Annotated in this window: 212 protein-coding genes, 1 tRNA gene and 1 pseudogene (1 of these 214 only partly in view); 90 read left to right on the top strand and 124 right to left on the bottom strand. The window is 61.9% G+C overall.

Going from position 1 to position 212,618, the window contains the following annotated elements; genetic code table 11:
• The first annotated feature begins 125 nt into the window (after positions 1–125).
• Entirely contained in the window at positions 126–602 is a 477-nt protein-coding gene (locus tag NKK47_RS03450) for a hypothetical protein (protein WP_352448896.1), read from the top strand.
• An 11-nt stretch (positions 603–613) separates the two neighbouring features.
• On the opposite strand, the gene NKK47_RS03445 is transcribed toward NKK47_RS03450, so the two are convergent.
• Positions 614–2,518: a L,D-transpeptidase family protein gene (locus NKK47_RS03445; protein WP_352575045.1), complete on the bottom strand. Its 1,905-nt coding sequence runs from the start codon at positions 2,516–2,518 to the stop codon at positions 614–616.
• Between the two features lie 220 nt (positions 2,519–2,738).
• Positions 2,739–3,485: a 3-oxoacyl-ACP reductase family protein gene (locus NKK47_RS03440; RefSeq protein WP_352575044.1), complete on the bottom strand. Its 747-nt coding sequence runs from the start codon at positions 3,483–3,485 to the stop codon at positions 2,739–2,741.
• A 98-nt stretch (positions 3,486–3,583) separates the two neighbouring features.
• On the opposite strand from NKK47_RS03440, the gene NKK47_RS03435 reads away from it, so the two are divergent.
• Positions 3,584–4,198, top strand: coding sequence for a TetR/AcrR family transcriptional regulator (locus tag NKK47_RS03435; protein WP_352456750.1), 615 nt, complete (start codon positions 3,584–3,586; stop codon positions 4,196–4,198).
• A gap of 34 nt (positions 4,199–4,232) precedes the next feature.
• Here the strand turns inward: NKK47_RS03435 and NKK47_RS03430 are convergent, their stop codons facing one another.
• A complete protein-coding gene (locus NKK47_RS03430; protein WP_352456749.1) occupies positions 4,233–5,141 on the bottom strand; it encodes an alpha/beta hydrolase in 909 nt (302 codons plus the stop codon).
• Between the two features lie 47 nt (positions 5,142–5,188).
• Here NKK47_RS03430 and NKK47_RS03425 point away from each other — a divergent pair, with 47 nt between their 5' ends.
• Positions 5,189–5,641 carry a MarR family winged helix-turn-helix transcriptional regulator gene (locus NKK47_RS03425; protein WP_352456748.1) on the top strand — a complete coding sequence of 151 codons (453 nt, stop codon included), beginning with the start codon at positions 5,189–5,191 and terminating at the stop codon, positions 5,639–5,641.
• A 27-nt stretch (positions 5,642–5,668) separates the two neighbouring features.
• Here the strand turns inward: NKK47_RS03425 and NKK47_RS03420 are convergent, their stop codons facing one another.
• Positions 5,669–6,280, bottom strand: coding sequence for a pyridoxamine 5'-phosphate oxidase family protein (locus NKK47_RS03420; RefSeq protein WP_352456747.1), 612 nt, complete (start codon positions 6,278–6,280; stop codon positions 5,669–5,671).
• Between the two features lie 158 nt (positions 6,281–6,438).
• Here NKK47_RS03420 and NKK47_RS03415 point away from each other — a divergent pair, with 158 nt between their 5' ends.
• Positions 6,439–6,867: a nuclear transport factor 2 family protein gene (locus NKK47_RS03415; protein ID WP_352456746.1), complete on the top strand. Its 429-nt coding sequence runs from the start codon at positions 6,439–6,441 to the stop codon at positions 6,865–6,867.
• A gap of 23 nt (positions 6,868–6,890) precedes the next feature.
• Here the strand turns inward: NKK47_RS03415 and NKK47_RS03410 are convergent, their stop codons facing one another.
• Positions 6,891–7,244 carry a gamma-butyrobetaine hydroxylase family protein gene (locus NKK47_RS03410; RefSeq protein WP_352456745.1) on the bottom strand — a complete coding sequence of 118 codons (354 nt, stop codon included), beginning with the start codon at positions 7,242–7,244 and terminating at the stop codon, positions 6,891–6,893.
• 199 nt (positions 7,245–7,443) lie between these two features.
• Here NKK47_RS03410 and moaA point away from each other — a divergent pair, with 199 nt between their 5' ends.
• Both moaA and NKK47_RS03400 read left to right on the top strand, forming a co-directional pair.
• Complete coding sequence (gene moaA, locus NKK47_RS03405; protein ID WP_352568644.1) at positions 7,444–8,439, top strand: GTP 3',8-cyclase MoaA; 996 nt, start codon at positions 7,444–7,446, stop codon at positions 8,437–8,439.
• Between the two features lie 55 nt (positions 8,440–8,494).
• Complete coding sequence (locus tag NKK47_RS03400) at positions 8,495–8,968, top strand: hypothetical protein (RefSeq protein WP_352456743.1); 474 nt, start codon at positions 8,495–8,497, stop codon at positions 8,966–8,968.
• Between the two features lie 51 nt (positions 8,969–9,019).
• Here the strand turns inward: NKK47_RS03400 and NKK47_RS03395 are convergent, their stop codons facing one another.
• Positions 9,020–9,748, bottom strand: a complete 729-nt coding sequence (locus NKK47_RS03395; RefSeq protein WP_352456742.1) for a DUF1579 family protein — start codon at positions 9,746–9,748, stop codon at positions 9,020–9,022.
• A 198-nt stretch (positions 9,749–9,946) separates the two neighbouring features.
• On the opposite strand from NKK47_RS03395, the gene NKK47_RS03390 reads away from it, so the two are divergent.
• The 11 genes from NKK47_RS03390 to NKK47_RS03340 all read left to right on the top strand — a co-directional run bounded on the left by NKK47_RS03390 (position 9,947) and on the right by NKK47_RS03340 (position 18,023).
• Complete coding sequence (locus tag NKK47_RS03390; protein WP_352456741.1) at positions 9,947–10,303, top strand: hypothetical protein; 357 nt, start codon at positions 9,947–9,949, stop codon at positions 10,301–10,303.
• A 122-nt stretch (positions 10,304–10,425) separates the two neighbouring features.
• Complete coding sequence (locus NKK47_RS03385) at positions 10,426–11,346, top strand: DMT family transporter (protein ID WP_352456740.1); 921 nt, start codon at positions 10,426–10,428, stop codon at positions 11,344–11,346.
• A 58-nt stretch (positions 11,347–11,404) separates the two neighbouring features.
• Positions 11,405–12,034 (top strand): molybdenum cofactor guanylyltransferase MobA, encoded by a 630-nt coding sequence (mobA, locus tag NKK47_RS03380; RefSeq protein WP_352456739.1) that lies wholly within the window; start codon positions 11,405–11,407, stop codon positions 12,032–12,034.
• Positions 12,031–12,540: a molybdopterin-guanine dinucleotide biosynthesis protein B gene (mobB, locus tag NKK47_RS03375; RefSeq protein WP_352456738.1), complete on the top strand. Its 510-nt coding sequence runs from the start codon at positions 12,031–12,033 to the stop codon at positions 12,538–12,540. Before mobA ends, mobB begins: the two co-directional genes overlap by 4 nt.
• Before the next feature lie 213 nt (positions 12,541–12,753).
• A complete protein-coding gene (locus NKK47_RS03370; protein WP_023717637.1) occupies positions 12,754–13,536 on the top strand; it encodes an ABC transporter substrate-binding protein in 783 nt (260 codons plus the stop codon).
• 118 nt (positions 13,537–13,654) lie between these two features.
• The gene (locus NKK47_RS03365) at positions 13,655–14,368 is read left to right on the top strand and encodes an ABC transporter permease (RefSeq protein WP_023675013.1); all 714 of its coding nucleotides are present in this window, start codon (positions 13,655–13,657) and stop codon (positions 14,366–14,368) included.
• Entirely contained in the window at positions 14,365–15,192 is an 828-nt protein-coding gene (locus NKK47_RS03360; protein ID WP_352456737.1) for an ABC transporter permease, read from the top strand. The genes NKK47_RS03365 and NKK47_RS03360 overlap by 4 nt, the downstream gene beginning before the upstream one ends.
• Entirely contained in the window at positions 15,153–16,127 is a 975-nt protein-coding gene (locus NKK47_RS03355) for an NAD(P)-dependent oxidoreductase (protein WP_352456736.1), read from the top strand. The genes NKK47_RS03360 and NKK47_RS03355 overlap by 40 nt, the downstream gene beginning before the upstream one ends.
• A gap of 9 nt (positions 16,128–16,136) precedes the next feature.
• Positions 16,137–16,841, top strand: coding sequence for a DNA alkylation repair protein (locus NKK47_RS03350; protein WP_352456735.1), 705 nt, complete (start codon positions 16,137–16,139; stop codon positions 16,839–16,841).
• Positions 16,801–17,382: a GNAT family N-acetyltransferase gene (locus NKK47_RS03345; RefSeq protein ID WP_352456734.1), complete on the top strand. Its 582-nt coding sequence runs from the start codon at positions 16,801–16,803 to the stop codon at positions 17,380–17,382. The genes NKK47_RS03350 and NKK47_RS03345 overlap by 41 nt, the downstream gene beginning before the upstream one ends.
• 68 nt (positions 17,383–17,450) lie before the next feature.
• On the top strand, positions 17,451–18,023 hold the full coding sequence (locus tag NKK47_RS03340) for a DUF3299 domain-containing protein (RefSeq protein WP_352456733.1): 573 nt from the start codon (positions 17,451–17,453) through the stop codon (positions 18,021–18,023).
• An 11-nt stretch (positions 18,024–18,034) separates the two neighbouring features.
• Here NKK47_RS03340 and NKK47_RS03335 read toward each other — a convergent pair whose 3' ends face one another.
• From NKK47_RS03335 to NKK47_RS03320, 4 genes and pseudogenes are all read right to left on the bottom strand, one after another.
• Positions 18,035–18,526 carry an Lrp/AsnC family transcriptional regulator gene (locus NKK47_RS03335; protein ID WP_023675006.1) on the bottom strand — a complete coding sequence of 164 codons (492 nt, stop codon included), beginning with the start codon at positions 18,524–18,526 and terminating at the stop codon, positions 18,035–18,037.
• Between the two features lie 201 nt (positions 18,527–18,727).
• Positions 18,728–19,362, bottom strand: a pseudogene (locus tag NKK47_RS03330) (uracil-DNA glycosylase family protein).
• The gene (locus NKK47_RS03325) at positions 19,359–19,970 is read right to left on the bottom strand and encodes a glutathione S-transferase (RefSeq protein WP_352456732.1); all 612 of its coding nucleotides are present in this window, start codon (positions 19,968–19,970) and stop codon (positions 19,359–19,361) included. Before NKK47_RS03325 ends, NKK47_RS03330 begins: the two are co-directional and overlap by 4 nt.
• 41 nt (positions 19,971–20,011) lie before the next feature.
• The gene (locus NKK47_RS03320; RefSeq protein WP_352456731.1) at positions 20,012–20,635 is read right to left on the bottom strand and encodes a thermonuclease family protein; all 624 of its coding nucleotides are present in this window, start codon (positions 20,633–20,635) and stop codon (positions 20,012–20,014) included.
• 75 nt (positions 20,636–20,710) lie between these two features.
• Between NKK47_RS03320 and NKK47_RS03315 the strand changes: the two genes are divergently transcribed.
• The gene (locus NKK47_RS03315; RefSeq protein ID WP_352456730.1) at positions 20,711–22,225 is read left to right on the top strand and encodes a sensor histidine kinase; all 1,515 of its coding nucleotides are present in this window, start codon (positions 20,711–20,713) and stop codon (positions 22,223–22,225) included.
• 4 nt (positions 22,226–22,229) lie between these two features.
• Here NKK47_RS03315 and NKK47_RS03310 read toward each other — a convergent pair whose 3' ends face one another.
• A complete protein-coding gene (locus NKK47_RS03310) occupies positions 22,230–23,228 on the bottom strand; it encodes a nicotinate-nucleotide--dimethylbenzimidazole phosphoribosyltransferase (RefSeq protein WP_352456776.1) in 999 nt (332 codons plus the stop codon).
• 197 nt (positions 23,229–23,425) lie between these two features.
• On the opposite strand from NKK47_RS03310, the gene NKK47_RS03305 reads away from it, so the two are divergent.
• Together NKK47_RS03305 and NKK47_RS03300 are read left to right on the top strand one after the other, a co-directional pair.
• Positions 23,426–23,659 (top strand): DUF1289 domain-containing protein, encoded by a 234-nt coding sequence (locus NKK47_RS03305; protein WP_031193575.1) that lies wholly within the window; start codon positions 23,426–23,428, stop codon positions 23,657–23,659.
• 13 nt (positions 23,660–23,672) lie between these two features.
• Positions 23,673–24,377: a TIGR02281 family clan AA aspartic protease gene (locus NKK47_RS03300; protein WP_352456729.1), complete on the top strand. Its 705-nt coding sequence runs from the start codon at positions 23,673–23,675 to the stop codon at positions 24,375–24,377.
• A gap of 8 nt (positions 24,378–24,385) precedes the next feature.
• On the opposite strand, the gene dusA is transcribed toward NKK47_RS03300, so the two are convergent.
• Positions 24,386–25,378, bottom strand: coding sequence for a tRNA dihydrouridine(20/20a) synthase DusA (dusA, locus tag NKK47_RS03295; protein ID WP_352456728.1), 993 nt, complete (start codon positions 25,376–25,378; stop codon positions 24,386–24,388).
• A gap of 198 nt (positions 25,379–25,576) precedes the next feature.
• Positions 25,577–26,248: a GntR family transcriptional regulator gene (locus NKK47_RS03290; protein ID WP_352456727.1), complete on the bottom strand. Its 672-nt coding sequence runs from the start codon at positions 26,246–26,248 to the stop codon at positions 25,577–25,579.
• A 138-nt stretch (positions 26,249–26,386) separates the two neighbouring features.
• On the opposite strand from NKK47_RS03290, the gene NKK47_RS03285 reads away from it, so the two are divergent.
• From NKK47_RS03285 to NKK47_RS03250, 8 genes are all read left to right on the top strand, one after another.
• On the top strand, positions 26,387–26,974 hold the full coding sequence (locus NKK47_RS03285) for an amino acid synthesis family protein (protein WP_352456726.1): 588 nt from the start codon (positions 26,387–26,389) through the stop codon (positions 26,972–26,974).
• On the top strand, positions 26,967–28,766 hold the full coding sequence (locus NKK47_RS03280) for an alpha/beta fold hydrolase (protein ID WP_352456725.1): 1,800 nt from the start codon (positions 26,967–26,969) through the stop codon (positions 28,764–28,766). Before NKK47_RS03285 ends, NKK47_RS03280 begins: the two co-directional genes overlap by 8 nt.
• A 5-nt stretch (positions 28,767–28,771) precedes the next feature.
• A complete protein-coding gene (locus NKK47_RS03275; protein WP_352456724.1) occupies positions 28,772–29,830 on the top strand; it encodes an LLM class flavin-dependent oxidoreductase in 1,059 nt (352 codons plus the stop codon).
• Positions 29,827–31,302: an aldehyde dehydrogenase gene (locus NKK47_RS03270; protein ID WP_352456723.1), complete on the top strand. Its 1,476-nt coding sequence runs from the start codon at positions 29,827–29,829 to the stop codon at positions 31,300–31,302. The genes NKK47_RS03275 and NKK47_RS03270 overlap by 4 nt, the downstream gene beginning before the upstream one ends.
• Before the next feature lie 83 nt (positions 31,303–31,385).
• Entirely contained in the window at positions 31,386–32,405 is a 1,020-nt protein-coding gene (locus tag NKK47_RS03265; RefSeq protein WP_352456722.1) for an ABC transporter substrate-binding protein, read from the top strand.
• Positions 32,406–32,471: 66 nt separating this feature from the next.
• Entirely contained in the window at positions 32,472–33,332 is an 861-nt protein-coding gene (locus NKK47_RS03260) for an ABC transporter permease (RefSeq protein WP_352456775.1), read from the top strand.
• Between the two features lies 1 nt (position 33,333).
• Positions 33,334–34,134 (top strand): ABC transporter permease, encoded by an 801-nt coding sequence (locus NKK47_RS03255; protein ID WP_352448865.1) that lies wholly within the window; start codon positions 33,334–33,336, stop codon positions 34,132–34,134.
• Entirely contained in the window at positions 34,131–35,207 is a 1,077-nt protein-coding gene (locus NKK47_RS03250) for an ABC transporter ATP-binding protein (RefSeq protein WP_352575042.1), read from the top strand. The genes NKK47_RS03255 and NKK47_RS03250 overlap by 4 nt, the downstream gene beginning before the upstream one ends.
• Positions 35,208–35,802: 595 nt before the next feature.
• On the opposite strand, the gene NKK47_RS03245 is transcribed toward NKK47_RS03250, so the two are convergent.
• The 4 genes from NKK47_RS03245 to NKK47_RS03230 form a co-directional block, all read right to left on the bottom strand.
• Positions 35,803–36,840: a phosphatidylglycerol lysyltransferase domain-containing protein gene (locus NKK47_RS03245; protein WP_352575040.1), complete on the bottom strand. Its 1,038-nt coding sequence runs from the start codon at positions 36,838–36,840 to the stop codon at positions 35,803–35,805.
• Positions 36,841–37,113: 273 nt separating this feature from the next.
• A complete protein-coding gene (locus tag NKK47_RS03240) occupies positions 37,114–37,836 on the bottom strand; it encodes a glycosyltransferase (protein WP_352575038.1) in 723 nt (240 codons plus the stop codon).
• A 108-nt stretch (positions 37,837–37,944) separates the two neighbouring features.
• Positions 37,945–38,718 carry a glycosyltransferase family 2 protein gene (locus tag NKK47_RS03235; RefSeq protein WP_352471919.1) on the bottom strand — a complete coding sequence of 258 codons (774 nt, stop codon included), beginning with the start codon at positions 38,716–38,718 and terminating at the stop codon, positions 37,945–37,947.
• 112 nt (positions 38,719–38,830) lie between these two features.
• Positions 38,831–39,994, bottom strand: coding sequence for a glycosyltransferase family 4 protein (locus NKK47_RS03230; protein ID WP_352575036.1), 1,164 nt, complete (start codon positions 39,992–39,994; stop codon positions 38,831–38,833).
• A 221-nt stretch (positions 39,995–40,215) separates the two neighbouring features.
• Between NKK47_RS03230 and NKK47_RS03225 the strand changes: the two genes are divergently transcribed.
• A complete protein-coding gene (locus tag NKK47_RS03225) occupies positions 40,216–41,196 on the top strand; it encodes a glycosyltransferase family 2 protein (RefSeq protein WP_352456715.1) in 981 nt (326 codons plus the stop codon).
• Between the two features lie 30 nt (positions 41,197–41,226).
• On the opposite strand, the gene NKK47_RS03220 is transcribed toward NKK47_RS03225, so the two are convergent.
• The 5 genes from NKK47_RS03220 to NKK47_RS03200 all read right to left on the bottom strand — a co-directional run bounded on the left by NKK47_RS03220 (position 41,227) and on the right by NKK47_RS03200 (position 47,516).
• Positions 41,227–41,922 (bottom strand): sulfotransferase family protein, encoded by a 696-nt coding sequence (locus tag NKK47_RS03220; protein ID WP_352456714.1) that lies wholly within the window; start codon positions 41,920–41,922, stop codon positions 41,227–41,229.
• A gap of 208 nt (positions 41,923–42,130) precedes the next feature.
• On the bottom strand, positions 42,131–43,336 hold the full coding sequence (locus NKK47_RS03215; RefSeq protein WP_352456713.1) for a glycosyltransferase family 9 protein: 1,206 nt from the start codon (positions 43,334–43,336) through the stop codon (positions 42,131–42,133).
• Positions 43,326–44,513 carry a glycosyltransferase family 9 protein gene (locus NKK47_RS03210; protein ID WP_352456712.1) on the bottom strand — a complete coding sequence of 396 codons (1,188 nt, stop codon included), beginning with the start codon at positions 44,511–44,513 and terminating at the stop codon, positions 43,326–43,328. Before NKK47_RS03210 ends, NKK47_RS03215 begins: the two co-directional genes overlap by 11 nt.
• A gap of 9 nt (positions 44,514–44,522) precedes the next feature.
• On the bottom strand, positions 44,523–45,704 hold the full coding sequence (locus NKK47_RS03205) for a glycosyltransferase family 9 protein (RefSeq protein WP_352575034.1): 1,182 nt from the start codon (positions 45,702–45,704) through the stop codon (positions 44,523–44,525).
• A gap of 6 nt (positions 45,705–45,710) precedes the next feature.
• The gene (locus tag NKK47_RS03200) at positions 45,711–47,516 is read right to left on the bottom strand and encodes an ABC transporter ATP-binding protein (protein WP_352456710.1); all 1,806 of its coding nucleotides are present in this window, start codon (positions 47,514–47,516) and stop codon (positions 45,711–45,713) included.
• Between the two features lie 676 nt (positions 47,517–48,192).
• Here NKK47_RS03200 and NKK47_RS03195 point away from each other — a divergent pair.
• The 3 genes from NKK47_RS03195 to NKK47_RS03185 all read left to right on the top strand — a co-directional run bounded on the left by NKK47_RS03195 (position 48,193) and on the right by NKK47_RS03185 (position 51,227).
• A complete protein-coding gene (locus NKK47_RS03195; protein WP_352575032.1) occupies positions 48,193–48,906 on the top strand; it encodes an SGNH/GDSL hydrolase family protein in 714 nt (237 codons plus the stop codon).
• A 247-nt stretch (positions 48,907–49,153) separates the two neighbouring features.
• A complete protein-coding gene (locus NKK47_RS03190) occupies positions 49,154–49,378 on the top strand; it encodes a hypothetical protein (protein ID WP_352456708.1) in 225 nt (74 codons plus the stop codon).
• A 10-nt stretch (positions 49,379–49,388) separates the two neighbouring features.
• Positions 49,389–51,227, top strand: a complete 1,839-nt coding sequence (locus tag NKK47_RS03185) for a carbamoyltransferase family protein (RefSeq protein ID WP_352456707.1) — start codon at positions 49,389–49,391, stop codon at positions 51,225–51,227.
• A gap of 381 nt (positions 51,228–51,608) precedes the next feature.
• Here the strand turns inward: NKK47_RS03185 and NKK47_RS03180 are convergent, their stop codons facing one another.
• Positions 51,609–52,106 carry a hypothetical protein gene (locus NKK47_RS03180; RefSeq protein ID WP_352575030.1) on the bottom strand — a complete coding sequence of 166 codons (498 nt, stop codon included), beginning with the start codon at positions 52,104–52,106 and terminating at the stop codon, positions 51,609–51,611.
• Positions 52,107–52,835: 729 nt separating this feature from the next.
• On the opposite strand from NKK47_RS03180, the gene NKK47_RS03175 reads away from it, so the two are divergent.
• Complete coding sequence (locus NKK47_RS03175) at positions 52,836–54,044, top strand: class I SAM-dependent methyltransferase (protein ID WP_352458135.1); 1,209 nt, start codon at positions 52,836–52,838, stop codon at positions 54,042–54,044.
• Positions 54,045–54,054: 10 nt separating this feature from the next.
• A complete protein-coding gene (locus NKK47_RS03170; RefSeq protein WP_352575028.1) occupies positions 54,055–55,563 on the top strand; it encodes a hypothetical protein in 1,509 nt (502 codons plus the stop codon).
• Between the two features lie 141 nt (positions 55,564–55,704).
• Here the strand turns inward: NKK47_RS03170 and NKK47_RS03165 are convergent, their stop codons facing one another.
• From NKK47_RS03165 to NKK47_RS03145, 5 genes are all read right to left on the bottom strand, one after another.
• The gene (locus NKK47_RS03165) at positions 55,705–56,436 is read right to left on the bottom strand and encodes a TylF/MycF/NovP-related O-methyltransferase (protein ID WP_352458133.1); all 732 of its coding nucleotides are present in this window, start codon (positions 56,434–56,436) and stop codon (positions 55,705–55,707) included.
• A gap of 441 nt (positions 56,437–56,877) precedes the next feature.
• Positions 56,878–57,132, bottom strand: coding sequence for a DUF6894 family protein (locus tag NKK47_RS35165; protein WP_502896501.1), 255 nt, complete (start codon positions 57,130–57,132; stop codon positions 56,878–56,880).
• Positions 57,133–57,347: 215 nt separating this feature from the next.
• The gene (locus tag NKK47_RS03155; RefSeq protein WP_352458131.1) at positions 57,348–57,572 is read right to left on the bottom strand and encodes a hypothetical protein; all 225 of its coding nucleotides are present in this window, start codon (positions 57,570–57,572) and stop codon (positions 57,348–57,350) included.
• 263 nt (positions 57,573–57,835) lie between these two features.
• Positions 57,836–58,003, bottom strand: coding sequence for a hypothetical protein (locus NKK47_RS03150; RefSeq protein WP_352458130.1), 168 nt, complete (start codon positions 58,001–58,003; stop codon positions 57,836–57,838).
• Between the two features lie 232 nt (positions 58,004–58,235).
• Complete coding sequence (locus NKK47_RS03145) at positions 58,236–58,514, bottom strand: hypothetical protein (protein WP_352575026.1); 279 nt, start codon at positions 58,512–58,514, stop codon at positions 58,236–58,238.
• A 34-nt stretch (positions 58,515–58,548) separates the two neighbouring features.
• Here NKK47_RS03145 and NKK47_RS03140 point away from each other — a divergent pair, with 34 nt between their 5' ends.
• The gene (locus NKK47_RS03140) at positions 58,549–59,067 is read left to right on the top strand and encodes a hypothetical protein (protein WP_352575024.1); all 519 of its coding nucleotides are present in this window, start codon (positions 58,549–58,551) and stop codon (positions 59,065–59,067) included.
• Here NKK47_RS03140 and NKK47_RS35160 read toward each other — a convergent pair.
• On the bottom strand, positions 59,049–59,621 hold the full coding sequence (locus tag NKK47_RS35160) for a DUF982 domain-containing protein (RefSeq protein WP_502903643.1): 573 nt from the start codon (positions 59,619–59,621) through the stop codon (positions 59,049–59,051). The genes NKK47_RS03140 and NKK47_RS35160 overlap by 19 nt on opposite strands.
• Here NKK47_RS35160 and NKK47_RS03130 point away from each other — a divergent pair.
• The 4 genes from NKK47_RS03130 to otsB all read left to right on the top strand — a co-directional run bounded on the left by NKK47_RS03130 (position 59,607) and on the right by otsB (position 65,593).
• A complete protein-coding gene (locus NKK47_RS03130) occupies positions 59,607–60,668 on the top strand; it encodes a glycosyltransferase family 4 protein (RefSeq protein WP_352458127.1) in 1,062 nt (353 codons plus the stop codon). The genes NKK47_RS35160 and NKK47_RS03130 overlap by 15 nt on opposite strands.
• Positions 60,669–60,715: 47 nt before the next feature.
• Complete coding sequence (locus tag NKK47_RS03125) at positions 60,716–62,878, top strand: amylo-alpha-1,6-glucosidase (RefSeq protein ID WP_352458126.1); 2,163 nt, start codon at positions 60,716–60,718, stop codon at positions 62,876–62,878.
• Between the two features lie 175 nt (positions 62,879–63,053).
• Positions 63,054–64,835 carry an alpha,alpha-trehalose-phosphate synthase (UDP-forming) gene (locus NKK47_RS03120; protein WP_023674969.1) on the top strand — a complete coding sequence of 594 codons (1,782 nt, stop codon included), beginning with the start codon at positions 63,054–63,056 and terminating at the stop codon, positions 64,833–64,835.
• Positions 64,832–65,593, top strand: coding sequence for a trehalose-phosphatase (gene otsB, locus NKK47_RS03115; protein WP_352458125.1), 762 nt, complete (start codon positions 64,832–64,834; stop codon positions 65,591–65,593). Before NKK47_RS03120 ends, otsB begins: the two co-directional genes overlap by 4 nt.
• Positions 65,594–65,610: 17 nt before the next feature.
• On the opposite strand, the gene NKK47_RS03110 is transcribed toward otsB, so the two are convergent.
• From NKK47_RS03110 to NKK47_RS03100, 3 genes are read right to left on the bottom strand one after another with little or no spacing between them, the layout of a single operon-like run.
• A complete protein-coding gene (locus tag NKK47_RS03110) occupies positions 65,611–66,282 on the bottom strand; it encodes an ABC transporter ATP-binding protein (protein ID WP_352458124.1) in 672 nt (223 codons plus the stop codon).
• Positions 66,279–67,520, bottom strand: coding sequence for an ABC transporter permease (locus tag NKK47_RS03105; RefSeq protein ID WP_352458123.1), 1,242 nt, complete (start codon positions 67,518–67,520; stop codon positions 66,279–66,281). Before NKK47_RS03105 ends, NKK47_RS03110 begins: the two co-directional genes overlap by 4 nt.
• Before the next feature lie 6 nt (positions 67,521–67,526).
• Positions 67,527–68,537 (bottom strand): efflux RND transporter periplasmic adaptor subunit, encoded by a 1,011-nt coding sequence (locus NKK47_RS03100; protein WP_502903642.1) that lies wholly within the window; start codon positions 68,535–68,537, stop codon positions 67,527–67,529.
• Positions 68,538–68,673: 136 nt separating this feature from the next.
• Here NKK47_RS03100 and NKK47_RS03095 point away from each other — a divergent pair, with 136 nt between their 5' ends.
• The 3 genes from NKK47_RS03095 to NKK47_RS03085 all read left to right on the top strand — a co-directional run bounded on the left by NKK47_RS03095 (position 68,674) and on the right by NKK47_RS03085 (position 71,438).
• Positions 68,674–69,366: a TetR/AcrR family transcriptional regulator gene (locus NKK47_RS03095; protein WP_352458122.1), complete on the top strand. Its 693-nt coding sequence runs from the start codon at positions 68,674–68,676 to the stop codon at positions 69,364–69,366.
• Between the two features lie 27 nt (positions 69,367–69,393).
• Complete coding sequence (locus NKK47_RS03090; protein WP_352458121.1) at positions 69,394–69,786, top strand: MmcQ/YjbR family DNA-binding protein; 393 nt, start codon at positions 69,394–69,396, stop codon at positions 69,784–69,786.
• Positions 69,787–69,980: 194 nt separating this feature from the next.
• Positions 69,981–71,438: an NCS1 family nucleobase:cation symporter-1 gene (locus NKK47_RS03085; protein ID WP_352575022.1), complete on the top strand. Its 1,458-nt coding sequence runs from the start codon at positions 69,981–69,983 to the stop codon at positions 71,436–71,438.
• A 30-nt stretch (positions 71,439–71,468) separates the two neighbouring features.
• On the opposite strand, the gene NKK47_RS03080 is transcribed toward NKK47_RS03085, so the two are convergent.
• The 5 genes from NKK47_RS03080 to tpiA all read right to left on the bottom strand — a co-directional run bounded on the left by NKK47_RS03080 (position 71,469) and on the right by tpiA (position 76,500).
• Entirely contained in the window at positions 71,469–72,008 is a 540-nt protein-coding gene (locus tag NKK47_RS03080) for a DUF1697 domain-containing protein (RefSeq protein WP_352575021.1), read from the bottom strand.
• A gap of 11 nt (positions 72,009–72,019) precedes the next feature.
• A complete protein-coding gene (gene pyrG, locus NKK47_RS03075) occupies positions 72,020–73,648 on the bottom strand; it encodes a CTP synthase (RefSeq protein WP_352458118.1) in 1,629 nt (542 codons plus the stop codon).
• 147 nt (positions 73,649–73,795) lie between these two features.
• Complete coding sequence (locus NKK47_RS03070) at positions 73,796–74,917, bottom strand: L,D-transpeptidase family protein (protein ID WP_352458117.1); 1,122 nt, start codon at positions 74,915–74,917, stop codon at positions 73,796–73,798.
• A gap of 199 nt (positions 74,918–75,116) precedes the next feature.
• Positions 75,117–75,569, bottom strand: a complete 453-nt coding sequence (gene secG, locus NKK47_RS03065; RefSeq protein ID WP_254817294.1) for a preprotein translocase subunit SecG — start codon at positions 75,567–75,569, stop codon at positions 75,117–75,119.
• A gap of 163 nt (positions 75,570–75,732) precedes the next feature.
• Positions 75,733–76,500 carry a triose-phosphate isomerase gene (tpiA, locus tag NKK47_RS03060; protein WP_352448837.1) on the bottom strand — a complete coding sequence of 256 codons (768 nt, stop codon included), beginning with the start codon at positions 76,498–76,500 and terminating at the stop codon, positions 75,733–75,735.
• 142 nt (positions 76,501–76,642) lie between these two features.
• On the opposite strand from tpiA, the gene NKK47_RS03055 reads away from it, so the two are divergent.
• The 5 genes from NKK47_RS03055 to NKK47_RS03035 are packed head-to-tail and all read left to right on the top strand — an operon-like array spanning position 76,643 to position 82,073.
• The gene (locus tag NKK47_RS03055) at positions 76,643–78,535 is read left to right on the top strand and encodes a SurA N-terminal domain-containing protein (protein WP_352458116.1); all 1,893 of its coding nucleotides are present in this window, start codon (positions 76,643–76,645) and stop codon (positions 78,533–78,535) included.
• Positions 78,532–79,542 (top strand): anthranilate phosphoribosyltransferase, encoded by a 1,011-nt coding sequence (gene trpD / locus NKK47_RS03050; RefSeq protein WP_352458115.1) that lies wholly within the window; start codon positions 78,532–78,534, stop codon positions 79,540–79,542. Before NKK47_RS03055 ends, trpD begins: the two co-directional genes overlap by 4 nt.
• A 4-nt stretch (positions 79,543–79,546) precedes the next feature.
• On the top strand, positions 79,547–80,359 hold the full coding sequence (gene trpC / locus NKK47_RS03045) for an indole-3-glycerol phosphate synthase TrpC (RefSeq protein WP_352458114.1): 813 nt from the start codon (positions 79,547–79,549) through the stop codon (positions 80,357–80,359).
• A 2-nt stretch (positions 80,360–80,361) separates the two neighbouring features.
• The gene (gene moaC, locus NKK47_RS03040) at positions 80,362–80,868 is read left to right on the top strand and encodes a cyclic pyranopterin monophosphate synthase MoaC (protein WP_352448833.1); all 507 of its coding nucleotides are present in this window, start codon (positions 80,362–80,364) and stop codon (positions 80,866–80,868) included.
• Complete coding sequence (locus NKK47_RS03035) at positions 80,868–82,073, top strand: molybdopterin molybdotransferase MoeA (RefSeq protein ID WP_352458113.1); 1,206 nt, start codon at positions 80,868–80,870, stop codon at positions 82,071–82,073. The genes moaC and NKK47_RS03035 overlap by 1 nt, the downstream gene beginning before the upstream one ends.
• 7 nt (positions 82,074–82,080) lie before the next feature.
• On the opposite strand, the gene NKK47_RS03030 is transcribed toward NKK47_RS03035, so the two are convergent.
• Together NKK47_RS03030 and kynU are read right to left on the bottom strand one after the other, a co-directional pair.
• On the bottom strand, positions 82,081–82,911 hold the full coding sequence (locus NKK47_RS03030; protein WP_352458112.1) for a hormone-sensitive lipase: 831 nt from the start codon (positions 82,909–82,911) through the stop codon (positions 82,081–82,083).
• Between the two features lie 95 nt (positions 82,912–83,006).
• Positions 83,007–84,254, bottom strand: a complete 1,248-nt coding sequence (gene kynU, locus NKK47_RS03025; RefSeq protein WP_352458111.1) for a kynureninase — start codon at positions 84,252–84,254, stop codon at positions 83,007–83,009.
• 446 nt (positions 84,255–84,700) lie between these two features.
• On the opposite strand from kynU, the gene lexA reads away from it, so the two are divergent.
• The gene (gene lexA, locus NKK47_RS03020) at positions 84,701–85,435 is read left to right on the top strand and encodes a transcriptional repressor LexA (protein WP_352448829.1); all 735 of its coding nucleotides are present in this window, start codon (positions 84,701–84,703) and stop codon (positions 85,433–85,435) included.
• Here lexA and NKK47_RS03015 read toward each other — a convergent pair.
• Complete coding sequence (locus NKK47_RS03015) at positions 85,429–87,894, bottom strand: ComEC/Rec2 family competence protein (protein ID WP_352575020.1); 2,466 nt, start codon at positions 87,892–87,894, stop codon at positions 85,429–85,431. The genes lexA and NKK47_RS03015 overlap by 7 nt on opposite strands.
• A gap of 96 nt (positions 87,895–87,990) precedes the next feature.
• Between NKK47_RS03015 and gltX the strand changes: the two genes are divergently transcribed.
• Together gltX and gltA are read left to right on the top strand one after the other, a co-directional pair.
• Positions 87,991–89,412 carry a glutamate--tRNA ligase gene (gene gltX, locus NKK47_RS03010; RefSeq protein ID WP_352458109.1) on the top strand — a complete coding sequence of 474 codons (1,422 nt, stop codon included), beginning with the start codon at positions 87,991–87,993 and terminating at the stop codon, positions 89,410–89,412.
• Positions 89,413–89,591: 179 nt separating this feature from the next.
• Positions 89,592–90,920, top strand: a complete 1,329-nt coding sequence (gltA, locus tag NKK47_RS03005; protein ID WP_023674946.1) for a citrate synthase — start codon at positions 89,592–89,594, stop codon at positions 90,918–90,920.
• A 99-nt stretch (positions 90,921–91,019) separates the two neighbouring features.
• Here gltA and lpxB read toward each other — a convergent pair whose 3' ends face one another.
• From lpxB to NKK47_RS02940, 13 genes are all read right to left on the bottom strand, one after another.
• Entirely contained in the window at positions 91,020–92,186 is a 1,167-nt protein-coding gene (lpxB, locus tag NKK47_RS03000) for a lipid-A-disaccharide synthase (protein WP_352575018.1), read from the bottom strand.
• Positions 92,176–93,078, bottom strand: a complete 903-nt coding sequence (locus NKK47_RS02995) for an LpxI family protein (protein WP_352448825.1) — start codon at positions 93,076–93,078, stop codon at positions 92,176–92,178. Before NKK47_RS02995 ends, lpxB begins: the two co-directional genes overlap by 11 nt.
• Positions 93,079–93,084: 6 nt before the next feature.
• Positions 93,085–93,918 carry an acyl-ACP--UDP-N-acetylglucosamine O-acyltransferase gene (lpxA, locus tag NKK47_RS02990; RefSeq protein ID WP_352455755.1) on the bottom strand — a complete coding sequence of 278 codons (834 nt, stop codon included), beginning with the start codon at positions 93,916–93,918 and terminating at the stop codon, positions 93,085–93,087.
• 13 nt (positions 93,919–93,931) lie between these two features.
• Complete coding sequence (fabZ, locus tag NKK47_RS02985) at positions 93,932–94,396, bottom strand: 3-hydroxyacyl-ACP dehydratase FabZ (RefSeq protein WP_023674942.1); 465 nt, start codon at positions 94,394–94,396, stop codon at positions 93,932–93,934.
• On the bottom strand, positions 94,389–95,447 hold the full coding sequence (lpxD, locus tag NKK47_RS02980) for a UDP-3-O-(3-hydroxymyristoyl)glucosamine N-acyltransferase (protein WP_352448823.1): 1,059 nt from the start codon (positions 95,445–95,447) through the stop codon (positions 94,389–94,391). Before lpxD ends, fabZ begins: the two co-directional genes overlap by 8 nt.
• Before the next feature lie 180 nt (positions 95,448–95,627).
• A complete protein-coding gene (bamA, locus tag NKK47_RS02975) occupies positions 95,628–97,982 on the bottom strand; it encodes an outer membrane protein assembly factor BamA (protein ID WP_352455754.1) in 2,355 nt (784 codons plus the stop codon).
• Between the two features lie 217 nt (positions 97,983–98,199).
• A complete protein-coding gene (gene rseP, locus NKK47_RS02970; protein ID WP_352455753.1) occupies positions 98,200–99,342 on the bottom strand; it encodes an RIP metalloprotease RseP in 1,143 nt (380 codons plus the stop codon).
• Between the two features lie 104 nt (positions 99,343–99,446).
• Positions 99,447–100,280, bottom strand: coding sequence for a phosphatidate cytidylyltransferase (locus NKK47_RS02965; protein WP_352575016.1), 834 nt, complete (start codon positions 100,278–100,280; stop codon positions 99,447–99,449).
• Positions 100,281–100,283: 3 nt separating this feature from the next.
• The gene (locus tag NKK47_RS02960; RefSeq protein WP_023674936.1) at positions 100,284–101,006 is read right to left on the bottom strand and encodes an isoprenyl transferase; all 723 of its coding nucleotides are present in this window, start codon (positions 101,004–101,006) and stop codon (positions 100,284–100,286) included.
• Between the two features lie 32 nt (positions 101,007–101,038).
• A complete protein-coding gene (gene frr / locus NKK47_RS02955; protein ID WP_084640965.1) occupies positions 101,039–101,593 on the bottom strand; it encodes a ribosome recycling factor in 555 nt (184 codons plus the stop codon).
• 91 nt (positions 101,594–101,684) lie between these two features.
• Entirely contained in the window at positions 101,685–102,407 is a 723-nt protein-coding gene (pyrH, locus tag NKK47_RS02950) for a UMP kinase (protein ID WP_023674934.1), read from the bottom strand.
• Positions 102,408–102,539: 132 nt separating this feature from the next.
• The gene (locus NKK47_RS02945) at positions 102,540–103,646 is read right to left on the bottom strand and encodes an aldo/keto reductase (protein WP_352455751.1); all 1,107 of its coding nucleotides are present in this window, start codon (positions 103,644–103,646) and stop codon (positions 102,540–102,542) included.
• A 55-nt stretch (positions 103,647–103,701) separates the two neighbouring features.
• Positions 103,702–104,130: a nuclear transport factor 2 family protein gene (locus tag NKK47_RS02940; protein ID WP_352455750.1), complete on the bottom strand. Its 429-nt coding sequence runs from the start codon at positions 104,128–104,130 to the stop codon at positions 103,702–103,704.
• A 114-nt stretch (positions 104,131–104,244) separates the two neighbouring features.
• On the opposite strand from NKK47_RS02940, the gene NKK47_RS02935 reads away from it, so the two are divergent.
• Positions 104,245–105,183, top strand: coding sequence for a LysR family transcriptional regulator (locus NKK47_RS02935; protein WP_023674931.1), 939 nt, complete (start codon positions 104,245–104,247; stop codon positions 105,181–105,183).
• Here NKK47_RS02935 and tsf read toward each other — a convergent pair whose 3' ends face one another.
• From tsf to NKK47_RS02910, 5 genes are all read right to left on the bottom strand, one after another.
• Positions 105,184–106,107, bottom strand: a complete 924-nt coding sequence (tsf, locus tag NKK47_RS02930; RefSeq protein WP_352455748.1) for a translation elongation factor Ts — start codon at positions 106,105–106,107, stop codon at positions 105,184–105,186.
• Positions 106,108–106,226: 119 nt separating this feature from the next.
• On the bottom strand, positions 106,227–107,024 hold the full coding sequence (gene rpsB / locus NKK47_RS02925) for a 30S ribosomal protein S2 (RefSeq protein WP_031211288.1): 798 nt from the start codon (positions 107,022–107,024) through the stop codon (positions 106,227–106,229).
• Between the two features lie 204 nt (positions 107,025–107,228).
• Positions 107,229–107,507, bottom strand: coding sequence for a DUF4031 domain-containing protein (locus tag NKK47_RS02920; RefSeq protein WP_352455747.1), 279 nt, complete (start codon positions 107,505–107,507; stop codon positions 107,229–107,231).
• 43 nt (positions 107,508–107,550) lie between these two features.
• The gene (locus NKK47_RS02915) at positions 107,551–108,849 is read right to left on the bottom strand and encodes a lysophospholipid acyltransferase family protein (RefSeq protein ID WP_352455746.1); all 1,299 of its coding nucleotides are present in this window, start codon (positions 108,847–108,849) and stop codon (positions 107,551–107,553) included.
• A 135-nt stretch (positions 108,850–108,984) separates the two neighbouring features.
• Positions 108,985–109,812 (bottom strand): cell envelope integrity EipB family protein, encoded by an 828-nt coding sequence (locus NKK47_RS02910; RefSeq protein WP_352455745.1) that lies wholly within the window; start codon positions 109,810–109,812, stop codon positions 108,985–108,987.
• Positions 109,813–109,950: 138 nt separating this feature from the next.
• Here NKK47_RS02910 and NKK47_RS02905 point away from each other — a divergent pair, with 138 nt between their 5' ends.
• The 4 genes from NKK47_RS02905 (at position 109,951) to NKK47_RS02890 (ending at position 112,964) form a co-directional block, all read left to right on the top strand.
• Positions 109,951–110,415: a RidA family protein gene (locus tag NKK47_RS02905; RefSeq protein ID WP_352448812.1), complete on the top strand. Its 465-nt coding sequence runs from the start codon at positions 109,951–109,953 to the stop codon at positions 110,413–110,415.
• A 14-nt stretch (positions 110,416–110,429) separates the two neighbouring features.
• A complete protein-coding gene (locus NKK47_RS02900; protein WP_023674925.1) occupies positions 110,430–111,158 on the top strand; it encodes a glycerophosphodiester phosphodiesterase in 729 nt (242 codons plus the stop codon).
• 40 nt (positions 111,159–111,198) lie between these two features.
• Positions 111,199–112,413: a GNAT family N-acetyltransferase gene (locus tag NKK47_RS02895; protein WP_352455744.1), complete on the top strand. Its 1,215-nt coding sequence runs from the start codon at positions 111,199–111,201 to the stop codon at positions 112,411–112,413.
• A 119-nt stretch (positions 112,414–112,532) separates the two neighbouring features.
• Complete coding sequence (locus NKK47_RS02890) at positions 112,533–112,964, top strand: HIT family protein (protein WP_352575014.1); 432 nt, start codon at positions 112,533–112,535, stop codon at positions 112,962–112,964.
• Between the two features lie 94 nt (positions 112,965–113,058).
• Here NKK47_RS02890 and clpA read toward each other — a convergent pair whose 3' ends face one another.
• From clpA to NKK47_RS02875, 3 genes are all read right to left on the bottom strand, one after another.
• Positions 113,059–115,527 (bottom strand): ATP-dependent Clp protease ATP-binding subunit ClpA, encoded by a 2,469-nt coding sequence (gene clpA, locus NKK47_RS02885; RefSeq protein ID WP_023674922.1) that lies wholly within the window; start codon positions 115,525–115,527, stop codon positions 113,059–113,061.
• Positions 115,528–115,533: 6 nt separating this feature from the next.
• Positions 115,534–115,860: an ATP-dependent Clp protease adapter ClpS gene (gene clpS, locus NKK47_RS02880; protein WP_023674921.1), complete on the bottom strand. Its 327-nt coding sequence runs from the start codon at positions 115,858–115,860 to the stop codon at positions 115,534–115,536.
• A 274-nt stretch (positions 115,861–116,134) separates the two neighbouring features.
• A complete protein-coding gene (locus NKK47_RS02875; RefSeq protein ID WP_023674920.1) occupies positions 116,135–116,464 on the bottom strand; it encodes a phasin family protein in 330 nt (109 codons plus the stop codon).
• Positions 116,465–116,762: 298 nt separating this feature from the next.
• Between NKK47_RS02875 and NKK47_RS02870 the strand changes: the two genes are divergently transcribed.
• A complete protein-coding gene (locus NKK47_RS02870; RefSeq protein WP_352455741.1) occupies positions 116,763–118,151 on the top strand; it encodes an SPOR domain-containing protein in 1,389 nt (462 codons plus the stop codon).
• 47 nt (positions 118,152–118,198) lie between these two features.
• Here NKK47_RS02870 and NKK47_RS02865 read toward each other — a convergent pair whose 3' ends face one another.
• From NKK47_RS02865 to NKK47_RS02850, 4 genes are all read right to left on the bottom strand, one after another.
• Complete coding sequence (locus tag NKK47_RS02865) at positions 118,199–118,897, bottom strand: DnaJ domain-containing protein (RefSeq protein ID WP_352448805.1); 699 nt, start codon at positions 118,895–118,897, stop codon at positions 118,199–118,201.
• The gene (locus NKK47_RS02860) at positions 118,897–119,628 is read right to left on the bottom strand and encodes a vWA domain-containing protein (protein WP_352575012.1); all 732 of its coding nucleotides are present in this window, start codon (positions 119,626–119,628) and stop codon (positions 118,897–118,899) included. The genes NKK47_RS02865 and NKK47_RS02860 overlap by 1 nt, the downstream gene beginning before the upstream one ends.
• A 124-nt stretch (positions 119,629–119,752) precedes the next feature.
• A complete protein-coding gene (locus tag NKK47_RS02855) occupies positions 119,753–120,190 on the bottom strand; it encodes a DUF1489 family protein (RefSeq protein ID WP_352455740.1) in 438 nt (145 codons plus the stop codon).
• Between the two features lie 85 nt (positions 120,191–120,275).
• Positions 120,276–121,679 (bottom strand): L-serine ammonia-lyase, encoded by a 1,404-nt coding sequence (locus NKK47_RS02850; protein WP_352448802.1) that lies wholly within the window; start codon positions 121,677–121,679, stop codon positions 120,276–120,278.
• A 170-nt stretch (positions 121,680–121,849) separates the two neighbouring features.
• Here NKK47_RS02850 and NKK47_RS02845 point away from each other — a divergent pair, with 170 nt between their 5' ends.
• Positions 121,850–122,593, top strand: a complete 744-nt coding sequence (locus NKK47_RS02845; protein ID WP_023674914.1) for a DUF599 domain-containing protein — start codon at positions 121,850–121,852, stop codon at positions 122,591–122,593.
• Here the strand turns inward: NKK47_RS02845 and NKK47_RS02840 are convergent.
• The 6 genes from NKK47_RS02840 to NKK47_RS02815 all read right to left on the bottom strand — a co-directional run bounded on the left by NKK47_RS02840 (position 122,542) and on the right by NKK47_RS02815 (position 126,910).
• On the bottom strand, positions 122,542–123,336 hold the full coding sequence (locus NKK47_RS02840) for a YdcF family protein (protein WP_352455738.1): 795 nt from the start codon (positions 123,334–123,336) through the stop codon (positions 122,542–122,544). The genes NKK47_RS02845 and NKK47_RS02840 overlap by 52 nt on opposite strands.
• A 29-nt stretch (positions 123,337–123,365) precedes the next feature.
• A complete protein-coding gene (locus tag NKK47_RS02835) occupies positions 123,366–124,931 on the bottom strand; it encodes an amidase family protein (RefSeq protein WP_352455737.1) in 1,566 nt (521 codons plus the stop codon).
• Positions 124,931–125,389 carry a GNAT family N-acetyltransferase gene (locus NKK47_RS02830; protein ID WP_352455736.1) on the bottom strand — a complete coding sequence of 153 codons (459 nt, stop codon included), beginning with the start codon at positions 125,387–125,389 and terminating at the stop codon, positions 124,931–124,933. Before NKK47_RS02830 ends, NKK47_RS02835 begins: the two co-directional genes overlap by 1 nt.
• Before the next feature lie 7 nt (positions 125,390–125,396).
• Positions 125,397–125,684 (bottom strand): Asp-tRNA(Asn)/Glu-tRNA(Gln) amidotransferase subunit GatC, encoded by a 288-nt coding sequence (gene gatC, locus NKK47_RS02825; RefSeq protein WP_023674910.1) that lies wholly within the window; start codon positions 125,682–125,684, stop codon positions 125,397–125,399.
• Positions 125,685–125,761: 77 nt separating this feature from the next.
• Complete coding sequence (locus NKK47_RS02820) at positions 125,762–126,178, bottom strand: hypothetical protein (protein WP_352455735.1); 417 nt, start codon at positions 126,176–126,178, stop codon at positions 125,762–125,764.
• Between the two features lie 24 nt (positions 126,179–126,202).
• Positions 126,203–126,910 carry a metal-dependent hydrolase gene (locus NKK47_RS02815; RefSeq protein ID WP_352455734.1) on the bottom strand — a complete coding sequence of 236 codons (708 nt, stop codon included), beginning with the start codon at positions 126,908–126,910 and terminating at the stop codon, positions 126,203–126,205.
• 116 nt (positions 126,911–127,026) lie between these two features.
• On the opposite strand from NKK47_RS02815, the gene ruvX reads away from it, so the two are divergent.
• Positions 127,027–127,512 carry a Holliday junction resolvase RuvX gene (gene ruvX / locus NKK47_RS02810; protein WP_352455733.1) on the top strand — a complete coding sequence of 162 codons (486 nt, stop codon included), beginning with the start codon at positions 127,027–127,029 and terminating at the stop codon, positions 127,510–127,512.
• Here the strand turns inward: ruvX and NKK47_RS02805 are convergent.
• From NKK47_RS02805 to NKK47_RS02795, 3 genes are all read right to left on the bottom strand, one after another.
• Positions 127,479–127,790, bottom strand: a complete 312-nt coding sequence (locus NKK47_RS02805; RefSeq protein WP_352455732.1) for a DUF6105 family protein — start codon at positions 127,788–127,790, stop codon at positions 127,479–127,481. The two genes, ruvX and NKK47_RS02805, sit on opposite strands and share 34 nt — an antisense overlap.
• Positions 127,790–128,344 carry a hypothetical protein gene (locus NKK47_RS02800; RefSeq protein WP_352455731.1) on the bottom strand — a complete coding sequence of 185 codons (555 nt, stop codon included), beginning with the start codon at positions 128,342–128,344 and terminating at the stop codon, positions 127,790–127,792. Before NKK47_RS02800 ends, NKK47_RS02805 begins: the two co-directional genes overlap by 1 nt.
• Before the next feature lie 159 nt (positions 128,345–128,503).
• Positions 128,504–130,132, bottom strand: coding sequence for a DNA alkylation response protein (locus NKK47_RS02795; protein ID WP_352455730.1), 1,629 nt, complete (start codon positions 130,130–130,132; stop codon positions 128,504–128,506).
• Positions 130,133–130,287: 155 nt separating this feature from the next.
• On the opposite strand from NKK47_RS02795, the gene NKK47_RS02790 reads away from it, so the two are divergent.
• From NKK47_RS02790 to NKK47_RS02770, 5 genes are read left to right on the top strand one after another with little or no spacing between them, the layout of a single operon-like run.
• Positions 130,288–131,250, top strand: a complete 963-nt coding sequence (locus tag NKK47_RS02790) for an aspartate carbamoyltransferase catalytic subunit (RefSeq protein WP_023674903.1) — start codon at positions 130,288–130,290, stop codon at positions 131,248–131,250.
• Positions 131,250–132,536, top strand: a complete 1,287-nt coding sequence (locus NKK47_RS02785) for a dihydroorotase (RefSeq protein WP_352455729.1) — start codon at positions 131,250–131,252, stop codon at positions 132,534–132,536. Before NKK47_RS02790 ends, NKK47_RS02785 begins: the two co-directional genes overlap by 1 nt.
• 58 nt (positions 132,537–132,594) lie before the next feature.
• Positions 132,595–133,182: a glycerol-3-phosphate 1-O-acyltransferase PlsY gene (plsY, locus tag NKK47_RS02780; RefSeq protein WP_352455728.1), complete on the top strand. Its 588-nt coding sequence runs from the start codon at positions 132,595–132,597 to the stop codon at positions 133,180–133,182.
• Positions 133,179–134,303, top strand: a complete 1,125-nt coding sequence (dprA, locus tag NKK47_RS02775) for a DNA-processing protein DprA (RefSeq protein WP_352455727.1) — start codon at positions 133,179–133,181, stop codon at positions 134,301–134,303. The genes plsY and dprA overlap by 4 nt, the downstream gene beginning before the upstream one ends.
• Before the next feature lie 46 nt (positions 134,304–134,349).
• A complete protein-coding gene (locus tag NKK47_RS02770; protein ID WP_352455726.1) occupies positions 134,350–134,745 on the top strand; it encodes a hypothetical protein in 396 nt (131 codons plus the stop codon).
• Positions 134,746–134,833: 88 nt separating this feature from the next.
• On the opposite strand, the gene NKK47_RS02765 is transcribed toward NKK47_RS02770, so the two are convergent.
• A tRNA-Lys gene (locus NKK47_RS02765) sits at positions 134,834–134,909 on the bottom strand.
• Between the two features lie 285 nt (positions 134,910–135,194).
• On the opposite strand from NKK47_RS02765, the gene NKK47_RS02760 reads away from it, so the two are divergent.
• Complete coding sequence (locus NKK47_RS02760; RefSeq protein WP_352575010.1) at positions 135,195–135,689, top strand: BA14K family protein; 495 nt, start codon at positions 135,195–135,197, stop codon at positions 135,687–135,689.
• 86 nt (positions 135,690–135,775) lie between these two features.
• Here the strand turns inward: NKK47_RS02760 and glpK are convergent, their stop codons facing one another.
• From glpK to NKK47_RS02685, 15 genes are all read right to left on the bottom strand, one after another.
• Positions 135,776–137,269: a glycerol kinase GlpK gene (gene glpK, locus NKK47_RS02755; protein WP_352455725.1), complete on the bottom strand. Its 1,494-nt coding sequence runs from the start codon at positions 137,267–137,269 to the stop codon at positions 135,776–135,778.
• Positions 137,270–137,414: 145 nt separating this feature from the next.
• Positions 137,415–139,142 carry an ABC transporter substrate-binding protein gene (locus NKK47_RS02750; RefSeq protein ID WP_352455724.1) on the bottom strand — a complete coding sequence of 576 codons (1,728 nt, stop codon included), beginning with the start codon at positions 139,140–139,142 and terminating at the stop codon, positions 137,415–137,417.
• A 78-nt stretch (positions 139,143–139,220) separates the two neighbouring features.
• Entirely contained in the window at positions 139,221–139,487 is a 267-nt protein-coding gene (locus NKK47_RS02745; protein ID WP_031193610.1) for a DUF2160 domain-containing protein, read from the bottom strand.
• A gap of 173 nt (positions 139,488–139,660) precedes the next feature.
• A complete protein-coding gene (locus NKK47_RS02740) occupies positions 139,661–140,575 on the bottom strand; it encodes a carbohydrate ABC transporter permease (protein WP_352455723.1) in 915 nt (304 codons plus the stop codon).
• Position 140,576: 1 nt separating this feature from the next.
• On the bottom strand, positions 140,577–141,443 hold the full coding sequence (locus NKK47_RS02735; protein WP_023674893.1) for a carbohydrate ABC transporter permease: 867 nt from the start codon (positions 141,441–141,443) through the stop codon (positions 140,577–140,579).
• Position 141,444: 1 nt separating this feature from the next.
• The gene (locus NKK47_RS02730) at positions 141,445–142,512 is read right to left on the bottom strand and encodes an ABC transporter ATP-binding protein (protein WP_352455722.1); all 1,068 of its coding nucleotides are present in this window, start codon (positions 142,510–142,512) and stop codon (positions 141,445–141,447) included.
• A gap of 9 nt (positions 142,513–142,521) precedes the next feature.
• Positions 142,522–143,601, bottom strand: coding sequence for an ABC transporter ATP-binding protein (locus NKK47_RS02725; protein ID WP_352575008.1), 1,080 nt, complete (start codon positions 143,599–143,601; stop codon positions 142,522–142,524).
• Positions 143,602–143,640: 39 nt separating this feature from the next.
• Positions 143,641–145,167 carry a glycerol-3-phosphate dehydrogenase gene (gene glpD / locus NKK47_RS02720; protein WP_352575006.1) on the bottom strand — a complete coding sequence of 509 codons (1,527 nt, stop codon included), beginning with the start codon at positions 145,165–145,167 and terminating at the stop codon, positions 143,641–143,643.
• A 125-nt stretch (positions 145,168–145,292) separates the two neighbouring features.
• A complete protein-coding gene (locus NKK47_RS02715; protein WP_023674889.1) occupies positions 145,293–146,060 on the bottom strand; it encodes a DeoR/GlpR family DNA-binding transcription regulator in 768 nt (255 codons plus the stop codon).
• A gap of 128 nt (positions 146,061–146,188) precedes the next feature.
• A complete protein-coding gene (locus NKK47_RS02710) occupies positions 146,189–147,601 on the bottom strand; it encodes a pyridoxal phosphate-dependent decarboxylase family protein (RefSeq protein WP_352455719.1) in 1,413 nt (470 codons plus the stop codon).
• A gap of 61 nt (positions 147,602–147,662) precedes the next feature.
• Entirely contained in the window at positions 147,663–148,394 is a 732-nt protein-coding gene (locus NKK47_RS02705; RefSeq protein WP_254817354.1) for a proteasome-type protease, read from the bottom strand.
• A 31-nt stretch (positions 148,395–148,425) separates the two neighbouring features.
• Positions 148,426–149,220 (bottom strand): transglutaminase family protein, encoded by a 795-nt coding sequence (locus tag NKK47_RS02700; RefSeq protein ID WP_352455718.1) that lies wholly within the window; start codon positions 149,218–149,220, stop codon positions 148,426–148,428.
• A 61-nt stretch (positions 149,221–149,281) separates the two neighbouring features.
• On the bottom strand, positions 149,282–150,223 hold the full coding sequence (locus tag NKK47_RS02695; protein WP_023674885.1) for an alpha-E domain-containing protein: 942 nt from the start codon (positions 150,221–150,223) through the stop codon (positions 149,282–149,284).
• A gap of 213 nt (positions 150,224–150,436) precedes the next feature.
• Positions 150,437–151,849, bottom strand: coding sequence for a circularly permuted type 2 ATP-grasp protein (locus NKK47_RS02690; RefSeq protein WP_352455717.1), 1,413 nt, complete (start codon positions 151,847–151,849; stop codon positions 150,437–150,439).
• 172 nt (positions 151,850–152,021) lie between these two features.
• On the bottom strand, positions 152,022–152,258 hold the full coding sequence (locus NKK47_RS02685) for an Lrp/AsnC ligand binding domain-containing protein (protein WP_023674883.1): 237 nt from the start codon (positions 152,256–152,258) through the stop codon (positions 152,022–152,024).
• Positions 152,259–152,499: 241 nt separating this feature from the next.
• Here NKK47_RS02685 and NKK47_RS02680 point away from each other — a divergent pair, with 241 nt between their 5' ends.
• A complete protein-coding gene (locus NKK47_RS02680; RefSeq protein ID WP_352455762.1) occupies positions 152,500–152,919 on the top strand; it encodes a DUF4864 domain-containing protein in 420 nt (139 codons plus the stop codon).
• Positions 152,920–152,928: 9 nt separating this feature from the next.
• On the opposite strand, the gene NKK47_RS02675 is transcribed toward NKK47_RS02680, so the two are convergent.
• The 8 genes from NKK47_RS02675 to coaD all read right to left on the bottom strand — a co-directional run bounded on the left by NKK47_RS02675 (position 152,929) and on the right by coaD (position 159,128).
• Positions 152,929–154,308: a glycosyltransferase family protein gene (locus tag NKK47_RS02675; protein WP_352455716.1), complete on the bottom strand. Its 1,380-nt coding sequence runs from the start codon at positions 154,306–154,308 to the stop codon at positions 152,929–152,931.
• Positions 154,309–154,529: 221 nt separating this feature from the next.
• Positions 154,530–155,660, bottom strand: coding sequence for a tRNA guanosine(34) transglycosylase Tgt (gene tgt, locus NKK47_RS02670; protein ID WP_023674880.1), 1,131 nt, complete (start codon positions 155,658–155,660; stop codon positions 154,530–154,532).
• Positions 155,653–155,937 carry a hypothetical protein gene (locus NKK47_RS02665; RefSeq protein ID WP_352455715.1) on the bottom strand — a complete coding sequence of 95 codons (285 nt, stop codon included), beginning with the start codon at positions 155,935–155,937 and terminating at the stop codon, positions 155,653–155,655. Before NKK47_RS02665 ends, tgt begins: the two co-directional genes overlap by 8 nt.
• Positions 155,927–157,012 (bottom strand): tRNA preQ1(34) S-adenosylmethionine ribosyltransferase-isomerase QueA, encoded by a 1,086-nt coding sequence (gene queA, locus NKK47_RS02660; RefSeq protein WP_352455714.1) that lies wholly within the window; start codon positions 157,010–157,012, stop codon positions 155,927–155,929. Before queA ends, NKK47_RS02665 begins: the two co-directional genes overlap by 11 nt.
• 12 nt (positions 157,013–157,024) lie before the next feature.
• Positions 157,025–157,423, bottom strand: coding sequence for a hypothetical protein (locus tag NKK47_RS02655; RefSeq protein WP_352455713.1), 399 nt, complete (start codon positions 157,421–157,423; stop codon positions 157,025–157,027).
• Entirely contained in the window at positions 157,420–157,932 is a 513-nt protein-coding gene (locus NKK47_RS02650) for a peptidylprolyl isomerase (RefSeq protein ID WP_352455712.1), read from the bottom strand. The genes NKK47_RS02655 and NKK47_RS02650 overlap by 4 nt, the downstream gene beginning before the upstream one ends.
• Positions 157,933–157,961: 29 nt before the next feature.
• Entirely contained in the window at positions 157,962–158,552 is a 591-nt protein-coding gene (locus NKK47_RS02645) for a peptidylprolyl isomerase (protein WP_502903576.1), read from the bottom strand.
• Positions 158,553–158,627: 75 nt separating this feature from the next.
• Positions 158,628–159,128 carry a pantetheine-phosphate adenylyltransferase gene (gene coaD, locus NKK47_RS02640; RefSeq protein WP_023674874.1) on the bottom strand — a complete coding sequence of 167 codons (501 nt, stop codon included), beginning with the start codon at positions 159,126–159,128 and terminating at the stop codon, positions 158,628–158,630.
• Positions 159,129–159,323: 195 nt separating this feature from the next.
• Here coaD and NKK47_RS02635 point away from each other — a divergent pair, with 195 nt between their 5' ends.
• On the top strand, positions 159,324–159,476 hold the full coding sequence (locus NKK47_RS02635) for a hypothetical protein (protein ID WP_352455711.1): 153 nt from the start codon (positions 159,324–159,326) through the stop codon (positions 159,474–159,476).
• A gap of 53 nt (positions 159,477–159,529) precedes the next feature.
• Here the strand turns inward: NKK47_RS02635 and gyrA are convergent, their stop codons facing one another.
• Both gyrA and NKK47_RS02625 read right to left on the bottom strand, forming a co-directional pair.
• Positions 159,530–162,340, bottom strand: a complete 2,811-nt coding sequence (gene gyrA, locus NKK47_RS02630) for a DNA gyrase subunit A (RefSeq protein WP_352455710.1) — start codon at positions 162,338–162,340, stop codon at positions 159,530–159,532.
• A 148-nt stretch (positions 162,341–162,488) separates the two neighbouring features.
• Positions 162,489–163,316 (bottom strand): helix-turn-helix transcriptional regulator, encoded by an 828-nt coding sequence (locus NKK47_RS02625; protein WP_352455709.1) that lies wholly within the window; start codon positions 163,314–163,316, stop codon positions 162,489–162,491.
• Positions 163,317–163,402: 86 nt separating this feature from the next.
• Between NKK47_RS02625 and NKK47_RS02620 the strand changes: the two genes are divergently transcribed.
• Positions 163,403–163,933 (top strand): hypothetical protein, encoded by a 531-nt coding sequence (locus tag NKK47_RS02620; protein ID WP_352455708.1) that lies wholly within the window; start codon positions 163,403–163,405, stop codon positions 163,931–163,933.
• 74 nt (positions 163,934–164,007) lie between these two features.
• A complete protein-coding gene (locus NKK47_RS02615) occupies positions 164,008–164,637 on the top strand; it encodes a MarC family protein (protein WP_023674869.1) in 630 nt (209 codons plus the stop codon).
• Positions 164,638–164,645: 8 nt separating this feature from the next.
• Here the strand turns inward: NKK47_RS02615 and NKK47_RS02610 are convergent, their stop codons facing one another.
• Both NKK47_RS02610 and NKK47_RS02605 read right to left on the bottom strand, forming a co-directional pair.
• The gene (locus NKK47_RS02610) at positions 164,646–165,071 is read right to left on the bottom strand and encodes an OsmC family protein (protein ID WP_352455706.1); all 426 of its coding nucleotides are present in this window, start codon (positions 165,069–165,071) and stop codon (positions 164,646–164,648) included.
• Positions 165,072–165,194: 123 nt separating this feature from the next.
• On the bottom strand, positions 165,195–165,707 hold the full coding sequence (locus NKK47_RS02605; protein WP_023674867.1) for a single-stranded DNA-binding protein: 513 nt from the start codon (positions 165,705–165,707) through the stop codon (positions 165,195–165,197).
• 209 nt (positions 165,708–165,916) lie between these two features.
• Between NKK47_RS02605 and NKK47_RS02600 the strand changes: the two genes are divergently transcribed.
• The 9 genes from NKK47_RS02600 to NKK47_RS02560 all read left to right on the top strand — a co-directional run bounded on the left by NKK47_RS02600 (position 165,917) and on the right by NKK47_RS02560 (position 173,580).
• Positions 165,917–166,306: a cupin domain-containing protein gene (locus NKK47_RS02600; protein WP_352455705.1), complete on the top strand. Its 390-nt coding sequence runs from the start codon at positions 165,917–165,919 to the stop codon at positions 166,304–166,306.
• 82 nt (positions 166,307–166,388) lie between these two features.
• Entirely contained in the window at positions 166,389–166,703 is a 315-nt protein-coding gene (locus tag NKK47_RS02595; RefSeq protein ID WP_352448759.1) for an ArsR/SmtB family transcription factor, read from the top strand.
• The gene (locus tag NKK47_RS02590; protein WP_352455703.1) at positions 166,700–167,224 is read left to right on the top strand and encodes an SRPBCC family protein; all 525 of its coding nucleotides are present in this window, start codon (positions 166,700–166,702) and stop codon (positions 167,222–167,224) included. Before NKK47_RS02595 ends, NKK47_RS02590 begins: the two co-directional genes overlap by 4 nt.
• 26 nt (positions 167,225–167,250) lie before the next feature.
• Positions 167,251–167,856, top strand: a complete 606-nt coding sequence (locus NKK47_RS02585; RefSeq protein WP_352455702.1) for an ATP-dependent Clp protease proteolytic subunit — start codon at positions 167,251–167,253, stop codon at positions 167,854–167,856.
• A complete protein-coding gene (locus NKK47_RS02580) occupies positions 167,853–168,251 on the top strand; it encodes a hypothetical protein (protein WP_352455701.1) in 399 nt (132 codons plus the stop codon). The genes NKK47_RS02585 and NKK47_RS02580 overlap by 4 nt, the downstream gene beginning before the upstream one ends.
• Before the next feature lie 695 nt (positions 168,252–168,946).
• Complete coding sequence (gene uvrA, locus NKK47_RS02575; RefSeq protein WP_352575004.1) at positions 168,947–171,868, top strand: excinuclease ABC subunit UvrA; 2,922 nt, start codon at positions 168,947–168,949, stop codon at positions 171,866–171,868.
• Positions 171,868–172,278: a DUF302 domain-containing protein gene (locus NKK47_RS02570; RefSeq protein WP_352575002.1), complete on the top strand. Its 411-nt coding sequence runs from the start codon at positions 171,868–171,870 to the stop codon at positions 172,276–172,278. The genes uvrA and NKK47_RS02570 overlap by 1 nt, the downstream gene beginning before the upstream one ends.
• Positions 172,275–172,745, top strand: coding sequence for a GNAT family N-acetyltransferase (locus tag NKK47_RS02565; RefSeq protein WP_352568740.1), 471 nt, complete (start codon positions 172,275–172,277; stop codon positions 172,743–172,745). Before NKK47_RS02570 ends, NKK47_RS02565 begins: the two co-directional genes overlap by 4 nt.
• A 28-nt stretch (positions 172,746–172,773) precedes the next feature.
• Positions 172,774–173,580, top strand: coding sequence for a DUF72 domain-containing protein (locus tag NKK47_RS02560; protein WP_352575000.1), 807 nt, complete (start codon positions 172,774–172,776; stop codon positions 173,578–173,580).
• A gap of 46 nt (positions 173,581–173,626) precedes the next feature.
• Here NKK47_RS02560 and NKK47_RS02555 read toward each other — a convergent pair whose 3' ends face one another.
• The 6 genes from NKK47_RS02555 to urtA form a co-directional block, all read right to left on the bottom strand.
• Complete coding sequence (locus tag NKK47_RS02555; protein WP_023674857.1) at positions 173,627–173,827, bottom strand: hypothetical protein; 201 nt, start codon at positions 173,825–173,827, stop codon at positions 173,627–173,629.
• 217 nt (positions 173,828–174,044) lie between these two features.
• A complete protein-coding gene (urtE, locus tag NKK47_RS02550) occupies positions 174,045–174,740 on the bottom strand; it encodes an urea ABC transporter ATP-binding subunit UrtE (RefSeq protein WP_352574998.1) in 696 nt (231 codons plus the stop codon).
• A gap of 70 nt (positions 174,741–174,810) precedes the next feature.
• Complete coding sequence (gene urtD, locus NKK47_RS02545; RefSeq protein WP_023674855.1) at positions 174,811–175,557, bottom strand: urea ABC transporter ATP-binding protein UrtD; 747 nt, start codon at positions 175,555–175,557, stop codon at positions 174,811–174,813.
• Between the two features lie 7 nt (positions 175,558–175,564).
• Complete coding sequence (gene urtC / locus NKK47_RS02540; RefSeq protein WP_352455696.1) at positions 175,565–176,797, bottom strand: urea ABC transporter permease subunit UrtC; 1,233 nt, start codon at positions 176,795–176,797, stop codon at positions 175,565–175,567.
• On the bottom strand, positions 176,794–178,410 hold the full coding sequence (gene urtB, locus NKK47_RS02535) for an urea ABC transporter permease subunit UrtB (protein WP_352574996.1): 1,617 nt from the start codon (positions 178,408–178,410) through the stop codon (positions 176,794–176,796). Before urtB ends, urtC begins: the two co-directional genes overlap by 4 nt.
• Positions 178,411–178,510: 100 nt before the next feature.
• Positions 178,511–179,821, bottom strand: a complete 1,311-nt coding sequence (gene urtA, locus NKK47_RS02530; RefSeq protein WP_352455694.1) for an urea ABC transporter substrate-binding protein — start codon at positions 179,819–179,821, stop codon at positions 178,511–178,513.
• A 302-nt stretch (positions 179,822–180,123) separates the two neighbouring features.
• On the opposite strand from urtA, the gene NKK47_RS02525 reads away from it, so the two are divergent.
• Positions 180,124–180,519: a hypothetical protein gene (locus NKK47_RS02525; RefSeq protein ID WP_352574994.1), complete on the top strand. Its 396-nt coding sequence runs from the start codon at positions 180,124–180,126 to the stop codon at positions 180,517–180,519.
• A 45-nt stretch (positions 180,520–180,564) separates the two neighbouring features.
• Here the strand turns inward: NKK47_RS02525 and NKK47_RS02520 are convergent, their stop codons facing one another.
• Both NKK47_RS02520 and cckA read right to left on the bottom strand, forming a co-directional pair.
• Complete coding sequence (locus tag NKK47_RS02520) at positions 180,565–181,275, bottom strand: purine-nucleoside phosphorylase (RefSeq protein ID WP_352455692.1); 711 nt, start codon at positions 181,273–181,275, stop codon at positions 180,565–180,567.
• An 83-nt stretch (positions 181,276–181,358) separates the two neighbouring features.
• Entirely contained in the window at positions 181,359–183,932 is a 2,574-nt protein-coding gene (gene cckA / locus NKK47_RS02515) for a cell cycle histidine kinase CckA (protein ID WP_352574992.1), read from the bottom strand.
• Between the two features lie 203 nt (positions 183,933–184,135).
• Between cckA and NKK47_RS02510 the strand changes: the two genes are divergently transcribed.
• Positions 184,136–184,888, top strand: a complete 753-nt coding sequence (locus NKK47_RS02510; RefSeq protein ID WP_352574990.1) for a hypothetical protein — start codon at positions 184,136–184,138, stop codon at positions 184,886–184,888.
• An 83-nt stretch (positions 184,889–184,971) separates the two neighbouring features.
• Here the strand turns inward: NKK47_RS02510 and dksA are convergent, their stop codons facing one another.
• Positions 184,972–185,388 (bottom strand): RNA polymerase-binding protein DksA, encoded by a 417-nt coding sequence (dksA, locus tag NKK47_RS02505; RefSeq protein ID WP_023674847.1) that lies wholly within the window; start codon positions 185,386–185,388, stop codon positions 184,972–184,974.
• 260 nt (positions 185,389–185,648) lie between these two features.
• Here dksA and NKK47_RS02500 point away from each other — a divergent pair, with 260 nt between their 5' ends.
• From NKK47_RS02500 to NKK47_RS02485, 4 genes are all read left to right on the top strand, one after another.
• On the top strand, positions 185,649–186,152 hold the full coding sequence (locus tag NKK47_RS02500) for a SixA phosphatase family protein (RefSeq protein ID WP_352574988.1): 504 nt from the start codon (positions 185,649–185,651) through the stop codon (positions 186,150–186,152).
• A 62-nt stretch (positions 186,153–186,214) separates the two neighbouring features.
• Positions 186,215–187,693 (top strand): YcjX family GTP-binding protein, encoded by a 1,479-nt coding sequence (locus NKK47_RS02495; RefSeq protein WP_352574986.1) that lies wholly within the window; start codon positions 186,215–186,217, stop codon positions 187,691–187,693.
• Positions 187,690–188,784, top strand: a complete 1,095-nt coding sequence (locus tag NKK47_RS02490; protein WP_352574984.1) for a YcjF family protein — start codon at positions 187,690–187,692, stop codon at positions 188,782–188,784. The genes NKK47_RS02495 and NKK47_RS02490 overlap by 4 nt, the downstream gene beginning before the upstream one ends.
• Positions 188,785–188,871: 87 nt before the next feature.
• Positions 188,872–189,426: a hypothetical protein gene (locus tag NKK47_RS02485; RefSeq protein ID WP_023674843.1), complete on the top strand. Its 555-nt coding sequence runs from the start codon at positions 188,872–188,874 to the stop codon at positions 189,424–189,426.
• A gap of 64 nt (positions 189,427–189,490) precedes the next feature.
• Here NKK47_RS02485 and NKK47_RS02480 read toward each other — a convergent pair whose 3' ends face one another.
• The gene (locus NKK47_RS02480; protein ID WP_352455686.1) at positions 189,491–189,757 is read right to left on the bottom strand and encodes a hypothetical protein; all 267 of its coding nucleotides are present in this window, start codon (positions 189,755–189,757) and stop codon (positions 189,491–189,493) included.
• A 228-nt stretch (positions 189,758–189,985) separates the two neighbouring features.
• Here NKK47_RS02480 and NKK47_RS02475 point away from each other — a divergent pair, with 228 nt between their 5' ends.
• Together NKK47_RS02475 and NKK47_RS02470 are read left to right on the top strand one after the other, a co-directional pair.
• On the top strand, positions 189,986–191,821 hold the full coding sequence (locus NKK47_RS02475) for a monovalent cation:proton antiporter-2 (CPA2) family protein (RefSeq protein WP_352574982.1): 1,836 nt from the start codon (positions 189,986–189,988) through the stop codon (positions 191,819–191,821).
• 17 nt (positions 191,822–191,838) lie between these two features.
• Positions 191,839–192,390, top strand: coding sequence for a DUF924 family protein (locus NKK47_RS02470; protein ID WP_502894566.1), 552 nt, complete (start codon positions 191,839–191,841; stop codon positions 192,388–192,390).
• A 24-nt stretch (positions 192,391–192,414) separates the two neighbouring features.
• On the opposite strand, the gene folK is transcribed toward NKK47_RS02470, so the two are convergent.
• From folK to folP, 3 genes are read right to left on the bottom strand one after another with little or no spacing between them, the layout of a single operon-like run.
• A complete protein-coding gene (gene folK, locus NKK47_RS02465) occupies positions 192,415–192,939 on the bottom strand; it encodes a 2-amino-4-hydroxy-6-hydroxymethyldihydropteridine diphosphokinase (RefSeq protein WP_352455684.1) in 525 nt (174 codons plus the stop codon).
• The gene (gene folB, locus NKK47_RS02460) at positions 192,923–193,282 is read right to left on the bottom strand and encodes a dihydroneopterin aldolase (RefSeq protein ID WP_023674838.1); all 360 of its coding nucleotides are present in this window, start codon (positions 193,280–193,282) and stop codon (positions 192,923–192,925) included. The genes folK and folB overlap by 17 nt, the downstream gene beginning before the upstream one ends.
• Positions 193,283–193,285: 3 nt before the next feature.
• Positions 193,286–194,131, bottom strand: a complete 846-nt coding sequence (folP, locus tag NKK47_RS02455) for a dihydropteroate synthase (protein ID WP_352574980.1) — start codon at positions 194,129–194,131, stop codon at positions 193,286–193,288.
• Positions 194,132–194,227: 96 nt separating this feature from the next.
• Between folP and NKK47_RS02450 the strand changes: the two genes are divergently transcribed.
• Positions 194,228–194,845, top strand: coding sequence for a DUF922 domain-containing Zn-dependent protease (locus tag NKK47_RS02450; protein WP_352574978.1), 618 nt, complete (start codon positions 194,228–194,230; stop codon positions 194,843–194,845).
• 201 nt (positions 194,846–195,046) lie between these two features.
• Positions 195,047–196,528 carry an MDR family MFS transporter gene (locus NKK47_RS02445; protein WP_352574976.1) on the top strand — a complete coding sequence of 494 codons (1,482 nt, stop codon included), beginning with the start codon at positions 195,047–195,049 and terminating at the stop codon, positions 196,526–196,528.
• A gap of 26 nt (positions 196,529–196,554) precedes the next feature.
• On the opposite strand, the gene NKK47_RS02440 is transcribed toward NKK47_RS02445, so the two are convergent.
• The 3 genes from NKK47_RS02440 to NKK47_RS02430 all read right to left on the bottom strand — a co-directional run bounded on the left by NKK47_RS02440 (position 196,555) and on the right by NKK47_RS02430 (position 198,452).
• Complete coding sequence (locus NKK47_RS02440) at positions 196,555–197,583, bottom strand: NAD(P)/FAD-dependent oxidoreductase (RefSeq protein WP_023674834.1); 1,029 nt, start codon at positions 197,581–197,583, stop codon at positions 196,555–196,557.
• An 82-nt stretch (positions 197,584–197,665) separates the two neighbouring features.
• Complete coding sequence (locus tag NKK47_RS02435) at positions 197,666–197,986, bottom strand: 2Fe-2S iron-sulfur cluster-binding protein (protein WP_023674833.1); 321 nt, start codon at positions 197,984–197,986, stop codon at positions 197,666–197,668.
• Between the two features lie 97 nt (positions 197,987–198,083).
• Positions 198,084–198,452: an Hpt domain-containing protein gene (locus NKK47_RS02430; RefSeq protein ID WP_292660938.1), complete on the bottom strand. Its 369-nt coding sequence runs from the start codon at positions 198,450–198,452 to the stop codon at positions 198,084–198,086.
• A gap of 285 nt (positions 198,453–198,737) precedes the next feature.
• Here NKK47_RS02430 and NKK47_RS02425 point away from each other — a divergent pair, with 285 nt between their 5' ends.
• Together NKK47_RS02425 and NKK47_RS02420 are read left to right on the top strand one after the other, a co-directional pair.
• Positions 198,738–205,124, top strand: coding sequence for an apolipoprotein A-IV repeat region-like domain-containing protein (locus tag NKK47_RS02425; protein ID WP_352574974.1), 6,387 nt, complete (start codon positions 198,738–198,740; stop codon positions 205,122–205,124).
• 136 nt (positions 205,125–205,260) lie between these two features.
• Entirely contained in the window at positions 205,261–205,716 is a 456-nt protein-coding gene (locus tag NKK47_RS02420; RefSeq protein WP_352574972.1) for a macro domain-containing protein, read from the top strand.
• 41 nt (positions 205,717–205,757) lie between these two features.
• Here the strand turns inward: NKK47_RS02420 and NKK47_RS02415 are convergent, their stop codons facing one another.
• The 4 genes from NKK47_RS02415 to NKK47_RS02400 are packed head-to-tail and all read right to left on the bottom strand — an operon-like array spanning position 205,758 to position 209,840.
• On the bottom strand, positions 205,758–206,411 hold the full coding sequence (locus tag NKK47_RS02415; RefSeq protein ID WP_352574970.1) for an ABC-type transport auxiliary lipoprotein family protein: 654 nt from the start codon (positions 206,409–206,411) through the stop codon (positions 205,758–205,760).
• Positions 206,412–206,448: 37 nt separating this feature from the next.
• Positions 206,449–207,822 carry an MlaD family protein gene (locus tag NKK47_RS02410; RefSeq protein WP_352540616.1) on the bottom strand — a complete coding sequence of 458 codons (1,374 nt, stop codon included), beginning with the start codon at positions 207,820–207,822 and terminating at the stop codon, positions 206,449–206,451.
• Between the two features lie 13 nt (positions 207,823–207,835).
• Complete coding sequence (locus NKK47_RS02405; protein ID WP_352574968.1) at positions 207,836–208,654, bottom strand: ABC transporter ATP-binding protein; 819 nt, start codon at positions 208,652–208,654, stop codon at positions 207,836–207,838.
• A gap of 1 nt (position 208,655) precedes the next feature.
• Entirely contained in the window at positions 208,656–209,840 is a 1,185-nt protein-coding gene (locus NKK47_RS02400; RefSeq protein ID WP_352574966.1) for an ABC transporter permease, read from the bottom strand.
• A gap of 78 nt (positions 209,841–209,918) precedes the next feature.
• Between NKK47_RS02400 and dgcA the strand changes: the two genes are divergently transcribed.
• The gene (gene dgcA / locus NKK47_RS02395; protein WP_352574964.1) at positions 209,919–210,902 is read left to right on the top strand and encodes an N-acetyl-D-Glu racemase DgcA; all 984 of its coding nucleotides are present in this window, start codon (positions 209,919–209,921) and stop codon (positions 210,900–210,902) included.
• On the opposite strand, the gene NKK47_RS02390 is transcribed toward dgcA, so the two are convergent.
• A complete protein-coding gene (locus NKK47_RS02390) occupies positions 210,873–212,090 on the bottom strand; it encodes an MFS transporter (protein ID WP_352502483.1) in 1,218 nt (405 codons plus the stop codon). The two genes, dgcA and NKK47_RS02390, sit on opposite strands and share 30 nt — an antisense overlap.
• A gap of 127 nt (positions 212,091–212,217) precedes the next feature.
• Positions 212,218–212,618, bottom strand: partial view of a UDP-2,3-diacylglucosamine diphosphatase gene (locus NKK47_RS02385; protein ID WP_023720072.1) — the 3' portion only. 421 nt of this gene lie beyond the right edge of the window; only the last 401 of its 822 coding nucleotides appear in the window; its start codon lies off the right edge, out of view — the gene reads right to left on this strand; it ends in the stop codon at positions 212,218–212,220.

Here is a 212,618-nt window from a genome sequence, read left to right as displayed (position 1 = left end):
CGCCTGCGCGAAGCCGACAAGGCCGCCGATCAGCAGGCCGCCTGACCTTCACGCATCGCCATCATAGAGCCCGCCGCGCCCACGCACGCGTGCCAATCATGCGGCCTTCGTCGTATGCGTACGGCATGGCGACGGTAAAGCACGTATTGAAACGCTTTCTGATGATGCTCGCGGGTTATTTCATAGCGGTACTGGTTGGGCTGATCGCGGTGGCGGCGATCTATGGCGGGCTGAGTTCGCTGCCAAATGCGCCGAATTATTTCGACGTCATGGGTGTCACCCCCGTTGCGGTGCTGCTGTTGCCGCCGCTAGGCATGTTCATCTATTTTCTGACGATCGTGCTGACCGGCCTGCAGACGCTGATCTTCGCACTGATTGCCGAGTTTTTCTCGCTGCGCAGTTTTTGGCTGCACATGGTCTTCGGCGCGGCGGCCGCGGTTGGCGGCTTCGCCTTGATCTGGCCCAGTGTACCGGATGACACGAACCCGGAGCGCTGGGCCGATATCGGCATCATTGCCGCCGCAGGCGTTGTCGCCGGCCTGGTCTATTGGCTGATCGCCGGACGCGACGCCGGTTTCCGGCGTCCGCTGTTTCAGCGCTAGAACCGCATTCGTCAGCTTGCCGGCGAACGCACCGCTTCCGTGCTGTCGAGTGCCTGCTGCAGCCTTGTATCGCGGCCGTAGACGTCGTTGAAGTATTCGACGGTACCGGACAGGTCCGGCCATGCGGTGAAATAGGCGACATAGACCGGGATCTTGCGTGTCACGTCCTCGGTCGAATGTCCGTGTTTCAGTTTGTCCTCGATATAGTCGACCGAGGTGCCGAGCACGGCAGCGGCCATGCCGCGCGGATCCTGCAAGCGAACGCAGCCATGGCTGAGCGCACGCATGTCGCGCTGGAAAAACGACTTCTGCGGCGTATCGTGCATGTAGATTGCATGCTTGTTGGGGAACAGTATCTTCAGCTCGCCCAGCGCGTTGGCCTCGCTCGGCAGCTGGCGCACGCCGTAGGGTATCTTTGCGCCGTAGGCGCCCCAATTGACCGAGGACGAGGGAATGCGCTTGCCGCGGGCATTGACCACCTCGTAGCCGGCGCGGTCGAGATAGCCAGGATCCCGGCGCAGCCGCGGCAGCATCTCGTTGACCAGGATCGACTGCGGCACGCCCCAATAGGGATGGAAGTCGACCTGCTCTATCTGGTCATAGAAGAAAGCAGTCTGGTTGGTGGGCCTGCCAACCACGGCGCGGGTCTTCAGCTTCTCCTCGCCATCATCGATATAGCTCGCGGTGAAAGCCGGCTGGTTGATGAAGACGCGCGGGCTGCCAAGGTCGGAAGGCAACCAGCGCAACTCTTCGAGCGCAACCCGAACCTTCTGAATTTTGTCGGCCTTGGACGTTCCGGCCAACGATGCAACGGTACGCGGGCCGATGACGCCGTCGCCTTTCATGCCGGCCCGTTTTTGCACCGCCTTGATCACCGGCACCAGCTCCGGATCGTAGACCTCGCTGGTAGCGAGCCTCGCCAGGACCTCGCCATAGGCGCCGCCCATCTCGTCATCGAGATTGCGCGCGATCTTTGTCAAAAGCTTCGGCAGCTCGGGGCTGGTCTGCCCCGGCTTCAACAGCAGGTTGGGATCGATGGTGATTTCGTCTTCGGCGCTGGCCTGGAGCGCTTCCAGTTCGACGCGCAGCGCCTGATACTCGGAATTCTGTGGATGCCGCGACTCGAGATAAGTGCGCACTTGCTGGGTATGGGCCAGCGTCTTCAGCACCCCTTCCATGTCGAGCGGCTTCGGCGGAAAATCGTAGTAGCCGGTCATGCGGTTGGGATCGACGCGGCCGCTTTGTGCGTCACGGGCGTAGCGCAGGACACGCGCCGACAGCGCCATCTCGAAGCGGACCAGCTCTTTCAGGCGTTCATCGGCATTGCCCGCCGATGCGCCTCCTGCCGGAACTTCGACGATGTAGTCGGCGGGCGTCAGGCCGTAGCTCGCGGCCTCGCCCAGCACCCGCACGGCATCCTGGGCGCGGCTGCTGGGACTGGTTCCCGTCACCCAGATGAAATCCGGATTGGCCGAGTAATGGGCGATCAGCGCCTTGGCGATCTCCTTCTCGGCGTAGAGGTCATAGCCGTCGAGGCCGGCAATGGCTTCGCGGAATGCAGCCCCGGTGGCCGCCGGCTCGAAAGCAGCGTCCTGAGGCGTTGCTGGTTCAGGCGCTGCCGACAGTGCCGAAAAATCGACGCGCACCAGCGGATCGCTCTTGTAGGTATAATAGGACGGGCCGCTGATTTGCGCACCACCACCGCCCCCACCACCGGAAGCGGCCGGCGCCCTGGGCTTCGGCTTGTATTTTGACGGTGGCGGCGGAAAGTTACCTTTCGGTGGTGCGTGTTTGACGCCGCCGCCGAAAAGCATGTCGAAGAACCCTTGCGCTTCAGCCTTCGGCGCCCCGAAGGCCAGCATTGCCGCGGCCACCGCAAACGGCAGCACGGTTGCTTTGTTTCCAAGGAGTTTCATGGATCACCCGCTCCGGTTGAACCGGATCCCGTTCCGCACCGCTTTCACGGTCTCGCCCACCGCATGGCGGATGTAAGGCGTGACTACACTGATTCATACTGATTTCGTTAAGCTTCCATAAATTTCGGAACGTCTGTTGCAGAACGGTTTCACAAGATCGTGACGGGTCGAGCCAATCCGCCATCGACCCCGATCAATGGTAGTGCCCGTGAGCCAAGCCTCAAGCGTTGGCGCCGCCGTCGATGGTCAATGCCGCGCCTGTCACGAAGCGTCCTTCGGGACCGGCAAGCCAGGCGACCATGCCGGCGATCTCGTCGGCCGTGCCGAAGCGAGGCATCGCCATCTTCTGGCGCTGATGCTCGGCGTGCGGGCCGGCTGCCGGATTCATGTCGGTATCGGTCGACCCCGGATGGACGACATTGGCGGTGATGCCGCGCGGACCGAGATCGCGTGCAAAGGCCTTGGTCAGGCCAACCAAGGCAGCCTTGCTGGCCGAATAGGCGCTCAGGCCGGCGTCGGTGGCACGCTCGGCCAGATTGCTGCCGATCGAGATGATCCGGCCACCCTCGCCCATATGCGCTGCTGCCGCCTTGGCGGCGACGAACGGGGCTCTGAGGTTGACCTCCATTGTCTCATCGAAATCGGCAAGCGACAGGGCATCGATCGGCGCAGCGCGCCAGATGCCGGCGCTGTTGACGAGGATGTCGAGCCGTCCGAAGGCTTTTGCCGCCTCATCGACTGCCGCCTCGATCGCCCCAGCATCGCGATTGTCGGCCTTGATGGCAAAGGCCCGGCCGCCGGCCGCCTCGATTTCCCTGACCACCGCACGCGCCCCTTCCTCGCCATTCACATAGGTGATCACCACGCCTGCGCCGTCGGCCGCGAGCCTTCTTGCGATCGCCGCACCAATGCCGCGGCTGCCGCCGGTGACGAGGGCGGCCTTGCCGTTCAAGCTTCTGGATGACATCTGCTTCTCCATTTTGTAGTGATTGATACATAAATATCTGCCAGCCTTGCTGAACCACGTCAACTGAATTATGTATCGATCAATACAGAAAGGATGCCATGCCGGAACGAGGCCGCCCCCGCACCTTCGATCGAGCCGCCGCCTTGCGGCGCGCAATGGAAGTGTTTTGGGCCAAGGGTTATGAGGGCGCGTCGATAAGCGACCTGACCGCTGCAATGGGCATCAACTCTCCCAGCCTCTATGCCGCCTTCGGCAGCAAGGAAGCGCTGTTTCTCGAGGCAACCGAGCTTTACACGCGGGTCGAGGGAACCGAGATCTGGTCCGCGCTGGAAAAGGCGCCGACCGCGCGCCAGGCGGTCGAACGGTTCCTGCGGCAGACTGCCAGGGCCTATTCACAGACCGGTCGTCCGCAAGGCTGCCTTATCGCGCTCGGCGCATTGCACCAGGACTCAAGCCGCGGCGCCATCTGCGATGATCTGCGCCGTCGCCGCGCCGAAAACCGCGAAGCCTTGCTGAGACGGCTCGAGCGTGGCGTGGCCGAGGGGGAGTTGCCGGCTGATTTCGACTGCGGTACGGCCGCGACCTTCTACGCGACCGTGCAGCACGGCATGTCGATCCAGGCGCGCGACGGCGCGTCGCGCTCGGCTCTTCTGGCGACGGTGGACGGGGCAATGGCGGCTTGGATAGCGATGGCCAGCACCGGGGCGGCGTGACGGTCGAACCCGGCTGACAAGAACGATATTCAGGTCACTGCAGAGACGGCTCCAGCCTGCCGGCAACGAAGCCAACGGCACGCTCCACCACACCCCTGTCGGCGAGAATGCGGCGGTGGCCGAGCCCGTCGGCCCAGTAAAGCCGCACATGGTCTCCGGCGCGCGTGTAGAGCCTTGCATGCTCGGCGGACACTTCGCGGTCGTCCGGCGCGTGGATCACCAGCGTCGGCAGCGGCGTGCTTGCGAGCTGGCGGTCACCGGTGAACTCGTGCAACGGCCGGCCGGCGATGCGCTCGACCCGGTCGGCCATGGCGGCCTGCGAGCGCGAGCCGACATTCAGCATGCGGCTGAAATCAGCGAAGATCGCCGGCAGCGAGCTCGGCGCGGCGATAAGCACCAGCCGCCCGGCCGCCAATCGCGGGATGTTCCTGATCGAACCGGCGACGGCGTTGGCGGCAACGGCACCACCAAAGGAATGGCCGACAATGGCCGCGAACGGGCCGAACCATTCGCCGGCAACCCGTGCCGCATCGACCGCACTGACCAGGGTAAGCCGGCGGCCCTGCGACTGGCCGTGGCCCGGCAGATCGAGCGAGACCACCTTGTAGCCGGCATCGCGATAGGCTTCGATCAGCGTGCGCATGTATTCGGTGCGCGAACGCCAACCATGGATGACGAGCACGGTGCCGGCAGTGGCCCTGCCCGGCTCGGGCCGGAATTCATGCACCATGACGCAGCCGGTTCTGGTCTTTAGCCGGTGATGGCGTGCCTGGGTCATGAAATCGGCGGCGCGATCGATTGCGCGGCGCTCGCCTTTGCTCAAGCTCTTCTCGTGCGGCGTGCGGCAGAACAGCTCGAATGCAGCACGCCCGGTGAGTCGCGGTGCCACATGCTCAGCCACGCCGAACGTGCCGCGGATGACCTTCAGTCCAAATGATGCCATAGTGGCGATCCATTCATTGGTTCAAGCATGAACATAATAGTTCAAACATGAACATTAAGCAAGACCTGCCCTGGGACAACCCGCGTTTTCGCAACTGGGTCGCGGTGGCGCGCGCCTGCCATGTGGTGGAACGCACCCTGGCGGTGAAGCTTGCGCCGCTCGACCTGAAGCCGGCGCAGCTCGACGTGCTGATGAATCTCTACCGTCATCCCGGCATGTCGCAGCACGACCTTGCTCGTCGGCTGCTGGTCGGCCGCTCCAACATCACCATGCTTTTGCCTCAGCTGGAGACCCGTGGCCTGCTGCGCCGCGAGGGCGACGAGAAGGACAAGCGCGTGCTGAGGCTGACGTTGACAGAGGCCGGCGAGGCACTGCTGATGCAGGCGCTGAAGGTCCATATGGCGCTGATCGAGAAGGCGATGAGCCAGTCGACGCCGGAACAATGTGACATGATCGGCGAACAGATGCGTAGGGTTGCCGAGGTTTTGAAGACCGCCTGACAGCCCAGTGCTCCACCACCAAATGCTTCACCACATCGATTTTTTCGCGCGCTCGGGCCATTCCTTGTCGTAGACCTCGCCGTCAATGTTCTTGCGGCTGGTGATTTCCAGGATTTGGCCGGGAGTCGGCAGCGATCTCGGGTCGACATGCCTTGCCGGATTCCACAGTTCCGATCGGTGGATGGCGCGGGCGCACTGGAAATAAACCGCATCGATCTCGATGATCGTCACCGAGCGCGCCGGCTTGCCCTCGACGGCGAACGAGGCGCAGAGCCCGGTATCGGTGGTGATGTGGGCGCGGCCATTGACGCGCAGCGTCGTGCCGGAACCCGGCACCAGGAACAGGAGCGCGACGCGCGGATCGCGAAGGATGTTCCTTAGCGAATCGGCACGGTTGTTGCCGCGCCGGTCCGGCATCATCAGCGTTTTCGGATCGTGGATGCGGACGAAGCCGGCGAGATCGCCGCGCGGCGAGCAGTCCAGCCCTTCTGGCCCGCAGGTTGCGAGCGCGGCAAACGGCGAAGCCTCGATGATAGCTGCGTATTCGCGAATCAGCTGGTCGAGTTCCTTGACCACCGACGCCTCGCCGGGCAGGCCATAGAGCGCTTCAAGCTGTTCGATGCTGGTGATTATGGACATGTTTTCGTCTCCAACGCTTTGCCGGCGCTACTCCAGATGGATGACGTTTTCACGACAAGTGCCCGTTTGCCGGTCATCAGGAAACGGGGTCGAGGCAACGCGAACAAGGGCAAACCGCTTTACCTGCATGATCGTGCCAACGGATACGGAGGTCAAAAATGGATAAACCGCTCGACCGGCGACGCACCGCCATGGAACTTATTGAAAACATGTTCAATGTTGAAATGCGTTTCCTGCAATCAGGCTCGGAGAGCCTCGATATGCTTGCCGGCGCATTTCATGCCGAGATTGTCGTGCATGAGCCGCGCTCCCTGCCCTATGCCGGTGACTGGAACGGCCTCGACGGCGTTGGCGCCCTTTTCCGCAAAATGCGGGAAATCTGGAGCGACGTGGCGGTGGAGGACCTTCAGGTCGCCCAAAACGATGACACGGTGTTCATGAGCTGCTCGCTTTCGCTGACATCGCGGGCCAATGGTGCAACCGTCAAACAGCCGTTTGCCGAAGTCTTGCGCTTCAAGGATGACCGGCTGATCGAAGGCACGCCGTTTTATTACGACACCAGCGAGATACTGGCGATCCTGCGTTGACCTGAGAGCCCTGCGGGATCCATTCAACGGTCGCGGCTCAGCCCCTTCTCTTCCAGTTCGGCGAGATAGGCGGCCCAGCGTGCATCCTTCTCATGACCCAGCGTATGCAGGTAATTCCAGGTGAAGATGCCGGTATCATGGAAATCGTCGAAGGTGATGCGCACGGCATAATTGCCGACCGGCTCGATCTTCAGAATCGCTACATTGCGCTTGCCGGGAACGGTGACGCGCTGTTCGGGCGAATGGCCCTGCACCTCGGCCGATGGCGAGGCGACGCGCAGCAGCTCGGCCGACAATTCGAACGGCTGATGGCCCGGAAAGGTGACGGAAAGCAGCTTGCGGTCCTTCGAGACCCTAAGTTCTTTTGGCGCTGTCATGCTGGTGGATCCTGCGGAGAACTGCCCTTCCCTACGCCGCTTCGCGTCGAGGGAAAAGGCCGCATGGAAAGTTCCGACATGATCTGTCGGCGTCGGAATGTTACCGATGATCGCGAGCTTCTATCTTGAATGCCAAGTTGGCTCGTATCACATAGCCATATATAACGAAGCCGTTCACGCCCACGGGAAGCGCACAAGCATGGATATGATCGATCCTTTCGGTCGCACGATCACCTACCTGCGCGTGTCGGTCACCGACCGCTGCGATTTCCGCTGCACCTATTGCATGGCCGAGGACATGACGTTCCTGCCGAAGAAGGACCTGCTGTCGCTGGAAGAGCTCGACCGGCTCTGCACGGTCTTCATCGAAAAGGGTGTGCGCAAGCTCCGCCTCACCGGCGGTGAGCCGCTTGTGCGCAAGAACATCATGCACCTGGTACGCCAGCTTTCGCGGCATCTCGAGAGTGGTGCACTGGAAGAGCTGACGCTGACCACCAACGGATCGCAGCTTTCCCGCTTTGCCGCCGAGCTCGCCGACTGCGGCGTCAAGCGCATTAACGTCTCGCTCGATACCCTCGATGCCGACAAATTCCGCCAGATCACCCGCTGGGGCAATCTGGACAAGGTCATGGACGGCATCGACGCCGCGCAGGCGGCCGGGCTAAAGGTAAAGCTCAACGCCGTGGCGTTGAAGGACTTCAATGACGCCGAATTGCCGGAAATGCTGCGCTGGGCGCATGGCCGCGGCATGGATCTGACGGTCATCGAAACCATGCCGATGGGCGAGATCGACGCCGACCGCACCGACCAGTATTTGCCGCTGTCGCTGCTGCGCGCGGCTCTCGAACGCCAGTTCACGCTAAGCGACATTCCCTACAAGACCGGTGGCCCGGCCCGCTATGTCCAAGTCGCCGAGACCGGCGGACGGCTGGGCTTCATCACGCCGATGACGCATAATTTCTGCGAAAGCTGCAACCGGGTCCGGCTGACCTGCACCGGCACCCTTTACATGTGCCTCGGCCAGGAAGATGCGGCCGACCTGCGCGCGCCGCTGCGTGCGTCGGAAGGCAACGAGCTGGTCGCCGATGCCATCGACGAAGCAATCGGCCGCAAGCCCAAAGGCCACGACTTCATCATCGATCGCCGCACCAACCGTCCGTCGGTGTCGCGGCATATGAGCGTCACCGGCGGCTGATTTTTCGCCGATTTCGTGCAAGAATAATCACCTTGGTATCGGCGCGAGGCAAGGCGTGCAGCGGTTTTTTGCAGTCCTGACGTTTTTCGGAGTGATGGCGGGGACCACGGCAGTTGCCGCGCCATTTACCTACACGAACGAGCGCTTCGGTACCATCTGCACCTATCCGGATGAAATCTTCACTCTTCGCCAGCCTGAGCCGGACAATGGCGATGGACAACAATGGCTCACTGCCGATGGCGCCAGCCTGATCTGTTCGGGTATCCTCAACATCGATGATGACACCCCGACAGCCTTCGTCTCCGCCGAGAGGGCCAGCAAGGAACCTGGCTACAGGATCACCTACAGCAAGACCGGCAAGGACTGGGCGGTGCTGTCGGGCATCAAAGGCGGGAACATCTTCTATGAACGCCGCCTGTTCGGAAAAGACGGTGTCATCCGAACGGTCTGGATCGACTACCCGCCAGCCCTGAAATCGAAATACGACCCGCTCGTCGATGCGATCGCCGGCAGCCTCAGGGGACCGTGAGCATCCGGCGACGTCAGAACTTATTGGCAGCCTATTGTTTTTGCTAGCGAGTCACGGTTGTTGGCGCGTGTAGTCATATCGTACGGCAAGCCATTTTTTGCCGCTGCCATTGGCCTGGAGGAAATGTTGCTCGGCCACTTCGTGATTGTCGCCGTCCCTGGAAATGACGAAATCGGAGGCCGTGAACCGCCCTTCGACCTCGGGGCCGAAGCCGACGAAACCAAGCGGCTGGAACAGCAGTGAAATCTTGCCGTCCTCCTCGCCACCAAAACTCCAGGCGGGCATGATCCCTGCCGGGAAACGGGTGTCCATGGAGACATACTTCCAGCGGCCCTCCACCCGGTCATAGCTCAAATAGGCTATCCGCTGGAAGTCCGGCATTTTCGACCCGGGCGCCGGGCGCATCACCTCCTGCATGAAGGGACCGATCATCGTGCGCTCGGCCACCAGCCCCGTCATCACGATCGGCTGGGCGCCGGGCGTTGGCCAGATCGTGTTGACGACGGACCATGTCCCGACGCGGCGAGCGAGCTCATCCGCTTCGTGACCCGGCGTGGACATCCGTTCGACTGCCGACGCCGAAGCGCCGTTCTCGGCGAACGCAGGCGCTATCGCCATGAGGATAACCGCCAGGGCAGAAGAGAACCGGAAAGCCGACGAAACATGCCGCCTGCTGCCTGTGCCAAGCCAGTCCGCATTGCCTCGTGCATTCATCATGGACCATCTCCCCAACACGATCAGAAGCTTACAATGACCAATTTGGTGAATCTTGCCGAGCAAATTTGATCTCGTCGAAAAATTTTCCTCGAGCCGCAGTGTGATAAATTTGCCCTCCGAACCCATCCTTTAGAACGGCACCTTTTTTTGGGTCACACCCAGAAAAGGTCTTGTCCGCAAACGGTCACCGGATTTACCGCAAGCCCATTCGGGCCTAGCCTTTGCTCTGGAGCGGTTCTTCGCCCAGTGGGGGAATACGATATGCGCAAACTCATTCTTTCTCTTGCATTGCTCAGCCTCGCGGCCCTGCCCGCGGCGGCTCAGTCGATCGGCGGCACCTATGCCGTGGCCGGCACCAATTTCGATGGGTCGTCCTATGGTGGCGACGCGACGATCACGCTGACCAGCGAGACGACCTGCACGATCCATTGGGAGACAGGCGGCTCGTCCTCGGACGGTATCTGCATGCGCAACGACGATGCCTTCTCCGCCGGCTATGTCATGGGCAAGGCGGTCGGTCTAGTCGTCTACAAGATGCAGGAAGACGGCTCGCTGCATGGCCTGTGGACGATTGCCGGCAAGGAAGGCAACGGCACCGAGGTACTGACGCCCAAATAAGCCCTGCCGCTCTTGCGCGGCAGATGTCACGGGCCACAGAAAGGCTGTGGCCCAGCCCTTTGACGTTGCTGTCTTGTGGGTGCCTGCTAGACGCTTGCTGCAGGACTCACCCGGTAATCGCCTTGCCTCTTTCGCCAAACCTCCGCGGCGCGTTGTTCATGATGGTGGCCATGGCTGGGTTCACTCTCAACGACGCGATCACCAAATTCTCATCGGAATCGATGAACATGGCGCAGGTCATGCTGATCCGCGGCGCCTTCGCTTCGCTTTTCGTTGGCCTGCTTGCGTGGCAACGGGGCGCGCTTGCCCGGCCAGGTTCGATGCTGCAGCCGACCGTTGCGCTGCGCGTTGCCGGCGAGGCTGGCGCCACCGTGTCGTTCCTGGTTGCTCTGGCGCATCTTCCGATCGCCAATGTCTCCGCCGTGCTGCAGGCGCTGCCGCTGGCGGTGACGATGGGCGCCGCGCTTGTGTTCAACGAGGGCGTCGGCTGGCGGCGCTGGCTGGCCATTGCCGCCGGTTTTGCCGGCGTGCTGATCATCGTGCGGCCCGGCTTCGAAGGGTTCAGCGTCTTTTCTCTGCTGGCGCTGGCCAGCGTCGCATGCTGTGCGGTGCGCGATCTCGCTACCAAGCGGATCCCGCAGGCAATTCCGACATTGCTGGTGTCGACCGCCACCGCACTTGCCATGACAGTTCTGGGCGCGGCACTGCTTTCGCCGATGGGCGGCTGGACACCGATGACAGGACAAAGCACGGCGTTCCTGGCGCTGGCGGCGGTGCTCGTGCTCATCGGCTATCACTTCATCATCACGGCGATGCGGGTGGGCGATATCTCCTTCATCGCGCCGTTTCGCTACACCGCCCTGCTCTGGTCGATCCTGCTTGGCTTCACGATCTTCGGCGATGTCCCCGATCTGCCGATGATCCTCGGTGCCACGATCATCATCGCGTCAGGCCTCTATGCACTCTACCGCGAACGGATCGTCGGCCGGCGAAAAACAGCCGCCGAAAGCACTGGACCGGACATGGCGCCGGACGGCATATAGAGTGACTGTCGACGACTGTCTGATTTGAAAACTGGATTTTGGGTCTAGGCAGCAAACGATGGGCCGACATATCGCAGGGATCATTCTGGCCGGCGGCCGATCGAGCCGGATGGGTGGCGGCGACAAGACGCTGCTTGCGCTTGGCGACGGTACCCTGCTCGACCGTGTCGTTTCGCGCCTTGGCCCGCAGGTCGGACCGCTTGCGCTAAACGCCAATGGCGATCCGACACGGTTTGCCGCGACGGGGCTTCCGGTGCTTGCCGACACTGTCAAAGGTTATGCCGGGCCGCTTGCCGGGATCCTGACCGGCCTCGAATGGGCTTCCGACACGACCTGCCAGGCGCTGGTCACGGCTGCCGGCGACACGCCTTTCCTGCCCAGGGATATGGTCGAGCGGCTGCTCGCGGCAGCCGACGAACGCCCCGGCTCGATTGCCGTCGCCTGTTCCGGCGGCAAACGGCATCCGACCTTTGCACTCTGGCCGCTAGGGTTAGATCAGGTCTTGCGAAAATTTCTCATCGAGGAAGACAACCGGCGCGTTGCGGCGTTCATCGACCGGCACGGTTTTGTCGAGGTGGAATTTCCCATCCTGAAATCCGGCGGGGCCGAGATCGATCCGTTCTTCAACATCAACACTCCCGACGACCTTGCCCAGGCCGTGCATCTGTTGCAGAGCATCGAGCCATGAAAAGACGTATTTTCGGCATCACCGGCTGGAAGAACTCCGGCAAGACGACATTGACCGAAAAGCTGGTAGCCGAACTCGTCCGGCGCGGCTGGAAAGTGTCGACGGTAAAACACGCCCATCATGATTTCGACATCGACAAACCCGGAGCGGACAGCTTTCGCCACCGGCAGGCGGGAGCGATGGAGGTCGCGGTCGTGTCGGGCAGGCGCTGGGCGCTGATGCACGAATTGCGCGGCGAGGACGAGCCGACGTTAGACGCGATCCTGTCACGGCTGGCACCGTGCGACATCGTGTTGGTCGAGGGTTACAAGCGCGAAGCGCACAAGAAAATCGAGACGAGACGGCTCGAGGCCAAGGACCGGACACCGCTCTCGGCAGGCGATCCACACATTGTCGCCATCGCCTCCGACTTCCCCATTATCGGCGAAGACCTGCCGGCCTTCGATCTCGACGACACGAATTCGATAGCTGACTTCATCGAGCGCGCCACAAGCCTGTCGCGCTGAAAATGCGGCAGAAGACAGTTTCCGCCCACTTGCTTTCCAATTTAGGCGTCTGACCCAGCGTCATCGCTTTCTGAACATGACCTTCCCTCAAGCGACGGTTTTGCAGTTGCTTTTTCTTGGGAAAGAATGGGAGTATCGCATCAGCGGGCGGTCAAAAGCACCGCCCACAGAGCCGTTCGGGAACGACGGCCGGGACCAACAGAGAGGACCATTATGCGTATTGCACTGCGTATCGCGCTTGCCGCTTCGGCTGCGCTGCTGACGCTTGGCGTTGCCCAGGCCCAGGAAAAGACCTTGAGGATCGGCACCGAGGGAGCCTATCCCCCATTCAACAATCTGACAGCCGACGGCCAGCTCGTAGGCTTCGATATCGACATTGCCAAGGCGCTCTGCGACGAGATGAAGGTGAAGTGCACCTTTGTCGCGCAGGACTGGGACGGCATCATTCCAGCCCTTCAGGCAGGCAAGTTCGACGCCATCGTCGCGTCGATGTCGATCACGCCGGAACGCGCCGAGAAGGTCGACTTCACCCACAAATATTACAATACGCCGCCGGCGATCGCCGCGCCCAAGGACACCGACATCAAGGGTGTCACCAAGGAAGATTTGGCCGGCAAGACAATCGGCGTGCAGGCGTCCACCACGCATTTCAACTATTCGACCAAGACTTATACCGACAGCACCGTCAAGCCGTACCCGACCGCACAGGAATACCAGCTCGATCTGGCCAATGGCCGGCTCGATGCCGCCAATGACGACATCGTCGTGCTGCAGCAATGGCTGGATTCGCCGGACGGCGCCTGCTGCAAGCTGGTCGGCACAATCAAGCCGGTCATCGAAATCCACGGTCCGGGCGCCGGCATTGCCGTGCGCAAGGGCGAGACCGATCTGGTCAACCAGTTCAATGCGGCGATCGACGCCATCCGAGCAAACGGAAAGTACAAGGAAATCAACGACAAATACTTCAAATATGACGTTTATGGCGGCGAGTCCTGATCGACCGACATACGAGGACTTGAACGGCGGGAGATTCCCGCCGTGCTTATAAGGATGCCGCGCACGAGGGGTGACGCGGCACGGGTCTCGAAGAGCCTCAAGGAGAACAGGCAGGCGGATGCAGAGCGCACTGACGCTTCTCAGTTGGGGACCCGAAGGCTGGCTCGACGACATCGCCGCGGGTGTATTTGTCACGGTATGTCTTGCGCTGGCCACTCTGCCCTTCGGGCTGACGCTCGGCTTTTTCGTGGCGCTGGCCAAACAATCGGAAGAGCCGTCGCTGAGACTGGCCGGGAACATCTACACCACGATTTTTCGCGGAATACCCGAGCTGCTCACGCTGTTTCTGATCTTCTTCGGCATCCCATTGATCCTGCAGTACATTGTCCGGCTGGTGAGCCCCGGAACGTCCGCCGACGTCAACAGCTTCGTCGCCGGCATGATCGCGCTCTGCTTCATTTTCTCCTCTTATTCCAGCGAGGTGTTTTTATCCGCCTTCCGCGCCATTCCAAAAGGGCAATATGAGGGAGGCTATTCGGTTGGCCTGTCCAGCGGCCAGACGATGCGGCTGATCGTGCTGCCGCAGTTGATCCGCATCGCATTACCCGGACTTGCCAATCTCTGGCTCATCCTGCTCAAGGACACCGCGCTCGTATCGGCCGTTGGTCTCAACGAGATCCTCAGGCAGAGCGGGGTTGCCGCGCGCGTCACCAAGCATGCCTTCCTGTTTTACGGTTTTGCCGGCCTGATCTATCTCCTGCTGGCGATCGTCTCCTCCTTCGGCATCAATGCGATCGAACGAGCGGTCGGCGGCAGCGAGGTCAAGAGATGAGCCTGGCCACCGACACGCTGAAGGTCGACCGGCCGCCGCCGCCCGCACGCGGCTGGTCGCGTCAACGCATCCTCGGCCATGTCCTGGTCGGCCTGTGGATCGCTCTCGGCATTGGCATGGTCGTCTACCTGGTCGCTGCGTGGAACCCGGAGTTCTTCCAGAAATATGCACCCGGCTACATATCCGGCCTCGGCGTCACGCTGCTGCTGGTTGCCATCTCGATTGTGCTTGGCGCGATCCTGTCGGTGCCGATCGCCTATGCACGCATGTCGAAGAACCCGATCCTTTCGGGGTTCGCTTATGCCTATGTCTATTTCTTTCGCGGCACGCCGCTGTTGGCGCAGACCTTCCTGGTCTACTACGGGGTCGGCTCCTTCCGGCCGGAGCTCGAGATGGTCGGACTGTGGGGCTTCTTCCGCGAAGCGTTCAACTGCGCGATCTTCGCCTTTTCGCTGAATACGGCCGCGTACCAGGCCGAGATTTTGCGTGGCGCAATCGAGAGCGTGCCGAGGGGCCAGTGGGAAGGTGCCGCCTCGCTCGGCCTGCACAAACTGCAGACGATGTGGAAGATCATCCTGCCGCAGGCGCTGATCGTCGCGTTGCGCCCGTATGGCAACGAGATCATCCTGATGATCAAGGGCTCGGCAATCGTCGCCATCATCACGGTCTACGATTTGATGGGCATCACCCGGCTCACCTATGCGCGCACCTTCGACTTTCAGTCGTATATCTGGGCGGCGATCATCTATCTGATCATCGTGGAAACATTGCGCCACGGCGTCGAGTGGATCGAACGCCGCATCACCATCCATCTGCACCGCTGACTCCCATCGCCTTGCCTGATCCGGTAGAGAGGACCGCAAAGCAGGCTTCTAAGGGATTCGAAAACATGGCTTCGGTGGCATTTCTCGGTCTTGGCATCATGGGCTATCCGATGGCCGGACATCTCAAGAACAAGGGCGGTCACGACGTCACCGTCTACAACCGCACCAGGGCCAAGGCCGAGCAGTGGGTTGCCCAGCATGGCGGCAGCTTCGCCGCGACACCAGCAGAGGCGGCCGCGGGCAAGGACTTCGTCTTTTCCTGCGTCGGCAATGACGACGATCTGCGCTCGGTGACGACCGGTGCCGAAGGCGCCTTCAATTCCATGAAGAAAGGCGCCATCTTCATCGACAACACCACGGCATCGGCGGAGGTCGCGCGCGAACTGGCGCAGCAGTCGCACGCGCTCGGGTTTGCGTTCCTCGACGCCCCGGTCTCCGGCGGTCAGGCAGGCGCCGAGAACGGCATGCTGACCGTGATGGTCGGCGGCGAGCCCGACGCCTTCGACAGGGCCAAGCCAGTCATAGATGCTTATGCCCGCATGGTCGGATTGATGGGATCGGCCGGGGCTGGCCAACTCACCAAGATGATCAACCAGATCTGCATCGCCGGCCTCGTTCAGGGCCTGGCGGAGGGCATCCATTTCGGCAAGAAGGCTGGGCTCGACATCGAAAAGGTCATAGAGGTGATTTCCAAGGGTGCGGCCGGTTCCTGGCAGATGGAGAACCGGCACAAGACGATGAATGCCGGCAAATATGATTTCGGCTTCGCCGTCGACTGGATGCGCAAGGATCTTGGCATCTGCCTCGCCGAGGCCGACCGCAACGGCGCCAAACTGCCGGTGACGGCACTCGTCGACCAGTTCTACAAGGACGTGCAGGCGATGGGCGGCAAGCGCTGGGACACGTCCTCGCTGCTGGCAAGGCTGGAGAAATAGGATTTCACCGTGGCCGAGCTTTCGCCTCAATCCAGCGCCGATGAAATCGTCGCTCATCTGCGCTCGATCGCCTCGGAGGAAAATCGACTTGGCATGCTGCGCTACGGCATCAAGATCGAACGTGCGCTAGGTATCTCGCATGGCGTGCAGCGGCAGATTTCCAAGAAAATCAAGCGCAACCATGAGCGTGCCTTTGAGCTTTGGCAGACAGGCATCATGGAGGCGCAGTTCATTGCTTCCGTGACAGCCGATCCGGAGCGGTTCTCCTCCGCGGATGCAAGACGATGGGCGGCGACTTTCGACTCGTGGGATATCGTCGACGGGGTCTCCGATCTCTTTGTCGATACGGATTGCTGGAAGGAATTGATCGCCGAATTCGCGGTCGACGAACGGGAATTCGTTCGACGCACGGCTTTTGCGATGATGGCCTGGTCGGTAGTCCACCGGAAGAAGGAACCCGAGACGACCTTCCTCGAATTCCTGTCGATCATCGAGGCGCATGCGACCGACGGCCGCAATTTTGTGAAGAAGGCCGTGAACTGGGCGCTTCGTTCGATCGGCAAGCGATCGATGAATTTGCACGGCCCTGCCCTTGCCCTGGCGCAAAAATTGGCGGCCTCGACAGACAGGACTGCTCGCTGGATCGGCAAGGATGCCGTGAAGGAACTTTCCGATGCCAAGACGCTCGAACGGCTCGCCGCCAGAAAAGCTTGACCTGAGCGAAGTGCGCTTCACGGAGGTGACGCAATCGACGCGCGCCGATTTCGAAAACCTGTTCGAGCAACCCGGCGGGCCGAAATACTGCTGGTGTATGGCTTGGCGCAATCTCGATCGCCGCGAGCATGTCGAGAACGACGAGAAGAAACGCGCGATGATGACGCTGATCGACGCCGGCACGCCGGTCGGCATTGTCGCCCAGATCGATGGCCGGACCGTCGGCTGGTGCTCGATTGCGCCGCGCGAGACCTACCGCAAGCTGTCACGGCAGCAGAACGATAGCGAGATGGGCATCTGGTCGATCGTCTGCTTCTATGTACCGAAAGCGCTGCGCGGCGGCGGGCTGGCAAGCGCATTACTCGACGCGGCCATCGATCACGCCTTTGCCAAAGGCGCCAGGACGATCGAAGCCTATCCGGTCGACCAGGCGTCGCCGAGCTACAGCTTTATGGGTTTTCGGGACACGTTCGCCGCCCGCGGCTTTCGCGAGATCGGCATGACCGGCTCGCGTCGGCATGTGATGCGGCTTGAACGTTGACCTTGGCGACAGCGGCAGCTTTACTTGCTGGCATAGGCCGCAGATCAAGGCTCAACAATGGAGCAGCAATGAGCAACCGTCTCAAATCAGGAGCGATCCTGGCGGCCGCGGTGTTCGTGTCCATTGTGGCAGACAGCGCTTGCGCCGGGACGATGCATATTTTCTGGAAGGATCTGCGCCCGGCGACCCAGGCAGCCGCCGAAAGCGTCGGACTGCCGATGATTGCGGCCAAAATGCCGGATCATGGCGAGACGCTCTCACTCAACTTGCAGGACAAGACCGTGCAACTCGCAGGCTATGCGCTGCCGGTCGATCGCGACGGCGATCTCGTTTACCAGTTCCTGCTGGTGCCGTGGACGGGAGCCTGCAGCCACATGCCGACGCCGCCGCCCAACCAGATCGTCCTCGTCACGCCTGCACACCCTTACAGGATGTCCGAGGCCTACCAGCCGGTTTCGGTGACCGGCGCATTACGGCCGGGCATGGAGAAGAGCCAGCTTTTCATGCTTGACGGCGTCAGCGTCATCCAGTCGGGCTACACCGTGCGCAAGGCCGAGGTGGTCAATGTCGACACCGTGCCGGACACGATCACGCTGCCGGTCAACTCGCCATGGACTTTCCTGAACAAAAAGAAGAACTAAACAGAAGAATCTCAGGCGGCGTTGGCGCCGGACTCCTTGTCGAGCATCATGTAATCCAGCGGCATCTCGGTCGTGTATTTGATCTGCTCCATGGCGAAGGAAGACGACACGTCGCGGATCTCGATCTTGGCGATCAGCCGCTTGTAGAAGGCGTCGTAGGCGGCGATATCGGGCACCACGACGCGCAAGAGATAGTCGACGTCGCCGCTCATGCGATAGAATTCGACCACTTCCGGGAATTCCTGGATGACCTCCGAAAAGCGCCGCAGCCATTCATGGCTGTGCGAATTGGTGCGGATCGAGACGAACACCGTGACCCGCACATTGACCTTTTCATGATCGAGGATGGCGACGCGCCGCTTGATGACGCCCTCTTCCTCGAGCTTCTGGATGCGCCGCCAGCACGGCGTCGTCGACAGGCCGACCTTCTTGGCGACGTCGGCGACTGCAAGCGTCGCATCCTCCTGCAGGAGGCGGAGAATTTTTCTATCAAGGCGGTCCATTGGGTGCTCCCCTGATGCAAGTCGTCCAAGTGCGCAGCGGCCTTGGCACAACGACATGCATAAAAACAAGAATTTAACGCGCGTCCCCTCATGCGCGGCGCGCTTCGAGGAATGGATTACCATAATCCCTCTTGCTCGAGCCTATTACAAGAAAGAAATTCTGCCGCATAGTGCGAAAGCGAGTGATTTCTTGCTGAATGCCTAGCCGAGGCGATAGCGGATTTCCGATCTCAGGAAGGGCAGCAAATCCATTTCAAACCATGGATTGCGCTTCAGCCAACCGGTGTTGCGCCAGGACGGGTGCGGCAGCGGCAGGACTTTCGGGTCGATTGCCGCCGCCCAGATGGCACGCCAATCCATGACCGTTTCCGTCAGCGAGGGACGGCGCGCCGCGCCCATATGCCAGCTTTGCGCGTAGATGCCGATCGTCAGCACCATATCGACTTGCGGCATCAGCGCCATCAGCGATGTGCGCCAGGCCGGCGCACATTCGCGGCGCGGCGGCAGGTCGGCGCCCCTGGCGTCCTGACCGGGAAAGCAAAAGCCCATCGGCACGATGGCGAATTTGTCCGTGTCGTAAAATTCCTCGCTGCGGACGCCCAGCCAGCTTCGCAGCCGGTCGCCGGAGGCGTCGGTGAACGGCATCCCTGTGATGTGAACCTTGGTACCCGGCGCCTGGCTGGCGATCAGGATACGCGCACTCGACGATGGCCTGAGCACCGGACGCGGCTGGTGCGGCAACGGCCTGCCGGCCGGGTTATCGACGCAGATGCGGCAGGCGCGTACCCGCGCCGTCAAGGCTTCCAGCTCTTCGCGCATTCGGAACTCGTTGTCAGGCGGCGGCACTCGGCCGGCTGGAGATTTCTCGATACCAGCGCAGCACGTTCGTGCACTCTTCGGGTACCTTGATGCGAGCCGGCTTCATGAAGTCGATGGCGACCAGCCCGGTGATGTCGGCGATCGAATAGGCATCGCCGGCGATGAATTCCCTGCCGGCGAGCTCAGTGTCCAGAAATCTCAGGAATTCGATCGCCTTCGGCTTGTTGGCCTCGCCCCATTCGGGGATTTGCGGGATCTCCCATTCCCTCATTGCGGGGTGGATGTGCCGGAACGCCGCGGCGACGCAGCCGAACAGATTGAACTCCACACGTCTTTGCCACATCTCGACGATTGCCTTGCCGAGCGCCCCATGCCCGAACAAAGCCGGCTCGGGGTGCAGTTCCTCGAAGTAACGACAGATTGCGACGGATTCGGTGATGATGGTGCCGTCATCGAGCTCGAGCACCGGCAGACGCTTCAGCGGATTGCGCGAGCTGACCGGCTGCTCTTTGTGCTCCAGCGCGCCCATGTCTACGGGCACCAGCGGAACCTGAAGTCCCTTTTCGGCCAGAAAAATCCGAACCCGACGTGGATTGGGCGCGCGCCCGCCGTCGAACAGCTTCATCTCCATCCTCCTCGTCCGTCCCGACGAACTATAGGCACAACTCACCAGAAGCGAAAAATTTCACGCAAGGCATCGCCGATCGACGCCAAGGTGCCGTGCTTTCTTTCGACCAGCTCGTGGCCGTGGCTCTCGCGCCAGTTCTTCGGTTCGTCGAAAGTTCCGCCCCAGATGCCGGCTTTGCCTGCGCGCGCAGCAGCTTCCTCGGTCTCGAAATCGCCAAAGGCGACCGCCCAGCCGGCCTCGACCTGTGCGCGGTTGAGATCCTTGCCACCGGCCTTGCAGTCGCCGAGCAGCCTGCCGTAGCGGTCGCGCTGCCAGCCGCTGCAGGAGACCGCTTTGCCGGCTATCAACCGCACCAGGGACTGCCGCGCGAGCTTGCCGCATGGATAGTCGGCACCGTTCTTGCGGCAGATCTGCGAATATTCCGGCGCGTCGATGCCACGCATGCGGACACGCTCGCTGCCGAGGGTGATGCTATCGCCGTCATTGACGGTGGCCGCGCCCTCCGTCTTGCGCGTCTCGATCCGGTCGAGGCGCGCCGCCAGGAGGATCGCCAGGCCGAGCACGATGAGTGTCAGCCCATAGTCCATTAGTCGGCGCCACAGGCTTCGCGGACGCGGCGCATAGTATCGCTGGCGCGGCCATCGCGACCACGAACGGCTCATATGGCAAACCGTTGGTTAATCATTCGAACGTAGCTTAACGATTTGAAATTGCTGCCCGCGTAAATTGAAGACTTCATGCCCCTGCAACGCTCGACCACGGCGGACAAGTTTATTGTGGACCGCAGAAAACGCCATCGCAACAGCGATGTCGCGCGCGCGGTGCGCAAGACGCGCGACCGTCTTTCGCAGCAAGCCGGAAATCCCGACTTCGACCGCGAGCTGTTGAAGCTCCACGCGCTTTCGATGACCGGCGGCGTGATCGTTATCCCGCTGCTCGTTCTGGCAACGGCCGCGGCAGGCTTGTTCGCGGGCATCGGCAAGGAGATCGGCGTCTGGGCGCTGTTCACATTCATCTGCTATACCATCGTTGCGTTCATGGCCAGACGCGTCACTCAAGCGTCCGAACTCAACCCGCTGGAAACGCATAGGGATTTCCTGATCGGCCATTTTCTGTGCGGGCTTGGCTGGGCTTGGTTCGCATGGCTCGGCTGCGAAACTTGCCAAATGGATCAGTTCCAGGTCGCCAAGGCGGTGGTGCTGCTGCTCGCCATGTCGGCAACCGCGATCCTGGCCTCGTCCCTGCGCGGTGCGCTGTTGGCGACCTTCGCCCTCCCGGTCGCCATCTATGCTTATGCCAGTGCGAAATTATGGATGCCGGTCGAAGTGATCATGGCAGGCTTGCTGATCTCCTCGTTGCCGTTCTTCGCCTATGTGGCGCGCCAACTCAACCGTTCCTCGCTGATGCTGCTGTCGTTCCGCTCCGAAAAGGATGCGCTGATCGCCGAACTGGAGACGGCAAAATCGATGTCGGACGAGGCACGGCGGCGGGCGGAAGACGCCAATCTGGCGAAATCGCGTTTCCTGGCCTCGATGAGCCACGAACTGCGCACACCGCTCAACGCCATTCTCGGCTTTTCCGAAGTGATGGCCAACGAGGTGCTCGGCCCGATGAGCAACCCGACCTATCGCGACTATGCCCGTGACGTGCACGACTCCGGACAGCATCTGCTCGACCTGATCAACGAAATTCTCGATTTGTCGCGCATCGAAGCGGGCCGCTACCAGCTCAACGAGGAGCCGATGATGCTGCTCTCCGTCGTCGAGGATTGCTGCCACATGATGGAGCTGAAGGCGCGCAACAAGGACATCCGCATCGTCCAGGATTTCGAAAACGCCTTGCCGCGCCTGTTCGCCGACGAACGCGCGGTGCGGCAGATTGCGCTCAACCTGTTGTCCAATGCCATCAAGTTCACCGCCACCGGCGGCGAAATCCGCGTGCGCGTCGGCTGGACGGCGGGCGGCGGGCAATATCTCTCCGTCAAGGACAATGGGCCGGGCATACCGGAAGACGAGATTCCGATCGTGCTTTCGGCCTTCGGCCAGGGCTCGATCGCCATCAAGAGCGCCGAACAGGGCACCGGGCTTGGCCTGCCGATCGTGCAAGGCTTGCTGGCCATGCATGGCGGCGAATTCCAGCTCCATTCCAGGCTGCGCGAAGGCACCGAGGCGATCGCCATCTTCCCGCTGAGCCGGGTGATGGAGGAACTGCCGGCGCTGCCGACCAAGGCGGTTGCCTCGCGCCGGCGCTGAATGCTTAACCGCGGACCGCGGCTGCCATGCCGGAGCTGGTCAGCGCGGCCGCCTTGACCAAGCCGGCGGCAAGCGCCGCCCCTACCCCCTCGCCTTGACTGACGCCCAGATCGAGCAGCGGGCGAAGGCCGAGGCGCTCGGCGACCTTGGCATGACCAGGCTCCGGCGACAGGCTTGCGAGGAGACAATGGTCGAGCGCGGCGGGGTTGGCGGCATGTAGGACACCAGCGGCCGCAGTCACCGCAAACCCATCGAGCAGCACCGGGATCTTCTGCATCCGCGCCGCCAGAATGGCGCCGCAGATCGCGGCGAATTCCCGTCCACCGACCCGGCGCAGCGCTTCCAGCGGGTCCTTGAGGCTCGCGCCGTGAAACGCGATCGCGGCATCGACCACCTCCGCCTTGCGCTTCTGCATCACCGTGTCGGCCCCTGATCCAGGGCCGATCCAGTCGGCCCCGGTGCCTCCGAACAATGCCGTGCAAAGGGCCGCGGCGACAGTCGAATTGCCGACGCCGAGGTCGCCAAGGCAAAGCAGGTCGGTACCGCCGGCAATCGCTTCCATGCCGAAGGCCATGGTGGCGGCGCAACCGCGCTCGTCCAGTGCCGCATCCTCGGTAATGTCGGCTGTCGGAATGTGCAGGGCCAGATCGAACACCTTCAAGCCGAGATCGTTGGCGATGCAGATCTGGTTGATTGCTGCACCGCCGGCGGCGCAGAGCTCGACTGCATTTGCCGTGGCGGCGGCGGGGCGCGGCGAAATGCCGTGGCGGGTGACGCCATGATTGCCGGCAAAGATCGCCACCAATGGCCGCGTCACCGCCGGCGGCGCGCGGCCGCTCCACCCGGCAAGCCAGGCGGCGATGTCCTCGATGCGGCCAAGCGAGCCTTTGGGCTTGTCTGCCCTAACAAACAACTGGCGCACGCGGGCCTTGGCCGCCATATCTCCCGGCGGCAGGCTCACTAGGAGGTCGCGAAAATCGTCGAAAGGCAGCGCGCTGGTCATGTCGATGGCGATCGTCCGTGTGAATTGGTGAGCGGCATAGCCGCCTTGGCCAGCCGGCACAACCTCAAGCCGGCACAACCTCCAGGCCTGGTACAACTTGGCGGTATTGACGCGAAAGCATTCGTTGGCGGCGCTTCCCGGAGGGCTTGCATTGACTTTGTCGTTGCACCATGTGGAGGCTAGCCAAGGAAATCCTTATGACGGCCATTGAATCCCCGTGCATCCTGGTCTGCTCGATCGATATGAAAACCGGCTTCTGTTTCGGTTGCGGGCGCACGCGCGAGGAAATCGCCGCCTGGATCGACATGACCCCGCAAACCCGCCGCAGCGTCATGGCCGAGCTGCCGGCAAGGCTGGAAACGGTCGAGCGACGCCCCCGCCGGGAAACCCGTCGCAGCCGCATGGCACGCGAACGCGACGCCCTCTCGTGAACCGGCCGCAGAGATGAACCGACTGCTGTGGATTCTGATCGTCGCGATCGGGGCGGGTGTACTCCTGCTCATGCTCAACGATTCCGCCGGCAGTACATTCGGCATTGAGAATTACGATTTCAGCCAGCTGATCTGGCTTGGCGCCTTAGCGGCACTCGTCGGCGCCGGCCTGGTCAGATCGGGCAGGCCGTTGGGCACCATGGCCCGCAGCCTCGGCGCCTGGGGTGCCATCGTGCTGGCGCTGATCGCCGGCTATCAGTACCGCTATGAGTTGCAGGATTTCGCCAGCCGCGTCACCGCCGGCCTTGTTCCCGGCAGTCCGCTGGCGCTGGGCGTGGAAGAAGGCCATGCCACCGTGACCCTGGACAAGGCCGGCAGCGGCCATTTCGAAGCGCGCGTCACGATCAACGGCACGCCGATCCTGACGGTTGTCGATACCGGCGCGACCAGCACCGTGCTGACCACCGAGGACGCGCTGGCGGTCGGGTTCAATTCGGCGGCTCTCCGCTTCACCATACCGATCTCTACCGCCAACGGCATGACACGCGCGGCGGCGGTGCGAACCGACGAACTGTCGATCGGCGGCATCGTGCGCAAGGACATGCCCATCATGATCGCCGCACCAGGCACGCTCGGCCAGAGCCTTCTCGGTATGAATTTCATCGGCTCGCTATCGGGTTTCGACGTACGCGGCGATCGCATGATTTTGCGGGATTAAGTTTTTCCTCAGGCCGCCTCTGCGGTCCGGCCGAAATCGACCTCTGCGAAGGCTGACTTCAGCACCTCCGGTCCGGCACCGGGCCGTGTCGCCTCGGTGGACAGGATCTGCCGGTAGCGGCGTGCACCGGGCAGGCCGTGAAACAGCCCGACCATGTGCCGGGTGACATGCCCGAGGCGTCCGCCCTGCTCGATATGGTGTGACGCGTAATCCGCCATGGCATCGATCAGTGCGGCAAAATCGAACGACTCAGCTGTGCTGCCGTAAAACGCGGCATCGATGCCGGTCAGTATCCCTGGCGTGTGATAGGCGGCGCGGCCGAGCATGGCGCCATCGACATGGTCGAGATGCGTCAGCGCCTCTGCGAGAGATTGAATGCCACCGTTGATGCCGATGAATTTGTTTTGTTTTCTGGCTTTCAGCCGATAGACGCGGTCATAGTCGAGCGGTGGGATGTCACGATTTTCCTTTGGGCTCAGTCCTTCCAGCCAGGCCTTGCGGGCGTGCACCCACAGCGCGTCGGCGCCGGCCGCGAAAACACCATCGGCCAACGCATCGAGTGCCGGTTCCGGATCCTGCTCATCGACGCCGATGCGGCACTTGACGGTAACCGGTATTTTCACCGCCGCCTTCATTGCCGCGACGCAATCCGCGATGAGCACGGGCGTCTTCATCAGGCAGGCGCCGAAGGTGCCCGACTGGACGCGGTCGGACGGGCAGCCGATATTGAGGTTGATTTCATCATAGCCGAAGGCTTCGCCGATGCGCGCCGCCTCGGCCAGCTTTCCCGGATCGGCGCCGCCGAGTTGCAGCGCCACCGGATGTTCGCTGTCGTCGAAGCCGAGCAGCCGCTCGCGTGCGCCGTGGATGACCGCATCGGCCACCACCATCTCGGTATAGAGCAGCGCCTCGCGCGTCAGCTGGCGATGGAAGAACCGGCAGTGCCGGTCCGTCCAATCCATCATCGGCGCCACGGCAACTTTGTGGCGTAACATGTTCATTTTACTATTTTTTCTGTCTCAGTCCGTCCGATACTCCGTTCGAATGACAGAGCAATTTGGCAAGAGATGCACACCTAACTGACCCGATATACGATTTTGCCGCCGCAACTGAAAGCAAATTGGCATGTCACACATGTCACTGTACGCACCAGTTAGATGCCTGCCATGGAACGATGAACCGCGTTGGCGGCATACCAGTCAGCCAAGGCGAAGCGCGTTGCGGGCAATCTGCCACGCGGATTCGACATGCCGCCGCGCCGCCTCCTCCGCCTCGTCCGGCCTGCGCGACCGGATTGCATCCATGATTTCGGTCATTTCGGCGATCGCCGGCTCGCGGCGGTTCTCCGACGCGATCGTCATTGAGCGGAGCTGGTTGATGCGGACATTCAGCCCCGTCACGATTTCCCAGGCAATGCGCTTGTCCGCCGCCTCGAACAGCGTTTCGTAGAACTTGGTCGTTGCCCGCATCACCTCGACAGGCGCACCGGACGCCCACGCCTCAAGCAGGTTCGTCAAGGCGGCATCGAGCAAAGCGATCTGCGCGTCCGTGGCCGTCAGGGCGCAAGCCCGCGCCGCGATTCCCTCGAGCAGCGCCCGCAATTCATAGATTTCGTCGGTGCGGCCGAGATCCGGCTTGGCCACGGCGGGTCCGTGGCCCGGTATCATCTGCACCAGGCCTTCCGCCTCGAGCTGCCGCAGCACCTCGCGCACGACGGAACGGCTCACCCCGAGCTGATCGCATAGCGGCCGCTCGACCAGCCTTTCACCAGGCTGGAAATGGAAGCCCATGATCGCTTCACGCATGCGCTCCAGCGCCAGCGTCCTCAGCGTCTTGGCAGAGCGGTCGATCCGCAGCGTATCGCCTGACATTTTCTCTCCCTACCCCAATCCGGCCACAAAACAGATTCCATAGCTGATTGACAAGGCTTCTGGTGCTCCATAGTATGGTATACCATAAGATGACGTAAAGATTTCGGCGTTGCACAGCGCCGGCGACCGAGGACTTTCATGAAACCAGCCATTCGAAAGATCGTCACTTACATCGAGAACACGTTAATCGAGGGCGGCAAGGAAGCCCCAAAACCGTTGCGTCTGATCGGCGTCGCCGCCGTACTGACAAACCCTTGGGCGGGCCGCGGTTTCACCGACGACCTGTCGCCGGAGATCCGCGTCATTGCTCCCGTCCTCGGCGAACTGCTGACCCGCGAGATTATCGCCGTTGCCGGTTCCGGCGAGGCAATAGAGGGTTATGGCAAAGCCGCGGTCTGCGGCACGGCGGGCGAGATCGAGCATGCATCGGCGCTGATCCATACGCTGCATTTCGGCAACCATTACCGTCGCGCGGTCGGCGCCAAGACCTATCTCGCCTTCACCAATCTGCGCGGAGGGCCGAACACCCCGATCATGATCCCGCTGATGGACAAGAACGACGAAGGCCGCCGCTCCCACTATCTGACCGTACATTTCCAAATCGGCGACGCGCCCGCGCCCGACGAGCTGGTGGTGGCGCTTGGCGCTTCGATTGGCGGCCGCCCGCACCATCGTATCGGGGACCGCCATCAGGACCTCAAGGAGGTCGGAGACCTGCATGGCTGACGTCGCTGCCACCGCATGGGTCCGGGACACGGCTCCGGACGGCACCGGCTTCATCCGCGCCGGCTCCGGCGCGCCGGTTCTGCTCATTCACGGTGTCGGCATGAACGCCGCGATCTGGCACGATCAGATCGCGGCGATGAAAGACCATCATGACCTGATCGCCATCGACATGCTCGGCCATGGCGTTTCACCGCTGCCGCCGGAAGAAGCCAGCCTGTCCGATTTCGCCGATCAGGCGGTTCGCCTTCTCGACCATCTTGGCGTGGCGTCGGTGTCGATCGTTGGCCATTCGATGGGCGCGCTGGTCGCTCTGGAGATCGCCCTTCGCACCCCTTCGCGCGTTCGCTCCATCGTGTGCCTCAACGCGGTGTTCCGCCGCCCCGCGGCCTTGGCGCAGGCCGTACGCGAGCGTGCGGCCGCGCTCGGCACCCATGGCAACCCTTCCGCCATTGCGGCTACGCTTGCCCGCTGGTTCGGCGACCCGCTGCCGGCGAACCTTGTCGGGGCGGCCACCACAGCGCGCGCCGCCCTGGAAAAGGTCGACCCCGAAGGCTACGCGCGCACCTATCGCCTCTTTGCCCATGCCGATGCTGAGCACGCCGGTGCTCTCCCCGGTCTTGCCGCGCCGGCCCTGTTCATAACCGGGTCGCAAGACAGCAATTCGACCCCGGCCATGTCGGCGGCGATGGCGAGGCTAGCGCCGCACGGCCAATGCCTCGTGCTCAATGGAGAAAGGCACATGATGGCAATGGCTTCTCCTGAAAAAGTGACCAAACACATCATGGAGTTTCTCGACACGGAAGGAGACGCTGGCGTGAAGCCGGAGTCGGATGCAGTCTTTGATAGAGGCGAATTCCGGCGCGCACTCGGCTCGTTCCTGACCGGCGTCACCATCGTCACCACGATCAGCGCGGAAGGCGAACCGCGCGGCTTCACCGCCAACTCCTTCACCTCGGTCTCGCTCGAGCCGCCGCTGGTGCTTGTCTGCATCGCCAAGAGGGCGCTGGGGCACAGTGCTTTTTCGACGTCGAGAGGTTTCGCCATCAACATCCTGTCAGAGGACCAGAAGGCCCATTCCGGCATCTTCGCTTCCAAAGCAGCGGACAAGTTCGCGGCCGTGAGCTGGCAACCGGGCCGGACCGGCAATCCGCTGATCGACGGCTCCGTTGCGGTGTTCGATTGCGGCATGGAGCAGCTGGTCGATGCTGGCGATCACTCGATCCTCATCGGCCGCGTCCGCGACTTCAGCCACAACGGAGCCCAGCCCCTCGGTTATTGCAGAGGCACCTACGTCACGCCTGGCCTCAGCCAGGAGGCGCTGGCGGCGGCGCCCCCCGATACGGAGGTCGGCGCCATTCTCGAGAACGAGGGCCGTGTGCTGTTCGTCGAAACGGCCGACGGGATTTATGAATTGCCTGCGGGGCACGGACTGGGCACGCCCAACGATGCGCGCAGCCTCAAGGGGCGCCTTGCCGCCAGGGCCATAGACGCCCAGCTCGGCTTCCTGTTCGCGGTGTGGGACGATGCCGCCGAACCTTGGCGCACGCATGTTTATTATCGCGGAACGGTCGATGGCGCATATTCCGACGATCGCCAGATGCGGCTTGTCGACATCGAGCAGATCGCCGATCTGAAGATCGCCGATCCCGCGGTGCGTTCGATGCTTACCCGCTATGCGCGCGAACGTACGGAAGATGCATTCGGCGTCTATGTCGGCAACGAGGTCGAAGGCGAAGTCCGGCCGCTCGCCAAGTCCTCGCCTTCTCAAATTTCTCTTTCCGGTCGCGGGTGAAACCGATGAAGTTTTCGCTTTTCGTCCACATGGAGCGATCGGATCCGGCCAAGCCGCATTCCGAGCTTGTCGGCGAGCTGGAGGAGCTGGTTCTGCAGGCGGAAGAGGCAGGATTCGAGACTGCCTGGATCGGCGAGCATCACGGGATGGAATTCACCATCTCGCCGAACCCGTTCATCAACATCGCCTGGCTCGCCGCCAAAACCAGGCGAATCCGGCTCGGAACAGGAACCATCGTCGCGCCGTTCTGGCACCCGATCAAGCTTGCCGGCGAAGCAGCGATGGCCGACGTCGTCACCGGCGGCCGTCTCGACATCGGCATTGCGCGCGGCGCCTACGCTTACGAATACCAGCGACTTTTCCCGGGCCTCGAGGCCTGGGGTGCCGGCCAGCGTATGCGCGAGATGGTGCCGGCGATCCGCGGCCTTTGGGATGGTGATTTCGAACTCGCCGGCGAGTTCTGGTCGTTTCCGTCGACCACCTCGTCGCCCAAGCCGCTGCAAAAGCCTTATCCGCCGATCTGGGTGGCCGCACGCGATCCGAACTCGCACGACTTTGCGGTTTCCAGCAAATGCAACGTCCAGGTGACGCCGCTTGCCTCCGGCGATGGCGAAGTGGCCAGCCTGATGGAGCGTTTCAACGCGGCGTGTAATGCCCACCCCGACGTACCAAGGCCGGAGATCATGCTGCTGATGCATACTTTCGTCGCCGAGGATGCCGCGGAGGCTGACCGGCTCGCGCAGGATCTGTCGCAGTTCTACTGCCAGTTCGGCGCCTGGTTCCAGAACAAGAAGCCGGTGCACCAGGGCATAATGGAAGCGCTGACCGAAGACGAGATCGCGGCCATGCCGCAATATGCGCCTGACAAGATCAAGCAGAACCTGGTCATTGGCGAAGCCGACGAGGTGATCGCCAGGCTGAAAGCCTACGAAGCGCTCGGCTACGATCAGTATTCGATCTGGATCGACAGCGGCCTTTCCCATCGGCGCAAGAAGAAATCGCTGCAGCTCTTCATCGACAGGGTGATGCCGGCCTTTTCCGAGCCGAAAGCTGGGTTGCCATGAGCACCACTCAATTCAGGAACTATATTGACGGCAGCTTCGTCGAAGTGGCGGCGACCTTCGACAGCATCGATCCCTCGACGGGCGCGCCATGGGCGAAGATGCCCGCTGCATCGTCTGATGACGTCGACCGCGCCGTCGAAGCTGCTCACCGGGCGCTTGGCTCCGGCACGTGGCCGGCAATGACGGCAACGGCACGCGGCAAGCTTCTGGTGCGGCTCGGCGATCTGGTGGTCGCCAATGCCGACCGGCTGGCGGAACTCGAGACGCGCGATACCGGCAAGATCATCCGCGAGACCCGCGCCCAGATCGCCTATGTCGGCGACTATTACCGCTATTATGGCGGGCTGGCCGACAAGCACGAGGGCTCGTTTGTCCCCATCGACAAGGCCGACATGGAAGTGACCATCCGGCCGGAGCCAATTGGCGTCGTCGCCGCCATTGTGCCGTGGAACTCGCAGCTCTTCCTGTCCGCCGTCAAGCTCGGGCCGGCGCTGGCGGCCGGCTGCACCATCGTTCTGAAAGCATCGGAAGACGGCCCTGCCCCGTTGCTGGCCTTCGCCGAACTCGTCCATGAGGCGGGATTTCCCGCCGGGACCGTGAACATCCTGACCGGCTTCGGCCACGATTGCGGTCACCGGCTGACCAGTCATCCGCTCGTCGCCCGCGTCGCCTTCACCGGCGGTCCCTCGACCGCTCGGCAGATCGTCAGGAATACGGCGGAAAACCTCGCCTTCACGACGCTCGAGCTCGGCGGCAAAAGCCCGGTCGTGGTGTTTGCCGATGCCGATCTGGACAGCGCCGCCAACGCGGTCGTTGCCGGCATCTTCGCTGCCACCGGCCAGAGCTGCGTCGCCGGCTCGCGGCTGCTGGTCCAGCGCTCCGTCAAGGACGAATTCCTCGCCCGGCTCAAGCGCAAAGCCGAGGCGATCAGGATTGGCGATCCGCAGGATCCCGCGATCGAAATGGGACCGCTCGCCACCTCGCGCCAGCGCGAATGGATAGAGAAGATCATTGCTGAAAGCCTGGCCGCGGGCGGGCAACTGGTCACCGGCGGCATTCGCCCCGCGGGCATGGCGGACGGCTTCTATTACGCGCCGACGATTATCGACGCGCCTGATCAGACCCTTGCCTGCGTGCGCGAAGAGCTCTTCGGCCCGGTGCTCTGTGTGCTAGCCTTCGACGGCGAAGCTGAAGCGCTTTCGCTCGCCAACGACACGAAGTTCGGCCTGGCGTCCGGCGTGTTCACCACCAATCTGGCAAAAGCCCACCGCATGGCGCGCGGCATCAATGCCGGCGTGGTCTGGATCAACACCTATCGGGCGGTCTCGCCGCTGGTTCCGTTTGGCGGCTACGGCCAATCCGGGCTCGGCCGCGAGGGCGGCCTCGATGCGATCCGCGACTACACGCGTTCGAAATCGGTGTGGATACGCACCTCCGACGACCCGATTCCCGATCCTTTTGTCATGCGGTAGCCGCCGCTGGCCGGAGATGCGCGATCAAGGCGAAAACGACCGATCGCGAACAGACAACAACGAAAACAACAGAGGAGAACGACATGAAACTGATCATCACCGGCTTCCTTGCCGGATTTATTGCAACGACAGTTCTGGCAACGACGGCCGCAAAAGCCGAGGACATGGTGTTCACCAGCTGGGGCGGGACGACCCAGGAAGCGCAGACCAAATCCTGGGCCGAGCCGTTCACCGCTGCATCCGGCATCAAGGTCATGCAGGACGGCCCGACCGACTACGGCAAGCTGAAGGCGATGATCGACAGCGGCAGTGTCAACTGGGACGTCGTCGACGTCGAGATGGATTTCGCCATCAAGGCGGCCAAGGACGGTCTGCTCGAGCCGATCGACTTCAAGACCGTGCCGAAGGCCGACCTCGATCCGCGCTTCACCACCGATCACGCCGTCGGCAGTTTCTACTATTCCTTCGTGCTCGCCTGGAACAAGGGCGCCGTTTCGGGTGAACCGGCCGGCTGGGCCGACATGTTCGACCTGACGAAGTTCCCGGGCAAGCGGACCTTCTACAAATGGTCGGCGCCCGGTGTCATCGAGATCGCGCTGCTGGCCGATGGTGTTCCGGCGGACAAGCTCTATCCGCTGGATCTCGATCGCGCCTTCAAGAAACTCGACACCATCAAGTCGGATATCGTCTGGTGGGGCGGCGGGGCGGAGTCGCAGCAATTGGTCGCATCCGGCGAAGCGACGTTCGGCCAGCTGTGGAACGGCCGCGTCTTCGCACTGGACAAGGAAGGCGCCGATGTCGGCGTCTCCTGGAACCAGAACCTGACCGCAGCCGACGTTCTGGTGGTACCGAAGGGTGCCAAGAACAAGGATACGGCGATGAAATTCCTCGCCGCGGCGAGCAGCCCCGCCGGCCAGGCCAAATTTGCCGAAGCCAGCGGTTATGCGCCGATCAACACCAAGGCCAAGGCAGAGATGCCGGCCGATGCCGTGAAATCGCTGCCGGACGCTCATGTCGACGGACAGATCAATCTCGACATGAACTACTGGGCCGCCAATCGCGACACCATCGCCGCGCGCTGGTATGCCTGGCAGGCGAAATAAGCCCGCCCTTGAACCGCAATGGACGAGACGGTTCGCGCCGTCTCGTCCCGTAGCCGGGTCGCTGTCATGTCGGTCGAGACACGCCGGAACTTTGGAACGGTGCGGGTGCCGGCAGGTCTCAATGGCCTGCTGCCGGCCCTGATTCTGATTATGCTGTTCTTCATCGTCCCCGTGCTGGCGCTGCTTTTGCGCAGTGTCACGGAGCCCGAGCCAGGCTTGCAGAACTATGCTGCCCTGCTTGGTGACGGCACCTATGCGCGGGTGTTCTTCAACACATTCCTGGTCGCGGCGTTGGTCACCATCGTCACGGTCCTTGTCGCCTTTCCGGTCGCCTGGATGCTGGCGATCATGCCTTCGGGACTGGCCTCGATCATCTTCGGCATCATCATTCTGTCGATGTGGACGAACCTGCTCACCCGCACCTATGCCTGGATGGTGCTCCTGCAGCGTACCGGCGTCATCAACCGGACGCTGATGACCATCGGCGTCATCGACCACCCGCTGCCGCTCATCAACAATCTCACCGGCGTCACTATCGGCATGGTCTATATCATGCTGCCCTTCATGATCCTGCCGCTGGTCGGCACGTTACGGGCGATCGATCCGATGACGCTGCGTGCGGCGTCGCTGTGCGGCGCAAGCCCTTTCCAGGCGTTCCGCCGCATCCTCGTGCCGCTGTCGCTGCCCGGCGTCGCCGCCGGTGGCCTGATGGTCTTCGTCATGTCGCTCGGCTACTTCGTCACGCCGGCACTGCTCGGCGGCACGTCGAACATGATGCTTGCCGAAATGATCGCGCAGATGGTCCAGTCGCTGCTCAACTGGGGGCTCGGCAGCGCCGCTGCCTTCATCCTGCTTGTCGTCACCATGGTTCTCTACGCACTGCAGCTGCGCCTTGTCGGTGCCAGGCGCACGAGCGGAGGCATCTGAGATGCTGCTCGACTATGACCGCATGGGTTGGCTACGGGTTGCCCTGCTCGGCTTCACCGCGCTGGTCGCTGGCTTTCTTCTGTTGCCGGTGGTCTTCATTGTCCTGCTCTCCTTCGGCTCGTCGCGCTGGCTGGCTTTTCCGCCGCCCGGCTGGACGCTCAAATGGTACCAGGAGCTTTTTGCCGATCCGGCCTGGCTCGACGCCGCGCTGACCAGCGCTCGGATCGCCACCATGACGGCGATCCTGGCAGTAGCGATCGGCCTGCTCGCCTCCTTTGCCCTGGTTCGCGGAAGGTTTGCCGGACGTGAGATCCTGCGCGGCCTGCTGCTGACGCCGATGGTGCTGCCCGTCGTTGTCTTCGCCATCGCCATCTACGCCTTCTTCCTTCGCCTTGGCCTCGGCGGCACCACCATCGGCTTCGTCATCGCCCACACCGTGCTGGCGCTGCCCTTCGCCATCATTCCGATCGCCACCGCGCTCGAAGGGTTCGACAAGTCGATCGAGGACGCGGCAATCGTCTGCGGGGCAAGCCCGCTCGAGGCCAGGCTCAGGATCACCTTGCCGTCGATCCGGATCGGCATCTTCTCCGCCGCGATCTTTTCCTTCCTCGCCTCGTGGGACGAAGTCGTGGTGGCGATCTTCATGGCCAGCCCCAGCTTGCAAACCTTGCCCGTCAAGATCTGGGGCAGTCTGCGGTCGGATCTTAGTCCGGTGATCGCCGCTGCCTCCAGCCTGCTGGTCGGGCTGACGCTTGCCCTGATGGTGATGACGGCGCTGCTGCAGCGAAAGTTCCGGACATGACCCACCCTTTCCTCTCCATCCGCAATCTGCGCAAGGCGTTCGGCGCGATCGTCGCCGTGCACGACGTCACGCTGGACATTCCCAGGGGCGAGTTCCTGACCTTCCTCGGGCCCTCCGGTTCGGGAAAATCGACGACGCTCTACGCGATCGCCGGCTTTCAGGACCCGACTTCCGGCGATGTCTTGCTGGAAGGAAAATCACTGCTTGCAGTGCCTTCGCACAAGCGCAACATCGGCATGGTCTTCCAGCGCTACACGCTGTTTCCGCATCTGACGGTGGCCGAAAACGTCGCTTTTCCGCTGCGGGTTCGCCGCCGGCCGGACGCCGAGGTGAAGAAAAAGGTCGCCGACATGCTGGCCCTGGTGCGGCTCGAAAGCTTTGCCGGACGCTTACCCGGTGCGCTGTCGGGCGGCCAGCAGCAGCGCGTCGCGCTGGCCCGGGCGCTGGCCTACGATCCTCCGATCCTTTTGATGGACGAGCCATTGTCGGCGCTCGACAAGAAGCTGCGCGAGGAAATCCAGGGCGAAATCCGCCGCATCCATCGCCAGACCGGCGTCACCATTCTCTACGTCACCCACGATCAGGAAGAGGCGCTGCATCTGTCGGACCGAATCGCCCTGTTCAAGGATGGCCGCATCGAGCAGACCGGCACCGGCGAGGATCTCTATCTCAGGCCGGCGACCGATTTCGTCGCCGGCTTCATCGGCAATTCGAATTTCCTCGCCGCCGAACATCTCGGCACCACCAACGGCACGACAACGATCCGCATGACAGACGGTTCGGTGATATCCGGAGTCAGGGCCAACGGCACGTTCGGCAAAGGCCAGAAGACCAGGCTGATGATCCGGCCCGAAGCCTTTAGCATGGAGCGGAGCCCGGCGAGCGCGGAACTGAATGTCGAGATCGTCGACATCGCATTTTACGGCGAGCGCCGGCGGATTGTCGCGCGCATCGCCGCTGGACAGGAGGTTGACATCAGGCCGACCTCCGCCGCCATGCAATCGCAGGATGTGTGGCCCTGCAGCCGGCAGGTCTTTTTCGATCCCGCTGCTGCATTCCTGTTTCCGGCCTGACTACGCCGCGGTGGATCGCCGCCCTTCAACGCTTCGCAGCGATGGAAGCGTGCTTGGGAACAAGCTGTGGTTAGGTCCATCATCAGCTTCGGTCAGCAAGCGCGCAACGTGATCGACGCTGCAGTCGGCTGATTGGATGGCGGGCGCAACTCCTGTATCCATTGACAGTCGTCATGCTCGGTTGGAAGATGAAGAAGGTCAGCGGCGATAGCCATACGGGAAGGCAATGGTCCAACCGCCAGATACCGGACACCATCCTGGCAGCGTCGTCGCGGTCATCGTCATTTGTTTGATCATCGTTGCTTTGTTCTTCATAGGCTTCAGATACTCAAGGCCAGGCCAGGGTACCCTCGTTATTCCCGGCGGTACGCTGCAGCAACCGTAAATCCGACCCTTTGGCGCTGACGCGAAGCCGTTCTCAGGCTGCCAAACGTGCCCGGCGGGACTGGGGGGACGCCGCAGAATGGGCCGGCGATTCGCAGCCGGTCTTTTGCTTCCCGCCGCGGCATTCCTTTCCCACCTAAACTAAACAACCAAGCCTGACCGGTGTGAGGTCGACCATACTAGGAGACGACGAGCGCTCAGCCACTAGGCACTAGACGGCCCTGATCAGCCGGAGCAGAGAAAGCGCTTCGAAAAAGGTCCCCTTGCGAAAGGCAAGATAGGTCGGCTCTTCGACACCATGGAACCGGCGCTTGAAGGCCGCCTGCCCCTGCAGATTGAAGCGGGTGCGATTGACCCAGGGGGAGTCATAGGCACGCTGGAAGGCGTGCCGCCAGAAATCGCTTTCGGCAAACCCGCTAGGTCCGATTTCGACAAGCGGCGACAGGCCTAGGGTGACGACGGAAACACCTTCATCGCGAAAGCGGTCGACCGCGAATTTGGTCAGGCCGATCTCGGCATGCGCCGAGGCATCGATGTGCTTGCGCTTGAACGAGGTGGTGTAGCCGATGACCTTGCCGTCGCTGAACAGCGGATCGAAATCCAGCAAGGCCACGAGCTCCCCATCCGGACCGTGCAGGACGAAACGGCGCATATCGACGCCAAGGTGATCGGCAAAGGGCCTGTTGAGAAATCTCATCTCCCAGCGCTTGACGATGCGGTCGGCCCGCCAATTCTGGGAGAGCCTGGCAATCTCGTCGAGGAAGACAGTCCCGTTGTCCTCTGCGAAGGAAAAACCCTTCTTCAAGAGCCAGCGTTCGGAATAGCGCACTGTCTCATTGCGCTTTCCGGAAAAGTCGTGTCTGGGCAGGACAAGCCTGGTGTCGACGCCGAGGCGGTTGACCTGATAGCCAAGCCCGGCAAGCACGCGCGCCGTCTGGTCGCCGATCTGCACGAACCACGGGCTGCCGGCAACCTCGATGAAACGTCTGATATAGTCGCGCCGATCGGCCGGGGCAGCCACTGGATCACCGAGCGCGAAATGATGTCGCGTTTTGCTGCCGTAAGCGATGTAGCCCTGTGCATCGCCGAAGTAGTGAAGCCCCTTCTGCACGGCGGTCGAATAGGCAAGGGAAAAATCACCGTGGCGACGGACCAGCGCCAGGCGCTCGACATGGTTCAGCTGTAGCCGCGGTATTTTAGGCCCGCGGTTCTCCAGGAAACGATCGAGGCGTCTTCGCAGTGACGGCATGGTCGACTTTCGCGTGCCGGCTAGGCCGATGAAAGAGCTGACGGACCCCAAACCGATCATGTTGCCGCGAGCTGATCCTTATCTCAGCGCGGCATGTTTACCCGGCCGGAGCCGCCAGATTCGTAGGCGCAATCTGCCCCGGTCCCGCCCCCAGGCGGCAACACGCATTGTTGTCGACGCCCAGCGCCTGACGGCTGGTTGCTGCGCCCTTGGCGACACGAAAATCAATGCCACTTTCGGAAGCGCCCAGGTCACCTGCCAAACACGATGTTCTTAGTGAACGGCGCTCTGAGAAGATTCCGCTTGTTCGGAAGCCAGGAACTCGTCGCGTTCTGCTATCCACAAATCGGCGTAGTCGACATTCTGCCATTCGGCAAACCACGGGCCGCCGCTGGTATAGTGGACCGCCTTAGGTGTGCCGACCGCAGGCTTTTCATTCCAACCTTCGAGCCAATTCCACTCTACCGACAATGAGCCCAAATCTTTGTCGGCAACCCACTGCATTCGGTGAAGATAGGCGCCACTTTCCTGATTCACGACCTCTGGCGTGAGCGATCTGACCGAAGGATGCGCGCAATTGAACAGCATCAGCGACGACCAGTTTTTCCGAGGATAGGACGTCTGGACCACACCATCCATCTTGGTTGTGGCCTTCGGCGTATAGTCATGCTGGACGCAATAGACCGCCTTGTCCGAGTCCGTATATTTCAGCAGGCCTGCGACGTCACCAAGCCACAGGAAATCGCAATCGCAAAACAGGGCCCAACCCGTGTAGTCGGCGAGAAAGGGCGTGAGGAAGCGCGTGTAGGTGAACTCCGTTGAGGCGAGCGGATCTTTTTCCCGCCAATATAGCCCGCGGGCACGCATCTCGTCCTGTTTGATCGGAATGACGGAGACAGGCGCCGACGCATGTTTGAGCAGCGAGTGTCGCGCGACGTCGTACGCGATCGGCTCACGGCTGTCCCATCCGATAAATACCCTAAACGCATCAGTCATATTCACTACCCTGGCTTTCGATTTTTACGGTCGTACACTAACTAGTTGGCGATGGCTCGGCAACAATTGCGGTCAACCAAGCCGGTTTCTCACAGATTTGTCCTGGCCTCAGCGTTGCTTTTTTGGGTGGACCGGGCCTCGCATTCCCAATGCGACACGGGCCCATTTCTGATAGGTGTAGCTGGCCGAATACGCGGCCACCATCGCACCAATGGAACCGTCCAGAAATCCCAGCCGGAAAATATAGCTGCGCACATAGGCCCAGACCGAGCGCAAAACCGCCTTGCCTATCGAGCTTTTTTTGCCCTCGGCAAGCAGTTGCGCGGCGGACGCTTCTGCGTACCGGCCGATCTTGTCGTGGGCATCTGCCAAGTCGGTAATGGAATCGTGCTCGATCGGCTGGGACAATCGGCTGACCTTCCCGTTCACCAATACCTTCTCGTGCACGGTGTCGTCGCTGAACCGCCCGGAGCGGCGACGGAAGAGCCTGAGCACCAGATCGGGCGACCAGCCGCTATGGCGGACAATGTGCCCGCAAAAGCGCGATCTTCTCGGTATTTCGAAGCCGTCATTGGCTTTTGGGTCGGCGATTGCGGCCCTTATTTCCGCGCCGAGCGGCGCCTCCACCCACTCATCGGCATCCAGCGACAGGATCCAATCCCCCGTTGCCGCGGCCAGCGCACGGTTTTTTTGCGCGCCAAAACCGGGCCAATCGACGGTCATCAGAACCTTTGCCCCCAGAGCACCGGCAATCTCCCTGGTTCTGTCGCTGCTGTTGTTGTCGAGAACGACGATCTCATCGGCAAAATGGACCGACCGAAGGCATTGCGCGATGGATGCCTCCTCGTTGCGGGTGATGATAATGACCGAGAGCGCCGGCACGGTCAGAATGCTCCGGCATCAAAGCTGCCACTGTCATTCGAATGCATCTGCAGCATCGGCTCCGGCCCGTTAGCACACTGAGGGTACTAACCTAATTCAACAAAGTCGAAAATCATTTCAGATCAAGGCTTTGATAAAGCGCCATCATTCGCTTGATCATGACATTGAAATCATAGTGTTCGGCCGCCGCTCTCACCCGGGCTGCGGTCTCAGGTCGTGACGACAACTGCAGCGCGTGCGCGAGCGCTGCAGCGAGGTCGCTTTCGCTGGCCGCATCGCAAACGAGCGTCGGCTCGAACCGCTCGACAAGCTCGCGCGCTCCACAGCCGGTGCTTACCACGGCGGGCAAGCCGCTGGCCATCGCTTCGATGACCACTGTGCCGAAAGGATCATAGATGGAAGGCAGCACGGCAATATCGGCCGCGCCGTACCACGGCAGCATGTCTTTCTGCGGCCCCAGCATCTTGAGCCGTGCGCCGAGACCGAGCCTGTCACCGGCCTGCCTGAAGGCGTTGGCGCGCGAATCATGGCCGATGACCCACAATTCAGGCTCGCCATCGAGCCTGGCGACCGCCTTCATCAGTGCAAGAAGTCCTTTTCGCGCAAAGCCCGAGCCGACAAACAGGACGACCGGCCTGTTTTCGTCAACGTCGAGCCGCGCGCGGATTGTCGCCCGATGCTGCTGGCGCAGCTGCGGGTTGAAGCGGTCGAGATCCACCCCGTTGGGAATATGGTGCACATTTTCCGCCGGATAATCGTAGTGACGGATAATGTCCTCTGCCACCATCTTCGAAATGGCAATGACAGCTTTGAGCCTCGGGCTGGCGTAGGTTGCACGTTCAAGGCGCAGCGTCTGGCGGTGAAAGGGGCTCAGCGCCATTGCCGCCCTGCCAAGCCGCGTCTCGAAACGCCGCCGCTCGGCAAGATAGGCGGCATGAACGCCCTCCCCGGCCCGGAAAACATCGCAGCACGGGAGGCGATCGTTGCTCTGCACCAGCGCCGGTGGCATCTCGGCGATCTTGCGGCAGGCGGCTTGAGCAAAGGACGCCGCCCGCAGCGAACGCGGAAAGCGGCGGCCGGCACAATGGATGAATTCTATGCCTTCATAGCGCGGCCAGTCGCCGGAGAGCACGGCCACCGGCCGCTGACGCGCGGCGAATGCGGCCATGATGTTTTCCAGCATGATCTCGCCTCCGCCAAAAGGCGCATAACGCTGGCGCACGAACAGGATCGGCCTGTCGAATTGATTTTCGGTGCCACGAATGCCGGCGTACATGGGCTCTGGGCTCCGGCCTTGTTGCCATCTGACGATGTCTATAGAGGCCAGCTCGCATCGGCAACACTTGGAAAGCTCACCCGCCGGAACTCAGAACAGGCCTGTGTCCATTGTCCGCAACTGCTTGCGATTTGCCTAACGGTGCTGCATGTAGAAATTAACTGCAAACAGCGGATCAGCGCCAGCTCCGGGCGGTGACCGCCATGAGGGGAATCGATGGCTTGAGCAAAGCAACCTGGCCCGCCATTGTCCGCCGGACGATTACCGACACCGCCCTATATCGGCTGAGACACACCTTCGGAAGACGGGCAGAAGTGTCATCGCTGCGGCCGATAACGCCCCTTAAAGCGAATGACCTGCCTTTGATCCTCGTCATCCGCAACGAGGCGGACAGGCTACGCCCGTTCCTGAAGCACTATCGCGAACTCGGCGTCACCAGATTCGCCGTCCTCGATGACCGCTCGACAGACGGAACAGCTGAGCTTCTGGCCGAGCAGCCAGATGTCGATCTATTCAGCTCGCCGATCACCTATTCGCAGTCGGACCTGGGAAACCTTTGGCGTCAGCGGATTGTGCAGATCTATGGTCAGCCTCGCTGGTATCTGACCGTGGATGCGGACGAATATCTTGTCTATGACGGTATGGATCAGCATCCGCTCGGTGCGATGGCCGACTGGCTCAAGCGGCGCGGAATGACACGCCTGCTGGCGCCGATGATCGACATGTATCCGAGCGGAAACATCTGGGACGTACCCTTCGATCCCATCGTGCCGCCATGGCAAGTTGCGGACCATTTCGACGGCAGCGGCTATGAGGTGACGAGGAGCCCCCGGCATCTCAAGATCACAGGCGGCCCGAGAACCCGGCTTTTCGCCAGGCAGCACAAGTTGACCAAGTTTCCTCTGATATATGTTGATCGCCAGACGATTTTTACGTCGATTCACTCACCGCTGCCATACTGGCGAAACTATATAAAGGGATTGGCTGGCCTGCTTCATTTCAAGTTCTTCGCCGATTTCAACGACAAGGCGCAGGTCGCGGTGGCGGAAGGTCAGTATTGGAACGGCGCTTCCAAATATCGCCAGTATCATGAGGTATCGAGCGGTAAAGCCGCTCTCAGCGCGATGAGCGAACAGTCAATGCTGTACGAAGGAGCTCACAGCCTGTTCAAAACGGGTTTGATCGACAAAATTGATTGGTAGACGGCATTTCAAGCAGATGCCGAACCGACATCATGCATAACCGAATGCTTTCATAAGCTGGGCACCTCGTCCTTGTACCAGGTCCTGTAGCTCGGCGTTTCCAAGTTCGGAGCGCCATCTTCCGCTCCCGTCATAGATCGGCTGATTGACCTGTTGGTTCCGGAGCACCGCATGCGGCGTCTCGCCGCTGGCGTCGGTCGGCTTGAACCACTGCTGCGGGTTCTTGTGATAGTCGAGGAGATCCGGGCTGAAGGTTACATCGAGAAAGCCGCATATCTGCTCGACGACTTTGGCCGGATTCTCGACCAGGTCCTCATAGCGATAGATCAGCACATCCGGCTTTCCCCGTTCCGCAAGAACCAGCGCATTGTCGTTGATCCAGCGGTCGAGAGCCTCCGTTGGCTCGCCAAGTCGTTTGATCAGGGACGCTACGACGTCGCGCCCATCTCGCACTGGCATGACGAAACGCGCGCCGGGCACGAGCCGGCGAATGCGGGCGACACGGCGGATATGCCGCGGTGTCTTTTCAAGCAGCACGTTCTTTCCAGCATCGAGCGCCGCCCGCTTCAGTTTCCGGAAGCGGAACATGGCCAGTGGCGTCCACTTGAAGAAAATGTTGGTTTCCTGGAGCGGCAGGTAGACGTCGGGATGCGACGCAAGGATCGTCGCAATCAACGTCGTCCCGCTATGGCCGCAGCCGCAAATGAATCCGGTCCGCATCACCATGTCGGCAATGCTCCTCCAGCTCGAAGCCACGAGGTGTAATGATTTATTGGACGATAGCTCAGGTTGTTCACGTAAAAGATCTCCAGCTGTGCCCAGACGCCAAACAGTTCGAACATCAAAACGGCTCCCAAGCGAAGTCTTTGACTCAAAAGCTTTTGCCGGCCTTGGCCGGTCGGGGCCGGATCAATATAGTAGGCCCTGTTTGCTCTCAACTGCCGCCCCGCCGATGAGCCGCCAAACGGTCATTAGCGTCGAGCAGACCGACGATAATGCTCTCGGCCTCGTCCATCACAGCGGCCCAGGACCGTTCCCGTTTCGAGACCAGCACGGCAGAGGGATAATAAGGCGTGCGATCGCCTTCCACCGGCCATGAACGTTTGAAACCGTCGCCCAGGATGAAGACCGAGGGGATGCCGAGCGCGCCCGCCAGATGCGCCCCGGTGTTGCTGATGGTTACGACGGCGTCCATCGCGGCAACCTGGGCGGCGAACAGGTCCATGTCGACGAGTTGATCGACTGATTTGTCATGAAGAATGCGCTCCGGCTCACCGTCGGTCAGGATCTTCAGATCGGTCTCGATCTGGCCGTACTGCAGCGAGACGAACCGAAGGTCCGGTCGGCCGATCAGGCCACGCCAGGTGGCCAGCGGCGGCAGGTCTTTGCCGGGATTGGAGCTGCCCCATGCGACACCGACCAGCGCCCGCCCGCCCTTGCTGTAGCGGGCGCGAAGTTCAGCGACCTTGGCTGGATCGGGTTTAAGAGGGACGAAATGCTCACGGATCGTCGCCTCGTCGGTCTCGAAGACGGCAGTCAGATGCTGGACGCCGGCGAAGGCCTGCGCCTCGCCATAGGCAGCCTTGCCGTCAGCGCCGACCGGCCGCACATCGGCGGTCGGAAAAGTGCGCTGAAAGAGCGGTACCAGGCGGCGCTCGACCAAGACGATCGAACGGGCGGCACGCCCCAACGCACGGCCGACGGAACTCGCATGATGGATCGCGGTGGCCAGACCCTGCTTTTCGGTTTCCATCAGATCGACCAGCAGTGTCTGGCCCGAAATATCCTGGCCCAGCCACTCGCCATCGACGCGGCCGTTGACGATGTGGCGTCGGGCGATCCTGAGTTCGGCGGCTGCGCCATAGGCGCCCATCCGCATCAGCGCCTTGCTGAGCTCGTCGATCAGGTGGACCTCGCCCCTCGACTTCGCAATGGATCCAAGAGCCAGGGCTTTCGGCAGTGCCGCCGGCCAATCGCGGGACTCGACGCTTCGCCGATAATCCGCCATCTGATCGGCAATGTCGCCGTCGCGCCAGCGAAGGAAGAGCTGCCGGCGGTGACGTCGGGACCAGACCTTGTATTTGTAGCCTGCAAGCGCGACAGCGCGGCGCAACCGGCCGAGAAGTTGGCTACCCTCCATCGCCAGCTCCGCCGATGATTTGCATGACCCGTCCGCCTGCTTCCTGCACTGCCGACGCCCAGGCTCGGCCGCCTTTTCGGACCAGTCGAACGCTCGGATATGCGGCGACGGTCTCACCGAAAGCAGGCCAGGACAGCCGAAATCCATCGTCGAGCATGACAATCGTCGGCACGCCGAGCGCTCCGGCGAGGTTGGCGCCGGTATTGCTGATCGTCACCACCGCGTCGAGCGCCGCAATTTGGGCGGCAAAGCGGTCCATGTCCGTCAACTGGTCGACTGAAGCGTCATGGATGATGCGCCCCGGCGCGTGGCGCTCGAACTCGGAGAGGGCCGGCCCGACATCGCCATATTGCAAGCTGACCAAGCGCCCCGGCAGGCTGCTGAACAGCGTCCGCCAATCGTCCAGAGCCGGCAGATCCTTGCTCTTGTTGAGGCTTCCCCAGGCAAATCCGATCAGGGGACCTGGGCCGCCATCGAGATAGGTGCCGCGCAGCTCGGCAACCAGTCGGCGGTCCGGCTCCAGCGGAACGAAGGGCGCGCGTGCCGCCGGGTCGTCCGGCCAGAAATGCTTTGCGAGTGTCTCGAAACCGGCAACGACATCGGCGTCCACTGCCGCCATGTCCTCTTCCCCTTCAATCCTGACATCGAGCGCAGGATATGTTCTGCAATAAAGCGGTGCCAGTCGCGGCTCGACGAAGACGATGCATCGACCGGCAGCCGCAGCTGCTGGACCAAGCAAAGACGCGAACTGGAAAAAGATCGCCAGGTCGCCTTCGCGACGATCGACGAGAAGCGTGCGACCCGCAAGATCACTGCCATCCCAATCGGGCCTGCCGCGCAGCTGCTTGCTCGCCGCCATCAACTGCCAGATGCGATTTCCTCCGTCGAGACGCCTCAGTCCACGCCCCGCTTTCTTGATCAGGCCGAGATCGCCAAGCTGCTCACCAAGCACGCCAAGCGCCAGTGCATGGTCGCGAGCAGTTTGCCAATCACCACGCTGCACGCTTTCCTCCATCAGCCTCATATGCCGTTCGGCGCTTTCGTCGGCGTGGCGCGAGGGACGTCTAAGAAGTTCCTTTGCCCGCTCGAGGACCTTCTGCAGCCGCTTGCCGACGGCGCCCTGCGGGCGCAGATCGGCGGTTTTTGCCTTCTTAAGGATGGTTCGTCTGTTCTGCACGGCGATGTTCTATCGTCCCCGGGGAGCGTCGGAAAGCGTCGTCAGGATCGACGAGAGCCGCCGGCCGGCCTCGTCGAGCACCAGCGACCAAGGGCGCCCCTCCTTGCGAATGACAATGCCCTTCGGATACCAGGGTGTCCGGTCGCCGGTCACTGGCCATGCCGTCTGAAAATTATCGTCGATGAGGAAAACAGTCGGCACGCCAAGGGCTCCGGCAAGATGGGCCGCCGTATTGCTGATCGTCACGACAGCATCGAGTGCAGCGACCTGTGCGGCGAAACGGTCCATGTCGACCATCTGGTCGACGCTGTCGTCAAAGATCAGACGCGCGTCGTTGCCGTTGCGAAGGCGCCGCAACGCCGGCTTGATCTGTCCGTACTGGAGCGAAACGAATGTCGCTTGTGTCTGGGCGATGAACCGTGCCCATTCAGAAAAATCAGGCACGTCCTTGGTGTGGGATTTGCTGCCCCAGGAGAGACCTGCCAGCGGCAGATCCGTCATCGAGCGATAGCGCTTGCGGAATGTCTCGACGAGTTCAGGATCTGCCCGCAGCGGCACGAAGTCGGCAGCAAGTTTTTCGGCATCGCGTCCGAACACCCAGGCGAGATGTTCGAAAGTCGCACGTTTGTTGCCGACCACATCCTGCTGTGCCGGGACCACGGTCGCCTTAGGGAACGTTCGCTGCAGAATTGATACCAGGCGCGGCTCGACCCGAATTGTTGCGCTTTGGGCATAGGCAGCGGCAGCGCCGGCCAGTCGCGCGTGGCGGATAACCCGGCCAAGGCTGCGCGGGTCATCCTCCACAAGATCGATCAGCAGTGTATCCGATCCGAGATTCTCGCCGGTCCACTCGTTGGCGCTTTTCCCTTTCCGCAGCCGGCGAGCGGAAAGCCGAAGCTCAGCTGCCCGCGCAAAGTTGCCAAGGCGTTCGAACGCCTGGCCCGCCTTCTGCATCAGCTCCGGGTCGCGATTATGATCGGCCGTGACAGCCATCTCATTGGTACCGGCTTCAAGGCCTTTCCAGTCCCTGCGCACGATCAGGGCCTCAACCTTGGCCTGCAGCTCAAGAATGGAACGAGGCTGCTTGGGACTGAAAAACAACCTGCGCACCGCCTTTTTGTACCGGCGCACCTGAAGGCCCAGTCCACCAATCACATACCGGACATAGGAACCGTGATAAAAGCTGGTCATCGGCCTTCAGCGCAATACGCTCTGCCGCAGCTTTTTGCCGCTTTCGACCATCGGATCGGGCGTCTCCAGGTGGAATATCGAACGATATATCTCGCTGTGCTTGGCAAGCTGGTCATGCGTTCCAGCATCGACAAGCTGTCCGGCGTCAAACACGAGAATACGATCGGCCGCCTTGATTGTAGACAGCCTGTGCGCAATGCAGATCACCGTGCGCTGAAATGTGTTGTCGAAGGCTGCCTCCATAACCGCCCGTTCGTTTTCACCGTCAAGCGCGGATGTCGCTTCGTCATAGACGATTACCGCAGCATTCTTGAGCAGGGCGCGCGCGATGGCAACGCGTTGTTTCTGGCCGCCGGACAGGTTGGTGCCGCTTGGCCCGACAAGCGTGTCGAGCCCGTTTTCGAGCGCCGAAGCAAAGCTGGTGACCCGGGCGAGGTTCGCAGCGGACTCGATTTCCTGATCCGTGGCATTCGGGCGGCCGTCGCGAATGTTGTCGCGGATCGAGCCTTCGAACAGGAAGACGTCCTGGGATACCAGTGCGATGTTATCGCGAACGTCGGCCAGGCTGATCTTCGAAATGTCCTTTCCGTCGATCAGGATCCTGCCCTTGTCCGGCTCCATCAGGCGCAGGATCAGATTGACGATGGTGGTCTTGCCGGCGCCGGAGCGGCCGACGATCGCCAGCTTCTCACGAGGTCGCACGTCGAAGGAAACACCCTCGAGCGCGGGGCTGTTGCCGTCATAGGAAAAGGCCACATCTTCAAAGCGGATACCACCATCGACGTCGGTCAGACGCTCGCCCGCGATCGCGAGTCGCCGCTGCTCGGGCGTGTCGATCAAATCATACATCTGCTCGACGGCGACCATTTGCTTCTGGATGTCGACATTGACCCGGGCCAACCGCTTGGCAGGCTCATAGGCAAGCAGGAACGCGGTAATGAAGGCCATGAATTCGCCGGGCGTCTTGCCGTTGCCGAGGGTCTGCCAGCTGGCGTACATAACGAAAAGCCCGATGATCACGCCGCCGCCGGTCTCCATCAATGGGCTCATCAATGCTGACGTCCGGTTGATCTGGATGCCACGTCTTTCCATCTTGCGGACGGCCTTTGCAAAGCTGGCGACGGCCTTGTCCTCGAGCTGGAAGGACTTGATGGTGCGGATGCCTTCGACGGCTTCCGTGCCGATCGACTGGACTTGTGCAGCCAATTCCGTCTCGCCCCTCGCCAGCGCCTTGAGCTTCCTGGTTATCGCGCCGACTGACAGGAACAGCATCGGCAGAACCGCCACGGATATCAGCGACATCACCGGGTCCTGCTTGACCATGACGCTGGCCAAGGCAATCAGGGTCAGCAGATCAGAGACGGCGCTGCTCGTGAGGGTGAGAATAACGGTCGCCCCGGCGCGCGCGTTGAACATGATTTTGGAGATGAATTTTGCCGGATGCTGGTTCGCGAAACGGCTGATGTCGAAATACACCATTCGGGAAAATTGCCGGTTTTGCAGGTCCGAAACGATAGCCCGGCGAATCTTTCCCGTCGTGACGGTCTGGCAGTAGGCAGCTATGCCCTTGACCAGGAAAATGCCGATGATGACGACACTGATACCCGATACAGCGGCAGCATCTCGCTCGACATAGATGGTGTTGATCATGATTTTCATGATCCAGGCCGTCGCGCCGACCGCGGCAGCAGCAGCGATCGAGCACAGCAAACCTGTCACATACAGCATCTTGTGCGGCGGCAGATTTTCCACGATCAAGCGCTTTGCCAGCGGATAGGTGAGCGAGGCTGAAGACTGTTTCTTTGCTTTCATCGTGACGCCCACTGTAATCCAATCCGGTACCAGCTAATTCCCATTCGCTTTATCTGACCTTTCTGAGCTACCAGTTAGGCATTGGCATTGTCTGTGGCGATGTTCCTGATCGCAGTCAATGCCAGAAGGCCGAGTGCTCATTGATCATAGTCGTTGTGGACAGCAAACCGACACTTGCATCCAGTCATTCGAGCATGCTTATTGACCTTGCAGGGGTGGTTTGATCTGGGAGGTCGCTCCGAATGGCCTACCTCCATGGGAGTTTTTGCGTACGATAAACCAAATGAGACCGCCCTGTTCCCTTGAGCAGATGCACACGTAGTTGATGCTTGGAGTCGAGATAAGCATGGCCAGGAAACGTTCGATCGCAGAGCGCGTACTCAGAAGCCTAATCAGGATTTTTGGCGATCGGGCGTTGCTGCAAATCGGTTATCCCGGTCGAATTGCCAAGTGGTTTGGTTGCCCACCACCTTTGGTCCGGCCTCACCCTTACGCGCTCTATGAGCTGAACCCAGCGTGGCGTTCGGCTGATGGTAAATCCAGACACAATAGTATGGGATTCCGGGGCTCGGAAATATCGATGCCAAAACCGGCCGGGCGCCGGAGAGTCGTATGCATGGGGGAATCGTCGACATACTGTACGGGATTAGACGATAGTCGGACCTACCCATATCGATTGGGCGAGTATCTGAAGAGTTTGAAGCCAGGAGTCGATCTTGATGTCGTCAATGCAGGTGTGATGGGCTATACCTCAATCGAGAACGTCTTGAGACTTCTTTTCCATGTAATTCATTTATCTCCTGATCTCATTATATATTACTACACACACAATGACGTTCATCCCCGTCGACTAGAGGGACTATCTCGGGATTACAACGAATACTCTTGCTCTTGGTTCGAGCCTCCGTCAGGCGGCGGCGTTTCTGGTTGGATAAATAGACGTCAAAAACTGGCGACGTCGTATGTCGCGAACGTCGTCCGCCGTTCAGGCAATCGACCTGGCAAATCTAGCAACATAGCGCACAATCCGCCTGATGCGTTCCGTGCGAATCTGAGTGCCCTGGTCGTCTTGGCAAGAGCAGCTGGAGCTTCGGTTCTTTTTGTAAATCCAAATTACCGGCAGGAGAGTCCAGACGACCCACCCGCAAATGCGGTTTGGGAGCACAGACGCGTTGTTGACGATATTGGCAAAAGGATGGACGTCCCGGTTGCTGATCTGAACGGGTTGCTGCCTTACTCCGTAAATGGGAACACCAGTCTTAATGAAAATTACCGCGACGCTGTGCATTTTACGGAGATCGGCGCAGATGCTGCAGCAAGAATTGTTGCCGATGTAATCCATAAAAATAACATACTATACTCGTCGAAAAAGAAGCCTATCCTATATTAAGATTTGTCCCATGTTGACCAAGAGAGGGTGTGGTTGCGATCGGATCCTTGCATGTCGGTAATTTAAGGCTGCGCCGCCTCCCGGAGCCCGCGAGCATGACCAATATCTCCCTGACCGCTGCGAACGCACCGACGTATTATTCCAGCCAAGTCCGGACTGGGAGCCTCATGTTTCTGCCAGTTGGGGCACGCCCTTGACAAGCCGAGTCCCTTTGGCTCAATCGACTTAGTTGCATGGGGACAGAACAATGTCTGACGTCGATAATGCTCTCTCCAAGAGGGCGGAAACCAATGGTTGGTTTTCCGATTTGATATGCGCATTGACGTTCTATGGTGTCGTATTCCCCCTCGGTTTCGCGCGCCGGTTGATCGGAACAATCAGCCGACGGCTCCAACCAGGGCATTCAAACGAGACATTCTGGATCGTGCGCGAAAGCAGGAACGATTTGAATTCGATGACCAGTCAGTTTTGAAGACATCCTTGTGACAAACATCCTAGGTATCTCGGCGTTCTACCATGACAGCGCAGCCTCCCTTGTTGTTGACGGCGCCATAGTTTCTGCGGCCCAGGAGGAGCGATTCACCCGTCGAAAGGCTGACGAACGTTTCCCCTCGAACGCCATTCGGTCGGTTTTGCAGACCGGCGGGGTCTTGCTGAAAGATGTGGACCACGTCGTGTTCTACGAGAAGCCGCTACTGAAATTTTCGCGTCTAATTGACACTTATCTCGATGCGGCTCCCCGTGGGTTCAGCTCTTTTCGAAAGGCGATGCCAGCTTGGGTTGGGGGCAAATTGTTTCAGAAGAGGCTCATTTTCGACGAGCTCAGAAGGATTGACCCTGATTTCAATGATCCGTCTCGTATCCTTTTTTCCGAGCATCACGTAAGCCACGCGGCCAGTGCGTTTTTCCCGTCACCATTTGACGAAGCTGTGATTTTGACTCTCGACGGCGTGGGCGAGAAAGCAACCACCACAGTTGCCATCGGCAGGGGCGCAACTTTGGACGTCGTGAGGGAATTGCATTTCCCGCATTCCCTGGGGCTCTTGTATGCGGCATTCTGTTATTATCTCGGTTTTAAGATAAACAGTGGCGAATACAAAGTAATGGGGCTGGCGCCCTATGGCGTGCCTCGGTTCAAGTCGCTGATCCTTGAAAAGCTGGTCGATCTTAGGGCGGACGGAACCTTCCGTCTCGACCAGAGCTATTTTGACTACGCTACCGGACTAAAAATGACGAATACACGGTTCGCCGACCTCTTTGGGCAACCGGTCCGAAGGCCCGACACTGACCTGCTGACCGACTTCCATATGGACGTCGCGGCATCTATCCAGGCGGTCACCGACGAGATCGTTCTGCGGCTGACGCGCGGTTTGGCACGGGAATTTGCGATCCCCAATCTCTGCCTGGCAGGTGGCGTCGCGCTTAATTGCGTAGCAAACGGCAAAGTACTTAGAGACGGTGCCTTCAAGAAAATATGGATTCAGCCCGCGGCTGGCGACGCAGGCGGCTCACTCGGGGCAGCGCTCGCAGCCTGGCACATAAAACTCGGCGGTAACCGTGTCGCAGCCAAACAAGATTCAATGAAAGGGGCCTATCTCGGTCCTGAATTCGACCAGGCCGACATTGAAGCGCAGCTCAGCCGAGCCAAAGCTGTTTTCGAGGTCATGCCTACCGACCAACTTATCGACACGACGGCAACCGCATTGGCGGCCGGCAAAGCTGTCGGATGGTTCCAAGGCAGGATGGAATTCGGCCCCAGAGCACTTGGCAACAGGTCTATCCTGGCCGATCCACGCTCTGACCACATGCAAAAGACGCTCAATTTGAAGGTCAAATTTCGGGAAAGTTTTCGCCCGTTCGCACCTTCGGTTCTGTCGGAACATGTGTCGGACTGGTTCGATTTGAAAGTAGAATCCCCGTATATGCTGCTTGTCGCTCCGGTTGAGCAGTCCCGACACCGTGCAATGACGCCCTCAGAGGCAGCGATGTTCGGAATAGATAAGCTCAACGTCCGGCGATCCGACATTCCTGCCGTCACGCATGTCGACTATTCGGCCAGGGTTCAGACGGTCCACGCCGAAACCAACCCGCTATACCACGCATTGATCAGCCGGTTTGAAGCGCTAACCGGCTGCCCTGTTTTGGTGAACACCAGCTTCAATGTTCGCAGCGAACCGATCGTGTGCTCTCCCACGGACGCTTTTCGATGCTTTATGGGAACAGACCTGGATATGCTTGTGGCGGGCAACTGCGTTCTTCGGAAAACAGAGCAGGATCCTTCCCTCGCGATAGACTACCGAGGTGATTTTGAGCCGGATTAGGTTCGCGCTGCCCTTGCAGGCTTTTACAAGGTGTTGAGATGAGTGCTTCTGTCCTTTTATGGATAGCCTCTGCTTTGCTGATCGTCGCAGCAATAGCATTGGCGCGGATGGTCACGAAAAGCCGCGGGAGGACCAAAGAAGAAGCTGACCCGGGAGACAATTACCCTCTCTGGTAGACCCCGTCCCTCCTGCAACTCGTCCTCACTCGATCTTAAGCTGTGCGAGCGGAGAGGCCACCCCATGTATCAGGGTATGGCGAGAGGCTGGACGCTTCGATCTTCGATCTCTAATAGGCAAGTTCTGAACCCTGCATTTGACTCCGGATGCGACGTCCAGGAATTCTGAGCATTTAGCCTGATACCGAATGACAGCCTGACGATCTCAACGATTTTGCATGGCGTTGTCCCAAACACTTCTGCCGTTCTTTGATTTTTTTGATACACCTTGGTTTTCGCGCCACTTCCTGCCAATATCTACGATCATTTCTGGTTGTTTAATCCCTGACAAAAGACGGCATTGGTAACGCGAAGTAAAATCTGTAAACGGACGATTATAGTGGGCGCGCTGCTGCTTTTCTGGGTCAAGATCCGGAACCAGTAGTGCACTGCACTCCTGTATAAAATCTCCCGAGAAGAAAGCCGGGCTTGTTCCAAAGTTAGGATACTTTCTCTTCCAAATTCTAACGCTTAGAAATCTTACTTTCTCCGTTCGCCTGCGAAACTCGTCACGCCCGTTCCACCCGAGCTCTTTTGTTACAAGTTTCTCTGCTCGAGTGCGACGGGGAAACACCCGGTCTGGGGTGATAGGCTCAAGTGCAAGCCAGTCATCTTCGAGATGCAAGACAAATGGTGAAATCACTCGAGACCAAACGTCCTTCACTGCATGTCCAAAGCTTGCAGTTTCTGGTTCTGAGATGGGGTGGTGTGGCAGGGGACGTGGAGATAACCTCCACGCCCCTATGCCGATTCGGCGATTCGATGAATGACTGCATTGGGAAAATACGCCAGAACAAGGCTACGGCACCTTTCATGATCGAGTTCGCTTCCGCCAAACGGATCGATGTGACGGAGACCCCCATCGATGCGAAAGTGCCGAAATAACATCTGTTGAAACGATTGCAGCGTTTGTGAAAGCAATTCGGGCTTCTGCCGCATATCAGAGTTACGTCGATGGCAGGCGATTGTCTGAGAACATGAACCACAACTTTTTTTCACTAGCCGCGCGGGACTGGCTTCCTTGACGGGGAGCGGGCGCTGGCCTTGGGCCGAGCAGATATCCGCCCAAAATTGACACTTCCCAGAAAACCCTGAAAACGCAATCGCGAGAAAGGAACAGAAAGGAACTCCCATGGACCGCAACTTCACTCGCGCTCGTTCCAAAGCCTGAAGGCAGATGGTCCAACGGCCCCGGTCGCGAAGTTTCTCGCATCCTAACCCAGATACTCAGGACCAATGTCGCCCGTATTGCTAAAAACCGCTTCCTGTGTCGGTTCTGCACGAGTTCGTTAGCCGGCCTGTTGCGAAATTGCTATTTTAGTGGAACACTTCGGGCAATTGGCAATTGGGGGGTCGAACCCGTTTTTCAAGTTCGCGGCGGCCAGTGGGGCAAATGCATGTCACGCAGTTTCTGATCGAGATGCTTACCGTGTTGGGTGCTGCACGGCAGGATGCCGCCGACTATGCCGGCTTCCGCAACGATAGCGTCTTCAACGACAAGATAGCGGGTAAGACCTTTATTGATATTGGCAGTCACCATGGCGAACTGTGTCTCGAGGCGCTTCGCCGCGGCGCGACGCGGGCTGTCGGAGTTGAACTCATTCGTGAGAATGTACTGATTGCTCGGCAAAAAGCAGAGCAGACGGGACTCTCGCCTGAATACCTGGAAGCGGATTTCGAGCGGATCGGAGATCTTGGAAGCTTCGATGTCGTCGCCTGCCTGAACGTCTTGCCACAACTGTTCGACCCGATCCATGCCTTGCGACGAATGGCGGCGATGGCGCGCGAACGTCTGGTTCTCGAATTGCCGAACCAGCCCAGCAAGTTGTTTTCGCGCTTTCGGACGCCCGGTCCCGCTATCGACGTTCCCTGGGCCAGGAGGATGCACGAAGTCGCCGGGCGCACCTTTCTACCGAACGTCGCCGCGATGGAAGGGATCTTCAATCAGCACATGGCGACATTCGAACCTGTCCAAATTGTCCCGTCGAAGCCGCGAAACAGTTTTCTGGTGGTTGCTACCAAAAGACGTATCAAGCATCTGACCGTTGTGGCCGGACCGACCAGTTCCGGAAAAAGTACGTTCAAGAATCGGCTCATCAACGATCAAGCGTTTCGTGTGTCCTTGGGTTTGCCCGAGGGAGTAACCGCGCAAGCCGACGCGAACGAGATAAGGCGGCTGCCAGATGGCCCGCTCGATCATGTCGTTTTGCACTATGATTTCTTTCGGCCTTATGAGCGCGCGCTTGGAACCTATGAGCGCGATCCGGCGGCGGAATTCATTCGCTGCGCCGAACACCTCTCGATATTCACGATGATGACGCCCAAGGCGCGTATCCGTTCGCAACTGGCCGCCAATGAGTTGAACAAGAAACGGATGAAACCGGACGCCAAGGTGCGCTACGAAGGCCTTTACGTCCGGTATGATTCCCCTGACTTCCTGGCAAGCTGGTACGACAAATGGTTCCGGTTCTGCGCCACCCTGGACCACAATCGACATCGGCTCGCTCGAAACGACGGAAACTACGAATTTTTCGACAGTGCGGATTGGCAACGGATTCACGCGGCAAATTATGGCGACATCGACGATCTCAAGCCCGCCTAGAAACCACTTGTTGCCTTCCGACGTCTTCGACAAGAAGAAGGTCGCCATCTTTCTGCCGCGGGACGCTGGGCTTGCCGAAGCGATCCGGGGTGCTGGTGCGCGCGATGTCGCAATCTATGGCAACGGTCCGGCATCACCTGACCAACTTCGTCTGACGTATCGAAGCGCCAAAGATGTCGGTCGCAACAATGCGGATGTCGTGCTGCTCGAGGGCCGGTCCGCCATGGCGCTGCGCTCGAAGGATCTAAAGCATATAGGGGGGGCAAGGCTCTTGCTCGTAAGGGCCAGCGCACGTTCGTTTCTCGCCGGGCTTCTGTTGCTAAATCACTTGCGGCGTGGGCGGCTCGCCTGGCGCGGGCAGGTAATGATGCCGGCTGCCGCTAGCTGCCACAGGTCGCGCTGGCTTGTCTTCGAGAACGTCGCGCGCAAGCAGCGTAGCGCCAAATACTATGCCGCGCTTGGCCGCGGTATCGTGGACATGTTCAGTTCCGTCGCGGACCTTCGCTACAGCACGCTGCGGTCGGCGCAAAAGATCAGGGATCCGTCGACTTCAGGCGATATCGATCTGCTGGTCCACAATGACGATGCCGGCGAACTGGTGCGGCGAATGACAGAGCGTTTTGGCACGATCCCCCTCGACGTCTATACGCCGTTTAGCGTGCCGGGCCATTCGGATGGCAATGTCGCTTATCTGCCCCCTGCCCGCGCCCTGGACTTGCTTGCGCGGCGCGAGCGGGGCGAATGGGGCGAATGGCATCCGTGTCCAGCCGACGCGCTGTTGAGCTATTGCTATCATTTGCTTTTTCACAGGCAGCCAGGAGTGCTGGGCAAGGATGAAACCCTACTGCCGAAAACCTGGGACGACGAAGCACGGTTTGCCGAGCTCATGCGGCTTTGCGACAAGGCAGGCGTCGCTCGGGTTCGGACGTTGAGCGACATGGAAGCGCTATTGCGGCGCGAGAAATGGTTCCCCGAAAGCGAAACGATCAATTTCGTGGCAAGATCGAACGAATTCGTCCGGTCGAGATATGCGGTCAGGTCATCCTACTTGCCAGGCCTGGCCGTGTTCATCGTCCGCGAAGCCGCGCTGAAATACGAGCTGGTTGGTCCGATCGAAACGATACTTGCCGCGGAAGGCTTCGACATCAAGCTGTCCGAAATGATACCCGTGGAACGGAGGATGGAAATTGCTTCGCTCTTTCGTGGCGGCAACTGGGCATCGTCGCAAGACAGCGAACCGGCTGGCGTGCCAGCCCATTTCATCGTCACGTTTGACCCCAACCCATTGCCGATGCCCGAGCAGGTGGAAATCGGACGCGCCTTTGTCGATAACAAACGTCTTTTGCTGAAGAAAAAATTAAGAAAACGGACCGCGCAACTCGCAGACAAGAAGCGTCTGAACGCTCTGCACTCGAGCGACAATTCGCTGCAGGCGCTCGACTATGTCAGGCTGCTTTGCCCCGATCGCTACGATGAATTCGAAGCGCTGGTTCTAAGTCCGTCCGTGCCGGGGCGGTAAGACTGCGATGCGAGTTCGCGGTAAGCGCACTGAGGGTTGTCGGCTGAACCGTCCTGCCTCAGTTGGAGCCTCCAATAAACGCGATCCGCGGCCCACAGCCACCGTCAGCAATTGCCGTGACGCAGCCGCGGCCATCCAGCGCTAGCTTGCCTTTACGACAATTGCCTGTCCCGTCGGAAGTTCGATGATGCCTTCCGGGCGACTTTCGAAGAATTGGTCAAAGGCCTTTCGGGCTCCAGGACAGAGCGCAGAGCCGTAGTCATCGCATATGATCAGGCCATGCGCGCACACTCGATCGTAGAAGAAGGCAAGCGCATCACGTGTCGGCTCGTATAGATCGACGTCGATATGGACCAGGGCGAAACGTCGGTCGGCTACGCCTGAAAGAGTTTCCGGTATCCATCCGACATGAAACGTGGTGTTGCTGACGCCTGAAATATTCTCTCTGGCTATTGTCTCGTCGGTGCTGAGATCGTCGGACTTCCATGACGTTCGGCCGTTTTGCTTGCGATCCTCCGCGGTCGGTTCCGACAAGCCTGCGAACGAATCGAAAAGATGGTAGTGCCGTGCTCGAAGATCGCTCATCAGCATGAATATCGTCGACCGGCCTTGCCTTACGCCGCATTCGGCCACATCGCCGTCGACACGCTCGATCGATCGCAAGCAGCTTTGCAGAACGAAAGCTCGCGGATCTGGAATCCCGCGGATGTTTTTGACTCGCTGCAGCGCCTTGCGGAAAAATGACTGATCCTTCCAGACCATGTGGCTGGAATAGACATAGAAGCCGTATTTGTCGGCTTTCTTCTGAGAGACCTTGTACCAAACCGCGCCTCTGCGTTTTTTCGAAATAACAGCAAGTGCCGCGTCTCTCAATTTCATCCGTATCCTCCATCATTCGGTATGTTCATAACACGGACAGAAGAGAAGCTCTGCCGGCATCAGACGCGAATGACGTCGAGTTCCGGCTGAAGGACGTGGCCTTATTGCCGCAAGGAAGCGCCTTCCGTCGCTCGTAATAAGCCAACATCGGGAATGGACGCCATGCACTGCGACTCAAGATCACGGTCACGTGCCCTGGCCAGTTCGGAAGTTAGTCGATTCCCAGCCGGGAGTTAATACCCGCCCCGTTTGCGCTGCGCGCCGCAAACGACGGCGCCGCGCCTCTTCATCACATATTTGCGCGCAGCAAGGCAACGCCCTAAAGCAGATGCGCGTCGAATGGTGCTGATTTGCACCAACGACCGTCTTGCCGCGACATGCGGTTTTCAGCCAGGCTCGATCAAAGCTCGCCCGCATCGTGGGGCTTTTGGCCAATCACGGTCGAGCGCCGGCCTTTTCGGCAGCTTCCGAGAATGGAAATCGGAAAAGCAGCTTCCGGTTCTCGTCGCAGATTTCGAAGGAAAGACCTGTCAGGACCGGGCTGCCGCTGAGCAGGCCCTCGGCCAGGATTTCCTTGGCCGAAGCCATTGCGTTATCCTGAGCCGCGGACAAACCGTCCAACTCCTGACCCTCGAAATCTTCCGTCAAGCGGCCCTCATTGTTTCGGAAATGGAAAAAATATCTCGGCATGGCTCCTCCGGTGGGTCGGTTTCTCTAATGCATGTCGCGCAAAAGTGTGCAGCGGTTTTGCGACAACGACATGTACAAAAACAAGCACTTAAAGCGCGTCGCATGAGGCTGATCGGCGCGATGCGCTTTAGTCGCGAGCGCCTCAGGAACAGCGTCGGATTTGTGCACGACAGCACCGTGCGATTTTGGCGTTGGGATTCATGGCGTTTAGGCCTTCATGCGTCAGGTCGATCGAACAGCACCCCCAGCCCGTGTTCGAACGCACATGCCGCAATCATGTTGTCCGGGGCTTTTCCGGAGACCGGGCAATTCGGCATGACAGCCCTGATCGCGATCTCAGCCGCTGCGGTGGAAACCGCATCGTGGCGCCTCTTCCTGGTCTCCATGTATTGCTTGAGCAGAATTTTCAGGCGCCGCGCGGCAATCTCGTCAACGACCATCGTCCTCCCTCGATTCGGCACAATGTCCGTCTTCCGGGTCTGTCCTCCGGATGAAGGTCCGCTGCCATTGGGTAGCAGCGGACCACTCGGCTGGGTGAGCCAATGACCCGAGGCGGGGGCGTCTCGGACCGCCACCACAATAGCTTCGGCAGGCCACTCGTTCCACAGAACGCTGTCGTTGGTAATTTTCGTACACTGAGCATTGCCGCAGACAGTCTGCGACCGTGGGATTTTTGCGCTATGCCCGTAGCCTGATAACCGGATCAGCTTCGGCTTCGATCGACATAGCTGTAGATGCCCGCGCCGATCGCGACCGCTCCTACAGTGATCAGAATCGATGGCACACCCATCGACGTGGCGACGATCCCCCAGACAATGGCGACGGCAATTGCGCCGACCGTTCCCAGCACCAGTCTAAGCCGTTTCGACATTATCCATTCCCCCAAAAGTGCATCTTTGGCCTTTTCCGGTCGAAATACCGCAATGCGGCACCATTGTCTGCGCTTCGTCCAACTTTTATGCCGACCCTGAGCCCCGACCGCTGAGGCGTAAGCGATCCGTATGCGGGCTGTCGCAAACGCCCACTCGACAATCAGGACGCTTGGGCGCGAGCCCGAGAAGCGAGGCGTCAGAAAGCGAGGTATCTATGTACAATTTCGGAATTTACTCCGGTTCACAATGATGACCATGGCGGCCACGGCAACCGCAATGGTCATCACGGGCCTTACCCCGAGACAACCGAAGCGACTTTGATTTGCCATAGGTCGGTCTGTAGAAGGCGAGCAAGGGGCCTATCGGCGGCTCAAGCAGCAGCGGATCGAGCGGCGCCAGCAGCTCAAGCGGCAGCAGCGGTTCGAGCGGCAGCAGCGGATCCAGTGGCGGCAACGACGGAACAAGCAGCGGCGGGTCTAACGGCAGCGGCGGAGTGTAGCGGTTGCTCAAGCGGCTCCGGTGGCGGCGCCACTCGAGTTGAACCGTGGCGGCGACCACGCGGCCGGCAACGACGATCGATCCTCACGACAACGGGAGTAGTAGTATGACGCTCCGACCGAAATCGGCGACCGCGCCCCTCACCGACCTTGCAGGATTGCTTGGTCTTGCGCTCACCGTCGCGATGCTCGCCGACAGAAGCTGGCCTGTGCATTTGCAGGCCATGACTGTCATTGCAGCTACTACTGCAGCAATGATCGCGGTCGACACGGCTTATTTCCAGACGTTTCGAAGGCGTTCAACGGGATTGCAGGCGAAGCCGATGCGAGCGCTTGAAGTCGAGCGTGTCGTGCGCAAGCTCATCGGCTTCATCGTTACGCTCACGACCATTGCCGCAGTCTACTGGATAGTGCCGGAATACCGGCGTGAGTTTTACGCCCCTACTGGGCAACGCTCTACGACACCTTGCCGGCGCTGCTCGTCGGTCGCCGATCGGGCGCTCCGGCTGAATGCCACCCTTGCTCGGACCATCTGCGGCAGTCGGCGCTATCGCCTCAAGGCGTGATCGCGATGCCGATCCTCGCCGCTCATCGGCAACGGCCGATCGCCCTCGAGCAGGCGGGTGATCCGGGCGAAGCCGGCAAAAGCCTTTCTCGCTTCCTCGGCCGACATCCGGCCGGCGATGGCCGCAGCGCAGCAATTCACGGCGCACTGGTAAACCGGCCCGCGCCGCCCCGCCGGCCATTTTCGCAAGAATGCCATTGCTTCGGCAACGCTGTCGATCTCCTCCACAGGCTGTCCCTGTCCGCGCAAAACCCGCACGGGCGAAAAGAATTGCAAGCGGTCCATCATTTCCTCCCCGTCGACCGGATGCGTGCGATCGAACCCCACTAAACTCGCGAACCCGACTTTGGTTCCCGGCAAAAGAGGGCTTGGCCTGAAAAATGTTGGCTGCACGAGACGAGCAGCGGTGGACGCGCCCGGCAGCTCCAATTGGGTGACATCTTGCCCCAATTGGGTGACATCTTGCCATTGTACGGGAACGTTAGCGCGGCTGATGCATTTCGATGCCACGAGCAGTCTTTTTGAGGGAAATGCCAAAACATGAGAATAGCCCATGTGGCGCCGCTCCATGAATCCGTGCCACCCCGGTTCTATGGAGGGACGGAGCGCATCGTCTCCTATCTGACCGAAGGATTGGTCGAGCTTGGCCATGACGTGACCCTGTTCGCCAGCGGCGATACCAAGACGTCGGCGAAATTGGTGGCGTGTCGCGAGCGCGCGCTCCGTCTCGATTCTCGCCCGCACAAATCCGAAACGGCGGCGCATCTCTCGATGCTCGCCGAGGTGAGGAGCCGCGCGCAACAGTTCGACATCATCCATTTCCATCTCAGCCACTTCCTGCATTTTCCTTTCTTCGAACACATGCCTGACCGGACGGTGACGACACCGCATGGCAGGCTCGACTATGTCGACCTGGCCCCGGCCTACGAACATTTTCCGCGCTTTCCGATGATCTCCATTTCCCGCAGCCAGAGAACCGGGCTACCCAGGGCCAATTGGCTGGCGACCATCCATCACGGGCTGCCGATCAATATCTACGAGCCGACTTTCGAGACGAATGCGGACGAGCCGTATCTGGCCTTTCTCGGCCGGCTGTCGCGCGACAAGCGCCCGGACCGTGCCATTGAGATCGCCTTGCGCTCCGGGCTGAAACTGAAGCTTGCGGCAAAGATCGGCGACGACGACCGCCCTTTTTTCCACGACACGGTCGAGCCGCTGATCGACGGCGACCGTGTCGACTATATCGGCGAGATCGAAGAGGACAGAAAAGCGGAATTCCTCGGCAAGGCGGCCGGCCTGCTGTTTCCGATCGATTGGCCGGAGCCGTTCGGTCTTGCCGCGATAGAGGCTATGGCCTGTGGCACGCCGGTAATCGCCTGGAAATGCGGTGCCCTGCCGGAGATCATCGACCACGGCGTGACCGGTTTCCTTGTCGATACGGTCGATGCCGCAGTCACCTCGATACCGGAATTGCTGCGCCTCGACAGGCGACAGGTGAGATCCGTGTTCGAAAACCGTTTTTCTGCCACGAGAATGGCCCACGACTATGTGGCTGCCTATGCGCGCCTGATCGGTACTCCCGGTGAAGCCAGAGCGTCCTGATCGGCGTCATTGTGGACGTTGGAACGAAACGACAGAGCTTGTGACGTATGAATCAACTCGACGAGCGTAAGCTTGATCCCGCCGTAGCCCTTGCCTCCCTCGACGAGGTTGCGCCCCGGGAGCCGCACCGGCTGTTCGCCCTCAAGCAAGCCGACTGCTTCGCGGTGGCCGACGCCTATGGCGACATCCGCGGCGCCGGCGATGGCTTTTTCCGAGACGACACGCGTGTGCTTTCGGAATTCCGGCTGACGGTCGGTGGCCGGCAAATGTCGTTGCTCGGCGCCTCGCTCAGCCAGGACAATGTGCTTTTCACCTCGAACCTGACCAATCTGCCGATCCAGAGTGTCGGTGGTCGCGACATTCCGCAGGGCGCGATCCACATAGAACGCGTCAGGCTGCTTTGGCAGGACCGGCTGTTCGAGCGCATCACCCTTTCCAACTACAGCCAGGAATCGTCGGCCATTCGGGTTTCCTTGCATTTCGCAGCAGATTTCCGCGACATGTTCGAGGTGCGCGGTTCGACCCGGCTCAAGCGCGGAATAGCCCACGCCGCCGAGACCAGTCCGACATCCGTGGTGCTTCGATATGACGGGCTGGACCAGCTCGTGCGCCTGTCGGCGATCTCGTTCTCGCAGGCGCCGGACAATTTGACCGCCAGCCGCGCGGATTTCCTGGTTGCGGTGACGAAGCGCAGCAGCGAGGTCCTCTATATCGAGGTCGGCCCGGAAGTGGCGGAGACACCCGACCGCGACCGTTTTCGGGCTGCCGCCGCCCGCGCTCGCTTCGGCATGCGCGCCAAACGCCGCCACGGCGCGACGGTGCACAGCTCCGGCCGCGTCTTCAACGACTGGATCGAACGCGCGCGCGCGGACGTGGCGTTGCTGACCACCGAGCTTTCAACCGGACCTTACCCCTATGCCGGCATACCCTGGTTCTCGACGGCATTTGGCCGTGACGGGGTGATTTCCGCACTGCAGATGCTGTGGTTGAATCCTGGGCTGGCGCGCGGCGTACTCGCCTTTCTCGCCCAGCATCAGGCGACCGAAACGTCGCCGTTCAGCGATTCGCAGCCGGGCAAGATCATGCACGAGACCCGCAAGGGCGAGATGGCGGCACTGCGGGAGCTCCCGTTCGGCCGCTATTACGGCGGCGTCGATACCACGCCGCTCTACATTCATCTCGCTTGCGCCTATGCGGATCGTACCGGCGACATGGCGTTCGTCGACGGCCTGTGGCCATCGCTCTGTGCAGCGGCCGAATGGACGGAGGAGACAAGCCGCGCGACCGGCTTCGTTACCTACCAGCGCGGCGCCGAGACCGGCCTTGCCAACCAGGGCTGGAAGGACAGTTTCGATTCCGTCTTCCATGCCGATGGCCGCATGCCCAAGGGGCCGATCGCCCTGGTCGAGGTGCAAGGCTACGTCTTTGCCGCGTTCCGTGGGCTGGCGGCCCTCGCCCGCCGCCGCGGCGAGGACGACAAGGCCGATCATTGGGAGGAACGGGCCGAAACCATGCGCGCCGCGGTGGAACGCCATTTCTGGATGGACGATCTCAATTTCTATGCACTGGCGATCGATGGTGCAGGCGAGCTCTGCAAGGTACGGACGTCGAATGCCGGCCATCTTCTCTTTGTCGGGCTGCCCGAGCCGGAACGGGCGCAGATGGTCGCCGATCAGCTGCTCTCTGCGTCGTTCCACTCTGGGTGGGGAGTGAGGACGCTGGCCGACGATGCGATATTCTTCAATCCGATGTCCTACCACAATGGTTCGATCTGGCCGCACGACACCGCCATGTGCGGTGCCGGCCTGGCACGTTATGGCGTGCGCGACAGCGTAGTCAGGCTGATGAGCGGCACGTTCGAATCGGCTGTCCATTTCAACATGCGGCTGCCGGAACTGTTCTGCGGCTTTACCCGGTCGCCGGGCGAAGCGCCCATCGCCTATCCCGTCGCGTGCCTGCCGCAGGCCTGGTCGGCGGGATCGGCCTTCATGCTGATGCAGGCCTGCCTTGGGCTCGAAATCGACGGCTGGAACAGCGAAATCCGGGTCACCCGCCCAAGGCTGCCGATCGGCATCGACACGCTGACATTGCGGCATCTAGGCGTCGGCTCGACAGTGGTCGACCTCACATTCCAGCGTGTCGGCGACCGGGTCGTCGCCTTTCTCGCCGATCGGTATGAGGGGATGGTGCCGCTCATCGTGCGTACTTGATGCCGCCGCGCTGCGGCGCATCGAAAATGACGCGCGGCATTGCAATCGTCCGGAACCGATAGCCTGTTTGTGCGTTGCAAAAATGGCGCGGGGACGTTGTCGTTGTCATACGGCGGCGAACCAGAAAACAAATAAAAAAACGGCTATCGACCGGCCGGAGGCGAGATCACATTCCATGTCAGATTATACTGTAAACCTGCTCTGGGTTTTGCTGATTGCAAGTTTTGGCTTTTCCGCTTTTGCCATTCTCCTGTCGATATCCCGCCAGCGTCGCGGCCGCGCAACGGCGGCCGCATACACGCCGAGCGAGGATGTCGCGTCGGAAGCGGCACGCAAGGTGCTGCGCGAGTTCGAAAAGAACGGCCAGTCGGCCGATGCGGCACTGGTCACATGGTCGCCCGACACTTTGCGCAAGATCCTGGCCGACGACCTGCCGGACGCACAGGTCATCGTGGTGTCCAACCGCGAACCCTACATCCACAACATCAAGGATGACGGGGTCCAACTTTTGGTGCCGGCCAGCGGGCTGGTTTCGGCACTCGAGCCCATCACCCGCGCCTGTGCCGGCACCTGGATCGCCTATGGCGGCGGCACGGCAGACCGCCTCACCGTCGACAAGGACGACCGGGTGCAGGTGCCGCCGGGCAATCCGTCCTACACGCTGCGCAGGGTCTGGCTGACGGAGGAGGAATATCAGGGCTATTATCTGGGCTTCGCTAATGAGGGCCTATGGCCGCTTTGCCATATCGCCTTCACCCGCCCCGTGTTTCGCGCCTCGGACTGGGACGCCTACGAGGCCGTCAACCGGAAATTCGCCGATACGGTGGTTGCCGAAGCCCGCAACGAACGGCCGATCGTGCTGGTGCAGGACTACCATTTTGCGCTGCTGCCACGCATGATTCGCCAGCGCCTGCCGGACGCGATAGTCATCACCTTCTGGCACATCCCTTGGCCCAATTCGGAAGTGTTCAGCATCTGTCCGTGGCGTGAGCGGATCCTGGAAGGACTGCTCGGCAGTTCGATCATCGGCTTTCATACCCAATTCCATGCCAACAACTTCACCGAAAGTGTCGACCGCTTTCTGGAGAGCCGGATCGAACGGGCAGACGCGGCAATCTCCTATGGTGGGCAGACCACATTGGTCCACGCCTATCCCATTTCCATAGAATGGCCGGCCCAATTGCTGGCAAAACTGCCGTCTGTGGAGGAGTGCCGCGCCAGCGTGCGCGACAGATTCGGCCTGTCTGCGGATACCAAACTATGCGTTGGCGTCGAGCGCCTCGACTACACGAAAGGCATTCTCGATCGCTTCCATGCCTTGGACGAATTGTTCACGAGATATCCCGAATGGATAGGCAAGGTGGTTTTCCTGCAGATCGCCGCGCCGAGCCGGGGGACATTGCCCGCCTACCAGCAACTCCACGACGAATGCCGCCGCTGTGCCGAGGAGCTCAACCGGCGCTATGGCAGCGAGACATACAGCCCTATCCTGATGGTCGCCGAACATCATCGGCAGGAGCAGGTCTACGAGGTCTATCGCGCCGCCGACATCTGTATGGTCACCAGTCTGCATGACGGCATGAACCTTGTCGCCAAGGAATTCGTCGCAGCGCGCGACGACGAACAGGGCGTGCTTTTGCTCAGCACCTTCGCCGGTGCCTCGCGCGAACTGCTGGAAGCGCTGATCGTCAACCCCTACGATGCGGCCATGATGAGCGAGGCGCTGTTGCAGGCGCTGACGATGACGCCGGAAGAGCAGCGCGAACGTTTGCGGCCGATGCGCGAGATGGTCCGCGACAACAATGTCTACCGCTGGGCCGGCAGTATGCTGCTGGACGCCGCGCGCCTGCGCAAACGCGGCGATCTCGACAGGGTGACCGGAACCGGCGAGCGCCCGCCATCGAACACCAACAACGTCATCTCGATGTTCGAGCGGGCTCGGAAGGCAGCGTCGTGAAAAGCTTTGAACAACCGCTGGCGTTGAACCTGTCGGAAGGGCAATGGGCGCTCTTCCTCGACATCGACGGAACCCTGCTGGAACACGCTGCCCATCCCGACGCGGTGTTCGTCGGCGAGGAATTGCGCAATCTGCTGGAACGCATCGAGCGGCGGCTGGATGGTGCGGTCGCCTTCATCACCGGCCGATCGATTCCCGCCGTGGACAAGCTATTCCATCCGCTGAAGCTGCGGATCGCCGGACTGTATGGGCTGGAGCACCGGCTGACGCCGAGCGGTCCGATCGATGCCGCCGACGCGCCGGCCGACATCGCCGCCCTTGCGGACGAGATCGAGGCCGAACTCGGCAGCGGCAAGGTCTATGTCGAGCGCAAGGGGCCGGTCCTTGCCGTTCATACAAGAGCAGCACCGCAACTGCTTGCACCCGCAATCCAGCTCGTCGAACAGGCATTGGCCCGGCTTCCGAAGGGTTATCGGGTGCTTCCGGGAAACGCCGGCGTCGAGCTCATGCCTTTGGAAGCCGTCAAAGGTGCTGCCATCCGGCGTTTCATGGACATTCCGCCCTTTGTCGGCCGGCGGCCGATATTCCTCGGAGACGATACATCGGACGAACACGGTTTCGAGGCGATCAATAAAATTGGCGGCATCTCCATCCGCGTGAAGCCGAACGGACCGACGGCCGCAAACTATGCCCTCGACGACGTGACCGGCGCAATAGCCTGGCTCGAGGCCAGTTTCGAGACGTCGGCGGTGGCCTGATCGCGCCGTGGCCCGGTTCAGCTGATCTTCCCGTCCACCATGTGAATGCGGCGATCCATGCGTGCGGCCATGTCCAGGTCATGCGTGACTGCCACGACCGTCTTGCCGCGTTCGCGCACCAGATTCTGCAGGATTGTGAACACCTGCTCCGAGCTCTTGCTGTCGAGGCTCCCCGTCGGCTCGTCTGCCAGGATAAGCGGCGGGTCGTTGGCGAGCGAGCGTGCCACCGCGACGCGCTGACGCTGGCCTCCCGAAAGCTGGTCCGGCCGCTTGTCGAGATGTTCGCCGAGCCCCAGCGATGACAGCAACTCGCCAGCCCGTTCGCGCATCACGGGTCGGGCCAGCCGACCAAGCTTGCGCATTGGAATTTCTACATTTTCGCGCGCCGTGAATTCCGGCAGAAGGAAATGAAACTGGAAGACGAAGCCCAGCGTCGAAAGCCGTGTCTGCGCGCGCTCCCTTTCATTCATCGGCTCGGTGTCGCGGCCGCCTATTCTCAACGTCCCAGCGGTCGGCCGGTCGAGCAGCCCGAGCAAATAGAGCAACGAGGACTTGCCGGAGCCGGAGGGTCCGGTGATGGCGACGAATTCTCTCTCGTTAATCGCGAGCGTGATGTCCTTGACCAGCGTGACGGGAACCGTCTCGGGCAACACGCGCGTCAGTTTTTCGGTCTCGATGAGTGCGCTCATGACGCGCCTCGGATAATCTCGACGGGGTTCAGGCGCGCCGCACGGCGCGCCGGCAGGTAGCCGGCCACTGCCGCCGAGCCCAGCGCGAAAGCCGACGCGATCACGTAGTGCATCAAGCTCCAAGCGATCGGCAGCCGGGTCATCTCCTGGCCAGTCGCGGCGATCTCGAAACGCACCAGCGACAGTGCATAGGTCATGGAGAAGCCAAGCACCCCGCCGAGCACAGAGCCGGCAGCGCCGATCGCCACGCCTTCCAGCAGAAAGAGCCGGCGCATGTCGGACTCCGGGAAGCCAAGCGACTTCATGATGGCGATGTCGCGCGCCTTCTCGTGCGTGATGGTGGAGATGATGTTGTAGATGCCGAAGCCAGCAACCAGCATGATCGCGCCGACGACGGTGTACATGATGACGTTGCGCACGACGAGTGCTTCGAGGATCGATTCATTGGCCTCCTGCCACGCCACGGCCTTGTAGCCCAGTTCGGCCTCTGCACGATGCGCCACCGCGGGAGCGCGGTTGGGGTCGTCGAGCTTGATGCGGATCTCGTTGATGGCGTTTGGCCGCGCTGAGAGAATCTGCGCGTTCTTCAAAAGCACATAAGCTTCGCCTTCGTCGCGCGCGGTGGTGCCGGTGTGGAAAAGGCCGGCGATCTTGAAATTGCGCGTCAGCCCTTCCGAGGAGACCGCCGTTATCGTATCGCCGAATCCGGCACCGAGCCGGCTCGCCATCGTGTTGCCGATCAGCACGTTGTTGCCGCCCGCGGCAAGTGCCGAAAAGCTGCCTTCGACGAACTCTCCGACGATCGGTGAAACGCCGGTCTCGCGCTGCGGATCGACCCCGATGATAGCTGCGCCCACTTCGCGGCTGGAATAGCGGATCACGCCCTGAGTCTTGAGGCTTGCTGCGAACCGGCCGGGAATCCAGCTCTCCAGCCGGGAGGTCGCGGCGGTCGGATTGATGATGCCGCGCCGATCGTCGCGTGGCCGGAGCCCGGAGATGGCGACGGTCTCGAAGTAGTCCTCGGCCGGCTGCCGGCGGGCGGTGCGCTGCTCGTCGGTGATGTCGACATGCGGCATCGTGTCGACGAGCTGCTTGACGAAATCGTCCTGCCCGCCTTGCATCAGCGCTGCCATCGCAATTGAGAAGCCGACACCCACCGCGACGCCGACTATGGCGACCAGCGTCTGGCGGCCGCGGCCGGCGATATGCGTTACGGCAATGTCGACGATCAGCGCCATCGTTGCCTATCTCTCCTGCGCGGCGGCGATGCTCACGCGCGCACCGTCGCCGAGGTCAGCGGGATAGGGCGAGACGATGCTGGCCTTCTCGTCGATGCCTGACCGTACCTCGACGCCATTGGTGCCACGAATGCCCGTGCGGATTTCACGCCGCCAGGCCTTGTCGCCTTCGACTACGAACACCTTGTTCCCATCCACCGCAACCGACGGGATCAACAGCGCATTTTTCGAAACGCGGATGACGATGTTCACGTCGGTCGACATGCCTATACGAAGCGGCGTATTGTCCGGCAGGCGGAAGCGGACGCGATAGGTCTTCGTCACCGGATCTCCCTTGGGCGTGATGCTGTCGACCACCGCTTCCAGATTCTGCCGAGGGAACGCATCGGATTTAAGCAGCGCGCGCTGGCCGATCTCGACCCGTGGAATGTCCTCCTCGTTCACCTCGGCGACCACCAGGAGCGGCTTCGGCTCGCCGACCCAGAACAACACCGTGCCGAGTTCGGCGACCTCACCGACCTCGCCGTCCTGCCTGAGCACGACGCCGGCGCTCGGCGCTTGTAAGACGTAGGTGTCGAGCCGCGCTTTCTGTCCGGCAACCAGCGCTTCGATCTGGCCAAGCTCGCTTTGCGCGCGATCGAGCGCCTGCTGGCTTGCCGCACGCCTTTCGGCAAGCACGGTCAGCCGCCGGAGCTCTTCTTGGGCGAGTGCTTGACGCGCTTCGATCTCGCCAAGCACAGCCCGGGCCTCGCTGTCGTCGAGCTTGGCGAGCACATCGCCTTGTGCAACCCTCGACCCCTCGCAATTACACTGCTCGACGATCCTCTCGCGGACAACGGGAGTCACCTTGGCCCAGGTTCGCGGCTCGACCGAGCCACTCGCGTAAACGATCTCCGCCGCGTCGCCGCGTTGTGGCGTCACGATCGAAACCTTGGCCGGCTGCCACACATACCAAGCGCCGAAAGCAGCAGTCGCCGCGACAAGAACGATGCCGACAGTCCAGCGTATCCGTCGCAAGAAGCTCTCCTTCCACCATCGAATGCGAACGTCGGAGCGGTGGCAGACATAGCATTAGACCGACCGTCGGTCTATAAAAGTTGCATAAAGAAACGGTTCGTGCTCCTCTTGCCCCCTGTACTTTATGAGGTCGATTTTGCCCCGAGTGATAAAGCCGCCGGAGATACGATCCGCCGAGCTCCTCGACTGTGCCCAGCGGCTTTTCTTCGAGCATGGCTACGACAACACGACGGTGAACGACATCATCCGCGAGGCCGGCTTGTCGAAGGGTGCGTTCTATCACTATTTCGCGTCGAAGGAGGCCCTGCTGGAGGCGCTCGCCAGACGTCTCGCACGTGACAGCCTTGCCGAGCTGCAACCCGTCCTCGACGACCCGTCACTCGATGGGATTGGCCGGCTCAATGCACTCTTTGCCGGCTCGCGACGGCTGAACATCGAGCTTGCCCCGCAATTGCGAAAAACGTTCTTCGTCGTGTTCCGGCCCGAGAACCTTGCCCTCTTCCATCGGGTCGACCAGGCGGCCAGGGAACTGGCCGAGCCGATAATCACAAATCTGCTCAGGAAGGGAAGCGAGGAAGGCATTCTCGACGTGCCCGACCCGCAAGCTTTTGCCGAGATGTTCCTGCAACTCCGGCTGACCTTTCGGGACGTGATGCACCGCGCCCTGCTACAGGCCGAACAGGGTAATATCGACGAAGCAGCGCGGCTGCTCGAGGGCCGATTGCGGCTCTACGGCATCGCAATCGACCGGCTTTTGAAGTTGCCCGATGGAACGATAGAAGCCGTGCAGCCCGGTTTTGCCCGGGCTTTTCTCGAAGCCGGACCGTAAGCCGCTGACAGCGATGGAGGAGAGTTGATGAGTAGGAAATCGCGCGCTTCGACCGATACCGTTCTCAAGGAACTGCGCGCCTTCGGCCTCACCTATCCAGGCGCAGAGACAAAGAGTCCGTGGCCTGGTCACGACGATCTCGCGGTGAAAGGCAAGACCTTTGCTTATTTGAGCCTGGAAGGCGAACCGTTCAGCATCTCCCTCAAACTCCCCTACAGCGGCGACGAGGCGAGAAAGCTCCACTATGCGTCGCCGACGGAGTACGGCCTTGGCAAGAGCGGATGGGTGACGTTCGAACCAGCACCGGACGAACTGCCACCGATGGGACAACTGAAGTCATGGCTCGATGAGAGTTATCGCGCACAAGCGCCCAAAAAGCTTGCCGCCCTGATCACGCACAAGGTGGACTCTGGAGCTTAGGTCGAGCGATCGGTGTCACCCCACCGAATCGCCGGCGCTAGAAGCTCAACGACGCCATGCCGATAAGCGCGTTTCTCATTGAATGACTTTAAGGCCAAAGCCGGCAAATCGTCTGCTTGCCGGTTCCCCTGCGTCAGGCTTAACCTGCGTGCCATGCGTGGAGGCGCGTGCGGTAACAAGGGGAGGACATAGCAATGACCATACAAGGCGCATCACCGGACCTGTACAATGAGGATCTCGCACCGGCGAAGGTTCGAAACTGGGGACCGTTCTCGATCTTCAACGTCTGGACGTCGGACGTCCACAGCCTGTGGGGCTACTATCTCGCTGCCAGCCTGTTCCTGTTCTGCGGCGGCTTCGTCAACTTCATCATCGCCATCGGTATCGGTTCGCTGATCATCTATGCGTTGATGAACATGGTCGGCTATGCCGGCGTGAAGACCGGGGTGCCCTACCCTGTCCTGGCGCGTGCCTCCTTCGGCATCTGGGGCGCCAACATACCGGCGCTGGTGCGCGCCATCGTCGCCTGCTTCTGGTACGGCGCGCAGACGGCGGCGGCCTCCGGGGCGATCGTAGCCCTGCTGATCCGCTCGCAATGGTTCGCCGACTTCAACCAGGGCACCCATTTCCTCGGCCACTCCGGGCTCGAGGTGATCTGTTTCGCCGTCATCTGGGCGCTGCAGCTCCTGATCATCCAGAAAGGCATGGAAACGGTGCGCCGCTTCCAGGACTGGGCCGGACCGGCGGTGTGGGTGATGATGCTGATCCTGGCGATCTATCTTTGCATCAAGGCAGGCACCTTCGCTTTCACCAGCGACATCCCGATGGATGTGCTGCTGGAAAAGACAAAGGACGCGGGCGTGCCGGGCACGCCGGGCTCCTGGACCTCGCTGTTTGCGGTGGCCGCGATCTGGGTGACCTATTTCTCCGCGCTCTATCTCAACTTCTGCGATTTCGCGCGCTACGCCCCGGACAAGGCATCGCTGCGCAAGGGCAACATCTGGGGCCTGCCGGTCAATCTTATCCTGTTCTCGCTGGTCGCCGGCGTCACCACGATCGCCGCCTTCGACGTCTATGGCGAGGTGCTGCTGCATCCCGACCAGATTTCGGCGAAATTCGACAGCTGGTTCCTGGCGGCGCTCGCAGCCCTGACCTTTGCGGTGGCGACGCTCGGCATCAATGTGGTGGCGAACTTCGTGTCGCCGGCCTTCGATTTCTCCAATGTCTTTCCACGCCAGATCGACTTCAAGAAGGGCGGCTACATCGCGGCGCTGATCGCGCTGGTGCTCTATCCATTCGCGCCCTGGGAAGGCAGTGCCGCCTCCTTCGTCAACATCATTGGCGCGACGATGGGGCCTATCTTCGGCGTGATGATGGTCGACTATTACCTGATCCGGAAGGGCGAGGTCGACGTCGAGGCACTCTACAGGGAGAATGGCGAATTCCGCTTTCAGGGCGGCTGGCATGTCAATGCCTTCATCGCCGCCGGTATCGGCGCGGTCTTCTCCTCGATCCTGCCCAACTTCACCAGCCTGCTGCCGTCATGGTGGGGCGTCTATGGCTGGTTCTTCGGCGTGGCAATTGCCGGCGTCATCTACTACGTGCTGCGCACGATGGCACTCGGTGCCGGAGCCAGGATAGCCAAGGCCTGAACAGACTCGGGGCGGCGCGAGCCGCCCCGTTCATTCTGCGATCATTTCGGCCAGGCGGCGCACGGTGTTCCAGTTGCGCGACGTGCCGATGCCGAGGCGTTTGTGGCTCACCGCCGCAAGCAGCCGCGAACTCGGCATCTCGCGGGAAAAGACGATCCAGATGTCGCCGCCGACAATCCGCAGCTTCTCGTCCTTGCCGGCATATGCCTCAAGCGCCGCGGCGGTCTCGGCGGGAACGGGCGCTCGCATCACGCGCACCGCCACCTGGTCCGCGGCCTCGGCCGATTCAGCTGGGAACGGATTGCCGGCCGCCAGCCTTAGCCAGCCGTCGGCGCGGCGCACGATGATGTCGACGTGGCGGCCGAAAATCTTTGCGAACGCCGCCTCCAGCCGCTGCTCCAACGCCGCAAGTTCTGTTTCTTGCGCCTCGAAGACCAGATTGCCGGTCGCTACCAGCGTGCGCGGCTTATTCAGACCCAGGCCTTCGGCCATCGCCTTCAGATCGGACATGACGACCCGCCGCCCCTCGCCCAGGACAATGCAGTAGAGCAGCGCGACGTAAGTTTGCATGGGCGGTTAGTCTAGACCAGCCGCGACTGCTCTACCGCCGCCTCGATGAAGCTGGCAAACAGCGGGTGCGGATCGAGCGGCCGGCTTTTCAACTCGGGATGGTACTGCACGCCGATGAACCAGGGGTGGCCGGGATATTCGACCGTTTCCGGTAGCACGCCGTCCGGCGACATGCCGGCAAACACCAGGCCGCAATCCTCGAGCCGCTCCTTGTAGTCGACATTGACCTCGTAGCGGTGGCGATGGCGTTCGGAAATCTGGGTATCGCCATAGATCTCGGCGATCTTCGATCCCTTGGCGAGGTCGGCCTGGTAGGCACCGAGCCGCATGGTACCACCAAGGTCGCCGGTTTCCCTGCGCTTTTCCAGCATGTTGCCCTTCAGCCATTCGGTCATCAAGCCGACGACCGGCTCCTCGGTTGGACCGAACTCGGTCGATGATGCGCGCTCGACGCCGGCCAGCGAACGCGCCGCCTCGATGCAGGCCATCTGCATGCCGAAGCAGATGCCGAAATACGGCACCTTGCGTTCGCGCGCGAACTTCGCCGCCAGGATCTTGCCCTCAGAGCCGCGCTCGCCAAAACCGCCGGGGACGAGAATGCCATGGACCTTCTCCAGCCACGGCGCCGGGTCTTCCTTCTCGAATATCTCGCTTTCGATCCAGTCGAGCTTGACCTTGACCCGGTTGGCGAGGCCGCCATGCGACAGCGCCTCGATCAGCGATTTGTAGGCGTCCTTGAGGCCGGTATATTTGCCGACGACGGCAATGGTCACTTCGCCTTCCGGATTGTGGATGCGGTTGGACACCGCTTGCCACCGTTCCATGCGGGGCTTCGGCGCCGGATCGATGCCGAAGGCGGCCAGCACTTCCGAATCCAGCCCTTCATTGTGATAGGCCATCGGCACGTCGTAGATATGCGGGACGTCGAGCGCCTGGATGACGGCGCTTTCGCGGACATTGCAGAACAGCGACAGCTTTCTGCGCTCTTCCTTGGGGATCGGCCGGTCGGCGCGGACCAGCAGTATGTCGGGTGCAATGCCGATGCCGCGCAACTCCTTGACCGAATGCTGCGTCGGCTTGGTCTTCAGTTCGCCTGCCGTCGGAATGTAAGGCATCAAGGTCAGGTGGACGTAGACGGCGTTGTTGCGCGGCAGGTCGTTGCCGAGCTGGCGGATCGCCTCCAGGAACGGCATCGCTTCGATGTCGCCGACGGTGCCGCCGATCTCGCACAGCACGAAATCGTAGTCGTCATTGCCGTTGAGGACGAAATTCTTGATCTCGTCGGTGACGTGCGGAATGACCTGCACGGTAGCGCCGAGATAGTCGCCGCGCCGCTCGCGCTCGATGATGTTCTTATAGATCCGGCCGGTGGTGATGTTGTCTTGCTGGTTGGCCGAGCGGCCGGTGAAGCGCTCATAATGGCCAAGATCGAGATCGGTCTCGGCCCCGTCATCGGTCACGAAGACTTCGCCGTGCTGATAGGGCGACATCGTGCCGGGATCGACATTGAGATAGGGATCGAGCTTTTTGATGCGTGCGCGATAGCCCCGCGCCTGCAAGAGAGCCCCAAGGGCCGCTGCAGCAATGCCTTTTCCAAGTGAGGAAACCACGCCGCCTGTGATGAATACATATCGCGCCATGGGAGTCATCGCTTAACGCGGCCGAATTGATTCCGCCAGAGAAAAAACCGCCGCGAAGGCTTTTTCCCAAGAAGGCGCTCTGGTCGTTGGCGTATCAAAACAAAAGGGCCGGCGAGGCCGGCCCTTTTGGCACGATTTGTAAAAGCGTCAGATGATGACGACTTTGGTGCCTACTTTCACCCGGCGGTAAAGGTCCATGACGTGCTCGTTGATCATGCGGAAGCAGCCATTGGAGGCGCTGGTTCCGATCGACTGCGGCGCGATGGTGCCGTGAATGCGCAGGTGGGTATCTTTCTTGCCGTCGTAAAGATAGATGGCGCGCGCACCGAGCGGATTGTCGCCGCCGCCGGGCATGCCGTCCTTGTACTGGCCATAGTGCTTGGGTTCGCGCTTTTGCATATCCAGCGTCGGAATCCAGCGCGGCCATTCCTGCTTGTCCCCGACGGCAACCGTACCCTTGAACTGCAGGCCTTCCCGGCCGACCGCGATGGCATAACGGCGGGCGGTTGACGATGATTCGACGAGGTAGAGACGACGGGCGCTGGTATCGATGACGATGGTACCGGGGTTGTAGCCGGTGAATTCGACCTCCTGCGGCACGAATTCCGCCTTGACCTTGAACTGCCGCTTGGCCTGCTTCCTTTCGAGCGCGGCGTCGAGCGCGCGTGTTTCCGGAAGCAGCGACATCGACGAAGAGGATGTGCCGCCGAACAGTCCCGCGAACAGCCCGACGCTCTGCGGCTTCTGCCCGACCGGTTCGCTGCGCAACTCGCCATTGTTGCCGGTCAGCGCAACGTTCATGGCCTCGGCCGGGATCGGCTCGGCCGACTGGATCGGCGCAATGGGCGTAATCGGTTCGATGATGTTGACGGTCTTCTTCTTGGCCGGCGTGGCGTCAGCCACCTTGGCCGTTGCGAGCGGCTGGCTCTTCTTGGCAAGGAACGCCTGCCGTTCCACATCGGCTTTGGCTTTCGCCGCCTCACGCATCGCCAGCTTCCTGGCTTCGAGTGCCTTGGCGCGAGCGGCTTCCTTGTCGGCTGCGATCTTGGCTTCGATCTTGCGGATCTGCGCAAGGTCGTCCGGCGTCGGATCTTTCTTCTTCTTGAGAAGCTTCAATTGCGCTGCATCGCTTTTGGCAGCGACCTTGACGACGTCGGTTGTTGTTGCGGCTTTGTGGGCCGAGTTTGCCGTCGGCATGGCCGCGTAAGCGGGCGCACCTACGCTGAGCACGGCACAAAGGCCGGCAAAAATGAAGCTGCGAAGCTGCATGGGGAAGATCCGATCGTTCAATGCTTGTTGCCCACGGCGTCGCCCGGCGCCCCCCAAGGACGCCGAGAATGCCGCGTGCAACGTATAATCGATTAGCCGGAAGCGCCTCAAGCGTGAGGCGCAGTCGAATCTTCGTGATCGTGCGGCATTTGCCGCGACTGTGTTCAAACGACAACAGATCGCGGCATAAGTTGCCCTATTACTGGTTGGGGACCTGCGGCGTGGCCGGCGCGGTGGCGCCGTTTGTCGCTGGCGGCGTCGCCGGAGCGGTTGCCGGCGGCGTCGTTGCCGCGCCATTGCCGGACGGCGGGGTCGGCGCCGTGGTGCCCGAAGGCGGCGTCGGCGTCGTGGTTCCAGGCAATTGGTTGAGTACGCCCTTGCCTGCTCCGTCCGAGGTCGCCGGCACGCGATCGAGAATGTCGATCGGCTTCTCGCCATAGCGCGCAACGATCGACAGTGTCAGCGAAGTGACGAAGAAAGCGGCAGCCAGGATCGCCGTCGCCCGCGTCAGCGCATTGGCGGCGCCACGCGCGGTCATGAAGCCCGATCCGCCGCCGATGCCGAGGCCGCCGCCTTCGGAGCGCTGCAGCAGCACCACGCCGACAAGCGCGAGCACGACCATGAGGTGGACGACGATCAGTACGGTTTCCATAATTTACCCTGGCAAGGCCTTGTGCGGCCGCTGATTTGGAGGCGGCTCAATACAATGCTTTGACGGCATTTCCAAGCCCGTGGCCGGAATATGGGAAGCAATGCGTCCTTTGCAACGATTTCGGCGCCGGCCGTCCGCTCAAATGCAGCAAGCAGCCCTTGTATCAAGCAATGTTTCGATAGGCTTCCGCGATGCCGAGGAAGTCCGCCGCCTTTAGGCTGGCGCCGCCGACCAGCGCGCCATCGACATTCCTGACGCCGAGCAACTCGACGGCGTTGGACGGCTTGACCGAGCCGCCGTAGAGAATGCGCATCTTGGCCGCCGTATTGCCGAGCTTCCGTGCCAGTTCTTCGCGGATATGCGCATGTGCCTCGGCGACGTCGGCGGCGGTCGGGGTCAAGCCGGTCCCAATCGCCCATATTGGCTCATAGGCAATGACGGTGTTGGAACCCGTGGCGTTTGGCGGGACCGAGCCAGCGACCTGGCGCGACAGCACGTCGAGCGTGGCTCCTGCTTCTCGTTCGGCTCTTGTCTCACCAATGCAGATGATGGCCACCAGCCCGGCGCGCCATGCGGCGGAGGCCTTGGCCTGGACCAAGGCATCGTCCTCCTTGCGATCGGCGCGGCATTCGGAATGGCCGACGATGACATGGCTGGCACCTGCATCCTTCAGCATCTCGGCCGAAATGCAGCCGGTATAGGCGCCGCTTTCCTCGGTGTGGCAATCCTCTCCGCCGGCCCGCACCGGCGTGCGCGACAGAATCTCGGCGGCGTGCGCAAGCAAGGTCGCCGGCACGCAGACCACCGCTTCGGTCTCGGCGTCGAGCCCACTCATGAAGCCGTTGCCGATCATCCTGAGCTCGTTGAGCGAGGCGCTAGTGCCGTTCATTTTCCAGTTGCCGGCGACGAGCGGGCGGATTCCAGGCGTCATGGGATTTGTTTCTCCGGGCAATTTCCAGCTGGCCCTCACTATCAAAATCAGGCCACAAAGCAATCGACAGTGGGCAGGAAGGGCGCTATTGCGCTTGTTTCAGACTCGGCGCATGCGAAATGCGCAAAAATCGGAAGTACTCATGCTTGGTATGTTGAGAAGCGCGGCGGGGACCTGGGTCGCTAAACTGCTGCTGTCATTGTTGGTGTTGAGCTTCGCCGTCTGGGGCATCTCGGGCCGCCTGATGGGCGGTCTTGCCGGCCATGACGCCGTGATTACGGCCGGAGGCACCAAGGTCTCGATCAACGAATACCGCCTCGCTTATGATCGCCAGCTCAGCGTCATGTCGCAGCAATTCGGCCAGCGCATCAGCCGTGAGCAAGCGACGGCGCTCGGCATCGACAACCAGGTGCTGGCGCAACTCGTGTCGGGTGCCGTCCTCGACGAGCAGGCCCGCAAGCTCGGCCTCGGCCTGTCCAAGGACCGGCTCGCCGAACTGACGCGTGAAGACCCGGCGTTCAAAGGGCCTGCCGGAACCTTCGACAGGAGAACCTTCGAGTACCTGCTTCGGCAGATCGGCATGCGGCCGGAAGACTATTTGAAGAACCGCGCCCAGGTCGCGGTCCGCCAGCAGATCGTCGAGGCGGTTTCGGACGGCCTCAAGGCCCCGGATACATTCTTCAAGGCGGTCGCGCTCTATCGCGGCGAAGATCGCACCATCGACTACCTGACCTTGCCGAAATCGCTTGTCGAGCCGATAGAAGCGCCGTCCGACAGCGCGCTTTCGGCCTATTTCGAGGAAAACAAGAAAACCTACGCCGCGCCCGAATACCGTAAGTTCTCCTATGTCAGGCTCGAACCGGAAGACATCATGGATTTGAGCGCGGTGACCGACCAACAGGTCAGCGACGACTACAATAAGAACAAGGCGCGCTACACCACGCCGGAGATGCGCACCATCGAGCAGCTTGTGTTCAAGACACCTGATGCCGCAAAGGCGGCGCTCGATTCGCTCAGGACCGGCGCGACCTTCGACAAGATCGTCGCTGCCGAAGGCAAGACGCCGGCCGACACGCTGCTCGGCACGCTGGCCAAGGACAAGATCGCCGACAAGGCGGTCGCCGACGCTGCCTTCAAGCTCAACGTCAATGAGGTCAGCCCGGTCGTACAAGGCGCATTTGGTCCCGTTCTGCTGCGCGTCACCGAAATCAAGCCGGAAGTGGTGAAGCCGCTGGCCGAAGTATCCGAGCAGATCCGCAAGGACCTGGCACTGGGCGAGGCAAGCCGCATCTTGCTGGACGTGCACGACAATTACGAGGATACGCGCGCCTCGGGCAGTTCGCTCGCCGAGGCAGCCGCCAAATTGAAGCTGAAGGTCGTCACCATCGATGCCATCGATCGCACCGGCCAACGGCCGGATGGAAGCATCGTCAAAGACCTGCCGGAATCGCCGGCACTCATCAAGGCGGTGTTCGAATCCGAACCCGGAACCGACAATGAAGGCCTCACCACCGCCGATAACGGCTTCGTCTTCTACGACGTGAGCGCGATCACGCCTGCCCGCGACCGCACATTGGACGAAGTCCGCCAGAAGGTCGTGGCCGACTGGACCGCGGCGGAGACCACCAAACGGCTCACCGCAAAAGCACAAGAGCTCGAGAAGCGTCTCAAGGCCGGCGCCACGCTCGAGGTGATCGCCGGTGAGCTCAAGCTCGAAAAGCAGACCAAGCGCGGCGTCAAGCGCGATGCTGACGACGTCGATTTCGGCAAGGAAGGGGCCGCCGCGATGTTCGGCGTCGGCGAAGGCGGCACCGGGCTGATCCCCTCACCTACGGGCGACGGACAGATCCTGTTCAAGGTTGCCGAGGTATTCGAGCCCGCCGGGGCCGACGCCAGTTCAGTACCCGAGGACGCACAGAAGTCCTTCACATCCGGCATGTCCGACGACCTGCTCGACCAGTTGGTAGCGCAGTTGCAGACGCAATATGACGTCCGCATCGATCAGACGGCCGTAACCCAAGCCCTGGCCAGATGAGCGCGCTGAAGATCCACATCGCCAAGGTCGCCGCCGGCAGCGCTCTTTCCTTCGAGGAGGCGCGCGAGGCCTTCGATATCATCATGTCCGGCGATGCTACCCCCGGCCAGATCGGCGGCTTCTTGATGGCATTGCGCGTGCGCGGTGAGACCGTCAGCGAGATCGCCGGCGCCGTCGCCACCATGCGCGCCAAGATGCTGCGTGTCGAAGCCCCCGAGGGCGCCATCGACATTGTCGGCACCGGCGGCGACAATTCGCACAGCGTCAACATTTCGACCGCATCCGCTTTCGTCATCGCCGGCAGCGGCGTGCCCGTCGCCAAGCACGGCAATCGCGGACTGTCCTCGCTGACCGGCGCCGCCGATGTGCTGATCGCATTGGGCGTCAAGATCGACATCCCTCCGGAGACGATCGGCCGCTGCATCCACGAGGCCGGCGTTGGCTTCATGTTCGCGCCGGCGCATCACCCGGCGATGAAGCATGTCGGCCCGACCCGGGTCGAGCTCGGCACCCGCACCATCTTCAACCTGCTGGGCCCGCTTTCCAATCCGGCGAGTGTCAGACGGCAGATGGTCGGCGTGTTCCTGCCCGAATGGATCATGCCGGTGGCAGAAACGTTGAAGGAGCTTGGCGCCGACCATGCCTGGATCGTCCATGGCGACGGCTATGACGAGATCACCACCACCGGCGAGACACTTGTCGCCGAACTGGCCGGCGGCGAGATCCGCAGCTTTACGCTGACCCCGGAAGCCGTCGGACTGAAGCGGCACACCAAGGACGAGTTGCGCGGCGGCGACGCCCCCCACAACGCCCAGGCACTGCGCGACATGCTGGGCGGCGCAGCCGGCGCCTTTCGCGATACGGTGCTGATGAATGCCGGCGCCGGGCTGGTAGTGGCCAGCAAAGCGACGACGCTTGCCGACGGCATGGTAACGGCGGCGCAGGCCATCGACAGCGGCCGCTCGCTGAAAGTGCTCGATAGGCTGATCGAGATTTCGAACGGTTAACACCATGTCCGACATCCTGCGCAAGATCGAGGCTTACAAGCGCGACGAGATCGCGGCGGCCAAGGCACGCGTGTCATTGGCCGAGATCAAGGCACGGGCGACGGATGGCGACGCGCCGCGCGGCTTTCTTTCCGTTCTTGAAGCAAAGCGCAAATCCGGCAGGTTCGCGCTGATTGCCGAAATCAAGAAGGCTAGCCCATCCAAAGGCCTGATCCGCGCCGATTTCGATCCGCCGACGCTGGCCAGGGCCTATGCGAAGGGCGGTGCCGCCTGCCTTTCGGTGCTGACCGACGCACCCTCCTTCCAAGGCGCGCCCGAATTCCTCACCACTGCGCGCGCTGCCGTCGAGCTGCCTGCACTGCGCAAGGATTTCCTGTTCGACCCCTATCAGGTCTACGAGGCCAGGGCATGGGGCGCCGATGCCATCCTGATCATCATGGCCAGCGTCGACGACGCGTTGGCAAGAGAACTCGAAGCGACAGCGTTCGGGCTCGGCATGGACGCGCTGGTCGAAGTGCATGACGAGGCTGAAATGGAACGCGCGCTGCAGCTGTCGTCGCGGCTGATCGGAATCAACAACCGCAATCTCCGGACCTTCGAAACCAGCCTACAGACCTCGGAGCGGCTGGTAGCGATGGTGCCGGCCGACCGCCATCTGGTCAGCGAGAGCGGTATCTTTTCGCACGACGATTGCCGCCGGCTGGAGCAGAGCGGCATTGCGACTTTCCTGGTCGGCGAGAGCCTGATGCGCCAGCAGGACGTGGCCGCGGCAACGCGCCTGCTGTTGACGGGCAAGGCGCCGGCAGAGGCCGTTTGAGGATGGCGGCCGCCCTCACCCATCTTGGAGCGCAGGGCGAAGCCAACATGGTCGATGTCGGCGACAAGGCTGAGACGGTGCGCACTGCAGTCGCAGAAGGTTTTGTCGCGATGCGGCCCGAGACGCTGGACATGATCCTCGCCGGCGACGCCAAGAAGGGTGACGTGCTGGGCACCGCGCGCATTGCCGGCATCATGGCGGCCAAGAAGACGCATGAACTGATCCCGCTTTGCCATCCGCTGCTGCTGACCAGGATATCTGTCGATATCGAGGCGGACGCCGCGCTGCCCGGCCTGAAGGTGACAGCATTGACCCGCGTCACCGGCAAGACCGGCGTTGAGATGGAGGCTCTGAGTGCCGTCTCGGTCGCTTGCCTGACCATCTACGACATGGCCAAGGCGGTCGACCGCGCCATGGTCATCTCCGGCATCAGGCTGGTTGAAAAGACCGGCGGCAAATCCGGCGACTACAAGATCACCGGAGACGGGGCCACCGAGGCAGGCCGCTAATGGCGCTGGTCCCAGTTGCCGAGGCGCTCGAGCGCCTGCTGGACGGCGCAGCAGCGCTGCCGGGCGAACGCGTCGCACTGCTGGATGCCGCCGACCGCGTGCTGGCGGAGCCGGTTGTGGCGCTCCGCACCCAGCCGCCGTTCAACGCCTCCGCCATGGACGGCTATGCCGTGCGGGCGGCCGATATCGCGTCCGTACCGGCAAGGCTTTCGGTGGTCGGCATGGCGCCGGCCGGACGCGGCTTTGCCGGAACGGTGCAGCAGCGGCAGGCCGTGCGCATCTTTACCGGCGCGCCGCTTCCCGAAGGCGCCGACACTATCGTCATCCAGGAGAACGTCCGCGATCTCGGTGGCGGCAGCGTCGAAGTGACGGAACCGACGGTGCAGGGGCGCAACATCCGCCGCCTCGGGCTCGATTTCGCCAAGGGCGATGTCCTGCTGCCCAAAGGCCGCCTGCTCGACCCGGCGGCCTTGTCGCTGGCGGCATCGGCCAATCACCCCGAGGTGCGCGTGGTCAAACGGCCGCTGGTCGCCATCATCGCCACCGGCGACGAATTGCTGCCGCCGGGCAGCGATCTTGGCCCCGACCAGATCATCTCCTCCAACGCCTATGGTGTCGCCGCTGCCGCACAGTCGGTCGGTGCGCGCGCGCTCGACCTTGGCATCGCGCCGGACCGCAGGGAGGCGATCGCTGCGCTGGTTGAAAAGGCCGTGAAGGCTGGCGCGAACGTCATCGTCACGCTGGGCGGTGCCTCGGTCGGTGACCACGACTTCGTCCATGACGTGCTGACCGGGCAAGGCATGACGCTCGATTTCTGGAAGATCGCCATGCGGCCGGGCAAGCCACTGATGTTCGGGCGGCTGGGAGACATTCGCTGCATCGGCCTGCCCGGCAATCCGGTGGCAAGCCTGGTCTGCACTCAGCTCTTCCTGAAGCCGCTGCTGGCGCGGCTCGGCGGCCGCGCCTTTCAGCAGGATATACGTCGGGCACGGCTCGGTGCTGCCATGCCGGCCAACGATCTCAGGCAAGATTATGTGCGGGCTGTTGTCATAGATGACGCCGGTACGCTCGTGGCGACGCCGTTCGGCATCCAGGACTCCTCGATGCTGAAAATGCTGGCCGATGCCAACGGGCTGATCGTTCGCGCGCCGTTCGCACCTGCTGCAGCGGCGGGCTCCCCCTGCGACGTGCTGATGTTACGCTGAACCTGCCTCACTCCGAGATCAAGGTCCGGGTCAGCGGATGGTCTGGATCGGCCAAACCGTCGATGATGTTGAAATGATGCCGGTCAGGCTCGACCACCGAGCTGGTCGCGGTACCCAGGCCGATCCAGATGTTGGCCAGCAACGCGCTCTGACGCAGGAATTCGGCGCGCTCGCCGCCGCCGGCCCAGCAGGTCAGGCGGGCCTTGTCCATCGGGCGCAGCAGCACCGGGCTTTCGGCCTGCGCCTCGGCCTCATCGATCGCGATCGTCTCGTTCATGCCGGTGCGCATGATGGGGCGCAAATCATGCACCCCCGAGATCGACACCACGTGACGAACGCGCCGGACCACTTCGGGCGCCAGCGGCGTCGTCGCCGTAACCATCCGGCTAACAAGATGGCCGCCGGCCGAGTGTCCGGTCAGCATCAGCGGCCCTGGGACCATCGCCGCCGCCTTGCCGATCGCCGCGCCGACTTCCTTGACGATGCCGCCAATGCGTATCTGCGGACAGAGCGTGTAGGACGGCATCGCCACCGCATAGCCGCGATCAACAGGGCCAGTGGCAAGATGCGACCAGAAATTTTTGTCGAATTCCATCCAGTAGCCGCCATGAACGAACACCACGAGTCCCTTGGGCTTGATGGCCGGCAGGAAAAGATCGAGCCGGTTGCGTGGGTTGTCGCCATAGGCCATGTCGAGCCGCGCCCTGCCCTCGGTCGAAAGCACGTCGCGGAAAACCCGCGCGGGCTCGATCCAGGCCGCCGGCCAGCGATCGCTGCCGGCTATGTTGGCGCCGTTGGCATAGGCGTTGTCCCAATCGGCAATGTGACGTTCGAACACCCTGCGCCCTCCCTGGCATATGGCCTTGCAACGTAGCCGTGAGCATCGCGCGGCGCATCGTCGCCAGCCTCACGATTCCAGCTCTCGCATCAATCTCAAGTGACAGCTGCTTTGATGGCGAAGCGCGCATCCTTCCACGCACGGGTGCGCAGGATGTCCTCAAGCACTTTGACGGCCTGCCAGACATCGGCATAGCCGACATAGAGCGGGGTGAAGCCGAAGCGCATGGTCGATGGCGCGCGAAAATCGCCGATCACGCCACGTTCGATCAGCGCGCGCATGACCTGGTAGCCATGCTCATGCATGAATGAAATCTGGCTGCCGCGTTTTTCCCCATCGCGCGTGCTTTCGAGCGTGAGCCCGTAAGTGCCGCACTTTGCCTCGACAAGCTCGATGAACAGATCCGCCAGCGCGATGCTCTTCTTGCGCACCGCCGTCATGTCGACATCGTTCCAGATGTCGAGCGCGCCCTTCAGCGTGCGCATCGACAGGACCGGCTGCGTGCCGCACAGAAACCGGCGGATGCCGGTGCCGGCCGCATAGCCTGGCTCGAAGGCGAAGGGCCGTGCATGGCCCCACCAGCCGGTGAGCGGCTGCTGGATGTCGGAAAGATGCCGCTCAGCCGCATAGATGAAGGCAGGCGCGCCCGGGCCGCCATTCAGATATTTGTAGGTGCAGCCAACGGCAAAATCGGCGTTTGCCTTGTCGAGCTCGACTGGCATCGCGCCGGCGGTGTGGCAGAGATCCCAGACGATCATCGCCCCGGCTTCCTGAGCCCTGCGCGTCAGCGCCGGCATGTCGCGCAGTTCGCCCGACTTGTAGTTGACGTGGTTGACCAGCACCACGGCGGTGCGTTCGTCGATCAGCTCTTCGATGGTCGGCGCGTCGACCCCCGAGAGGCGCAGCAGCGTATCTTTTCGCGTCGAAACCACACCCTCAGCCATGTAGAGGTCCGTCGGAAAACTATCGCCCTCGGCGACGATGACCTGCCGCTCCGGTCGCATGGCCATGGCGGCGTGCAGCAGCTTGTAGATGTTGACCGATGTCGTGTCGCAGACCACCGTCTGGCCGGCCGCGGCACCGATCAGGCGCCCGAGCTGGTCGCCAAGTTCAAGCGGCATGTTGAACCAGCCGGCCGTGTTCCATGCGCGGATGAGATCATGCGACCATTCTTCGGTCGCGGCCTTGTGGAGTTCATCGAAAGCGGCACGTGAAGCAGCTCCTAGCGAATTGCCGTCGAGATAGATCACTCCTTGCGGCAACACAAAGCGGTCGCGCATCGCGCGCAGCGGATCCGCGGCATCCATCGCCTTTATGGCCACGAGATCGGGAATTCCTGTCATGATTTGTCTGCTCCCCCAAGATCCAACGCAAGGCCGGACACGCGTCGACTGTTCTTCCATTACCTGGTTGCGCGCAGCAAGGCTCCAGCGGCGAGAAGCAGCCTGACCAGGCGATGGAAACCGGGACTTAACCCGAGGTTGGCGTTTTGAGTTCGTTTCGTTCACGGTGCATTGACCAAACCGCACAGTCGATACGGTTCAATTCCGTGCCTTTTACCAACCGACGGCCGATGCCAGTGCCGCCTTCTAGGAGGCCAGAAGGGCGCAAACGAAAGCAGAATCAAGGCGATGAGGCTCGCGGCGATGAAAATGCGGTACGCCGGTAGGGGACGTCGTTTGTTTCCCGAGCCTTAACGCATTCATTAAACTTTAAACAGTTGCGGAACACAACTGGAACAGATAGTGTTTGTTCTGGGTTTGTTTTTCTGATTCTGTTGGGGGTCGCTATGCTGACACGCAAACAACACGAACTGCTTATGTTCATCCACGAAAGGTTGAAGGAAAGCGGTATCCCGCCTTCCTTCGACGAGATGAAGGAAGCGCTCGACCTGGCTTCCAAATCCGGAATCCACCGGCTGATTACGGCGCTGGAGGAGCGCGGCTTCATTCGCCGTTTGCCCAACCGGGCCCGTGCGCTGGAGGTGCTGCGCCTGCCTGACTCGATCGCCCCCGGCCTCAATGCGGCACGCAAGTTCTCGCCGAGTGTCATCCAGGGCAGTCTTGGGCAAGGCGGTCCTCGGCAAGGCAAGCCGACATCGTCGCGCGTGCCCGCAGCCGGAAATGACGACGATGTCGTCGCCGCCGTTTCGATCCCGGTGATGGGCCGCATCGCCGCCGGTGTGCCGATCGACGCCATCCAGCACCAGACGCATTCGATTTCGGTGCCGCCGGATATGATCATGGGCGGCGAGCATTATGCGCTCGAGGTCAAAGGCGACTCGATGATCGAGGCCGGCATTTTCGACGGCGACACGGTGATCATCCGCAATGCCGATACGGCGAGCCCCGGTGAGATCGTGGTGGCACTGGTCGACGAGGAGGAAGCGACGCTGAAGCGGTTCCGCCGCAAGGGCGCCTCGATCGCCCTGGAAGCCGCCAATCCAGCCTACGAGACGCGCATCTTCGGACCAGACAGGGTCAAGGTGCAGGGCAAGCTCGTTGGGCTGATCCGCCGCTACTGAGTTGCGCCCTTGGCGCCGGCTTTTGGATTGTCGGCCCTGCGGTATGGGGGCAGGCCGCGCGTCGCGCGTGAAAATTTCCGCTGCACGTGCCAGGGCCGGTATGATTTTTCGACCGCGAAACGGATTTCGGCGCGCGTTGCCGCTTGTGGATCGAAGTAGACGGCGGCACTTCCCGCGCGCGCCAGTTGCCGTTTGGTGACGACGAGGACCAGCCGGTCGTAGTAGCAGGGGTTATGGGCGGTGGCGTCGTCGATGACGATCAAGCTGGCAAAGGCGCAGGCTGGCCGCGCAGTATCGCGGTCCTTGGCTTGCGCGATGATCGCGCCGGATGGATGCCTGGCAAGGCAGAGGCCGTCCGTGCAAATGAACGGCATGCCCGGCGGTAGGTCGGCCGGATCGGCAATGTCGAATTGCGGGTCGTTCTTTCCAGGTGTTTCCGGCGCGACGATAGCCTCTGATGTGAGCGCGCGTTTCCAGTTGTCGATGGTGAACTCATTCGGGCGTGCCCGGTTGACCGCGAGTTCACCGCTGCCGATCGGCAGCGCGACCAGCCGTGCGTCCTCCGAGACCAATACGTCGGGTATGCGTGTCTGCGTTGTCGTCAGCAAGCCGGCGAGCGCAAAAGGAAGTGCCGCCAGCCGCAACCAGGTCGTCGCCATGCTGGCAATGACGAGGGCGATCGTCACCAGAAGGACGGATCTCAGCGAAATCAGCCCGACCGCATCGATCGGCGAGCGCTCCGAGATCCACCCGGACAGGGCGATCATCGCCGTCAGCCCCTTGCCCATGACATAGAGGAAAGGGCCATCCGCGCCGAACGGCATCGCCAGCGCACTGAGCACGGCGAAAGGCATGACGACCAGTGAGACGATGGGCATGATGGCCAGATTGGCGAACAGGCTGAGCGGCGCCACGCGCTGGAAATGCCATATGGCGAAAAGCGCCGTGGCGCTCCCTGCAATGATCGAGGTCATCGCCAGACCGCACATGCCCAGCAGGACCTTTCGAGTGGCAAAGCGTAGCGGCGACCGCCGCGGCGGCGGCGTGGTGGCCCTGCCGGCGCGGTAATCGGACCAGCCTGCATAGGCGCCGACAAGGGCCGCCGTCGCGGCGAAGGACATCTGGAAACTCGGACCGACCACCTCGTGCGGCGACACCAGGATGACCGCGATGGCCGAGATCGCCAGGTTGCGCATGGTGAGCGCGGCCCGGTCGAACAGCACGGCGATAAGCATCACCGCCAGCATGATGAAGCTGCGTTCGGCCGCCACGACAATGCCGGAAAAGACGAGGTAGGCCGCAATCGAAAAAAGCGCGGCGGCCGCGGCATATTTCTTGACCGGCCGTCGCGATGAGAAATCGGGAAACAGCGCAAAGGCACCCCGTAGCAGCGCCATGATGGTGCCGGCGACCAACGCCATATGCAGCCCCGAGATGGAGATGATGTGGTAGATGCCGGTGCGCCGCATCGCTTCGTTGATCTCCTCGGGAATGCCGGCGCGCACGCCAACGATCAGCGCAGCAGCAATCTCGCCCTCGGCGCCGCCGATGCGGCTGCGGATATGGTCGGCGATGGATTCGCGCGCGTCTTCGATCGCGGAAGAAAGCTGCGCGGCAAGCGGCATGCTGCCCGACGACACGACTTTCGGATTGCCGAGAAAAAAGCCGCTGCCGCCGATACCGGCGAAATAGCTGTCGAAGGAGAAATCATAGCTGTCGGGCCGCACCGGGCCGGTCGGCGGCAGCAGCCGCACATAGCCGGTGATCTCGGAACCGGCGGTCAGCGCAGCCGGTATCTTCATCGCCGAAACGCGGACCCGTTCCGGCATGTAGCGCAGTGTCGGCCTGGCGGTTGAGATCACATCGATTGTCAGCCTGATGCGGCCGCTCGCCATGGGCTCGTACGATACGACGCGACCCGTCAGCCGCGTCGAGATTTCGGAACCGAGCATATGCGTTCCGACACGCCATGTCTCGAACTTGGCGGCAAGTACGCCAAGCGCGCAGAGCAGCGCCACCATGAAGCACAGGCGCGTCCTGGGCCATGACCGCGAGACGACGGCACAAAGGGCCGCGAGGAGCGCGATTGCGATCGGCTGTGGAAAGGCCGGCTCCACCGACAGCCCGAAATATACGACCACCCCGCATGCGAGGAACACCGGCACCAGCAGGAAGGCGATGCCGCGGTCGAGTTCCAGGCCGGCTGCCGAGGTTACGCTGTTGCGGATACGGGACGGTGACGGGAGGCGGAAACGCCTGGGCAGGCGTACGATGGGCTCGCCCGCGGGCACGAGAACCGTTGCTGGGTCGCTGGCCGGCAGCGACGGAGCATCGAAGCGCGGAGCGGGTAGCAATGCCGGTGCCGGCAGGACAGGCGGGGGAGCAGCAAACAGCAAGCGTTCGCTGACGCCGTTGACCGCGTCCTCGCCCTCGCCCGCACCTCGGCCTCGCACAGCCATCGGGTCTGCCCCTTGCGCCCTCGACCTCCTATGCTACATGAACGCGCAACGCGCGAAAGTCCGCAAACCCACTTCCTTCGCCCGCCTGAGAGTTCCATGCCCGATAAGGTCGTCACCCGTTTTGCCCCCTCGCCCACCGGCTATCTGCACATTGGCGGCGCGCGCACGGCGCTGTTCAACTGGCTGTACGCCAAGCATACGGGCGGCACGATGCTGCTGCGTATAGAGGATACCGACCGTGAGCGGTCGACGGATGCGGCGACGGCAGCCATTCTCGACGGACTTTCCTGGCTCGGACTCACCTGGGACGGCGCGCCTGTCTCGCAGTTCGAGCGCGCGCCGCGCCATCGCGAGGTGGCCGAGGAGCTCGTTCGTATGGGCAAGGCCTATTATTGTCATGCGACGCCTGCCGAGCTAGAGGCAATGCGCGAGAGCGCACGGGCCAAGGGGCTGCCTCCCCGCTATGATGGACGCTGGCGCGACCGCGACCCGTCGGAGGCGCCGCCCGGCGCCAAGGGGGCGATCCGCATCAAGGCGCCGACAGACGGCGAGACGGTGGTGCATGACCGCGTCCAGGGCGACGTGCGCTTTCCCAACAAGGATCTCGACGATTTCATTATTCTGCGCTCGGACGGCAATCCCACCTACATGCATGCCGTCGTCGTCGACGATCACGACATGGGCATCACCCACATCATCCGCGGCGACGATCATTTGACCAACGCCGCACGCCAGACCGTAATCTATCAGGCCATGGGCTGGGAGGTGCCGTCGATGTCGCATATCCCGCTGATCCACGGTGCCGACGGCGCCAAGCTGTCGAAGCGGCACGGCGCGCTTGGCGTCGAAGCCTATCGCGCCATGGGCTACCTGCCGGTGGCGCTGCTCAACTATCTGGCGAGGCTTGGCTGGAGCCACGGCGACGATGAGATCATGTCGATCGCCGACATGATTGCATGGTTCGACATTGGCGACGTCAACAAGGGCGCCGCCCGTTTCGATTTCGCCAAGCTCGAGGCGCTTAACGGCGTGCATATGCGCCGGATGAACGACGCGGCGCTGCTCGACATCTTCATCGCCACTCTGCCCTATCTTGAAGGCGGCCCGGCAATCGCGGCGCGCCTCGACGACAGACGCAGGGCGCAACTGCTTGCCGCATTGCCGGGCCTGAAGGAGCGCGCCAAGACGCTGGTCGAACTTGTTGAAGGGGCTGCATTCCTTTTCGTCGAGCGGCCGCTGCCGGTCGACGAGAAGGCGGCGGCGCTGCTCAGCGGTGAGGCGCGCGCGATCCTGCGGGGCGCTCATGCGGCACTAGCCACGGTTTCGGAGTGGTCTGCCGCCTCAGCCGAAGCCGCGATCCGCGACTATGCGCAGGCCGCCGGCCATAAACTCGGCGCCGTGGCCCAACCTTTGCGCGCCGCGCTCACCGGCAAAAGTACCTCGCCAGGTGTCTTCGATGTGCTGGCCGTGCTTGGCCGCGAGGAAAGCCTGGCGCGGATCGCTGATCAAATCGATTAGCAAACTGGCCCAAGAAGATTGGCATTGAAAGGTGTGTTTCGCAGTGCAACATTGGGTCTTGGCCTAATCTGCCGCGCAGATTCAATTGCGGGCGCAAATGTGCGTTTTCCGATGCTTTTGACGTGTTGGGTTCAGATATTTTGCCTTTGCCGGCCTGAGGAAACAAAAAGGAGTTTGCTATGACCGAACCTGCGACAAAAATGGAATTTGGCGGCAAAACCCAGGCATCGACGGCCAAGCTGGAACTCGGCGGCAAAACCCATGAATTCAAGATACGAAGTGGTTCGGTAGGACCTGACGTCATCGACATCGGTTCGCTCTACAACACCGCCGGCGTCTTTACCTACGATCCCGGTTTTACGTCGACGGCGAGCTGCGAATCGGAAATCACCTTCATCGATGGCGATGCCGGCATTCTTTTGCACCGCGGCTACCCGATCGACCAATTGGCCGAGCACGGCGACTTCCTCGAAGTCTGCTATCTCTTGCTTTATGGTGAACTCCCGACCAAGGCGCAGAAGGACGATTTCGACTACCGGGTGACGCGCCACACCATGGTGCATGAGCAGATGTCGCGCTTTTTCACCGGCTTCCGCCGTGATGCGCATCCGATGGCGGTGATGTGCGGCGTGGTCGGCGCGCTGTCGGCCTTCTATCACGATTCCACCGATATCTCGGACCCCTACCAACGCATGGTCGCGTCAATGCGGCTGATCGCCAAGATGCCGACGATCGCGGCGATGGCCTACAAATACCACATCGGCCAGCCATTCATTTACCCGAAGAACGAGCTGAATTTCGCAGCCAATTTCCTGCATATGTGCTTCGCCGTGCCTTGCGAGGAATACAAGATCAATCCGGTGCTGGCCCGCGCGATGGAGCGCATCTTCATCCTGCACGCCGATCACGAACAGAACGCCTCGACTTCGACCGTCCGCCTGGCCGGCTCGTCGGGCGCCAATCCTTTTGCCTGTATCGCTGCCGGCATCGCCTGCCTGTGGGGTCCCGCACATGGCGGCGCCAACGAGGCAGCCCTGAACATGCTGGGCGAGATCGGTCATGTCGATCACATCCCGGAATTCATTGCGCGAGCCAAGGATAAGAACGATCCGTTCCGATTGATGGGATTTGGCCACCGCGTTTACAAGAATTACGATCCGCGCGCCAAGATCATGCAGAAGACCGCGCACGAGGTCCTGGGCGAGCTCGGCATCAAGGACGATCCACTGCTCGACATCGCCATGGAGCTGGAAAGGATCGCACTGACCGATTCCTATTTCATCGAGAAGAAGCTCTATCCGAACGTCGATTTCTATTCCGGCATCACGCTGAAGGCGCTGGGCTTTCCCACCACCATGTTCACCGTGCTGTTCGCGGTCGCCCGCACCGTCGGCTGGATCGCGCAGTGGAAGGAGATGATCGAGGACCCGCACCAGAAGATCGGTCGCCCGCGCCAGCTCTATACCGGCGCGCCGGAACGGGACTACGTGCCAATCGCGAAGCGGTGAAGGTGGTGAATGGTGAATGGTGAATGGTGAATGGGAGTAGCGAAGCGTCGCTCCCTGTCCATAGAAACCACTATTCACAATTCACTATTCACAATTCACTCACTTCCTCACCATCCCCATCACCACCCCCGCGGCAATCTCGCCTGACGGCTTGGCGGTTGCCATACGCCCGGCAATGTCGGCAAAACCGTGCTTCTGCCAGGTGCGGTAGGCGGTATCGGAGAACAGCGCTTCCAACTGCCGCGCCAGATAATGCGGCCGCACATATTGATTGTAGTGTTCCGGCACGACCGGCCGGTCGGCAATGAGATTGGGCAAGGCTGCGCTCCATACTTTGATCAGCGGCTGCGCCATGCGCATGACCGGATCGAGCCGGTAGCAGGAGATCATCGGCACACTCGCCAGTGCCAGTTCCAGCGATACTGTCCCCGATGCGATCAGCGCCGCATCGGCCTTGCCGAAGGCCTGCCATTTGCGTTCGGCATCGAGTATGATCTCCGGCTTCTCGTCCCAGCTCGCGACCGAGGTTCTGACCAGATCGGCGACGTGCGGCACCGTCGGCAACAGCAGGCGCAAGCGGTGCCCGCGCGCCCGCAGGATCGACACCGTCTCGCCGAACGGCCCGACCATGCGCCGCACCTCACCACGACGCGAACCAGGCAGTACAAGCAACGTTTTGACGTGATCTGCGGACAGGTCACGCGGCTGCGCCTGCGCCCTGGCGGCACTGATTATGCCCGGATCGTGTGCAAGACGATGCCCGACATAGGTGCCGGGCGGCCCGCCCAGGCGAGCGAGTTCCTTCACCTCGAACGGCAGGATGCAAAGAATGTGATCGACATATGGCTTCATCGCCGCCGCCCTGCCCGGCCGCCAAGCCCACACGCTCGGGCAGACATAATGGATAATCGGGATAGTCGGATCGGCGGCACGCACCTTCTTGGCGACGCGCAGCGAGAAATCCGGACTGTCGATGGTGATAAGGCAATCGGGCTTTTCACCGGCAATCGCTTTTGCCGTCTGGCCGATCCGCCGCATCAGGCGCGGCAGGTCGCGCAGGATGGCGCTAAGCCCCATCAGTGCGATCTCGCTGCCGTCGAACAATGGCGCCAGGCCGAGCGCCTGCAAATGGCGGCCGCCGATGCCGACAAGCCGAACTTCGCGCCCGGTCATGCGCTTGAGCGCCTGCACAAGGTCGGCGCCAAGCAGGTCGCCGGACTCCTCGCCGGCGACGACGGCTATCTTCAACGGCCGCTCATTCGCCATGCGCCGGCTCCGCAGCAGGCAGGCCGATTACGAACAGGCCGAGCGCATTGGCACGTCCGATGGTGGCGGGACCTTCGAGCACTAGCGAGCGACCGGCTTCGACGGCAATGCCGGCCAGTCCGGCGGCATGCGCCGCCTCGACGGTCAGCGGGCCGATGGAGGGCAGATCGGCACGCAGTTCCTGACCGGGCTTGGCGCATTTGACCAGAACACCTCGGCTCCCGCCGGCCAGCCTGCCGTGCCCGCGCAACTCCCTTGTCCGCTCGAGCAGCCCGTCGGTGCCTTCGACGCCTTCCAACGCAATGGCGCGGCCGCCGACCGCAACAGCCGCTTGGCCGATATCCAGCGCGCCGATGGCTTTTGCCGCCGCGTGCGCCGCCTCGATGTCGCGCCAGTCGGATTTGCGTGGCGCCGCCTTGGTCAGCAGGCCTTCGGCGGCGACCAGCTCCGGCACGATCTCGTGAGCGCCAACGACCTTGATGCCGCTGCGCTCGATCCTGCGCACGAACAGTTTCAGCACCGTATCGTCCCCCCGGGTTACACCGACGAAGAGGCTGGGTAGCCACGCGAGCAGGCCCAAATTGAGGCGCATGGCGCTCAGCCTGGGGCGGCGCGTGATATGACCCGCGGTTACGAGATGCGTAACGTGATGCCGCTTAAGGATCGGCAGCAGCGAGCCGACGTCTTCCAGCCTCAAGGTTGCCTGCTCATAGGGCTCGAAATCGGCTATGCGATCGACCTCGCCGGCCGCCATCACGACGAAGGGCAATTTGCCTTGCCGGGCGAGCGCTCGGGCAATTTCGACCGGGAGACTGCCGCCGCCGGCGATGATGCCGACCTTGGCATCTGGCGCGAGATCAAGGCCCTTTCCGGCAGCCTCAATCTTCGTCATCTGCCCTCAGTCTTCATCATCGGTATCGTCGCCGTCGCTACCCTTGAGCGACGGCACGGCGTAGTGCCGCTTGCCGCGACCGGCGATGAAGTCGACGATCTTCATGGCAGTCGGTGACGAGGCGAATTCCGCCTTGGCGAATTCGATGTTTTCGCCGACGGTCCGGGAGCGATCGAAGATCGTCTTGTAGGCTTTGCGCAGCAAGTGGATCTCCGAACGCGGAAGGCCGGCGCGCTTCAGGCCAATGATGTTGAGGCCGCGAAGGCTGGCACGGTTGCCAACGGCGATGGCGTAAGGAATGACGTCGCCGACGATCGCCGAGCAACCGCCGAGAAAGGCGTTATCGCCGATGCGGACAAACTGATGAACCGCGGTAAGGCCGCCGATGTAGACATTGTCACCGACTTCGCAATGCCCGCCTAACGTCGCTTGATTGGCGAAGGTGGCGTTCTTGCCGACCACGCAGTCATGGGCAATATGGGCATAGGCAAGGAAATTGCCGTTGTCGCCGATCGTCGTCTCGCCGCGGCTGGAATCGGTGCCGACATGCATGGTGACACCTTCGCGGATCGTGCAGTTCTCGCCGATCACCAGCGTGGTACGGCCGCCCTTGTGCTTGGTGTTCTGCGGCGGCCCGCCCAGTATCGCCATCGGATAGACCTTGGTCGATGCACCGATGGTGGTCGCGCCAATCACCGAGACATGGCTGACCAGTTCGACGCGGTCGCCGACCACGGCGTCGGGGCCGACGTGACAGAAGGGCCCGATGCGGGCGCCTTCGCCGATTTGGGCGCCTGCCTCGATGACCGAGGATGGATGGATGACTGTCTGGATTTTCATTAGCATTCGTTTGTCAGCCGCTTGCGACCATCATCGCCGAGATCTCGGCTTCCGCCGCCTTGGCGCCATCGACGAGGGCCTCGCAAGCGAATTTGAGAAGATTGCCGCGTTTCTTGATTTTCTTCACATGAATTTTCAGCTGGTCGCCTGGAACGACCGGCTTGCGGAACTTGGCATTGTCGATGGTCAGGAAATAAACCAGCGACGGTTTTTCGGTACCAAGGCTGCGGATGCAGATGGCGCCGGCCGTCTGCGCCATCGCCTCGATGATCAGCACGCCGGGCATGACCGGCTGGTCGGGGAAATGACCTTGGAAATGCGGCTCGTTTATGGTGACGTTCTTGATGCCGATGGCGGATTCGTCGCCATCTATGTCGACAATACGGTCGATCATCAAGAACGGATAGCGGTGCGGCAGGAGCTTCATCAGCCGCATTATGTCAACCGCTTCGAGCGTCGCCGCTGCGATGTCAGCCATTTCCCCCCTCACCCTGTTTGCGCGTCCGTGCAAGTCTGCGCAAGGCCGCTATCTCGCGCATGGCTTCCGCCATCGGCTGCGCCGGATATCCTCCCCAAATCTCACCGGCAGGCACATTGCTCATAAACCCGCTTCTTGCCGCAAGCTTGGCCCCGGACCCGATGGTCAAATGATCCGCAAGGCCGACACCGCCACCCATGGTGACGTTGTCGCCTACCGTCACGGAACCGGAAATACCCGAAAGCCCGGCTATTATGCAATTGCGGCCGATGCGAACGTTGTGCGCGATCTGCACCAGATTGTCGATCTTGGTGCCCTGGCCGATGATCGTGTCGGACATGGCGCCGCGATCGACGGTCGTATTCGACCCGATCTCGACGTCGTCCTGAATGATGACGCGGCCGATCTGCGGAACCCGCTCCGGACCCTTGGCGCCGGCCACGAAACCGAAGCCATCCTGGCCGATCCTGGCACCGCCATGGATGATGACGCGATTGCCAATCAACGCATATTGCACGCTGGCACCTGGACCGACATAGCCGTCGCGGCCAATCTGCGAAGACGGACCGATGACCGCATGCGGGGCAATGACGGTCCCGCTGCCGATGGCAGCGCGAGGTCCGATGATCGCACCCGCTTCGATGATCGCGCCGGCCTCGACATGGGCGGTCGCATCGATATGGGCGTGCGGCGAGATACCGGTTTCGCCGGTCATCGGTCCAGGCGTTGCAGCCGCCGGAAAAAGCAGACGCCCGACCATTGCGAAGGCCTGCTGCGGGCGCGGATGCACCAGCACCGCGATGCCCGCCGGCGCCTTGCCGGCAAATTCGGCAGGGCAGAGAACCGCCGCCGCCCGCAGTGACTGCATCAGGGCGAAATTGCGCCTGCCATCGACGAAGACAAGGGCGTTCTCGCCGCCTTCGTTGGCGGGCGCCAGAGCCTCGATCGATACATCGGAGAGACCGGAATCAACAAGCGTCGAACCGGTCAGATTCGCGACTTCGCCGGCCGTATACCGGCGTGAGGGCGCGAAGAACACCGGATCGGTCATTCCAGAAGCAATATCCAGCTAGCGCATGACCCCGAAAATCGGAAATCGACCCTCGGAAAGGATCATGCGCAAATCAAAGTGCTACAACGTCCTTTGCGCGTCCGATAGGACGCGCTGCGCTGTAGTGTCGGATCACTGCCATCCGGATCCAAACGAGCCGGAAGCATCATTGCCCGCACATCAGAAGCGGGTCGATATGCCGAAGTTGAATTCCTGCACGTCGTCGGTCTTTTCTTTCTTGACCGGGATCGCATAGTCGATGCGGATCGGGCCGAAAGGCGATGCCCACATCAAACCGACACCGACGGAAGCGCGCCATTCCATGCCGGTTGTCGAAGAATTGACAAGGCCACTTGCGATTTTGCTGCCGTAGAGCGTTGCCGCATCGGCGAACACAGCGCCACGCAAACCGAAGCTTTCGGGGATGACCGGCAGCGGGAACTGAGCTTCCGCCGAGGCATTGAAGTAGGTAGTGCCGCCGAGATGGTCATTGCTGTTGTCCGAAGCAACCGGGCCGATGCCGCCATATTCGAAACCGCGGATCATACGGTCGCTGCTCTGGAAATGGTCGAAGACGCGCAGATCGCCGTTGCCATATCCTTGGACATGGCCAGCGCCGCCCGAAATGAGGCCCACCAGGTCCAATTGTTCGGACAGCGTCTGATAAATGCTGCCGCGCGCCGTGACCTTGATGAACTTGGCATCGCCGCCGACGCCGGCCACTTCGGTGCCGACATTGGCATAAATACCGTCATGCGGGTTCTTCATGTCGTCGATGGTATTGTAGATCAGGCCGAGGCTGACCGAAGACTTGAGCCATGGGCTCTCGTTAACGCCGTTTTGGATCGCCTGGGACACGTCGCAACCGGCCGCTGGGTCGCAGCCCTCATCGAACTCGTACTTCTCTTGCGCAATATTATAAGCGAGTTGCGTCGAGATATTGTCTGTGATCGGCAGGCCGAAGCGAACGGTCGCGCCTGTCGTGTCGCTGTCGTAATGGTCGTAGTTTCGGCTCTGCTTGTAGATGTCGAAGCCGGCCGCGATGCGGCGTCCGAGGAAATAGGGTTCGGTGAAAGAGAAGCTGTAGTCGCGCGAGTTCTTGCCACCGCCCGCTGCCACCTTGATGAATTGGCCGCGACCGAGGAAGTTGCGCTCACTGACGGAACCTTCGACGGACGGACCTGACGTTTCACCGCCGCTCGAATAACCGGCGCCGACGGTGAACTCACCGGTCGATTTCTCGACCACATCCACCACCAGCACAACCTGATCCGGCTCAGAACCCGGAACGGTGGAAATTTCGACTTTTTCAAAATAATCGAGCGCTTCCAGCCGCCTCTTCGCGCGCTGGATGAGGACCTGATTGAAAGCGTCGCCTTCGCTGACATCGAACTCGCGGCGAATGACGTAGTCGCGCGTCCGATCGTTGCCGCGAATCTCGATGCGCTCGATATAGGCCTTGGTGCCCTGATCGACCGTATAGACCACCGAGATCGTGTGGTTTTCGAAGTTGCGGTCGCCGCGCGGCGTCACCTGGGCGAAGGCATAGCCGGATCCAGCGACCTTTTCGGTCAAGGCGATGATCGTGTCCTCGACGTTCTTGGCGTTGTAGACATCGCCCTTGTGGGTCTCGACCACCGATTCGAGCGACTTGGCGTCGACCTCGGGGATCGTGCTTTCGACGCTGACATCCCCGAACGTATAACGCTCGCCCTCCTGTACCGTGATGGTGACGGTGTATTTGTTGGTGGTGTCGTCGAGTTCGCCGACAGCCGAGACGACCTGGAAGTCGGCATAGCCGTGATTATAATAGAAGCGGCGCAGCAGCTCCTGGTCGGCGCGCAGCTTGTCCTCGTCATAAACATCGTCGCGCAGCACGAACGACAGGAAGGACGAACGCTTGGTGGAGATGATGTCCGACAGACGGCGGCTCGAATAGGCGCTGTTGCCGACGAAATTGATCGCTGCGATCTGGGTGCGGCCGCCTTCGTTGATGTTGAAGACCACGTTTACCCGGTTGTCGCCGAGATCCATGATCTGGGTGGTCACGGCGGCATCGTCGCGGCCGATACGCCGGTATGCGGCCTTGACCGCCTCGACATCGGCATCGAGCTGCTGTTGCGAGAAGGTGCCGCGCGGCTTCAATTGCACCGCGGCCTCAAGCGCGTTGTCCTTGAGCTTCTTGTTGCCCTGGAACAGCACCTGGTTGACGACCTGGTATTCGGACACCTTGATGACCAGCGTCGATCCGACCTGGTTGATCTGCACATCCGAAAACAGCCCGGTGCCAAACAGCGCCTTGACCGCATCGTCGATATCCGAACTGGAAAACGCCTTGCCGGGCTTGATCGTCACGTAATTGCGGATGGTGTCCGCGTCGACACGCTGATTGCCGGTGACTTCGACTCTGGAGACGACAGCCGCCTCGGCGGCCGATGTGGCAACGAACTGCACTGCGAGCGCGCCTGGTACAACCAGAGCGGCGGACATAGCCACCGCGGACGCGGCGCTCAGAAACTTGGATGCTGCCTTCATCGGGCTTTTGTACCTTTTCTCGAAGTCCCCACGGCGAGAAAACCGGACGTGCGGTAATTTCCCCTACCGTATTAACCGGATTTTCCCTACACGCAAGGCTTCTGGTTAATTTGTATTTACTTAACCCTGCGGCGTGGCTTTCGCGTCACGCATATCCCCACGCATGGTAAACGGCGTCTCAACATTGCTCGTGCCGAAGCCAAATTCCTTCATGATTTCAGCACCCAAACAGATCGTTCCAGAAAACAAAGCCCATGAACCCGAGCACCAATATGAGGCCGCTTCGGTAAGCCATTTCCATCATGCGTTCGGACACCGGCCGCCGGATGACAGCCTCCACGCCGTAGAACAGAAGATGCCCTCCGTCGAGGGGGGGAATCGGCAAAAGGTTGAGAATCCCTATCCCGACTGACAGGAATGCAACAAGCTGCACGAGCCATTCAAAGCCGAGCTTTGCCGCCTGACCCGACATCTTGGCGATCTTGATGGGGCCGCCCAGCTGGCACTTGTCCTCGCGACCGACAACGAAACGTTGCAGGAACTGGCCGGTACGCTGGATGACGTGTCCGGTTTCCTGGACCGCTGCCCCGACCGCCCCGGCCGGACTATAGGTGATCAGCCGTGGCTGGCCGAGTTCCTTGTTGTTGACGACGCCGATCACGGCCACCTGGACCTTGTTGCCCAGTGCGTCTTGTTGTTCCATCAAGCGCGGCGTCGCCGTGACGGTGATTTCCTTGCCGGCGCGTAGCATGACGAAGGTGATGCTGTCGCCGGCGCGGCCAGAGACCAGACGCTGGACGTCGGCAAAGGTCTCGACCTTGCTGCCGTCGACGCTGACGAATCGGTCGCCAGGCATGATGCCGGCCGCGGCGGCCGGACTGCCGACGGTGACCTCAGCCACCATCGGCTCCAGCACGGGCCGGCCATGGACGGAAAACAGCACGGCAAAGACGGCGATCGTCAGCAGGAAGTTGAACAGCGGCCCCGCCACGACGGTCGCCGCGCGCTTCCAGATCGGCTGCGTGTGGAAGGCAACCTTGCGTTCTTCGTCGCTCAGCGCCTCGATCTCCTCCGAGCTGGGCTGGCTCGACGTCGCGTTCATGTCGCCGACGAACTTGACGTAGCCGCCGAGCGGTATGGCGCAAAGCTTCCAGCGCGTGCCGCGGCTATCGTTGAAGCCGATGATCTCTGGGCCGAAACCGATCGAAAAGGCTTTTGCGCCGATACCGCACCAACGCCCGACGAGGTAATGGCCCATTTCGTGGACAAAAACGACCACGGTCAGCACGAACAGGAAAGGCACCAGCGTGCCGAGGACAAAGCCGTCTGTGCTGAAAATCGCGTGAAAAATCTCGTTCAATTCATGCCCTCAAATTCATCCACGGCACAGATCACGCCGCGACTGTGACATCAATCCAGGCGAATCCATGACGCAGCCCCGCGCCGGCCCACCGACGATGCCGTTCAAACCGGAAACAGCCCCTGTGCCGGATGGTCGGCGGTCGCGGAAATCCAGCCGATGACGTATAGGGCGAAAGCCGCCGCGACAAGCCCATCTACCCGATCCATGATGCCGCCATGGCCGGGTATCAGCGTGCCGGAATCTTTACGGCCGTGGCGTCGCTTGACCCATGATTCGAACAGGTCGCCGGCCTGCGCGACAATCGAAAGCACCAGTGCGACCACGCCAAGCACGACGAGGTTGCCCGTTCCGGCTACGGCGGCCAGAAGCAGCCCAGCCACTACGCCGCCGACCACCCCACCGAGCGCCCCGCTCCGCGTCTTGCCCGGCGAGATCGACGGCGCCAGCCTTGGACCACCGATGGAGCGGCCGACGAAATAGGCAAAGATATCGGTCGCCCAAACCACGGCGAATAGGAACAGAATGGCCAGCAGCCCTGAATGGTCGCCGTCACGCAAGAAGGCCAGCGACAAGCCGGACACGGCCGCATAGGCAAGGCCGGATGCTTCCCACGGTCCTGCCCTCCGCATGGAAGAAGCGACGGCAGTGACAGCAACCAGAGCCGCGACGAGCGGCAGCAGCAAAGACGCAGGCAGGCCGGCGACGAGGGCACCAATAAAGACCACGATCAGCGCCTCGGGCAGAAAGCCGAGACCTGCCGTAGCACCAGCACCTGCCGGGGCAACGGGGCGGCTCATCCGCGTCCACTCGTAGAAGATCACCGCCGCCATGGCGGCGCAAAGCAACCGGAAGGACAGTCCGCCGAGCCAGGTCAGGGCAAGCGTGACGATGGCAAGCACGGCGGCCGAAATGACCCGGAGTTGGAGGTTGCTCATTCCTCAGCCTGAGGCGACATCTTGGGCGGCAAGTCCGCCGAAGCGGCGCTCGCGGCCGGCGAAATCGCGCAGTGCATCGGACAGGTGCTCGCGACTGAAGTCGGGCCAGTAGCAAGGCAGGAAAACGAGTTCGCTATAGGCGGCCTGCCATAACAGGAAGTTGGACAGCCGAAGCTCGCCGCTGGTGCGGATGACCAGTTCCGGGTCCGGAATGCCCTCTGTATCGAGCGAGCTGGCAAAGGAATCGGCCGTGATCGCCTCGCTCTCGATCTCACCGCGCGCCACCGCCGCTGCGAGCTTGCGCGCGGTGCGCACGATCTCGTCGCGCCCGCCGTAATTGAAAGCAATGACCAGTGTCAGCGCCTCGTTGCTGAGAGTGAGCGTTTCGGCTTCCTCGAGCAGCCCCCTTATGTCGGGCTGCAGCCCTGCCCTGTCACCGATGACCCTGATCCGCACCCCACTCTGGTGCAGCTCGGCGAGGTCACGTCGGATGAAAAGCTTCAGCAGGCCCATGAGGTCGCTGACTTCGGATTTCGGCCGTGACCAGTTTTCCGACGAAAAAGCGTAGACGGTCAGGAAGGAGATGCCGAGGCCGGGGGCGGCGCGCACTGTCTTGCGCAGCGCCTCGACGCCGGCGCGGTGACCGGCCAGCCGCGGTAAGCCGCGCGCCTTGGCCCAGCGTCCGTTTCCGTCCATGATGATCGCGACATGCGCGGGCGTTGCCATATTCTCGCTTCCGGGCCAGGCGTGGCCAGACCCTAGACCTGCATGATTTCCGCTTCCTTGTCGGAAAGCAGGTGGTCGATGGTGCTGATTGTCTCGTCGGTCAGTTTCTGAACCTGGTCGGCCCGTTTGCGATGGTCGTCCTCACTGATGTCGCCGTCCTTTTCCGCCTTTTTCAGAAAGTCCATGCCGTCCCGGCGAACGTGGCGTGCGGCGACGCGGGCATTCTCGGCATAACCGTGCGAGATCTTGACCAGCTCCTTGCGGCGCTGTTCGTTGAGCTCGGGCAGCGGAATCCTGAGATTGGTACCGTCGACGATAGGATTGAAGCCGAGATTGGCTTCACGGATGGCGCGGTCGACTGCGCTGACCATCGACTTGTCCCAGACCGAAACCGAAATCATGCGCGGTTCCGGCACCGACACTGTTGCCACCTGGTTGATCGGCATGGTGGTGCCATAGGCCTGCACCTGGACGGCATCGAGCAGGTTGCTCGACGCGCGGCCGGTGCGCAGCGAAGCCAGATCATGCTTGAACGCGGCGATCGCCCCGTCCATGCGCCGTTTGAGATCGTCGTACTCGCCACTCATCATCGTCTCCTCGACCCGTTAACCCGGGTTCACTGCTTAGGCCCTGTTCGAGCCTCATCCGCAACCGGTCCCTTTCGGGTTCATGGTCCGGTCAATCGTCTGCGACAACCGTGCAACGGCCGCCGCCCCTCAGGATATCGCCGAAGCCACCCTTCTCGTGGATCGAATAGACGATTATCGGAATGTTGTTTTCGCGCGCAAGTGCAATCGCCGCCGTATCCATGATCGAAAGCCCGCGTTTGATGACTTCGTCATGGCTGATCCGCTCGAAACGTGTCGCATGCGGGTCCTTCTTGGGATCAGCCGAATAGACACCATCGACCTGGGTGCCCTTGAACAGAGCATCGGCGCCGATCTCGGCGGCGCGAAGGGCTGCAGCCGAATCGGTGGTGAAGAACGGATTGCCGGTGCCGCCGGCGAAGATGACGACCTTGCCCTGGTTCATGTAGGCGGTCGCCTGACGCTGCGAAAAACTTTCGCAAAGCTCGGGCATGGCGATCGCCGACAGCACCACGGCGTCGACGCCGATCTTGTTGAGCGAGGTGCGCAGCGCCAGCGAATTGATAACCGTGGCAAGCATGCCCATATGGTCGCCGGTGACGCGGTCTCCGCCTTTTGACGCAACCGCGACGCCACGGAAGATGTTGCCGCCGCCTATGACGACACCGACTTCGATGCCCAATGCGCGGGCCTCCGCGATGTCGGCGGCGATGCGGTCGACCACCGATACGTCGATGCCGAAATGCTGCTCGCCCATCAACGCTTCGCCCGACGCTTTCAGCAAGACACGTCGGTAGAGGGGCTTCACCGTCATCTGGTCCTCGTCATCGTGCGTGTGACGCGTTTCGGTGCGCCCCGAAACACTGGGCGTTCCGATACACGAATGGCGCCGCGATTTAAAGCGGCGCCCGAGCCGGAAAGTTGAGATCGTGGACCGGGATAGCCGTCAGCTCACGCCGGCAAAAGTGCCTCGCATGAGCAGATCCGGCAGATAGCTTGCCGGCTTACCGCCAACCGCCTGCCCACCGGTCAGGCCGCCTTGTATTTCAGGACCGAAGAACGAATACGGAAAGGGCGTGACCGGCCGGCTCACCGCATCGAGCCGTGCCCGAAGATCTTCGGGAATGTCGAAATCAAGCGCGCCGAGATTGTCCTTGAGCTGGTCAAGCCTGGTGGCGCCAACGATGACGGACGCAATGCCTGGCCTGTTTGCCGTCCAGTTCAGGGCGACCTGGGCCATGCTGCGGCCGAGCTGGCCGGCAACCCTCTCCAGTTCGGCGACGATTTGCCAGTTGCGATCGGTGAATTTCTGGAAACCGGGATTGGTCGAACCACGCATTGTCTCCAGCCGGCCACCGTCCTCGACGATTGTATCGAAACGGTATTTTCCGCTGAGCAGGCCGCTGGCCAATGGACTCCAGACCATGATTCCGGCGCCATAGCGCGTGCCGAACGGCACGAACTCGTGCTCGATATTGCGCTCGGCCAGCGAATATTCGAGCTGAAGCGCCGAAACCGGTTCATAGCCGCGATGCTCGGCGACGGCCTGCGCCCGGCTTGCGTACCAGGCCGGCACGTCGGACAGACCGACATGCCGTATCTTTCCGGCGCGCACCAGATCGTCCAGCGTCCGCATCACCTCCTCCGGCGGCGTCAGCCTGTCCCAGGTATGGAGGATGTAGAGGTCGATGTGGTCGGTGCCGAGCCGCTTCAGCGAACCGTCTATCGCCCGCAGGATGTTCTTGCGGCCGTTGCCCCCGGCGTTCGGGTTGCCCGGTTCGGCGTTGTAGGTGAATTTGGTACTGATCACCGCCTTGTCGCGCAGCCCACGCTCGGCGATGAATTCGCCGAGCCAGGTTTCGGCCGTGCCACCGGTATAGAGATCGGCGGTATCGAAGAAATTGCCACCGGCTTCGACATAGGCATCAACCAAGGCGCGCGCGGTTTCCTTCTCCGCGCCCCAGCCCCATTCCGTGCCGAACGTCATGGTGCCGAGCGCCAGGCGGGTGACACGCAGCCCGCTGTTGCCGAGCGTGTAGTAGGACATGGTCATGGATTTTCTCCTGAAGTTTGAAAAGCGGGATTGAGGTCTTGCCTGGGATACGCAGTCAGGCCTTGGCCAGCGCATCGACCACCACCTGGAAGCGGCGCGGATCGAAATAATCGTGGTAGGCGCTGATCAGACCGCTCTTGAAGTGGAAAATTGCGATATTGCTGTTGGTGTATTCAGTGCCGCCGATCAGCACCGCGCGGTTCTTGTACTCAACGACGATCGCGTCCGAATCCGCTGCCGGACAGATGGCTGTCAGCTGCGAATCGAAGGATTCGAAATTACCGAAGAGGCCTCGGAAGGCCGCCAGGATCGCGGCTTTACCATCGATGCTGTTTCCAAATCCTGCCGGCGGGTAGAAGACAAGTATACGGCCATCTTCAGCCCAAAGGTCGCCCCATGCCTCAATGTCCTTGCGGTGCATCAGATCAAAGAATTTACGCACGGTCTCGAGATTACGGGTTCGTTCGGAATCGAGGTCGGTCATCAGACGTCTCCTTGGCTGCTCGGCGATTGCCGTGTGATGCAGCCAAAGATGCGCCCTCCTTTCTCCGCCGATAAGATTGCATTATCCGAATGGACTATGCGATATCATGCATGAATGGACCGCGATCTGCTTAGCCACCTACCTGTAATCGTTGCCGTCGCGCGGCGTGGCGGCTTCGCGCCGGCAGCCGCCGAGCTCGGCATGAGCCCGTCAGCGGTCAGCCATGCGGTTCGGCTGGTAGAGGAGCGAATCGGCCAGCCGTTGTTTGCCCGCACCACGCGCAGCGTCTCGCTGACCGAGGCTGGCACCGCGCTTGTCGCTGCGGCGGAGCCGGCGCTGGAAGACATTGCCGACCGGATCGAACGTATCCGCTCTGTCAAAGGCCGGGCAAGCGGACTGCTCAGGATCAACGCGCCGCGTTTGGCGCTGCCTCTGGCGCTGATGCCCATCCTGACGGCGATGGCGGAACGTTACCCTGACGTGACGGTGGAGATCGTCACCGACGAACGTCTGAGCGATATCGTCGGCGAGGGTTTCGACGCCGGCATCCGGCTGGGCGAGATGATCGCCGAGGATATGGTGACGGTGCGACTGACAGGGCCTTTCCGCAGCATCATCGTTGCCTCGCCGGCCTATGTCGGCCGGCGCGGGCGGCCATGGGCGTTGGCCGATCTCGCCGCGCACAACTGCATCGGCTATCGGCTGTTGCGATCACGTGCGCTCTATCGCTGGGATCTGTCCGATCAGGGCAAGGATATCAGCGTCGAGACACGCGGCAGCGTGGTCGTCAGCGATCCGCTGTCGGCAAGGGAAATGGCGCTTGCCGGCATCGGCCTCGCCTATCTGTTCGAGCCGCTTGTCAAGCCCGACATCGAGGCAGGCCGGCTGGTCGAAGTCCTTGGCGAGGCATCGATCGAGGAACCGGGACTGTTCCTCTATTTCCCGCGCCGCGCCGCGATGGCCCCGAAGCTCCGCGCCTTCATCGACACCGCGCAAGAAATCGGCCGGGCATCCTCGCGGATACCCGGCCGAAAAAGCCTTTCAAACGAATAGTTACTTCTTGACCGCTGCCGCGACTTCCGCCGCGAAATCGGTCTCTTCCTTCTCGATGCCCTCACCGAGCGCGAAGCGCAGATAGGCAGCGATTTTGGCTGGCGCCCCGATTTCGCTTTCGGCATCCTTCAGCGCCTTCTCGACGGTAATGTCGGGATTGAGCACGAAAGCCTGCTTGAGCAGCACGACCTCTTCATAGAACTTGCGCAAACGGCCTTCGACCATCTTCTCGATGATCGCTTCCGGCTTGCCGGACTGGCGCGCCTGGTCGGCGAAGATCGCCTTCTCGCGTTCCACTGCGGCCGGATCGAGCTCTTCGGTGGTCAGGGCCATCGGATTGGTGGCAGCGACATGCATGGCAACCTGACGGGCGAAGGCGTTGGCGGCATGCGCGTTGCCTGTCGTCTCGATGGCCACTAGCACGCCGAGCTTGCCAAGGCCGTCGGCGACTGCATTGTGAACGTAGGTTGCGACAGCGCCGTGCTCGACGGTGAGCTTGGCCGAGCGGCGGAAGCCCAGATTCTCGCCGATGGTGCCGACAGCGTCCTTGATGGTCTCGGCGACCGACTTGCCCGAGCCCGGATAGGGAGCGGCGGCAACGGCCTCGGTCTTGCCGCCATAGGCAAGCGCGACCTTCGCGACATTGGCGACGATCTCCTGGAACGCAGCATTGCGGGCAACGAAGTCCGTCTCGGAATTGACCTCGACAATCGCTGCCTCGCGGACGCCGGAATCTACGCCGATCAGGCCTTCGGCAGCGGTACGGCCAGCCTTCTTGTCGGCCTTGGAAATGCCCTTCTTGCGCAGCCAGTCGATGGCTTCTTCAATATTGCCGTTGGTCTCGTTCAACGCCGCCTTGCAATCCATCATGCCCGCGCCGGTCAAGTCGCGGAGTTCTTTGACCTGTGCAGCCGAAATGCTCATTGTCGCCTCTTTGTCTAAATGCACTGACGCACCATCGATTTTCGATGATGCGCCTGGTGCCGGTAGCGCTTACCGCGCCAACATATTGGAAAGATGAAGGCCGCAGCCGGCCTTCGCTACTATGCTTCCGGGGTCTGGGCTGCCGGGCTCTCGGCGGCCGGGGTCTGATCGAGCGCCGGTTCGACCGGAGCCTCGACCGATGCGCCGATATCGACACCGAGCGCGCCCTGCTGACGGGCGATGCCGTCGATAGCTGCCTTGGCGATCAAATCGCAATACAGCTGGATGGCGCGGGCCGCGTCGTCATTGCCGGGGATCGGGAAGTCGATCTTGTCCGGGTCGCAGTTGGAATCGATGATGGCAACGACCGGGATGCCGAGACGCTTGGCCTCGAGAATGGCGATCGCTTCCTTGTTGGTGTCGATCACGAACATCAAATCGGGCGTCGAACCCATATCCTTGATGCCGCCCAGCGCCTTGTCGAGCTTCTCACGCTCGCGGTCGAGGTTGAGGCGCTCCTTCTTGGTCAGGCCCTGAGCCTCGCCGGCCAGCATTTCGTCGAGCTTGCGCAGGCGCTGGATGGAATTCGAGATCGTCTTCCAGTTGGTCAGCATGCCGCCGAGCCAGCGCGAGTTGACATAGTACTGGGCCGAGCGCTGCGCGGCATCGGCGACGATGTCGGAGGCCTGGCGCTTGGTGCCGACGAACAGCACGCGGCCGCCCTTGGCAACAGTGTCGGAAACCTGCTTCAGCGCCTGGTGCAGCAAAGGCACCGTCTGCGAGAGGTCGATGATGTGTATGTTGTTGCGGGCGCCGTAGATATAGGGCGCCATTTTCGGGTTCCAGCGGTGGGTCTGGTGGCCGAAGTGAATGCCAGCTTCCAATAGCTGGCGCATGCTGAAATCAGGCAGAGCCATTCTTATTTCCTTTCCGGTTAGCCTCCACGGACACAGGCATTTTTGGACTTTGTCCTCGAACGCCACCGGAGGTTTCAGCCGGATTTCTCCCGGGCAGACACCAAAGTCCGTGTGTGGAATGAGCGCGCATATAGAGGGGAAGCGCGACAAACGCAAGCGTTGTGGCGTCTTGTGGTTCAGCGTGCGGCGATCAGCGCACCGGTGTCATCGCCGCATCTTCCCCTTCGGCACCCGCACACGCCGGAAAACGGCGACGATCTCCTCGCGGCTGCATTCGATGGCGCCTAACCGCACTGCGCGGTCGCGCTCGAACCCGGTTATGTCATAATGCGGTGCCGATGTCTTCGGCGGTCCTTGGTAGGACGCGCGCTTGATGCCGAGCTGCCCGGCAAAGCGATGCAGCTCGTCGGTGTCGTCTGCCAGCAGATGGCACCAGCGGTGGCCGATCCATTTCCAGATCGCCGCATCGACATAGACCGCCATGAGATTTGCCGCACTCCTTCATCTTGCGCCGACCAACACGCCGCTAACGATGATAGAAGGGATTGGCATAGAAAATGAAGCCGCCGCCGGCCTCGAGTTGCGTCATCGTCCTGGTGACGGTCTCCTGCATCCGGTCGTGCAGTTCGGCGAGTGCCTCCTCGACGGAGCCTTGATAGGCGTGCAAGCCTAGCGGCTCCGGTACCCGGACATAGGCGCGGCGTGGGCCTGCCGGCTGCGGCACGAAACGGTTGATCGTATCGCGCAGCGTACCCTTGCAATAGTCGTTGCGGATCCGCTTCAAATGTTCGGCGATCTCCTCCTGCGTGATGCGCGGATTGGCTGAAGCCCACGGCCCGACACGCTGCAGGCGCTGGATCGTATCTGCCAGCGTTCGGACCTGCTTCTGGTTTTCGGTGCCGTCCATGTTCTCCCGCAGCCAGCGCCGCGACCGGCGCAAAAGCTCGGCAGTGTCGAGCGTGCCGGCGTCGACCGAGACAAGTTCGGCAAGGCGACGGCCGAGTTCGGTCAGCAGGTCCTTTTGACGTGCGTCGTACGAAGCCCGCTCATCGGACCGCAGGCCATATGCAGCCTCATCGCGCGACAGCAAGGTCGCATAGATATGATGGATGCGCTCCGGCAGCGAATCGGCGGCACGGCGTTCGATCTTCAGGCTGTGCTCGACATAGGCGCATTCCTTTGCCAGCGCTGCCTCGACATTCCCCGTGAAAGCAAGCTTCCAGATCACGGGCGCGATCCAAACCTTGAAGTCCGGATCCGTCAGGCGGCCGCGCTTCAGCGCCTCGAACCCCATTTCGACCGCGCCCGGCAGCAGCGGGGCAATGATGTTGGCATGCCAGCCGACACCGCCTTCGGGATGCAGGAGCACGCCGTGCCCCTTCAGCGCCCAGGCCACCGAATGTTCCTTGGCGGCCGCGCTGTTGCCCGGGATTTGCGCGATCAGATTGTTGGCCAACCAGAATTTCTGCATCAGCCGGCCAAGCCCGTTGACGACGCCGTGCGTGGCCCAGGATGCCGCCAGCGGGCTTACCCGCGAGACGACCTCCTTGTCGATCATCCAGTCGGTAAAGAATTCGGGATGGTTGGGCGTGATGAACGTCGCCTTGCCCGCGCCGCAACAAGCCTTCAGCCTTTGCCGGTCATTCTCCGGAAAATCGATGTGGCGGACATTGGCGACGCCGCGCAAACCGGCCAGACGGTTGAATGGCAACAGGTCGCGAAACCCCGGAACGCCGTGCAGCATGACAATCCGGTTGACGAATGTCATAGCGTTGATCAGCGTCGCATTGGGCCGCGGCGCCACAAAAACGTCGATCCTGCTCAACCTGCTCCCCCGCGGCGCATACCGTCATAAGACGTTGATAGGCAATTGCGGCATGCTCAAGTCGATGCGACTTGCCCCGCAAGATTAAGCGCTACCATCCCGGATAGCGGCCGGCGGCTTGCCGTTCACTCGAGCTTATTTAGACGGGCAGGTCTTTGGCTGATCGAACAGCGACAGATTGACCAATTTGCCGGTCATTGAGAACTCGCCATAGTCCATGACGAGATCGCGCGTGATGCCGTTCTTGTGCAGCTTGAAGCTGATCCGGTATTCCGGCACCTCCTCGCCGCCTTTGTCGGCATCATCGAAATAGGCGATGTCGACCGGCCAGTATTTGTCGGTGGCGAGCTTGGCCAGCGCCGGCGCTTCCGGATCGGCATTGTCGGCATCGGCTTGCTTGCCGACGACGACGGTGGTGGTCACCACCTTGTTGGCATCCTCAGAGCCGTCGAACAGGTTGGTTTCGTAGAAACGCTCGCCCTTTTCCGCCTTGCCGATCATTTCGACCATTTGCTGGGTCGGGAACTGGGTCGGCGCGAGTTCCAGGCTGTTCTTCTCGGGCTTGTCGATATCGACCTTGAGACCGTTGGCTTCCTTCGTTGCGGTACCCTTGACCTCCTTGTCGAGGTTCTGGTCGACAAAGGATTTGTTCACGAAGGAGAAGGTCTTGCCCTCGGCATCCTCGAAGGTGGTCATCTGCTGGTCGGTCAGCCTGGTGTTGTCGCTGGTTACGATCTGGGTCACCAAACGGAACTTTACTGTATAGCCCTCGCAAGGCGAGCCGTTGAACTCGTAGACCATGCGGCCGGTGATGCCGGTAATACCGGAACGGTCTGAAGCCTTGTCGAGTGAAATGTCGTAAACAGCACGATGCGCCTGCAGCGCAGGCACCGCAAAAGCGGGAGCCGCCCAGGAAGCCGCTGTCAAGAGAACGGCGTTGAATGCGAGGCGCGTTGTGCGCATGGGGTGCTCCGATCATCGCGGCTAATGGCAGGCCGCATGGAAAGATGGTCCAGCTTAAAAAAAGTCGTGGCGGAAGCGAGGCAAAAATAGCAATTTCGGCCCGGCCTGCGCGGCACCTTCAAGCAATAGGGAAATAGCATGAGCGAAACAATCGAAAAGCGGCTAAGCGATCTCGGCGTGACGCTGCCGGCCGCCGCCGCGCCCGCCGCCAATTACGTGCCCTATTGCCGGACCGGCAATCTGCTGTTCACCGCCGGGCAGTTGCCGCTCAAGGAGGGCAAGCTCCAGGCGAGCGGACTGCTTGGCCGCGATGTCGACACCGCGACCGGCAAGGAAGCCGCAAAATACTGTGCGATCAACATATTGGCCCAGGCTCAGGCGGCACTTGGCGATCTCGAGAAAATCCGTCGCTTGGTGAAGATCACCGTCTTCGTCGCCTCGGCACCGGATTTTGTCGAACAGCATCTGGTTGCCAACGGCGCCTCGGATTTTCTCGCCGCCGTGCTCGGCGATCGTGGCAAGCACGCTCGCTCCGCCGTCGGCACCGCCTCCCTGCCGCTTAATGCCGCAGTGGAAATCGAAGCGATCTTCGAAGTCGAATGACCGGGACTGCAACCATGACCGATCTTTCCTGGCTGACCGCCCGGCCCGTCGCCCATCGCGGCCTCCACGACATGAACAAGACGCGCTGGGAGAACACCCTTTCCGCCTTCGCTGCGGCGGCCGAGCGCGGCTACGCGATCGAATGCGATGTGCACCTATCATCCGACGGCGTCCCCGTCATCATCCACGATGGCGATCTGCGGCGGCTGACCGGCGAGGACGGCTTCGTCTGGCAGCGTACGGCTGCCGAGATCACGGCGCTGAAGGTCGGCGGCACCGCCGACCATTTGCCAACGCTGCAGCAGGCGCTTGATCTGGTCGACGGCCGTGTACCGATGGTTGTCGAACTGAAAGGTGCTGCCGGGCACGACGAAGGCCTGGTCGAAAGCGTCGGCAAGATGCTCAAGCATTACAAGGGCAAGACCGCGATCATGTCGTTCGACCATTGGCTGATCCGCGAGTTCCCGAAATATGCACCCGGCATACCCGGCGGGTTGACCGCCTACGGCAACGACAACCACTTGATCGAGGCGCATTTCGCCATGCTGGCGCATGACATCGCCTTCACCTCCTACGCTGCCGGCGACCTGCCGAACCGGTTCGTCTCCTTCGTGCGAGAGAGACTCGGCATGCCGGTGATCACCTGGACCGTGCACGACCAGCCTGCCGTCGACCTGACCTTCAAATATGCCGACCAGATGACGTTCGAAGGATTCGAGCCCGATCTGGTACGGCTCGCCTGAGCGGGCTTGTATGGGTCCGCAGCGAGCTTAAGTAAGCCTCATGGATCAAGGGGACGACCGCGAAAGACAAACGGAGAATGCGGAGCTGTCGATCCGCATCGCCGCGGGCATCGGCGCCTTTACCAGCGCTGAATGGGACAGCCTCGGCGGCACCACACGCGGCGATGCAGAATACGGCTACAACCCGCTTGTTTCATTCGCTTTTTTGAGCGCGCTGGAAGATTCCGGCTGCGCTGTTCGGCGCACCGGCTGGCAGGGCCATCACCTCAGGCTGGAAACCGCGCGAGGCAAGCTGCTCGGGGCGGTCCCCTGCTATCTGAAGTCGCACAGCCAGGGCGAATATGTCTTCGACCATGGCTGGTCGGACGCGTTCGAACGCGCCGGCGGGCGCTACTATCCGAAGCTGCAATGCGCGGTGCCGTTCACACCCGTCACCGGCCCTCGCCTGCTGGTCGGCAGGGGCGAGGACAGCCCCACCGTCAAGGCCGGTCTTGCGGCCGGCCTGAAGGCGGTGACGGATAAGCTCGGCGTGTCTTCCGCGCATGTTACTTTCGCGCCCGAGGACGACGTCCAGATATTGGCGGCGGCCGGCTTCCTTCATCGCACCGACCAGCAGTTTCACTTCTTCAACGAAGGCTTCTCGAGCTACGACGATTTTCTCGCAACGTTAGCCTCGCGCAAGCGCAAGGCAATGAAGAAAGAGCGGCGCGAGGCCCTCGCCGACGGCATCTCGATCGACTGGCTGACCGGCAAGGATCTGACCGAAAAGGCCTGGGACGACTTTTTCGCGTTCTACATGGATACCGGCAGCAGGAAATGGGGCCGGCCCTACCTCAACCGCGATTTCTTCTCGCTGATCGGCGAACGCATGGCCGACGACATCCTGCTGGTCATGGCCAAACGCAACGGGCGCTACATTGCAGGTGCCATCAACTTCATCGGTTCAGACGCGCTCTACGGCCGCAATTGGGGCTGCATCGAGGACCACCCGTTCCTGCATTTCGAGGTCTGCTACCATCAGGCGATCGATTTCGCCATCTCGCGCAAGCTGAAGGTGGTTGAAGCCGGTGCGCAGGGCGAGCACAAGCTGACGCGCGGCTACCGGCCCGTGACGATGCATTCGGCGCACTACATCGCCCATCCAGGTCTGCGCAATGCAGTGGCCGACTACCTCCAGCGCGAGCGGCGCGAAGTCGAGCGGATGAGCGAATATCTGGAAGAGCACACCCCGTTCCGCAAGGACATGGCGGAGTAGAGTAGCGAGACCCACTCGCTCAGCCACGCGGGCCGCATGGCCGATGCCGGCCGATCGTCTTGCCCGCCCGGAATAGCTTCGCTACACGAGACAGCGAGCCAAGAACCGGAGCGCGCGCCATGGCCGAAGCAACCTATGACAGCAGCAACATCTTCGCAAAAATCCTGCGCGGAGAAATCCCTTCGCACCGCATCTACGAGGATGACGCGGTCATCGTCTTCATGGATGTGATGCCGCAAGGACAGGGTCACACGCTGGTGGTGCCGAAAGCGCCGTCGCGCAACCTGCTTGACGCGGATCCGGCGGCGCTTGGCCCGCTCTTCGCTCACGTCCAGAAAGTTGCGCGGGCCGTAAAGAAGGCCTTCGATGCCGATGGCGTCACGGTTATGCAGTTCAACGAACCAGCTTCGGGGCAGACCGTTTTCCACCTCCATGTCCATGTCATTCCGCGCTTCGACGGCATTCCCTTGAAGCCGCACAGCGGACAGATGGAAAAGCCTGAAGTCCTGGCCGAAAACGCCGGCAAGATACGGATGGCGCTGGCAAGCTGAACCGGCGCAACCGCTCTGGCGGACGCCGGGCGGTTAACCGGAAAATGTCATAAAAAAAGCCCCGCTTCCGGGGCTTTTTTGACTTGCGGATTCGTCAGTTCTTACGCGGCAGTTGCGGCACAAGGCTGCGCTTGCCACCGTCCTTGCCTTTCGGCTCCGGCTTCTGCGCCACCGCCTTTTTCGCGGCGGGCTTCTTCGCCACGGCCTTCTTGGCCTTCGGCACGTCGTCCGGCTCTTCCTTCTTCGGCTTCACCGGCGCCTCATCGGCGAGCGATTCGAGCTTCAGGCCGGTCTCGCCGGTTTCCTTCTTCTCGACGGTGACACGCACCGTGCCGCCCTTCTTGAGCTTGCCGAACAGCACCTCGTCGGCCAGCGGCTTCTTGATGTGCTCCTGGATGACACGGCCAAGCGGCCGGGCGCCCATGCGCTCGTCATAGCCCTTGTCGGCCAGCCATGCGATTGCATCCTGCGACAGGTCGAAGGTCACGCCACGCTCGGAAAGCTGTGCTTCCAGCTGCATGACGAACTTCTGCACCACCTGATGGATGACCGGCACCGGCAGCGAGCCGAACGGAATGATCGCATCGAGACGGTTGCGGAACTCCGGCGTGAACAGCCGGTTGATCGCCTCGACATCGTCGCCTTCGCGCTTGGTCGAACCGAAACCGATGGCCGCGCGCTGCGCGTCGGACGCGCCCGCATTGGTGGTCATGATCAGGATGACATTGCGGAAGTCGATCTGCTTGCCGTTGTGGTCGGTCAGCTTGCCGTGATCCATGACCTGCAACAGGATGTTGAACAGATCCGGATGCGCCTTCTCGACTTCGTCCAGCAACAGCACGCAATGCGGATGCTGGTCGACGCCGTCGGTCAGAAGGCCGCCCTGGTCGAAGCCGACATAGCCGGGAGGCGCGCCGATCAGCCGTGAAACGGTGTGGCGTTCCATATATTCCGACATGTCGAAGCGGATCAGCTCCACGCCGAGCGAGGCGGCGAGCTGCTTGGCCACTTCCGTCTTGCCGACACCGGTCGGGCCCGAGAACAGGTACGAGCCGATCGGCTTTTCCGGTTCGCGCAGGCCGGCCCGCGCCAGCTTGATGGCCGAGGTCAGCGCGGTGATCGCGGTGTCCTGGCCGTAAACGACGCGCTTCAACTCGATGTCGAGGCCTTGCAGCACCTTCTCGTCGTCGGCGGAAACTGTCTTCGGCGGGATGCGCGCCATCGTGGCGATCGTCGCTTCGATCTCCTTGATGCCGATGGTCTTCTTGCGCTTGGCTTCCGGCACGAGCATTTGCGAGGCGCCGGTCTCGTCGATCACGTCGATCGCCTTGTCCGGCAGCTTGCGGTCGTTGATGTAACGCGCCGAGAGTTCGACCGAAGCCTTGATCGCCTCGCTCGTGTAGCGGACCTTGTGGAACTCCTCGAAATAGGGCTTGAGGCCCTTCATGATCTCGATGGCGTCCTCGACGGTCGGCTCGTTGACGTCGATCTTCTGGAAGCGCCGCACCAGCGCGCGGTCCTTCTCGAAGAACTGACGGAACTCCTTGTAGGTGGTCGAGCCGATGCAGCGGATCGCGCCGGACGACAGCGCCGGCTTCAACAGGTTCGACGCATCCATGGCGCCGCCAGAGGTGGCCCCTGCCCCGATCACGGTGTGGATCTCATCAATGAACAGCACGGCGCCGGGATAATCCTCGAGCTCCTTGACGACCTGCTTCAGCCGCTCCTCGAAATCGCCGCGATAGCGGGTGCCGGCCAGTAGCGTGCCCATGTCGAGCGCGAAGATGGTGGCATTGTGCAGCACTTCGGGAACGTCGCCCTCGACGATGCGCTTGGCGAGGCCCTCGGCGATTGCCGTCTTGCCGACGCCGGGATCACCGACATAGAGCGGGTTGTTCTTGGAGCGGCGGCACAGCACCTGGATGGTCCGGTTGATCTCGCTCTCGCGACCGATCAATGGATCGATCTTGCCGGCCTTGGCCTTGTTGTTCAGGTTGACGCAATAGGCAGTCAGCGCGTCCTGCTGCTGCTTCTTCTTGCCGCCTTCCTCTTGCGGCTCGGCCCCGCTCTGGCTGCCTTGCTCGTCGTCGGCGCCGCGCGGCGTCCGCGTCTCGGAAGCGCCGGGGCGCTTGGCGATGCCATGCGAGATGTAGTTGACCGCGTCGTAGCGGGTCATCTGCTGTTCCTGCAGGAAGTAAGCGGCGTGGCTCTCGCGCTCAGCGAAGATGGCGACGAGCACGTTGGCGCCGGACACCTCCTCGCGGCCTGACGACTGCACATGGATCACCGCGCGCTGGATGACGCGCTGGAAACCGGCAGTCGGCTTGGAATCTTCATCGTAGCCGGTGACGAGGTTGTCGAGCTCGGTGTCGATATAGGTGAGGACCGTATGCTTCAACTCGTCGAGATCGACGTTGCAGGCACGCATGACGGCCGCCGCCTCGGTGTCGTCGATCAGGGCGAGCAGCAAATGTTCAAGGGTTGCATATTCATGGTGCCGCTCATTGGCGAGCGTCAGCGCTTGGTGAAGCGCCTTTTCCAGGCCTTGGGAGAAAGCCGGCATGTTACCTCACTTCTTCTCCATCACGCATTGCAGCGGATGCTGATTCTGTCGGGCGAAATCCATGACCTGAGCCACTTTGGTCTCGGCCACCTCGAATGTATAGACCCCGCACTCGCCCACCCCATGATTGTGAACATGAAGCATTATGCGTGTGGCGGCTTCGCGGTCCTTCTGGAAAAAGCGCTCCAGCACGTGGACCACGAATTCCATGGGTGTGTAGTCGTCGTTAAGAATGAGGACCCGATACAGACTGGGCTTCTTGGTCTTGGTTTTTGTGCGCGTGATGACGGCCGTGCCGCGACCGGCCTCATTGCCGTTGCTGCCGTTCTGCATTCGCACCACGTAGCTCGTGGCAGTCAAACCTGTAATCACGTAGTCCTGCCTCTTTCGAATCCTCATGCATGCTCGACATGTAGGTGTTCGATGGACGATTTTAAGCCCTTCTGTTTAGCTGACAATATGGCTAGGTGGCCAAACTTGACCGATTTTTCAAATCGTGAAGACCGCAGGCCCCCGATTTCGAGCTGGCATGAAAAAACCCGGCCGCGCGTTCGCGACCGGGTCTGTCTTTGCAAGCCCAGGGGCCGGCTCGGAATGTTCGTCGAATTTACTTCGCCTTGGCGACGATCGATTCGAACGGCTTGTAGGCTTCCTTGGCGAGTTCGGCATAGAGATCGCCAAGCTTGGTGGCTTCGGTGACGAAGCTCTCATAGGACTGCTTGGCATAGTCGGACTGGATCTCGATCGCCTTGTCCAGCGACTTGGCGGAAAAGAGCTTCTCAACAGCGGCGCTACCGGCTTCGAAGCTTTTCTTGGTGTACTCGCCCGCCTCGGCGGCGATAGCCTGCGCACCCTTGGACAGCGAGGCGAAGCTCTTCAATCCGGTGTCCGCAAATTCCTTGCCGTATTTGCTGAAATCTTCATAGGTCTGGGTCATTTCACGCATTCCCTTGAACGGTTGCCTTGAACGATAGACGCGGCTTGTCCGGGCCGCGTTGTGCAATGCGTGTAAATATATTGTGCAGTGCACAAAAGTCAAGATTCCCGCGGCAATGCGGATCGTGAGCTGCCGGCAATCGCTAAGATTCGAATAAAGAGAAGCTCAATCCCACAGAAAATGGTGAACGCGGCGGTTACCATAAACGGATTGGTAACGCTGCCCGCGTTAGCGTGGCCGGAGGTGAGGCAGGACCCTTTGCCGCCTCCAAGGCAACGGAAATTCAAAGGAACTATCAGTGCGTAAGGCGTTGTCGGGCTTCGTTTCTAAATCCGCGTCCCCCTTCAAAACGATCATGATCCTCGCCATGGCGATGAGCTTCGTCGTCGCGGACGCGGCTTCATCCATGGCGGCCAAGTCGGCGGCCATCGTCATCGATGCCAAGACCGGCAAGGTGCTTTATTCGTCGGATGCCGATGGCCGGCGCTATCCGGCTTCGCTTACCAAGATGATGACGCTCTATCTGACGTTCGAGGCGTTGGCGAAGGGCAGGATCAGCAAGAATTCCCCGGTCGTGTTCTCGGCCAATGCCGCTGCCGAACCGCCGACGAAGCTCGGCGTCAAGCGGGGCGGCTCGGTCACGGTCGAGACCGCGATCCTGTCGATGGTGACCAAATCGGCAAACGATTCCGCAACGGCGCTTGGCGAGATGCTTGGCGGCAATGAAGCCAATTTCGCCCGCATGATGACCGCCAAGGCGCGGGCGCTGGGCATGAGGGGAACCGTTTTCCGCAACGCCAACGGCTTGCCTGATCCCGGCCAGTTCACGACCGCGCGCGACATGGCGATGCTCGGCATCGCCCTGAGAGAGCATTTCCCGCAATATTACGGCTATTTCTCGCAGCGCTCCTTTCTTTACGGGCGGCAGCGCATCAACGGCCACAATCGTCTGCTCGGACGCATCAAGGGCGTCGACGGCATCAAGACCGGTTACACCCGCGCCTCCGGTTACAATCTGGTCTCCTCGGTCTCGGATGGCGATCGGCGCATCGTAGCGGTGGTCATGGGCGGCAGGTCCGGCGGCAGCCGCGACAGCCAGATGGCCGGGTTGATCAATGCCTACATGCCGCAGGCGTCGTCGCGCGGCGGCGGCGTGCTGATTGCCAAGGCCGGCGGCGGCAATCCGATTTCAGCCTTGGCCAAGGTGCTTCTACCGAAGCATGACGCGCCGACACCGGACAGTAAGCCGGACGACGATGCCGTTGCCTCTCTTGTCGAGGAAAATGCGCCCGTCGTTGAAGAGACCGCTCCGGTCGTTCAGGCCAAGAGGGTCAAGACGACGGCTGTGTCGACGGTGGACGACGTGGCGACAGCCCGGGTCGCCGCAGCCTATGCCGAACCGGCGGCAGAGGTCGATCCGGTCAGCACGGCGTCGGTGCCATCCGGCTGGGCAATACAGGTCGCCTCTTCGCCAAAACAGGCCGAAGCGAAGGCTTTCCTCGACAAGGCGACGAAGCAGGCGCCCTCCGTTCTGACCGATGCCTCCGGTTTCACCGTCGCCTTCGACAAGGACGGTGTCACCTATTACCGCGCCCGGTTCGGTGGTTTCGGTTCGAAGACGGCTGCCTGGAAAGCCTGCAACGCTTTGAAAAAGAAGAAGATCGAGTGCTACGCCGTCCCTCAGTAAGCGGCGCGCGAAACGATATCTTTCCCGAAGTTCTGCGTCGAAGGAGACTAGTTGTGATTGGAGAGCAAGACGTCCTTGGCTTCATTGATCCGCGCCGCCAGGAAAGACGTGCCACCGATATCGGGGTGCAGGCGCTGCATCAGGCGGCGGTGCGCCTTGCGGACATCCGCCGCGGCAGCCCCCGCTTCAAGACCAAGGATCTTGTAGGCCTCCTCCTTAGTCATGGCGCCAGAACCTGGCGCAACACCCAGCCCTTCGCCACCATTCGCATCAGCGTCTTTGCGCCAGATGGGAAATCTGCCGTCAAGATACGTCTCTAGCAATTGACGGCTCTCCGGATCGCCGGAGAGTTCGCGATAGAGTTGCTGCAATTCGGCAAGCCCCATCGAGCCAAGCATCTTGCCTTCATGGCGCCCGGCCAGCACAAGGCCTTCGAGGCCGCCGGTATCGTGATCGAGTTCCATCTCAAGCGCCGCCGTACGAACTGTCGAACGCTTGCCTGCCGCCAGTTTGGCTGCCGGCCGATTCATGCGCATGGAGCCGTACCAGGCGAGCGCAGCCGACAGGATCAAGCCGCCGATGCCCTCGCGCCCGACCAGCAGCACGGCGACGCCGACCAGCCCGAGCAGCACAGGTCCAAGCGTCCTCATGCCGCCTGCAAGCTTCGCCGGATCGGCGCGCAGGAAGATGGTGAGCATGCCGAGAAACACCAGAAGCAATGCTACGAAAGCGATAATCGCGCCCATCAGTTTCCGCCGCCCCGCATATGCTCGATCATCACCCGGTCCTCCGGCCTGCCCCGGGCCTCCAGTGCCTTCAGCCCGCCGGTCGCAAACACGGCGACGGACGAAAGCAGGCCGGCCAACGTCGCGGCAGCCCGCCGATCGAACCGGAACCAGGCCCCTTTCGACAGCCGCGCAATTTCCTTGAACGCCTTTTCCGCAGCGGCATCATGGCCCTCCTGAAAGACGAAGACAGGAACGCCGTGCAGACCGAGGCTGCCGGCCTTTTCGGCCAGATCATCTATGTTTTCTTCCATCGCGTCGCCGATATAGACCAGCGCGTTGACCTTGGCCGCCGCCGTCTGTTTCAGCGCATGGGCGAGCACCTTGCCGATCTGGGTATGGCCGCTGCGGCAGTCGATGCGCGTCATCAGCTGTTTCAGAGCTTCGGTATCGGTGACGAATGCGGACGAGCGGCACTCGCCAAGGCCGCGAAAATAGACAAGTTGAACCTTGAGCGCCCCGGCCTTGCCGACGGCGTCGAACATCTCGGCCTGCAGCGCACAGGCGAGATCCCAGGTCGGCTGGCGGCTCATCGTCGCGTCGAGGGACAGGATCAGCCTGCCTGAACCGGTGGCGGATGCAGCGAGCGTCCTTGCCTGACGGAGAAACGCGTCGATCTCGCCGGTGCTCGATTGTGACTCGACCGGCGCAGGATTGGCCCTTGCAGGCACGGGCTGCTTCTTGTCGCTCATGACATTCAAGATGTGGCGTTGTTCCCCGGCTTGCAAGCCCAGATGAGGCGACCTGGAGGACCTGTGATGATGGCACCTGCGGACAGCGCTTCGGCTGGTGGTCTTGGCGTTGCGTTTCTCGGCGTCAGAGCAGGCCGAGATCGGCAAGCTCACGCCTGAGCTTCGGCGGCATCTCGATCAGCCCGGCTTTGCCCTTGCCGAGATCGGCCGGCGCGTCCGCCGGCTTCAGGTAGCGCCACCCCTGGAATGCACGGCGCGGTTGCCAGTCAGTGCGCACGACCTCGGGATCGAGGATCAGATGGCAACGGCCGATGCCCTCGTCATCGGTGAAGGGCCGGATTTCGGTGATCAGCTGGCGGCATTGGACATTGCCCTTGATCACCCAGTAGAGCGAGCCGCCGCCGGTAATCTCGGCGCTACGCGTCGGCACCATGCGGGTGGTGTGGTAGTGCTCGGCCGGTTCGCCGGCGCGGCGCCGCTCGTCGAGACGGAAGGCAATCCACTCTTCCAGATCCTCGACGCTGTCACAGCCGACGCAAAGCTTTATGAGATTGAGAGACATCGTTTAAGGTTTAGTCCAGCACGCGAACGCGTCAACGGCCTGATCGACTTCTCCACAGTGGTGGTCCAGGCCGCCAGATTGGCGCTCAGCACTCCACGACATTGACTGCCAATCCGCCAAGGCTGGTTTCCTTGTACTTTTCGTTCATGTCGAGGCCGGTCTGGCGCATCGTCTCGATCGCGGCATCGAGCGGCACGAAATGAACGCCGTCGCCCTTGATGGCCAGCGAAGCGGCGGTCACCGCCTTGACGGCACCAAGCGCGTTGCGCTCGATACACGGCACCTGCACCAGCCCGCCGACCGGATCGCAGGTCATGCCGAGATGATGTTCCAGCGCGATCTCGGCAGCATTCTCGACCTGCTCGGGCGTGCCGCCCATGACGGCGCACAATCCCGCCGCAGCCATTGCCGAAGCCGAACCGACCTCGCCTTGGCAGCCGACTTCCGCCCCCGAGATCGAAGCATTGGTTTTGATGATGCCGCCGACGGCCGCCGCCGTCAGCAGGAAATCGCGGATGCTGGGCTGGTCGGCTTCGGGATGGAAATGCAACCAGTAGCGCAGCACTGCGGGCAGAGTGCCGGCCGCCCCATTGGTTGGCGCGGTGACGACACGGCCGCCGGCAGCGTTCTCCTCATTGACCGCCATCGCATAGATCGACAGCCAGTCGTTGGCGAGCAGCGGGTTGGGCCGGTTCTGCTGCCATTGCTCCTGCAGCTTGTCGTGCAGCATCCGGGCACGGCGGCGCACCTTGAGTCCGCCCGGCATGATGCCGTCTTGCGACAGGCCGCGCTCGATGCACCCCTTCATGGCGCTCCAGATGCCATCGAGGCCGGCGTCGAGCTCCCCGCGCGACATCTGCGTCTCCTCGTTGACGCGCTTCATCTCGGCAATGGAAAGCCCGCTTTTCGCTGCCATGGACAGCATTTCGACGGCGTTCTTGAACGGATACGGAACCTTCTTGCCTTCGGTTGTCGCCGAGCCCCTTGCTTTCATCCGCTGCAGTTCTTCCTCGGACACTACGAAGCCGCCGCCGATCGAATAATAGACGCGCCTCAGCAGCAACCGGTCGCCGGCATCATGGGCAGAGAAGGCCATGCCGTTAGCGTGACCCGGCAGCGGCGTCTTGCGATCCAGCACCAGATCCGTTGCCGGGTCGAAACGGTAGGACGGATGGCCGGGCGGCGAAATCCGCTTCTCGGCGGCGATGCGTGCGACGATGCCGTCTGCTAGGTCGGGATCCACCGTCTGCGGCGTCTGGCCGGCGAGGCCGAGCACCACGGCACGATCGGAGCCATGGCCGATGCCGGTATAGGCGAGCGAGCCATGCAGGCTGGCCGCGATCCGGTCGACCTTGGCGCCGGCCGGGCGCGGCCAGTCGTCTCCCGCAATCTCGTCGAGAAACCGCCGCGCGGCCGTCATCGGCCCCATCGTGTGCGAACTCGATGGGCCGATGCCGATCTTGAACAAGTCGAAAACCGAAAGGAACACGTGGGCGTTTTCTCCTGGGACCCTGTTGAGGTCTACATATAGGAATTCCCATGATGTTTTCCGCTGTTTTAAGGACCGCGGCGCTGCACCTGCCGACCTTGTTTGCTCCGGCAGCGACATTCCAGCTTCGGCCATCGAAGCGTTACCGCCGCCTGTGGTAAAAGCAACGCATGAGCGATTCCTTTCACCTATCGACGGCCGACCTTGCGGCGCTGGGGTTCTTCCTTACCGCGTGGGTGCTGCATACGCTCGCCGCCGACGGAATGCTGGTCAGCCGCATGTCGCTGACGAGGGCTATGAACGCGCAGCGCGAGGCCTGGATGCGGACCATGGCCGAACGCGAGATCCGCATCGTCGACACCGCTATCATGAGCGGGCTGCAACAGGGGACCGCCTTCTTTGCCTCCAGTTCGCTGATTGCGATCGGCGGCTGTTTTGCCCTGCTCGGCGCCTCCGATCAGGTTCTGACCGTGCTGAGCGACCTGCCGTTTGGCGCCACGTCCTCACGCGCGGCCTTCCAGACGAAGGTGTTCGGGCTGGTGCTGATCCTGGCCTTTTCCTTCTTCAAGTTCGGCTGGGCTTACCGGCTGTTCAACTATTGCTCGATCCTGATCGGCGCCGTGCCGATTCCACATGGCGAGGCGTCGCGCAATCCGGTCACCGAAACGGCGGTGTGGCGCGCCGCGCGCATGAACATGCTGGCCGGAAAGCATTTCAATTCGGGCCTGCGCGGCGTGTTCTTCTCGATCGGCTATCTCGGTTGGTTCGTCGATCCCACCGTCTTCGTGCTATCGACGCTGCTGCTTCTGGCGGTACTGGTGCGCCGCCAGTTTTTCTCGGCGGCGCGGCAGGCGGTGCTCGGTCAGCCGCCCGGTCCGGGGAAAGGCCGATCGATGCGGCCCGACAGCCAATAGGCGGTGAGCCCTATCCATTCGCGGATCGCAACGGTGGTGACCTCCAGCCAGTCGCCGGGATAAGGCAAGGTGCCGATGCTTTCCTTGCCGGAAGTGCGATAGTCGACCGGCCACGGAACGGTCGAAAAACCGGCTTTGTCGAACAGCGCCTTGGCGCGTGGCATGTGGAAGGCCGAGGTCACCAGCAGCCAGGTCTCGCCCGGTTTCGGCGTCACCAGTTCCCTGGTAAAGACAGCGTTCTCGTAGGTGTTGCGGGATTTGTTCTCGAGGATCAGCCGATCGGCCGCCACGCCGAAAGCGGCAAAAAGACGCGGCGCGGTATCTGCATCGCCTTCGCCGCCGCGGAACGTTTCGATGCTGCCACCGGAGATAACGACTTTCGCTGTCGGGAACCGCCGCGCCAGCACGGCCGCCTCGACCATCCGGTCGCCGCTGGAGTTCATTTCATAGCCGCCACGCACCAGATTGACGGCGCCATCCAGACTGCCGCCAAGCACTATGATACCGTCAACCTTTTCCGGCAGCGGCGGCCTGGGGAAGCGTTCCTCCAGCCGATTGAGCATCATGGGGCCGAGCGGGCTCCATATCGAAACCGCCAGAATGAGGAAGGCAAGAGCGCTGCCGGCGGTCGCCAACCGTCGCCGCCCGAACATCGCCGCGATCAGCCCCGCCAGCAGCAGGAAGATCGCGAGATTCAACGGCTCGACGAAGAACCCGAGAACCTTGGAGACATAGAAGAACATCCCTCACCCCCTCAAGATGAGAAACGATCCTACCACCATTTTTCCGGCTGAAATGTGCCCGCCGCCTGTTCGATGACATGGGCGGTCTGGAACAGCGTTTCCTCGTCGAAGGGCCGGCCGATCAGCTGCAGGCCGAGCGGCAGCCCCTTGGCGTCGAGCCCGGCCGGAACCGCTATGCCGGGCAGGCCGGCCATGTTCACCGTCACCGTAAAAATGTCGTTGAGATACATCTTGACCGGGTCGGCGGCCATGTCCTCGTCGGCGATGCCGAAGGCGGCGGAAGGCGTTGCCGGCGTCAGGATGACGTCGACGCCTGCGGCAAACACATTTTCGAAGTCACGCTTGATCAGGGTTCGAACCTTCTGCGCCTGTAGATAGTAGGCATCGTAGTAGCCGGCGGAAAGCACATAGGTGCCGATCATGATACGGCGCTTGACCTCCCGCCCGAAGCCGGCGGCGCGGGTCTTTTCATACATATCGACAATGTCCTTGCCGGGCACGCGCAAGCCATAGCGGACGCCGTCGTAACGGGCGAGGTTGGACGAGGCTTCGGCCGGCGCCACGATGTAATAGGCCGGCAGCGCATATTTGGTGTGCGGCAGTGAGATATCGACGATCTCGGCACCAGCATCCCGCAGCCAGGCAATGCCTTTCTGCCACAGCGCCTCGATCTCCGCGGGCATGTCGTCGACGCGATATTCCTTGGGAATGCCGACCTTCATGCCCCTGATCGGGCGGCCGATCGCCGCCTCGTAGTCCGGCACCGGCAGGTCGACGGACGTCGTGTCCTTCGCGTCGACCGAAGCCATCGACTTCAACAGGATCGCGGCGTCGCGTACGTCGCGCGCGATCGGCCCGGCCTGGTCGAGCGATGAGGCGAAGGCAACGATGCCCCAGCGCGAACAGCGGCCATAGGTCGGCTTGATGCCGACTGTGCCAGTGAAGGCGGCGGGCTGGCGGATCGAGCCGCCGGTGTCGGTGGCGGTGGCGCCGGCGCACAGGAAGGCCGAGACCGCTGATGCGGAGCCTCCGGACGAACCGCCCGGCACCAGTTGGGCATTGTCCAACGTGCGCGCGGTCCTGGTGCCGCCGGCCGAAACGAAGCCACCCTCGCCCTGATGCGTCGTCGGCATTACCACCGTGTCGAGGCGCGAACGCCGCCACGGGTTGATGACTGGCCCGTAATACGAGGTCTCGTTGGACGAACCCATGGCGAACTCGTCCATGTTGAGCTTGCCGAGCATGACGGCGCCATCCGCCCACAGATTGGCGGTGACCGTCGATTCGTAGCGCGGCTTGAAGCCGTCCAGCACATGGCTGCAGGCCTGGGTGTGGACACCTTCGGTGCCGAACAAATCCTTGATGCCGAGCGGGATACCCTCGAGCGACCCGCCCTCGCCCTTGGCCAGTTTCGCGTCGGAGGCCTTGGCCATGTGGCGCGCCTTGTCGTCGGTGACCACGACGTAGGCATTGAGCGCCGGATTGGCTCGCTCGACCGCCGATAGATAAACCTCGGTGATTTCGGTGGCGGTGATCTCCCTGGAGCGTAATTTGGCGCGGGCCTGCGAAATCGTCAGCTGGGTAAGGTCGCTCATCAGGCAAGGCTCTTTTCGTAAAACACCGACCACTCGGAATCGGGATAATCCAGTACCGGGCCGCAACGCGAAAAACCGGCGCGTTCGTAGACGGTCCAGGCGGCGGGATGACGGTCGCCCGTCTCCAGCACCAGACGCTTAAGCCCTTCTCGGCGCGCCAGCGCCTCGATACGCTCGACAATCTTCGCGCCGATCTTGCGGCCGCGATGCGAAGGTCGCGTATACATGCGCTTGACCTCGCCGACGACAGCATCGTGGCGCTTCAGTGCGCCGCAACCGATGGCAAGGCCGTTATCGCGGGCGATGAAGACGGTCGTGTCGCGGTCCGCCATTTGCTCGACCGTCAAATGGTAGCAATGCTCCGGCGGCGTCAGCTCCAGCAATGTGGCGTTGAGCTCCTCGACCAGCCCGCGCACATCGTCCTGCAGCGGCGTCTCCGTGGCGATCTCGATTGCCATCGGCCAGCTACTCCACGACCTTAGGCACAAGGAAGAAATTCTCTTCGGTCGCCGGCGCGTTGGCGACGATGTCGGCTGCCTTGCCGCCGTCGGTGACGACGTCCTGGCGCTTTTTCATTGCCATCGGCGTGACCGAGGTCATCGGCTCGACGCCGGAAACATCGACCTCGTTCAACTGCTCGACAAAGCCCAAAATGGCGTTCAATTCGCCGGTCATGCGCTCTGCATCCTCCTCGCTCACCGCAATACGGGCAAGATGCGCGACGCGCTTCACGGTTTTTATATCAACGGACATGTTTGTGCCTCGGGGAAAAACCAGCGCTATAGCGGCGCGGCGCGTGCCGCGCAACATGCATCATGCCTTCAACTGCCCTATGGCATCGCCACGCCGTCGCAGAGGAAATAACTGCCGCCGTTGCCGCTCTGCTCGCCTTCGTCGGCGGCAGGCCGAACCGATACCAGGTCGATCTGCTTCGGGCTCATCTGTGTTAGTGAGAGAACATCGGGAAAGACGTAGCCCGGCGCCTGGCATATAGCGGTCACCGCCCAGCTTGGTGAGCGTGTCGCTTTGGTGATCTGCAGGAATTCACAATTATATTCGATGCTTTCCAGGCCATTTGCCGACAGCACGATATTGCCGCCCTCGATCACCGTCTGCAGCGTATCCTTTTTGGCCTGCGCGCAGAGGTCCTCCGATTGCAGATAGACGCCCTCGATGAAATTTTCCGCGGCCAGCGTCGGCGACGCGGCAACCAGCATGGAAAGGCAAAGAGAATTTCTCAAGCGCATCGTATCGTTCCGGACCGGCTTTCTTTACAGCGTAATCGTCTCGCCGATCTTCGGCAACGCAACTTTCACACCCGATCCATCCAGCCCGGCCACGAACTTGTCGGCGGTCTGGTCGATCATCGGAAATGTGCCGAAGTGGGCGGGAATGACCGTCTCAAACTTGAAGAAACGCTGGCAGGCAAGCGCTGCCACCGCGCCGCCCATGGTGAAACGGTCGCCGATCGGCACGATGCCGATCTTCGGTTCGTGCAACTCGTTGATCAGCGCCATGTCGGAAAAAACGTCGGTGTCGCCCATATGGTAGAGCGTCTTATCCTCGGGGAAGTGCAGGACGAGCCCGCCCGGATTGCCGAGATAGGTATTCTGGCCGCCTTCGCCCGGAAAGGACGATGAATGCAGAGCCTGAACGAAGGTGGTGGTGAAGCCGCCGCAATCGACGGTGCCGCCGATATTGCCGGGATTGATCTGCTTGTCACCGACACCCTTGCCGACCAGGTACATGCAAATCTCGAAATTGGCGACCAGCATCGCGCCGCTCTTCTTGAGCACTTCGACGGCGCCGCTGATGTGGTCACTGTGGCCATGGGTGAGCAACACGTGCGTGATCCCTTCGGCCGGCCCTTCCCAGCCGCCCGCCCACGACGGATTGCCGACCAGATAGGGGTCGATGAGGATTTTCGCGCCTTCGATTTCGATTCGGAATGCCGAATGTCCGTACCAGGTCAGTTTCATCAATGCTTTCCTCGATTTTTGCTTCGGTGGAGGATAGAACGCCGACGGCGAAATTAAAGTGCCGCGCACGCTTTGCGCGTATAGGACGTGCGGCGTCGCGGTCAAAGGAAAAGCCGTTGGGCATCATCACCATCGAGGAGTTGCCGGCCCGGCTCGGCGGCGGCAAGACCCTGGCCGGTCTCGACCTCGGCGACAAAACGATCGGCGTGGCGGTTGCGGACCGCGGCTTGTCGTTCGCGCACCCGCGCCCCGTCATCATGCGCAGGAAATTCTCGCTCGATGCCGCAGTGCTGCTCGCCCTGTTGCAGAAGGAGAATGCCGGCGCCGTGGCAATCGGCCTCCCCATCAACATGGACGGCTCCGAAGGCCCGCGCGCCCAAAAATCCCGCGCGTTCGTGCGCAATATGGCTGGATTGACCGATCTGCCCTTCCTCTTTTGGGACGAACGGCTGTCGACGGTGGCGGCCGAGCGGACGCTGATCGAGATGGACTTTTCCCGCAAGAAACGCGCCGGCAAGATCGATTCTGCGGCGGCCGCTTTTATCCTCCAAGGTGTTCTCGACCGGCTTCAGGCGCTCGGCGTCGATGCCTGGTCGAAATAGCGGTTGCGCATCGCCGTGATCCAGCCACCAATCGCCTTGCGGCGGCGAAATGCCCAGAACGCCACCAGCAGCAGCCCATCGAACACGCAAGCTTTCGCCACCATGCCCGGAATAAGCGCCGGATCAACGCCGAGCATCTGTCCATAGAGCTGGAAGACGAGATCGTGTAATTGGCGGCTCAGCATGACATAGCCGAAATTGATGTCGTTGAGCGACAGAAAGAACCAGCCCCAAAACAAGAGGAGCGGAGCCGCCCACAGCGCGAACAAGGTGCGCATCAGCGGTCATCCCTCGAATCCAGCCGGCCGGAAATGCGGGCAAGCGAGGAATTATGCGCCGCTGCCTTGGCCATGACATGCGCGGCCGCTCGGATTTCGCCGGTCCCTGGAATTGCCGCGGCAACGGTCGACCGCCGCTCCGCGAGCATCGCGACATAGGACGCCAGAAGTGCCGCCAATTGCACCGCGACAATCATGAACAGCCCATTGATGCCTTGCGCGGCGCCGCCGATGACGATCAGCGACAGCACGCCCAAGGCGGAAATGAAGGCGATTCGCATGACGCTATCGGCGGCATCCGGGTTGGTCCTGTCGCTGGTCAGTGCTTCAACAAAGGCCCAGCAGAACAGCACCGCGACGACAAGTAGTGCCACGGCGAGCGGCGCCACAACGACGGCGTTTTCGAGATCGGCAAATCGAGTGTTCTGGATGGGAACGCCGAGTACGCCAAGGGCCGTCGCCACGCCTCGATTCCCGTCGATGCAGATGAACGCCAGCAGGGCGAAAACGGCCGCCCAATGCAATGCCAGAAAAGAGCTCAGAATATGCCGCATGACGCTCCTGCTTCGCAGGGCAAAGCCGCTCAAGCTGAACAGTCCTTGCCTTAACCATAACACTGGGCTTTGCCACCGGCCGCCGCAATGGAAACCATTCGTTAAGGTTAACGGCCATCCACAGGGTCGCGAGAGCGGCAGCGAATTGGGCGACGGCCCTTAGTTGATCGGCGGGTAGAGCGTATCGATGATCATGCGCGCATCATGGCGGGAATCGATCATGCCATAGGTATTGCGCCACTGGCCGGCGAGGCGCGTTTCGACGAAGGCGTCGGCGATCCGCCCTGCCCCCAGCCTGCGAAGCTCTGCTGCCGCCGCCGACAATGCCAATTGCTCGGTCAAGAGCCGCGCCGAGCCCTCGTCGGTTGCAGCGACCTGCATTGCCGCCTTGAGCACGCCGACGGTGCCGCGTCCGCCGGCGCCGAGATCGCGGTCGATGCCGGCCAGCACGTCATCGAACAGGCCGGGTGCACGCCCCAGCACACGTAGCACGTCGAGCGCCATGACGTTGCCGGATCCCTCCCAGATCGCGTTGACCGGAGCTTCGCGATAGTAGCGGGCGAGCGGCCCCTCCTCGACATAGCCATTGCCGCCGAGGCACTCCATCGCTTCATAGAGCAGCGGCGGCGCAATCTTGCAGACCCAGTATTTGACGACCGGCGTCATGGCGCGCGCGAAGGCCGCCTCGCCGCGGTCGCCGGCCGCCTCGTCGAAGGAGCGCGCCAGCCGGAACGACAGCGCGGTAGCGGCGGCAACGTCGAGCGCCATATCGGCCAGCACACGCTGCATCAGCGGCTGCTCGATCAGATTGGTTCCAAACACCTTGCGGTGGCGCGTGTGGTGGACGGCCTCGGCCAGTCCGGCCCGCATGATCGCCGATGAGGCGACGGCACAGTCGAGCCGCGTCAGGGTCACCATGTCCATGATCGTCTTCACGCCCGCGCCGGGCTCGCCGACCATCTCGCCGATGGCATTGACGAATTCCACCTCCGACGAGGCATTGGATCGGTTGCCGAGCTTGTCCTTCAGCCGTTGAAAACGGAAGCCGTTGCCGGATCCGTCGCCGAGCAGGCGGGGAACGAGAAAGCACGACAGTCCCTCCGGCACCTGTCCGAGCACCAGGAAGGCATCCGACATCGGCGCCGACATGAACCATTTGTGGCCGGTCAGGCGATAAAACCCGCTGCCCGCGCGCTCGGCCCTGGTGACGTTGGCACGGACATCGGTGCCGCCTTGCTTCTCGGTCATGCCCATGCCGAGCGTCAGCCCGGCTTTTTCGACCGGAGGCTTTTGGCTTTGATCGTATTTGCGCGTCGTCACCCGAGGCGCCCATTCGCGAAACAGCTTCGGGCTGGCCATCAGCGCTGCCAGCGAAGCGCTGGTCATGGTGATCGGGCAGAGATGTCCGGTCTCGAGCTCAGCCGTGAGGTAAAAGCGTGCAGCGCGCACCTGGTGGCGGCGGCCGATCTCGGCGTCGCCATTCTCCCAGACCGACGAATGCAGCCCGTTGGCAACAGAGCGGCGCATGAGCGCGTGATAGGCGGGATGGAACTCGACCTGGTCGATGCGCCGGCCCTGGCGGTCATGGGTCCTGAGCTTCGGCATCTCGACATTGGCAAGACGGGCCAGTTCCTGCGCCTCATGGGTCAGAACGAAACGGCCAAGCCCGTCGAGGTCCTTGCGCACCGGATCGGAAAAGCGCTCGGCAAGCTGGATCAGCAACGGATCGCCCCGCCAGGCGTTGCCGCCGGCCAGCGGCGGCGGCTGGTTGGTCACGTCGTCAGTCACGCTTCGTCCTTATCACCTGAAGGCTGCGAATCCAAAGCCAAGGCGGTTTATAGCCTATGGCCAGCGGCGCGCGACGAAAATACCGGGGAGAACCAATCCAATCCCAAGCCGGTGCTTGCAGCCGCGGAGCCTCCCCCCTATAGCAGCGACTTGAGATGACCGACGCATCGTCCCTGCCGCTTTATCCCCACCGCCATCTTCTGGGCATCCGCGATCTTTCCCCTGCCGACATCGAGCTTCTGCTCGACCGGGCGGACAGGGCCGTTGCCATCTCGCGGCAGTCGGACAAGAAGACATCGACGCTGCGCGGCCGCACCCAGATCAATCTCTTCTACGAAGCCTCGACCCGTACGCAATCGTCATTCGAGCTGGCCGGCAAACGGCTCGGCGCCGACGTCATGAACATGTCCGTAGCGAGTTCGTCGGTGAAAAAGGGCGAGACGCTGATCGATACGGCGATGACGCTGAATGCCATGCGTCCCGACATATTGATCATCCGCCATCAATCGGCCGGCGCGGCAGCACTTCTCGCTCAAAAAGTCGGCTGTTCGGTGGTCAATGCCGGCGACGGCGCCCATGAGCACCCTACCCAGGCGCTGCTCGACGCACTGACCATCCGCCGCGTCAAGGGTCCGTTGCCGAAGCTGATCGTGGCGATCTGCGGCGACATCCTGCATTCGCGCGTGGCCCGCTCCAACATCATCCTGCTCAACGCGCTTGGTGCCCAGGTCAGGGTCGTCGCCCCTTCGACGCTTTTGCCCGCCGGCATCGAGAAGATGGGCGTCATCGTCACCCGTTCCATGGCCGAGGGTCTGAAGGACGCCGACGTAGTGATGATGCTGCGCCTGCAGCGCGAACGCATGGAAGGCGCTTTCGTACCGTCGGTACGCGAATATTTCCGCTATTTCGGCCTCGACGCGGAGAAGCTGAAGGCGGCCAAGGACGGTGCGCTGGTCATGCATCCCGGCCCGATGAACCGCGGCGTCGAGATCGCCTCCGAGATCGCCGACGGCCCGCAAAGCGTTATCCAGGAACAGGTTGAGATGGGCGTCGCCGTGCGCATGGCGGTTATGGAAGCGCTGCTCGACCCCCGTCGAAACCACGAGGGCCGCGCCTGATGAGCATAACGGTCTTCAGCCGGGCCCACATCGTCGACCCGTCGCGCGGCATCGATGAGGTCGGCACCGTCATCGTCGAAGGCCGCAAAATCGTTGCCGCCGGCAAGGCGGCTTTGAATCAGGGCGCGCCCGAAGGCGCCACCATCATCGACTGCGCCGGCAAGACTATCATCCCTGGATTGATCGACGCGCGCGTCTTCATCGGCGAACCCGGCGGCGAACACCGGGAGACCATTGCTTCGGCGAGCATCGCTGCGGCGGCCGGCGGCGTCACCTCAATCGTCATGATGCCCGATACCGACCCGGTGATCGACAATGTCGCACTGGTCGAGTTCGTGCTGCGCACCGCCAAGGACACCGCAATCGTCAACATCTTGCCGGCAGCAGCGATCACCAAGGGGCTGGAAGGCCGCGAAATGACCGAATTCGGCCTGCTGCGCGAGGCCGGCGCGGTCGCCTTCACCGATGGCCGGCATTCGATTGCCAGCGCGCTGGTGATGCGCCGCGCGCTGACCTATGCGCGCGATTTCGGTGGCGTCATCGCGCATGAAACCCAAGACGCCGACCTCGCTTCGGCCGGCGTGATGAACGAAGGCCTTTACGCAAGCTGGCTTGGCCTTGCCGGCATTCCGCGCGAAGCCGAATCGATCCCCCTGGAGCGCGATCTCGCGTTGGCTCGCCTGACCGGCGGCGCCTATCACGCTGCCAAGATTTCGACGGCTATGGCGGCAAACGCGGTAGCGCGCGCGAAAGCCGATGGCGCCAATGTCACATCAGGCGTGTCGATCCACAATCTGTCGCTCAACGAGAATGATGTCGGCGAGTACCGCACCTTCTTCCGGCTGACGCCGCCGCTGCGTGCGGAGGAAGACCGGCTGGCGATGATCGAAGCGATCAAGGACGGCACCATCGATCTCATCGTCTCCTCGCACGACCCGCAGGACGTTGACACCAAGCGCCTTCCCTTTGCCGATGCCGCGGCCGGCGCCATCGGCCTGGAAACGCTGCTAGGCGCAGCGCTGCGGCTCTATCACAATGGCGACGTGACGCTGCTCCGGCTGGTTGAGACACTGTCGACCGCGCCGGCAAGATTGTTCGGCCTGCCCGGCGGCACGCTGAAACCGGGGGCATTGGCCGACCTTTCGCTCGTCGATCTGGACGAGCCATGGGTCGTCAGCGAGAGCGGCATCCGCTCACGCTCGAAAAACACCTGTTTCGAAGGCGCACGACTGCAAGGCAAGGTCTTGCAAACGATGGTGGCGGGCCGCACAGTGTTTTCGGCCTAGGACGAAAACAGGCGTCACGGCTTAAAATCCGCTCAGCCAAGGAAAGTTCGGGGGAACAATGGCTTACAGTCCCGTCTTGGCATTGGTGTTCGGCTATCTTCTCGGCTCGATCCCGTTTGGCCTGCTGATCACCCGTGCCGCCGGCCTCGGCGACGTGCGCAACATCGGCTCCGGCAACATCGGCGCCACCAATGTGCTGCGCACCGGCAACAAGAGCTTGGCCGCGGCCACGCTTCTGCTCGACGCCCTTAAAGGCACCGCGGCGGTGCTGATCGCAGGCCGCTTTGCGCCCGAGCTCGGACTTTGGGCCGGCTTCGGCGCGTTTTTAGGTCATCTCTTTCCGGTCTGGCTCGGCTTCAAGGGAGGCAAGGGTGTCGCCACTTACCTTGGCGTGCTGATCGGCCTTGCCTGGCAGGCGGCGCTGATCTTCGCCGTCGTCTGGCTGGCGGTGGCCTTCCTGTTCCGCTTCTCCTCGCTTGCGGCACTGACGGCAGCAGTCGTGGTGCCCATGGCGCTGTATTTCCTGAGCACGCCGCAGATTGCCGGGCTTTTCGCGGCGATGAGCCTAATCGTCATCGTAAAGCACCGCGCCAACATTGCGCGGCTGCTTGCCGGCACCGAGGGTAAGATCGGGGCCAAGGAGTGAGCGAGCCCGACGCCGGGCCGCGCCTCAGCGACCGGCAGCGGCTGAGCTGGCTTCGTCTGATCCGCACGCCGAATGTCGGCCCGGCTTCCTTTCGCGACCTGATCAACCGGTTCGGTTCGGCCGAAGCAGCGCTATCGATGCTGCCCGAGCTGATGATTTCGGGTGGCGCCAAAAAAATCGTCCGCATCCCGTCCATTGCCGAGACCGAGGCGGAGCTGGAGACCGCCCGGCGGGCTGGCGCCCGCTTCGTCGGCATCGGCGAAGCGGATTATCCGCCGCTGATGAAAAGCATGGATCATCCGCCGCCGCTGCTCGCGGTCAGGGGCAATAGCGCGGTGTTCCGCTTGCCAGCGGTCGCCATCGTCGGCGCTCGCAACGCATCGCTGGCCGGCATCAAGATGGCGCGGATGCTGGCGGCGGATCTCGGCCGCGACGGCTATGGCATCGTCTCCGGCCTGGCGCGCGGCATCGATACGGCCGCGCACCAGGGCAGCCTTGCGACTGGCACAATCGGTGTGCTCGCCGGCGGCCTCGATTTGCCCTATCCGCCCGAAAATGCCGGCCTGTGCGACGAGATTGCCGAGCGCGGCGGCGCCGTCATCTCCGAAATGCCGTTTGGCTGGCAGCCGCGCGCGCAGGATTTCCCGCGCCGCAACCGGCTTGTCGCGGGTGCTGCATTAGGGTTGGTAGTGGTCGAGGCCGCACAGCGCTCCGGCTCTCTGATCAGCGCCCGGCTTGCCGGCGAGATGGGCCGACTGGTCTTTGCCGTTCCCGGTTCGCCGCTCGATCCGCGCGCCGCCGGCGCCAATGGCCTGCTCAAGGACGGCGCCACCCTTGTCACCGAGGCCGCCGATATCACCAGTGCGATCGCCCCGCTGGTCGGCGCCTGGTCGCCAAGGACATCGCCGCTTGAGGAGCCGCCCGACTTTTCGGCAACGCCGCCGCCGCGCGAGGACGACCGCGACCGCGTCGTCGAGGCGCTCGGCCCGACGCCAGTGGCAGTCGACGAGATCATCCGCCACACCGGCCTGCATCCCGCTCAAGTGTTCATGGTGCTGCTGGAGCTCGACCTAGCCGGACGGCTCGAGCGCCATGCCGGCGGTAATGTCTCGCTGATTTGACCGAGAGCTTGCGCATGTCCCGGCACGCAATTCCGACGTGATCCCGATGGCCGATCCGAGCAACAAACCAAAGCAGACGCTGTTCACTCGCACGACGGCCCTCATCTGGTCAGCGCTGAGCGTCATGCTGGCGCTGCAATGGTCCGCCGATCTCGGCATGCTGGGTTTTCCTGATGGCTACATAACGCCCTTCGCAAGAGCGACCAGCACGCTTCGGGGCATTCTGACCGCAGCCTGCATGGCCCAGGGTCTCTACTTTTTCCTGGCCGGCGTGTTCGGCAGAAAGGTAAGCGCCGTCGGTCCTTGCCTGCAAATCCTTGCCGCAGCAGTTCTCACCGTGGCGCCAGTGCTTATCGTGAAGGATTGTCCGCATTCACAGCTGTGCAGCAGAGCCTATGAGGCGCTCACCGGCACGATGATGGACGATGGAGCGGGCGGCTAAAGCCACTGCATGCGTTCGGCACGAGGTTGTCACCCATGTCTTAGGTACAATCTGTTACCTATGTCTCCGGGTTGGACAATCTTGATTTTGGTGAGCGCGATGGGATTCGAACCCATGACCTACTGATTAAAAGTCAGTTGCTCTACCGGCTGAGCTACGCGCTCCCGCGGGCTCAGAAAGGCCGCCCTCGAAATTGCGCGGAACATAGGGAGAGTGCCTCTGCCGGTCAACCGGAAAAAGACGGCTCGCAAACCGGACTGTCCTGCAGTGTCATCATGCCTTGCGGAGCGCTTCGGCGTCGACGGAACGGCCTCGTTCTCGCGCAAGACCGAAGCTCGCGCTATGCCGACGAAAGCAAGCAGCAAATCGGAAGAACCTTTGCGGATCAGCAACTTGGGATTTTTGGCGGAACAATTTGCGCAGCCTGCCCGTTTCCCGCGATAAGGGACATGCGTTTCAAGGAGAAGACCATGAATAGGATCATGTCGGGCCTACTGGCGACCACTCTTTCGATCTCATTCGCTGCCGCGGAGATCGTGCCAGTCAACGCTCAGCCCAGCTATGCGCCCCCGGCCCAGGGGCTCACCTCGAATGTCCAGACCGTCCAGTACGAGCCGTGGCGGAGGCACCGGAATTTCAATCGCGATTTCTCGCGTCGCGATTTCCGTCGCAATTTTTCGCGTGACGACGGAATGTACTGGCGTGGCCATCGCGGCTATCGCGAATATCGTCGCGGCTATCGCCGTCACGGCGACTTCTGGTTCCCGCTGGCTGCGTTTGCTACCGGAGCGCTGATTACCGGCGCGATCGTCAACCAGAATCGTGTCTATCGTGGCGATGCCCACGTGCAGTGGTGCTATGACCGTTATCGGAGCTATCGCGCTTCTGACAACACTTACCAGCCCAACTACGGTCCGCGCCGGCAGTGCCGGTCGCCTTACTGAGTCCCAGATTAGAGGCTGCAAGCCCGCGCCCGAAACGGCGCGGGTTTTTCATTAGTGCGAATCCCGGGGCATCGGGGCATCCCTGCCTATTGCGTACTTAGCGTCCTGCGCACAGCGTGGCGCCAACCTGCCAGCTTGGCGGCACGTGTCGAAGCATCCATGTCCGGCTTGAACCGGCGCTCGAGCGCCCAACTCCTGGCGAATTCCGCGGCCTTCGGCCAGACACCCGCCTTCGAGCCGGCCAGCCAAGCCGCACCGAGTGCTGTTGTTTCGAGAATTGTCGGCCGGTCGACCGGCGCATCGAGAATGTCGGCCAGCCGCTGCATGGTCCAGTCCGACGCCACCATGCCGCCATCGACCCTGAGCACGGTCTTGGCCGAGGCGGCCTTCCAGTCCTTGCGCATGGCGTCAAGCAGGTCGCGTGTTTGGAACGCAACGGATTCCAGTGCCGCGCGGGCAAATTCCGCCGGCCCCGAATTGCGGGTCAGCCCGAAGATGGCGCCGCGCGCTTCGGCATCCCAATGGGGCGCGCCGAGCCCGACGAAAGCAGGCACCAAATAGACGTTCTGCGTCGGATCGGCTTCCGCTGCCAATTTGCCGCTATGCTCGGCCTTGCCGATTACCTTGATGCCGTCGCGCAGCCATTGCACGGCGGCGCCCGCGATAAAGATCGAGCCTTCCAGAGCGTAGGTGGTCTTGCCGTTCAGCCTGTAGGCGATGGTGGTCAAAAGCCGGTTCTTCGAACGAACCAGATCGCTGCCGGTGTTGAGCAGCGCGAAGCAACCGGTGCCGTAGGTGGATTTCATCATGCCTGGCTCGAAACAGGCTTGGCCGATCGCCGCCGCATGCTGGTCGCCGGCCACACCGAGGATTCTGATCTGTGCACCAAACAGGCTTTTGTCGGTGATTCCAAAATCATCGGCACAATCTTTCACCTGCGGCAGCATTCTTGCAGGTATGCCGAAAATGGCCAGCAGTTCGTCATCCCAGGCGTTTTGTTCGATGTTGTAGACCAGCGTGCGCGAGGCATTAGTGGCGTCAGTGGCGTGGATCTTGCCGCCGGTCAGGCGCCAAATCAGGAAACTGTCGATGGTGCCGGCCAGCAGTTCGCCCTTCTCGGCGCGTTTTCTGGCGCCCTTCACCTTGTCCAGCATCCAGGCGATTTTGGTGCCGGAGAAATAGGGATCGAGCAGCAGGCCGGTCTTTTTCGTGAATTTCTTCTCCAGCCCCAGCTTCTTCAGTTTCTGGCATAGCGGCGCGGTGCGACGATCCTGCCAGACAATCGCGTTGTGGATCGGCTTGCCGGTCTCTTTGTCCCAGATGACGATCGTTTCGCGCTGGTTGGTGATGCCGATCGCGGCGACTTCCGCTGCGTTGCGGCCGGCTGTCTTCAGCGCGGCCTTCACCGTTTCCACGACGCTTGCCCATATCTCCTCGGGATCGTGCTCGACCCAGCCGGAGGCCGGATAATATTGGGTGAATTCCTTTTGCCCGCTGCCGACGACCATCATCTTGTCGTCAAACAGGATCGCCCGGCTCGATGTCGTCCCCTGGTCGATTGCAAGGATATATCCGGTCATTCTCTCTCCCGTCGAAGCGAATTCAAGGTGCTGCGATGTCTCGACGCCAGATGGCTCGGAGCCGTTCACGCAAACAGGGGAGACGGCAACATGCCGCCTCCCCTGAGCATGGCGATGCGGGCGCGGACGCCCGCATCAAACGGTCCTATTGCTGCCAGCTCTTCACCAGCTCGTCGTAGTTGATGGTGACCGGCTTTTCCTTCTCGTTCTCGATCTTGAGCTGAGGAGCGAGATTGCCCTTCTTGACCGCGTCCGCATTCCAGTAGGCGAGGTCATGCTCTTCGGCCATCTTCGGGCCAATATCGCCCTGGACGCCCGACTTCTCGATGCGGCTCATCACCTTTTCCTGCTCGGCGCAGAGCGAGTCCATCGCTTCCTGCGCGCTCTTGGCACCCGACGAGGCATCGCCGATCGCCTGCCACCAGAGCTGCGCCAGCTTCGGATAATCCGGCACGTTGGTGCCGGTCGGCGACCACTGGACACGCGCCGGCGAGCGGTAGAACTCGATCAAGCCGCCGAGCTTTGGCGCACGTTCGGTGAAGCTCTTGTCGTGGATCGTGCTCTCGCGGATGAAGGTCAGACCGACATGGCTCTTCTTCACGTCGACCGTCTTCGAGGTGACGAACTGCGCGTAGAGCCAGGCGGCCTTGGCGCGGTCGGTCGGCGTCGACTTCATCAGCGTCCAGGAACCGACGTCCTGATAGCCAAGCTTCATGCCGTCCTTCCAGTAGACGCCATGCGGCGACGGCGCCATGCGCCACTTCGGCGTGCCGTCGTCGTTCAGCACCGCCTTGGCGCTGGCGTCGACCATGCTAGCGGTGAAGGCAGTATACCAGAAGATCTGCTGGGCAACCGCGCCCTGCGCCGGAACTGGCCCCGATTCGGAGAAGGTCATGCCTTGGGCTTCCGCCGGTGCATAGGCCTTCAGCCAATCGAGGTACTTCTGGATGGCATAGACGGAAGCCGGACCATTGGTGTCGCCGCCGCGCGCCGTGCAGGAACCGACCGGACGCGAATTCTCGTCGACCTTGATGCCCCATTCGTCGACGGGCAGACCGTTCGGAATGCCCTTGTCGCCATTGCCGGCCATCGACAGCCAGGCGTCGGTGAACCGCCAGCCGAGCGACGGGTCCTTCTTGCCATAATCCATATGGCCGTAGACCTTCTTGCCATCGATCTCACGCCCGGTGAAGAACTCGGCGATGTCCTCATAGGCCGACCAATTGACCGGCACGCCGAGGTCGTAGCCGTATTTGGCCTTGAAGTCCGCCTTGTTCTTCTCGTCGTTGAACCAGTCGTAACGGAACCAGTAGAGGTTGGCGAACTGCTGGTCGGGAAGTTGGTAGAGTTTCTTGTCGGGCGCGGTGGTGAACGAGGTGCCGATGAAGTCCTTCAGGTCGAGGTTCGGGTTGGTGACATCCTTGCCGTCGCCCGCCATCCAGTCGGTCAGGTTGCGCACTTGCTGGTAACGCCAGTGCGTGCCGATCAGATCGGAATCGTTGACCCAGCCGTCATAGAGGTTCTGGCCGGTCTGCATCTGGGTCTGGATCTTCTCGACGACGTCGCCTTCCTGGATGACGTCATGCGTAACCTTGATGCCGGTGATGGCCGTAAAGGCCGGCGCCAGGACCTGCGATTCATACTGATGCGTGGCGATGGTTTCGGAAACCACCTTGATATCCATGCCGGCGAAAGGTTTCGCGGCATCGATGAACCATTGCATCTCGGCTTCCTGGTCGGCGCGCGAAAGCGTCGAAAGGGGCCCGATTTCCTTATCGAGGAAGGTCTTGGCCTCGTCCATTCCGGCATAGGCATTGCTTGCCCCGAGCAACAGGACAAGCGCAGTTGTTGATGTCAAGAATTGCCGTCGCATGTATTTCCTCCACTGTTAAAGTTCAAAGTGCGATCTGGATCGGCGGCCGGCACGCCGCCGTTCCAACAGTTTCCCCCTCTATACGTAGCGGAACACGCCGACAGCGTAGACCACGGAGAGAGCGAGAGCCCACCACAGATTGGGTCCGACTAGACCCAGCCAAGCGAGATGGATAAAGGCGCTGCCAAGCAGCGACAGGAACAGGCGGTCGCCACGCGTCGTTTCGAACCGCAGCACGCCGACGCGCGGATTGCCGCCCGGCGAGACGTATTCCCACACCGCCATGCCGCAAAGCAGCAGAAAGATGGTTCCAAAGAAGGCCGCGGTCGGCCACGTCCAGGCCATCCACGAAAAATCGAGGTTGGACGAGAGGTTAAATCCCCACAGGCGGATATTAGCCGGATCGCTGAAGCCTACCGTTATTGCCACGAAATCGATTTGAAGTGCCACCCAGGCCACGACGACCAGGGCGAGAAGCAGCACGGCCCACCACCATGGGCTTCTGTCGACCTGCTCCATCATACCCTCCCCAGGGCAAAGCCCTTGGCGATGTAGTTGCGCACAAACCAGATGACGAGCGCGCCGGGAATCAGCGTCAGCACGCCGGCTGCGGCGAGCAGCCCCCAATCCATGCCGGCGGCCGAAACGGTGCGGGTCATGGTCGCGGCGATCGGCTTGGCATCGGTTGTCGTCAGCGTACGGGCGATCAAGAGCTCCACCCACGAGAACATGAAGCAGAAGAAGCACGCCACGCCGATGCCGCTCGCAATCAGCGGCATGAAGATCTTGATGAAGAAGCGCGGGAACGAATAGCCGTCGATATAGGCGGTCTCGTCGATCTCCTTGGGTACGCCCGACATGAAGCCTTCGAGGATCCACACCGCCAGCGGCACGTTGAACAGGCAATGCGCCAGAGCCACGGCGATGTGGGTGTCGATAAGGCCGAAGGCCGAATAAAGCTGGAAGAATGGCAGCGCGAACACCGCCGGCGGCGCCATGCGGTTGGTCAGCAGCCAGAAGAACAGATGCTTGTCGCCGAGGAAGCGATAGCGCGAAAAGGCATAGGCAGCAGGCAGTGCCGCAGCCACCGAAATCACCATGTTCATAACCACATAGGTGATCGAGTTGATGTAGCCAGAGTACCAGGACGCGTCGGTGAAGATGGTGCGGTAATTCGCCAATGTCGGTGCGTGCGGGTAGAGCGTCAGCGACGAGACGATCTCGCCATTGGTCTTGAAGCTCATATTGATGAGCCAGTAGATCGGCAAAAGCAGAACGATGATGTAGAGCGTCGGCACGATCCACCACCAGCGCGACTCCTCGCCGCGACGGCGCATCAGCCGTGCGATCTCGTCCTGCCGTAGCGGGCTGGCAAGCCCTTCCGAAGCTGTCGTCTCGCTCACTCTGTCGGCTCTTTCGTCAGCGCGGCTCATCTCAGCGCTCCGCGTCGTAATTGGTCATCACGGTGTAGAACACCCATGACAACAACAGGACGATAAGGAAGTAGACCAGCGACATCGCCGCCGCCGGGCCGAGGTCGAACTGGCCGAGCGCCGTCTTGACGAGATCGATCGAAAGAAAGGTCGTCGAGTTGCCGGGTCCGCCGCCGGTCACCACGAACGGTTCGGTGTAGATCATGAAGCTATCCATAAAGCGCAGCAGCACGGCGATCAGCAGCACGCGGTTCATCTTCGGCAGCTGGATGTAACGGAACACCGCCCAGCGCGAGGCACCGTCGATCTTGGCCGCCTGATAAAAGGCATCCGGGATCGAGACCAGGCCGGCATAGCAGAGCAGAACGACGAGGCTGGTCCAATGCCAGACGTCCATGATGATGACCGTGACCCAGGCGTCATATGGGTCTTGCACATAATTATAGTCGATGCCGAGCGCGTTGACGTAATAGCCGAGCAGGCCAATGTCGTTGCGCCCGAACACCTGCCAGATGGTGCCGACGACGTTCCACGGGATCAGCAGCGGCAACGCCATCAAAACAAGGCAAACAGGCACGCCCCAACCCTTCTTCGGCATATTGAGCGCAATGAAGATGCCGAGCGGCACTTCGATCGCCAGGATGATGAAGGAGAAGACAAGGTTGCGGATCATCGCCTGCCAGAAGCGGCTGGAGGAAAGCAGTTCCTCGAACCATTCCGTGCCGGCCCAGAAGAAGACGTTATTGCCGAAAGTGTCCTGCACCGAATAATTGACGACCGTCATCAGCGGTATGACCGCCGAGAACGCCACCAGCAGCAGCACCGGCAGCACCAGGAACCAGGCTCTGTTGTTCCAGGTCTTTTCCACTTCAGGCTCCCATCTCGACGCGCCAGGAATCGGCATAGATGTTGATGCCGGCCGGGTCGAACCGCACCTTCGGATCAGCCGGAACTGTCTCGTCCTCGCCGATGACGGCGGCGATCTCGCGTCCTTCGAGATTGGCACGGACCACCTTGTGGCGGCCGACGTCCTCGACCTTGCTGACCCGGACGGCCATGCCCTGGCTGCCCAGGCGCACATATTCGGGACGGATGCCGAGCTCGATGGCGCCGCCGCCCGCCTTGGGCACGCCCGGCAGTTCGATCTGCTGCGAGCCCAGCTTCGCTGTCTTGCCGTCGATCGCCACCGGCATGACATTCATGCCGGGCGAGCCGATGAAATAGCCGACAAAGGTGTGGCGCGGGCGCTCGAACAGCTCCGCCGGTGTGCCGATCTGCACGATTTCGCCGTCATACATGACGACCACCCTGTCGGCGAAGGTCAAGGCCTCGGTCTGGTCGTGCGTGACATAGACCATGGTGTAGCCGAAGCGGCGGTGAAGCTGCTTCAACTGCGAGCGCAGCACCCATTTCATATGCGGGTCGATGACGGTCAAAGGCTCGTCGAACAGGATGGCATTGACGTCGGAGCGCACCAGCCCGCGTCCGAGCGAGATTTTCTGCTTCTGGTCGGCGGTCAGTCCGCGCGCCTTTCGTTTGGCCATATCGGCCAGCCCGGTCATCTCCAGCGTCTCGCGCACCTTGCGGTCGACGTCGGCCTCCGGCACGCCGCGATTGCGCAGCGGGAACGCCAGATTGTCGTAGACGGTCATCGTGTCGTAGATCACCGGGAACTGGAAGACCTGGGCAATGTTGCGCTCTTGGGTCGACAGATTGGTCACGTCCCTGCCGTTGAACAGCAGCTGGCCATGCGAGGGATGCAGCAATCCCGAAATGATGTTGAGCAGCGTGGTCTTGCCGCAGCCGGATGGGCCGAGCAGCGCATAAGCGCCGCCATCCTCGAACGTGTGGTGCACTTCCTTCAGCGCGAAATCGGCATCCGTGCGCGGGTTCTGCAGATAGGAGTGGCGGATATGATTGACATCGATGCGCGCCATCGCTTCCTCCTAAGCCGCCAGCTTCGGCGCGGCCACGGCGCGGCCGTGCTCGTCGAAGACCATGATGTGGCGCGGGTCGATGAACACCTCGACCTCCTCGTCCGGCTCGAAGTCGCGAATGCCGTGGGTCAGCATGACCCAGCGCGCATCGGCAAAATCGAGATGGATGAAGCTTTCCGATCCGGTGATCTCAGTGATCGTCACCTTTGCGCGCACCGGCACTGCGGCGGCGTTGGGCCGTTCGAGGGACAGATGATGCGGCTGGAAGCCGATCGTATAGATCGCATCGGCAATGCCGAAGAGTTCCGCCGGCACCGGCAATTTCACGCCGCCCTCGAGCAGGAAATCCAGGCCCTTCTTGGCAAGCACGATGGTGTTGAGCGGCGGATCGGCGAAGGTTCTCGCCGTCACCAGATCGACCGGTTTGCGGAACACTTCGATGGTCGGCCCGAACTGGGTGATGCTGCCCTCGGAAAGCGTTGCCGTGTTGCCGCCGAGCAGCAAGGCCTCGTGCGGCTCGGTCGTGGCATAAACAAAGATTGTACCGGCGGCCGCGAAGACTTTCGGCAGTTCCGCGCGTAATTCTTCACGCAGCTTGTAGTCGAGATTGGCGAGCGGCTCGTCGAGCAGCACGAGGCTGGCATTCTTGACGATGGCGCGGGCCAGCGCGGTGCGCTGCTGCTGGCCGCCCGACAGACTGAGAGGCGTCCGGTCGAGATAGGGCGTTAGTTTGAGAAGGGCGGCGGCATTGCGCACCTCCCTGTCGATCGTTGCCTGATCCGTGCCGGCCACCCGCAGCGGTGAGGCGATGTTTTCGTAGACCGTCATCGCCGGATAATTGATGAATTGCTGGTAGACCATGGCGACGTTGCGCCTTTGCACCGGCATGCCGGTGACATCCTTGCCATCGAACCAGACCGAGCCCGAGGTCGGCACGTCGAGGCCCGCCATCAGCCGCATCAGGCTGGTCTTGCCGGAGAGCGTCGGCCCGAGCAGGACGTTGAGCGAGCCGTGCTGAAGCGTCAGCGAGACGTCGCGGATATGTTCCGCCGCACCCACCGTCTTCGTCACGTTTCTCAGTTCAAGCATGATGCCTCCTCCCAGGCTTTCTGCATCAGTCGGCCGTTCCTATTCGGCAGCCGCTACGTGCTGCCGGCTTATTCCGCGCATGAACTCGTCGAGCACTGCCGCCTGCTCACGGCTGAGACGCAGGCCGCGCTTGGTCCGGCGCCACAATACATCCTCGGCAGTCATCGCCCATTCGTTTTCGACGAGGTAGCGCACCTCGGCTTCGTAGAGATCGGGGCCGAAGTTGCGGCCAAGATCGACGTTCGACTTGGCGAGGCCCAGCAGCTTCCTTGCGCGGGTGCCGTAGAGCCGGGTCAACCGGCGGGCCAGCCGGGCGTCGAGGAACGGGTACGCCGTTTTCAGTTTCGCCACCTCGGCATCGAAGCCGGTGACGGGAAAGTCACCGCCGGGCAGCGGCGCGTTTGCCGTCCATGGTTTGCCGCGCTTGCCGAGAAAACCCTCGATCTTCTCGAGCATCGATTCCGACAATCGGCGGTAGGTCGTGATCTTGCCGCCAAAGGCGTTGACGATCGGGGCGGCACCCTCGCCTCCATCGGCCTTCAGCACATAGTCTCGGGTGGCTTCCTGCGCCTTTGAGGCGCCATCGTCGTAGAGCGGTCGCACCGCGGAATAGGTCCAGACGATATCCGACGGCTTGACCGGCTGCGCGAAATATTCGCTTGCCGCAGCGCAGAGATAGTCGATCTCGGCGTCATTGATCCTGACGTTGTGCGGATCGCCGGGATAGTCACGGTCGGTGGTGCCGATGAGCGTGAATTCGTCCTCGTAAGGAATGGCGAAAATGATGCGCCCGTCCTTGTTCTGAAAGAAATAGGCGCGTGGGTCGTCGAATTTCTTGCCCACGACGATATGGCTGCCTTGTACGAGGCGGACATTGTGCACGTCGTTCAAGCCGACGGTGGCCGACAGCACCTGATCGACCCACGGGCCGGCGGCATTGACCAGCAGCCGCGCCTTGACCTCCTCGGTATGGCCGGTCCGCACATTTTCAAGCCTGACCGTCCAGAGATTGCCTTCGCGGCGTGCGCTGACGACCTTTGTTCGGGTTCGAATGGTTGCGCCGCGCTCGGCAGCGTCGCGGGCGTTCAACACAACCAGCCGGGCATCGTTGACCCAACTGTCCGAATATTCGAACGCCTTTCGAAACAGCGGTTTCAGCGGCTTGCCGGCCGGATCCTTGGCCATGTCCAGCGTTTTCGTCGGCGGCAGCAATTTGCGCCCGCCAATATGGTCGTAGAGGAAAAGCCCGAGCCGGATGAGCCAGGCCGGACGCAGTCCCTTGGCGTATGGCAGCACGAAGCGCATCGGCCAGATGATATGCGGCGCGTTCCTCCACAGGACCTCGCGTTCCATCAGCGCTTCGCGCACCAGACGGAATTCGTAGAATTCGAGATAGCGCAAGCCGCCGTGGATCAGTTTGGTCGAGCCGGAAGAGGTCCCGCTGGCCAGATCGTTCATCTCGGCAAGAAAAACCGAAAAGCCACGTCCAACGGCATCGCGGGCGATGCCGCAGCCATTGATGCCGCCACCGATGACGAAAATGTCATGAATCGGTGATGCGCTCAAAGAATCCTCCCTCGATTTCGCATTGCAGCATTTTTGGGTTCTTGCGAAACCGTAGAGGAATTATTTCGAAATGATAACGAATGTCAAACGAAATATGATAGGCGGAAGATGCCGCTACGGCATCTCTAGGAGAGCGACGTTTCGATCAGCTGAACTTCTGCCTCCTGGCAGATCTTACGCACCGACGGGATGTCGCAACGATCGGTGATAAAGGTGTTGACCTGCGACAGATGGCCGATGCGGACGGGCGCGGTGCGCTCGAATTTGGTCTGGTCCGACACCAGGATCACATGTCGGGCGTTGGCGATGATCGCCTGAGCCACCTTCACCTCGCGAAAATCGAAGTCGAGCAGTGCGCCGTCATGGTCGATGGCCGAGGCGCCGATCACCGCAAAATCGACCTTGAACTGCCTGATGAAATCGACCGCGGCCTCGCCGACCACACCGCCGTCGGAACCGCGCACGACACCGCCGGCGATCACCACCTCGATCGAAGGATATATGCGCATCCTGTTGGCAACATTGATGTTATTGGTGATGACCATCAGGCCGCTGTGATCGAGCAGCGACTTGCTGACAGCTTCCGTCGTTGTCCCGATATTGATGAACAGAGACGCGTTGTCGGGGATCAGCCGGGCTGCTGCGCGGCCGATCGCCTCCTTCTCCTCGGCGGCGATCTTGCGCCGAGCCTCATATTCCATGTTCTCGATGCCGGAGGGGAACAATGCCCCGCCATGGATGCGGGACAAAAGCCGCTGGTCGCAGAGATCGTTGAGATCCTTGCGGATCGTCTGCGGCGTCACGTTGAAATGCGTCGCCAGCTCCTCGACCAGTACGCGGCCATGGTCCTTGGCCATCTGGATGATTTCGGAATGACGCGGCGACAGATACATCTAGCAACCTCTCATTTTCGTTTTTCTCGTCTATAGCTGAAAACGAAAGCCATGAACAGCTATGGGCCGGCTAATGAAAATCGGGCGACTGCAGAGAGAAAAGCTCCGGCGCAATCTCGACGAGGGTATCAACTCAGCCCCCGCGCGATCTCAGTGATGACCTCGAAAGCAGTATCGACGTCCGCCGCAGTCGTTTCGAACTGCCCGACCTGAAAGCGGATCGCCACCTGCCCGTCCACCCGGGTCTGCGTCAGGTAAATGCGGCCGTCATCGTTGATCGCGCTGACCAACCGCAAATTGCGCTCGTCAGAGTCGATGGCCGCAGCCGCGAGATGGCGGAATGAGAATAGCGACAGCATCGGTTCCGTGACGATCTCGAAATCCGGTTCCCGAGCCAGCCGCGCGGCGAGGCTCTCGCTCCAGGCGACATGGTTGCGGATCATGGTCCGCAGATTTTCCAAGCCATGCGCACGCAGCAGGAACCAAAGTTTCAACGCGCGGAATCTTCGGCCGAGCGGCACCGACCATTCGGAGTAGTTGATGACCCCGTCGCGGCCATGCGTCTTGAGGAATTCGGGCTTGATCGCCAGCGTGCGGACCAGGTCTTCCGGCTGGCGGATGAACTGCATCGAGCAATCGAACTGTGCCCCCAACCATTTATGCGGGTTGAAGACGATGGAATCGGCATTTTCGGCGCCGGTCCAGAAATGCCGGAACTCGGGGCAGATCATGGCGGAGCCGGCCCATGCGGCATCGACATGCAGGTAGAGCCCGTGCCGCTTCGCCACCTCGGCAACAGCCGCCACATTGTCGGTGCCGCCGGTACTTGTGCCGCCGACGCTGGCGATGATGCCCGCCGGCAGCATGCCGTTTTCGCGGTCGGTAACGATCGCGGCTTCCAGAGCCGCCGTCTGCATGGCGCGGAAGCGTCCGGCGACCGGAATGCGCACGAGGTTCGCCTCGCCGATGCCCGACACCCAGATCGCCCGGTCGATAGAAGTATGGACTTGGTCGGAAGAATAGATCCGCACGACCGGCTGCCCCTGCAAGCCGTTCTTGTTGCCTTGCCAGTCGAGCGCGCGCTCGCGCATGGTCAGCACGGCGGCAAGCGTCGCCGACGAAGCCGAATCCTGCATGACGCCGGAGAATCCCTCCGGCAAACCAAGCGCCTGCCGCATCCAGTCGACGACACGCGTCTCGAGCTCGGTTGCCGCCGGCGAGGTCTGCCAGAGCATGCATTGCGCGGCCATCGCGGAAACCAGATACTCGGCCACGACGGAGACCGGTGCCGCATTGGCCGGGAAATAGGCGAAGAAACGCGGATGCTGCCAGTGCGTCATGCCAGGCAGGATCTTTTGTTCGAAATCGGCGAAGATTGCCTGCATCGTTTCACCGTCTTCCGGCGGCGCGGCATCGACGCTTTTGAAGATTTCGCCCGGCTCGACAAGCGGCCGCACCGGTCTCTCGCGAAGGCTGTTTCTGTAGTCGACGCCCCATTCAGCCGCTCGCAGCGACCACTCGCGGAATTCGTTGCTATTCATCTTCTTCGCCTCCGTGGCGCCTCATCGAGCCGCGATCAAAGAGCACGAAAAACGAAGGTTTTCATTCGGGAAAATCAGGCAGACTGGCAAAGGCGGTCTTCAGCGCATTCGACCAGCTATCCGAGATCGTACGATAATATTGATCGTCCTGGGTTATTCGCTTTTTGAGGCCGACCTTGAACGTGTCCTTTTCATAGAACAGCAGGTCGAGCGGCAGGCCGACCGACAGGTTCGACTTCAGCGTCGAGTCGAACGACACCAGCAGCAACTTCACCGTCTCGGCGAAACTCATCGTCCTTTCATAAGCGCGGATAATGATAGGCTTGCCGTATTTGGTCTCACCGATCTGGAAGAACGGCGTGTCGTCGGTCGATTCGATGAAATTGCCTTCCGGATAGATCATGAACAGGCGCGGCGCGCTGCCCTTGATCTGACCGCCGAGGATGAAGGAGGCGTTGAAGTAGGAATCCGCCTTTTCGCCCGCCGGCGATGAACTGGCGATGACCTCCTTGACGGTGTCTCCGACCAACCGGACTGTCTGGTACATGGAGGGCGTTTCGAGCAGTGTGGCACGGCGCTCCGCCACTGCCTTGGTGCGTTCGTCGAGCAGGCTGACCACGGCCTGCGTCGTCGCCAGATTGCCGGCCGACATCAAAACGATGACGCGCTCGCCCGGCTCTTCCCAGACATGCATCTTCCTGAAGGTCGAGATCGAATCCATGCCGGCGTTGGTGCGCGTGTCCGACATGAACACGAGCCCGCGATCGATCTTCAGGCCGACGCAATAGGTCATCGAATCTCTTTGGCAACAATCTTGCCGGGGATTACTGCTCCACGGTGACGGTGACCGCAAGCTGTTCTTCCGCCTGTCCCAGCCGAATTCCAGATACCGGCGTGGCGTCGCGATAATCGCGGCCGGTCGCCACCTTCACATAACGCTCGTCCGGAGAAATGCCGTTGGCGACATCGAAGGCGACCCAGCCGAGGCCCGAGACATGCGCCTCGGCCCAGGCGTGGCTTGCCGCCTGCTCGATGGCCGCATCCATCATCAGGTAGCCGCTGATATAGCGGGCCGGAAAATCCATGGCACGCGCCGCGGCAACGAAGATGTGGCTGTGATCCTGGCAAACGCCGGTCTTGAGCGCCAGGGCCTCTTCGGCCGGCGTCGTCACGTTGGTGGTGTCCGGCGTATAAGCGACGCGCTCGCCGATCACCGCCATCAACCGGTGCAGCCTTTCGATGTCGGTACCCTTGCCGACCGAGGCAGCAAGCTCGCGAATGCCGCTGCCGATCGTCGTCAGCGGCGTTTCCTGGCCGAACAGCCAGAGCGGCGCGAAACCCTGGTGCGGTCCGCAGACGCCAGCGGTGTCGCGCGTCACCACTTCGCCGGCTGCTTCGACGGTGATGAAGTCGCGCTCGCCCTCGACGCTCAACAGCCGGGTATCGTTGCCGAAATGATCGGTGAAGCGCACTTCTTCGCGTGCGCCTTCGATCTTCAGCGCCCAGGACAGTACCGTCTGGGTGCGCCCGTTCACCGGGAGCAGCCGCAAACGCTGCAACAGATAGTGCACCGGCGCATCGTAGCGGTATTCGGTTCGGTGGGTGATCTTCAGCCGCATCGCTCTCGTCCCTGGAGCATGAGCTTTTCCGAAAACCGATCTCCGCTTTTTGGGGTCATGCTCAATAGAACCTGTAATCCTGCGCGATCTCGTCGCCGAGCCTGGTGTTGTCGCGGATGAAATTGGCCAGAAATTCGTGCAGGCCGGCGTCGAAAATATCCTTGATCGACCCGGCCGTCAGCATGGCCTGGGTCTTGGCAGCCGTTGCATGACAGGCGTGGCGCTCCCCATAGTCGTCACCCAGGAATTTGAGATGCTCCGTCAGGAAGCGGTAGCAAAAGGTCAGCGAGCGCGGCATGCGGACGTTGAGGATCAGATAATCGGCGATGTTGCTCGGCTTGTAGTCGGCATCATAGACCCAGCGATAGGAACGGTGCGCCGACACCGAGCGCAGGATCGATTCCCACTGGTAGTTGTCGAGCGTCGAGCCGACCCAGGAGATCGACGGCAACAGCACGTAGTATTTCACATCCAGGATGCGCGCGGTGTTGTCGGCGCGTTCGACATACGTGCCGAGCTGCGAGAAATCGAAAATCTCGTTGCGCAGCATCGTGCCGTAGAACGAGCCGCGGATCAGCGCCGTCTCGCGCTTGATTGCGTCGAGCGCGTTGGGCAGGTCGCGCTCGTCGATCGGCTTGGCCAGCATCCGCTTCAGCGACATCCAGGCTTCGTTGATGCTTTCCCAGGTTTCACGCGTCAATGCCGTGCGCACCATGCGGGCATTGTTACGGGCCGTTTCGATAGACGACATCGTGCTCGACGGGTTCGATGTGTCGCGCAGCAGATAGTCGGCGACATTGGCGGCGGTGTAGTCGGAATATTTCTGCGTGAAGCTGGCGTCTGAACCGGCGCTGAGCAGCACCGAATTCCACTCCTCCGAAGCGTTCTGGGTACGAGTCAGCGCCATGCGCAGGCCGGCATCCACCAATCGCGCCATGTTTTCCGCCCGCTCGATGTAGCGGTTCATCCAGTAGAGCCCGTTGGCGGTGCGGCCGAGAAGCATGTCAGGCGGTCCTGTGGTGAATAGTGAAAGGTGAATGGTGAATGGTGACTATCCAGATTCCAGGGCACGATCCCGCGCGCTTCACTTCAGGGCATTTCACCAACATCAACGACCCATATCCTTACCTATTCACTATTCACTATTCACTATTCACTATTCACTATTCACTATTCACTATTCACTATTCACTATTCACTACTCGCTACTTCCACTCTAATCATCCAACACCCACGTATCCTTCGTGCCCCCGCCTTGCGAGGAATTGACGACCAGCGAGCCTTCCTTGAGCGCTACTCGGGTCAGCCCGCCGGGCACGATCTGGATACGGTCGGAAACCAGCACATAGGGGCGCAGATCGACATGGCGCGGCGCCAGCCCCTTGTCCGTCAGGATCGGACAGGTCGACAGCGCCAGCGTCGGCTGGGCGATGTAGTTCGACGGTTTTGCCGCGAGCTTTTTGGAAAACTCCTCGCATTCCTTCTTGGTCGCCGCCGGACCGACCAGCATGCCGTAACCGCCGGAGCCGTGGACTTCCTTGATCACCAATTCGTCGATGTGTTCGAGCACGTATTTCAGGCTGTCCGGCTCCGAGCAGCGCCAGGTCGGGATGTTGCCGAGCATCGCCTTGCGGCCGGTGTAGAATTCGACGATCTCGGGCATGTACGAATAGATCGCCTTGTCGTCGGCGATGCCGGTTCCCGGCGCATTGGCGATCGTGATGTTGCCGGCGCGGTAGACGTCCATAATGCCCGGCACGCCAAGTGCCGAGTCGGGGCGGAAGGTCAGCGGATCGAGGAACGAGTCGTCGACACGCCGGTAAAGCACGTCGATCTGCTTGTAGCCCTCGGTGGTGCGCATCGCGACATGGCCATCGACGACGCGCAGATCCTGCCCCTCGACAAGCTGCACGCCCATCTGGTCGGCAAGGAAAGCATGTTCGAAATAGGCTGAGTTGAAGCTGCCCGGCGTCAGCACGGCAATGGTCGGCGCGCCCTTGGTGCTTTGCGGCCGCACTGCCGCCAGCGACTGGCGCAAGAGCTGCGGGTAATTCTCAACCGGCCGCACCTTGATCTGCTGGAACAACTCGGGGAAGAGCTGCATCATCGTCTCGCGATTCTCCAGCATGTAGGAGACGCCGGACGGCGTGCGCGCGTTGTCCTCCAGCACGTAGAACTCGTTCTCGCTAATGCGTACGATGTCGACGCCGATAATGTGGGTATAGACGCCGGCCGGCGGCCGCACCCCGATCATCTCGGGCAGGAACGCCTCGTTCTTGGCGATCAACTCCTTCGGCACCCGGCCGGCGCGCAAGATCTCCTGGCGATGGTAGATGTCGTCGAGAAAGGCGTTCAGCGCCTGGACGCGCTGCTCGATGCCTTGCGTCAGCCGTCGCCATTCATTGCCCGAAATGATGCGCGGAACGATGTCGAAGGGTATCAGCCGCTCCGATGCTTCCTGCTCGCCGTAGACGGCGAAAGTGATGCCTGTCTTGCGAAAGACGCGTTCGGCGTCCTGCATCTTCTCGCTAAGTCTGGCCGGGTCCTGTTCCTTCAGCCAGCGATCGTAAGCCGAATACGGTTTTCTCAGCCCGGAAACTTCCGGAAGCATTTCATCGAACGCTGCCAATCGCATACTCCCCTGTGGCGCCATTTCACTGGCCTCGCTGGAGAAAATCAAGCGCAATCGGTGATTTGTTGGGCGCCGGCGATCAGTATATCGCACTTGCCTAAAATTAAGGCAGCACCAATAGGGCCTTGATCAGGCTTTGCCTGGTGTCCGGGCAGATGCCGGATGCGGATCAAAAAGCGCGAAAGGTGACGACCGTGAACGTGTCCTTGATGCCCGGGAGAATCTGCACTTTCTCGTTGACGAAGTGGCCGATGTCTTCCTCGTCGTCGACATAGAATTTGGCGAGCAGGTCGTAGTTTCCGGCTGTCGAGTAGATTTCCGAAGCAATCTCGGCATCGGCCAGGGCGCTGGCAACGTCGTAGGCCTTGCCCAGATCGCACTTTATCTGCACGAAAAATGCCTTCATTGCCTGGTCCTGCTCACATCGCACGCTCTAGGTATAATCGAGCGGCCCTTGTGGCAGACTGCCGTTCGCCTTTCAAGCATCGGCAATCGCTCAGGCTGTTCTCGCCTCGACAATGCTTCTCGGCTCGGACACGGACTGCCACGCCGAATGTTTGCGCTCGGCTGAAACCCTGAAGCACTGCAAAGCGTATGGTATCATGTACCTTCAGGCAGCGATTTCTCAGGGACAACGGAGACAGGCCATGCGCCGCGCGTTTTTCGCATTCGCAGTCGTTCCATTCATTTTCGCATCCCAGGCCTTTGCTGGCGACGCCGAAGTCAAAGCGGCGCAGACGGTCATCGATGGGCAGTTGAGGGCCTTCATCGCCAATGACGGAATGACGGCCTACAGCTTTGCCGCACCGAATGTGAAACGCATCTTTCCGACCGTCGATACCTTCATGAACATGGTGACAAAAGGCTATCCGCCGGTGCGCCAACCGCAGACCTACTCCTTCGGCAAGGTTCGCGAGACGAGCCCGACGTCGATCATCCAGCAAGTGCTGATCGTCGGCCCGGATGGCAAGGACTACGAGGCGGTCTACACGCTCGAACTACAGCCTGACGGCAGCTTTCGGATCACCGGCTGCAGCCTGCGTGCGTCCACGTCGCTCAGCACCTAAAGGGGTGTTTCAATCCTGTCGCCGGTAGAGCGTCCAGCTCAGGCCTGAAAACCCCCAATGCCTCGACGCATCGGCCCGTTCATACGCCAGACCGCATGCGGCCGTCGGTTCGACATGTTCGGCTTGGTTGTCCACGTCCCCCTCGAGGACCAGCCAGGTGGGCCGTTCGGTGCACATCCCGTCGTCTGGAACCAGCAATGCCCGACGATCCATTCGCGCCGCAAAATAGTTGACGACAATGGGGGTGCGGAAATTACCGTCGCTGGCATAGGTGGTTGCGCCGTTCCTGGTCATTTCATCAACGATAGCGGCGTAGGAGCCGCGTCCATATTGATAGAACTGAAGCAGCGACGAAATGCTTCCAGTCACCACGATCGCCAGCGCTCCCATCGCAAGTAGCCTTGCAGTCCCGCGAGCATCCAGGCCGCGGCCAATCATCTCGCCGGCCCACAGCAGCAGCAATGTTCCGCTGATGATGAAATAGCGTGGGAACTCGAGGTTGGGCAGATGCGCCGCCGCCATGAGCAAAGGCAGTCCGATAATCCCGATGGCATAAAGGCTGGCTCGACGACCGCGCCAGACACCGGCGGAGAGGCCGACAAGACCGCAGGCGGCAACGATGTAGGGCCTGTCGCCGAACCAGGGTGGCAGCCCGAACAGAGAGCGGATCATCCCGCCATAGCCCTGCGCGAAGGCGGCAATCGAGAACGGCGAAACACCACCGACACTGAAGCCGAACAGCCTGCAGCCGACAAACACGCCGACAGCCAGCGGCAGCACGGCAAGCAAGCCCGGCAGGAAGATCGACGCCAGGTCCGCAACGACACGGCCGACCTTCGCCGTACGCTGCCAGGCGAGCCAGGCGGTCCATATTGCGAGGACCGCCACCAATCCGATCATGGTGAGGTGGCACAGGAAGCCGAAAAGGATCGCCGCTGCCAAGGCCACGCCAGACCACCGTCTACTGTCGAGCCGGCGCTCCAGAAAAACGACCGACAGCAGCGTGAACAGCACAAGGCCGGCATAGCCGCGCGCCTCCGAGCCGTAATGGATCATTGGGTAGCTCACGGCAAATAACAGGCTTGTGGCAATCATCGCCTGTCGTCCGCGCGATGCGGCGCTCGCTGCCGCCGCACCGATCGTGGCAACACCTAATGCTATCGACAGACCTCGCTGGATCAGCGGCGAAGCATCGGGGCCAATGAGATAGAGATAGACCGAGTTGAGGAAATGATTGTTGTCGTGATTGACGCGCCAGAATATCTGGTCGATCGAGGTAAGCGGCTCGATCAGCGCAAAGCTCCAGATCTCGTCCAGCCAAAGGTCGCCGCGCGCGCCAAGCAAGCGCAAGACCAGGCCGGTCACTGCGATCGCCAGAATGGCAAGCAACGACCCAGCCGTCCATCGCTGAACCGCGATGGGGGTCGAAGGCGAAGGCTCGGCGATGCCGTTCGTCCGCACCGTCGTGCCAAGAACTGAAACTTGCCCCGAAACGAACAGGTTCTTGATCCTCGCCCGATGTCGTCCGGCAATGCTTATTAGGCAGTCGTTTCAAAACAGTTCATGGCAGGGGCAACTCCTCCCTGGAGCCGGATTCCTGGCGAGCATGCCTACCGGACGGCGAGGTCACCGTTTGCCCATTGCTGCGTGATGATCTCGGCTTGTTCGGCGAACCTGCCAGCCTCGATCGCTTCACGAATGTCGCGCATCAGCTGCTGGTAATAGGACAGATTGTTCCAGGTCAGGAGCATCGCCCCAAGCGCCTCTTGCGAGCGCACCAGATGGTGCAAATAGGCCCGCGAATAGTCGCGTGCGGCCGGGCAGTCGCTTTCCTCATCGAGCGGACGCGGATCGTCGGCATGGCGGGCGTTGCGCAGATTGACCTTGCCGCGCCGTGTGTATGCAAGGCCGTGGCGCCCCGCCCGCGTCGGCATCACGCAGTCGAACATGTCGATGCCGCGCGCCACCGACTTCAAAATGTCGTCCGGGGTGCCGACGCCCATCAGGTAGCGCGGCCGGTCAGCCGGCAGCTCCGGGCAAGTGATGTCGAGCATCTCCAGCATCACCGCTTGCGGCTCGCCGACAGCCAGCCCGCCGATCGCATAGCCCTTCAGCTCCATTGCCTTCAGCGCCTGCGCCGAGCGCAGCCGCAGATCCGGCACGTCGCCGCCTTGCACAATGCCGAACATCGCCTTGCCGGGCTGCTCGCCGAATGCCGTCTTGCAACGCTCGGCCCAACGCAACGACAACTCCATGGCACGCTCGATCTCGTTCTGCTTGGCCGGCAGCGCCGTGCATTCGTCGAGCTGCATCTGGATGTCGGAATCGAGCAGCCCCTGGATCTCTATCGAACGCTCCGGCGACATCTCGTAGGCGCCGCCGTCGATATGCGAACGGAAGGTAACGCCGTTCTCGGTCAGTTTCCGCAGCTTCGACAGCGACATCACCTGGAAGCCGCCGCTGTCGGTCAGGATTGGATGCTGCCAGCGGGCGAATTCATGCAGGCCGCCGAGCCGCGCCACGCGCTCGGCGCCGGGTCTTAGCATCAGGTGGTAGGTGTTGCCGAGGATAATGTCCGAGCCGACGCCGCGCACCTGATCCATATACATGGCCTTCACCGTGCCGCCGGTACCGACCGGCATGAAGGCAGGCGTGCGGATTTCCCCGCGCGGCATGGTGATTGCACCACGCCGCGCCCTGCCGTCGGTCGCCAGCACCTTGAAGGTGAATGCGTCAGTCATCGAATTCCCTAGCCATCGAGTCCTTGTCGAATACCGGCGCGTCCGGGGCCTGCTTGTCGAGTGATTGCCGGTAGCGGATGCAGCCGCGCATGAATTTCGGCCACGGCGGCACGGCAATCGCCGGCTCGGTCTTTTCGGGCAAAAGTGACCAGAGGTCGGGATGATGCCAGCACAGATCATGGCCGGTGGCGTCGCGGTGTTGGCGGATGCCGGCGCGCAGTTTCCTGACCTCGGCGATCAAGGCTTCGCGGTCGAAGGTTTCCAGGTCATCGTCCATCGGTATCCTCCCTGAACAGAAGACTTGCATCTCCATAGGAATAAAACCTGTAGCGGTTCTCGATCGCATGCGCATAGGCCGCGCGCATCGTCTGCAAACCGCAGAAGGCCGAAACCAGCATGAACAGCGTCGAACGCGGCAGATGGAAATTGGTCATCAGCATGTCTGCGGTCTTGAAGCGATAGCCGGGCGTGATGAAGATGTCTGTCGGGCCTGACCATGCGGCCAGCCTGCCGTCCTCGCCGGCCGCGCTCTCCAACAAGCGCAGCGATGTCGTGCCGACGGCGATAATGCGCCCTCCTTTTGCCTTCGCCGCATTCAGCGCTTCGGCGGTTTCCGGGCTGACCGAACCGGTTTCGGCGTGCATCTTGTGGTCGGCGGTGTCGTCCGCCTTCACCGGCAGGAACGTACCGGCGCCGACATGCAGCGTGACGAAACGGCGCTCTATGCCCTTGGCGTCGAGCGTCGCAAACAGCTCCGGCGTGAAATGCAGCCCTGCCGTCGGCGCGGCCACGGCGCCCTCCTCCTTGGCATAAATGGTCTGGTAATCGCTGCGGTCGCGTTCGTCGTCGTCACGCTTGGAAGCGATGTAGGGCGGTAGCGGGATGTGGCCGACGGCATGCAGCGCCTCGTCGAGGAACGGACCTGACAGGTCGAAGCCGAGCAGCACCTCGCCACCTTCTCCCTTCTCGATCACGGTCGCATCGAGTTGGCCGAGAAAGCAGGAATTGGCGTCATGACCGAAATGGATGCGATCGCCGGCGGCGATGCGCTTGCCCGGACGCATGAAGGCGAGCCAGCGGTCGGGCGCCATCCGCATATGCAGCGTGGCTTCGACCTGCGCCGCCGCCTCGCCGCGCCGCCTGATGCCCTTCAATTGTGCCGGAATGACCTTGGTGTCGTTGAAGACCAGCAGATCACCGGCCTTGAGCAGGGCCGGCAGGTCGCGCACTGTCCGGTCCTCGAGCCCCTCACCCGGCCTGACCACCAGCATCCTGGCACTGTCGCGCGGCTCGGCTGGGCGAAGCGCGATGCGCTCCTCCGGCAGATCGAAGTCGAAAAGGTCGACGCGCAAGAGATCCCCGCCTCAAGGTTCCGGGCAGGTCACCGCCCAGGCGCCAACACCGTCTATGCTCAATGTGCCGCCCATCGCGAAACTGGACTGCTCGCTGGCCTTGACCAGCCGCAATCTGGCGACGATCGAGCTGATGCCTTCGTCGGTGAGGTCGATAAGCATACGCTCGTCGTCTTCGAATGCCTGTCCAACGATGACTTTCGTTGAGCCTGGCTGTCCGTCCGTGGTCCATGTCTTGCCGCCGGCATCCAGCCACACACGCGCCACCGCAATGACGGCCGTGTGTCCCATCAAAACATCAATCGATGCCGCGCCGCCGTCGGCGCTGCAGACGATCGATTCCGTCGCCAGCGCCGGAGTGGCCGCCGCGACGAGCACAAATGCGATGGCCGCGACAGCCCGGCCGGTCATTTCACGTCGGCCGCGACCTTGAGCGACACGATCTTGTCAGGATCCTGCACCGGTTCGCCGCGCTTGATCTTGTCGACGTTGTCCATGCCTTCGACGACCTGGCCCCATACCGTGTACTGGCGGTTGAGGAAGGCGGCATCGTCGAAGCAGATGAAGAACTGCGAATTGGCCGAATTCGGGTTCTGCGAGCGCGCCATCGAGCAGGTGCCGCGGCCGTGGTTGGCGTTGGAGAACTCGGCCTTCAGATCGGGTTTGTCGGAACCGCCAGTGCCGGCGCGCGATGGCGCGAAAGACGGCTTGTTGGAATTGCCGAACTTCACGTCGCCGGTCTGCGCCATGAAGCCGTCGATGACGCGGTGGAAGACCACGCCGTCATAGGCGCCTTCGCGCGCCAGCTCCTTGATACGGCCGACATGGCCGGGCGCCAGATCTGGAAACAATTCGATGACGACCTTGCCCTTGGTCGTGTCCATGATAAGCGCGTTCTCGCGGTCCTTGATTTCGGCCATGTCAGAAATATCCTTTTGAACAATTGGGGTTACTTGCCGTCCGCGGCGATGCGCACCTTGATCATGCGATCGGGGTCGGTCACCGTCCCGTTCTGCGCCTCGTCGCCTTTCTTGATGTGGTCCACCAGCTCCATGCCGCCGACGACATTGCCAACGATGGTGTACTGGCCATCGAGCGGCGGTGCCGGCGCGAACATGATGAAGAATTGCGAATTGGCGGAATTCGGATCGTCGGAGCGGGCCATGCCGACCACGCCGCGCTGGTAGTGCTCGGTGCCGGAGAATTCGGCCGGCAGGTCAGGAAGATCGGAGCCGCCGGTGCCGACAGCGTCGGCATTGAAGCCGCTCTTCATGTTGCCGAACTTGACGTCGCCGGTCTGCGCCATGAAGCCGTCGATGACGCGGTGAAAGGCGACGTTGTCGTAGGCGCCCTGGCGCACCAGCTTTTTGATCTGCGCGACGTGCTTCGGCGCAAGGTCGGGCCTCAGCGCGATGGTCACGTCGCCGTCCTTCAGCGTTACGATCATGGTGTTTTCCGGATCGGCGGCAAAGGCCGACACGGATGCGGTCACAAGACCGGCAAGCACGGCAAGCAAGAAGGCAAGCTTTTTCAGCTGCATGGGATCTTTCTCCGAATATCTTCGTTCATGCATGTCGTTACCCAAAGCCGGGTTCCACTTTTGGGTGACATGCATTTATTTCGCGAATTTGGCGGTGAGCGCGCCGGCCACGGCCGCCGGCACGAAGGGGCGGATGTCGCCTCCCATCGAAGCTATCTGGCGCACAAGTGTGGCGGTAATGGTGCGCACTGAAGGGCTGGCGGGCAGGAACACGGTCTGCAGCTCCGGCGCCATGGTCTCGTTCATGCCGGCCATCTGCATCTCATAGTCAAGATCGGTGCCGTCGCGCAGGCCGCGGATGATGATCGAGGCGCCATGCTTCCTGGCCGCATCGATGACCAACCCGTCGAAGGCGACTACTTTGATACGCGCACCGTCGCTGCCGAATTCCGCCTTCGCGGCCGTTTCGATCAGGCCAACCCGTTCCTCGAAGGAAAACAACGGCTTCTTGCCGGGATGGATGCCGATCGCCGCATAGATTGTATCCGCCACGGCCAGCGACGCCTTCAGCACGTCGAGATGGCCGTTGGTCAGCGGGTCGAAAGAGCCGGCATAAAGGGCGATGCGTTCGGTCATGGCAGGTGCTTCTAGCGAGCCTCTCCCCTAAAGGCAAATCCGATCGCCAGCCCGCCCCGTGAACCTTTTGGCCGACGTGAACGACAGATGAATGTGCCGCTCACAACAGCTTCACGAAGTGTTCACTAAGTTGCCGCTGCAGAAGATGAAACCAAACACCCATCTAATCGTTGTTAGGCGCAGGAGAACACGCACATGCTGATCTACATCCTCGCCACCGCAATGACCGTCGCCATGCTGATCGCTACCGTATTCGGGTTGCATCAGGAAGCACAGCGCGTCCGCGCCAAGGCCAATACCAAGCGGTTCGAAGGCTTCGGCAACCGCAAGCCTTATCGCCACTTCTAGATTGCGGGTGTCTTCACACGCCGGCCCATAGGGCTGGCGTCGTCGTGCCAAACTCACTCGACGGTAGTATCAGGCCCCCCACCTTCGGCATCGGTGGAAGCGCCACCTTCAGCATCGACACTCTCTTCGATCTCCTCGTCGGCTTGCGGTTCTGAAATCCGCTCCACCGAAACGACCTTCTCGCCCTCTGCGGTATTGAAGATGGTAACGCCCTTGGTGGCGCGGCTGGCGAAACGAATGCCGTTGACCGGGACGCGGATGACGGTGCCGCCATCCGAAACCAGCATGATCTGATCGTCATTGCCGACCGGGAAGGTCGCCACCAGGCGGCCGATTTCGGCCGTTTTCGAGACGTCGGTGGCGCGAATACCCTTGCCGCCACGGCCAGTCAGGCGGAAATCGTAGGACGATGAACGCTTGCCGTAGCCATATTCCGTCACCGTCAACACGAACTGCTCGTGCGCCTTGAGGAACTCATAGCGGTCGTCGGAAAGCTCCGCCTCTTCGCCGACCTCTTCATTGGTGAGCTGGATTTCTTCCTCCTCGCCGGCCGCAATGTCAGCAGCGAGCCGGCGTTCGGCCACCACCCGCTTGAGGTAGGCGGCACGCTCCGCCGGCGGCGCATCGACATGCTCGATCACCGCCATCGAGATCACCCGGTCGCCATCGGCCATCGCAATGCCGCGCACGCCGACCGAATTGCGGCTCTGGAAGACGCGTACGTCGCTGACCGGAAAGCGGATGCACTGGCCGGAACTTGCCGTCAAAAGCACGTCGTCATTGTCGGTGCAGGTCTCGACGCCGAGGATCTCGTCGCCCTCCTCGTCCAGCTTCATGGCGATCTTGCCGTTGCGGTTGACCTGGACGAAGTCCGACAGCTTGTTGCGACGCACGGTGCCGCGCGTGGTGGCAAACATGACGTCGAGCTCGCCCCAACTCGTCTCATCCTCCGGCAGCGGCATGATCGTGGTGATGCGCTCGCCCTGTTCGAGCGGCAGCATATTGATCAGCGCCTTGCCGCGCGATTGCGGGTTGCCGATCGGCAGGCGCCAGACCTTTTCCTTGTAGACGATGCCGCGCGAGGAGAAGAACAGCACCGGCGTGTGCGTGTTAGCGACGAACAGCCGGGTGACGAAATCCTCTTCCTTGGTCGACATGCCGGAGCGGCCCTTGCCGCCGCGGCGCTGCGCCCGGTAGAGCGACAGCGGCACGCGCTTGATGTAGCCGGAATGGCTGACCGTGACGACCATGTCCTCGCGCTGGATCAGGTCCTCGTCTTCCATGTCCGCCCCGCCCTCGGCGAGCTCGGTGCGGCGCGGCGTGCCGAACTCGTCGCGCACGGCCATCAGCTCGTCCTTGACGATCTGCTGGACGCGGGCGCGGGACGAGAGGATGTCCAGGTAGTCCTTGATCTCGTCGCCGATCGTGTTCAGCTCGTCGGCGATCTCGTCGCGGCCGAGCGCGGTCAGGCGCTGCAGGCGCAGTTCGAGGATGGCGCGCGCCTGCTCCTCGGAGAGATTATAGGTACCGTCCTCATTGATGCGATGGCGCGGGTCGTCGATCAGAAGAATCAGCGATTCCACGTCGCCCGAAGGCCAGCGCCGCTCCATCAACTGCTCGCGCGCCGTCTGCGGGTCCGGAGCGCTGCGGATCAGCTTGATGACTTCATCGATGTTGGCAACAGCGATGGCAAGGCCGACCAGCACATGGGCGCGGTCGCGCGCCTTGCGCAGCAGGAATTTCGTGCGCCGGCTGATCACCTCCTCACGGAAGGCGACGAACGCCTTCAGCATGTCGGTCAGAGTCAGCAATTCCGGCTTGCCGCCGTTCAGTGCCACCATGTTGGCGCCGAAGGACGTCTGCAGCGGAGTGAAGCGGTAAAGCTGGTTGAGGATGACATCGGCGACCGCGTCGCGCTTCAGTTCGATGACGACGCGGTAGCCCTGGCGGTCGCTCTCGTCGCGAATGTCGGAAATGCCTTCGATGCGCTTGTCGCGCACCAGCTCGGCCATCTTCTCGATCATCGACGCCTTATTCACCTGATAGGGAACCTCGGTGATGACGATCGATTCACGATCGTTGCCGCGCGCCTCGACGTTGACGCGGCCGCGCATGACGATGGAGCCGCGGCCGGTCGAATAGGCGCTGTAGATACCGGAGCGGCCGAGCACGATGCCGCCGGTCGGGAAATCCGGCCCCGGAACGATCTCCATCAGTGCCGGAAGGTCGATCGCTGGATTATCGATGAGGGCAATGGCGCCGTTGCAGACCTCGCCCAGATTGTGCGGCGGGATGTTGGTAGCCATGCCGACGGCGATACCGCCGGAGCCGTTGACCAACAGGTTCGGAAAGCGCGCCGGAAGGACTTTCGGTTCGCTGCCCGACGCATCGTAAGTGTCCTGGAAATCGACGGTGTCCTTGTCGATGTCTTCCAGCAACTCATGCGCGACCTTGGTCAGCCGCGATTCCGTGTAGCGCATCGCCGCCGGCGGATCGCCGTCGATCGAGCCGAAATTGCCCTGCCCGTCGATCAGCGGCACGCGCAGCGACCAGTCCTGCGCCATGCGCACCAAAGCGTCGTAGATAGAGGCGTCGCCATGCGGATGGTATTTACCCATCACGTCGGCGACCGGGCGTGCCGATTTCACATATTTGCGGTTCCAGTGATAGCCGCTCTCATAGGCGGCGTAGAGGATGCGGCGATGCACTGGCTTGAGGCCGTCGCGCACGTCCGGCAGCGCACGGCTGACGATCACGCTCATGGCGTAATCGAGATAGGAGCGCTGCATCTCCTCGATGATGGATATCGGCTCGATGCCGGTGGGGCCGCCGTCGGCGCCGCGCGGTGTCTTTTGGTCGGTCAAATCGGATCACAATCTAATCAGGAATCACTTGGTGCTTATATAGGAAGCCGGCCCGAAACTCCAACAATCGCGGCAGTTTTCCAGTGTGGTTTTTAGCGGCAAATTCAAAAGGATAAACCAATTGCGACGATATGGCCGTGGCACCCTTTCACGGGCGTCGCCGGCGGGCGCGATAAGTACCCGGCGCCTCGCCCATCAGCCGCCGGAAACGGCGGTTGAAGGTCGACAGATCGTTGAACCCCGCCGCAAAGGCGATCGCCGAAATCGTCTGATCTGACGTCCGCAGCCGCACGGCTGCCCTGTGCAGCCGCGCTCTCAGCAGGAACTGGTAGGGCGTCATGCCGGCGACGTGCCGGAAGGTGCGCAGGAAATGGTAAGGGCTGGTGGCGGTCTCGTCGGCGAGTTCGGCAAGCGAGATCGGCCGGTCGGCATCGACTTCGATGCGCCGCACCGCTTCGGCGACACGCTTCTGGTCACGGCGGCTCGGCGTCCGTCCCCGATCCGTAGCGCTGCAAGCCGCTGTCACCGCGGCACCGGCAATGCGCAGGGCGAGTTCCTCGAACGCGCCGGTGTCGGCCATCTCGCGCGCCGCCTCCGCTTCGGCAAGCAGCGACACCAGCGCCGGCAAGGGCGGCAGGCGCGGCGTGCCGAAATCGAGCGTCTTCGCGCCCGGCACGTCGGCGACGATCCGCTCCATATAGGCCGGCCCGAAATGGAAGGAGAGGCAGCGGTCGCCGGCGCCATGCTCGTGACCGCATTCATAGCATGTGCCGGGATTGCCGAGCAGGAGCGCGCCCGGCGCGAGCATCGCCGTGCCCTCGCGCGCACGATAGCGGAAGGTGCCGTTGGTTACGGCGGCAACGCAGAAATCCCGATGCTCCTCCTCGAATGGCCTGTCGGCGGCGCTGGCGGTGCAGATGACATCCGACACCTGCCAGCCTCGGCCCGACGCCAGCCTGTGCGCGCTCGTCGTCATCGCCGAAACATAGCAACTTTTCCCAAGCGCAGAACCCCTGTCGGCCTCTATGCTTGCCGGTCTCCTGACAAGATGAGAGCGAAGCCATGTCCAATTCCTTTGCCAAGGCCCTGCACAGCGATGGGCCCGTACCGGCCCTTGCCGAGAAACTGAATCTTTATGGCCGCTTCGTCGGCGCCTGGACGTTCGACGCCACGCGCCATCTCGAGGACGGTCAGGTGCTGACCGGGCGCGGCGAAGTGCATTTCGGCTGGGTGCTCGAAGGCCGCGCGATCCAGGACGTATGGATCCTGCCTGCCCGTGACGCCGGCCCCTCGCCCTCGCTCGGCAAATGGACCTTCTATGGCACGACGTTGCGCGTCTACGATCCCGGCGTTGACGCCTGGCACATCTTCTGGAGCGATCCGCGCAATCAGTACTACAGCCGCCAGCTCGGCCGTGCCGAGGGCGACACCATCATCCAGCAAGGCGCAGACGGCACCGGATCTGCTGTGCGCTGGAGCTTTTCGCGCATCACCGAAAATTCGTTCCGCTGGCTGGGCGAACGCTCACAGGACGACGGCGCCACCTGGCGTCTCGAAGTCGAGTTTCTGGCGCGCCGGGCCGTCAGCCCCTGATCCGCACGGTTTCCACTGCCTCCGCTTTGCTCTACCAATCCCGTTATCCGGCTTTGCCGGCGGGGAGGGTCAGCATGCCGAGCTTCGACAGCCTGTTCAACGCCTTCGTCACCATACTGGTGACGATCGATCCGCCGGGCCTGGCGCCGCTCTTCCTCGCCGTGACCCGCGGCATGAACCGCGAGGAGCGCAACCAGGTCTCCGTGCGCGCCTCGGTCATCGCCTTCCTGGTAATGGCGTTGTTCGCAATCGCCGGCGCGTCGATCCTGTCAGTCTTCGGCATCACTCTGCCGGCCTTCCGCGTCGCCGGCGGCTTTCTGCTGTTCTTCATCGCCTTCGAAATGGTGTTCGAGCGCCGGCAGGACCGCAAGGAGAAGATCGGCGACGTCGCCATCACCAGGGACATGATCCACAACATCGCCGCCTTTCCGCTGGCGATCCCGCTTATTGCCGGTCCCGGCGCGATTTCGGCGACCGTCCTGCTCTCAAGCTCGTTTCAGGGTTTGGGCGCGCAGACAGCCCTTGTCGGCATCATCGCCATCTGCCTCGTCATCACCTACCTGGTGTTCGTGCTGTCAGAGCGCATCGATCGTATCCTCGGCCAAACCGGCCGTTCGATCCTGACAAGGCTGCTCGGCGTCATCCTGGCGGCGCTCGCCGTACAGTTCGTCGCCGACGGCATCAAGGCGCTGATGGCGACGTAGGAACAGCCCTACTTCGCTGTCGTTTCAATGACTTCGAAGTCGTGGGTAATCTCGGCAGTCTTGGCCATCATTGCCGAGGCCGAGCAGTATTTCTCGATCGAAAGCCCGATCGCCCGCTTCACCTTGTCGTGTGATAGCGCCCGGCCCTTGACGACAAAATGCATGTGAATGCGGGTGAATACTCTGGGATCGGCTTCTGCACGGTCGGCATCGAGTTCGACTACGCAATCTTCGACCGCCTCGCGCCCCTTTTCGAGGATATGGACCACGTCATAGGCCGAGCAGCCGCCGGTGCCGATCAGCACCAGTTCCATTGGGCTCGGCCCCGGCGTCTTGCCCTCCGGCCCGAACGCAGTGCCTAGCACCAGCTTGTGCCCACTGGCGGACTCGCCAACGAAAGTGCGCTCCTCGACCCATTTGACCCTTGCCTTCACCTGATACGTCCTTTCACCGCTCAAACGCACAACGTCCCGAAAATCCAAGACAGATTTTCGGGACGCCATTTCGTGGCCAAGGTGCCGGCGCTTTTCGCCGCAAGGGCAGTCCGCCCCGAGAAATCAGAACGGGATTTCGTCGTCCAGCTCGCGCGACGAACCACCGCCGCCGCCCTTGTTGGCGCCACCGCGATTGAAACTTTCGCCCGGGCCGGACTGGCCGAAATCGGAACCGCGGCTCGCACCACCACCGGCATAGTTGCCGACCTGGCCCCCGCCCTCGCCCCGCGCATCGAGCATCTGCAGCTCGCCGCGGAATTTCTGCAACACGACTTCGGTCGTATAGCGGTCATTGCCGGTCTGGTCCTGCCATTTGCGCGTCTGCAGCTGGCCCTCGACATAGACCTTCATGCCCTTCTTCAGATACTGCTCGGCCACCTTGGCGATCTGGTCGTTGAAGATCACGACATTGTGCCACTCGGTCTTTTCCTTGCGCTCTCCGGATGTCTTGTCGCGCCAGCTTTCCGACGTCGCGATGCGGATGTTGACGACCGGGTCACCCGAATTCAAGCGGCGGATTTCAGGGTCCGCCCCGAGGTTGCCCACCAGAATGACCTTGTTGACGCTACCCGCCATGATACTTCTCCGCGCTCATCCGAAACCGAATTTTTGTCGCCGCACCTTACAGGCTATGGACAATCCCTGCCTGCCGTCGCTGCCTTTTCCCACAAGGTTTTTGTTCTCTTTTCGTTCTATAGGAGAGGCCCTGCACTGTCAATAGTTGTCAGTAAGAAGTAGTGTCTTGGCGTCGAATTTCCACAGACCATGGGATCGAGGCGAACTCAATGAAGATGGTCGAGCATGACGATCAGCCGCAAGAAGAATGGCGGACGGGAGTAAAGACCCGCATGCATGTCTCGGCCTGCAACGGCGCAACTCAACTTTGCATATTCGAACAATGGATCGAACCCGCGGTTGGCGCCCCGACACATTGGCACCCGGTCGAGGAAGTGCTTACCGTCATCGCTGGCAGGGCCGAGATGTGGATCGACGAAGAGCATCTCGTCTTGACTGCCGGACAGTCGCTTGTTGTTGCCGCGCACAGGCAACATGGCTTCCGAAACGTCGGCTCCGAATTGCTTCATATTCATGCTGTGCTCGCGTCACCAGTTTTCGAGGCGACGTTCAACGGATCCCCCGACATGGTGAGACGCTGGCTTCCAGCGAGTTTGTAAAACCTCGCCTGTCTTAAAAAACACCGCCTGTCTTAAAAAACACGGCTTGCCAAACCGATAAGTATTGACTTATGCTTTCGGCATGATCGAAGCAGACATTTTTCGGGCACTAGCGGATCCAACGCGTCGCGCCGTCTATGAGCGGCTCGCCGACGGCGAGATGACGGTGTCGGAACTGCGCACTGGCATACCGGTATCGCAGCCGGCGGTATCGCAACATCTCGCAGTGCTGCGCGGCGCCGGCCTCGTGGTCGAGCGCCGGGCCGGTCGCAACGCCTATTACCGCGTCGATCCGAAGGGGCTTGCGCCACTGCTCGGCTGGATCGAACGCTACCGTGCGTTCTGGCCAGAGCGCATCGAAAGGCTCAAGACGGTTTTGAAGGACATGGACCAATGACCAGCCGAGGCAAAGAACGCGCCGAAATGGCCGCAGACAAGATCGAGTTCGAGTGCGAGCTGCCCGAACCGCCGGAAAAGGTGTGGCGGGCGCTGACGGTGCCGGACCTGCTCGCGGCCTGGATGATGCCGAACGACATCAAGCCCGAAATCGGCAACCGCTTTGCCTTTAAAGCGCCGAATGCGCCGATCGAGTGCGAAATCCTCGACGCGGATCCCGGACGGCTGCTGCGCTATTCCTGGCGGGAGCGGCCGGCGCCCGGCGATACGCAGGTGCCGCCCGGCAGCCCCCTGGACAGCGCAATGAACGACAGCCCAGTGGACAGCATCGTCACCTTTACGCTCGACCGCACCGTTTCCGGCGGCACGCATCTGCGCATCGTCCATGATGGTTTTGCTCGGGCAGCAGTGCCGGAGATCGCGATGGCAGGCGCCGGTTGCCGGCTTTCCTTTGAAGCGCGCACTCCCAGGCACAAGCAGATCGCCGCAAACACCCCGCGCCTCTTCCTGCGCGCGGCCTGAACGACAACAGTCAACGGAGACAACCGATGAGCGGCCTTGCCAATCTGGTGCCGATGGTGATCGAGCAGTCGAGCCGCGGCGAACGTGCCTTCGACATATTTTCGCGGCTGCTGCGCGAGCGAATCGTCTTCATCAACGGCCCGATCGATGACGGCACCTCGGCGCTGGTCTGCGCCCAGCTTCTGTCGTTGGAATCCGACAATCCCGACAAGGAGGTCTCGCTTTACATCAACTCGCCGGGCGGCGTGGTGACCAGCGGTTTCGCGATCTACGATACGATGCAGTATATCAGCTGCCCGGTCTCCACGGTTTGTATGGGCTTCGCCGCCTCGATGGCCTCGTTCCTTTTGATGGCCGGCACACCGGGGCGGCGCATCGCGCTACCCAACACCAGCATCGTGCTGCATCAGCCTCTCGGCGGTTTCCAGGGCCAGGCCTCCGATATCCAACGCCATGCCGAGGGCATCCTTCGCACCAAGCGGCGCATGACCGATCTTTACGCCCGCCATTGCGGCCGCACCTACGAAGAAGTGGAACGCACGCTCGACCGCGACTTTTTCATGACCGCGCAGGAGGCCAAGGATTGGGGCCTCGTCGACCATGTTTTCGACACTCGCAAGCAGGCCGCATGAACGTGCCGGGCCGGCGGACGGAACTGAGGCGATTGAGCGCCCGCAATTTCAGCGCCATCGGTCTGGTCTTGACGCTATCGCGGCACTATAGTCCGGTGATGACCGCCAGCCGCTCATCCAGCCTGTTATGCCTTGCCATCGCTACCGTTGCCGGCACGAACATGCTGGTGGGTATGGCACTTGCCCAAGATAATTCAACGTCTTCGCAAAAGGGCGCCCTGCCCGGTGTGACCAGCGATTATCGCATCGCCGAGCCAGCGCCGCGGCCTGAGCCTGACGATGTGGCTCCAGGCAGCGGCAACGGCACCTTCAAGATCGGCGATACCGACGTTCGGATTTCCGGTAGCATCACCATCGATGTCGCTACCGGCGGGATCAGGCCCTCCAGCCGCTAAGTTCGCCTGGTGTGAACCACAAATATTGCGCTTCAAACGAACAGCCCCGCCATTGCCTTTGCAACTGACGGGGCTTCTTGGATCTGAAATCCAAATTGCCGGGAGTGTACTGCCGGCTTTTTATTCGGATGCTTCGCGGCATTCAGCCGACGATCCGACTAGCAGTCTCTGATTTTATGGGGATCAGCAGGTCCGTTTGGCGGGCAGCGAAAACGCCTGACCCTGGCCACTTATACCTGCCGCGGCTCCAGCGACACGTGGAGCCTCAACGAACAATCCGGTGGAGTCATGCCTCTGCTCTCCTTCTGTTGGTTGCGACTGTCGTCGTCGAAGCGCTCATCGCATAACCCGCGGCGTCTCGCAGGCTAGCCCCAGGCCGCGAGGCCATCGAAAGACGGCCGGCTTCGTTGACGTCTGGAGTCTGCCCCCACGGTGCAGGGACGTCAACCTTGAATAGCCGATTACCGAAAAATGTGATCGCGAGACGGCTTGGGAAGCCGGCCCCACGGGCAGCTTTTGTCAGGAGCGTGTTCGGCCTTTGTTCTTTCCGCTTGCCCGTTCGCGCGAAAGGCGGTTAAACGCTTTGGTCGAGAGTTGTGGCGTCTCTCGAAAAGGCGGCGAAATTGCCTACATAGGGGATGGTCGGGAAAACCCGCCCATCCCACGAATTCCAGATTCTGAGGCGGCGACCGGCGATGGCCGACCATAAATATCTCTCCATTCGCGGGGCACGCGAACACAATCTGAAGAATGTCGATCTCGACCTGCCGCGTGACAGCCTGATCGTCATGACCGGCCTGTCGGGGTCCGGCAAGTCGTCGCTTGCCTTCGACACCATCTATGCCGAGGGCCAGCGCCGCTATGTCGAGAGCCTTTCGGCCTATGCGCGGCAATTCCTCGAAATGATGCAGAAGCCGGACGTCGACCAGATCGACGGCCTGTCGCCGGCCATCTCCATCGAGCAGAAAACCACCTCGAAGAACCCGCGCTCGACGGTCGGCACCGTCACCGAGATCTACGATTATATGCGGCTTTTGTTCGCCCGCGTCGGCATCCCCTATTCGCCGGCCACCGGCCTGCCGATCGAGAGCCAGACGGTTTCGCAGATGGTCGACCGGGTGCTTGCGGTCGAGGAAGGCACTCGGCTGTTCATCCTGGCGCCGATGGTGCGCGGCCGCAAAGGCGAGTACCGCAAGGAACTGCTTGAGCTGCAGAAGAAAGGTTTTCAGCGCGTCAAGGTCGACGGCGTCTTCTACGAGATCGCCGACGTGCCGGCGCTGGACAAGAAGTACAAGCATGACATCGACGTTGTCGTCGACCGCATCGTCGTGCGCGGCGATCTGGCGACGCGGCTCGCCGATTCCATCGAGACCGCGCTGAAGCTGGCCGACGGGCTGGCGGTGGCGGAATTTGCCGACAAGCCGCTCGACGCCAGCCAGACCGGCGAGGATTCGGTCAACAAATCGAAGAACGAGACGCATGAACGCATGCTGTTCTCGGAAAAGTTCGCCTGCCCGGTATCCGGCTTCACCATTCCCGAGATCGAGCCCAGGCTATTCTCCTTCAACAATCCGTTCGGCGCCTGCCCGACCTGCGACGGGCTCGGCAGCCAACGCGCCATCGATGCCAGCCTGGTCGTGCCCGACGAGAATGTCTCGCTGCGCGCCGGCGCCGTCAGCCCGTGGGCGAAGTCGACCTCGCCCTATTATGCGCAGACGCTGGAAGCGCTGGGCGTTGCCTATGGCTTCAAGCTCGGCGACAAGTTCAAGGATTTGAGCGAGGAGGCAAGGCAAGCCGTCCTGCACGGCACCGGCGAGCGCGAAATCACCTTCCATTATGATGACGGTCTGCGCTCCTACAAAACGACCAAAACCTTCGAGGGCGTCATCCCCAATCTCGAGCGCCGCTGGAAGGAAACCGAATCCGCCTGGATGCGCGAGGAGATCGAGCGCTTCATGTCGGCCACGCCCTGCCCGGCCTGCCGCGGCTATCGGCTGAAGCCCGAGGCGCTCGCGGTCAAGATCGCCGGCAAGCACATTGGCGAGGTCACCGAGCTGTCCATCCGCAAGGCCGACCAGTGGTTCACCGATCTGCCCGCTTCGCTCAACGACAAGCAGAACGAGATTGCGGTGCGCGTGCTCAAGGAAATCCGCGAGCGGCTGCGCTTCCTCAACGATGTCGGTCTCGACTATCTGACGCTGTCGCGCAACTCCGGCACGTTGTCGGGCGGCGAGAGCCAGCGCATCCGGCTGGCTTCGCAGATCGGCTCCGGCCTGACCGGCGTGCTCTATGTGCTCGACGAGCCGTCGATCGGCCTGCACCAGCGCGACAATGCCCGCCTGCTCGACACGCTGAAGCATCTGCGCGACATCGGCAACACGGTCATCGTCGTCGAGCATGACGAGGACGCCATCCTGCATGCCGACTACGTCGTCGATATCGGCCCGGCGGCCGGCATCCATGGCGGCCACATCATCGCGCAGGGCACGCCGCAGCAGATCATGGCGACCCCCGCCTCGATCACCGGCAAGTATCTGTCGGGCGAGCTCGAAGTGGCGACGCCGGCGGTTCGGCGCGAGGCCAAGAAGAACCGCCGGCTGAAGGTCGTCGGCGCGCGCGGCAACAACCTGAAGAACGTCACCGCCGAAATCCCGCTCGGCACCTTTACCGCCGTCACCGGCGTATCCGGCGGCGGCAAGTCGACCTTCCTGATCGAGACCCTGTTCAAGGCGGCGTCGCGCCGCATCATGGGCTCGCGCGAGCATCCGGCCGAGCATGACCGAATCGAGGGGCTGGAATTCCTCGACAAGGTCATCGATATCGACCAGTCGCCGATCGGGCGCACCCCGCGCTCCAACCCTGCCACCTATACCGGCGCCTTCACGCCGATCCGCGACTGGTTCGCCGGCCTGCCGGAGGCCAAGGCGCGCGGCTACCAGCCGGGCCGCTTCTCGTTCAACGTCAAGGGCGGCCGCTGCGAGGCCTGCCAGGGCGACGGCGTCATCAAAATCGAGATGCACTTCCTGCCCGACGTCTACGTCACCTGCGACGTCTGCCACGGCAAGCGCTACAACCGCGAGACGCTCGACGTCCTGTTCAAGGGCAAATCAATCGCCGACGTTCTCGACATGACGGTCGAGGAAGGCGTCGATTTCTTCGCCGCCGTGCCCGGTGTGCGCGACAAGCTGGAGACGCTGAAACGGGTCGGCCTCGGCTACATCCATGTTGGCCAGCAGGCAACGACTTTGTCGGGCGGCGAGGCGCAGCGCATCAAGCTTGCCAAGGAACTGTCGCGCAAGGCGACCGGCAAGACGCTCTACATTCTCGATGAGCCAACCACCGGCCTGCATTTCCACGACGTCGCCAAGCTGCTTGAAGTGCTTCACGAGCTGGTCGACCAGGGCAACACGGTCGTCGTCATCGAGCACAATCTAGAGGTGATCAAGACCGCTGACTGGGTGCTCGATCTTGGCCCCGAAGGTGGTGACGGCGGCGGCGAGCTGGTAGCGTCCGGCACGCCTGAGGACATCGTTCGCGAAAAACGCAGCTATACCGGGCAGTTCCTGAGGGAATTGCTGGAGCGGCGCCCCGGAGGCAAGCGCGAAGCGGCGGAGTGATGGCAAAGAACGGTCTCATCACGGTCCAAAGCCGCTTCGGCGTGGCCGAAACGATCGATCGCCTGGTCGGCACTGTGGAACGTGCAGGATTGCTGGTCTTCGCCCGCATTGACCACGCCGCCGGTGCGCGCAGTGTCGAAGCTTCTCTGCGTCCGACCCAGCTTCTGATTTTTGGCAACCCGAAAGGCGGCACGCCGCTGATGCAGGACCGGCAGCTTGCCGGCATCGATCTGCCGGTCAAGGCACTGGCTTGGGAGGATAAGCAAGGCAAGGTCTGGCTCTCCTGCAATGACGCGCACTGGCTCGCTGAGCGCCACGGCTTGGGCGACGCCAGTCGCAATGCCGTCGCCGCGATAGCGGCCGGCATGGACAAGGTGATTGCGGCCGCTGCCGGCGCGGGCCAATTTTGATCATGAGAGCCGCTCGGGCCGATGATCTGCCCACGGTGATCTCGCTCACCACCGACGCCTACGCGCCCTACACTGCCCTGTTCGGAGCGCCGCCGATCCCCGTCACCGAGGACTATGCGCCGCGCATAGAACGCGGCGAGGTCTGGCTTTCGGAGCAGGACGGACAGCCGGCCGGCTTGATCGTTCTCGAACGACATGCGGACCATACAATGATCTTCAGCGTCGCCGTTGCACCCGCCTTTCAGGGCAAGGGTTTCGGCATCGGGCTGCTCGACTGGGCCGAGCAACAGACGCGCTTGTGGAGCTTGCCTGAAATCCGACTCTACACCAATGCCAGAATGGAACGGAACGTTTCGTTGTATAAGGCCTACGGCTTTCGCGAAACGGGTCGCCGGCCCAATCCATATCGGCCAGGATGGACGATCGTCGACATGGCGAAAGCCGTCGAGACGACCGCCATCGCGTGATCCTTTTCTGCAAACCGGGAGGACGACCATGACTCAATCAGGAACAATCCGCGCCGGCATGGGCGGCTGGACCTTCGAGCCGTGGGACACGTCCTTCTACCCGGACAAATTGTCGAAGGCCAAGCAACTGCATTATGCCAGCCGGCAGGTGCCCACTATCGAGGTCAACGGCACCTATTATTCGAGCTTCAAGGAGCCGACCTTCGTCAAATGGGCCAACGAGGCGCCGGATGGTTTCGTCTATTCGCTGAAGGGCAACCGCTTCGTCACCAACCGCCGCGTGCTCGGCGAGGCCGGGGAATCGATCATGCGCTTCCTCGGGTCGGGCGTCGCGGCACTTGGCGACAAGCTCGGGCCGATCCTGTGGCAGTTCGCGCCGACCAAGAAATTCGACCCGGACGATTTCGAGGCCTTCCTCAAGCTGTTGCCGGAAAAGCAGGACGGCGTTGCGCTGCGCCACGCCGTCGAGGTGCGCAACGACAGCTTCGTCGTGCCGGAGTTCGCCGCCTTGGCGCGAAAGCACAAGGCCGCCATCGTCTATGCCGACCACGCCAAATATCCGGGGATTGCCGACGTCACCGGCGATTTCATCTATGCCCGGCTGCAGACCGGCAGCGACGACAATCCCGATTGCTACACGCCAAAGGCGCTCGATGAATGGGCGGCGCGCGCAAAAACCTGGGCGGAAGGCAAGGTGCCGGCCGACCTGCCGCGTGTCGCTCCTTCAACCGACGCGCCGGTCAAGCCACGCGATGTGTTCGTCTACTTCATCACCGAGGGCAAGGTCCGCGCTCCATTCGGCGCCATCGCGCTGATGAAGCGGGTCGCAGGCTGACGCCCCCGCTGTCGGTGGTCCGCCTGGCTTGGTCCTAAACTACCGGCTATGCGGCGCGTTCGTCCGGACGCCGATCAACCCTGACGATCTCGTTGAAAGCATCGAGGTCGACATAGAAGACCTTGGTGATCTCCGCGATGAGTTCGTCGTGGTCATACCCCTGCGATTTCAGAATGTTGATGGCTGTCAGGATATCGACGCGCTCCGTGAGCCGTCGTTTCTGGTAGTCCTCGACATAGCGCTCCATCGTCTAGCCCTGGCTCCCAAGCACCCGAAATGTTGGACGACAACAGATCGCTGGAAGGGAACGGCTTGCGCGCAAGCGTGCCGGCGCGGCCCGCGCCTTCCCCTGATCTGCCAAATTGGAACTGGTACGGAAAGCGGCCGACTCACCAAGGCCAAGCAAAATCTAGCACGCAATCTTCGGCGCGCCAGAGTTGCAAACCAATGGAATCAATAAGAATTCAGACAGTCAGGAATTTGCGGACGTCCGCCCGGTCGAGATCCTCGGCGGGGCCGGTATGGACGATCTGGCCGCGGTCCATGATATTGACCTCGTCGGCCAATTCCCGGCAGAAATCGAGATATTGTTCGACCAAAAGCACCGCAATGCCGGCCTGGTCGCGCAGATAGCGGACGGCGCGGCCGATGTCCTTGATGATCGACGGCTGGATGCCTTCGGTCGGCTCGTCGAGCACCAGCAGCTTCGGCCGCATCACCAGCGCCCTGCCGATGGCAAGCTGCTGCTGCTGGCCGCCGGAAAGATCGCCGCCGCGGCGCGCGAGCATCTGCTTCAGCACCGGAAACAATTCGAAGACGTGACCGGGAATGTTGCGATCGGCGCGCTTCAACGGCGCAAAACCCGATTCGAGGTTTTCCCGCACCGTAAGCAGCGGAAATATCTCCCTGCCCTGCGGCACGAATGCGATGCCCGACCGGGCGCGATCATACGCCGCGCTCCGGTCGAGCGCCTTCCCCTCGAAGGCAACGCTTCCGCTCGTCAGCCGGTGATGGCCGACGATCGATCTCATCAAACTGGTCTTGCCGACGCCGTTGCGGCCGAGCACGCAGGTGATCTTGCCGGCGCCGGCCTTCAGCGAGACGCCGCGCAGCGCCTGGGCAGCCCCGTAGTGCAGCGTGGCATTGGAGACTTCGAGCATGGTCAGCGCTTTCTCCAACGCGTGAAGAACGAAAGGTCGAAATGATGGAACGGAACGCGCCAGACCATGTTCATCTCCCCAGATAGACTTCGACGACGCGCTCGTCGGCCGAAACGAAGTCGAGACTGCCCTCGGAAAGCACCGAGCCTTCGTGCAGGCAGGTGACCTTGACGCCGAGCTCGCGCACGAAATGCATGTCGTGCTCGACGACGATGACAGAATGGTCGCGCGCGATGTCCCTGAGCAGCCGCGCGGTTTCCTCGGTCTCGGCGTCGGTCATGCCGGCAACCGGTTCGTCGACCAGCAGCAGCTTCGGATCCTGCGCCAGAAGCATGCCGATCTCGAGCCATTGCTTTTGGCCGTGGCTCAGATTGGCGGCGAGTTCGTCACGCTTGTCGCCAAGCCGAATGATGCCGAGGATGTCGTCGATCTGCCGCACGTCCGCGGCCGAGCGACGATGGAACAGTGCCGGGAAGATCGAGCGCGGGCCTTTCAGCGCCAGCATCAGATTGTCCTCGATCGTGTGGCTTTCGAAGACCGTTGGCTTCTGGAATTTACGGCCGATGCCCATCATGGCGATTTCGGCCTCGTCGTGTTTGGTTAGGTCGACCTCACCGTTGAAGAAAACTTCACCCGCGTCGGGCCGCGTCTTGCCGGTGACGATGTCCATCATCGTCGTCTTTCCGGCGCCGTTGGGGCCGATGATCGCCCGCATCTCGCCCTTGTCGAGCACCAGCGAAAGGTTGTTGATAGCGCGAAACCCGTCGAAGGAAACCGACACGCCGTCGAGATAGAGGATGGTGTTGCTCTTCGACATCAGGCCATCACTCCGCCGGCTGCGGTTCGGCGCCGGAGGCCGACCAGTCGCCCGGCCTTCTCGCCGCCGAGCGGTCGGTTTTCGGCGGCACCGGCGCATCGGGATCGATGCCGACTTCCTCGGCAACCGAGGCCGCCCGCAGCGCCTTGGCGTTGCCGCGCCAGGAATCCCACATGCCGATGATGCCCTTGGGCAGGAACAGCGTGACGGCGACAAACAGTCCGCCCAGCGCAAACAGCCAGAATTCCGGCAGCACGCCGGTGAACCAGGATTTACCGGCATTGACCAGAAGCGCGCCGATGATCGGCCCGACGATGGTGCCGCGCCCGCCGACGGCCGCCCACACCACCACCTCGATCGAATTGGACGGCTCGAATTCGCCAGGGTTGATGATGCCGACCTGCGGCACGTAAAGCGCACCGGCGATGCCGGCCATCACCGCCGACACGGTGAAGGCGAACAGTTTGACGTTCTCCGCCCGCCAGCCGAGAAAGCGCGTGCGGCTCTCGGCATCGCGCACCGCCATTAAAAGCTTGCCGTACTTGGAACCGACGATTGCCCAGGTGACGAAGACGGCAAACGCCAGCATGACGGCGCTGGCCGCGAACAGCGCCGACCGCGTCATGTCGGCCTGCACGTTGAACCCTAGAATGTCCTTGAAATCAGTTAGGCCGTTGTTGCCGCCGAAACCCATGTCGTTGCGGAAAAACGCAAGCAGCAGCGCATAGGTCATCGCCTGGGTGATGATCGACAGGTAGACGCCGGTGACGCGGCTGCGGAAGGCAAACCAGCCGAAGACGAAGGCGAGCAGGCCGGGCACCGCAAGCACCATGATCGCGGCAAACCAGAAATGGTCGAAACCATACCAGAACCATGGCAATTCCTTGTAGTTAAGGAACACCATGAAATCCGGCAGCAGCGGATTGCCGTAGACGCCGCGCGAGCCGATCTGGCGCATCAGATACATGCCCATCGCATAGCCGCCGAGTGCGAAGAAGGCGCCGTGACCGAGCGAGAGGATGCCGCAATAGCCCCAGACGAGATCGAGCGCCAAGGCGAGCAGTGCGTAGCAGAGGTATTTGCCGGTGAGCGCGACGATATAGGACGGCACGTAAAACGCACTTGTCGGCGAGACCGCAAGATTGAGCAGCGGCACGACGATTGCAACCGCCAGCAGGATGAAGATGGTGATGGCGACGCGGCGGTCGGCGCCGGCGGCAAAGAAGCGTCCCGTGATCATGCTTCCACCGACCTGCCCTTTAGCGCGAACAGACCGCGCGGGCGTTTCTGGATGAACAGGATGATCAGCACCAGGACGACGATCTTGCCGAGCACTGCTCCGGCATAAGGTTCGAGGAACTTGTTGACGATGCCGAGCGAGAAAGCGCCGACCAGCGTGCCCCAGAGATTGCCGACACCGCCGAAAACGACGACCATGAAACTGTCGATGATGTAGCCGCGGCCGAGATTGGGCGAGACGTTGTCGATCTGGCTGAGCGCGACACCAGCGATGCCGGCAATGCCGGAGCCGAGTGCAAACGTTAGCGCATCGACCCAAGGCGTCCTGATGCCCATCGAGGCGGCCATGCGGCGATTGGCGGTGACGGCACGCATCTGCAGCCCCCAGGGCGTGCGTTTCATCACGTAGAGCAGCACAGCGAACACGCCGAGCGCGAATACGAGGATCCAGAGCCGGTTCCAGGTCACGGCAAGCTGGCCGATATTGAACGAGCCGGACATCCAGGACGGGTTGCCGACCTCCTGGTTGGTCGGCCCGAAGATGGTGCGTACGGCCTGCTGCAGGATCAGCGACACACCCCATGTCGCCAGCAGCGTCTCCAGCGGCCGTCCATAGAGGAAGCGGATCAGCCCGCGCTCGATGACAAGGCCGACGAGCGCCGCCACCAGGAAGGCCAGCGGCAGGGCGATGACCAGCGACCAGTCGAACAGACCGGGAAAGGAATTACGGATAACCTCCTGCACGACGAAGGTCGTGTAGGCGCCGAGCATGACCATCTCACCATGCGCCATGTTGATGACGCCCATGACGCCGAAGGTGATGGCCAGGCCAATCGCCGCCAGCAGCAGCACCGATCCAAGCGATATGCCATACCAGATATTCTGGCCGGCATCCCACAGCGCCAGCGTCGAATTGATGTTGGCGATCGCCGCGGTCGCCGCGTCCTTCACCGCACCTTCGGAATTGGCCTCTACCGACGTGAGCAGCGACACCGCATCGCGGTCGCTGCGCGCACCGATGAGCCCGATTGCCACCAATTTATCGGCCGCCGGCCTGTCGGAAACGAGAACCGACGCGGCGCGGGCCTGTTCTAGCAGCGCCTTGACGCTTGCCACGCTCTCATTGGCGATCGCGGTGTCGAGCGGCTCGATGTTTGCCGCGTCCGGCGTCTTGAACATTGTGTCGGCGGCGGCAATGCGCACGGCCGGATCCTTGGAGCCGAGCGTCAGTGTGCCCAATGCATCGCGAATGACGCGGCGCAGCGTGTTGTTGACCTTGATCTTGGTGATGTCGGTCTTGGCAGCTTCGCCCGATCTTTCGCCGGTAAGCGCATCGAGCAGCTCGATGCCGTCGCCGCTCTCCTTGCCGACAAAGACCAGTGAATCGGCCTTGCGCACGTAAAGGCTGCCCTCCACAAGCGCGGCAAGCGGCCGTTCTACGGCCGGATCGCCGGTAGCCGCAAGCTCGCGCACCACGGCTTCTATCGCCGGAAAATTGGCGGCGGTGGCGAATTTGGCGATGACCACGCGCAGATCTGCTTCGCTGGCGTTCGACGGCAGCAGCGTCCCCAGGAGGAGGAGCAGCATCAGGCCAATCGCGCGGATCAGGATCATTGGTTTCTGGTGGCTCTTGAAGGTTGAATGTCGCCTCCGGGCAGGCTGGAGGAGGAGCCTGCCCGGAGGCTTGCGGGTCTGGGAGGACAGACCGGGAGGATCAGTTGGTTCCCTTGCCGCCGCATTTGCCGGTGGCAACGTTGAAGTTGCCGCAGGACAGAGGCGCGCGCCAATCGGAGATCAGGTCCTTGGAGTCAGGCAGATAGTCGGACCACTCGTCGCCCATCACCAGGCCGGGCGTCTGCGAGACGGTTTCGAACTGGCCGTCGGCCTGGATTTCGCCGATCAGCACCGGCTTGGTGATGTGATGGTTCGGCATCATCGTCGAATAACCGCCGGTCAGGTTCGGCACCGAGACGCCGACCATGGCGTCGATGACCTTGTCCGGATCGGTGGTGCCGGCCTTCTCGACCGCCTTCACCCACATGTTGAAGCCGATATAATGGGCTTCCATCGGGTCGTTGGTGGTGCGCTTGTCGTTCTTGATGAATTTGTGCCAGTCGGCGATGAACTTCGCGTTCTCGGGTGTGTCGACGCTCTCGAAATAATTCCAGGCGGCGAGATGGCCGACCAGCGGCGCGGTGTCGAGACCGGCAAGCTCTTCCTCACCAACCGAGAAGGCCATGACCGGAATATCCTCGGCCTTGATGCCCTGGTTGCCGAGTTCCTTGTAGAACGGCACATTGGCGTCACCGTTGACGGTCGAGACGACGGCGGTCTTCTTGCCGGCCGAACCGAATTTCTTGATCGCCGAGACTTCGGTCTGCCAGTCGGAGAAGCCGAACGGCGTGTAGTTGACCATGATGTCTTCCGCAGCGACGCCCTTGGCCTTCAGATAGGCCTCGAGGATTTTGTTGGTGGTGCGCGGGTAGACGTAGTCGGTGCCTTCGAGAACCCAGCGCTTCACCGAACCGCCGTCCTCGCTCATCAGATAGTCGACCGCGGGAATGGCTTGCTGGTTCGGCGCCGCACCGGTGTAGAACACGTTGCGCTCGCTCTCCTCGCCTTCGTACTGGACGGGGTAGAACAGGATGTTGTCGAGTTCGCTGAACACCGGCAGCACCGATTTGCGCGACACCGAGGTCCAGCAGCCGAACACCGCCGCGACCTTGTCCTTCGAGATCAGCTCGCGCGCCTTTTCGGCGAATAGCGGCCAGTTGGAAGCCGGATCGACGACCACCGCCTCGAGCTTCTTGCCGAGCAGGCCACCCTTGGCATTCTGCTCTTCGATGAGCATCAGCATGGCGTCCTTCAGCGTCGTCTCCGAGATCGCCATGGTTCCCGACAGCGAATGGAGGATGCCGACCTTGATGGTGTCGTCGGCCGCCTTGGCGGGAACGCTCATCAGCAGGCCGGCGGTGACCACGCCGGCCGAAAACATTTTTGTTATTGTCGAGAAACTGCCCCTCATACTTTTAAACTCCCAAGCTGGTTAACTGCATCGGAACAGGACCATGCAACGGCTGTGCCAATCACCGGCGAAAGATCGGAGGGTTTGAGATTTCCCAGCCCTGTCAGTCGGTTAATGTATTAGCCGCAGGAGATGAACCTCGCCTGCCAGGTTTTAAATGAGAAAAGATCACTCGTATCAGCCTAAGTTTTACTCATATACAGGCCAATGCCCGAATTTTGAGCAGCATCATATGAGCGCTGGCGAGGATTGCAGCGCCGCAGCGAAATGGGGCAAGTTCGAACCCTTAAACGAGCGACGCCATGGCCTTCCGAACGTCTTGCATTTTCATCACCATGCTTCTGCTGGGGACGACGACCGTAGCGCGCGCCGGCTTCAGCGACGGCAAGCTGCCGGACGGCTCCTATCATTGCGAAGTCTATCTGCTAGGCATGTTCCTCAGCCTCGGCGACATCACCATCAAGGGAAACCTCTATAGCGGTCCGGTTAGCTTCGGCACCGCGCCGCAAAGTTATAACTACCAGATGGATGCAGACGGGGTGATTACCTGGTTGGGTTCGCTGGGTGGCTACACCAGCGGTGGCAACTCGATCTCGCTTACGCAAGCGACGCTGGAAAGCGGAACCACCCCGTCCTTCGACATCATCATGAAGCAGCCAGACGGCGCCTTTACCGCCTCGACCTGCACGAAGCGTTGAAAGTACGGAACCTGGCGAGGTTCCGTACTCCGAAGTAGAAGCCGCCTAGCTCTCCGCCGCCATGTCGAGCGCCAGCCGGGTCATATCGGTGAAAAGGCCCTGGCGTTCGGAATAGTCGGTCTGCTCGCCGGTTGCCACATTGTCGACGACGGTCAGGATCGACAGCGCCCGGGCGCCGAAATCGGCCGCAATGCGGTAGAGTGCGCTGGTTTCCATATCCACGGCGAGCGCCCCCTGTGCCTGTGCTTCGGCAAAGCGTTCGCGCCCCAGCGGATGATAAAAAATATCGCTGCAGATGGTCAGCCCGGCCCGATGGTCGATGCCGAGTTCCGCAGCCCGGGCCAACGCCTGGGCCAACAATGCCGGATCGGGGCCGGCATCGGCACGATAGAGCCCAAAAACCTGGCCGCTCTCCGCATTTTCGCCACGTACCGATTGCGCGATCACCAGGCTGCGCAGCACCACCTCAGCGGTCAGGCCGCCGCAGGTGCCGGTGCGGATCAACGTTTTCGCACCGTAGAAATCCAGCAGCTCGTGCACGTAGACCAGGAATGACGGGACGCCGATGCCGGTGGACTGGACGCTGACAGGCTTGCCGCGAAACAACCCGGTAAAGCCGAGCGCGCCGCGGCGGCGGTTGACGCAGCGCGGCGCTTCCAGAAAGGTCTCCGCCATCCATTCAGCGCGCTGCGGGTCGCCCGGCAGCAGCACCGCGCTTGCGTAGTCGCCTTTGCTAGCCTCGTTGTGTGGCGTCACGGCATGCTTTCCAAAACCCGTCGCCCGTTTCGCCTGCAATCATGGCAGTCTCACGACATTGCGCAAGCGGAGCGTTGGAAGGGTCAGGATTCCAGCATGTCCTTTACGATCGTGGCCAATTGCTTGAGCGAAAACGGCTTCGGCAAGAAGCCGAAATGCGCGTCGGCCGGCAAGTTCTTGGCGAACGCGTCTTCGGCATAGCCGGACACGAAGATAAACTTGATGTCGGGCTGCCGTTTGCGCAATTCGCCAAGCAGCGTCGGGCCATCCATTTCCGGCATCACCACGTCCGACACCACGACGTCGACCTTGCCGCCGAGCGCTTCGTAGACTTCAAGCGCCTCGACGCCCGACGACGCCTCGTGGACGGTGTAGCCGCGCGATTTCAGCGCCCGCATGCCGCCCATGCGCACGGCGTCCTCGTCCTCGACCAGCAGCACCGTGGCCGAGCCCGACAGATCCTTGGCTGAGTCGGCGATCTTGGCAGGGGCGGCCGGCACTTCTCCAGCCTCGCCCGCCTTCCTTGCCTCCGCAATGTGCCGCGGCAGGAAGATGCGGAACACGGATCCCTTGCCGACTTCGGAATCGCAGAAGATGAAGCCGCCTGTCTGCTTGATGATGCCATAGACCATAGACAGGCCGAGGCCAGTTCCCTTGCCAACCTCCTTTGTCGTGAAGAAGGGCTCGAAGATCTTTTTCAGCACATCAGGCGCGATGCCGCTGCCGCTGTCCTCGACCTCGACCAGCACATAGTCGGCCGGTGTAAGTTCGCGATAGGAAAAGGTCTTGCATTCCCCGGCGCTGACGTTGCGGGTGCGTACGGTGAGGTCGCCGCCGGCCGGCATCGCATCGCGCGCATTGACCGCCAGATTGACCACCACTTGCTCGAACTGCCCGATATCGACCCTGACCGGCCACAGGTCGCGGCCATGGTCGATCTTGAGCTTGATGTCGTTGCCGACCAGCCGGGCAAGCAGCATCCTGAGATCGGCGAGCACGTCGGTCAGGTTGAGCACCTCCGGCCGCAGCGTCTGCTTGCGCGAGAAGGCCAGCAACTGCCGCACCAGCGAGGCCGCCCGGTTGGCATTCTGCTTGATGTTCATGATGTCCGGGAATGACGGATCGGACGGCCGGTGGTTGGTCAACAGCAGGTCCGAGGCCATGATGATGGCGGTCAGCACATTGTTGAAATCATGTGCGATGCCGCCGGCGAGTTGGCCGACCGCCTGCATCTTCTGGCTCTGCGCCATCTGGCCCTCGAGGGCCTTTTGCTCAGTGGTCTCCACGGCATAGACGATGGCCGATTCCTCGGCGCCCTCGCCCCCGGTACCGTCTGCGACCGCGTTGACGTAGAAGCGTATGTGGCGCTCCTCATTGCCGGGCAGCACCGTATCGATCGGCTCGATGTCAGCCTGTTGCTGGCGTGCCTTTTCAAAGGCCGCGGCGAAAGCCGGCCGGTCGCGCTCGTGGATCACCGTATCCAGCCGCACACGCCGATCGACCGCGTCGCGGTCGACGACCGAGGAAAACAGCGACAGGAACGGCGCATTGGTGCGCAGGATGCGGCCGGCATGGTCGACGCCGGCTATCGCCATCGGCGTCGAGTTGAAGAACCGCGTGAAGCGTATTTCCGATGCGCGGAGGTCGGCCGAAGCGTCCTCGCCTTGCGTCCGGTTGAGCACGATGGTGCGAGTCGGGCCGTTGAGCCCCTCTCGGCTGGCCGAGACACGATGCATGAAGCGCACCGGCAGCGCCTCGCCGGTCATCGTCGTCAGATCGAGGTCGATAACGGCATTGCGCGTGGTACCAGCGTCGGCCTTGACCGAACGGACCAGCGCCATGCCGTCGCCGGCGACGATCTCCGGCAGCGTGATGGCGCCGGGAGTGAAGCTGGCCAGATCGATGCCAAGCCACTCGGCAAGGGTCGCGTTGATATAGGTGACGCGGCCTTCCTGGTCGGCGGAAAAGAACCCGGCCGGCGCATGGTCGAGGTGATCGATGGCCTTTTGCAGGTCGAGAAAGAACCGCTCCTGCTCGGCCCGTTCCCGCGAGATATCGGCAAGCTGCCAGGCAAGCATGGGCAGCCGTTGGCCGGGAACGCTGAAGGCGCGGGCTCGAACGCGGTACCAGCGCGCGCCCGGTTCGGCGCCTGGCCGAATGGACTGCGCGAGCCGAAACTCGCCGTCGCCCGGCTGGCCGTCCCGCAGGCCTGACGCCAGCCGGTATATGGTCACCGAGGCCTCGGGAACGTCTGAAAGCAAACCTTCGACGGTCTTGAGGTCGGCGGCCGACTCGGCACCCGTCATATCGGCATAGGTCCGGTTGGCGTAGATGATACGGCCTTTGGTGTCGGTGACCAGGAGACCTTGCGACATCGAATCGACGAAAGCTTTCGACAGTTCGTCGCTTGTCGAGCGCGGCGTGATATGCACGAAGCCGATCGCAGTGGCGAATAGAAAGCCGACGCCGATCATCGCCAGCACGCCAAGCATGCCGAGCAGGAATGGATCGCCAAGGCGCTCGCGGAAAAGGCCGAAGACGATCGCTGCCCCAGTCAAGACGACGATGAAGACGATGAGCCGGGTGACCGCTCCCGGCCGCGTGTTCTGGTCGACGATAGGTACCGGATAGAAATCGCCGCGCGCTTCCTTGGCCATGTGCCCCCTGCTCGTGAATTCCGGTGTCGGTTGAATCATATTCTCAGGGTTGGGAAAAGGCCCGGCTGCAGATGTCCGCTAAAAATGACGCCGTTCGGCTCCCGGCGTTTCAAGCTGTTCACGAAGCGTGAAAGGCAACTTGCGGTGCCCTGCCGCAACAGTCTAGTGTCGCCTCTCTTCGAAAGCTGATTTTGGGGGAACCAATGCTGCAATGGCTGGATGGCGTGGCGGGTCCTGGTTATGCCGCAGCAATCCTATGGACGTTTGCAGTACTTGTCCTTCTGCTCATCATTCTTCTTATTATCAGGCTGGTCCGCAGCCTGACGTTCGGGACATTCGTCGCCGGCGGCAGGAACCGCAAGACGCGGCTGGCTGTCATGGATGCCACAGCGGTCGACAGTCACCGGCGGCTGGTGCTGGTGCGCCGTGACGATATCGAGCACCTGCTCTTGATCGGTGGTCCGACCGACGTCGTCGTCGAGCGCGACATCAGGCTCTCGGCGCTGCGGCGCCCGGCATTGACCGGAGACAACGGCCACCAGCCGGCAGCAAGGTCTGTTTCGACCACCGCCGCGCCGGTGAGGCAAGCGCCACCGCAGCCGGCAAGCGTAACCGCGACCCCTGTCCGAGCCCGCCAGACGGCGACGATGCCGGCAACAATGCCGGCGCCGGCGCCGAAACCGGCATCGAACGTCACACCGTTGCCAAGTTATGGATCCGTCAACGCCAATGCCTCGCGGCATGCGCAGCCGCCGGCAAGACAGGACTCCCCGGCAAGATACGAGCCGCCTGCACAGCACGAGTCGATTGACGATGCGCTGATGAAGGAGCTGGAGGTTTCCCTCGACGAGCCACGCTTCAGCCAAACGCCGAGCAAGCCGGTGGCGAAGGCATCGCCCTCTCTCGACGACGAGATGACGAAGCTCCTCGGCGAGTTGTCCAATCAGAAAAGATAGGCCGATAGCGAACGGCCAATGAAAATGGCCGGAAAACCGGCCATTGTGAACGCTTTACCGATGCCGCTGTTTTTCCCGGCGACTCAGTCGTCGCGGTAGACCTTCTCGCGCCGCTCATGGCGCTCCTGTGCCTCGATCGACAAGGTGGCGATCGGGCGCGCGTCGAGCCGCTTCAGCGCGATCGGCTCGCCCGTCTCCTCGCAATAGCCGTAAGTGCCTTCGTCAAGGCGCTGGAGGGCCGAATCGATCTTGGAGATGAGTTTTCGCTGGCGATCGCGGGCGCGAAGTTCGATGGCGCGGTCGGTTTCGGAGGAGGCGCGATCGGCGAGGTCGGGGTGGTTGGCGTTTTCCTGCTGCAGGATTTCGAGAGTTTCGCGCGCTTCGCGCAAGATGTCGTTCTTCCAGGTGACGAGCTTCATGCGAAAGTAGGATTTCTGCCGCTCGTTCATGAACGGCTCGTCTTCGGAGGGTACGTAATCGGCGGTAACGATGTCGTTCATTCGACTCACCCAACAAACCCCAAATTTGGCGCCTATATATTCGCGGACCGAAAGCTGCACAAGGTCAATCGACGACAGTTTCACGCAATTGTTAGTCTCGGACAAATCAGCATCTGCGATGCCCTTTTTGCGAAGAATACGACCGAATCCGTACATGATTCGCTATGCTTGAGGGGCGCTTGCCATTGCGCACGGAGCTCTTCTGATGGCAAATCCTGCGGCGTGCTGACGGGTTCGGTGCCCGGCACAACGGGGATCCGGTGACCAGACTTTACCTGCTGAGGCATGCGAAGGCCGGCTGGGCGCTGCCTGGCGTGGCTGACTTCGACCGCCCGCTCGATCCATCCGGCTTCGCCGATGCCGAAGCGATGGGCGTGCTGATGCGTTCCCGCAAATACGCACCGGCCCGCACCCTTTGCTCAAGCGCCAAGCGCGCCCGCCAGACGCTGGAAAGCTTGGCTGGCCATACGGACACGGGCCGGGTGCTGTTCTGTGACACCTTCTACAGCGACGATGCCGCCGCGTACCTCACTGCCATCCGGCAGAATGGCGGGCTGGATGCCTTGCTCGTCATCGGCCACAATCCGATGATTGAGGATCTCGCCATGGCGCTCTCAGGCGACGGCAACGAGACCGCGCGGGCCATGCTGAACCACGGCTTCCCGACCTCCGCACTTGCGGTGGTCCGGTTCAACGGCAGACTTGCCGAGGCTGCGCCAGGCACCGGCTATCTCGAAGCCTTCCTGACGCCTGCCGATATCTGAGGCCATTTCAAAGCCGCGCATCAAAGCCTATATCGGATCCTGACCGGCCCGCGAGAACAGATTTGGCATCATCGCTGACGACTTTTACCGACGAGGCGAAGATTGCCTTGGATACGTTGTCAGGCCGCGCTGCCGGGCTTTTCGCTCCGTCGCTGCGTCTTGGCGTGACCGGGCTGTCCCGCGCCGGCAAGACGGTGTTCATCTCGGCCCTTGTGCACAATCTCGTCCATGGCGGACGCTTGCCGCTGTTTGAGGCACAAAAATCGGGGCGCATCGCCCGGGCTTTTCTCGAAGAGCAGCCGGACGACGCGGTACCACGCTTCCAGTACGAGGATCACATCGCGGCTCTTGTCGACGATCGCGTCTGGCCGGATTCGACGCGTGCGATTTCCGAACTGAGGCTCACCATCGAATACGAATCGGCCTCTGGCTGGAGCCGCATGTTTTCCGCCGGCAAATTGTCGGTCGACATCGTCGATTATCCCGGCGAATGGCTGCTCGACCTGCCGCTGCTCGGCAAGTCCTACGCCGATTTTTCGCGTGAGGCCTTCGAGATGGCCGTGTTGCCGGTGCGTGTCGACCTTTCGCGGGAATGGCGGGCGCTCTCCAATCCGGTCGACCCCAACGCCGAGGCCGACGAGATGACGGCGCGCCGCCTCGCTGAGAGCTTCGCGGCCTATCTCAAGGCCTGCAAACTCGACGAGCGGGCGCTTTCGACCTTGCCGCCCGGCCGCTTCCTGATGCCCGGCGATCTTGAAGGCTCGCCCGCTCTCACCTTCGCGCCGCTGCCGAATCTGGGCGGCCGGCGCGCCCGCTCGGGATCGCTGCAGGCTATGATGGAGCGGCGCTACGAGGCTTACAAGACGCATGTCATCAAACCGTTCTTTCGCGAACACATCACGCGTCTCGACCGCCAGATCGTGCTCATCGACGCATTGCAGGCATTGAATGCCGGCCCCGGTGCGATGGCCGATCTGGAGCGCGCGATCACCGAAATCCTGTCCTGTTTCCGGCCCGGCCGGGGCAACTTCCTGACCGACCTGTTTTCGAGGCGTATCGACCGCATATTGGTGGCCGCGACCAAGGCCGACCATCTGCACCACGAAAGCCACGACCGGCTGCAGGCGATCGTGCGGCGGCTAGCCGACCGAGCCGTGGCGCGGGCGAATTTCACCGGCGCCGACGTCGACGTCGTCGCTATGGCTGCCATGCGCGCGACCCGGGAAGGCACGGTCAAGCAGGGCCGCGAGACTTTGCCGGTCATTATCGGCACGCCATTGCGCGGCGAAAAAATCGATGGCGAAACCTTTGACGGAAAGACCGAAACAGCCATATTTCCCGGTGACTTGCCGGAGAAAGTTGATGCGGTGTTCGACGTTTCCGAATCGACCCGCCCGCAGAACAATGACGACCCCGCGATCCGCTTCGTGCGCTTTCGCCCGCCGAAACTCGAGCGCACCGCCGAGGGTGTGACGCTGTCGCTGCCGCATATCAGGCTCGACCGCGCGCTGCAGTTCCTGATCGGAGATCATCTCGCATGAGTGCGCCCCGCAGACCGGCGGCCTTTCGCATAGAGCCGGAGCCCCAGCAGAAGGAAGATTCGACGGCTCACCATGCTGCGTCCGAGGCCGCGCCGGCGCGAAAGCCGCGTACCGTGACGGCGGATCTTGCCGTGGTCACACCGGCGGAGATCGACGTCTTCGACGAGGCTGATATCGTCGCTGCCGAACCGCCGCCGGCGATTGCGCCGCGAAAACGTTCGCCGCTTGGCAGCCTGTTCTTCGGCGCGCTGGGCGTTCTGGTTTCGCTCGCCGTCGGCCTCTGGACCGACCAGCTGATTCGCGACCTGTTCGAGCGCGCCGAGTGGCTGGGCTGGCTGGCTGCCGCTATGGCCGCGATCACCATCCTGGCGCTTCTGATCATCCTCGTGCGCGAATTCATGGCGATTGCCCGCCTTGCCGAGGTCGAAAAGTTGCAGAAGCGGGCGCTCGATGCGATTGCCCGTGACGATCCGAAGGCCGCCCGCGCCGTGGTCGACGAGTTGTCGGTCTTTGTCTCGGCCAAGCCTGAAACCGCGGCCGGCAGGCGCTCGCTGGCCGAATTGCGCGGCGAGATCATTGACGGCGGCAATCTGGTGCGGCTGGCCGAGACCGAGATACTCGGCCCGCTCGATGCCCGCGCCAGGGTGATGATCCTCGAAGCGGCGAAGCGCGTCTCCCTGGTGACCGCGGTCAGCCCCCGCGCGCTGGTCGACGTCGCTTATGTCGTGTTCGAAGCCGGCCGGTTGATTCGCCGGCTGTCGGAGCTTTATGGCGGCCGCCCCGGCACGCTTGGCTTTTTTCGCCTGGCGCGCAGCGTTCTGGCCCATCTCGCGGTCACCGGGTCGATCGCCGTCGGCGACAGTTTCGTCCAGCAGATCGTCGGCCACGGCCTTGCCGCCCGGCTCTCGGCCAAGCTCGGCGAAGGCGTCGTCAACGGCATGATGACTGCGCGCATCGGCATTGCAGCGATGGAAACCGCAAGGCCCCTGCCCTTTTACGCGGTCAGGCGGCCCGGATTGGGCGATTTCCTCTCCGCGCTGACCTCCTTTGCAGCAAAGAAAGAAAAAGAAACATCCGCTTCCGGAACGTGACTATTGCCTTGGGGTGACAAAGCATTAACCAATCTTGTCCATGGTCGGAAGCGTCCAAACCAGTCTCTTTGTTGCCGGGTGTCGTCGATGAAAAGCGTTATTCTGTCCAGCGGGCTGCCCGTGGCGCTCGCGCTTGTCGCAACCGTCGGCATTGCCGGAAAGACCTCGGCGGCGGAACCGGACAAGCAGTTCTTTCGATCGGTCGAAGGCAAATGGGTCGGCCCCGGGGAAATCGTTGCCGGCAAATACAAGGGCACGAAATTCACCTGCAGCTTCATCGGCTCGACGCCTGACGGCAAGGTCGGCATGTCGCTCGACGGCGGCTGCCGGGTAGGCATGTTCACCCAGCAGATGTCGGCAACGATCGAACACAAGGGCCGGCAGGGCTACAAGGGCAGCTTTATGGGCGGGGCCGCCGGCTCCGGCCTCGACATTATCGGCGGCAATGTCGTCGATGCGCACAAGGTGGTTTTCACCATCAATCGCAATCAGTTGCGCGGCGTTATGCAGGCGCTTGTCCCCGACGACAATTCAATGACGGTGACCGTTGCCGTGCGCGTCGACCAGCAGCTGGTCCCGGTCATCGGCATGAAGCTGAAGCGGATCGATGCAGTCGAGGTCGGCTCCATAACGCCGAACTGACTTTCAGCGTGAGAAAAGGCGGCAACCAAACGGCGCCGCCCTCTTTTGATTTGCAAATAAGTGCTCAGCCCTTGATCGCGGCAATCACCTCGTCATAGGCCTTGCAGGCCTCAGCCGCTGTCGTGCCGCCCTGATATTTGGTTGTGACCGCCTGGACCTTGGCCCCGAGGTCGGCTGCCTTGGCCGGATCCTTGGTAATCGCAGCCTGAAGTGCCGCAGTCATGTCCTGGGCCTTCTTGGTCAGCATCTCGGTCGTGCACTCCGGCGCCTTCGAACAGGCAGAACCGGCAAGTGCCGCGATGCCAACGGCAAGCAGCAAGAACTTCCTCATGTCAGTCATCTCCTCAAAAAAGGTCGCGACTTGATCGTCGCTCGCCCTTCACTGGCCGAAGCCGGGCGTCCTTAGCGCCGGATTGCTGGAACAAGCAACGCCTGGGAGCCCATTATCCTGTTCAGTGCGCCTGCAATATCGCCTTCACAACGCGCCGGATTCGCACTGTTCGATCCGCCCCGTAGCCCCTATCTTGGCCGCTTGTTGCAAGAGAGCGGAACGGCAGGCATGGCGGCAGAGGCATCGAACGGCGATCTGATCCAGGTGGTGGCGCTGCTTGCCGCCGGCGTCGTTGCGGTGCCGATCTTCAGGCGTTTGGGACTTGGCTCCATCCTCGGCTATTTGGCGGCCGGCGTCGTGATCGGCCCATTCGGGCTGCGCATTTTTTCCGAATCGGAAGCCATTCTTCATGTCGCCGAACTCGGCGTCGTTATGTTCCTGTTCATCATCGGGCTGGAGATGCAGCCGTCACGGCTATGGGGCCTGCGTCGCGAGATTTTCGGGCTTGGCGCGCTGCAGGTCGGCGTCTGCGCGGTCCTGCTGACCGGCGTCGGCCTTGCGGGAGGTTTCCCGATCGCGCAATCCTTCGTCGCCGGCGCCGGTTTCGTACTCACCTCGACGGCAATCGTCATGCAATTGCTGGAAGAACGCGGCGAACTGGCCACGCCCAAGGGCCAGCGCATCGTCTCGGTCCTGCTTTTGGAAGACCTGGCCATCGTGCCATTGCTGGCGCTGATCGCCTTCCTCGCGCCGGGCGGCGCCGATATGAGCCTGTCGGATCGGTTGACGGAGGTCGGCATCGGCCTTGCCGCGATCGTCGGGCTGGTGCTTGCAGGACGCTATCTGCTCAATCCGTTCTTCCGTATCCTGGCGGATGCGCGCGCCCGTGAGGTGATGACCGCAGCCGCCCTTCTGGTCGTGCTCGGGTCGGCGCTCGCCATGCAGCTTTCCGGCCTGTCGATGGCCATGGGCGCCTTCCTGGCCGGCGTGCTTTTGTCGGAATCGACCTTCCGCCATCAGCTGGAGGCCGACATCGAACCGTTCCGCGGCATTCTGCTCGGGCTGTTCTTCCTCGCCGTCGGCATGTCGCTCGACCTGCATGTGGTCGTCGTCAACTGGCAGCTCATTGCCATCTATGTCGTCGCCTACATGATGATGAAGGCGATCGGCATCTATATCGTCGCCCGCATTCTCAAAACCGGCCACCGGGAAGCGCTCGAGCGCGCGGTCTTCATGGCGCAAGGCGGCGAATTCGCCTTCGTCCTCTATTCCGCAGCGGCGGCTGTCGGTATCATCGATAGCCAGGCCAATGCGATGCTGACCGCCATCGTCATCATTTCCATGGTGCTGACGCCCTTAGCGATCATAGCATTGCGGTATCTGACGCCACGCGACGAGCAGTCGCTTGAAGGCGTCGATGTCGCCGACGGCCTGACCGGCAGCGTGCTGATCATCGGCTTTGGCCGGTTCGGCCAGATCGCCAGCCAGCCGCTTTTGTTGCGCGGCATCGACGTCTCGATCATCGACAATGAGGTCGAGATGATCCAGGCAGCGGCCGATTTCGGCTTCAAGGTCTATTACGGCGACGGCACGCGGCTGGACATCCTGCGTGCCGCGGGAGCCGGGCGCGCACGCGCCGTGCTGATCTGCGTTGACAAGCCCGATGCCGCCGTGCGCATCGCCGAGCTCATCAAGGCGGAGTTTCCGTTGCTGACGGTGCTGGCGCGGGCTTTCGACCGCGGCACGGCGTTGCAGCTCATTCGTGCCGGCGTCGACTATCAGCTCCGCGAGACGTTCGAATCGGCGCTTGTCTTCGGCGGCTCGACACTGGAAGCTCTCGGCGTCGATCCGGAAGAGGTCGCCGAGGTAGTCGAGGACGTCCGCCGCCGCGATGCTGCCCGTTTCGAACTTCAACAGGCAGAAGGCATCCGCGCCGGGCGGCGCTTCCTCAAAGGCAATATCGGCACCCCCATCCCGACGCCGCTCAGCACGCCACGGCGCGTGGGCCAGGCGCTCAACGAGGAGACCGCCGGCGTGCTGCAGAAATCCGAACCGGCCGATTAAACGTTGGAAAGACGCGAATGATGAACGAACTGGACGAGCGCGCTGTCTCCATCACCAGATTCTGGCGCGACGCCGGGGAGGACGCGTGGTTCGAGAAGAACGACGCCTTTGATGCCGACTTCCGCACCCGGTTTCTCGATCTGCACTTTGCCGCCGCCCGCCGCGAATGCGACGGCTGGTCCGAACACGCCGAAGGGTCGCTGGCACTGATGATCCTGCTCGACCAGTTTCCGCGAAACTGCTTTCGCGCCACCGGCCACATGTACGCCACGGACCCGCTGGCGCGGCATTTCGCCGGGAAAGCGATCGCTGCCGGCCATGACCTGGCACTCGACGAAGAGCTCCGCGTTTTTCTCTATCTGCCCTATGAGCATTCGGAGGACCTCGCCGATCAGCTCAAATCGGCAGAGCTTACCGCCGCCAAAGCCCCGATCTATCTGAAATATGCGATCGAGCATCGCGACATCATCCAGCGCTTCGGCCGCTTTCCGCATCGAAACAGGATGCTTGGCCGCGAGACGACACCGGACGAACAAATGTTCCTCGACGGAGGTGGGTTCTCCGGCTGATTTCAGGCACCGATGGCGGCAGCGTCAGGTTTTCCACCAATCCCGGCCTGACGGCAGCCGTTCAATGCCCGATGTGTCGACGGCGGCCAGCCGTTCCGATACGCTCTTGCCGTCGACCACAAGCTCCGGCGCAATTTCTGCCAGCGGCGCCAGCACGAAGGCGCGCTCCAGCATGCGCGGATGCGGCACCTCCAGTCCGGTCTCGTGGATGATGCGGTCGCCGAACACCAGAATGTCGATATCGATCAGGCGTGGACCCCAGCGCTCCTCGCGCACCCGCTTCAGTTTTCGCTCGGCGTCGAGGCAAAGGTCGAGCAAAGCCCGTGGCGCGAGCGCGGTCGAGATTTCGGCCGCCGCGTTGAGGAAATCCGGCTGATCGAGCTTGCCCCAGGGCGGCGTGCGGTAGAGCGACGAAACGGCAACGACGCGCGTTCTCTCGTTGGCATCCAGAATGCCCAGTGCCGCAGCCATCGACTTCGCCGGATCACCGAGATTGCCGCCAAGGCTGAGATAGACGGTGTTGTTGTTGTTACTATTCTGGCCAGACAACGGTCACCTCGACATGATCGAGCACACCCGGCACCGGGGCGTTCGGCTTGCGCACGGTGATCTCGGCCTTTTTGATCTGCGGAAACCGCGCCGTCAGCGCCCTCGCCACTTCGAGCGCCAGCGCTTCGATCAGAAAGCGCCGTTCGCCGGTAATGATCTTCTCGATGACCGCAAAGGCGATGCCGTAATTGACGGTGTCCTCGATGGAATCCTCGACCAGCGCCCGCCCGGGATCCACCGTGAGTGCCGCATCGACATAAAAGCGCTGGCCGAGCGTCTCTTCTTCGTCCAGCACACCGTGCCGGGCAAAGAAGGCGCAGTTCTTCATGCGGATGACATACATGGCTCAGCTTTCCCCGATCTCACGTGCCAGCATAGCATCGGCGATGGCCAGCGCATCCACGTTGATTGCGACATCGTGGACGCGAAAGAGATGCGCGCCTTTGAGCCTCAGGATAACGCTGGTGGCCGCGGTCCCGGCGCCTCTTGCGGCTGCGTCGCGGCCGGTGACGGTGCCGATAAAGCGCTTTCGCGATGTGCCGGCCATCAGTGGAAAACCCAGCGCATGAAGTTCGGAAAACCGTGCCATCAGGTCAAGATTTTCCGCTGCCGTCTCCTTGGCGAAGCCGAAGCCCGGATCGAGCACGATATGATCGTCGGCAACACCGCTCCGCCGCGCGATTTCCAGCGACTTCCTGAGGAAGAAGAGCTGATCGGCAATCACGTCGGGCAGTTTCTGCCGGTCCCGTCCCGTGTGCATGACGACAAGGCCAGCGCCGGTTTCGGCCGCGACGCGGGCAATGGCCGGTTCGCGCTGCAGGCCCCAGACGTCATTGACGATATGCGCGCCGGCTTGGACGGCAAGCCGGGCCGTATCCTCGCGATAGGTATCGACCGAGATCAGCGTTCCGCCAGACGTCGCGAGCGCCTCGATGACCGGCAATATGCGAGCCTGCTCTTCCTTTGCGGAGACCGCAGACGCCCCGGGACGTGTCGATTCTCCGCCGACATCGATGACGGAGGCCCCCTCCTCGACCATGCGGCGCGCCTGGGCCACTGCTTTTTCCGGCGCATCGAACAGGCCGCCGTCGGAAAAACTGTCCGGCGTGATGTTGAGGATGCCGACGACCACGGCCTTGCCGCCAAGGTCGAGATGGCGTCCGTGCGCCAACTGCCATCGCCCTGTCATCATTGCCCATCAACCATGTTCGATCCCGCGGCGTGGCGGGGGATCAATTCCGTTGCGCCGAGGACGGCGGTAAAGCAAGGTGGGCAAAGAGGCAACACGATGAAACGATTCCTCCTTTGCGCCCTGATGCTCGCTCTGACCGCATTCCCGGCCGGCGCTGCAACTCTCGTCAAGACATATAGTTATTTCCCGATCGGCGGCAGGACGCTCGACGACATCGAGACCCAGCTGTCGAAACTCGGGCCTCAGGTGAAAAGCACCGGGTCGCGGCATCCAGGCGCTACCCAGATGGCGTTCACCACCCGCGTCAGCTATGCGCAAAAGCCGGGCTCGTGCTGGATTGCCGACGCTGTCGTCACCGTCAAGGTCAAGGTCATCCTTCCTGAGTGGCGCCGCCCGCGCAAAGCCGATGCCGGCGTCAGGCTGTTCTGGGATACGTTGTCCGCCGACATCAAGCGCCATGAGGAACGCCACGTCGAGATTGCCAAGAACCACGGCCGCGAACTAGAAGACGCCTTGAAGGCGAGCTACCCGGAAAAGACCTGCGAACTGGCAAAGGCCAAGGCCGCAAAAATCACTGCGGCCATGCTTGCCAAACACGACCAGGACCAGATGCGCTTCGATCGTGTCGAAAGCGCCAATTTCCAAAGCCGCATCCTGCGGCTTTTGCACTATCGCATCGAGCGCATTGAGAACGGCCGACTCGCTCCCGGCTGAACTCCGCGTCATCGGACAAAGCCAATTTTGCCGAAACATAGTGCCAGCTTCGGAAAACTTTCGAGCCGCTGTCGAAATCGGCCTATAGCGAACGACATATGCCAGGTTCGCAGGGATCAGCCTCCGGCAAACGCCAATCGGCGTACTAGATGCTTCCCAGCCCGTCGCGGACGTGCACGCAGGCATAATGGATGAACGGATATGGACCAGGCTGTCGACAAGCAAACGATGGTGGAAACCAGCGCGCCGCTGACCGAAACCGAGAAAAACGCCATCATCGGCGGCGTGCTTTTGTCGATGCTGCTGGCGGCGCTCGACCAGACCATCGTCGCGCCGGCGATGCCGACGATGGCACGTCTGCTCGGGCATGCCGAATATCTGCCATGGATCGTGACCGGCTATCTTCTGACCGCGACCGCCGTGGCGCCGCTCTACGGCAAGATCTCCGATATTTATGGTCGCCGGCCGACCGTCTATGCTGCAATCCTGATCTTTCTCGCCGGCTCGCTGGTCGGCGCCACGGCCCCTAACATGCTGGTCCTGGTTGTCGGCCGGGCGATCCAGGGCGCCGGCGGCGGCGGCCTGTTCGCCCTGACGCAGACCGTGATCGGCGACCTCGTGCCGCCGCGCGAGCGGGCTCGCTACGCCGCCTGGATCTCGGGCACATGGGCCGTCGCCAGCATCGCCGGGCCGCTGCTCGGCGGCACCTTCGCCGAACATCTGCATTGGTCGCTGATCTTCTGGATCAACGTTCCGCTCGGCCTGCTGGCCATGGCGATCATCAACAACCCGCTCAAGAAGCTGCCGATCGCCGCAAAACATCACCGCATCGACGGCCTCGGCGCGCTGCTTCTGGTCGCGGCCACCTCGCTGCTGCTGCTTGCCTTGAACTGGGGCGGCAGCGAGTATCCGTGGCTGTCGCCTGAAATCCTTGGACTGCTCGCCTGCTCGGCGGTGTTCTGGAGCGCGTTCGCGCTGCGGCTCATGCGCGCGGCCGAACCGCTGATCTCGCTCGAAGTGCTCGGCAATCCGATCGTTCTCGCCGGCACATTGTCGATGTTCCTGCTGCAGGCCGCCAATGTCGGCTTGTCGGTCTATCTGCCGGTCTACCTGCAATCGGTCGTCGGCCTGTCGGTCAGTCAATCGGGCACCGCGTTGCTTGGGCTGATGCTCGGCACGGTGGCCGGTGCGACATTCAGCGCGCGAATGATCCCGCGCTTTTTCCACTATAAGCGCATTGCCATGATCGGAACTGTTTTCTCGATCCTGTGCCTCGGCGTGCTCAGCCTGGTCGCCGGGCATGCCTCACTTTTGCTCGTCGAGGTGTTGACGACCTGCGTAGGCCTGGGTACAGGCACGACCTTTCCGGTTGCCACCGTCTCGGTCCAGAACGCCGTCGACCGCATGCACCTTGGCGTAGCGACCGGCGTTCTCACCTTCCTGCGCTCGCTGGGCAGCGCGCTTGGCGTCGCTACGCTCGGTGCCGTCGCCCTTGGTTACGGGCTGCCGCTGGCCAGCGAAGGCACGCAGACGGCCGGCCATGTCGCCTCGGCCATGCCGTTCGTGATGATCTTTCTTGCCGCGGCCGCGATCTTGCTGTTGTCGCTCATCACGCTCTGGCTGATGCCGGAGAAAATGCTTCGCGGCCATGCCGAGCCTGTGGCTCCAGCCCTGGCCGAATAGACCTGTCCGGCGAAATCTGGCGAGCTTCAGTCGACCACGCCGAGCTTCTTCTGCAGGCTGGTCGACGAGGTCGTATACTGGAATACGATGCGCTCGCCGGGGCTGACGATGCGCTTGGCTGCCTGCGCCATTAGAGCGACCTCATGGAAGCCCGACAGGATCAGCTTCAGCTTGCCGGGATACCAGTTAATGTCGCCTACGGCGAAGATGCCGGGCACCGACGTCTGGAATTTTTCGGTGTCGACCGGGATCAGGTTCTCGTGGAGGTTGAGGCCCCATTCGGCGATTGGGCCGAGCTTCATCGTCAGGCCGAAGAACGGCAGCATCCGCGTGCACGGCACTTCGACATCGCCCTCCGGCCCCTTGATGGTGGCCGAGACTAGCTGGCCGTCGCTGCCGGTCAGGCCCGTCACCTGTCCAACCTGGAATTCCAGCTGCTTCATCTCCTGCATGGCGTACATCTTGTTGACGCTGTCGGGCGCTGCGCGGAATTCGGGCCGCCGGTGCACCAGCGTCACGCTCTTGGCGACCGGCTGCAGGTTCAGCGTCCAGTCGAGCGCCGAATCGCCGCCGCCGACGATGACGAGGTCGTGGCCGCGAAAGTCCTCCATCCGGCGTACCGAGTAGAACACGCTCTTGCCTTCATAGGGTTCGATGCCCGGAATCGGCGGCCGCTTCGGCTGGAACGAACCGCCGCCGGCGGCGATCACCACAATTTTGGCTTCGAACACCTCGTTTTCGTCGGTAATGACGCGGAAGCTGCCGTCGTCCAGCCTTTCCAGGCTCGAAACCATGCGGCTATAGGTGAATTCGGGCTTGAACGGCGCGATCTGCTCAAGCAGCTTGTCGACCAGGCCTTGCGCCGAGATCGAGGGCCAAGCCGGAATGTCGTAGATCGGTTTTTCCGGGTAGAGTTCGGCGCATTGCCCGCCGGGCCGGTCGAGTATGTCGATCAGATGGCACTTCATGTCGAAGAGGCCGAGCTCGAATACGGCAAACAGGCCGATAGGCCCTGCCCCGACAATGAGTACGTCCGTCTTGGTGATAGCGGTCATGAAGCATGCGCCTTTATGGGAAAACGGCGCGACACTGCATGACCATTGGTCCGCTGCCAAGCAGCAGCCGCAAAAATCGGCTTCAGCCCTGGCGGGCCGGCACGCGCACGACCAGCCCGTCGAGGGCGTCGCGCACCTTGATCTGGCATGACAGCCGCGAGTTCGGCTGGACCTCGTAGGCGAAATCCAGCATGTCCTCTTCCATGGCTTCCGGCTCGCCGACCTCCGCCGTCCAGGCTTCGTCGACATAAACATGGCAGGTCGCGCAGGCGCAGGCGCCGCCGCATTCCGCTTCTATTCCCGGCACCGCATTGCGGATCGCATTTTCCATGACGGTCGAGCCGTTTTCGGCATCCACGTCAAAATGCGTGCCGTCATGGGCGATGAAGGTCAGCTTGGTCATTTGTCACCTGAAGGGAGTCTGAGCCGACATAATCACTCTGCCGGACAAGTCAACTGCGGCGCCAAAGCGCCGCTGTGTGGCGTTTTGGGAATAAACGCTATCGGCTGATGGCGGCGACGAAGTCGCGCACTTCTTCGATCAGCGAGCCAAGCCGCTTCAGCGTGCTGGCGTCTTCGGGCCGGCATTCGATCGCGCTGGCGCAATCGGCAATGGCGAAGGCGCCGACCCCACGCGCCGAGCCTTTGAGCCCGTGTGCCAATAGCAGCCGCTGCCTGACATCCGCATCGACGATCTTGTCGCGCACCGACAGCGCCTGCTGCACGAACAGAGCCAGCACCTCCTGCTCGAGGCTCCGATCGCCCATCGTCTGGCGCGCAAGATGCGCCAGGTCGATCGGCCGCGCCCCGGCTGTCCCCGACACGTCGCCGCCGGGCATCGAGAAGGCAATGCCGTTTTCGCCACGTATCACTTTGAGACTCCGTTCTTCGACCGCCGCAAAAACTAGGCGTATCCGGTGGACAACGGGTTAATGATTGGCCCGGAAAAATGTCGCGATAACGGCGCCGGAATCACGGCTGTGTTAACCTTATATTTAAAGTTTTACGTATCGGGCGGAATGCATGTTTTCTTTACCCGGCTGTGTCATTACGATACGACAGGTCCATTTTCAGCCTCCTGCGCGGGACACGCTAGGCACAATCAATAAGCAGAACCATAAGTCCCGCGGCAGCTTGTACAGGGTAGCGAAGGCATGGCGAAGAAACCAACGACGACAAGAACGCTCGACAGCGACGTAGCCAGGGAACTTGAAAAGGCACTTGATATCGATCTGAGCGGCGATGCCGGCGGCGACTTCGACATGGCTGCATCCATGGAAGATCTCGAAGCGCAAATATCGCAAGCCGCCGACGAGCTGGCGCGCGAAGGTCGCAGCCAGAACCAAGCCCCTGCCCCGGACCAGACCCAGAACGCGGCACCTGCCGCCAATCAAAGCCAGATCGCAAATCCCGCGCCAAAGGCCAAGCCGGCTGAGTTGCGTCCTGTCGCAACGCGCAATGGCTCGCAGCCGGCAGCTTTCTCGCCGGCCAACGACGATCGTCAAAAAGACTATAAGACGCTCCTGCACACCCTCAATCGGCGCGCCTCGAACACGATCTACTGGGTCGTGGCTTTCGTTTCGCTGGCCTGGATCGCCGGCGCTGGCGGCCTTGCGAACCTGTTGTTCGGACCTGGCATCTGGAACATCCGCACCTTCGATCAGTTTTTCGCCCGTCCGGAGCTGATCGGCCTGGCGATCGCGGCAATCGTGCCCGTCATCCTGTTCTGGGCATTCGCAGTGATGATTCGCCGCGCTCAGGAGATGCGCCTTGCCGCGCAGTCGATGACCGAGGTGGCCTTCCGTCTGGCCGAGCCGGAAAATCTTGCCCAGGATCGCGTCATGATGATCGGCCAAGCGGTTCGCCGCGAGGTGGCAGCCATGGGCGAAGGCATCGAACGCACGCTTGCGCGTGCCGTCGAGCTCGAAACGCTGGTCCACAGCGAGGTGAACCAGATCGAGCGCTCCTATTCAGAGAACGAGTCCCGCATCCGCTCGCTGGTCGACGGGCTGGGCAGCGAGCGCGAAGCGGTCGTCACCCATGCCGAGCGCGTGCGCGCCTCGATCACCGGCGCCCACGAGACACTGAAAGACGAGATCAACGCCGCCAGCGATATCATTCGCGACAGCATTCTCAACGCCTCGACCAAGCTGTCGATGACGATCAACGAATCCGGCGACACGCTGATCGACAGGATCAACGGAAGCTCGTTGTCGATCTTCGATTCGGTGGAAGGCCGGCTCGAATCGATCACCGATCGGCTGTCGACGTCGGGCGAGGCCTTCGCCAGCCTGCTCGACACCCGGATCGCCAAGCTGACGGACACCACCGATGGCCTGACGCGGTCACTGACCGACCTGCTCGACGACCGCACGAGCGGCATGGTGTCGCTGCTCGGCGGTGCCGCCCGCACACTCAATTCGGAATTCGAAGCCAGCCTCAACGGCATCGAGCGGACGCTTGCTGAACGTGGCCAGGCGCTGATCAGCGAGTTCCAGACGCGGGCCGAGGCGCTCGACACCGGCACGCAGAAGCTCAACGCCGCGCTGGAGGCTCGCGCACGCCAGATCAACGAGACGCTGGTCGAGCGCGCGCGCGAAATCGCCCACACCTTCCAGGATAGCAAGGAGACGCTGTCGGCGATGATCGATCAGGGCAAGACCCAGATCGGCGCCGACATGGCCGACATCATTTCATCGACCTCGACCATGCTTGAAGCCCGCGCCGGCGATTTCGCCGGGCGCATGGAAGCGGCGCGCCATGTCGTATCGCGTTCGTTCGATACGGACATCCAGCGGCTTGCCGATGCTCGCGCCGGCATCGAGGAAGCCGTCGAGAACCACAGCCGCAAGCTTTCCGAAAGCCGCGACCGGATGGCGGCGGCAATGCAGGCCGATCTGGCGAAGTTCGCCGAAGGTCGCGCCGAAGTCGACGCAGCGGTGGCTAACCAGGTGCAGAAGCTAGCCGAAGGCCGCGGCCTGATCTCGCGCGCCCTTGAAGAGGATCTGCGCAAGGTCAACGAATCGCGCGCAGCGATCGACGCTTCGCTGGGCAGCCATCTCGAAAGCCTTGAAGAGGGTCGCAACAGGCTTGCCCAGGCCTTGAACGAAGACTCCGGAAAACTCGTGCAAGCTCGTACGATAATTGATGAAATGGTTGCCGGGCACGTCGGCAAGCTCGCCGAAGGCCGCAGCATTCTTTCGCGCGCGCTCGAGGCCGACCTCGGCAAGCTGGCAGAGAGTCGCGCCAGCATCGACGGCCTCGTCGCCGGTCAGGTCGAAAAGATCGCCGAGGGTCGCGCCATACTCGCCAGCGCGCTGGAAGCCGACATCGCCGGCATCAATGGCCTCATCGAGGCGCATTCGGCGAAATTGGCGCAAGACCGCAGCGGCCTTTCCCAGTCACTCGATAACGACCTGTCCGACATCAGGAGCCTGATCGCCGATCATTCTGGCAGGCTCGCCGATGACCGCAGCCTGCTTTCGAAGACGCTTGAAGACGATCTTGCCAAGCTGGCCGAAAGCCGGTCGAGCATCGATGGGCTGGTTGCCGGCCAGGTCGAGAAGCTGGCCGAAGGCCGCGACATCCTCAAGCGCGCGCTGGAATCGGACCTGAACGCGATCAAGGGCGTCATCGCCGGCCAGTCCGAAAAGCTGGCGGAAGACCGTGGCCAGCTGTCGCGGGCACTGGAGAGCGACCTGCAGGCCGTGCGGGGCGTTGTCTCCGATCACATGAACAAGCTCGCCGAAGACCGCTCGACCCTGTCGAAGGCGCTCGAAGAGGATCTCGGCAAGTTGGCCGAAAGCCGCTCGAGCATCGATGTGATGGTTGCCGGCCAGGTCGAAAAGCTGGCGGAGGGCCGCGATATCCTCAAGCGCGCGCTCGAAGCCGATCTGAGCACCGTCAAGGGCGTTATCGCCAGTCAATCCGAGAAGCTGGCGGAGGATCGCGGTCAGCTGTCGCGGGCACTGGAGACCGATCTCGAGACCGTGCGGGGCGTCGTCTCCGAACATATGAACAAGCTCGCCGAGGACCGTTCGGCCCTGTCGAAGGCGCTCGAGGACGATCTTGCCAGGCTGGCAGAGAGCCGGTCGAGCATCGACGGGCTGGTCGCAGGCCAGGTCGAGAAGCTGGCCGAGGGTCGCGACATCCTCAAGCGCGCGCTGGAAGACGATCTTGCCAAGCTGGCCGAAAGCCGCTCGAGCATCGACGGACTGGTTTCCGGCCAGGTCGAGAAGCTGGCCGAAGGCCGCGACATCCTCAAGCGCGCCTTGGAGGCCGATCTCAGCACGATCAGGGGCGCCATCGCCGATCAGTCGCAGCTATTGACCGATAATCGCGCGCAGTTTTCGCGTGCGCTGGAAGCCGATCTCGGCAACGTCAACAGCCTTGTCGCAACCCACGCAGAGAAGCTCGTCCAGGACCGCTCGACCCTGTCGAAGGCGCTCGAGGACGATCTCGCCAAGCTGGCCGAAAGCCGCTCGAGCATCGATGGGCTGGTTGCCGGCCAGGTTGAGAAACTGGCGGAAGGCCGCGACATCCTCAGGCGCGCGTTGGAAGCCGATCTGGAGAGGCTTGCAATGAGCCGCAGCGAAGTCGACGAGATCGTCGCCGGTCATGTCGGCAAGCTGAGCGAGGGCCGCGACATGCTGACCCGCGCATTGCAGGACGATCTCTCCAGGCTCGCCGAAACGCGCAAGGATGTCGACCGTTCGCTGTCCGGCCATATCGACCAGATCGCCGCCAGGAGCACCGACATCTCCGATGCGATCGCTGCGGACGTAGAAAAGATCGAGCAGGCGTTCAGCCGGCAGACAGGCATCATTGAAGAGCGCGCCAGCACAATGGAGCGGGCGCTGTCGACGGGTGTCGACAACGTGCGCAGTGTGCTCGAAAGAAGCGCGGTCTTCGTCGCCGGCGCGCTGCGCGAGAAGGTCATGGAAGTTACCAGCGCGCTGCATGAGCAGGCGGGCGCGGCATTCAGCGATGCCGACCGCAAGATCGCCGAGCGCGCCGAGCAGACCTCGGCCGCCCTGCTCGCCAGGGCGGAGGACATCGCCCGCACCTTTGAAGAGGCGGATCGTCGCCTCGCCGCCCGCGCCGAGGATACGTCGAGCGCACTGATTGCCCGCGTCGACGACACGTCGAACAGCTTGCTCGCGCGTGCCCAGGAAACGGCCGATCAGCTGGCAGCCAGAGCAAGTGAGATTGCCGGCACCTTCGACGCGGCGGACCACAGGCTGGTCTCTCGCGCCATCGAAACGGCCCAGTCGCTGGCTGCGCGTGCCGGCGACATCCTGCGCAATTTCGAAACAGCCGACGAGCGGCTGGGCGTGCGCATCGGCGAATCCGCCGAAGCTCTCGCGGCACGCGCGTCGGATCTCGGTCGCATTTTCGATGCCGCCGACCAGCAACTTATTTCGCGCATTGCCGAAGGCTCCGAAGCACTTTCGGCCCGTGCGTCCGAGATCGGCCGCATCTTCGAGGAGGCCGATCATCGCCTGGTGGCCCGTATCGCCGACAGCAGCACCGCAATCGGCGAACATGCCGACACCATTGTCGGTGCCTTCACCAGCACCGAGCAGCGGGTTGCCGAACGCGCCAGGCAGACTGGCCAGGAACTCGCCGTCCATGCCCGTGAAATCGAGCAGCTGCTTGCCGGTGCCGACGAACGCCTGGCATCGAGTGCTGCCGCCACTGCGGCCCGCGTCGAGGAGCAGGTCGCCACCGTCGAGAACCGCCTCGCCTACTCCGCCGAGACAATGGGCCAAAAGCTCAACGAACAAGTCTCGGGTGCCGAGGCGCAACTGGTCTCGCGCGCCAACTCGATCGCCGAAACCTTCACCGCGGTCGGCCAGCATATCGGCCAGAGCACCAATGACGCTGCAAAGACCATCGGTGCCAATACTCGCGAGCTCAATACGATGCTTGCGGCACGTTCGGCCGAAATATCGAAAATCCTGGACGAGACGGCACGGCCTCTGGTCGAGCGCTTCGCCCAGGGCGGCTCCGAGCTGCAAAAGAGCATGGAAGAGGTCACCGAACGTGCGACCGAGAAGCTGCGCACTCAAAACGCCGCCCTCGTCGACGCCCTCGCCAGCCGTACGGCCGAAACCCTGTCGGCCGTCGAAGGCGCGCGCTCGACGCTTGCCGACAGCGTTGCCGACCTCATCGGCCGCATGACCACCTCCAGCTCGCAGCTCGGTCAGTTGATCGAGCAGGCGGCGACCAATCTCGGCCAGGTCGACGAACGCCTGACCGGCAGCACGCAAAGCTTCGCAGCGACTACCGAAAAGACCGCGCAGACCTTCGCCAGCTCGGCGCGCCTGGTCGATTCGAACACGACGCGGCTCACCGAGCTGTCGTCCTCGACCTTGCGCGAGGTTGCCTCTATCGCCACCAAGTTCGACGAGCACAGCCGGTTGCTTTCCAGTGCCTCGGACCTGTTGAGCTCGGCCCAGAGCAATCTCGAGCACACGCTCGAAAGGCAATCGTCGCTGGAGGACCTTGCCGTCGGCCTTGTCAAGAAGTCGGAAGATCTCGAAAGGGTCATGCGCTCGTTCGAGAATCTGGTCGGCCAGACGCTGCAGAACGCCGAAGGCAAGACGCTGGAATCCGCCGACAAGATCCGTACCGCGATTTCCGAAGTGGTCGATTCGGCCACCAAGCGCTTTGCCGATGCGACCGAGGAGATGCGGCGTACCGCCGGCTCGATCAAGAGCGAGCTCGACCTCACCCGGGCCGAGCTCAAGAAAGGCGTCATCGAGATGCCGGAAGAGGCAAAGGAATCAACCACGGCTATCCGCCGTGCCGTTTCCGAGCAGATCAACGCGCTGAAGGAACTTTCTGAAATCGTTGCCAAATCTGGCCGCAGCTCCGACAGTTCGGAACAGCGCAACCTGCGTCCGACGCCGCAAGCGCCTGCCGCACGCCCCGCCGAACCGCCACGTCGCCCGGCTCCGGCTCCCGAACAGCGCCGTGCACCGCAGGCGCCTTCGGGCGAGACGGCGCTGCGCGGCACGCTCGACCTCGAACGTCCCGCAGACCAAGCGCCGCGCCAGCGCGACCCCAACGGCCGTACGCCGCAGGGCGGTTGGGTGCGTGACCTCCTGACCGGTGCATCGCGCGAAGACGACGCCAAGCCGGCAGCGCCTGCCGAAGCGCCGCGCCCGGCTCCCGCTGCGCGTTCGCCGCTTCATGTCGTGGAATCGCTGAACTCGCTCTCCGTCGATATCGCCCGCGCCATCGATCACGATGCCTCGATCGAGCTGTGGAACCGCTACCGGCGCGGCGAGCGCGACGTCTTCACGCGCCGTCTTTACACGCTGAAGGGCCAGCAGACGTTCGACGAGATCCGCCGCAAATATCAGTCGGAGGCGGAGTTCCGAGCTGCTGTCGATCGTTACTGCGACGATTTCGAAAAGCTGCTCAAGGACGTGTCGCGCAACGACCGCGACAACATCATGGCGCAGACCTACCTGACGTCTGACACCGGCAAGGTCTATACCATGCTGGCCCACGCCAGCGGCCGCCTGCACTAAGCGGGCGACAGGAAAACTGAAAGGGCGTTCTGCCCTTTCAGTTTAGACCCGATGCTGAAAAGATAGTCCCACTGCGCAAATCATCTGATTTGGTCGGATGTTTGCGCGCAGGAGTTGAGGGCGGGATGTCGTGGCAATGCAGACAGTTCGCGGTGATCTGCTTCAGCTTGCGCTCGACGGAACATTCGATGTCATTGTGCATGGATGCAACTGTCAGTGCCAAATCGGCAAAGGAATCGCCCTTTCCATAAAGCAGCGCTTTCCGGAAGCATATGCTGCGGATTGCGCGACATTGAAGGGCGACCCGGCCAAACTGGGAAGCCTATCCGTTGCCGAAATCAAGCGAGACAGCCGCATTTTCCACGTCGTCAACGGCTACACTCAGTTCCATTGGCAAGGCAAAGGCGTGAAGGCTGACTACCAGGCAATCCGAAAAGTCATTCAGGCGGTCAAAGGCAGATTCACGGGCAAAAGAATCGGCTACCCGAAAATTGGTGCGGGGCTGGCTGGAGGTGATTGGGAAATCATAGGCTCAATCATCGATGACGAGCTTGCGGGCGAAGATCACACGCTCGTCGAATATGCTCCGTAAGTTGCTTCGGTCTTTGGCCGCTTCATAGCAGCTAGCCCGGTTTAGATCACGGTGTCGGTCCAGCGGACGATTTGCCCGGCCGCATCGCCGAACGCGGCATCGAGCGCGCCGACATAGGCCTGGTTGCCATTGCCCGAAACGGGCGCGGTGGCGCTAAACGTCTTCGACGCCCGTACTTCGCCGTTGCGGTCGTTCAACAAGCGCACGAACAGCTCGATTTCGGCATGTTCGCCGCCGTCGACCCGAACTTCGAACGAACGGATTTCGACGATCACCTGATAGTCGATCGCCAGCCCCTCGCCCGGCTTGCCGACGCCGGTGAAGCTGCCCGAGCGCTGGAAGGTCTCAGCCAGCCGCGCCTGTACGATCATCGGCAGCCGGTCGGCCCATTGCGCGCCCTTGAGATACTGGATCGATCGCGGCGACGGCTTGATGACGATGTTCTGGCTATCCAGCGCCTTGAGCGCCGATGGCTGGGCGATGAGGATCTGGCGGCGGCTGTGGGCACGCGCTTCCAGCGACGGCGCCGAAAGCTCAAACGTATCCAGCGGCGCCGGCTTGCCGCCCAGCGCCGCGCAGCCGGCGAGCGAAAGCGCCAGCAGTGCCGCTCCGGCCTTGAACCCACTCGATCTGACGCTGCCTGAACTGATCGACTTCAAACGCGATCCCCCCCGGATCGTGGAAACAACGCGCATCCGCAAGCTATGTTCTTGCGGTGGGCGCAGGCCGAAGTCAACGGCGCACCCTGCCGTCGAACTGCCGGACCTCACCCTCGCCGCCGGACAAGATCCTTTGTGGATTGCGGCTGAGGTCGGTCACCGCCTCTTCGATGCGGTTGATCGAACGACGGCTGTCCTGGACCAGCGATTCGACGTTTTGCAGCCCCTGTCCCGAGAACCGCGCCAGATTGTCGGTGATGGTGCCGAGGCGGGCGTTCAGCGTGTCGGCGACCTGCTTGAACGATTTCAGCGTCGCCCTGGCATCGGCCATGACGCCATCGGCCTGACCGGAGCCGAGCAGTTTGTCGACCTTGGCAAGGATACCGTCGACTCGCACCGAGGCATCGTTGAGGCGTCCTGCGAGCTGGTGCGCGTCTTTGATGGTTTCGTCGATGTCGTCGGCTCGGTTGGCGAACTTGTTGGTCACCTTGGCGATGTCGGCGGCAGCCTCGTTGGCGTTTTCGCTGGCCTTTTGGATATTGGCCAGCGCGGTGCGAACCTCAGCCGGATCGATGCCGTCGAGAACGCCGTCGACCTTGGCCAGCGTGCCTTGCGTCTTCTGGGCGAAGTCGTTGATCGAGCCGACCGCGGTGTCGACGTTCTTGATGACCGTGTCGAACTGCTTGCTGGTTTCCTTGAGGTTGGAAGTGACCGTGTCGACATTGGCGACGATGCTCTTGATCTGGTCCTTGTCGACGGCGTTGAGTAGCCCTTCCGCCGCCTTCAGGGTGCCGTCGAGCTTGCCCGAAACACCCTTCAGTTCGTCCGCCAGCGAGCTGACGCTGGCCAGGAACTTGTCGACGCCGTCCGCATTCCTGGCCAGTGCATCGGAGAAGGTCTGGACATTGTTGACGGTCTGCGTCAGCGGCCCGCGAACATCCTTGGTGAAGCCTTCGAGCTCCGAAAGAACCTTGTCGGCGCGGGTGAAGATGTTCTGCGCCGTCTGCAGCAGGTTGGTGACCGCCGACGGGTTGGCAACGATCTCAGCCACACGGCCTTCCTTTTCCGCCTCGTCGAGAAGTTTTGGCTCTTTGGGGTCGGCGCCCTTGAGTTCGATGTTGGCCTGGCCGGTGAGGCCGGCAAGCCCGATATCGGCCTGCGTCGACTTGGTGATAGGCGTATTCCGGTCTATTTCGGTGTCGGCGATAGCAGCGGTCGGATTGTCGACGTCGATATAGACACGGCGCACGTCGCCGACTTTGACGCCATTGAACAGCACGAAGCTGCCACGGCCGAGCCCCGAAGCGGAGCCTGGAATGCGCACGCGCAGCACCGTCGTCTCACCCTTTTCGCCGATTGCCGCCGTCCAATAGACGAAAGCGAAAGCCGCGAGGATCGCGGCCAGCGTGAAAATGCCGACAATGACGTAGTTGGCCCTGGTTTCCATTGCTCACTTATGGCTATGCGCGCGCCGCAAGATCAAGTTGCCGGGCGCGTTTTCCGCGGAAATAGGATTTTACCCAGGGTTCCTCGCTCCTGAGCATGTCGTCGATCGTGCCCTCGACCAGCACTTTCTTGTTGCCAAGCACCGCCACGCGGTCGCACGCGGTAAACAGCGTGTCGAGATCGTGCGTGACCATATACACGGTCAAATCCATCGTATCGCGCAGTTTGACGACCAATTCGTCGAACTCAGCCGCGCTGATCGGATCGAGCCCGGAAGTCGGTTCGTCGAGGAAGACGATATCCGGATCGAGCGCCAGAGCGCGCGCCAGCGCAGCACGCTTGATCATGCCGCCGGAGAGCTCGGAGGGGAATTTCTGCGCCGCATCCGGCGGCAATCCGACCAACTCGACCTTGAGCATGGCAAGTTCGTCCATCAGCTTCTTCGGTAAATCGAGATATTCACGCATCGGCACCTGGACGTTTTCGAGGACCGTCAGCGCCGAAAAAAGGGCGCCATGCTGGAACAGCACGCCAAGCCGCATGTCGATGCGAAGGCGCTCCCTTTCGGTTGCCTTCTCGACGTCGACGCCGAACAGTTTGATTGTTCCCGATTGCTTGCGCGTCAAGCCAAGGATGGTGCGCAAGAGAACAGATTTGCCGGCACCGGAGGCACCGACGAAGCCGAGAATCTCCCCGCGCCAGATATCGAGCGACAGTTTGTCGAGAACGACCTGATCGGCGAACGACACCGTGATGTCGTGCGCCGACAGCACGATCTCGTCTTCTTTGGCTTTCGCCGCCACCTTGGTCGTGTTTGTGCCCGGCAGCGCCATCTCAGAACTCGATCGCTGCATAGAACATGGCGAAAAGCCCGTCGAGGATAATGACCACGAAGATCGACTTCACCACTGAGGCGGTCACATGCTGGCCAAGCGATTCGGCGCTGCCGCCAACCTTCATGCCCTCGACCGAGGCGATTATGCCGATGATCATGGCCATGAACGGCGCCTTGATCAGGCCGGCAAAGATGGTGCTGAGGTCGATTGCGACACGCAGCCGGTCGATGAACGCTGCCGGTGCAATATCGGAGTAGAGCCATGCAGCCAAAATGCCGCCGCCCAGCGCGGCAAAGTTGGCGACGATCGTCAGGCAAGGCAGCGCGATGACCAGCGCGACCAGCCGCGGAAACACCAGCACGCCGATTGGATTAAGACCGATCACCTTCAGCGCATCGACCTCCTCGCGCATCTTCATCGAGCCGATCTCGGCGGTGATCGCACTGCCGGAGCGGCCGGCGATCATGATCGCCGTCATCAGCACGCCGAGCTCGCGCAGGATCAGCACCCCGACCAGGTCGACGACGAAGATGTCGGCGCCGAAATAGCTGAGCTGATAAGCGCCTTGCTGGGCGACGATCGCACCGACGATGGCCGACATCAGCACGACTACCGGTATGGCGCCGACGCCCATACGATCGATCTGGTTGAAGATCGCCGCCATGTTGACGCCATGGCCACGGCCAAGCTTCATCTGAGAGCCGCGTATCGTGGCGCCGAGGATATTCATTGCGGCCAGGAAATCGTCGCGCATCTCATAAACGCGCCGGCCAACCGCCTCGAGCCCGCGAATGATGAAGTTGGGCGGCTTTGCCGGACCTGATTCGGGCTCGCGTCGGACCGCATCACCGACGGCGCCGAGCAGGATCGAGGCAATCTCGCTTTGCCCCTGCATCGTGATCTCGACGCCCTTCTTTTCGAAGCTGCTGACCAGGCGGTCGATCAGCCACGCCCCGGCAGTGTCCATCTTCTCGATTTGTGAAAGGTCGAGCGCCAGCGTCTTGAAGCCGCCGCGCTTCTCGATCTTGCGCATCTCGGCATCGACCAGCGCCACGGTGCGCGTCGTCCAGGTTCCCGAGAAAGCGCAGCCGAGAACGCCGCCCTCCTCGCCGATCGCGATGCGCGGCTGGTGGTCGGGCTCCTTGGCAGGGCCGCTTGCGTCGCGTTTGCGGATGGTCAACATGGCGTCCTGTTTAGCCTGACGGGGCCGACCTGTCGATTTGCCGATATCCTCCTTGTTGCACAGCCGGAGCAGAAAAATATGGCGCGTGTCATTTCGGTCGAGGCCGAGCGCTTTCCGATAGCCGGGACCTTTACCATTTCGCGCGGCTCGAAGACCGAAGCGGAGGTGATTTCCTGCGCCATCACCGAAAACGGCCGCACAGGACGCGGCGAATGCGTCCCTTACAAGCGCTATGGCGAAACCATGGAGGGTGTGCGCGACGCGATCGAGGCGATGCGCAGCGAGATCGCGCGCGGCATCAGCCGCATCGCCCTGCTCGATGCCATGCCTGCCGGCGCGGCACGCAGTGCCATCGACTGCGCGCTCTGGGACCTGGAAGCGAAGATCAGCGGAACACCCGTGGCGCATACGATACGAACCGTTCCGTTACGACCGCTTGAGACGGCGTATACATTGTCGCTCGCCGAGCCGGAGGCGATGGCGGCGCAGGCCCGCGCTAACGCCCAGCGCCCGCTACTCAAGGTCAAGATCGGCGGCGACAACGACATCGCGCGCATCCGTGCAGTGACGGCGGCAGCACCCGACAGCCGAATCATTCTCGACGCCAATGAGGGCTGGAATGACGACAATATCGTCGCAAACCTCGCCTTTACCGCCGAGCACGGTATCGCCTTGATCGAACAGCCGCTGCCGGCGGGACATGACGGTATTCTTCGCCACATCGCGCATCCGGTACCGATCTGTGCCGACGAAAGCGTGCACGAGGCGAAGGACCTTGAAGCGCTTGTCGGCCTTTACGACGCCGTCAACATCAAGCTCGACAAATCGGGTGGCCTGACCGCTGCACTCGTGCTTCGCGACCGCGCCCGCGAACTGGGTCTTGGTGTCATGGTCGGCTGTATGGTCGGCACATCGCTTGCGATGGCGCCGGCCGTGCTGTTGGCGCAGGATGCCGATTTCGTCGATCTCGACGGTCCGCTGCTGCTGGCCCGCGACCGCGTTCCCGGTCTCGTCTACCAAGGTTCGCTGGTGTCACCGCCCGAGCGGGCGCTGTGGGGCTGAACGCGCGGCAAGCCCGATCAGAGCCAGGCCCGTCAGGGCGATCGGGATCATCGCAAAGAAGCCATTCGCGCCGAAGCGGTCGTAAAGAGGACCGGAAATCAGCGTCGCCGCCGCCATGAAGAAGCCATTGGAGAAGTAGGCGATGCCTTGCGCCGCCCCGGTACGTTCTTCCGCGACCGTCTCACCGATCATCTTTTGCAGGCCGATCAGCACCAGCGCCACCGAAACCGCGTGCAGCGTCTGGATCGCGAAAAACCCGCCAACGCCAAGCCCAAGCGGCCAGATCAGCGGAAAGGCGAACCAGCGCACGATCGCGCCAATCCCGGCAATCAGCATGATCGAGACGACCGAGAAGGAGGCGAAAGCGCGGGTGAAAACGACGAACATGCATATCTCGGCGACGACGCCCCACCCCCACAGAAGCCCGACAACCGAATCGCTGATGCCGATCGACTTCCAGTAGATCGACACGAAACCGTAGAGAAATGCGTGGCTGGCGGTGATGACGCCGACGCCTGTCGAAAAATAGAGGAAGTACCGGTTGAGGAGTTTCGGTGCCGATTGCTGGATATCGGCGGCCGAAAGCGGCGAGGCGCGGCGTGGACGGCCGAGGCGCGGCGCAATCAGTCCGGCGGCTAGCGCGGCAAACAGCGCCGCGAAGATGATCACCGGGACAGCCTGGGCACCGCTCGCCGACAGGATAAAACCGCCGGCGAGATTGGCGCAGAGATAGGAGATCGAGCCCCATTTGCGCATGCTTGCGTAATTCGAGCCGAAGCGGCGAACACCTGAAAGGGCGAGCGAATCGGCAATCGGCGAATGCGGCGTCCAGACGACCGTCAGGGCCAACGACACGGCAAGTACCGTTGCGTAGGTCGGCGGCAGGAGGTAGCCGGCGGACAGGATCAGCGATGCGGCGACCAGCGCAACATAGACATTGGCGCGGTCGCTCGCTTTGTCTGCCAGCGCAGTAAGAAATGGCGTCGTCGCCACGCGCAGGAACATCGGCGCGGCGAGGATCACGGCTATCTGTTCGGCATGGAACCCTTTCGCCTGCAGCCACAGCGGGAAATACGGCACATGCGTCCCGAGCGGAACGAAGAGCGTAAAGAAGATCAAGCTCATGCGCAGTTCGAAATGGCGTGGCTTGACGAGCTGTTCGGGCGAAAGCGGCGGCAGCGAGGACATTGACAGGCGATCCGTCGGCACGGCATTCAGCCGGGTCGGCCCGCCACACCTGCCGCTGCTTAACACGGCGAAAAAGTCGATGAAACCGCTGGACTAACCGATTGAAGCGAGATGCGGCCGGATTTGGTCAAGCCGCCTGGACTGCCCTGCCCTTGATGTCGATCGGCACGAGCACCTCGCTGCCGACCGGAGTCTCCGGCAGGACATGCGCCCAGTGCAGGATCTCCATCCGGCCGTCAAAATGCTCGACCACCGCCGTGCAGCTCTCCACCCAATCGCCGGTGTTGATGTATTGCACGTCCTCATAGCTTTCGATCGCGGCATGGTGGATGTGCCCGCAGATCACGCCGTCGACATGCGAGCGGCGCGCCTCCTCGGTCAGCACGGTCTGGAACGAGCCGATGAAATTCACCGCCTTCTTGACCTTGACCTTGGCCCAGGACGAGAACGACCAGTAAGGCAGGCCGAGCACCTGGCGCAGGCGCGTGATGACGCGGTTGACCAGCATCGCCGCGTCATAGGCGTAGT

The sequence above is a fragment of the Mesorhizobium sp. M0019 genome, assembly GCF_040323975.1.
In the GTDB taxonomy this organism is placed as follows: Bacteria; Pseudomonadota; Alphaproteobacteria; order Rhizobiales; family Rhizobiaceae; genus Mesorhizobium.
This window is presented reverse-complemented; position numbering and strand designations above follow the sequence as displayed.

Bases quoted from the DNA above. Each gene is read 5' to 3' on its own strand.
- NKK47_RS03290 (WP_352456727.1), bottom strand. From the start codon at position 26,248: ATGTCAGGCGATACGCTGCGGATCGACCGCTCTGCCAAGACGCTGAGG.
- NKK47_RS03230 (WP_352575036.1), bottom strand. From the start codon at position 39,994: ATGTACGCCGGCATTCGTGGCACCGAAAATCAATTCGACAGGCCGATC.
- NKK47_RS02790 (WP_023674903.1), top strand. From the start codon at position 130,288: ATGACCGACGCATCGTCCCTGCCGCTTTATCCCCACCGCCATCTTCTG.
- NKK47_RS03080 (WP_352575021.1), bottom strand. From the start codon at position 72,008: ATGCAAACTTACGTCGCGCTGCTCTACTGCATTGTCCTGGGCGAGGGG.
- NKK47_RS02595 (WP_352448759.1), top strand. From the start codon at position 166,389: ATGATCGAAGCAGACATTTTTCGGGCACTAGCGGATCCAACGCGTCGC.
- NKK47_RS02580 (WP_352455701.1), top strand. From the start codon at position 167,853: ATGAACGTGCCGGGCCGGCGGACGGAACTGAGGCGATTGAGCGCCCGC.
- NKK47_RS03285 (WP_352456726.1), top strand. From the start codon at position 26,387: ATGAAACCAGCCATTCGAAAGATCGTCACTTACATCGAGAACACGTTA.
- trpD (WP_352458115.1), top strand. From the start codon at position 78,532: ATGAGCGCGCTGAAGATCCACATCGCCAAGGTCGCCGCCGGCAGCGCT.
- NKK47_RS02605 (WP_023674867.1), bottom strand. From the start codon at position 165,707: ATGGCGGGTAGCGTCAACAAGGTCATTCTGGTGGGCAACCTCGGGGCG.
- NKK47_RS02655 (WP_352455713.1), bottom strand. From the start codon at position 157,423: ATGACCGGCCGGGCTGTCGCGGCCATCGCATTTGTGCTCGTCGCGGCG.
- folB (WP_023674838.1), bottom strand. From the start codon at position 193,282: ATGTATGTCATCCGCATGAAGAACTGCGCCTTCTTTGCCCGGCACGGT.
- NKK47_RS02425 (WP_352574974.1), top strand. From the start codon at position 198,738: ATGGCGAAGAAACCAACGACGACAAGAACGCTCGACAGCGACGTAGCC.
- NKK47_RS02785 (WP_352455729.1), top strand. From the start codon at position 131,250: ATGAGCATAACGGTCTTCAGCCGGGCCCACATCGTCGACCCGTCGCGC.
- NKK47_RS02750 (WP_352455724.1), bottom strand. From the start codon at position 139,142: ATGCGACGGCAATTCTTGACATCAACAACTGCGCTTGTCCTGTTGCTC.
- moaC (WP_352448833.1), top strand. From the start codon at position 80,362: ATGGCGGCCGCCCTCACCCATCTTGGAGCGCAGGGCGAAGCCAACATG.
- NKK47_RS03335 (WP_023675006.1), bottom strand. From the start codon at position 18,526: ATGGACCGCCTTGATAGAAAAATTCTCCGCCTCCTGCAGGAGGATGCG.
- NKK47_RS02685 (WP_023674883.1), bottom strand. From the start codon at position 152,258: ATGAAGGCATTTTTCGTGCAGATAAAGTGCGATCTGGGCAAGGCCTAC.
- NKK47_RS03215 (WP_352456713.1), bottom strand. From the start codon at position 43,336: ATGGAGGGTAGCCAACTTCTCGGCCGGTTGCGCCGCGCTGTCGCGCTT.
- lpxA (WP_352455755.1), bottom strand. From the start codon at position 93,918: ATGAAAATCCAGACAGTCATCCATCCATCCTCGGTCATCGAGGCAGGC.
- NKK47_RS02420 (WP_352574972.1), top strand. From the start codon at position 205,261: ATGCAGACAGTTCGCGGTGATCTGCTTCAGCTTGCGCTCGACGGAACA.
- NKK47_RS03270 (WP_352456723.1), top strand. From the start codon at position 29,827: ATGAGCACCACTCAATTCAGGAACTATATTGACGGCAGCTTCGTCGAA.
- rpsB (WP_031211288.1), bottom strand. From the start codon at position 107,024: ATGGCTCTGCCTGATTTCAGCATGCGCCAGCTATTGGAAGCTGGCATT.
- NKK47_RS02570 (WP_352575002.1), top strand. From the start codon at position 171,868: ATGGCAAAGAACGGTCTCATCACGGTCCAAAGCCGCTTCGGCGTGGCC.
- NKK47_RS03085 (WP_352575022.1), top strand. From the start codon at position 69,981: ATGACCATACAAGGCGCATCACCGGACCTGTACAATGAGGATCTCGCA.
- NKK47_RS03155 (WP_352458131.1), bottom strand. From the start codon at position 57,572: ATGGTCGTTGACGAGATTGCCGCGCGGCGCCTGAAAATTCTGCTCAAG.
- NKK47_RS02940 (WP_352455750.1), bottom strand. From the start codon at position 104,130: ATGACCGACCTCGATTCCGAACGAACCCGTAATCTCGAGACCGTGCGT.
- NKK47_RS02745 (WP_031193610.1), bottom strand. From the start codon at position 139,487: ATGGCCTGGACGTGGCCGACCGCGGCCTTCTTTGGAACCATCTTTCTG.
- NKK47_RS03365 (WP_023675013.1), top strand. From the start codon at position 13,655: ATGCAGAGCGCACTGACGCTTCTCAGTTGGGGACCCGAAGGCTGGCTC.
- secG (WP_254817294.1), bottom strand. From the start codon at position 75,569: ATGGAAACCGTACTGATCGTCGTCCACCTCATGGTCGTGCTCGCGCTT.
- NKK47_RS02715 (WP_023674889.1), bottom strand. From the start codon at position 146,060: ATGTATCTGTCGCCGCGTCATTCCGAAATCATCCAGATGGCCAAGGAC.
- NKK47_RS02895 (WP_352455744.1), top strand. From the start codon at position 111,199: ATGGATCAAGGGGACGACCGCGAAAGACAAACGGAGAATGCGGAGCTG.
- NKK47_RS03090 (WP_352458121.1), top strand. From the start codon at position 69,394: ATGAGTAGGAAATCGCGCGCTTCGACCGATACCGTTCTCAAGGAACTG.
- NKK47_RS02935 (WP_023674931.1), top strand. From the start codon at position 104,245: ATGGACCGCGATCTGCTTAGCCACCTACCTGTAATCGTTGCCGTCGCG.
- NKK47_RS02845 (WP_023674914.1), top strand. From the start codon at position 121,850: ATGAGCGATTCCTTTCACCTATCGACGGCCGACCTTGCGGCGCTGGGG.
- NKK47_RS03190 (WP_352456708.1), top strand. From the start codon at position 49,154: ATGTCTGACGTCGATAATGCTCTCTCCAAGAGGGCGGAAACCAATGGT.
- glpK (WP_352455725.1), bottom strand. From the start codon at position 137,269: ATGACCGGATATATCCTTGCAATCGACCAGGGGACGACATCGAGCCGG.
- NKK47_RS02415 (WP_352574970.1), bottom strand. From the start codon at position 206,411: ATGCGCGTTGTTTCCACGATCCGGGGGGGATCGCGTTTGAAGTCGATC.
- NKK47_RS02490 (WP_352574984.1), top strand. From the start codon at position 187,690: ATGAGTGCGCCCCGCAGACCGGCGGCCTTTCGCATAGAGCCGGAGCCC.
- NKK47_RS02730 (WP_352455722.1), bottom strand. From the start codon at position 142,512: ATGGCGCGCATCGATGTCAATCATATCCGCCACTCCTATCTGCAGAAC.
- NKK47_RS02815 (WP_352455734.1), bottom strand. From the start codon at position 126,910: ATGAAACTGACCTGGTACGGACATTCGGCATTCCGAATCGAAATCGAA.
- NKK47_RS03440 (WP_352575044.1), bottom strand. From the start codon at position 3,485: ATGTCATCCAGAAGCTTGAACGGCAAGGCCGCCCTCGTCACCGGCGGC.
- NKK47_RS02560 (WP_352575000.1), top strand. From the start codon at position 172,774: ATGACTCAATCAGGAACAATCCGCGCCGGCATGGGCGGCTGGACCTTC.
- cckA (WP_352574992.1), bottom strand. From the start codon at position 183,932: ATGGCCAAGGAAGCGCGCGGCGATTTCTATCCGGTACCTATCGTCGAC.
- NKK47_RS02665 (WP_352455715.1), bottom strand. From the start codon at position 155,937: ATGGACGATGACCTGGAAACCTTCGACCGCGAAGCCTTGATCGCCGAG.
- NKK47_RS03340 (WP_352456733.1), top strand. From the start codon at position 17,451: ATGAGCAACCGTCTCAAATCAGGAGCGATCCTGGCGGCCGCGGTGTTC.
- lpxB (WP_352575018.1), bottom strand. From the start codon at position 92,186: ATGGCGAATGAGCGGCCGTTGAAGATAGCCGTCGTCGCCGGCGAGGAG.
- coaD (WP_023674874.1), bottom strand. From the start codon at position 159,128: ATGACCGAACGCATCGCCCTTTATGCCGGCTCTTTCGACCCGCTGACC.
- NKK47_RS03070 (WP_352458117.1), bottom strand. From the start codon at position 74,917: ATGCAGCTTCGCAGCTTCATTTTTGCCGGCCTTTGTGCCGTGCTCAGC.
- NKK47_RS03310 (WP_352456776.1), bottom strand. From the start codon at position 23,228: ATGACCAGCGCGCTGCCTTTCGACGATTTTCGCGACCTCCTAGTGAGC.
- NKK47_RS03370 (WP_023717637.1), top strand. From the start codon at position 12,754: ATGCGTATTGCACTGCGTATCGCGCTTGCCGCTTCGGCTGCGCTGCTG.
- uvrA (WP_352575004.1), top strand. From the start codon at position 168,947: ATGGCCGACCATAAATATCTCTCCATTCGCGGGGCACGCGAACACAAT.
- NKK47_RS35165 (WP_502896501.1), bottom strand. From the start codon at position 57,132: ATGCCGAGATATTTTTTCCATTTCCGAAACAATGAGGGCCGCTTGACG.
- kynU (WP_352458111.1), bottom strand. From the start codon at position 84,254: ATGACAGGAATTCCCGATCTCGTGGCCATAAAGGCGATGGATGCCGCG.
- NKK47_RS03055 (WP_352458116.1), top strand. From the start codon at position 76,643: ATGCTTGGTATGTTGAGAAGCGCGGCGGGGACCTGGGTCGCTAAACTG.
- fabZ (WP_023674942.1), bottom strand. From the start codon at position 94,396: ATGGCTGACATCGCAGCGGCGACGCTCGAAGCGGTTGACATAATGCGG.
- gatC (WP_023674910.1), bottom strand. From the start codon at position 125,684: ATGTCCGTTGATATAAAAACCGTGAAGCGCGTCGCGCATCTTGCCCGT.
- NKK47_RS02960 (WP_023674936.1), bottom strand. From the start codon at position 101,006: ATGGCAACGCCCGCGCATGTCGCGATCATCATGGACGGAAACGGACGC.
- NKK47_RS03280 (WP_352456725.1), top strand. From the start codon at position 26,967: ATGGCTGACGTCGCTGCCACCGCATGGGTCCGGGACACGGCTCCGGAC.
- NKK47_RS03245 (WP_352575040.1), bottom strand. From the start codon at position 36,840: ATGCCGTCACTGCGAAGACGCCTCGATCGTTTCCTGGAGAACCGCGGG.
- NKK47_RS02635 (WP_352455711.1), top strand. From the start codon at position 159,324: ATGCTGATCTACATCCTCGCCACCGCAATGACCGTCGCCATGCTGATC.
- NKK47_RS03430 (WP_352456749.1), bottom strand. From the start codon at position 5,141: ATGGCATCATTTGGACTGAAGGTCATCCGCGGCACGTTCGGCGTGGCT.
- NKK47_RS02830 (WP_352455736.1), bottom strand. From the start codon at position 125,389: ATGGCAATCGAGATCGCCACGGAGACGCCGCTGCAGGACGATGTGCGC.
- NKK47_RS02470 (WP_502894566.1), top strand. From the start codon at position 191,839: ATGATGAACGAACTGGACGAGCGCGCTGTCTCCATCACCAGATTCTGG.
- NKK47_RS02440 (WP_023674834.1), bottom strand. From the start codon at position 197,583: ATGACCGCTATCACCAAGACGGACGTACTCATTGTCGGGGCAGGGCCT.
- NKK47_RS02410 (WP_352540616.1), bottom strand. From the start codon at position 207,822: ATGGAAACCAGGGCCAACTACGTCATTGTCGGCATTTTCACGCTGGCC.
- NKK47_RS02600 (WP_352455705.1), top strand. From the start codon at position 165,917: ATGAAGATGGTCGAGCATGACGATCAGCCGCAAGAAGAATGGCGGACG.
- NKK47_RS03015 (WP_352575020.1), bottom strand. From the start codon at position 87,894: ATGGCTGTGCGAGGCCGAGGTGCGGGCGAGGGCGAGGACGCGGTCAAC.
- NKK47_RS03120 (WP_023674969.1), top strand. From the start codon at position 63,054: ATGTCAGATTATACTGTAAACCTGCTCTGGGTTTTGCTGATTGCAAGT.
- NKK47_RS02585 (WP_352455702.1), top strand. From the start codon at position 167,251: ATGAGCGGCCTTGCCAATCTGGTGCCGATGGTGATCGAGCAGTCGAGC.
- pyrH (WP_023674934.1), bottom strand. From the start codon at position 102,407: ATGACGGTGAAGCCCCTCTACCGACGTGTCTTGCTGAAAGCGTCGGGC.
- pyrG (WP_352458118.1), bottom strand. From the start codon at position 73,648: ATGGCGCGATATGTATTCATCACAGGCGGCGTGGTTTCCTCACTTGGA.
- NKK47_RS03320 (WP_352456731.1), bottom strand. From the start codon at position 20,635: ATGAGCCGTTCGTGGTCGCGATGGCCGCGCCAGCGATACTATGCGCCG.
- urtB (WP_352574996.1), bottom strand. From the start codon at position 178,410: ATGATCCTGATCCGCGCGATTGGCCTGATGCTGCTCCTCCTCCTGGGG.
- urtD (WP_023674855.1), bottom strand. From the start codon at position 175,557: ATGTCGAAGAGCAACACCATCCTCTATCTCGACGGCGTGTCGGTTTCC.
- NKK47_RS02805 (WP_352455732.1), bottom strand. From the start codon at position 127,790: ATGCGCACCTTGTTCGCGCTGTGGGCGGCTCCGCTCCTCTTGTTTTGG.
- NKK47_RS02705 (WP_254817354.1), bottom strand. From the start codon at position 148,394: ATGACCTATTGCGTCGGCCTGAAGATCGATCGCGGGCTCGTGTTCATG.
- clpA (WP_023674922.1), bottom strand. From the start codon at position 115,527: ATGCCGGCTTTCTCCCAAGGCCTGGAAAAGGCGCTTCACCAAGCGCTG.
- NKK47_RS35160 (WP_502903643.1), bottom strand. From the start codon at position 59,621: ATGGGCTATTCTCATGTTTTGGCATTTCCCTCAAAAAGACTGCTCGTG.
- dgcA (WP_352574964.1), top strand. From the start codon at position 209,919: ATGGCGCGTGTCATTTCGGTCGAGGCCGAGCGCTTTCCGATAGCCGGG.
- gltA (WP_023674946.1), top strand. From the start codon at position 89,592: ATGACCGAACCTGCGACAAAAATGGAATTTGGCGGCAAAACCCAGGCA.
- NKK47_RS03250 (WP_352575042.1), top strand. From the start codon at position 34,131: ATGACCCACCCTTTCCTCTCCATCCGCAATCTGCGCAAGGCGTTCGGC.
- NKK47_RS02995 (WP_352448825.1), bottom strand. From the start codon at position 93,078: ATGACGAAGATTGAGGCTGCCGGAAAGGGCCTTGATCTCGCGCCAGAT.
- NKK47_RS02725 (WP_352575008.1), bottom strand. From the start codon at position 143,601: ATGCTTGAACTGAGAAACGTGACGAAGACGGTGGGTGCGGCGGAACAT.
- NKK47_RS02475 (WP_352574982.1), top strand. From the start codon at position 189,986: ATGGCGGCAGAGGCATCGAACGGCGATCTGATCCAGGTGGTGGCGCTG.
- urtA (WP_352455694.1), bottom strand. From the start codon at position 179,821: ATGAGGGGCAGTTTCTCGACAATAACAAAAATGTTTTCGGCCGGCGTG.
- NKK47_RS03255 (WP_352448865.1), top strand. From the start codon at position 33,334: ATGCTGCTCGACTATGACCGCATGGGTTGGCTACGGGTTGCCCTGCTC.
- tpiA (WP_352448837.1), bottom strand. From the start codon at position 76,500: ATGACGCCTGGAATCCGCCCGCTCGTCGCCGGCAACTGGAAAATGAAC.
- NKK47_RS02450 (WP_352574978.1), top strand. From the start codon at position 194,228: ATGAAACGATTCCTCCTTTGCGCCCTGATGCTCGCTCTGACCGCATTC.
- NKK47_RS03220 (WP_352456714.1), bottom strand. From the start codon at position 41,922: ATGGTGATGCGGACCGGATTCATTTGCGGCTGCGGCCATAGCGGGACG.
- NKK47_RS02865 (WP_352448805.1), bottom strand. From the start codon at position 118,897: ATGGGCGCGATTATCGCTTTCGTAGCATTGCTTCTGGTGTTTCTCGGC.
- NKK47_RS02390 (WP_352502483.1), bottom strand. From the start codon at position 212,090: ATGTCCTCGCTGCCGCCGCTTTCGCCCGAACAGCTCGTCAAGCCACGC.
- tgt (WP_023674880.1), bottom strand. From the start codon at position 155,660: ATGACTGACGCATTCACCTTCAAGGTGCTGGCGACCGACGGCAGGGCG.
- NKK47_RS02485 (WP_023674843.1), top strand. From the start codon at position 188,872: ATGAAAAGCGTTATTCTGTCCAGCGGGCTGCCCGTGGCGCTCGCGCTT.
- NKK47_RS03205 (WP_352575034.1), bottom strand. From the start codon at position 45,704: ATGACCAGCTTTTATCACGGTTCCTATGTCCGGTATGTGATTGGTGGA.
- NKK47_RS02700 (WP_352455718.1), bottom strand. From the start codon at position 149,220: ATGCGGCTGAAGATCACCCACCGAACCGAATACCGCTACGATGCGCCG.
- NKK47_RS03410 (WP_352456745.1), bottom strand. From the start codon at position 7,244: ATGACAGCGCCAAAAGAACTTAGGGTCTCGAAGGACCGCAAGCTGCTT.
- mobB (WP_352456738.1), top strand. From the start codon at position 12,031: ATGAAAAGACGTATTTTCGGCATCACCGGCTGGAAGAACTCCGGCAAG.
- NKK47_RS02800 (WP_352455731.1), bottom strand. From the start codon at position 128,344: ATGCGGCATATTCTGAGCTCTTTTCTGGCATTGCATTGGGCGGCCGTT.
- NKK47_RS02965 (WP_352575016.1), bottom strand. From the start codon at position 100,280: ATGAGCAACCTCCAACTCCGGGTCATTTCGGCCGCCGTGCTTGCCATC.
- NKK47_RS02920 (WP_352455747.1), bottom strand. From the start codon at position 107,507: ATGGCGGTCTATGTCGATGCGGCGATCTGGAAATGGATCGGCCACCGC.
- NKK47_RS03390 (WP_352456741.1), top strand. From the start codon at position 9,947: ATGCGCAAACTCATTCTTTCTCTTGCATTGCTCAGCCTCGCGGCCCTG.
- dusA (WP_352456728.1), bottom strand. From the start codon at position 25,378: ATGAACATGTTACGCCACAAAGTTGCCGTGGCGCCGATGATGGATTGG.
- NKK47_RS02695 (WP_023674885.1), bottom strand. From the start codon at position 150,223: ATGCTTCTCGGCCGCACCGCCAACGGGCTCTACTGGATGAACCGCTAC.
- NKK47_RS03150 (WP_352458130.1), bottom strand. From the start codon at position 58,003: ATGTCGAAACGGCTTAGACTGGTGCTGGGAACGGTCGGCGCAATTGCC.
- tsf (WP_352455748.1), bottom strand. From the start codon at position 106,107: ATGAGCATTTCGGCTGCACAGGTCAAAGAACTCCGCGACTTGACCGGC.
- NKK47_RS03415 (WP_352456746.1), top strand. From the start codon at position 6,439: ATGGATAAACCGCTCGACCGGCGACGCACCGCCATGGAACTTATTGAA.
- NKK47_RS03260 (WP_352456775.1), top strand. From the start codon at position 32,472: ATGTCGGTCGAGACACGCCGGAACTTTGGAACGGTGCGGGTGCCGGCA.
- NKK47_RS02555 (WP_023674857.1), bottom strand. From the start codon at position 173,827: ATGGAGCGCTATGTCGAGGACTACCAGAAACGACGGCTCACGGAGCGC.
- lpxD (WP_352448823.1), bottom strand. From the start codon at position 95,447: ATGACCGATCCGGTGTTCTTCGCGCCCTCACGCCGGTATACGGCCGGC.
- NKK47_RS03265 (WP_352456722.1), top strand. From the start codon at position 31,386: ATGAAACTGATCATCACCGGCTTCCTTGCCGGATTTATTGCAACGACA.
- trpC (WP_352458114.1), top strand. From the start codon at position 79,547: ATGTCCGACATCCTGCGCAAGATCGAGGCTTACAAGCGCGACGAGATC.
- NKK47_RS02860 (WP_352575012.1), bottom strand. From the start codon at position 119,628: ATGAGCGACAAGAAGCAGCCCGTGCCTGCAAGGGCCAATCCTGCGCCG.
- NKK47_RS02445 (WP_352574976.1), top strand. From the start codon at position 195,047: ATGGACCAGGCTGTCGACAAGCAAACGATGGTGGAAACCAGCGCGCCG.
- NKK47_RS02910 (WP_352455745.1), bottom strand. From the start codon at position 109,812: ATGCGCACAACGCGCCTCGCATTCAACGCCGTTCTCTTGACAGCGGCT.
- lexA (WP_352448829.1), top strand. From the start codon at position 84,701: ATGCTGACACGCAAACAACACGAACTGCTTATGTTCATCCACGAAAGG.
- NKK47_RS02840 (WP_352455738.1), bottom strand. From the start codon at position 123,336: ATGTTCTTCTATGTCTCCAAGGTTCTCGGGTTCTTCGTCGAGCCGTTG.
- NKK47_RS02435 (WP_023674833.1), bottom strand. From the start codon at position 197,986: ATGACCAAGCTGACCTTCATCGCCCATGACGGCACGCATTTTGACGTG.
- NKK47_RS02890 (WP_352575014.1), top strand. From the start codon at position 112,533: ATGGCCGAAGCAACCTATGACAGCAGCAACATCTTCGCAAAAATCCTG.
- NKK47_RS02905 (WP_352448812.1), top strand. From the start codon at position 109,951: ATGAGCGAAACAATCGAAAAGCGGCTAAGCGATCTCGGCGTGACGCTG.
- NKK47_RS03125 (WP_352458126.1), top strand. From the start codon at position 60,716: ATGAATCAACTCGACGAGCGTAAGCTTGATCCCGCCGTAGCCCTTGCC.
- NKK47_RS02760 (WP_352575010.1), top strand. From the start codon at position 135,195: ATGCGTTTCAAGGAGAAGACCATGAATAGGATCATGTCGGGCCTACTG.
- NKK47_RS03130 (WP_352458127.1), top strand. From the start codon at position 59,607: ATGAGAATAGCCCATGTGGCGCCGCTCCATGAATCCGTGCCACCCCGG.
- urtC (WP_352455696.1), bottom strand. From the start codon at position 176,797: ATGATCACGGGACGCTTCTTTGCCGCCGGCGCCGACCGCCGCGTCGCC.
- NKK47_RS02590 (WP_352455703.1), top strand. From the start codon at position 166,700: ATGACCAGCCGAGGCAAAGAACGCGCCGAAATGGCCGCAGACAAGATC.
- folP (WP_352574980.1), bottom strand. From the start codon at position 194,131: ATGATGACAGGGCGATGGCAGTTGGCGCACGGACGCCATCTCGACCTT.
- NKK47_RS03425 (WP_352456748.1), top strand. From the start codon at position 5,189: ATGAACATTAAGCAAGACCTGCCCTGGGACAACCCGCGTTTTCGCAAC.
- NKK47_RS02945 (WP_352455751.1), bottom strand. From the start codon at position 103,646: ATGACCATGTCCTACTACACGCTCGGCAACAGCGGGCTGCGTGTCACC.
- NKK47_RS03240 (WP_352575038.1), bottom strand. From the start codon at position 37,836: ATGACTGATGCGTTTAGGGTATTTATCGGATGGGACAGCCGTGAGCCG.
- plsY (WP_352455728.1), top strand. From the start codon at position 132,595: ATGGCTTACAGTCCCGTCTTGGCATTGGTGTTCGGCTATCTTCTCGGC.
- NKK47_RS02820 (WP_352455735.1), bottom strand. From the start codon at position 126,178: ATGCGCTTGAGAAATTCTCTTTGCCTTTCCATGCTGGTTGCCGCGTCG.
- NKK47_RS03105 (WP_352458123.1), bottom strand. From the start codon at position 67,520: ATGGCGCTGATCGTCGACATTGCCGTAACGCATATCGCCGGCCGCGGC.
- NKK47_RS02875 (WP_023674920.1), bottom strand. From the start codon at position 116,464: ATGACCCAGACCTATGAAGATTTCAGCAAATACGGCAAGGAATTTGCG.
- NKK47_RS03360 (WP_352456737.1), top strand. From the start codon at position 14,365: ATGAGCCTGGCCACCGACACGCTGAAGGTCGACCGGCCGCCGCCGCCC.
- NKK47_RS03035 (WP_352458113.1), top strand. From the start codon at position 80,868: ATGGCGCTGGTCCCAGTTGCCGAGGCGCTCGAGCGCCTGCTGGACGGC.
- moaA (WP_352568644.1), top strand. From the start codon at position 7,444: ATGGATATGATCGATCCTTTCGGTCGCACGATCACCTACCTGCGCGTG.
- NKK47_RS02645 (WP_502903576.1), bottom strand. From the start codon at position 158,552: ATGCAGCTGAAAAAGCTTGCCTTCTTGCTTGCCGTGCTTGCCGGTCTT.
- NKK47_RS02615 (WP_023674869.1), top strand. From the start codon at position 164,008: ATGCCGAGCTTCGACAGCCTGTTCAACGCCTTCGTCACCATACTGGTG.
- NKK47_RS02835 (WP_352455737.1), bottom strand. From the start codon at position 124,931: ATGAGCGACCTTACCCAGCTGACGATTTCGCAGGCCCGCGCCAAATTA.
- dksA (WP_023674847.1), bottom strand. From the start codon at position 185,388: ATGAACGACATCGTTACCGCCGATTACGTACCCTCCGAAGACGAGCCG.
- NKK47_RS03450 (WP_352448896.1), top strand. From the start codon at position 126: ATGGCGACGGTAAAGCACGTATTGAAACGCTTTCTGATGATGCTCGCG.
- NKK47_RS03435 (WP_352456750.1), top strand. From the start codon at position 3,584: ATGCCGGAACGAGGCCGCCCCCGCACCTTCGATCGAGCCGCCGCCTTG.
- frr (WP_084640965.1), bottom strand. From the start codon at position 101,593: ATGAGTGGCGAGTACGACGATCTCAAACGGCGCATGGACGGGGCGATC.
- NKK47_RS02900 (WP_023674925.1), top strand. From the start codon at position 110,430: ATGACCGATCTTTCCTGGCTGACCGCCCGGCCCGTCGCCCATCGCGGC.
- NKK47_RS02480 (WP_352455686.1), bottom strand. From the start codon at position 189,757: ATGAGGAAGTTCTTGCTGCTTGCCGTTGGCATCGCGGCACTTGCCGGT.
- NKK47_RS03420 (WP_352456747.1), bottom strand. From the start codon at position 6,280: ATGTCCATAATCACCAGCATCGAACAGCTTGAAGCGCTCTATGGCCTG.
- NKK47_RS02400 (WP_352574966.1), bottom strand. From the start codon at position 209,840: ATGTTGACCATCCGCAAACGCGACGCAAGCGGCCCTGCCAAGGAGCCC.
- NKK47_RS03200 (WP_352456710.1), bottom strand. From the start codon at position 47,516: ATGAAAGCAAAGAAACAGTCTTCAGCCTCGCTCACCTATCCGCTGGCA.
- NKK47_RS03315 (WP_352456730.1), top strand. From the start codon at position 20,711: ATGCCCCTGCAACGCTCGACCACGGCGGACAAGTTTATTGTGGACCGC.
- NKK47_RS02510 (WP_352574990.1), top strand. From the start codon at position 184,136: ATGCTGCAATGGCTGGATGGCGTGGCGGGTCCTGGTTATGCCGCAGCA.
- clpS (WP_023674921.1), bottom strand. From the start codon at position 115,860: ATGCAGAACGGCAGCAACGGCAATGAGGCCGGTCGCGGCACGGCCGTC.
- NKK47_RS02740 (WP_352455723.1), bottom strand. From the start codon at position 140,575: ATGAGCCGCGCTGACGAAAGAGCCGACAGAGTGAGCGAGACGACAGCT.
- NKK47_RS03305 (WP_031193575.1), top strand. From the start codon at position 23,426: ATGACGGCCATTGAATCCCCGTGCATCCTGGTCTGCTCGATCGATATG.
- NKK47_RS03445 (WP_352575045.1), bottom strand. From the start codon at position 2,518: ATGAAACTCCTTGGAAACAAAGCAACCGTGCTGCCGTTTGCGGTGGCC.
- NKK47_RS02525 (WP_352574994.1), top strand. From the start codon at position 180,124: ATGGCCTTCCGAACGTCTTGCATTTTCATCACCATGCTTCTGCTGGGG.
- NKK47_RS02620 (WP_352455708.1), top strand. From the start codon at position 163,403: ATGTCCAATTCCTTTGCCAAGGCCCTGCACAGCGATGGGCCCGTACCG.
- NKK47_RS03110 (WP_352458124.1), bottom strand. From the start codon at position 66,282: ATGAGCGCACTCATCGAGACCGAAAAACTGACGCGCGTGTTGCCCGAG.
- NKK47_RS02680 (WP_352455762.1), top strand. From the start codon at position 152,500: ATGCGCCGCGCGTTTTTCGCATTCGCAGTCGTTCCATTCATTTTCGCA.
- gltX (WP_352458109.1), top strand. From the start codon at position 87,991: ATGCCCGATAAGGTCGTCACCCGTTTTGCCCCCTCGCCCACCGGCTAT.
- NKK47_RS02405 (WP_352574968.1), bottom strand. From the start codon at position 208,654: ATGGCGCTGCCGGGCACAAACACGACCAAGGTGGCGGCGAAAGCCAAA.
- NKK47_RS02710 (WP_352455719.1), bottom strand. From the start codon at position 147,601: ATGAATAGCAACGAATTCCGCGAGTGGTCGCTGCGAGCGGCTGAATGG.
- mobA (WP_352456739.1), top strand. From the start codon at position 11,405: ATGGGCCGACATATCGCAGGGATCATTCTGGCCGGCGGCCGATCGAGC.
- NKK47_RS03325 (WP_352456732.1), bottom strand. From the start codon at position 19,970: ATGAAGCTGTTCGACGGCGGGCGCGCGCCCAATCCACGTCGGGTTCGG.
- NKK47_RS02625 (WP_352455709.1), bottom strand. From the start codon at position 163,316: ATGACGACGAGCGCGCACAGGCTGGCGTCGGGCCGAGGCTGGCAGGTG.
- NKK47_RS03345 (WP_352456734.1), top strand. From the start codon at position 16,801: ATGCCAAGACGCTCGAACGGCTCGCCGCCAGAAAAGCTTGACCTGAGC.
- NKK47_RS03275 (WP_352456724.1), top strand. From the start codon at position 28,772: ATGAAGTTTTCGCTTTTCGTCCACATGGAGCGATCGGATCCGGCCAAG.
- NKK47_RS02770 (WP_352455726.1), top strand. From the start codon at position 134,350: ATGGCCGATCCGAGCAACAAACCAAAGCAGACGCTGTTCACTCGCACG.
- NKK47_RS02855 (WP_352455740.1), bottom strand. From the start codon at position 120,190: ATGTCTCTCAATCTCATAAAGCTTTGCGTCGGCTGTGACAGCGTCGAG.
- bamA (WP_352455754.1), bottom strand. From the start codon at position 97,982: ATGAAGGCAGCATCCAAGTTTCTGAGCGCCGCGTCCGCGGTGGCTATG.
- NKK47_RS03175 (WP_352458135.1), top strand. From the start codon at position 52,836: ATGCATGTCACGCAGTTTCTGATCGAGATGCTTACCGTGTTGGGTGCT.
- urtE (WP_352574998.1), bottom strand. From the start codon at position 174,740: ATGCTCGAAGTCTCCAATGCCACGCTGCACTACGGGGCTGCCCAGGCG.
- NKK47_RS03300 (WP_352456729.1), top strand. From the start codon at position 23,673: ATGAACCGACTGCTGTGGATTCTGATCGTCGCGATCGGGGCGGGTGTA.
- NKK47_RS02650 (WP_352455712.1), bottom strand. From the start codon at position 157,932: ATGGCCGAAATCAAGGACCGCGAGAACGCGCTTATCATGGACACGACC.